This is a genomic window from Bacillus sp. UMB0728 (genome assembly GCF_002858875.1).
GTDB lineage: Bacteria > Bacillota > Bacilli > Bacillales > Cytobacillaceae > Bacillus_AB > Bacillus_AB infantis.
Genome location: NZ_PKLA01000003.1, coordinates 571473 through 802158, shown reverse-complemented (window position 1 = coordinate 802158; position 230686 = coordinate 571473). Strand labels below are relative to the sequence as shown.

Here is a 230686-nt window from a genome sequence, read left to right as displayed (position 1 = left end):
GCAAGAATAGAGTTTTTCAAGAGCATCGGCTTCATGCAGGAATGGGTGAAGCCTGGGAACGAAACGATTCCTGTTGTAGCCGATCTGCAGTGCGATTTCCTGAAGCAGGTATTTTTCGATGAAAGCCTCAGCATCCATGTAAAAGCAGAAAGCATTGGGCGGTCTTCAGCAGATCTTCATTATATGGCAAAACGGAAAGATGGAGCAGTCTGCTTTGCGGGCAGGGGGACAATCGTGCAAATTTCCAGGAAAACAGGAAAAGGCGTACCCTGGACCGAGGGAATGAGGAATCTTCTTACAGCCGGAAAAACCATCCACGCTTAAGCCGCAGGAGCAGTTCTTTCACACCTGCTCCTGCAGCTGCATATAATTGGGGGAGCAGGTGTATGGAGCATGAATCATAAATCATGTGGCTGTATGGCGCGGACCCCCAACTAAACCAGGCAATAGCCCTTTTAGAAAAAATAATCTCTCCTTCCAGTAAATGCAGTCACTCCGCCAGTACAGATTACATATGATATGGTGACTAAATATATACCCATCCCGCGGTTCATAGCTGGCGAAGGCAAGGAGGGTTACAATACTTGAAGGAGAACGAATATACTCACAAGCCGTTACTCACCAAACGTGAAAGAGAAGTATTCGAGCTATTAGTTCAAGACAAGACAACGAAAGAAATCGCTGGTGAACTATTTATTAGCGAAAAGACGGTTCGCAACCATATTTCAAATGCTATGCAAAAGCTTGGCGTTAAGGGGCGTTCTCAAGCCGTTGTAGAGCTCCTTCGAATGGGAGAGCTAGAACTTTGATTATGGCCGGCAATCTTGGATAAGGTTGCCGGTTATCATATTTTATAGGGCAGTTTTGCAGGGGAGAGCCTGCAGGCAGGACGTGCAGTCTGCAGAATTGACGCATTTTTTGCATTGCCTGGATTTCCATCTTGAAAATTGGATGAAAAAAGTAGACAATAAAGCAAAGAACTGCAATCTTTCCGCCTGCATAAAGACTGGAATTGCTTAAATGGGAGTTGTATGGGATGACGCATGGAAATAATAAAGACATAAAAGAAACGATTGATATTGTTGCAGATATTGAGAAAGACCTTCGCTACATATCCGGCATCATTAAGCAAAAAGGCCGGGAAATATTAAGCAATTATACAATTACGCCCCCACAGTTTGTTGCCCTGCAGTGGCTGCACGAGGAAGGGGACATGACAATCGGCGAGCTTTCTAATAAAATGTATTTAGCCTTCAGTACAACGACAGACCTTGTGGACAGAATGGAAAAAAACGAGCTCGTCCAGAGAGTGAAAGACCCGAATGACAGGCGGGTCGTCCGCATCCATCTGCTGCCGGAGGGAGAGCGGATCATCGAAGAGGTTATCGTGAAGAGGCAGATCTACTTGCGCGAGGTTCTCAAGAATTTCTCCAAGGATGAAGTAACCGTACTGAAGAACAACTTAACGCAATTACACCAAGATATGCGCGAAAAATGAGGCGGTATGTTTGAAGCAACCAATTGGGATCATTGATTCAGGGGTCGGCGGTTTGACAGTGGCAAAAGAAGTCATGAGGCAGCTGCCGAATGAGAATATCGTTTATTTGGGAGATACTGCCCGGTGCCCCTACGGGCCGAGGACGGCTGAAGAAGTAAGGCGGTTTACATGGCAGATGACTGAGTTTTTATTGACTCAGGATATCAAAATGCTTGTGATTGCCTGTAATACGGCAACTGCGGTCGTGCTTGAGGAAATACAGGAAAAGCTCCCCATTCCTGTCCTTGGGGTCATCTATCCCGGGGCAAGGGCGGCTTTAAAGGTATCCAAAAGCAATAAGATCGGAATCATCGGCACGATCGGCACGGTCAACAGCAAAGCCTATGAAAAGGCCCTTAAGCAAATCAACCGGAAGGTATGTGTGAAACCTTTGGCCTGCCCGAAATTTGTCCCTCTTGTGGAAAGCGGGGAATATGGGAGTGCTGTAGCCAAGAAAATTGTTGCTGAAACCTTGAAGCCTTTAAGGAACAAGGATCTTGATACACTGATCCTTGGGTGTACGCACTACCCGCTGCTTGAACCCTTGATTAAAAATATCATGGGGCCGGGTGTGAAAGTGATCAGCTCAGGTGAAGAGACCGCAAGGGAAGTCAGCACCATACTGGACTACCGGGGATTGCTCAATCAAAGTGCGGACGAGCCTGTCCATAAATATTTTGCGACAGGATCCATAAGCATTTTTACGAAGATTGCGGGCCAATGGCTGCAAAGGCCCATTGACCATATAGAAAAAATAAAGCTGGAAGCATAGCCTCCTTTTTGGGGGCTTTTGCTGTTCAATTTTTTAAAAAGTCAGGCTTTGTTATTGTACCTTGTTGATTTTGGGCTCATTTCAGAACAGCTGATATGAGCCCAAAATCAACAGCAATGTTTAACAATGCCAAAAGTTAATAGCAGAAATAAAGGCATAAGGCTTCCGAAAATGGTACAATTCTAGTATCTCTAAAAGAAAAAGGTGATGATATTGATAGAACAAGCGGAAAAGCTGCTCAAGCAATATTTCGGCTATTCCACCTTCCGTAATGGCCAAAAAGAAATCATTCAGAATGTCATGAATGGCCGCCATACTCTTGGCATCCTCCCGACAGGAGGAGGAAAATCCCTCTCATTTCAAATTCCCGCACTCGCGATGCCTGGCACCGCCATCGTCATTTCCCCGCTCATTTCTTTAATGAAGGACCAAGTAGACGCATTGCTTGCAGCAGGCGTGTCCGCCACTTTCATAAACAGCAGCCTCACTCAGCAGGAGCTGATGGAAAGGACCTCAGGGATCCGGAATGGAGAGTATAAGCTGGTTTATGCTGCGCCGGAGCGTTTTGATTCCACTGGTTTCATCCATCTGCTGAATTCCATCGATATTTCGATGATTGTATTCGATGAAGCACATTGTATCTCCCAATGGGGCCACGATTTCAGGCCGAGCTACCGCTCCATTATTCCTGCGCTCGGGCAGTTGAACGGCAGACCGATCCTTGTCGGGCTCACCGCAACTGCGACAGAGGATGTGGCCAATGATATCTGCGGGCTGCTGCAGATCAGGGACGAAGATATATTCATTACCGGGTTCGCGAGGGAAAACCTTGCTTTTAAAGTGGCCAAAGGCGTCAACAAGAGAGAATTCATTGCAAGTTATATCCGTAAGCATCAAGGACAGCAGGGTATTATTTACACCTCGAGCCGCAAGGAAACCGATCAGCTGCAGCAATTTTTGCAGGGGAAAAACATCCCGGCTTCACGCTACCATGCCGGCATGAATGAGGAAGACAGGAAAACAGCCCAGAATGATTTCGTCCATGACCAGACAGACATCATGGTGGCCACCAATGCGTTTGGCATGGGGATTGATAAATCAAATGTCCGTTTTGTTATCCATTACAGCCTGCCGAAGAATATTGAGGCCTATTATCAGGAAGCCGGCAGGGCCGGGCGTGACGGGGAGGAGAGTGAATGCATCCTTCTATTTGCCCAGCAGGATATCCAGCTGCAGAAGTTCCTGATCGAGGAAACCGGCCTTGACAGCCGGAACAGGGAGCTTGAATTCAGCAAGCTGAACCGGATGGTGAACTATTGCCATACAGAGCAATGCCTTCAATCCTACATCATTGAGTACTTCGACCATGGAAGCGATGAAAGCCGCTGCGGAAAATGCAGCAATTGCATGGATGACAGAGAGAAGATTGATATTACGCTTGAAGCACAGATGATCTTCTCATGTATAAAGCGCATGGGTGAGCGCTTTGGCGTGAGTCTGACAGCGCAGGTGCTGAAAGGTTCCAATAATAAAAGAATCCGTGATATGAAATTCAATGAGTTGTCTACCTATGGATTGATGCGAAATCGTGCAGAAAAAGAAATTGCTGCTGTTATTAACTATCTGCTTGCTGAAGGCTTCCTCAGCCTGACAGACGGGAAGTATCCGGTGATCATGCTGACATCAAGGGTCCAAGGGGTTCTTAAGGGACAGGAAACGATCATGATGCGCAAAACAAAGGCAATCGAACAGAAGCCCGAAGCTGAAGGGGATCATGACCTGTTTGAACGGCTGCGTGCATTGCGGAAGCAGGTGGCTGAACAGGGGAAAATCCCGCCATATGTTGTTTTCCCTGATAGCACATTGCGCGAAATGAGCAAGTATTACCCGGCTGATGGAGAGTCTATGCTGCAGATCAAAGGCGTCGGGCAGATGAAGTATGATAAATACGGCAGCATGTTCGCTGAGGAAATCAAATTATATATGCAGGAAAACAATATTGAACCGCCGTCTGCCCTCCCCCCGAAAGAGGAAAAACAGGCGGACAGGCTCAAGGTTGATGAGGAGCCAAGCTATATGGTTTCCTACAAGCACTATATGGAGGGGATGGGCATAAAAGAGATTGCCAAGCAGCGCGGCTTTTCTTTAGTGACCGTCCAGAACCATGTCCTCCGGGCAGTGACTGAAGGGAATCCTTTCAACTGGTCTGAGCTGTTTGATGAGGAAACAGAGCAGAAGATCATGTCGGCAGCCGTGGAAAGCGGAGATACAAAGCTTAAGCCCATTAAAGAGCTCCTCGGGGATGAAATCGACTATTTTACAATCAAAGCAGTACTGATTAAAAATGAAGCAGCCGTCACATCATGAATATGGTAAAACAAGCAGGCCTTTACAGGGTCTGCTTTTTTGGATTGGGCAGAAAGCGGCGCATGTGCATGGCGCTGGATTTGGAGTTCCTAGTCGCGTTCCTTAATAGAACAAGCGCCCTCCACATTTCGTTGTCCAGCTCCGGCTCCTAGGTGCTCGAGTCATAAGCCGCTCCAGGATTAAAGGCAAAGAACGCCTTTTATCCTGGAGCGGCTTATGCTGGGCCCGCAGGACGCGGGTCATGCAGGCGTTGCCACAGGACGTAGCGGTTTTAGCCCTGCGTTCCTCTAATCTGAACAGCCGCCTCCACATTTCAGTTTTGTCCAGTTCCGGGCGCTAGCCCCTCGAGTCATAAGCCACTTAGAAATTAAAGGCAAAGAACGCCTTTTATTCCTAAGTGGCTTATGCTTGTCGGGGCTAAGCAAGCGCCCTCCACATTTCAGCTGTCCTATTTTTTTTTCTCTCACGGGTCTATTTTTCCGGAAGGCTCGTATATATGTAGTACAAACTGTTCTGGGAGGGATTCAATATGTCTATAAATAAAAAGACAACAATGGTTTCAGCCGTACTGGCTTCTTCTGTGCTTTTATCCGGATGCGGGCTGTTCGGGATCGGGGAAAAAGAAAAGATCGATCCTCCGAAAGAGGTCAGCTATACAGAGGATGAAACAGCTGTTGAGGAAACATCTGTTGAGGAAACAGCTGAAACTGAGGCAGAGAAGTCAGGTGAAGAGGCAGAGGTGGAGGGGTCTGTCCAGACCGAATTATATCTGGTTGATAAAAATGGCTATGTAGTTCCGCAGACGCTAACTCTGCCGAAAACAGAGTCTGTTGCTACACAGGCGCTGGAATATCTCGTGCAGAACGGGCCAGTTACCGATATGCTGCCGAATGACTTCAGGGCCGTCCTTCCTGCAGATACGAAAATAAGCGTAAACGTGAAGGATAAGGTGGCTACCGTTGATTTCTCGAAAGAGTTCGGGGACTATCAGGCCGAGGATGAAGAAAAAATTCTTGAATCTATTACCTGGACCCTCACACAATTCGATTCGATCGAGAAAGTAAAGCTCCAGATGAATGGCCATGCTCTGACAGAAATGCCTGTAAACGGGACGCCGATCAGCGAAACCCTGTCCAGGTCAAAGGGCATCAATATGGACACGTCCGATGCAGTGGATATTTCTAATACAAAATCCCTGACGGTTTATTATCTGGGCGGTGAAGAAGGCGCCTACTATTATGTTCCTGTGACAAAGCGCATCAGCGCACAGGAAGACAATCAGGTTGAAGCGGTAGTGAAGGAGCTTGTCAAAGGCCCTAGCTTCACATCCAATTTGTTTACAGACTTTATGCCGGAGGTTGAGCTGCTCGGCGACCCTAAGATCGAAAACGGTCTGGCAACATTGGATTTCAATGAATCCGTTTATGGCAGCTTTGAAGAAAAAATCATTTCCCAGCACCTGCTTAATTCATTAGTACTGTCCCTGACTGAACAAAAGGGCATTGAAAGTGTAGCAGTCACTGTAAATGGAAAGGCAGAGCTGGTAGATGAAAATGGCGAAAAGCTGACAGAACCGGTTACACGGCCTGAAAATGTGAATACAGGTAGTTTTTAAAAAAACTTTTTTGATATACTATATAATGACAAGGATAGAGGTAGGCAATTATTTGCCGCCTCTTCTTTATTGGATTCCGGATACATGCCGGAACAGGTTCGAAGGAGGAATGAACATGCGGAAAGACGGGCGTGAACAGCTGCAGTTAAGACCGATACATATTGAAACGAATTATTTAATGCATCCTGAAGGTTCAGTGCTGATCAGTGTGGGCAATACAAAGGTGATTTGCACAGCGAGCATAGATGAGCGGGTGCCCCCATTTATGAGAGGGGAAGGAAAAGGGTGGATTACGGCTGAATACAGTATGCTGCCCCGGGCAACAGAGCAAAGAAATATCCGTGAAGCCGCAAAGGGGAAAATAACCGGGCGCACAATGGAAATACAGCGCTTGATCGGACGGGCATTAAGGGCAGTCGTGGACCTTGAGGCACTTGGTGAAAGAACAATCTGGCTGGATTGCGATGTTATCCAAGCCGATGGCGGGACAAGGACAGCTTCCATCACAGGCGCATTTGTCGCAATGGCAATTGCTGTCGAAAAGCTGTATAGCAATAAAAAATTGTCAAAATTCCCGATTACGCAATTTCTTGCAGCTACAAGTGTGGGAATCCTTGAAAACAAACAGGTAGTCCTTGACCTGAATTATGCTGAAGATTCCAAGGCGGAAGTCGACATGAATGTGGTCATGACAGGCAATGGCGAATTTGTGGAACTCCAGGGTACAGGAGAAGAAGCAACATTCTCAGCGAGCCAGCTGACGGAGCTGTTAAAAGCGGCGGAAGAAGGCGTAGGCAGGCTGTTTGATATTCAAAAGCAAGTGCTCGGCGAAAAAATCAGCTCACAGATCGCAAAGTAAATCCAGGGAGATGAAAACTGTGCAGGAAGTTATTATTGCAACGAAAAATGCAGGGAAAGCGAAAGAATTCAGCAGGATGTTCAAGCCGCTGGGCTATGAAGTGAAAACCCTTCTCGACTTTCCTGAATTTGAGGATATTGAAGAGACTGGAAGCACATTTGAGGAAAATGCAGTCCTAAAAGCAGAGGCTGTCTCTAAAGCTTTTGGAAAAATCGTCATTGCCGATGATTCCGGCCTTATGATCGATGCCCTTGAGGGCCGTCCAGGCATCTACTCCGCAAGGTATGCCGGCGAAGCGAAAAGTGATGAAGCAAATATGCAAAAGGTGCTCGCAGAGCTAGAAGGTGTGCCGGAAGAAAAAAGGACAGCCAGATTTTATTGTGCCTTGGCTGTTTCGGTGCCAGGCAAGGAAGCTTACACAGTCTCCGGAGCGTGTGAGGGCAGGATCCTGACTGATAAAAGGGGCAGCCATGGATTTGGGTATGATCCGATCTTCTTTGTGACTGAAAAAAATAAAAGCATGGCAGAACTCCCCCCTGAAGAGAAAAGCCAGATCAGCCACAGGGCCAAGGCCCTTGAAAAGCTGGAAAACAGTCTGGGAGCCCTTTTTAAAGGGGACGGTGCCAATGGCTAGAATATTGATTGTAAGTGACAGCCACGGGCTTGAGGAGGAGCTGGCGCAGCTCGCTGAGAGGCATGGGAAAGAAGCAGATTTCATGATCCACTGCGGGGATTCCGAGCTGCCTGCCGGACATCCTTCTATGTCGGGTTTTGCTGGAGTAAGGGGAAATTGCGATTATGATGATGCTTATCCTGACCAGCTTGTCAAAAACCTTGGAGGTTTGACGATTTTAGTTACCCATGGGCATCTCTACGGAGTGAAGAGCAGCCTTATGAAGCTGAAATATAAAGGCGAGGAGGAAGGAGCAGATATCATCTGCTTCGGACATTCGCACGAGCTTGGGGCAGAAATGATTGATGGCAGGATGTTTTTGAACCCGGGAAGCTTGAGGCTGCCGAGAGGGCGCTATGAGAGAACCTATCTTCTGCTGGAAACGGCAGAGAGGGAAATCCGTGTGGATATATATGACTTTGAAACCGGAAAGCTTGAAAAGCTGTCACAGACTTTTCAGATTCCGGAAAGGGCATGAATCCGTTTATTGCATGAGGGGGGAACCCCTCTTGCAATAAACAGATTTATATGGCCGGAAAAAAAGATGCCAGGTTTATTATATTTTTCCTGAGAAGTTGTTGACTTTCATTTATTTGTCTACTATAATAAAAAATGTCCTCGCGATAACTAATTTAAAAAATGTCCCAGTAGCTCAGCAGGATAGAGCAACGGCCTTCTAAGCCGTCGGTCGGGAGTTCGAATCTCTCCTGGGACGCCATTACTACATACACCTATATTACCGCTGTTTGATTTCTAATCAAATGGCGGTTTTTTTGTCGTTAAGGAATTAGAAATCCTTGATCCGAGTCCAGCCGCTGTGCCGGGGTTCTCGGGGGTTACAAGCCTCTTTCCTAAAAATAACTTCTTTTTTTTCAGTCATGCATCAATTAGACTTTTTACTATGCATGACTCACTACTTTTCATGCCAATTATGCATAGATAAAGCCTCTTACTATTCATGACTCACTCTTTTCATGCCGGTGATGTTTCGATGCCCCCAGGACGGGGCTTTTTTTGTGTTCAAGGCACTTACGCCTTTGTTCTTCCTCGAAAAATCTGTATCTTCTCCGATTAAGGTTACAGGGTTTATAAAAGTACTCAGTGCCGCAGCTGAATATTATACCCCCCGCCAAATGAAAGCGCTTCTTTGTATGTTAGTAAACCTGACATGATTAACTGGTTTCTTCTATATTATATGTTCATTGAAAATGCGCCATTAAATTCTATATGCTCCATCTTTATATTGAAAAAGCATTCTTAAGTATATCCCCAGTACGGATCTTTCGATGCTGATAAAAAAGAGCGGAGAATCATGCTCGAGGGATTGAAAAATAAAATAAAAAATTTCTTGGCTGAATAAATTCATATATACAAGCAATGTAAGCGCATTCAATAAATCAGATTAATCTAAATTATCAAATAATTCTTGAAAATGGTGTTGACTCCCAAAAAAAATGAGCGTAAGATAGTCCTCAAATAATAAAACAAACCGCTCCACACGGGAATTGGAAGTGTGGAACCCATATTTTTTTAACCTGTCATTTCAACCGTTTAAAGCGTGTATACATTAAATCGAAGAGGTGTTTTTCGTGTCTGAGCAATTGATATTTTTAAACGGGGAGTTTGTGACGAAAGAGAATGCAAAAATATCCGTTTATGACCATGGCTTCCTGTATGGCGATGGCATCTTTGAAGGGATCCGGGTATACAGCGGAAATATCTTCAGGATGAAAGAGCATATGGACCGGCTTTATCGTTCAGCCAAATCCATATTGCTGACAATGCCATATACGGAGGAAGAGCTGACAGATATCATTGTTGCCACTGTCGAAAAGAATTTGTATGAAGATGCCTACATCAGGGTCGTTGTTTCCAGGGGAGTAGGCGACCTTGGGCTGGACCCATACAATTGCAAAAAAGCAAATGTTGTCGTGATCGTCGAGCCGCTGAGCATCTTCCCGAAAGAATTGTATGAAACAGGGCTTGAGATAGTCACAGTAGCGACAAGAAGGAACAGACCTGATGTATTAAGCCCTAAAGTTAAATCATTGAATTATTTGAACAATGTGCTGGTAAGGATTGAGGCCCGCCTGGCAAATGTCAGTGAAGCGCTCATGCTGAATGATCAGGGCTATGTGGCGGAGGGTTCGGCTGACAATGTGTTCATCATTAAGGATAAATGCTTTTACACACCTCCAGGATACGTTGGGGCGCTTGAAGGGATCACCCGCAATGCGGTCATGGAAATTGCAAGGGAGCTTGGCTATGAAGTGAAGGAGGAGCCTTTCACAAGGCACGATGTTTATACGGCAGATGAAGTATTTCTTACAGGGACGGCAGCGGAAGTCATTGCAGTCGTAAAGGTGGACGGACGGACAATCGGTGAAGGCTATCCGGGGGCACATACAAAAGAGCTTCTGGTGAAATTTAGGGAAAGAGTAGTTTCGGAAGGTGTTAAAGTAGCATCGAAACATTTTGAACCCCATGTAAGCTGACAGCTAATCACTATATGTTAAAAGCGCGGATGAGGATAAGTAGTTTTGCGGATCAGGATTTACAGAGAGCCGGGCAGGCTGAGAGCCGGCATTCCTGCCGCATCATGAACTCCCCTCAGAGCGCCGGCCTGAAAGCTTGACGAGTAGGGCCGGCCGGGTGTGAGAGCACCCGTTATCAAAAAGGATGGCAGCTGCCGTCCATAAGTGCACGCAAATTGCGTGAATCAGGGTGGTACCGTGGAACAGGCTGACAAAGCCTTTTCATCCCTTCGTCTGCTGATGCAGGCGTTCTTGGGGATGGGAAGGCTTTTTATATTGTTTTTTTCTTGAATCAAAAGGAGGTTATTTCAAAATGCTGCAGGAAGCTGCCTTTGCAGAAAACAAGACTGGCTCGAAGCCGGCAACCGGTGCAGAACTGCTATTGCAGGCACTGGAGAAGGAACAGGTGGAAGTGATTTTTGGCTACCCGGGAGGAGCTGTTCTTCCGATTTATGACAAAATCTATGATTCTGGCATACTTCATGTGCTTCCCAGGCATGAACAGGGAGGCATCCATGCTGCGGAAGGATATGCGAGGATTTCCGGCAAGCCTGGAGTTGTCATCGCGACTTCAGGACCGGGGGCGACCAATATTGTAACAGGCCTTGCCGATGCCATGATGGATTCTTTGCCTCTTGTCGTCATTACCGGGCAGGTGGCAACAGGCGTCATCGGAACGGATGCCTTCCAGGAGGCTGACATCCTCGGGATTACCACCCCGATAACCAAGTATAACTATCAGGCAAGGAGCATAGCGGACATTCCGAGGATTGTGAAGGAGGCCTTTCATATTGCTTCTACAGGGAGGCCTGGTCCGGTATTGATTGATATTCCGAAGGATATTGCTGCAGGCGCAGAACAGCCCTCTGAGGAGACAGAGATCTTCCTCCCGGGCTACCAGCCGACTCTAAAGCCAAACTATCTTCAGATCCGCAAGCTGACAGAAGCTGTGAGCCGTGCGAAAAGGCCGGTCATCCTGGCAGGGGCGGGCGTCCTCCATGCAAAAGCTTCCGGATTGCTTAAGGAATATGCCGAACAGCAGCAGCTTCCGGTCGTGCATACCCTTCTCGGACTCGGGGGCTTTCCTGCAGACCACAGCCTGTTTGTCGGGATGGCCGGTATGCATGGATGCTATGCAGCCAATATGGCCTTACATGAATGCGATCTGCTCATCAATATAGGGGCGAGGTTTGATGACAGGCTCACCGGCAATCTTGCCTATTTTGCACCTAAGGCAGATGTGGCCCATGTTGATATCGACCCTGCAGAGATCGGCAAAAACGTCCCAACATTGATTCCGGTTGTGGCTGATGCGAAAGAGGCTTTGAATCAGCTTGTGAGCCAGAAGGGGAAGCCTCCTGAACATGGTGAATGGATGACAAAGCTTAGAAGCTGGAAGGAAGAATTTCCTTATCATTTTCACAAATCGGCTGACTTGAAGCCGCAGCGGGTCATGGAGCTCTTGTTTGAAAAGACGGGCGGAGATGCGATTGTCACAACAGATGTCGGACAGCATCAAATGTGGGCAGCCCAATATTACCGCTTTAAGAAAGCTGGTAGATGGGTCACTTCAGGAGGGCTCGGCACGATGGGATTCGGAATGCCAGCGGCCATCGGAGCACAGCTTGCTGCACCGGATTCCCTGGTCGTTTCAATTGTTGGCGATGGCGGCTTCCAGATGTCCGCGCAGGAGCTCGGCCTGATCCGTGAGCTAAATCTCCCGGTAAAAATAGCTATTTTCAATAACAGAGCGCTGGGGATGGTAAGGCAGTGGCAGGAAATCTTTTATGACTCACGCTTTTCGCACAGCAAAGCCCAGTATCAGCCTTCTTTTGTCAAGCTGGCGGAAGCCTATGATATTAAAGCTTATGAGATCCGAACTGAGGAAGAAGCTGTTAAGGCGCTGGATGAAGCACTCCAAAGCGATGAGCCGGTGTTATTCGATTTCAGGATAGCTCCTGATGAAAATGTATTCCCGATGATCGCCCCGGGCAAAGGGCACCATGAGATGGAAGGTGTAAAACCATGAAACGAATCATCTGTTTAACCGTGATGAACAGGCCGGGGGTCCTCAATAGAATCACCAACCTGTTCTCAAAGCGCAACTTCAATATTGAAAGCATCTCGGTCGGGCATTCTGAACAGGAGGGGATTTCCCGGATTACCTGCACGGTCCATGTGGACAATGAAGAGGCCGCAGAGCAGATTGCGAAACAGCTCAATAAACAGATTGATATCTTGAAAGTAAATGATATAAGCGGCCAGCAGATTGTCGCCAGGGAGCTTGCGCTCATAAAGGTGCTCTCGCTTCCGCAGACGAGGAGTGAGTTATACTCGCTGATTGAGCCTTTCCGGGCATCGGTGATAGATGTTGGCAAAGACAGCCTGGTCATCCAAATTACAGGCGAGTCGGAAAAAATAGAAGCCTTCATTGAGCTTGTAAAGCCGTATGGAATCAAGGAGATTGCCCGGACAGGGACAACAGCCTTTACAAGAGGAAGCCAGAGGAGCCAGGGGCAGCCGAAGAATTATTCAATCGTGTAAAAATAATTTAAATAAAAATATTCCAAAAACGAGAGGGAGAATAAATCATGGCGAAAATGTATTATAACGGAGACGCAAATCCGGCATATCTGAATGGAAAGAAAGTAGCGGTAATCGGCTATGGATCACAGGGTCATGCCCATGCACAGAACCTGAGGGACAGCGGTGCTGATGTAGTAATCGGCCTGAGGAAAGGAAATTCATGGGATAAAGCGTCAGAGGATGGGTTCCCGGTATTTTCTGTTGGAGAGTCTGTTGCTCAAAGCGATATTGTCATGATCCTCCTGCCGGATGAGCTTCAGCCTAAAGTCTATAAGGAAGAAATTGAGCCGAATCTGACAAATCAAGCCTTGCTTTTCGCGCATGGATTCAATATCCATTTCCATCAGATTGTGGCGCCAAAGACATGTGATGTCCTGCTTGTGGCTCCTAAGGGCCCTGGCCACCTGGTAAGAAGGACATATCAGGAAGGAGCAGGAGTGCCGGCATTATTTGCAGTCCATCAGGATGTAACGGGAGAAGCCCAGGAGCTTGCGCTCGCTTATGCCAGAGCGATTGGGGCACTGAGGGCAGGGGCGCTGGAAACCACTTTTAAGGAAGAAACAGAAACTGATTTATTCGGCGAACAGGCTGTATTGTGCGGAGGCCTGACATCTCTGGTGAAAGCAGGTTTTGAAACATTGACTGAGGCAGGCTATCAGCCTGAGCTGGCATACTTTGAGTGTCTCCACGAGCTGAAGCTGATTGTTGATCTGATGTATGAAGGCGGCCTTGAAGGCATGCGCTACAGCATTTCGGATACAGCGCAATGGGGTGATTTTGTCAGCGGGCCGAGAGTAGTCGATGAGAGAGTGAAGCAGGAGATGAAAGCTGTCCTGAAGGATATCCAGGAAGGCAAGTTCGCGAAAGGCTGGATCCTGGAAAACCAGGCAAACCGTCCGGTCTTCAACAGTATCCTTGCAAGGGAAAATGAGCATCCGATTGAACAGGTCGGCAGGGAGCTGAGAAAAATGATGCCATTTGTGAATAAAGAGAAAAAGAAAGAAGTGGCTGTCAGTGCGAACCATTAACATCTTTGACACGACTTTGCGTGACGGGGAACAGTCTGCGGGAGTCAACTTAAATCTATCTGAAAAGCTGGAAATTGCCAAACAGCTCGAAAGGCTTAATGTCGATATTATAGAAGCCGGGTTTCCGGCAGCTTCAAAAGGTGATTTTATTTCAGTCCGTGAAATCGCCACCCTCATCAGGAATTGCTCGGTTACAGGGCTTGCAAGATCAGTGATGTCAGATATTGATGCAGCCTGGGAAGCATTGAGAGAGGGGGAGGATCCGAGGCTTCACGTCTTCCTCGCAACCTCTCCCATCCACCGGCAGTATAAGTTGAAGCAGTCAAAGGAAGAAGTTATTGAGACGGCGGTTTCTGCTGTGAAATATGCAGCCGGGAAATTCCCGCTCATTCAATGGTCGGCAGAGGATGCCTGCCGGACGGAGCTGCCTTTTCTGGCCCGCATCGTTGAGGAGGTCATCCAGGCCGGGGCCCGTGTCATCAATATTCCGGATACGGTCGGATATATTTCGCCAGGTGAATATGGGAAAGTCTTTCAATATTTAAGAGAGAATGTTCCTTCCATTGATAAAGTCATATTATCCGCTCATTGCCATGATGATCTTGGCATGGCGATTGCCAACTCCCTTGCAGCCATCGAAAATGGGGCTGGACAAATTGAAGGGACGATCAACGGCATCGGGGAACGGGCCGGGAACGCTGCGCTGGAAGAGCTTGCCGTCGCTCTGCACATACGGCAGGACCATTATCAGGCAGGGACCCGCCTCAAGCTTGAGGAAATCAGCAGAACAAGCAGCCTGGTCAGCAAACTGACCGGTATGGCTGTACCGGCGAACAAGGCTATTGTCGGCAGAAATGCTTTTGCACATGAATCAGGCATCCACCAGGATGGCGTGCTGAAAGAGAAGACCACTTATGAGATTATTTCGCCTGAACTTGTCGGCTTCCACGCCAATTCCATGGTTCTCGGAAAGCATTCTGGCAGACATGCTTTTAAATCCCGCCTTGAAGAACTTGGGCTCGCTGTTCCGGAAGAGGAAATCAAGCCGCTGTTTGCTATTTTTAAAGACTTGGCAGACAGAAAGAAAGAGATGACAGATGATGACCTTGCCGCCATCGTACTGGAGGAAAGACTGTCAAAGGATCAGCAATTCTATGAACTGCTCCAGATCCAGGTCCAGTACGGGACCAATCAAGTGCCAACAGCGACAGTGACACTTTCAGGCAGGGAGAATGAAGTCGTCCAGGAGGCAGCAACCGGGGCGGGAAGCATTGAAGCCTTGTACAATACGCTGGAGAAATCAGTGAATGGTACGGTGAACCTCCTGGATTACCGGATCCAGTCGGTTGGGGCCGGAAGGGATGCCCTGGCGCAGGTGTTCGTCAAAATGAAATACAATGGCAGGGAAACGAGCGGGAGGGGGCTTGCGCAGGATGTACTTGAAGCATCCGCGAAAGCCTATCTGAACGCTGTTAACAGGGTCATCTACCTGGAGGAAAAGACGAAAGTGGCATTATAAAACTTGCAACGGAGGGATTAGGCATGAAGAAGCGGATCGCAGTGCTTCCGGGTGACGGCATCGGAAAAGAAGTGGCAGCAGGGGCAGTTGAAGTGCTGCAGGCTGCAGGAGAACGATTTGGGCATACATTTGAATTCAGCAATGGGAAAATTGGCGGAACAGCAATTGATTCCACCGGGGTGCCGCTGCCGGATGAAACAGTCGAACTCTGTAAAAGCAGTGATGCCATTTTGCTTGGAGCTGTTGGCGGCCCGCGCTGGGAGAAGCTCCATCCAAGCCTCCGGCCGGAACGCGGCCTCCTGAAAATCCGTAAAGATCTGAATCTATATGCAAACCTCCGGCCCACCAGCTATTTTGCGAGTGTGGCAGATTCCTCTCCTTTAAGGAAGGAAGTCATTGAAGGTACCGACTTTTTAATGGTAAGGGAGCTTACGGGCGGACTCTACTTCGGAAAGCCGAGCGAAAGGGCCGGGAATGGCAGTGAAGAAACTGCCGTGGACACTTTATTTTATAAAAAGGAAGAAGTGCAGAGGGTGGTTAGGCTGGCCTTTGAACTCGCCCGGGGAAGGAACGGAAAGGTAACGAGCGTGGATAAGGCGAATGTCCTTGAATCAAGCAGGATGTGGAGGGAAACGGCAGAGGAAATTGCAGCCCAATATCCCGATATACAGCTCGAGCATATGCTGGTCGATAATGCAGCCATGCAGATCATTAAAAATCCAAAACAGTTTGATGTGATTGTTACCGAGAATATGTTTGGAGATATTTTAAGTGATGAAGCTTCTGTTCTGACTGGATCGCTCGGCATGCTTCCATCTGCCAGCCTGTCAGAAGGCGGGCCATATCTTTATGAGCCGATCCACGGATCGGCCCCGGACATCGAAGGCAAAGGCATCGCCAACCCGGTTGGAATGATTCTTTCCGCGGCCATGATGCTCCGCCTCTCCTTCGGGATGGAAGAAGAAGCTGCTGCAATCGAGAAGGCAGTCAGTGATGTACTCGAATCAGGCATTCGCACAGCTGATCTGGCTTCAGGAGGGAAGGCAGCTTCTACCAAGGTGATGACCGAGGAAATTAAAGCTGCTCTGCTGGATAATGAAGCCATTCTGCAGATAATGGGGGCATATGCCTGACAGATTCAGGATATCACGGCTGGTTTTCCAGCCGTGTACTTATTTATAAAAGATTCCGGGAGAAGGACCCGGAAAAGATGGAGGGAGAAAAATAGATGGGCAAATCAATTGTAGAGAAAATTTGGGACCGGCATATCGTCCATACAGAAACAGACAAGCCTGATCTGCTTTATATCGATTTGCATTTAGTGCATGAAGTCACATCCCCTCAGGCATTTTCCGGCCTGCGGATGAAAAACAGGAAAGTCAGGCGCCCGGACAAAACCTTCGCTACTATGGATCATAATGTGCCGACAATCAACCGCGGCCAGATAGATGATCCAGTCGCCAAAAAACAGATGACCACCCTTGAAAAAAATTGTCGGGAATTTGGTGTGCCGCTTGCAGGAATGGACAGCCCGGATCAGGGCATTGTCCATGTCATCGGCCCTGAACTTGGCCTGACCCGCCCGGGGATGACCATTGTCTGCGGGGACAGCCATACTTCCACCCATGGTGCTTTTGGTTCGCTTGCTTTTGGCATCGGAACAAGTGAAGTGGAGCATGTCCTTGCAACCCAGACATTATGGCAGTCCAGGCCGAAAACACTGAAGCTTCAGATTGATGGCCGGCTTGAAAGCGGGGTTACAGCCAAGGATGTCATCCTGTATATCATCAGCAGGTTTGGCATCGGGTTCGGAACAGGACATGTCATTGAATACTGCGGAGAGGCTGTAAGGTCTATGTCCATGGAAGAGCGGATGACCATATGCAATATGTCGATAGAGGGAGGAGCAAGGGCTGGCCTGGTCAGTCCTGATGAGACCACCTTCTCTTATATAAAGGGGCGGAAATATGCACCGAAAGACAATGAATGGGATACTTCCCTTGCTCATTGGCAGGCCCTCGCATCGGATCCTGATGCGAATTATGATAAAGAAATCACGCTCGATGCCGGGGAGATCCCGCCGATGGTCAGCTGGGGGACCAATCCTTCCATGGCAGCGGGGGTTGATGAAAGGATACCTTCTGAGGCTGATTGCAAGACCGAAACAGAACGGACGTCACTTGAGCGGGCTCTTCGGTATATGGGTCTTTCTGAAGGGCAGGAGATCAGCGATATCAGCATTCAGCATGTGTTCATCGGATCGTGCACAAATTCGCGCATCGAGGACCTTAGGCAGGCTGCAGAGTTTGCGGCCGGCAAAAAAGTCCATCCGGGTGTCAGGGCCCTTGTAGTACCGGGATCACAGGCCGTGAAGGAGCAGGCGGAAAAGGAAGGGCTTCACCATATTTTTATTGAATCCGGCTTTGAATGGCGTGAATCAGGCTGCAGTATGTGCCTCAGCATGAATAATGATATCGTGCCTCCGGGCGAGCATTGCGCATCAACCTCAAACCGCAATTTCGAGGGGCGGCAGGGATCAGGTGCGAGGACCCATCTTGTCAGCCCGCTTATGGCAGCAGCTGCTGCTGTGAATGGAAAATTTGTTGATGTCCGGAAAACATTGATGGAAGAATCAATTACAGTGTAGGAGGAGATAGAATGGGCGGTTTCAAAAAGCTGTCAGGCAAAGCAGCTGCGCTGGACAGGGTTAATGTAGATACTGATCAGATCATACCGAAGCAATTTTTAAAAAGAATCGAGAAAACCGGATTTGGGAAATACCTATTCTATGACTGGCGCTATAAAGATGGACAGCTTGATCCTGCATTTGAATTGAATAAGCCTGAAAACAGCGGTGCGGAAATTCTGATTGCAAATGAAAACTTCGGCTGCGGCTCTTCAAGAGAACATGCCCCTTGGGCTCTGCAGGACTTCGGATTTAAAGCCGTAATTGCCCCTTCCTTCGCTGACATCTTCCATCAGAACTGCCTGAAAAATGGTCTGCTGCCCATCCGTCTGAGCCAGGGGGAGACAGAACAGCTCCTGCTGAAAGCAGCAGAAGCCGAGCTGATTTTGACAGTTGATCTTGAAACACAAACTGTCTATAGTGAGGATGGGTTCTCAGCAAGCTTTCCGATCCAGCCTTATTGGAAGACGATGCTTCTTAATGGGTGGGATGAAATTGAAATAACGCTTCAGCTTGAGAAGGAAATAGAGGCGTATGAAAAAACAAGCTAGATCCACTCTCATGTGGATCTTCTTTTTTTACTGCGGAAGTTAATCTATTCCCCCTTTCAAGGCTCTCTTCTTTGAATTTCTTTTTTCTTTCCATGCGTGCTATACTATCTTCAATATTAACAGGGAAGGCGGTTTTTTCATGACTAAGCGGAACCAGAACGACAGCAGCAATATCATCCCCTTTCCCGGTCTGGAAAAACGTTTGCTTGAGAAAGGGCTTGAGAGCCTCCAGGGAAAGAAGTTTTCAGATGCAATCCAGCTGTTTGAGGACGCCAAAGAGCTTGACCCGGAGAGCAGTGATATACATATAGGGCTTGTCCTGGCCTATTTTGAGGCCGGAGCGCTGAAAAAGGCCAAAAATCTAACCAAATCCATGCTTCAGGAGGGGATCGGAGATTATTTTGAAATCGTAGATCTTTATCTGATGATCATGGTCCAGCTCCATGAATATGGGGAAATAGCCGCCACTATCGAAGCCCTTCTCCAGGAAAGGGAGATCCCTAAGGATAAGCTGGAGCATTTCGCAAAAATGCTGCACTTCAGCAGGCGTATGGCGGAGGGAAGCCCTGATCCTGCTGCAGAAGAACAGCTCCGCGAAGAATACAGGGATAAGGAATTGAACCTCCTGTCCTATCAAGATCCCAAAGAGCAGGTCCTGCTGCTGGCAAAGCTTGCAAACATCAACATCAGGCCATATCTTGAAGAGCTGAAGTCTTACCTGATTTCAGAGGAAGGGCATCCTTTCCTGAAAACAATGATTATCAATATCCTGAAAGAGCAGGAATATGATAAGCCTGTGACTGTAAAAAAGCTCGGGATGAATGAAGAGTTCATCCCATCGGCACTTCATGACGTCCATGATCATAAGCAGCTGAGGGCAATTGAAGCAGCGGTTAAAGATAAACTTGAACACGAAGATCCGGTCCTGCTGGAAAATATCATCGCTTTGCTCCAGAGGCAGTTCTTCCTGTTGTACCCGTTCAAGCTGCAGCCTGATCAGCCTGACCTTTGGGCAGCTGCATATCATCTTGTCGGATGCTCATTTTACGGCATGGATGGAGATCCGGGGGATATGGCCGGCCAATATGGGGTGGTAGAAGATACTCTTGAGGCATCCAGGATTTTTATAGGGAAGATAGAAGAAATTTCTTATCCCAATATTTGAGTATCTCTGTTGAAACAAAGATAACGTATGTTATAATATAGTGGCTGTTATGTGTAAAAATAGTTATTTTACATATCAAAAAGATGAATATGCTATGATATTTAGGCAATATTCATACAAAGTCCGCAAAAATGGTAATGACAATAGATTGTTGGAGGGAATTATAGTATGTCTGCTAAGTTTGAAAAGCTAGAAGGGAACCAAGGGGTTCTCACAATTGAAGTAGATGCAGAGAAAGTCAAAGAAGGTCTGGACGCTGCATTCAAAAAAGTTGTTGCACAAGTAAACGTGCCAGGATTCCGTAAAGGGAAAATGCCGCGCGGGATGTTCGAAAAACGCTTTGGCGTTGAATCTCTATACCAGGACGCAATTGACTTCCTTCTTCCTGAAGCATATGCAAGTGCAATTGATGAGACAGGGATCGAGCCTGTTGACCGCCCTGAAATCGATGTAGAGCAAATTGAAAAAGGCAAGAGCCTTATTTTCAAGGCAACAGTTACAGTTAAGCCTGAAGTTAAGCTTGGCGAATACAAAGGCCTTGAAGTAGAAAAGCTTGAAACAGAAGTAACTGAAGAAGATGTAAACAATGAAATCACTTCCCTTCAGGAGCGCCAGGCTGAATTGGTCGTTAAAGAAGAAGGCAAAGCTGAAAACGGCGATACAGTTGTCATGGACTTCGAAGGTTTTGTTGACGGCGAAGCATTCGAAGGCGGAAAAGCTGAGAACTATTCACTAGAGCTTGGTTCTGGCCAGTTCATCCCTGGTTTCGAAGAACAGCTTGAAGGAACAGCTGCTGGCGAATCCAAGGATGTTGAAGTGACTTTCCCTGAGGAGTACCATGCTGCTGAGCTTGCCGGCAAGAAGGCAGTATTCAAGGTGACTGTTCACGAAATCAAAGGCAAAGAGCTTCCTGAGCTTGATGACGAGTTTGCAAAAGATGTTGACGAAGAGGTTGAAACTCTTGATGCCCTTAAGGAAAAAATCAGGACTCGCCTTGAAGAAAGCAAGAAGCAGGAATCTGAAAACAACCTTCGCGACACTGTAGTCGAAAAAGCTGCTGATAATGCTGAAATCGACCTGCCTGCAGTAATGATCGACAATGAAGTCGACAGAATGATGCAGGAATTCGAACAGCGCCTTCAAATGCAGGGTATGAACCTTGAGCTTTACTTCCAGTTCTCAGGCCAGGACGAAAGTGCCCTGCGCGAGCAGATGAAAGAAGAAGGCGAAAAGCGTGTACGCATCAACCTGACTCTTGAAGAGATCGCAAAAGCAGAGAACATTGAAGTAACAGACGAAGAGGTTACTGCCGAGCTTGATAAAATGGCTGAAATGTACAACATGACTGCCGATGCAATCAAGCAGGCGCTTGGAAGCCTCGACAGCGTGAAAGCAGACCTTAAAGTGAAAAAAGCTGTTGACTTCCTTATCGAAAACAGCAAAACTGCTTAATAGCCAAAAATAAATGTTTGTAATAGCAGCAATGGCTGCATAAACTTTTTTAATAAAACAAGGCGCGATTTGATCGTGCCTTGTTTTATACAATAAAAAGCAGCATATAGTATATTAAGGCTTAAAACGGACAGGAAAAATTCTATACATAACCGCCGTAATTAAATATCCCTTAATCGGGATTTAACTCTCTGTTTTATGGATAAGCTTATTGGGTACATAGTTTTAAATGCGGATCAGCAGACAGATCATGATAAAAATGAAACATACTTTTCTAAGAGTTATCATTTCCTGTCCAGTTGTTAAATGTGTTACAATGCAATACATAACTGTTAAAGTTTTCTCCTGTGTGAACTGTTCCCAACCAATCGATTGACAAATAGCAATCAAAAGGACATAAAGGCACAGGGGCTGTTTTGGGATTTTCCCAGCCGTTATTCCATAAGCTGAAAAAGCTGAATAGTAAAAATTGTTTGCAGTGATCCGCAAGCTTTATATAAGGCACAGAAGTAATTCAAGGGGTGAAGGCATTGTTTAAATTTAATGATGAAAAAGGGCAATTAAAGTGTTCCTTCTGTGGGAAAACACAGGATCAAGTACGTAAATTAGTTGCCGGACCAGGTGTATATATATGTGACGAATGCATCGAGCTCTGCACGGAAATCGTGGAAGAGGAGCTTGGCACAGAGGAAGAAGTGGAATTCAAGGATGTGCCAAAGCCAGCAGAAATCCGCGATATTCTTGACGAGTATGTAATCGGCCAGGAACAGGCAAAGAAATCTCTGTCAGTGGCTGTTTATAACCACTATAAGAGAATCAATTCAAACAGCAAGATCGATGATGTTGAGCTTTCAAAAAGTAATATCAGCATGATCGGGCCGACAGGAAGCGGTAAAACCCTCCTTGCCCAGACGCTTGCCCGTATTCTCAACGTTCCATTTGCAATTGCTGATGCTACATCACTTACGGAAGCTGGCTATGTTGGGGAAGATGTGGAAAATATTCTCCTGAAATTGATCCAGGCTGCAGACTATGATGTGGAAAAGGCAGAAAAAGGCATTATCTATATCGATGAAATCGATAAGGTGGCGCGTAAATCTGAGAACCCGTCCATAACAAGGGATGTATCAGGTGAGGGTGTGCAGCAGGCATTGCTTAAGATTTTGGAAGGAACTGTAGCAAGTGTTCCTCCACAGGGCGGAAGAAAGCATCCGCACCAGGAATTTATCCAAATTGATACAACTAATATCCTGTTCATCTGCGGGGGTGCGTTTGACGGCATCGAGCAGATCATTAAGCGCCGTCTTGGCCAGAAAGTGATCGGATTCGGTTCTGAACAGAAGCAGCAGGAGCTTGACCAGAAGGAATTGCTTTCAAAAGTTCTTCCTGAAGACCTGCTGAAATTCGGTCTGATCCCTGAATTCATCGGACGTCTTCCGGTCATTGCCAGCCTTACTCAGCTGGATGAGGAAGCTCTTATTGAAATTCTGACAAAGCCGAAAAATGCTCTTGTTAAGCAGTATCAGAAAATGCTTGAGCTTGATGATGTTGAGCTTGAATTCGAAGAAGGTGCCCTGCATGAGATTGCGAAGAAAGCAATCGAGCGAAAAACAGGCGCCCGCGGACTCCGTTCAATCATTGAAGGCATTATGCTGGATGTTATGTTCGATCTTCCGTCCCGTGATGATATTTCTAAATGCATCATCACAAAAGAGACAGTTACAGATAACAGCGTGCCAAAGCTTGTGCTGAATGATGGTACGGTTGTGGAAGAAGAGCGTAAAACTTCTGCATGATAACAGAATAAATAAAGCCAGGCCGGGGTTTTCTCTGCCTGGCTTTTTTGTATTCACTGCTGCACGTTAAGATTCTGTTCAAGTCTTTGCTCAGGAAGTTTTTTACAGTGTATTCTTGTTTATTCCAACCTGTACAAGGAGATACTACCAAGTATCAGCTTGAACAAAAGTGCAGGAGGGATACTATGAGTTGGACCGGGATAGCTTTATTCATCCAGCTGTTTTTCGGAATCATTATCGGGCTTTATTTCTGGAATCTGCTAAAGAGCCAGAGGACTCAAAAGGTGTCGATCGACCGGGAGTCAAAAAAAGAAATGGACCAGCTGAAAAAAATGCGTTCCATCAGGCTGACTGAACCGCTTTCCGAAAGAGTGCGTCCGGCAAGCTTCGAAGATATCGTCGGTCAGGCAGATGGAATTAAGTCATTAAAAGCGGCACTCTGCGGACCCAATCCTCAGCATGTCATCATCTATGGGCCGCCTGGAGTCGGTAAAACCGCTGCGGCAAGGCTGGTGCTGGAAGAAGCAAAGAAGCAGGACAAGTCTCCATTTCGGAAATCTTCTGTTTTCGTTGAGCTTGATGCGACAACAGCCCGCTTTGATGAAAGGGGGATAGCAGATCCGCTGATCGGTTCTGTCCATGATCCCATCTATCAAGGTGCAGGGGCTATGGGACAGGCAGGCATTCCGCAGCCAAAGCAGGGAGCAGTCACCAATGCGCATGGGGGAGTGCTGTTCATAGATGAAATTGGCGAATTGCATCCGATTCAAATGAATAAGCTGCTTAAAGTTTTAGAGGATCGCAAGGTCTTTTTGGAAAGTGCTTATTATAATGAAGAAAATACACAAATCCCTCAGCATATCCATGATATTTTTAAGAACGGGCTTCCTGCAGATTTCAGGCTTGTGGGAGCGACGACAAGGACTCCGAGTGAGATTCCGCCGGCAATCAGATCACGCTGCATGGAAGTATTTTTTAAAGAGCTCACAGAAGATGAAGTGGAAACGATCAGCAGCAAGGCGGCGGATAAGGTCAAAATGCCAATCAGCGGAAAAAGCTTAAAGACACTGGCCTCATACGCACGAAACGGTCGTGAAGCGGTAAATCTTGTGCAGATATCTGCAGGGGTTGCCATTACCGAGGATAGGGATTACATAAAGGATGAGGATATTGAATGGGTCATTAACTCAAGCCAGCTCTCTCCAAGGATGGAAAGAAAGATCAGTGAAGAATCGGCAGTCGGGCTTGTAAACGGACTTGCTGTATATGGGCCAAACACAGGTGCCCTGCTGGAAATAGAAGTGACGGTCATGCCTGCAAAGGAAAAAGGTTCTATCAATATCACCGGGATTGTTGAAGAGGAAAGCATCGGGGACCGCGGAAAATCAATACGCAGGAAAAGTATGGCAAAGGGTTCAATTGAAAATGTTTTGACCGTTTTAAAAACAATGGGAGTGCCTGCTGAAGATTATGATATCCATGTGAATTTCCCAGGCGGTGTGCCAATTGACGGTCCTTCTGCTGGGATTGCTATGGCTACCGGAATTTATTCGGCTATATATAAAAGGCCGGTGAACAGGGAAGTGGCCATGACAGGAGAAATCAGCATCCACGGCCATGTTAAGCCGATCGGCGGAGTGTATGCCAAAGTAAAGGCTGCCCAGAAAGCCGGCGCCAGGACTGTTATCATCCCTGAAGAAAATATGCAAAGCATTTTGAAAGAGATAGAGGGAATCGACATCATTCCTGTCAGCCACCTCAGCCAGGTGTTCACTGCAGCCCTGCTGAAGGACTATGCAAGAGACCAGTCCCTCACAGCGTCAATCGAGCTTTCTAAGAAAGAAAGTATCTAAAGGAGCTCCGGTTTGCAGCATATGCTTCAAACCGGAGTTTTATTTTATTCTGACAGGATAAAAGAGAAATAAGCTGTCTAACAGGAATTTATTCGTCATATAATCAATGAAGCAATAAAGCAATAAGATAAGGGGGGATGGGGCAAGCTCCCTACGCATCTCGATTGTCCAGCTGCAGCGGCTAGGGACTCGAGACATAAGTCAGCCTGGCTAAAAGGTTGAAGAGCAAACCTTTCATCCAGTCTGTCTTACGCTTGTCGTCCCTGGGCAAGCCGCTTCCGCATTTCGTGTTGTCCAGCTGCGGGCGCTAGCCCCTCGAGTCATAAGCCGATCAGGCCAGAAGGTTAAAGAACAACCTTCCGTCCTGCTCGTCTTATGCTTGTCGGCTCTGAACAAGCCGGCTCCGCATTTCATTTAATAGACACCCACAAATAAATAAGTTAGAATTGTACAAAGGCTTGACCTGTGATATGATGCGGGTTTGGAATGATTGTTTGGTTTCTCTTTCTCATTTTTTGCGGGCTTAGTGCAAAGAATAAGGATGAGGCAGATAATATATTTGATTTGCATTTGGAGGTGCAAACTATGGCGAATAAGAAAGACATCATCGTCCCCCTCCTGCCGCTTCGGGGCTTGCTCGTCTACCCTACAATGGTCCTGCATCTGGACGTTGGACGGGAAAGATCCGTGCAGGCGCTTGAAAAAGCAATGGTAGATGACCATCTTATTTTTTTGACGACTCAAAAGGATATTTCAATAGATGAGCCGGCGGAAGATGACTTATACAAAATGGGTACTCTTACCCGTGTAAAACAAATGCTGAAGCTTCCAAACGGCACAATCCGTGTGCTGGTGGAAGGATTGAAGAGGGCAGAAATTACCGAGCTCACCGATGAGGGAGATCATTATACAGTCAGTGTTGAGACTTATGATGACAGAGAAGACAAGGATGCCGAAGACCAGGCGCTGATGAGGACGATGCTTGAGTACTTTGAACAGTACATAAAAGTATCCAAGAAGATTTCTGCAGAAACCTATTCCTCAGTATCCGATATTGAGGAACCGGGGCGCATGGCAGATATCGTCGCTTCCCATCTGCCGCTGAAGCTGAAGGAAAAGCAGGATATTCTAGAAATGATCGATGTCAAAAAAAGGCTGAATCAGGTCATAGAGATTATCCACAATGAAAAAGAGGTCCTGAATCTTGAGAAGAAGATTGGGCAGCGCGTCAAAAAAAGCATGGAAAGAACGCAGAAGGAGTATTATCTCCGTGAGCAGATGAAGGCGATTCAGAAGGAATTGGGCGATAAGGAAGGCAAAACAGGCGAAATCGCCGAGCTCAATGATAGAATCGAACAATCCGGGATGCCTGATCATGTCAAGCTTGCTGCATTAAAAGAGCTTGATCGTTATGAAAAGGTGCCTTCCAGCTCTGCTGAAAGCGCGGTAATCCGCAACTATATCGACTGGCTTGTTTCTCTGCCATGGACTGAGGCAACTGTTGATGACCTGAACATTCATAATGCAGAGCGTATCCTGAATAGGGATCATTACGGCCTTGAAAAGGTCAAGGAGCGGGTGCTGGAATATTTGGCTGTGCAAAAGCTCACCAATTCGCTGAAAGGTCCCATCCTTTGCCTGGCCGGGCCTCCGGGAGTCGGTAAGACGAGCCTTGCCAAGTCTATTGCTGCGTCGCTGAACCGCAACTTTGTCCGCGTTTCCCTTGGAGGGGTGCGGGACGAATCTGAAATCCGCGGACATAGAAGGACCTATGTCGGCGCCATGCCGGGCCGGATTATCCAGGGCATGAAAAAGGCAGAGACCATCAATCCGGTGTTCCTGCTTGATGAAATTGATAAAATGTCCAATGATTTCAGGGGAGACCCTTCATCAGCCATGCTGGAAGTTCTGGATCCTGAGCAGAACCACAATTTCAGCGATCATTATATTGAAGAAACATATGACCTGTCGAAGGTTATGTTCATTGCAACAGCGAATAATCTGGCAACCATACCGGGCCCTCTCCGCGATCGGATGGAAATTATCACGATTGCGGGCTATACGGAGCTTGAAAATATTCATATAGCAAAGGACCATCTCCTGCCTAAGCAGATCAGCGAGCACGGGCTTTCTAAATCCCAGCTGCAGATCAGGGAGGACGGAATCCAGAAAATCGTCCGCTATTATACAAGAGAAGCAGGCGTCCGCGGGCTTGAGCGCCAGCTGGCTTCCATCTGCCGTAAGACTGCAAAGATTATTGTTTCAGGCGAGAAAAAGAAGGTCATCATTTCTGAAAAGAATATAGAAGACTTCCTTGGCAAGCCAAAGTTCAGATATGGCCAGGCAGAGGTCGAGGACCAGATCGGGGTTGCGACCGGCCTTGCTTATACAACAGTTGGCGGAGACACGCTGCAGATCGAAGTATCTTTATCTCCAGGCAAAGGCAAATTGGTCCTGACAGGCAAGCTTGGGGATGTCATGAAAGAATCTGCACAGACTGCATTCAGCTATGTCCGTTCAAAAGCGAAAGAGCTGGGCATCGAGGCAGATTTTTATGAAAAGTACGATATCCACATCCATGTGCCTGAAGGTGCCGTTCCAAAAGACGGCCCATCTGCAGGGATTACCATCACTACAGCCCTTGTTTCAGCGCTGTCGGGGAATCCGATACGCAAAGAAGTGGGGATGACAGGAGAAATAACGCTCCGCGGCCGGGTCTTGCCGATCGGCGGAGTGAAAGAAAAAACTTTAAGTGCCCATAGAGCGGGATTGACTAAAATTATCCTTCCTAAAGATAATGAAAAAGATATTGATGATATTCCAGAGAGTGTCCGCGACGAATTGGATTTTGTTCTCGTATCACATGTTGACGAAGTTCTCAAGCACGCCCTGAATGGAGTGCACAGCAATGAAAGTAAATAGTGCTGAAATCGTTATAAGTGCGGTCAAACCGGCACAATATCCTGAGGAGTCCCTGCCCGAGTTTGCCCTGGCAGGGAGATCCAATGTCGGCAAATCCTCATTTATTAACAAAATGCTTAACCGTAAGAACCTGGCGAGGACATCCTCGAAGCCAGGCAAAACCCAGACACTGAATTTCTATCTGATCAATGAAATGATGCATTTTGTCGATGTCCCGGGATATGGCTATGCCAAAGTTTCCAAAAAGGAGCGCGAAGCATGGGGTAGGATGATTGAAACCTATTTTACCTCCAGGGAGCAGCTGAAGGCAGCTGTCCTGATCGTCGACTTGCGCCATCCTCCTACCAAGGATGATATCATGATGTACGATTTCCTGAAGCACCATGGAATCCGATGCATCATCATAGCCACAAAGGCTGATAAAATTCCTAAAACAAAAAGGCAGAAGCATTTCAAAATCACGAAAGAGACTCTGGAGCTTGAACCTGGGGACGATATTGTTTTGTTCTCATCCGAGACCGGTGAAGGCAAGGATGAGGCCTGGGGGATTCTCAAGAAATATATGCAGAGCTAAAAAACGCCGATTTGGCGTTTTTTTTTTTGCAAAAACAGCTCTTTTGCTGCTGTATGGCGGCCGTTCGGGAGGAAATGGGAGAAGAGGGCAGTATATGCCCCCATTTAATAGCATTGTACAGCTGAGCCGCTGTCAGGCCAGTATGGGGGTTAATGACTGAAAATACAGCTAAATTTGAATTTTGTGGCAAAAGTAAGTGTAATGTTATGGTAATAAGGGTAATAAGCTTGAAATGAAATTCAGAAAACATTGAGGGGGAAAACAATTGAAAAAATGGATCATAGCTGTTGTAATTTTATGCTGTGCCGCTGTTCTCGGAGCATGCGGGAAAAAAGAGGCATCCTCCGGGGGGATGGAGCTTGCAGACGAAGGTAAGTTTACATATGCTGCTTCAGGTGAATTCAAGCCTTTCAGCGTGACAGAAGCGGATGGGACCATGACCGGCTTTGATATTGAAGTCGGAGAAGCAGTGGCCAAGGAGCTGGGCCTTGAACCGGTTCAGAAGAAATTTAAGTTTGGCGGAATTGTTGAAGGCGTCAAATCAGGGCGTTTTGATGCCGCGGTAGCGAGCCACACCATCAATGAAGACAGGCTGAAGGCAGTGAATTTTTCCATTCCTTATTATTATTCAGGACCGCAGATTTTTGTCCGTCCTGACAGTTCGGCGAAAAGCCTTGATGATCTGAAGGATCTGGAGATTGCTGTATCCAAAGGTTCAACCTATGCAGACTCTGCTGAAGAGGTGACAGACAACATCATTTTTTACGACAGTGATGTAACCGCCCTCGAAGCATTGAGCAGGGGGAAGCATGATGCCGTCATCACTGACTTCATCACAGGCAAAGAGGCTATCGGTTCCGGGATGGAAATCGAAGGCAAGGAGCTGCTTGGGCGCAGTGAACAGGCAATTGCCGTAGCGAAGGACAATGAAGAGCTGCTTGATCAAATCAATGAAGCGCTTGAAAAGCTTCATGAAGATGGAACTTTGACAGAAATCAGCAAGAAGTACATCGGTGAGGACATCACAAAAGACCCTGAAAAGGAATAAGGGGAAGAAGGCGAATGTACTGCAACTTGCATTCGCCTCTTTATGTACATAAAAGAAATGCTTCATATTACAATTAAAGAGAGGAAAAGCCTATGGAACTTGCAGGAAAGTTTATAGAAACATATCCCGTATTTTTACGGGGCATGCTTCTTACCTTTGAATTGACGATTGTTTCTGTTTTTATAGCCATCTTCATCGGGCTGTTTTTTGCCTTTTTAAAAATCTCGCGAATAAAAGTTCTTGAATGGATTGCAGATATATATATATTCCTTGTAAGGGGAACGCCTTTGGTTGTCCAGATATTTATCTTCTACTTTGGGCTGACATCTCTGAATATCTCGCAGTTTCTGGCCGTTGTCCTTGGGCTCGCCTTCCATAACGGCGCTTATATAGCGGAGATTTTCAGGGGCTCGATTCAGTCCATTGAAAAAGGGCAGATGGAAGCGGGCAGGTCGCTCGGCATGTCAGCCGGGCTTGCTATGAGGCGCATCATTCTTCCGCAGGCAGTTCGAAGGGCCCTGCCGCCTCTTGGCAATCAATTCATTATAGCGCTGAAGGATTCATCCCTTGCCTCATTCATTGGCATGTACGAGCTTTTCAATGTGGCGACCACATATGGATCAAATGAGTATGACTATATGAGCTATCTTTTAATCGTGGCAGTCTATTACCTCATACTGGTGCTCGTATTCTCATTCCTGGTCAGCATTATTGAAAAGCGGATGGCAATTAGTGATTAAAGAGGAGGCAATGGCAGATGAATGAAGCAGTGATGATAAAAGTGGAGAAGCTGAACAAGTCGTTTGGGGACCTTCATGTATTGAAGGATATAGATATGACAGTGAAAGAAAGCGATGTAGTCTGTTTGATCGGGGCAAGCGGGTCAGGAAAAAGCACGCTGCTGCGATGCCTCAACTTCCTTGAAATGAAGGACAGCGGAAACATTGTCATTGAAGGGGAGAAGGTTGAGAAAGAAACGCATGACCTGAACAGGATCCGGTCAAAAGTGGGGATGGTGTTTCAGCATTTCTACCTGTTCCCCCATCGGACTGTCCTTGAGAATGTAATGGAGGCCCCGGTGTATGTAAAAAAAGTGCCAAAGGAGCAGGCCAGGAAAGAGGCAAAAGAGCTCCTGAAAAAAGTGGGGTTATCAGATAAAGAGGACGTATATCCCGCCAAGCTGTCAGGGGGGCAGAAGCAAAGGGTGGCCATTGCAAGGGCATTGGCCATGAAGCCTGATATCATGCTGTTTGACGAACCGACCTCTGCGCTTGACCCCGAGCTGGTCGGTGAAGTGCTTGCCACCATGAAGGACCTTGCGAAGGAAGGGATGACCATGATTGTCGTGACCCATGAAATGGGCTTTGCGAGAGAAGTCGCCGATTTTGCGGTATATATGCATGAAGGAAGGATTGTCGAGGTAGGCCATCCGGAGCAGCTGTTTTTGAGCCCGAAGGAAGAGCGGACAAAAAGCTTCCTGGATTCTGTGCTGTAAGGCAGTGGAGATTTTTGAATAAAGGAAGATAAAACACCCGTCCGGGTGTTTTATCTTTGTGCAAGTGTGGAATGATAGGCAGTATAAGCCTACTTTTTCTTTGATAACAGCAGGTACAGGCCTACCAGCACAAGTGCAGCCGGCCAGAATCTTAAGATGGATGATAGGCCCGGCCCTAATGGTCCTAAAATGTTTTCTGCTTTGTCATTGAATAGAAGCAGGATGCTGATGGACAGGAAAAGCAGCCCCTGGACAAAGCCTGCCCCCGTCTTTTGGGCTCTGAGCAGGAACCCGAGGGCGATGATCAGGATGAAGGTGCCGATATGGTCAGGCCACACTTCGAGCCGGCTTACAATATGGAAGTGCAATCCAAACCCTGCCAGGATGACGCCGGGAAGGATCGCTTCATATTCTTTGGCTCCGTATCCCTGGAATAGAAAAGCAATACCGACGATCAATAATAGTGTCGGCCAGGAATAGAAATCCTGGAATAATTGTACGTTTGAGCGCTGCATCAGGAAATAGGCACCGAAGCCTATAAGGATGATTCCTGGGAAAATCCGCTGGTTTTTCATTTTTACACCACTTCCAGTAAGGTTCACTTGAATCCCGGCTTTATTTTTGGTACTGTACATAAGTAAGCCTTTTTGTCGATATATGTAATTTGGGCCAAGGCTTTCTGCTCCTGCAGGCTTCTTTTGAGCCATGCAGCAAGAGCACCTTTCAATCATTTATATTACCATATGAGTTCATTATCTGTTCACAATTTTACACGAAAAAAATGTTATAATTATAGTATTGAATTACGTACTTAGCTGGGGGTGCAAACACTTTATGCATATTATTGTAGCAGGTCTTAATTATAAAACTGCCCCTGTCGAAATCCGCGAGCGTTTGACATTCAATCCGGACTCTCTGGGGGATGCCATGACGGCATTGAACAGCAAAAAGAGCATCCTGGAAAATGTTATCCTCTCTACTTGCAACCGCACTGAAATTTACGCAGTGGTCGATCAGCTTCACACCGGCCGCTATTATATAAAAGAATTTTTGTCTGAGTGGTTTGATATGGCCCATGAAGAATTCTCTCCGTATCTGTTTGTTTACGAACAGGACGGTGCTGTAGAGCATCTGTTTAAAGTTGCCTGCGGTTTGGACTCCATGGTTCTTGGCGAAACACAGATTCTTGGACAAGTGCGTACTAGCTTCCTGGCTTCACAGGAAAAGCAGGCGACAGGCACTGTATTTAATCAGCTTTTCAAGCAGGCTGTCACATTGGCGAAGAAGGCCCATTCTGAAACTGAAATTGGCGCAAATGCGGTTTCGGTCAGTTATGCTGCCGTCGAGCTGGCTAAAAAGATATTCGGATCTCTTGACCGGAAGCATGTCCTTGTCCTTGGAGCAGGGAAAATGGGAGAGCTGGCCATTCAGAACCTGCATGCCAATGGGGCAAGCAAGGTGACTGTCATCAACCGCACATTTGAAAAGGCCCAGGATCTGGCGAGCCGCTTCCACGGTGAAGCCAAGACCCTCCAGGAGCTGCAGTGCGCTTTAATGGAAGCTGATATCCTGATCAGCTCTACAGGTGCAAAGGAATTCGTCATTACGAAAGAGATGATGGTCCATGTAGAGAAGATGCGCAAAGGCAAACCGCTCTTTATGGTGGATATTGCCGTGCCACGCGATCTTGATCCAAAGCTTTCTGAGCTGGACAGCGTATTCCTTTATGATATTGACGATCTGGAAGGCATTGTAGAAGCCAATCTCCAGGAACGCAAAAAAGCGGCAGCAGCTATCATAATGCTGATTGAAGGCGAGATTGTGGAATTCAAGCAGTGGCTCAACCTCCTTGGGGTTGTTCCGGTCATTTCCGCCCTGCGTGAGAAAGCTTTGGCCATCCAGTCCGAAACCATGAACAGCATTGAAAGAAAACTGCCTCATCTCAGTGAGCGCGACAAAAAAGTGCTGAACAAACACACGAAGAGCATCATCAACCAGATGCTGAAAGACCCAATCCTGCAGGCCAAGGAAATGGCTGCACAGGCTGATGCCGATAAAGCGCTGGATTTATTTGTGAAAATCTTCAATATAGAAGACCTTGTTGCAGAACATGATGATGAAGTGAAGGCAGCAGAACCAATGCGGGCAGCAGTGAAGCCGGCCGTGCCTTCTTTTCAGTCATAAGCGGGGTTCTGGGCAATGTTTGACATCTATATGACAAGGCTGCATGAGTTAACAGTCGTTCTGTATGCTTTATGCGTGCTTTTATACTTCATCGACTTTCTTCACAATAACCGGAAGGCCAACAGGGTTGCCTTCTGGTTACTTGCATTTGTGTGGATTCTGCAGACTGTTTTTCTGTTTTTGTACATGAAAAATACAGGGCGTTTTCCGGTGCTGACTATATTTGAAGGGCTATATTTTTATGCCTGGGTGCTTATCACTCTTTCGCTCGGAATCAACCGCCTTCTGAGAGTGGATTTTATCGTCTTTTTCACTAATGTGCTCGGCTTTGTCATCATGGCCATCCACACCTTTGCACCCGTTCAGTACGAATCTGAAGTCATGGCCCAGCAGCTCGTCTCGGAATTGCTCCTGATCCACATAACAGTCGCAATCCTTTCATATGGCGCCTTTTCACTGTCATTTGTCTTCTCTTTGCTGTATCTTATTCAGTATGACCTGCTAAAGAGGAAAAAATGGGGATCCAGGCTCCTGAGAATTGCAGATTTGTCAAAGCTTGAGCATATGTCGTATGTATTAAATGTAATCGGTGTACCGATGCTGATTATAAGCCTGATCCTCGGGACGCAATGGGCTTATATCAAGGTACCAGATATGCATTGGTATGATGCGAAAGTCATTGGCTCATTCATCGTGCTTGGCGTATACAGCGTATACCTGTATGTGAGGGTGGCAAGGGGCTTTTCAGGCAAATCGCTGGCCCTGTGGAATCTCGCATCCTTTTTAATTGTACTTATTAACTTTTTCCTGTTTGGAAGGCTTTCATCCTTCCACTTCTGGAGCTCATAATAATGATTTATATCAGGGGGCTTGGCAAAAGCCTTGCCCCCTATACATAGGAGGCTGTCATGAGAAAAATTATAGTCGGTTCTAGGCGCAGCAAGCTTGCATTAACACAGACCAACTGGGTGATGGACCAGTTGAAGAAGATAGACGATTCTTTCGAGTTTGAAGTGAAAGAAATCGTGACAAAAGGAGATCAGATCCTTGATGTGACCTTATCCAAGGTTGGCGGAAAAGGCTTATTTGTAAAAGAAATCGAGCAGGCTATGCTTGATGAAGAAATCGACATGGCAGTCCACAGCATGAAGGATATGCCCGCTGTCCTGCCGGAAGGCCTTGTGATAGGCTCTATTCCTGAAAGGGAGGATCACCGTGATGCATTGATTTCAAAAGGGCATCAGACACTGGATCAGCTTAAGCCGGGAGCGGTTGTCGGCACAAGCAGCCTGCGAAGAGGCGCACAGCTGCTTGCAAAGCGCCCGGATCTTGAAATCAAATGGATCAGGGGCAATATTGATACGAGGCTCGCAAAGCTTGAAACAGAGGAGTATGATGCCATCATTCTCGCTGCAGCCGGTCTGTCAAGAATGGGATGGACAACTGATACTGTTTCGGAATTCCTTGAGCCGGAAGTCTGCCTGCCGGCCGTTGGCCAGGGGGCATTGTCCATTGAGTGCCGCGAGAGCGATAAGGAGCTGCTTGAGCTGCTGAGTAAGTTCACTTGCGGGACAACAAACCAGACAGTCCGTGCCGAGCGTGCATTCCTTCATAAAATGGAGGGCGGATGCCAGGTTCCGATTGCAGGATATGCTGTGCTGAATGAGCAGGATGAAATTGAGCTTACAGGTCTTGTAGCTTCACCGGACGGAAAAACGATTTATAAAGAAAAAGTGACTGGAGCTGATCCTGTAGAAGTGGGCCTGAGAACTGCGGAAAAGCTGATTGAAAAAGGCGCCAAAAAGCTTATTGATGATGTAAAAAAGGAGCTTGACGGAGAATGACCGGGGAGAGCCTTCCCCTTGCAGGCAAAAAAGTGCTTGTACCCAGGGGGAAGGATCAGGCCGGACCTTTTTCTGAGCTGATCCGCAGCTATGGCGGCATACCAGTGGAAATACCGCTGCTTGCTTTCAGGCCGGCAGAGGTAACAGAAGAAATCCTTCATGCTGTCAGGGAGCTTCCTACATACGATTGGGTCATTTTTACCAGCAAAAATGCCCTTGAAACTTTTATATCCTTTGCCGGCAGAAATGCCGTTTTTCCCAAGATTGCGGCCATTGGCACAAAAACAGAGAGGGCCGCAGAGGAGTCAGGGCTTGCTGTCAGCTTTACTCCGGAGGAATTTGCTGCAGAAGGATTTATTGATGAGTTCCTTCCCTTTGTCGAAAAAGGCATGAAGGTGCTGATCCCCAAAGGGAATAAAGCAAGAAGCTATATTGCAGACGAGCTTAAAAGGGCAGGGGCAGAGCCGCAGGAAATCATTATATATGAAACCGGATTTCCTGAAGATAGCGGAGAAAAGCTCGCAGTCATGCTGAAAAATGGATCGTTGGATGTGCTGGCCTTCACCAGCCCGTCGACTGTAGAGCATTTTATGGAGATTGTCCGCAAGACGGGTGCTGAAGCAGCTATCAAAGGCTGCCTTGTGGCCTGCATCGGCCCTGTTACTCAGAAAAGAGCGGAAGAACTGGGGCTTGGTGTCCATGTGGTCCCTGCAGGATATACGATTGAAGATTTGGCAAAAAGCATAGCAGCTGAATTAAATCAGAGGAGGAAATGAAATGGATATGCAGTTCAAAAGATACCGCCGTTTACGGCAGACAGCCAGTATGAGAGCGCTTGTAAGGGAAAATCATCTTCGTATTGAAGACTTGATTTATCCGATATTCGCCGCAGAAGGAGAAAATATTAAAAGGGAAATCCCTTCTATGCCTGGCCAGTATAACCTTTCCCTTGACCGCATTGAGGAAGAAATGGAAGAGGTTGTATCATTAGGGATCAAATCAGTCCTCTTATTCGGAATTCCGCTCGAAAAAGACGAATGCGGCCAGCAGGCTTATCACGATCACGGTATTGTCCAGGAGGCAACGAGACTGATCAAGTCCAAATTTCCTGAGGTGGTCATCATCGCCGATACCTGCCTGTGCGAATATACAAGCCATGGGCATTGCGGGCTGATAGAGGATGGAAAAGTCCTGAACGACGCGTCCCTTGAGCTCCTTGTCCAGACTGCAGTCAGCCAGGCGAAAGCAGGCGCTGATATCATCGCCCCTTCCAATATGATGGATGGATTTGTTGCAGCCATCAGGGCCGGACTGGATGAGGCAGGCTTCCAGGATGTGCCGGTCATGTCTTACGCAGTCAAATATTCTTCAGCATTCTACGGCCCATTCCGTGATGCAGCCGGCAGCACGCCTCAATTTGGCGACCGGAAAGCTTATCAGATGGACCCTGCCAACCGCATGGAGGCACTCAGGGAAGCAGAAGCTGATCTTGCAGAAGGTGCAGACTTCCTGATTGTAAAGCCTGGAATGCCTTATCTGGATATTGTAAGAGACGTGAAAAATGCAGTGAACCTGCCAATGGTCATCTATAATGTGAGCGGCGAATATTCAATGGTGAAAGCGGCAGCGCAAAATGGCTGGATCGACGAGAAAAACATTGTAATGGAGATGCTGACCGGGATGAAGCGTGCCGGTTCAGATTTAATCATCACCTACCATGCCAAAGATGCTGCAAGATGGATTAAAGAACAGCAGTAATGCCAGTAAAGCCATCCTATTCTTGAATGATTAAAAAGAAGAAAAGAGGGAAAAGCATGCGTTCTTATACTAAATCGGCCGAAGCCTATAATGAAGCGAAATCGCTGATGCCAGGCGGCGTCAACAGCCCGGTCCGTGCCTTTAAATCGGTCAATATGGATCCTATCTTCATGGAGCGGGGAAAAGGCTCGAAGATCTATGATATTGACGGCAATGAATATATCGATTATGTGCTTTCCTGGGGGCCGTTAATCCTTGGGCACACGAATGACAGGGTAGTGGAAGGGATCAAGAAAATCGCGGAACTTGGCACAAGCTTCGGCGCTCCGACCATTGCCGAAAATGAGCTGGCCAAGCTTGTGATTGAGCGGGTGCCGTCCATCGAGATCGTCAGGATGGTTTCTTCAGGTACAGAGGCGACAATGAGCGCCCTGCGCCTTGCCCGCGGATATACAGGGCGCAACAAAATCCTTAAATTTGAAGGCTGTTACCATGGCCATGGCGATTCCCTCCTGATCAAAGCAGGCTCAGGTGTTGCCACACTCGGCCTTCCCGACAGCCCGGGGGTGCCTGAAGGCGTTGCGAAGAACACAATTACTGTGCCTTACAATGATATGGAAAGTGTAAAATATGCTTTTGAGCAATTCGGCGAAGATATTGCCGGGGTCATCGTAGAACCTGTTGCCGGCAATATGGGGGTTGTCCCTCCTCTTCCAGGATTCCTTGAAGCATTAAGGGACATAACGAGTGAATATGGGACGCTCCTGATTTTTGACGAAGTCATGACAGGCTTCCGTGTCGGCTATCATTGCGCTCAAGGCTATTACGGCGTTACCCCTGACATTACCTGCCTCGGCAAAGTAATCGGCGGCGGCCTGCCTGTAGGCGCCTATGGCGGCAAAGCGGAAATCATGGAGAGAATCGCCCCGAGCGGCCCGATCTATCAGGCAGGAACACTTTCAGGCAATCCGCTGGCCATGACTGCCGGATACGAAACGCTGAGCCAGCTCACTCCTGAATCGTACAAAGAATTCGAACGGAAGGCTGACAGGCTGGAAGAAGGCCTTTATGCAGCAGCGAAAAAGCATGATATCCCGCTGACGGTCAACCGTGCAGGTTCAATGATCGGTTTCTTCTTTACAAACGAAGAAGTCATCAATTATGAAAAAGCGAAAACCTCCAACCTGGACTATTTTGCTTCTTATTACCGTGAAATGGCGAATGAAGGAGTCTTCCTGCCTCCATCGCAATTCGAGGGATTATTTTTATCAACCGCCCATACGGATGAAGATATTGAAAAAACATTGAACGCAGCCGAGCTTGCATTTTCCAAGCTGAAAGGCTGATGGAAGCAGGCCGGTTAACTCCGGCCTGTTTTTGTGTGTGTCCTTATACACGAATCCCCCCTCATTGCCTCATTAATATTCACCCCCTACTCTCCTGCGCTCCATAACTTTTCACAATCTAATCATAATTACTATCAGCCGTTCATAGAGTGATAATGACATAGTGATTATACGTGAAAGAGCTGAAAGGAGGAGTCGCTTTGTCCCAGGAAGATCAATCATGCCTGCGCTTTTCTTTAGAAGAATCCGTCTGGTTCCAAAAAGGACAGGAAGTATCTGAGCTTGTTTCTATTTCGCTTGATCCGAATATAACCATCCAGGAACATGAACAATATGTATCGATTCAAGGATCGCTGAAGCTGGCCGGGGAGTACCGGAAAAATGAAGAAGGTGAACTGGAAGAATCTTTTGCCAGCCCGAAATTCATTCAATCCGTTGAAGAGAGGGAAGGGGGGATCTGTGAATTTTCTCACCATTTTCCTGTTGATATAACCATTCCGAATAATAGGATAGGAAGCGTCTATGATTTGGATGTCTATATTGATTCTTTTGACTATCAATTCCAGGAAAGAAGCTGCATGAGGCTGACAGCAGATCTGACCATCACCGGGCTCTACGGGGAACAGCAGCATCCTGCCGCGGAGTATGATGAGGAAGATGCAGCACAGGAACACGATGAAAGGCCGGAAGAAGAGGAAGCTGAGGCAGAAGCTCAGGTAGAGGAGCAGCAGCAGGATCATTTTGAGCCACTGCTTGCAGCAGAAGAGGAGACTGAAAAGGAGCTGGAGCCTTTATTCCGTTCGGCAGCGCCGGCAGAGTTAATAATAGAGAACAATGAAGAGGTGCAGCTCCCGGAATATGCCGGTTTCAAAGATTCTATTTATAAAGCCGGGGCAGGAGCGGAAGAGGAAGATGAAACAGAGAACGCAGAAGCTGCCGATCTGTTTGCCCCTTTTACTGCCGAAGCGAGAAAGCAGCCGGAGGAGGCTGAAAAAGAAGAAAAGCCGGCAGCGTTTTTTGACACCATCAAAGATCATGAGCTTCCGGTCCCGGAAGCAGCCTACCATGCTGAACCTGCAGAACAAGTGCCTGACCATAGCTTTGCAACGTTCAGGAGTGAAAAGGCAGCAGAAGATACTTATGCCGGTAACCAAAAGCCGGAAATGCAGCCGGCAGAAATATTGACCGGCTTCAAGGCCCAGCAGGAGGAAAGTGAATCTTCTTCTGACCAAGCTCCAAAAAAGAAGAAAGCAGCCAATAAGAAAAAAAGCAAGAGCTTGTCACTGGCTGAGTTTCTGGCCCGAAAGGAAGAAGAGCAGTCTGCCAGGATGAAAGTGTGCATCGTCCAGCATGGCGACACACTCGATATTATCGCAGAAAGATATGAGGTTCCTGTTCCGGCGCTGCTGAGAGTCAATCACCTGGAGCTGAACCAGGACGTTTATGAAGGCCAGGTGCTGTATGTCCCTGTGCATGCCTATCAGAAATAGCCTTCTGCAGGCAATAAGACATGTATGAAACAGGCTGGGCAGGTATGGAGGTACCTGTTCAACTGTTTCTTTTATTTCCGGAGGATCACTACGCCAATAAGAAAGTGGGATACGCGTATGGAAGGAAGCAACAGGTTAGCAGCGGTTTCCCCGATTTTAAAGCACTATGCCGTCCAGCCCCACTTTGTGGAAGACTACGGCAGGACCAGGAAGATCTATTCCGATAAAGGCGTTTTTGCACTGAAAAAGCTGAAAGCAAAGCATGGGACCGATTTTATCAGGCAGGTTCAGTCCCTTTATCAGAAGGGCTACAACCGGATAGTGCCGATCTATCCGGCTGCTGACGGCCGCTACGCTGTTTTTCATGAGAGTGAACTGTATTATTTAATGCCATGGCTCGCCAATGAAGAAAAAGAAAACCGTTTTGAACGCCATCAGCAGATGTTCCGGGAACTGGCACGGCTGCACACACTGTCATTGAAGGAAGTCAATGTCACCAGCGAGGAGCGGCAGGAGCATTATGAAAAGACCCTGCTCGCCTGGGAGAAGGAGACAGAATTCTGCGAGGGATTTATTGATGAATGTGAAAGAAAGCAGTATATGGCGCCATTCGAGCTCCTTTTCTGCCTGTATTACCATGATATTACCCAGGCGCTGAAATTTTCGAAAGGCAAGCTGAAGGATTGGCATGAAAAAACGAAGGATGATGAAAAAGCGCGGACTGTCATCATCCATGGAAAAGTTTCAACAGAGCATTTTCTGTATGATGAAAGAGGCTACGGATATTTCAGCAACTTTGAAAAATCGCGCCAGGCTTCCCCGCTCCACGATCTCCTGCCGTTTCTGTCGCGCTCTTTAAGAAGTTACCCGAAGCGGAGCGATGAATCGGTTGAGTGGCTGTATACCTACTTTAAATATATGCCGTTCAAGCAGGATGAAATGCTCTTGTTCCAGAGCTATCTTGCCCACCCGGGCCCTGTCCTGAGAGAGGCGGAAAACTACCATAAGAACCGCGGTTCTGCAGATGAAAGAAAGCTCGTCCAGCAGTTTCAGCGCCAATTCTGGCTTCTGAAGAATACAGAGTACATCGTCATGAGGATCGACGAAATCGAAAGGCAGAAGCAGCAGGCACAGGAAGCGGCAAAAGCCCAGGCCGAACAGGAAGGAGCCCCGGACAATTCGTCCTGAGGGCTCCTAAATGAATTCAAGATGGAGTGCCAGAGCCAGCAAGATAAAGACTGAAAGCAAAAGAACATCGAAGGTCGTAGGAATGAGAATGGTCCGTATTCCCTGAAAGACACAGAAGGGAATTATGAATTGGGCACAAACACTTCTAAAGGTCCTCAGCCATGGAGGCAGGGTATAAGGATTGAATTTCCTTTTCATCTGTTTTCCCCCTAATCTCTTTTACACCATTCTATGTCCCTTCCCCAGGTTAAGTGCCTATTTTTTAGAATCGTACGGGCAGATGTATGATTTTAAAAAATATTGCCGATACTTATTGACTATAAACCGCGAAATTCGGTACTATATCATATATAAATATCATTAGAAAAGCATTGACAGGGAAGAGTACAGTGCAAGCTGCCTAAAGAGAGGAAAACCCCAAGCTGAAAGGTTTTCCAGGCAGAATCATTGGAAGGTCGCCCTTGAGCTTCTTTCGCGAACAGAACGTGTTCACAGTAGCGAAAGACGGGAAAACCGTTATCAGATTAAGCGCCTGGCAGGATTGCATTACTTGCCCGGAAAAAAGGTGGTACCGCGAAATCAGCTCCATTCGTCCTTTTATTGACGGATGGAGTTTTTTATTTGTTCAGGTACCCACAACACTAACAGATACAAGGAAGGCAGGGAATACAATGGAGAATAATGAATTGGCGATGCCCACAAAGTATGATCCCCAGAATATTGAAAAGGGACGGTATGAATGGTGGATCGGTAACAAATTTTTTGAAGCGAAGGATGATCAAAGCAAAGAGCCTTATACGATCGTCATCCCGCCGCCGAACGTAACAGGAAGGCTTCACCTCGGCCATGCCTGGGATACCACGCTTCAGGATATCCTTACCCGCATGAAGAGGATGCAGGGCTATGATGTATTATGGCTTCCGGGCATGGACCATGCCGGCATCGCAACACAGGCGAAAGTCGAGCAGAAGCTGAAAAGCGAAGGAAAATCCCGCTACGATCTCGGCCGCGAAGCATTTGTCCAGGAAACATGGAAATGGAAAGAAGAATATGCAGACCATATCCGCCAGCAATGGTCTAAGCTCGGCCTGGGACTTGATTACAGCCGCGAGCGCTTCACAATGGATGAGGGGCTTTCCAAGGCGGTTAATAAAGTTTTTGTCTCTCTTTATAAAAAAGGCCTGATTTACCGCGGCGAATATATCATCAACTGGGATCCAGCCACAAAAACTGCGCTCTCAGATATCGAAGTAATTCACCAGGATGTCCAGGGCGCCTTTTATCATATGAACTACCCGCTTGCAGACGGTTCAGGATCCATTGAGGTCGCCACAACCCGTCCGGAGACCATGCTTGGCGATACAGCTGTAGCGGTTCACCCTGAAGACGAACGCTATCAGCATCTGATAGGGAAAAATGTTGTCCTCCCGATTACCGGCCGTGAAATCCCGATTGTTGCCGATGATTATGTGGATAAGGAATTCGGATCTGGTGCGGTTAAAATCACTCCTGCACATGACCCGAACGATTTTGAAATCGGGAACCGCCACGATCTTCCGCGCATCCTTGTCATGAACGAGGACGGAACCATGAATGAAAATGCCGGCAAATACAACGGCCTCGACCGCTTTGACTGCCGCAAGCAGATCGTGAAGGACCTGCAGGACAGCGGCGTACTTTTCAAAATTGAAGAGCATATGCATTCTGTCGGCCATTCTGAGCGGAGCGGAGCTGTGGTTGAGCCATATTTGTCCACACAATGGTTCGTCAAGATGCAGCCGCTGGCAGACGAAGCGGTAGCACTGCAGCAGAAAGAAGATAAAGTCAACTTCATCCCGGACCGCTTTGAAAACACATATCTCCGCTGGATGGAAAATATCCGCGACTGGTGCATCTCCAGGCAGCTCTGGTGGGGCCACCGCATCCCGGCCTGGTATCACAAGGAAACAGGCGAGGTGTATGTAGATTCCGAGCCTCCGGCTGATGCTGAGAATTGGACCCAGGATAATGATGTTCTTGATACCTGGTTCAGCTCCGCCCTATGGCCATTCTCTACAATGGGCTGGCCGGATGAAGAAAACCCTGATTTCAAGCGCTATTATCCGACAGCAAGCCTTGTAACAGGCTATGACATCATCTTCTTCTGGGTATCCAGAATGATTTTCCAAGGCCTTGAGTTTACAGGAGAGCGCCCATTCAAGGATGTACTCATCCACGGACTGGTAAGAGATGAGCAAGGCAGGAAAATGAGCAAATCACTCGGCAACGGAGTAGATCCTATGGATGTCATTGCCCAGTACGGTGCCGATTCACTCCGCTACTTCCTATCAACTGGAAGCTCGCCTGGACAGGATTTGCGCTTCAGCATGGAAAAGGTAGAAGCAACTTGGAATTTCGCCAATAAAATTTGGAATGCCTCCCGCTTCGCCCTTATGAATATGGCTGGCCTGAAATTTGAAGACATCGATTTAACAGGAGAAAAATCAGTAGCTGATAAATGGATCCTCACAAGGCTGAACGAAACGATTGAAACGGTAACAAGGCTTTCAGACCGCTATGAATTCGGTGAAGTCGGCCGTGTGCTTTATAACTTCATCTGGGACGATTTCTGCGACTGGTATATTGAAATGGCGAAGCTTCCGCTTTATGGGGAAGACGAAGCGGCAAAGAAAACGACCCGTTCGATTCTTGCATATGTACTGGATAATACCATGAGGCTTCTCCACCCGTTCATGCCTTTCATTACAGAAGAAATCTGGCAGAACCTTCCTCACAGCGGTGAATCAATCACGATCGCTGAGTGGCCGAAGGTGAAAGAAGAATACACTGATAAAAAGGCAGCAGGCGATATGAAGCTGCTTGTTGAAATCATCCGTTCTGTCCGGAACAGCCGTGCAGAAGTGAATACACCATTGAGCAAGAAGATCAAGATGATTCTGAAGCCGAATGATGACGATGTTCTTGCTACTCTCACAGCCAATAAAGCTTATATTGAGCGCTTCTGCAATCCGGAAGAGCTTGAGATCAGCCCTGCTGCCGCAACACCTGATAAGGCAATGACAGCAGTCGTTTCCGGAGCTGAGATCATCCTTCCGCTGGAGGGACTCATCAACATCGATGAAGAAATTGCCCGGTTGAAAAAAGAGTGGGATAAGCTGAACAAAGAGGTTGAGCGTGTACAGAAGAAGCTCTCCAATGAAGGCTTTGTTAAAAAAGCGCCTGAAAAGGTCATTGAAGAAGAACGCGCCAAAGAAAAGGACTATACTGAAAAGAGAGCGATTGTAGAAGCTCGCTTAAATGAACTAAAAGGGTAAACCACCCATAACGGAAAAGGCGGATCCAGGAAGGATTCGTCTTTCCGTATGGTTTCCTATGTATGGAGGCAGATACTTATGTTTCAAACGTACGAAGAAGCAATATCCTGGATCCACTCCCGCCTTCGCCTCGGAATCAAGCCAGGGCTAAAGCGGATGGAATGGATGATGGAAAAATTGGGCCATCCCGAGAGAAAGCTCAAGAGTGTACATATCGGAGGAACGAATGGGAAGGGATCAACGGTTGCCTATTTGCGTTCCATCCTTGTGAGTGCCGGATTCAAGACTGGTACCTTCACCTCTCCTTATTTTGAACAATTCAATGAAAGAATCAGCCTGAATGGCCAGCCTGTGAAGGATGAAGAAATCCTCAGGCTTGTTAATTATATTTACCCGCTCAGCGAGGAGCTGGAAAAGACGGAGCTTGGGGCACCGACTGAGTTTGAAGTTATTACTGCAATGGCCTTCCGATATTTTGCCGACGTAAATCCGGTTGATATCGCCCTGTTTGAAGTCGGCCTGGGAGGAAGGTTTGATTCGACCAATATCGTCCATCCGCTTCTGTCCATCATCACCAGCATCGGCCTTGACCACACAGCCATCCTTGGAGACACCTATGAACAGATAGCTTTTGAAAAAGCTGGAATCATCAAAAGCGGTGTCCCTGCCTTGACGGCTGTTTCACAAGAGGGAGCCCTTTCTGTTATTAAAAAAACAGCTAAAGAAAAGAACGCGAAGCTGTACCGGCTTGGCAGCGAAATCGGAATCAGTGATCATCAATCGTCTGACCATGGTGAAAGGTTTACCGTCAGCACGATTTTCCGGGAATATAAGAACCTTGAAATCAGCATGCTGGGATCTCATCAGACAAGGAATGCCGCGCTTGCAGCTGCGGCCGCAGGAATCCTGAACCAGTACTACTCCTTTATGATAGAAGAAAAAGATCTTAGGAAAGGTCTGTCCGAAGCCTATTGGCCAGGCAGGCTTGAACGCCTTTCTGACAATCCTGTCGTTCTCATGGACGGAGCCCATAATGAAGAAGGCATCATGGCTCTTGCAGATGAGCTGTGCAAAAGGTATGATGGCAAAAAAATAGCAGTTGTCTTCGCAGCATTGTCAGACAAGAAGCTGGACAAAATGATCAGAATCCTTGATGGAGCTGCCGATAGAATTACATTTACCCAATTTGATTTCCCCAGGGCGGCGGATGCTGAAATGCTTGCCGGCCTTAGTATATCCAGAAATAAAACGGCCTGTGCCAGCTGGGAAGAGGCCATCAGGACAGAATTGTCGAACCTGCAGTCTGCTGATGTTCTGGTGATTACAGGGTCGCTCTATTTCCTCTCTGCCGCAAAACCATTTCTGAATTCACTGATTGGAAAAAGGTGTTGATGCTTTGGCAGAGCAGCGCATTATTAGAGTGACAAATTTTTGGAAATTTGATACAATAATATTTATTTTGTGACTATTCTACTATATTGTAAATATTTGGGTATTTTGAGGCGGAAGGATGGGGATTATGGTTAAGCAGGGAGCGATAAAATACATATGGATCATCTGGGCGCTGACTGTGCCTGCCGGAGTCTGGCTAACCTATACCCTCTATCCTCCGCAGCCTGCAGCTTTGAACGTCGATGTCCTGGCATTTATGCTGCTTATGTTTTTTGTATCATCCATGCCGATCATCATCAATAACGTGCCCGTGTTTATGCTGCAGTGGGTGGCTTTTGCCGTTTTTTTGACTTTCGGCATCTTTATCGAAATGCTTCTTGTACAGGCTTCAGTCATCTTTCTCCTTCTGAAGCTCCGGCTTCCGAAAAGCCAGTCTTACAGGTTTCCGCTCAATTCATTTATGTTCTTTGTGGTTTCCTTCATAAGCGGGATTTTTTATTATTCCCTTGGCGGAAAGCAGGGAGCCGACCTGATGGAGCACGGCCCTTCCTTATGGCTGTCCATCCTGTATCCGATTGTCTATTATGTTGTGAATCAGCTTGTCCTTTCCCTGATCCTTTTTTTCCTGCATAAGCAGAAAACGAATTTTTTCGGGAAGGATTTTATATGGGAGTCGCTTACATCGATCATGACGCTGCCGGTCGGATTCATGCTCTATATCCTCTATCGTGAAGTGGGGCTATTATCCATCCTGTTTGTAGGCGTACCTTTTGCCAGCCTGTCTATTATCCTGGGACTCTATAATTCCAGCGAAAAGGTGAACGATTATCTGCACAAAGCAGCCGAAATCGGCCATCAGCTTGCTGAGCGCCTCAACAGGAATGAAGTGATGGAGCTTTTTATCGAAAAGCTGATCGGCATGCTGCCGGTAGACTATGCTTATATCCTTGATGTGGTCGATGAGTCTGAGCTCAAGCTTCTTTATCAGGTGGAGGATGGAGAGCGGACCACACCGTCAGCACTCCCGCTGCGCAGAAATGAGGGCATCAGCGGGCTTGTATGGGCTACAGGGAAAGCTGCCCTTTTCAGTACGAAAAAAGAATGGAAGACAGCAGCCAAAGGCTATATGCCGAAGGAGGTCGAAAGCGTCCTCTGCGTTCCCATCGCCCGCTCAAGCAAAGTTGTCGGTGTCCTCCTTCTCGCCTCCCGAAAGAAAAGGGCCTATGAAAAATATCAGCTGATGATTGTGGACATCCTTTGTTCCCACTTCGCAGTCGCCATTGAAAACGCAAGGAACTATGAAAGAACAAAGGAAAACAGCGAACGCTGTGCATTGACGAAGCTGTATAATTACCGCTATTTTGACGTGCTTCTTGGAGAAGAGTTCATAAGGATGGAATCTGGAAAACGGAGCGTCCTTTCGCTCATCATCCTGGATATCGATCACTTTAAAAGCGTAAACGATACTTTTGGGCACCAGAGCGGGAATGAGATCCTGATCGAACTGGCAGAAAGGCTATCCTTGCTCACAGAGCCATACGGAACTGTAGCGCGATATGGCGGAGAGGAGTTTGTTGTCCTGCTTCCTGACGCGGAAAAGCAGGAGGCTCTTGAGCTTGCCGAAGTCATCCGCCTTGCCATCGCCACCCAGCCTTTTACCATCACCCAGCATATGGACGGCGACGGCTCCAGGCTCTCAGTCAGCATCACTGCCTCTATTGGCGTCGCCTCTGCACCAGTGGATGCAGATGATCCGCTCGCCCTTATCCGCCATGCCGACCGCGCTTTGTATGTAGGCGCGAAAAGAGCAGGGAGGAATCGGGTGGCGGAGTATGTGAAATAGGAAAATCCCCTGTTGGGGATTTTTTTATTTTGTTGTTTTCTGGCAGTTCCTGTTATGAAGAATCAAACTGCAAAATATGATAAATTCCGCAAGATAAAGCTTTGGAATCTATAGGTAAATTGGTATAATAATAGTAAAAATGACACAGTTGACATCTGAGAGTTTTATATAGAGGAAAATGAGAAAGGGGGAACATGATGAGGAAGTATAGCAGAGCTATATCTGCCATCCTGATGCTGCAGCTGCTGATCCTTATGCTTTCCTATACAGGAAAGGATATATTGGCAGCAGAAGAAGCGGGGGTGGATTTTAGCGCAAAGGCATCGCAATCTGTCATCGTTAAACCGCAGAACAGCAATGCTGAGGGAAGCATCGACTTCCACCTGACGCCAAAAGGCAAAGCCACTAACGCAAACCGCGACCCGATTGATGTAGTGTTTGTGTTTGATAAATCCGGCTCGATGAATGACTCAGGCAGGAATCCGCAAAAGTTTCAGAGTGCCAAAGATGCCATGACGGCAGCTGTGAACTTTTTTAAGGAAAATGCAGGGCCAAATGACCGGTTTGGCTTTGTGCCGTTCGATGATGATGTTGAAACAGGGAAGGTTGTTAACTTTGCTCCAGAAAATAATATGGCCAGCCTCAACCTGATCAACTCCAATTCAAATAGCCTATCGGCACTTGGAGGAACAAACTATACGCAATCTCTGGACGCTGCTCTAGGCATGTTTGGTAATAGCACTAATAATAAATATGTATTGTTTATGACGGATGGTGAGCCGACGTTTTCAAAAGTCATTGAAAGAACTACCTATAATGAGAGAGCTTGCTTTATAGTTTGCTGGGATACAGGAAAAAAAATCACTGGGAATGTAGTAATGAATTATGAGGTTTATAATCAAGGGTTTTCTGTTTATCATAAGACTAACGGACACACATACAAACAGGATATTAATCTTGATGAAACAAAATCAGCTATAAAAAAGCACGGATTAAGCATGGCTCAAAAACTTGCCATGAAGGATATCAAACTTTTTTCAATCGGATTCGGCAGCAACACAGAACTTGATATGGGCTACTTGCGAGAATTGTCCTCTACTACCGGGGTAACTGCACGGCAGGCCACTCAGGAAAATATCTCATCTATTTTCCGTGATATATCTGCTGATATGGATACACCATCAATAAGCGGGGAGATAAAGGTAGATTTGAAGAAATACAGCAGTAAGGTAAGTTTGATTGAAGGCACCGGAGCAAGAATTGATGAAAACGGCTTCGCCAGCATCAAGTTCAATCTCCCTTATCCAATAAACCAGAATGCATCACAGCCTATAGATTTAAACCTTCCGCTAAGTTTTAAAGATCTGGGTATTTATACTTTTGATAATATCAGCATGGTTTATACAGATTTAAACGGGCGTAAAATAACAAAGCCTCACAGTCCGGTTACAATTGAGGTTAAAGAGGATGCGCCTCCTGGCTTCAGGGGCACAATGAATTTAAACGGAACCATCAACACTCCTGATAACCTTATTAAGATTAGCGGGTCAGCGGAACAAACGAATGAGTTTGAGGTGCAGTACACGATCAATCCGTTTGGCCTAGTGAATAATACGGTGAAGGGTTCTTTGACCGATCTGAAGATCGTTCAGCCGCTTCCTAAAGGTCTCTCACTGGTAAGTTCCCCTGGAGCGGAAAAATCGGAGGGTAAAGATGAAGTCATCTTAACGTTGGGCAAAACGATTAGCTACAGTAACGGACGCTTCAATCCGGAACAGGTGACAGCATCTTTCAAGGTGAAGGGTGAGTGGGCACTCAGCAATGTTAAAATGCCTGCTGCTAAATTATATTATAAGGACAGTCGTTTCGGAAAAGAGTACGAAACAACAATCGCGGCCTCCAGCCAGGTCATCAATATGAAAGTTAGGCTGAAGGACACGACAAAGCAGCAGGCATATGATGGTGATGCAGCAGGCATCATCAGTAAAATCGATCTTAGCGACAATGGGAAAAAGCTGGCGCAGACAGGGTTCCCAAATGATCAGGGGCTGCTTAATCAGCCGATCATGGATATGCGTTTTACTGATAACAATAAAGCAATTGAAGTCTTCTACAGTGATGGGAGCAAGGCTACAATTTATCTGGTCCTTGATTATGAAATGAAAGGTGCAGACACGGGTAAATTATATAACAGCAGCGAAAAGGCAAATGAACATGTCAATGTAAAACTGACAAAGCTGGTGGCAGGCCTAGGCGTTAAATATTATTACAAGGTCATAAACGAAAAAGGCTCAACTGAATGGAAGGAGTTCTCACCAGATGAAGATATTCTTCTGACTGAGCCTGGGGAAAACACCATAAAGATTAAAGCGATTGGTGGGTTCTCTGCTACTGATCAGCCAGTTACAAAATCACTTACAATTGAGAAAAGAATAGAATCAATCAGCGTTTCACCAGATCCAATTGAAGTGGAAATAGATAAAACAGCAGCATACAAAATAGAAATCCTGCCAGTGGATGCAACCAATAAGGATTTGGAGATTATCATAGCTGATACCGAAATTGCAAGCCTGGTTGGAGAAAATTCTGTATATGGACATAAAAAGGGTGAAACTGAACTAATTGTCAAAACGACTGATGGCTCAAAGCTTGAAAAAAGGGTCAAAATCATCGTTAAAGATCCATATATTGCCCTTCAAGAAATTAAGTTCAAAAAAGCAGTCTATAAGCTGGAAATCAATAAGAAAGTCAATATTGAATCACTATTGATATTCAATCCAGAGAAGGCTACAAAGAAGAAAATCACTGAGGTCTTCACGGCCGATGCGAAGAATGGCAGTGTTAGAGTTATACAGGATGGAGACGATTTCTATCTGGAAGCAGAAGGTATCGGCTATACGACCGTAACAGCTGTTGCCGAAGAACAACGGGATAAATCCAAGCCAAAAGCTTCGGCTTTATTTGAAGTAGTCAATCCGGATGGATCTGGAAATGACGGTACAGGCAGCGGAGGCAGATGGTAAATAATTTGATGAATTAAAAGAAAAGGTGCTGCAGCAAGTGCAGCACCTTTCTTTATTCTACCAGCAGTTCATCAGAGAAAATTTGCAGCTGTTCAGCGAGCGGCAATAATTCAATCCTTTTTAGAAGAACATCCTGGTCGTATTTTACAACAAATCTGGAGAACTTCCCTTCCTGTGTTAAGGTTGGCAGGTTATTTATGTTTGAGCCAACTTCTCCCCGTATGGCATTGATTGTCAAATTCTCCTTGGCAAAAATCCCGCCGTTTATATAAAACAGTGATCCTACTCCGTAAAGCACGGCATTCTCTTCGGTATAGAAAAACCCTTTAAGCGGCTTGATTTTTGAATCATTTTCTGGAAGATATGGTTTCTTATCTTCATCTGTTTCATCATAATTATTAAATTCATCGATTCTTGTAATCATTAAATCGTTTTTGGCCATCAAGATGATTTGCTGTTCCTCTCCATCTTTGGATAAACCTAATATATTGGCATTGGAAATGGACGCTTTGCCGCCTGCATAAACAACGGAATCAAATTTCACGGCGTCGTCCTCCTGGCCGGCATCAGAGTTTTCCCCTTTGACAGTGAACCCATTGGCAGCAATAATATTTTCACTGATTTCTATAGAAGTATTGGAAGGCTGGATGGTCAGGCTTTCACCTGTCAGTATATCGCCTTTTGCTTTTAATTTGGCGCCTTCATGAGACTCGGCCATTATCGAATCTGCAGATATAACTTGCTTCTCCAAATCAAGTTTCCCGTTTAAGTTTAAAATGTAGGTTTTACCTGTTACATATACATTTTCCATCAGCGTCAGATTTTGATAGCTGGTAAGGTACAGATCACCTTCTACAATCAATTTACCCCCGAATGTAATTGGATTCTGGGTGCTCATGACGACAAGATTTCCATAAATCTTAAAATCGTCAGAAATATAAAGTCCCTGTTCACTGCTGTCTATGATATAACTTCCTGCCGTAGGAGTTATATTTTCTCCAAGAGTTGATAAAGGGCTGCTTTGCCCTTCAATCACTTTTACAAAGCCATCCTCCGTAATTTCATAAGCCCTTACCGGCAAGGCGGAAATCTCGCTCCTGAGTTTTTCTTTAAAGCTGATTCCTTCATCAGCGACGGATGGACTGATTTCTGTATCCTTCAGCATGTCCCGCAGACTTTGCCTGAAGGTTTTATCGTAATCAATATTGAAAAACTGGCTGTCATGCTTTAATGGAGGGATGTCCCCTTTGTAGAAATTATCTTCATCTTTAACAATGTCGAGCAGATGGGATGAACTGCTGTACAAGTCCCCCATCAGGGAAGGCATTGGTGTTCCATGAGTTTTCTCTGTGCCCCCGTCAACTTCGTAGTGAGCGTCCTCGTCGATATACAGCCTATTCGCATAAGTATTACCAACGATGTTAGGGGAGCCATTTAAGAATAAGCCGGAGTCCTCTTCATCCGACTCTGAGCCGACCGCATACTTTAAAAAGCTTGGCAGCGGTGACAGAATGATCCGCTTTTTGATGGTACGGGAGATTTCGCCTTCTGTTTCCTGAGGGTTATTAGTCACTAAAACTAAATCAAGTACCCTGGTAAAATCAGCTTCTGTTTCAATTGCATAGTCCGCGTGATCGAAAGAGAGCTGTTTTCCGCAGGAAACGGCAGGATCGATCGGAACTTCTGAACCTTCGCTGATATCTATAATATTGAGACACTCAAGCTGAGCTGCGTTCTCAGCCCTGCTTTCTTCAAGCACATCTTCTAAGATACTGTGCAGCCGGGTATTATAGCCGCTTTCCACTTTCTTTTGGTCATAATTCATATAATCTTCCAAATCTAAAGCTGACAGAGAGTGGGAGAGATCAGCAGTCATATTCTCGAGCACCTTTATGCTGCTGTAAGTCAGGTCGATGTCCGATTCCCTCGTCTCTGTCCTTTTTGCACCTCCAATGGCAGAAGCAATGATGCTCAATCCCAGAATAGTAAAGATAAGGGAGATGAGCAGAACAGTAATTAAAGCATTTCCTTGTTCATTCTTCATCAGGCGGCCCTCCTGCAGAAAAACCAAATTTGCTGTGAAGGTCTAAAGCTTCTTCTAGCCGATGATTATCCAGGCTGTAGTCAAGGCTGATCATGCCTTTACCGCATGCAGCCTCAGCGGCCTTACTAGCACAGTTATAAACAAGCTTTGAGTCCTTAAAGTCAGATTCGACTTCAAGCGGTTTCCCATCGATTTCGAAAACCCGCACTGTTCCATCTTCTGTAGCCTTTTCTGTCAATTCAATTCTAACTGAGGTCTCAGAAGTATTCTTCTTATTGCGGTAAACGCCATAAAATGTTGCTTCACTGCTGTTATTTTCAACTTTATCTACTCCAGTGAACGTTGAATTGACCAGTTCGATACAATCATCTCCACAGCTTTTTACATAATCAAAGGGATAAGAGTAAAAAGCATTCATAATCATTGTGGAGGTGTAGTCTGCATCATCCCGCAGCTGCCCTTCTACCTGGATTTTGTTATAAAGCTTAATGCCCGAAGTAAAAACGCCGTAGATGACCGGCAATACGATAGCTGTAATCGCAAGAACTGCGAGCAGTTCATATAAGGTAAAACCCTTGTTATCGAAGATCTTCACTTTTTATGGCTCCTTCAATTTTTACTGGAGTTTCACTGCCTTCCCATTCTACAGTTGCTTTAAGCGGTATGGAGGAGGCGTCAATTTCCGGAACATGTCCCTCTGGCATCGCAATTGTAACCTCGTATTCTACATTATTGATTACTATAGGTGTGGAGGTGCAGCTTTGAACACCCTCAGCCTCAGCCGAATGAAGGCTGCTTCCATCCTTCCATGCCCCTCTGTAGCTCTCATCGCAGATTGTTATTTTCATTTCCTCAGCAGGGTCATCAGTGAATTTTTTCCTGATTTCTATAAAACTCTCATTTTCTATGTACATTAAAGCATTTCTCGCTACATTGATCCCTGCAGTTTTGTTTTGGCTGCCGCTGGTATAGCTGTATGCCTGTGTGAAAAATTTCATTGAGCCTAAAAGAATGATACTTAAGATTGTCAGGGAAAGGAGGACTTCAACAAGAGTTAGTCCTTTCGAACTACTTAGAATTTTTTTAAGTTTCATTAAGACCCTTCTTTCATTCTTTCTTCTTATATTATACAATATTTTATAGCTATATTTGTCTTAATAGGTCGAAAAAGACAAGTGAAATATATAAGGAGAATAAAAAGAGAAAAGATTTATAGGACTATATTACTTGCTGCTGGAAGGAGAAGTGTTTTTGAGCACATACATTTTTGCGTTGATTTCTCTATTGCTGCTCATCCCGATTGTTTATTTCTTGCCTCTGGGCATGACATTAAAAGGCAAAATGATCACTATTGCAGCTTCCCTGCTGTTTGCCTTAATGGGCGTTGCTGCACAAGCAAGCTTTCTTTGGTGGCAGATTATACTGCTTATGATTGCTTTAGTGCTTGCTGCTGCATATTTTATGGGAAGCAGGATGCCTAATGCCTTGTTTTCTGCGGATTCTGCTGCAGAAACAGCAGAAGATTCTTTTGCAGGCTTCAGTTATCCTCATGAAGAGTCAACTGCTTTGCCGTCTGAGCTTGATCTGGAAACATCTCCAGAAGAGGAAGCAGTCGTACAAGCTGCGCCAGAGTATCAAATTGAAACCGAACCGGTTATGGAAGAAGCGGGCGAAACGAATGAATCTGCAGATTTCAGCGTCGGATTGGAAGAAGAAGAGCTGGAAGATTTATTTTCAGGAAGAAACACTGAATCTGCTGAGGAATTAGTGGAACTTTCTGCATCAGCCGACATCAGCTCTGAAGAAGATAGAGAGTTAGCATTATTTGAATTAGACTTGCAGGATGATGAGGAAATAGAACCTCTTCTCGAGTTCAGCTTATCAGGGGCTGAAAATGAAGAAAGGAAAGAGACCAGGATAGGGGAATCTGATCTTCCTGTTCCGGAATATATGGCAGACTTAGAAAAGCTGATGCTTGAAGAGACGGATTTGCCAGGAGAAAATGACAGGGGAGAAATAAATGATATTCCATTTGTGCAGCAAGAAGAAACACCTGTTATAGAAGAATCTGTTATTCCGGTTGGCGCAGGAGATACTATTGAAGAGATTTATGAGATAAACAGACAAGCTGAGGCAGAATTACTTTTTGAGACAGAAGATTATTCCGATGAAATTGCCATTCAAAATGACGAAGACCTTCCCCAAGAAGATAACGGCCCTGCATTAACCGATATCGATAAACTGGACTCAGCCCTGGAAAACAGTGATTCTCCCTATGACAATTTTGAACCCGAGGAAATGAACAATAGAGACACAAATGAACAGGCAATGCTGCAGCATCAGCTTCTTCACAATCTGCTTGCCCAATTGCAAGCAGCCAAAAGAGTCCTTGGACAGAGTCAATATGAAGAGATGGTAAAGAGCTCTTTAAGCCCAAGCCTCCCGCTTTCTGATTATTATACATTTGCAAGTCTCCTTATAAAACACTATGCAGCCACAAAAGAGTATCAAAAGCTTCAGCTGCTGCTAGGTGATTTGGAAACCAAATATAACGATTTTCCTGTAATTTTACAAGAAATCCATTTTTTACAAGAAATATATTTGTCGAAATAGAGTGTTGCTTGAGGGAAAAAGTTGTAATATAACTGTTATGAATGTAACGAATTTAAAATATAGGTGTGGTGACATAAATTGAAGACGAGTTTACAAATTACGGGTCTCCCGATTATCAGTATTTCAGATGGACAGCAAGTAGGAAAAGTAAAATCTTTAGTAATTAATCCTGAAAAAGGCTCAATTGATTTCCTGACCATTGAGCATGAAGATTGGCAAGTGAGCGTCAAAGCCATTCCCTTTAAAAAGGTGGTCGGTATTGGTGAATATGCTGTAACGGTAGAAAGTGATAATGCTGTTATAGACCTGAATGAAATTCCGATTGCCAATCAGCTTGTAAACAAGAAAATCAGGATTACCAATACAAAGGTCATGACTCGAAAAGGGGAATTGATTGGCGAAATATCCGAATTTTATGTGGATGATGAGACAGGCAATATCCTTGGAATGGACATTAAAAGCGGCGGCAGCGAACAAATCCTGCGTTCTGATTTTGTATTAACATATGGCAAGGACATCGTTATTGTAAAAGAAGATGCTGCTGATGGCTTTTTAACTGATGCAGCCCTTCTTGATCCGAACCAGTCTGCGCATGAAAATAATAACGAGGCAGCCACTGAAGCTGGCAGCAGTGTCGAGAGCGATGAAGAAATCCAGCTTCTAAAGGAAAAGCAGGTTGAACTTCTTTCTGGCAAAGCTGTATTAAAAGATATATATGGTATGAATGGCGAAGTGATCATAAGCCAGGGAACGATCCTGACAAGGGAAATTATCAATAAGGCTCAAGAGGAAGGTCCCAATATAGTCGTTGAATTGTCCATGAATGTCGAAGCCTAATGCAAGGGGGGACATCTTGCTATGAAATCTCAACAAATAGTAAAGCTTTCAATTGTTCTGATTCTATGCACGGCTTATATTTTCTCGTTTTCTAAATTCGGTGCTATGGCATTCAATAATGCTGTGAATCCAAGTAAAACATTTGGTGAAAACACTATTATTGCCAATACAGATATATCAGGGCTTGACCAGTCTGGTGCACTTGAAAAGCTGGCTGGCACTACCGCCGATTGGAGCAGGGGCACGAAGCTGGTCCTAAAATACAAAGAGAAAGCGGCCACTCTGCCCTCAGATCTCTTTACTTTCGATTTGGAGCAATCGATCGGCTCAGCAGTATCAGGAGGAGAAAATCTTCTGATTGCCAATATCGAGGAAGCAGATATAAAGAATACTTTGGCTGGTATATCCCCGGATCTGGCATCTGAAAGCTTTGAGTTTTCCAGGTTCAAGTCAGACCTTTTATTGTACCCGTCAGCGCTTCAGTCTGGTGAGCATGCCATTAAACTTGAAAACTATCTCCCGCTTCAGGAAGATGCTGTAACACTGTCTGAGGTAGTATTAAAGGATGAACAAACAGCAAAGGATCTGGCTGACTGGGCCAAAAGATTCCCGAAGATAGAGATTCTTCCGCAATCAACCTTTTCCCTGCTGGAACTTTTGGAAGAAAACAATGTCACATACAATGAGCAATCTCTTGGAGCTGTAGCAAGCACTATTTACAAGGCTGTTATTCCGACCAATTTTACATTTGCAGAGCGCCATATCGGAAGAAACCTTCCGGGTTATGCAGAAGCCGGCTTTGAAGCTAAGGTAAGCAAAGATAAAAATATGGATCTGATCATAGCCAACCCTAATGATCAAAAATATACTCTTGAGTTTTCCTATCAAGACAGCCTTTTTTATACGGCGCTTAAAGGGCGGAGCCTTATCTATTCCTATAAAATTCAACTGAAGGATAAGGAAGCGTTTAAGCCCAAGACAGTCGTCCAATTTGATGCAAAGCTCAGGTTTGGTGAACAAAGGACAGCTGTTGAGGGGTTGGACGGGATGCTGATCAAGGTCTACCGGGATACAGTAGACCGCGATGGGAGCATCATTAAAACAGAAGCCATTTCAGAAGATTTTTATCCGCCGGTGCATACAGTCATTATTCATAGTTTGACAGTTAAGGAGTCTGCTAACTTGAATAATGGAGGCAGCGTACAGGAAAACAGCGGACAAACAGCAGGAAGTCTTCCCGAAGAGCAGAACGGCACAGCTGGAGATCCAGAAGATTCTTCGGAAAATGCCGAGTCCGGTGAAGAAAACTCCGGTTCTCAGAGCGGGGAAGAGCCCTCTGGCTCTCAAAGCGGTGAAGAGTCCAGCCAGTCTGGGCAAGAAAAAGAAGATGATGGCCTTTGGGGAAAGCCGAATGAAGCTGCCAAATAATATGAAGAAAAAGCAGGGATATCAATGAAACAGACAAGAAGGCGTTTAGGAGATTTGCTTGTTGATTCAGGTCTGATATCAGAAGAACAGCTGCAGCAAGCGCTGAAGGAAAAGCATAAAGATCAAAGGATCGGGGATGCCCTCCTGCAGCGGGGCTATATTACAGAACAGCAGCTGATAGAAGTGCTGGAATTCCAGCTGGGCATCCCGCATGTCAGCCTTTATCGCTATCCATTTGATGTGAAGCTTTTCAGTATGGTGCCAAAAGATCTTGCGAAGAGAAATCTGATCATCCCTTTAAAGAAAGAGGGAGAAAAGCTTTTTGTCGCCATGGCTGACCCAATGGATTTCTACACAATTGATGATCTGCGTCTGTCAACCGGATTTCATGTTGAGGCTGCCATTGCAACGAAGGATGATATCCTGCGTGCCATCAATAAGTACTATGACATGGACGAAGGATTTGAAGAACTGCTTGACGCTTCACCTGGCACAAAAGAACTTCAGGATGACAAGATTGCCGATGAGGATTCACCGATTGTCAGGCTCGTCAATCAAATCCTCGGGAACGCTGCCTCCATGAAAGCAAGTGATGTACATATTGACCCCCAGGAAACAAAGGTGGCAGTAAGATACAGAATCGATGGAGTGCTCCGGACAGAGAGGGTGCTGCCCAAGCATATGCAAAGTGTGCTGACAGCCAGGATTAAAATCATGGCCAACCTTGATATCACAGAGCACCGGGTGCCGCAGGATGGCAGAATTAAGATAAATCTTGATTTCCATCCGATTGACCTCCGTATATCAACTTTGCCGACCGTGTATGGCGAAAAAATTGTTATGCGTCTTCTTGATCTTGGCAGTTCATTGAATGACATGAATAAGCTTGGATTTAACAAGCTTAATTTGAACCGCTTCACTTCCATGATCAATAAGCCTACCGGTATCGTCCTTTTGACAGGCCCTACAGGATCAGGGAAATCATCCACGCTTTATGCAGCGCTTAACCAGCTGAACAGCGAAGAAGTCAATATCATCACGGTTGAAGATCCTGTTGAATACCAGCTCGAAGGCATCAATCAGATCCAGGTAAACTCCAATGTCGGAATGACATTTGCTAAAGGCTTGAGGGCCATCCTGAGACAGGATCCCAATATCATCATGGTTGGGGAAATCCGGGATAAGGAAACAGTAGAGGTTGCCATAAGAGCCTCTCTGACAGGACACCTTGTTCTCAGCACCCTGCATACGAATGATTCGCTTGGTTCAATAACAAGGCTTCTTGATATGGGAGTAGAGCCATTCCTGGTAGCATCCTCGCTCAGCGGAATTGTTGCTCAAAGACTTGTCCGCCGTGTCTGCCGGGATTGTGAAGAAATTCAGGCACCTACAAAAAGAGAGATTGAAATCTTTGCTCGGCGCGGCATGAAGGTAGAAACAATCAAGCGGGGCAGAGGCTGTTCTTCCTGCAATATGACAGGCTATAAAGGCAGGATTGCCATCCACGAGGTACTTGTAATTGATGATGAAATGCGCAGGGTCATCATGAATGGGGAATCCTTCTCAAGGCTCCGTGAGCTTGCTATAAAGAATAAGACTATATTTTTGATTGATGATGGCCTGCTGAAAGTAAAACAAGGCATTACGACGACAGAAGAAGTCCTTCGTGTTGCCATACCTGATTAGGAGCAATGATCATGACTGAAGCAATTGATATTCTTTTACGGGCGGGCTTTGAACTGAAAGCCTCCGATATCCATCTGACCGTTGGAGTGCCTCCCATATTCCGGATCAATGGCGAGCTGAAGCGATATGGCAAAGAAAATTTGCTCCCTGCACATACAGAGTCCATGGCCAAAGCCATCATCCCTGAAAATATGTGGGACCGCTTCAAGGAAAAAGGGGAACTCGATTTTTCCTATGGTGTTCAAGGGGTATCGCGTTTTCGTGTCAATGCCTATTATCAGCGTTCATGTATTGCATTGGCGGTCCGGGTTGTGCCGACAAGAGTCCCAACGATTGATGAGCTGGAGCTGCCTAACATTCTTAAGAAGATAGCAGGAAAACCACAGGGGCTGGTGCTGGTGACGGGCCCGACAGGAAGCGGAAAATCTACCACGCTGGCTTCTATCATTGATTATATGAATCAAAATATGAGGAAGCATGTTATTACGCTTGAAGATCCGATTGAGTACCTACATAAGCATGGCAATTGCATCATTGACCAGCGAGAAGTCGGGTTTGATACAAATAATTTTGCTAACGGCCTGCGGGCTGCCCTCAGGCAGGACCCTGACGTCATATTGGTCGGGGAGATGCGTGATCTTGAAACGATACAGACGGCGATAACCGCAGCAGAAACAGGACATCTCGTTTTCGGGACTCTTCATACATCTAGTGCACCTGCGACAATCAACCGGATTATCGACGTTTTCCCGCCATCCCAGCAGGCACAGATCAGGATTCAGCTTGCCTCTGTACTTGTTTCAATCGTATCACAGCGGCTCTTCCCTATCATTGACCGCAAAGGGCGCAAGGCCGCAACCGAAATCCTGGTCAATAATTCAGCAGTGGCCAATCTGATCCGCAATGAAAAAGTCCATCAGATCGCCAACATCATGCAAACTTCAAGGGCTCAGGGCATGCATACCCTTGATTCAAGCATCAATGAACTCGTGCAGTCAGGACAAGTATCCAAGAAGGCGGCCATGCCATACCTCCAGGAAAAGGTGAATTGATATGCCCCGGTATAAATACAGCGGCCGTGACCTAAAAGGGAAGAAGTCCGGAATCATAAGTGCAGCCTCGAAGCGGGAGGCTATGCTGCAGCTGAAGAAGGACAGCATCAGGGTTACTGAACTTAATGAGGTTGCAGAGACCCTGCTTACCAAAGAGCTGACAATCGGAAATCCAGTGAAGCTGCAGGATTTTGTGATTTATCTGCGGCAGTTTTCTACGCTGCTTCGGGCGGGGGTGACGGTGGTGGATGCTACGAGGATACTTGCCCAGCAAACAGAAAGTAAAGCATTAAGGAGAGCCCTCGAAACAGTAGAGCAAGATTTAAGGGAGGGTAACCCATTATCTGACGCGGCAGCCAAACATAAGAAAATCTTTACCAGCATGTTTGTGAATATGATAAAGGCAGGCGAAGCTGGAGGAAATATCGACGATACGCTTGAAAGGCTGGCTGTCCACTATGAAAAACAGCATTTTACGAAGCAAAAAATTGTTTCCGCCCTTGCCTACCCTGTTGCTGTAGGAATCATTGCAGTTGCGGTAGTCATTTTTCTACTAGTAAGTGTGGTTCCTACTTTTGTTGATATGTTTAAGGATTTCGGTGGAGAGCTTCCTGCCATCACACAGTTTGTTCTGGGTTCCAGCGAGTTTATGCAGTCATACTGGTGGATTGTTGTTTTATTCTTCATTGGTTTGTTTATTGGATTTGTAGCCATCAGAAATAATAAAAAATCGAAGTACTATCTGGACTATGCGTTTCTTAAGCTTCCTATCTTTGGGAAAATGCTGCAAAAAGCTGCATTGGCCAGGATGACAAGAACGTTAAGTTCGTTATTTGCCAGTTCTGTACCCATTCTCCAGGCCCTTGCCATAGTAGAGAATGTTGTGGAGAACGAGGTAGTCTCCAAGGTACTAAAAAAATCCAGGACTTCATTAGAGGAAGGGCGCTCTCTGACTGAGCCGATGCGGTTGCATTGGGTCTTTCCTCCCCTTGTCTCTCAAATGATTGCCATCGGGGAAGAAACTGGATCCCTGGATGAAATGCTGTCCAAAGTAGCCGATTTTTATGAACGGGAAGTAGAAAGCTCGACTGACAGGCTTAAATCATTGATAGAGCCCTTAATGATTGTATTCCTTGCCGGAATTGTAGGAACTATCGTTACATCAATAATGGTCCCGATGTTCCAAATATTCAATCATGTCGGCTAGTGCAATAAATTTACAAAAACCATTAAAATACGACTTCTGTTATTGTAATAATCTAGTATAATAGGATTAACCTACTAAAGTAATAGGCGAATACTCATAAGGAGATGGGAAAGAAGATGTTGAAAAAACTGGGTCAAAAATTAAAGAATGAAAAAGGTTTGACGCTGATTGAACTTTTGGCTGTTATTGTTATTTTGGGGATTATTGCGGCAATTGCCATTCCTAGCATTGGAAAGATTATTGAGAACTCAAAAATTAGTGCGGTTAAAGCTGATGCAATTCAAATTTTAAATGCAGCTAAAATTCGATATGCTGAAAGTAGTTCTGATAAGGAAATTACCCTGGAAGATTTGAATGGTTTCTTAGATGAAGTCCCTACCTTTGAGGCTGATACTAATGCTAAAGTAGAAGTTACTGATGACGGAGCATTTCTGTTTACCGGTTCTGGAACCAAATCCGGAATAACAGTGAATTTTAAAAGTGCTACTGTGCAAATGATTGACAACGCACCTAAAAGTGCTAGAGATATACCAGCTGGTGAGGAAGAAGATGAAGAGTAATGGTAAAGAAGTATAACCTATGGTAATAGTAGTATTCCTCTACGGCCTCCTCCTAGGCTCCTTCTACAACGTAGTAGGCCTGAGGATTCCGCTAAAGCAGTCAATAGTCAAGCCGCGGTCACATTGTCCATATTGCCAGCATACTTTAAGGCCCTATGAGTTGATTCCGGTAGTGTCCTATCTGCTGCAGGGAGGGAAATGCCGGCGCTGCAAAGCGCCGGTTTCATTTCTTTATCCTGCTGTTGAACTGGCGACCGGCCTGTTATTTGCCCTTGCCCCGATCCTGATGGGATGGACACTGGAGCTGATCATCGCTTGGACGCTGATTTCCCTGATGGTCATTGTGTTTGTATCAGATATTAAATATATGATTATTCCAGATAAAGTCCTGCTTGTGTTCGCAGTGATTTTTTTATTGGAGAGGATTTTCCTTCCTCTATCGCCATGGTGGGATTCACTGCTGGGTGTGGCAGCCGGCTTTTTCCTGCTTCTGTTCATTGCCGTTATCAGTAAAGGCGGTATGGGCGGGGGAGATATCAAGCTCTTTGCCGTGATTGGCCTTGCGCTCGGAACAAAGCTTGTCCTTTTGACTTTTTTCTTTGCAACCCTATTTGGAGCTGTTTTTGGCATTGTGGGGATGCTGATTGGCAAGGTGGAAAAAGGAAAGCCAATCCCTTTTGGTCCATACATAGCACTAGGAAGCCTTACTGCCTATTTTTTTGGCCAGCGTATTCTGGATTGGTATCTTTATACATTCATTTAAGGAGAAATTGATATGGCCCCTCTATTTTCATTCGGGAAAAATCGAATCATTAATATTATAATCAAGGATCATGTCATCCGGATGGCCGAACTGAAGAGCAGTAACGAGCCCGAGACTCTTCGCTGTGAAGAGCGTTTTTTGCCGAATGGAATTATTAGGGAAGGCAGGATCCAGGATTTCGAAACACTTTCCAGCATTCTTGAAGAATGCGTGGCCGACTGGAAGATCAAGAAAAGAAATATCTCCTTTTTAGTGCCTGACCCTTTTATTATCATCAGAAAACTGGATATTCCCGAAGATGTGACAAGTGATGAAATTAAAGGTTATCTATATATGGAGCTTGGGACAAGCATCCATCTTCCTTTTGAGGATCCAGTTTTTGATTTTGTTCCTTTACAGTCAGAAAAGGAAAAGAGGCAGATTTTGCTGTTTGCAGCTCCTGAAGAGGTCGTGAATGAGTATGTCTCCCTTTTTGAAGAAGCTGGTTTAAGGCCGTCTGCTGCGGATATCTCCTGTCTTGCCTTGTATCGCCTCTATTATGAGTACGACCTTCCGGCTCCTGATGAACATCTCATGATGGTGCAATTTGATGCACAGCAGGTGAATGTCAGTATTTTTGAAGGACATGAACCGGTTTTCATGCGCCATCTTATGATTGATGCAGATCATGATAAGTGGGAAGCAGAGCCGGGAAGCGGTTTGGTGTATAAAGGCGACAAAAGCGAGGTTCTTCTTCCGCTCGAGGATATCTATAAAGAATTGGAACGGGTCATGAATTTTTATAGATATTCCTTGAACCAGGGCAATAAACAAATCACTAAGATTTTAGCTGATGGCGATCACCCTTGGATGGAGGACATCCGCTCAATTCTTGCGGAAAGGTTTGACGCCCCTCTGGCAGTCCTGGGCGGGGAACAAAACACAGAACAGAGAATTAAGCCCCAATTTAATCTTAATGTTGGTTTGGGCTTGAAAGAGGTGTAGACATGCTTGTAGATATCAATCTTCTTCCCAAAAAAGAAAAAAGAAGCAAAGCAGCCTACATCTCTTTGGCAGCAGCAGGTTTGGCAGCTGTCATCTTGTCTGTGTCTCTTTATATTTATTTAGGCAGCCAAAAAGAGAAGATAGAACAGGTTGAAACTCAAATAGCCCAGACGAATGAAATTCTTGAAGCACAACGAGTGAAACTTGCTGATTATGAATCTTCCAATTCGGTTGGTGAACTTGAAAATGCCATTTCCTGGGCAAAAGAGCAGCCTTTCAGTGTGGTTTACATCTTGAATGAAGTGACCAAGCTGCTTCCGGAAAGAGGCTACATAACTGAGTTTGAAAAAGATGAAGAGAATAAAATCAAGCAAATAGTACAGTTTGACACTAAAAGTCAGGCTGCCTATTATTTGAATTCTTTGCTCTCTTTGGGATGGCTCGACGAGGCCGTTTTGACTGAGGCAAAAACTACAGATGTTCTGAAAGATGATGATGAAGAGACCTCTGCGGCTGAAGAAGAAATCCTGCCGCGTTATTTTGCAGCTTATGAATTGCAGATAAACTCCAGCTTGCTTAAGCAAGAAATTGAGGAGAAGGAAGCTGAAGGGGGGACTGCCCCTTGAACCTCCAATTATCCAAAAAACATCTGCTGATCATTTTTCTCTCCATCCTTATACTTGGCGGGGCAGTCGCTGGTGCCTATTATTTGCTCATACTGCCTGTCCATGAGCAGATAGACAGAAAGCAAACTGAATTGAAGCTGGCCAGCCAGGAATTGACCATTATAGAAAACAAACTGGCTGAAACCGGTGAAAAGACGATCCTCAGCACAATGGAGCTGCAGAAGCAGGTGCCTGTCAAACGGATGCTTGATCAGCTATTACTTGACCTTGAAAAAGCAGAAGTTATTTCTGATACAAATATCATAGAGTTAAAGCTGGACGGAACAGAAGATGATGAGGAAATAGATCTTGTTGCCGAAGCAGCAACAGAAGAGGGCGGGGCGGAACCGGAAAAATCACCAGCCGATGATCAGGAAGCCTCCGATGAAAGTACAAGTGAAGTCAATTCACCTGCAGAGGAGATCCTCCCCAATGGAATCCGAAAGATTTCCTTGACGCTGAGCGGCGAAGCAGCAACCTATTTTGAGATGGAAAAGTTCATCAAGAGCCTGGAATCGCTGAAGCGGATCGTTAAAGTGGAGGTCCTTAACTTCACCGGACTGCCAGAAATTTATTCGGTGGATCAGGATTCGGAGAATGTAGAATTTGAAGTCTCACTTGCAGCATATTATTATCCTAATCTGGAAGAACTCCAAAAAGAGCTGCCTCCTTTGGACGTTCCTGCTGTTTCTAATAAGCAGAACCCCTTGAGCGGTTTCTCCAGCCAGGAGGACGTCGAGATAGAAGAAGAAACTCAGCCTTAATCTATTCTATAGAAACGGGGTCTAGTATGATGAAGAGCTTTGCTAGACTGAATGACAAGGGATTAACTTTAATAGAACTGCTGGCTGTTCTCGTAATCCTGGGCATTATTGCCGCAATCGCCACTGCTTCCATACTGAGTCTGGTTCAGAATTCACGGGATAAAGCCTTTGTCGGCAATGCCTATGCGCTGAATGAAGCAGCGGGCTATTTTGTGAAGCGCGAAGTGACCAGTGGCAATACACTCGCTCAGCGGATCACTTTCAGTATGGTTTCAGAAGCCGGCTTTATGGAAGCTTTTAAGGATCCGTATACAGGCAACTATATTGAACCATCAGATGCCAGCTATGTAGAAATAGACGGGGAGCATATCAGGACGGTATGCCTGTACGGCGAGAACCGTAATCTTTGCTCTTACCAGGGGGCTTCAGGCAAACCGATCCCGGTGCGTGAGCTGTCAATAGATTTAATCGTAAAAGACAACTAAAAAATTTGACGAAAGCATCCTATAACAAGACGACAAAAGTCTTGTTATTTTTTTTTGCCCCTGTGTTAGGATGAAGGCAAATCCAGCAATCGACACGGGGAGGACAAGCTGTGGAAAACCAAGGGAACGGACGGACCATTACGATCAAGCTGAATGGCAAGGATCGGGAAGCCGTGTATATGAAAGACAAAACGGCTCAAAAGGAAAGAGATCCTGCAGAAGAAGTGCAGCACTTAGAGAATGTGGAAGAAGAGTCTGCAGAGGGGAACCTTCTATCAGCAAATGAGGAACTGGCTGAATTGGAGGCAGCTCCTGCCAGGGAAGCGGCAGATGATGAGTTTGACTGGATTCTCCCTGAAATCATGGAGGAGGATCCAGAACCGAAGGAATACAAGATTGCCGCAAAGACGGAAAAGGGAAGCGGGAAGAAAAGCAGTATATTCAGCTCACCGGGAAAGCCTTCCAATCAGAAAGCGCTGGTCCGTTCAGTGGTGATATCTGTATTCTTTGCTGTCCTGTTCGGGACAAGCCTTGGTTTTTTGATGCTGAAGATGGTGATACATGATGGAAGCGCTGAAGAGCCTGAAGGAGCTGCGCAGGCTACAGCAGGCACTGTCAGCAGCACCGATCAGGGAAGCTCAGCCGGAAATGGGACTTTGGCCCTTGAGCCCCTTACAGTTTTTGTTGTTCAGGGCGGTGTTTTTTCAACGAAGGATGCGGCTGAAAAGATCCAGAGCACGATTTATGAAAAAGGTGCTCCGGCACAGCTGATGGAGATGGAAGGAAAATCTTATCTGTTCCTTGGAGCAGCAGGGTCGCTGGAAGATGCGAAACAGCTTGGAACAGATTATAAGAGCAAGGGCATTGATACATTTGCCAAGGAATTGGCTGCCGGCGGAAAAACTGTGGAGAAGCTACAGGAGGAAGATGAAAAATTCCTGCAAGCGGCCCCGGGGATATATTCGGCAATGGCTGCAGGAATTGGGGCTGCTTCACCTGGAGCTGCGATTCCGGAAGAAGCATTAAAGCAGGCGGCCGATGTATCAGTACAGCTTGCAGGATTTGATGGAGCAAAGCTTTCTGCGGATCGTGTGGGGGTCATGCAGAAGGAACTCTCAGAAGCGGCAGAGCTAATTGCCAGCTATCAGAAAAACCCGGATGAAAAAGGCTATTACGCGATTCAGCAGCATCTGCTGTCATTCATTGCAGCGTACACTGCACTTTAATAAAAGGGTGAATATTTTCCAGGAAATATCGCACATTATAGGGGGCTGTCGGACTTCATTCGACAAGCTCCCATTTTTTTTGACAAAACTCTTTTAAAAATTGTTAGAACCTATAAATTTTGGTACGATTAGTTTGTATCTCCCAAAATGATACAAGTAAAGGATAGGGTGATTTTTTTGCAGAACCTCATATTAGCCTCTTCTTCTCCACGGCGAAAAGAACTTCTTGAAAATCTTCAGCTGAAATTTGAAGTCTCCAGCAGTGATGTGGACGAAACATTCGAACCGGGAATGCTTCCCGAAAATGTGGTCATGGAGCTTGCGGCCAGGAAAGCGGAGTCTGTCGCCCGGAAAAATCCAGCTGCGTTTGTCATTGGTTCGGACACGATTGTCTTTGCAGACGGTCTTATTCTAGGGAAGCCGGATGGGCGCGGCGATGCATACGATATGCTGACGCGTTTGTCCGGCAGAGTCCATTCGGTTTATACCGGAGTATCAATTATTACTCCGCAAAAAAGCAAGGTTGAATTTTACGAAAAAACGGATGTGGAATTTTGGGAGCTGACAGATGACGAAAAGTCGGCATATATCGAAAGCGGCGAGCCCTTCGACAAGGCCGGATCTTATGGAATCCAGGGTCTTGGTGCAACGCTTGTGAAGCGGATTGATGGTGATTATTTCGCAGTCGTCGGGCTTCCGCTTTCAAGAACAGCAAGAGAATTGAAAAAGGCGGGATTCACTCTGCCTTTTTAAATACTGTACGATCGTCTGCCTCCCTTTCCCGCCGGCAAGGGAGGAACCATATTGAAAACTGAATCATTGATGATACGTGATTTTCCGCAGGATGAGAGGCCGCGCGAACGCTTTATCCAGAATGGCCCGGAAAGCCTGTCCAATCATGAGCTTCTTGCTCTTATGCTCAGGACCGGGACTAAGGAGGAGTCTGTGCTCCAGCTGTCAAACAGGCTTCTTACCCATTTTGAAGGCCTCCGCCTCCTGAAGGATGCGACGCTTGATGAGATGACCAGCATCAAAGGGATCGGCATGGCCAAGGCCATTCAGGTACTGGCCGCGGTCGAGATAGGGAGGCGAATTTCCAGCCTTTCCTATGATGACCGCTTTGTGATCCGGTCACCTGAGGACGGCGCCAAATATGTCATGAATGACATGCGCTTCCTTTCGCAGGAGCATTTTGTCTGCCTTTACCTGAACACAAAGAATCAGGTGCTCCATAAGCAGACGATTTTCATCGGCAGCCTGAATGCTTCAATCGTTCACCCCAGGGAGGTTTTCAAGGAGGCCTTCAGGAGGTCGGCTGCGTCTATCATCTGCATCCATAACCATCCTTCTGGCGACCCTGCACCAAGCAGGGAAGATATCGAAGTCACGAAGAGGCTGGCGGAGTGCGGGAAAATCATCGGCATTGATGTGCTCGATCATTTGATCATCGGGGAAAACAAATATGTCAGCTTAAAGGAAAAAGGTTATTTATAACACTATGATTTTACCGATTGTTAGGATATAATATAATTTATGATTTTTTAGACTAGAATAAGTCTGCCAACTGCTAACCAGGCTGCTTTTTCAGCCTTCTTCGAATATAAAAATCACCTTAAAAAATTGCATTTCGTATCAGAAAGGGAGATACAGCTATGTTTGGAATCGGAACACGGGATCTTGGAATCGACTTGGGGACTGCCAATACACTCGTTTATGTAAAAGGAAAAGGAATCGCTGTAAGGGAGCCATCTGTGGTTGCCATGCAGACGGATACTAAAAGCATTGTCGCTGTCGGCAATGATGCGAAGAATATGATCGGCCGTACGCCGGGCAATGTAGTGGCGATGCGTCCTATGAAGGACGGCGTTATCGCTGATTATGAAACAACGGCTACCATGATGAAATATTATATCAGACAGGCTGTCAAGAAGGGCTTCTTTGCCGGTAAGCCGTATGTAATGGTATGTGTGCCTTCAGGCATCACCGCTGTAGAACAGCGTGCTGTCATTGATGCAACACGCCAGGCTGGTGCCCGCGATGCTTACCCGATTGAAGAGCCGTTTGCTGCTGCAATCGGTGCAAATCTTCCTGTTTGGGAGCCGACAGGCAGCATGGTTGTCGACATCGGCGGCGGGACGACTGAAGTTGCCATCATTTCACTTGGCGGCATTGTTACGAGCCAGTCAATCCGCATTGCGGGAGATGAAATGGATGATGCAATCATTAATTATATCCGCAAAACTTATAACCTAATGATCGGCGACCGGACAGCTGAAAGCATTAAAATGGAGATCGGCTCCGCCGGTGAGCCTGAAGGCATTGAAAATATGGAAATCCGCGGCCGCGACCTTTTGACAGGACTGCCAAAAACGATAGAAATTACAGCTGAGGAAATTGCCGCTGCCCTTCGTGATACTGTCTATAGCATTGTGGATGCCGTAAAGGTCACCCTGGAAAAAACGCCGCCTGAACTGGCTGCTGATATCATGGACCGGGGGATTGTGCTGACTGGCGGAGGAGCACTTCTCCGCAACTTGGACAAGGTGATTGCAGAGGAAACAAAAATGCCTGTCCTCATCGCTGAAAATCCGCTTGACTGTGTGGCAATCGGCACGGGGAAGGCACTTGACCATATTCACTTATTTAAAAACAAATCCAAAGATTCTTATTAATAACAAAAAGGGCGGCTCCGGGCATGAAGCAGTCATTCGCTTTTATCCTGGAGTCTCTTCTTTTTAAAGAAATAGAGGTGTGAACCATGCCACAGTTTTTCCTGAATAAACGCCTGATCATCCTGCTTGTCAGTATCATTATTCTGGTGGCATTAATCGGATTTTCCCTGAAAGAAAGGGAAAAGCTTTCATGGGCAGAGCAATTTGTGAAAGATACAGCGAGCTGGGCACAGACCATCGTTTCCCGGCCGGCAAGCTATGTTGCCGGATTCTTCGAAAATGTGAAAGACTTGCAGAATACATATGAAGAAAACAAGGAATTGAAGGGCCGGCTTGATCAGCTTGCCATGCTTGAGGCCGATGTCCAGCGCTTGAAGGATGAAAATGAAAAACTGCAGACGATACTCGATAAAAAAGGTGATTTAAGCAAATATAAGCCCATCCAGGCAACTGTGATTGCGAGGAATCCCGACCGCTGGGAAGAGACGCTGATCATCAATAAAGGCGAAAAAGATGGTCTGGAAAAAGATATGGCTGTTATAACAGCCGGCGGCTTGATCGGCAAAGTGAAAAATACGAGCCCTCTTTCCGCCAGCGTTCAGCTCCTCAGCAGCACCGATCCTGCCAACCGGATTTCGGCTGTTATCAATGAAAAGATCTATGGGACGATCGAAGGGTACGATACTAAAAAGAAACTTCTTTTGCTAAAACGGATTCCGTATGATGCCAAAGTAGAAAAAGGAGAGATTGTCTCTACCTCAGGACTTGGCGGTGTTTTTCCATCAGGATTGCCTGTAGGTGTAGTAGAAGAAGTTGTTCCTGATGAGTTCGGATTGAACCAGACTGCTTATGTAAAGCCTGGTGCGGATTTTTATGATATCGAGCATGTGATGGTTGCAAAGCTTTCCATGGAGAAGCCTGATTTGGATATATTGGAAGAAGAGGAGGAATAGAGAATGAAACGGTTTCTTCTTCCTCTTCTCGTTTTATTTTTTTTCGTTCTGGACAGCGTTTTTGTCCAGCTGCTGTCTGCAGAATTGTATAACAGCAAACGGATCATGGTCCCGCATTTCCTGGCGGTCATTATCATTTTCCTGACCATCTACGGCAGTAAAAAACATGGAATTATCTATGGACTGATTTTCGGCCTGCTGTTTGATATTGTGTATACAGATATCATCGGCATCTATTTATTCATGCTGCCGCTGCTGGCCTATATTGCGTCCAAAATCATCCGGATCCTGCATACCAATCTTGCAGTGGTCGCCCTTATCACTCTGTTTGAACTGGCGCTTCTGGAACTGGGTGTGTACGAGATGAATTTCCTGATTCACCGCACAAACATGGAGTTTTCAGTGTTCCTGCAGCAGCGGCTGCTGCCGACGCTTGTGCTGAATCTTGCTTTCATCGTTGTGGTATCCTTTCCTTTTAAGAAGTTTTTCGAAAAGTTCGCACGCGAGCTTGATGAATACGGCCAGTGATATTGAAAAAGCTTGAGGGCAGCCGATAAAAATATTGTGGCAGCATGTAAAACTGCACAGGCGAAAAAAGGATTTTGTGAGCTTATGTCGAATTGTATTATGTGGAGCCGCAGAAAAGGCATACATCTTTTGTATGGCGCATGGCTCAAATCTTCTTAAGGAGCAGCATGGCTGTTCCGGATGGGGATGTAAAGCCGGCCAGCCGGCTGAAATGACTTGGCACATGCCAGGTTTTTCTAATTGAGGTGAACATCTTGCAATGAAGAAAACTCAGAATGTGACAATAAAAGGGACAAAGGACGGCCTGACTCTTCATCTGGACGACTCCTGTTCCTATGAGGAACTGAAAAAGGAGCTTGATAGAAAGCTCTCCGAAAGCGCGAGAACCAATGTAGACCGTCCGCTTATGTCTGTAAGGGTGCAGGCAGGAAACCGCTATCTTACCGCTGATCAGGAGGAAGAGCTGAAGGATTTGATCAGGTCAAAGAAGAACTTTGTCGTTGATTCTGTCAGCTCAAATGTTCTGACTAAGGAAGAGGCGGACAGGGAAAAGAAAGAAAATGAGATTATGTCGGTGGCAAAAATCATCCGCTCAGGGCAGGTCCTTGAAGTTCCTGGCGACCTGCTCCTGATCGGGGATGTGAATCCCGGCGGCACTGTCATGGCGGGAGGAAGCATTTTCATCATGGGCAGCTTAAAGGGAATTGCCCATGCCGGCTGCTACGGAAACAAGCAGGCAGTCATAGCGGCAAGCATGATGAGGCCTTCCCAGCTAAGGATCAGCGACTGCATCAACCGGGCGCCTGATCACAGCAAGGACGAGGACATGAGGGAAATGGAATGTGCCTACATAGATGAAAATGAACAAATGATAGTTGATAGATTGCAGGTTTTAATGCATCTCAGACCAAACTTAACGAGATTGGAAGGGGGACACTAGTGTGGGAGAAGCTATTGTAATTACTTCAGGCAAAGGCGGTGTCGGCAAAACGACTACATCGGCCAACATCGGAACTGCTTTGGCTTTGCAGGGGAAGCGGGTCTGCCTTATCGATACAGATATCGGCCTGCGCAACCTGGACGTGGTGATGGGGCTTGAAAACCGCATCATCTATGATCTGGTGGATGTCATTGAAGGCCGCTGCAAGGTCCATCAGGCTCTTGTGAAGGACAAGCGCTTTGAAGATCTTCTTTATTTGCTTCCTGCTGCCCAGACAAGTGATAAAACCGCTGTAAATCCTGAACAGATGAAAAAGCTGGTAGAAGAGCTGAAGCAGGACTATGATTATATCATTATCGATTGTCCGGCAGGGATCGAACAAGGCTACAAGAATGCCGTTGCCGGAGCAGACAAGGCGATTGTCGTCACGACTCCCGAGGTTTCAGCCGTCCGTGATGCCGACAGGATCATCGGCCTGCTCGAAAAGGAAGAGAATGTCGAAGCGCCCAAACTTGTCATCAACAGGATCCGCAGCCATATGATGAAAAATGGCGATATGCTGGATGTCGATGAAATCACGGCCCATTTATCCATCGACCTGATCGGGATCGTGGCAGATGACGACGAAGTCATCAAAGCATCCAACCACGGCGAACCGATCGCACTCAACCCGAACAGCAAAGCATCCGTCGCCTACCGCAACATCGCCCGCCGCATCCTCGGCGAAGCCGTTCCGCTCCAGCAGCTCGAACAAGAAAACACAGGCATGTTCACCAAACTGAAAAGATTTTTTGGAGTAAAATAGGAGTATCAAAGTTATTAAGGGCTTTAAATTGAGAAATTCTATCTGCTTAGAGATCTTATGACCTAGCACTTTGGTGCCGTAAAAGTTTAAAAATCCTGTTGATTGGAGTGCAAGGCACGCAGACTCCTGCGGGAAATAGCGGCAGAGCTGAGACCCCACAGGAGCTCGCTCCGAGGAGGCTCAGCGCCGCCCCGCGGAAAGCGAAGTGCCTGGAACGCAAATCAACAGCCTCATACTTAAGCGCAACAAAAAATCTGTTTAATACGATTGGTCTTCAGTCAAAAAAGTCGGTAATCTCCGGCTTTTTTTGTTTGCTTTTTTTAACTGTTCCCAATCGTTGATATTCTCCCAATCTCTCCGCCTCTTTCTCCCCCAAAATGTCATACTCCCCCCAAACCCCTCATAGACTTGTACAAATCAGTTTAGGGACAGGTGGGGAGATCATGCGTTCAAGAGCAGATGAAATACGCAAAAGAATCGAAAAACGGAAAAAAGACCAGGAACGGATCAATAAACAGTTGCAGCACAGGCTTCCCTGGGCAGAAGAGGAGGAAAAGCACGGGTTTGGAAAGATGCCTTCCTATGAAGGCACCTCTCCAGAAGGTGAGCATCCCCTTTTTAAAAAAGAAGTATTCTTCTTTAAGCTGCTGGCCTCTGCATGCCTGGTGCTGGTCACAGCCATCCTTTTCAAAAATCCGTCAGCTGCCTTTGAGCCGGCCAAAAACTTTGTGGCCAAAACGATGGAGACTGACTTTCAGTTTGCCGCTGTGTCGGAATGGTATGAAGAGCAGTTCGGAGAGCCTTTGGCGCTGGTGCCTTTTACGGATTCAAAAAAGGAGAGGGACGAGTCAGCTCCCGCCCAGGAATATGCGCTCCCAGCCTCCGGCAAAATTCTTGAGGAGTTCGATGAGACAGGCCAGAGGGTGACGATTGAGGTCGCAATCGATGCAAATGTGGAATCAGTAGAAGAGGGGCTTGTTAAGTTTGCCAGCAATAAAGAAGGATTCGGGAAAACCGTCATTGTCCAGCATGCTGATAAAACTGAGACATGGTATGGAAATTTGAGCGAGATCAAGGTCAATCTTTATGATTATATCGGCAAAGGTGTCGCAGTGGGAACAGCAGCTGAAGTGCCGGAGAGCGGCAAAGGATCTTTTTATTTTGCGCTAAAGCAAGGCGATGATTTTATCGATCCGATCCAGGTGATGCAATTTGACTAAAATGCTCAGTCTATTCCGGTATATCCACATTCATCCCCTGCTGTGGGCTGTCATCGGGCTGGCAGTGGCAACGGCCCGTTTTCAGGAGGTGATGATGCTCCTCCTGATTGTCTTTGTGCACGAAATGGGTCATGCCTGGGCGGCAGCCCGCTTTTCATGGCGAATTAAAAGAATATCATTGCTTCCATTTGGCGGAGTAGCCGAAATGGATGAGCATGGAAACAGGCCGCTGAAGGAAGAAGCGGCCGTTATTTTGGCCGGGCCTCTCCAGCATGTCTGGCTGATTGCCCTTTCCTACATTCTTTATAGTATGTCAGTGCTGGACGGGGCACTGTTTGAGCTTTTTTTTCAATATAATATCATGATTCTGATTTTCAATCTTCTGCCTATCTGGCCGCTTGATGGGGGGAAGCTGCTGTTTTTATACCTGTCCCAAAAGAAGGCGTTCCCAGATGCCCACAAACAGGCCTTAAGGATTTCACTTGGGGCAGCCCTTATTTTTGCTGCGGTTATGCTGCTGGCAGCGCCCCTTAATCCGAATGTCTGGATTGTGCTCGGCTTCCTGCTTTTTTCCCTGCATTTTGAATGGAAGCAGCGGCGGTTTATTTTTATGAGATTCCTGCTTGAGCGGTATTATGGAAACCGGAATGAGTTCAAAGTACTGAAGCCATTGATCGTCAAAGAGGATGAGATGGTTGTCGAAGTGCTTGAGCGTTTCCAGCGCGGCACCAAGCATCCGATTATTGTGGAAAAGGATGGAAAGGAGCATGCAGCACTTGATGAGAATGAGCTTCTTCATGCCTATTTTTCCGAAAAGCTTACCACAGCACGAATGGCTGATTTGCTTTATGCCTATTAAAGCTTGATAATAATAGACAAAGATTTTTAGATATATCAAAGCGGGGAATAAAGTTGAAAAAATTAGTCATCAATTACGCAACAAGGGAAAAACGTTATGCAGTTCTGAATGAATCGGGCAAGCCGGAAAAGCTGATCATTGACCAGCCGAAAAATCTATCCGCAGTAGGCAGCATTTATCTCGGGACGGTCGCAAAGGTGCTGCCTGGGATGAATGCTGCTTTCGTTGAGATTGGGGAAGAAAAGAGCGGGTTTCTGCACCGCGACAGGCTCGCATCATATGTGCGTTCAGCCGAAGACAAAGAGAAGAAAGACAAAAAATCAATCTCCTCTTTTGTTCGTGAAGGTGAAAAACTGCTTGTACAGGTTGAAAAAGATGCGGCGGGCACGAAAGGTCCCCGGCTTACCAATGTCATTGAATTCCAGGGCGAAAAGCTGATTTATATGCCCTTTGGCCGGTATGTGGCCGTTTCAAGGAAAATAGAGGAAGACTCTGCAAGGGAAGAGCTGAGAACGCTCGGGATGAAACTGAAGGAAGAAGAAGAAGGGCTCATCTTCCGTACTTCTGCTGCAGGAGCATCTGAAGAAGACTTCCAAAAAGAACTGGAGGAGCTTCGTGCAGAACACCGTGAGCTTACTAAAAAGGCTGCTTCGGTAAAGAAGCCTGCAAAGCTTGCTGAAAAAGAAACCTTCCTGGAGGAAGCGGCAGCTGAGATGGCCAGCCTTGGAGCCGGCGAGGTGGTGGTTGACGACCTTGCTGTAAAGCAGAAACTGGAAAAAGCAGCGGCAGAGTCTGTAGTCCGTTACTACAATAATAAGGAAAGCATTTTCTCTGCCTATAATCTTGACCAGGAAATCGATAGGGCGCTAAAAAAAATCGTCTGGCTTGATAACGGCGCCTATCTTATCTTTGACGAAGCAGAGGCTCTGACTGTCATCGATGTGAATACAGGAAAATACTCCGGCCGGGAAAATCTGCGCGACACGGTTCTCAGGACTAATGAATGGGCGGCGGCAGAGGCTGCAAGGCAGATCAGGCTCAGGGACATCGGCGGCATGATTCTGATTGATTTCATTGATATGAAAGAGGAAAGAGACCGGCAGCATATTTCAAGGATGATGGAAAAAGAGCTCCGCAAAGATGAGCGGAGGACGAGGATCGTCGGGTTCACTCCGCTAGGCATATTGCAGATTACAAGGAAAAAGACGCGTGCTGCCCTTTCTGAATCGCTTACGGTCAAGTGTACTGCCTGTGAAGGGACTGGGCGGATGGTCAGTGCAGAGACAGCGGCCTTCCGGCTTGAGCGGGAAATTTGGGAAAAGCGGGGAAGCGATTATGAAGCCGCCCTCATCAGACTTTCGGCAGATGTTTTGGATGTTTTTTCGGGCGAGCAGGGCATTCACCGGAAAAGGCTGGAAGAAACATGCGGCCTCAGGCTCTTTTTTGCTGCAGAAGACTCCAGGATTCCTTTTTATGAAATCCGCCAGCTGGGAAGCCTGAAGGAAATTGAAGCAAAGCATAAAAAGCAATAAAGCTTCCTGATTTAAAACCGGGATAATGTATTGACACACTCTCTGAATATATGATAGTATTCTTATGTTATGTTTGTAGCGCACCAAGCTACAACCGCTCAGAGCAGGTATTCAAGTTTTTGCTTTTTGCAAAACGCCTGCAATTGGCGAGTCTTAGTCTATAAGGAGGTGCAGTTCATGTACGCTATTATCGAAACTGGTGGAAAGCAGATCAAAGTTGAAGAAGGCCAAGCTATCTTCATCGAAAAGCTGGACACTGTAGAAGGCGAAACAGTTACTTTTGACAAAGTTTTATTCGTAGGCGGCGACAATGTAAAGGTAGGAAGCCCTGTAGTTGAAGGCGCTACTGTAACGGCTAAAGTTGAAAAACAAGGCCGTGCAAAGAAGATCATTGTCTTCAAATACAAAGCGAAGAAAAACTATCGTAAAAAGCAAGGTCATCGTCAGCCGTTCACTAAAGTTGTAATCGAAAAGATCAACGCATAAGGTTTGGTTGTATGATCCATACGACGATTATTCGTACTGAAGCCGGCCGCGTCAGGTCTTTTTCATTGAGCGGGCATGCCCTTTTTGCCAACCATGGCAAAGATATCGTATGTGCAGGCGTTTCTGCAGTGTCCATCGGTGCCATCAACAGCATCATGGCGCTGACAGGAGTCGAGCCTGACATCGAACAGGGAGACAGCGGCTTTCTCCGATGCGACATTCCGCAGGATCTTCCTGAAGAGACGCAAGAGAAAGTCCAGCTTCTGCTGGAAGGCATGATTGTTTCATTGGAGACGATTGAGCGTGAGTATGGCAAGCACATAAAAATAACCTTCAAAAAATAGGAGGTGAAACAAATGCTAAGATTAGATCTTCAGTTTTTCGCTTCTAAAAAAGGAGTAGGTTCTACAAAGAACGGCCGTGACTCAATCTCTAAGCGCCTTGGCGCTAAACGTGCAGACGGTCAATTCGTATCCGGCGGTTCTATCCTTTACCGTCAGCGCGGTACAAAGATCTACCCTGGAGTGAACGTTGGACGCGGAGGCGACGATACTCTTTTCGCGAAAGTGGACGGAGTTGTCAAGTTCGAGCGTGTAGGCCGTGACCGCAAGCAAGTGAGCGTTTATCCAGCTGCTCAAGAAGCTTAAGCTTACCACAGAAAACTCTAACCGACAGGTTAGAGTTTTCTTTTTTCCTTTAGATGCGATTCCAGCGATAGGGCTGATGATCAAGCGTGGACCGCGGAAAGGGCATGGATCCCCCATCGGGCTGCCGTGGCTTTTCCGCGGTTCGCCGGCTTGTGCCCGGCTGCCTTGAATTCTTAATTTTAACAGGAAATTGCTTACTCCCATCTTCTTTTTTGATATACTATCAGCAGGCAATCTTATGACACTAATAATTGTGTAGGAGTGCATTTATGGAAAAAGATTGGAGCACAGTTGAGGTTTTGCGGCATGCACGCCATGACTGGATGAATAAAATACAATTAATTAAAGGAAATCTTTCCCTAAGCAAATATGACAGAGCCAAGGAAATCATCGATGAAATCGTTGTAGAAGCCCAGAATGAAGCAAAGCTTTCCAACTTGAATATTCCCCAATTTGCCTCCCTGCTGTTTACCTACAATTGGGAAAACCATTCGTTCCAGATTGAGTATGAGGTGCTGGATGATGTCAAGTGCAGAAAACTGGATGACCAGTTCCTGGAGAGCTGGACAAGGTCCTTTTTTGCAAGGCTGGACGATTCGGTCAAACCCTTTCATGATAACCATTTATCGGTATTGATAGAGCCTCAGGAGGATGGAATCCGTTTGTTTTTTGATTTTAGCGGAATAATAACAGAGAGAGAATCGATCAGATCTTATCTGGGAGAGCAGCACCAGGCCATCAGGATGAAGATGGAGGAGCTGTCTGAGCAGGAGCTGGCCCTGGAAGTGTTTATGCCATTCAGCAGGGGATTGGAGTAGCTGGGTGCGCCCGGAAGGGGATACGCTGAGCCTTGCTTAGGGCAAAGCAGATTTTTACTGCTGTAGCTTCGCATTTTTGTGTACATACAGCAGACAGGAGGAGTTTTTAATATGTTTGTCGATCAAACGAAGATATATGTGAAAGGCGGAGACGGAGGCAACGGGATGGTTGCTTTCCGCCGTGAAAAGTACGTGCCTAAGGGCGGCCCTGCAGGCGGGGACGGAGGCAAGGGTGCAGATGTTGTGTTTGAGGTGGAAGAAGGTCTGCGGACCCTGATGGATTTCCGATATAACCGCCATTTCAAAGCATCCCGCGGGGAACATGGAATGTCCAAAAATCAGCATGGCAGAAATTCAAAGGATATGATTATCAAGGTTCCGCCGGGAACGGTTGTGACCGATGCGGATACGAAAGAAGTTATAGCAGATCTGACTGAGCATGGGCAAAGGGCCATCATCGCAAAAGGCGGACGCGGAGGGCGGGGCAATACCAGATTCGCTACTCCTGCCAACCCTGCGCCGGAGCTGTCAGAGCATGGCGAGCCTGGCCAGGAGCGGGAAGTAGTCCTCGAACTGAAGCTTCTCGCTGATGTCGGGCTTGTCGGATTCCCAAGCGTCGGGAAATCTACCCTGCTTTCGGTTGTGTCTTCAGCAAGGCCAAAGATTGCCGAGTACCATTTTACAACAATCGCCCCGAATTTAGGGATGGTTGAAACAGAAGATGGAAGAAGCTTTGTAATGGCAGACCTGCCCGGGCTGATTGAAGGGGCGCACTCAGGCGTTGGACTGGGGCATCAGTTCCTCCGCCATATCGAAAGGACACGTGTCATTGTCCATGTTATTGATATGGCAGCAGTGGAAGGCCGGGATCCGTATGAGGATTACCTGACAATCAATAAAGAGCTGAAAGAGTACAATCTTCGCCTGACAGAGCGTCCGCAGATCATTGTAGCCAATAAAATGGACATGCCGGAAGCTGAAGAAAATCTGAAGGAATTCAAGAGCAGGCTGACTGATGATCACCCGATTTTCCCGATCTCCGCTTTTACAAGGCAGGGCCTCAGGGATCTGCTGTTTGCTGTTGCAGACAAGATCGAGGAAACGCCTGAATTCCCTCTCATGGAAGATGAAGAAGAGGATAATGGCATTAACCGGGTTGTCTATAAGCATGAAAAGCCTCAGACTGAGTTTGTAATCACAAGGGATCCGGACGGAAGCTTCGTCCTTTCCGGCGATGCTGTCATCAAAGTGTTCAAGATGACCGATTTTTCACGGGAAGAATCTGTCCGCCGTTTCGCGCGCCAGCTGAGGGGCATGGGCGTGGACGAGGCACTGAGGGAACGCGGAGCCAAGGATGGCGACACGATCAAGCTGCTTGAGTTTGAATTTGAATTTGTTGAATAGCATATAAAGCCGCTGCGCCGGAACCGTGATGGGCCGGCGCAGGCTTCATGGCTTTTTCAAGGAAAATTTTACATACATAGACACTGCTTTACGCGAAGGGGTGAAAGGAATGAGACAGGATAAGTCAGATAGGAAATTTTATTTGGTCCGTGAAGATGTCCTTCCGGAAGCCATGAAAAAAACGCTTGAAGCGAAGGAAATGATTGATAGAGGGAAAGCGGAATCGGTGTGGGACGCTGTCCAGAAGGTCGACTTGAGCAGAAGTGCCTTCTATAAGTACCGGGATACGGTCTTCCCTTTTCATACCGTGATCAAAGAGCGGCTTATCACCCTGTTTTTCCATTTGGAGGACAGGTCAGGAACATTATCTCAGCTGCTTGGGATTGTTGCATCCTCAGGCTGCAATGTTTTAACGATTCATCAGACCATCCCTCTGCAAAGCAGGGCGAATGTCACCATGTCTCTCAATACGAGCGGGATGGGAATTGAAATCGATGAGCTTTTGGCCAGGCTGAGAAAATTGGAATTTGTTGAAAAAGTAGAGGTGCTGGGATCAGGTGCATAGCCATATTCCCGGCGCCTTTTTTTAAAACCGGGCGGCATCCCCTGCAGGTTTGTAGAGTTTTATCCATTCCCATCTTGAAAACTAAGGACATACACAGTGTAAAGTGTTAAAGTATATAAAAAGGGACTGTGGATTTGTTTGGGAGGAGTATTGACTATGAAAGCAGGCTATCTTGGGCCAAAGGCTACATTCACTGACTTGGCAGTAAGGGCGATGTTTCCGGAGACGGAATCTATCCCTTACCGCACCATTCCAGGCTGCATGGACGCGGTCCTGAATGAAGAAATTGACTTTGCGGTTGTTCCGATTGAGAATGCGCTTGAAGGATCTGTCAATATTACGCTGGATTATTTGGTTCATGAAGTGGATTTGCCGATCTGCGGGGAGATAACGGCTCCAATCAGCCAGCATCTGATGGTGCATCCGGAGCATGCAGAAGAGTGGCAGGATACTGAAATCATTTACAGCCATTCACATGCAATCGCCCAATGCCATAAATTCCTGCACCAGGATTTGAGGGGCATCCCGTCAGAAAATATGACCTCGACGGCTGCTGCCGCTCAATTTGTGAAAGAGAATCCGGAAATGAAGGCAGCCGCCATTGCCAATGAACTCGCGGCAGAGGAATATGGATTGGTTATTGTAAAAAGGAATATTCATGATTTTCAATATAACCACACCCGCTTTGCTGTTATTTCGAAAAAGCCTGTCAAGCTTGATAGAACAAAGGCGCTGGGCTTTAAAACGACCGTTATGGCCACCTTGCCCTCAGACCGGGCAGGTGCGCTTCATCAGGTTTTATCTGCATTTGCCTGGAGAAAGCTGAATTTGACCAAGATTGAATCAAGGCCGATGAAAACGGGGCTTGGCAATTATTTTTTCATCATTGATATTGATATGGAAGCCGATGATATCCTGATACCGGGAGCGGTAGCAGAGCTGGAAGCGCTGGGATGCGGAGTGAAAATACTGGGAAGCTATCCGTATTACCAGATTGGCAGGAAAACGAGGGATAAGGCGTCCAATGCGCATTAATTACTAAAAGAAAGGCCGGGCTGCTGAAGCCCGGCCTTTTTGCGTATTAGGATGAACATCCGCTCTACGGAAGGTCAACGAGGAAAGCAGCTTCCGAAAGGGCCTGTTCTGCAGCATCCAGAATTGCCTCAGAAGGAGCAGTGATGGTATGGAGGTGAAAGCCTCCGGTAAGCTCTGAGAGGAAGGAAGCATTGGTTTTCCTGATTTTTTCCAAAAACTGTTTGACTTCCCGCCGGTTGGAAACCATGATGGATGCTGTGAGGTCCCCATACACAGGATGCTCAATCTTCACATCCTTAACAGTTGCCCCGTGGTCTACAAGCAGATTCAGCTCCTCTTCTGTCTTGTCTGGAGAGTGGGAGCAGGCGACCGTCCGTTCGAACAGCTGGGCGGGAGGAACCTGCTGAAGATAGAGGTATCCCTGGCTGGTGGCAATGATCGGCTCATTCTTTGCCTTAAGAAGCGTGATATCGCCGACGATGACCTGCCTGCTAACATTCGCTTTTCTGGCAAGCTCGCTCCCTGTGACTGGCTCCTGGCGGGATTTCAGGAGATCCAGCAGCATAGAGCGCCGTTCATCCCCCAGAACTTTTTTCTGTCCGTTCATACAAAACTCTCCTAACACCTTTTATAATGAACCATTTTAACACAGCATTTTCCTGAAAGCGATCATTCAGCGGCAGGCTTGTGCCGGCTGTAATCCCTGATGATGCCGGCAATTGTGCTGCCAAGTTCTCTGATTTCCTCAAAGGAAGAATCCCGCCCAAAGGAAATACGGATAAATTCCTTTGCTGCAGCATCTTCTATCCCCATCGCCTGCATGGTCTTGGAAGGATTCTGCATGCCTGTCTGGCAGGCGCTTCCTGTTGATATCGCAAATCCTCTCCGATTGCATTCAAGCATCACCCATTGTCCTTCAATCCCGCTGATCCCAAGCCCGACCGTAGAGGCAAGCTGCTCCCCGGAAAAGCCGGAACCATATACCGAAATAGGCAGGTCCGCCTCTTTCAGCACGCCAAGAAATTCTTTCCTCTGCCTGTAAGCAAGCGCCGAAAAGTCAGCCATGGTGCTGTATGCCTTGCCTGCGGCTTCTGTCATAGCCGCTATCCCTGGGACATTTACAGTGCCGGGCCTGAAACCATTCTCATGCGAACTGCCTGGATAATAAGGCTTCCAGGAAAGATCGGGTCTGATGTATACAGCTCCAGCCCCTTTCGGTCCGTAAAATTTGTGGGCAGAAATTGAAAGGCTGTCGACATGCCCAAGAATGCCGGCCAGCTCCATTTTTCCAAAAGAATGGACCATATCGCTGTGCAGCAGAATTCCATTATTCCGGCAAAGTGCGCTTATTTCTATCATTGGCTGGATGGTCCCGATCTCGGAATTGCTGTGCTGAATGACAGCCAGCACTGTATCTTCCCTTATAGCAGCTTCAAAGTCGGAAATTCTTATTCTTCCTTTTTCATCAAAAGGCAGGAGTGTTATATCACAGCCTTCTTCCTCAAGCCGCCTGAGTGTACTGTGGACAGAAGAATGCTCTGCCTTGCCTGCTATGATGTGCTTTCCTTTCTTTTCCGCAGCAGAAAGCAGTGCATGGATGGCAAGGAAATTTCCCTCGCTTCCCCCGCTTGTAAAAAAAATCCCTTCCTTCTCGGCACCGAGCATGAGGGACAGCTGGGAACGGCAGCTTTCGAGAAGGGAAGCTGCCCGGCTGCCGGTGTCATGCAGGCTGCCTGTATTGCCGAAATATTCCCCGGCCGCTTTTACATATACATTTGCCGCATCCTGATCTAATGGAGACGTCGCAGCATAATCAAAATATTTCATCGTAAATCAGCTTCCAATCTATGAATATTAAAAATCACTTGTCATAAGTTTAATTCTATGTAAATATAGGTGTCAAGACACCTGTAAAACAGGAGGAAGAAAATATGGCAAATCGCACCGATGTGATTATCATTGGAAGCGGTGTGGCGGCTTTGCAAATGGCAAAGGAGCTCAGCCGTGATATGAATGTGATTATTTTCACAAAATCTAAAGCGACAGATAGCAATTCTTATATGGCCCAGGGCGGCATAGCGGCAGCTCTTGGCAGCAAGGACAGCCCTTCTCTTCACTTAAAAGATACATTGGAAGCGGGCCGCTGGCATAATGACGAGGACGCAGCAAGGCGTATGACAGAAGCCGCCCCCGGATTGATCAATGAATTGCTTGCATCCGGCTGTTCATTCGACAGAAGTACAGCCGGCGAGCTTCTCCTGGGAATGGAAGGGGCACACCGGGAAAAAAGGATTGTCCATGGAGGCGGCGATGCAACAGGAAAAAAGCTGATAGGGTTTTTACTGGGACAAACAAATGAAAAAGCTTTGATCATTGAAGACTTTTTTGTCTATGATCTTCTGACAAATGATTCCGGCTGTTATGGGGTGAGGGGCATAGGGCAGGATGGGAAACAGGCTGAATTTTATGCAGATCACATTGTGCTGGCAACAGGGGGCTGCGGCCAGCTGTATAGTTATACCTCCAACGCCGCAACTGTCACGGGGGACGGAATCGCCTTGGCATACAGGGCTGGGGCAGAGGTTGCAGATATGGAGTTTATTCAATTTCATCCAACATTATTGTCAATCGGCGGAAAAGGCGCAGGCCTGATCTCTGAAGCTGTGAGGGGGGAAGGCGCAAGGCTTGTCACAGCTGATGGCCGCGCGATCATGGAGAACGTCCACCCTATGAAGGATCTGGCTCCGCGCCATATCGTGTCGCAAACCATTTTCGAGTATATAAATAGCGGAATTGACATTTTTCTTGATATTACCTCTATCGGGAATTTCGCTTCCCGGTTCCCGACAATAACGGAGATGTGCAGGCAAAACGGGATATCCCTTGAACGGGGGCTTTTGCCGGTCATTCCCGGCAGCCACTTCCTGATGGGCGGAATCAGGACCGATCTGGACGGCAGGACGTCAGTCAGCGGCCTTTATGCCATAGGAGAGGCTGCCTGTACAGGTGTCCATGGGGCGAACCGGCTGGCGAGCAATTCTTTGCTCGAAGGACTTTATTTTGGAAGGCAGCTTGCCCGGTATATCTTATCATGTCGGGTGCAGCCCAATGAGGCGGGATCCAGGAGCGTAGAGACAGACGATTCCCGCCCTTTGCCATACCTGCCCAATATCGGGGAAATAAAAGAGCGCATGATGATGAATGCCGGGATTGTCCGGACCGCCTCCGGCCTTCTTGCACAAAGGGAATGGCTGCAGAGATTTGGAGCGGAAAAGTGGGTCAGTGCTTCGCTTGAAGGGTATCGCCGGGAGGATATGAAGGTTATCTTCATGCTGATTGCCTCATGGCTCATCACAGAAGCGGCCTTAAAAAGGACCGAAAGCCGAGGAGGGCATTTCCGAAGCGACTTTCCATTTGAGGATGACCAGAAATGGCTGAGAGTACAAATAATCCAGCAGAAAGATCAAAAAGAAGAGGATGGGGAAAATGAACAGATTAAAGCTGCGGCTGCTACTTGAACAATTTTTTCTTGAAGACATCGGGGACCGGGACGTGAGCAGTGAATTAATATTTGGGGAAGAAGAGCAGGGGGAGATTGTGTTTTTGGCCAAGGAAGATGGCGTTTTCTGCGGAGCTGATATCCTTTTGACAGGCTTCCCTTTACTGGACAGCAGCATTGATATTGATTTAATCGCCAGGGACGGCGGGCAGATAAGAGCCGGCCAGACTCTTGCAAGGGTGAGAGGTCCGGTTCACAGCCTCCTGAAAGGGGAGCGTGTTATCCTGAATCTGCTGCAGCGGATGAGCGGGATTGCAACAAGGACAAATGAAGCCGTACAGTTAATGGCCGGAAGCCGCACGAGGATCACGGATACAAGAAAAACGACCCCGGGTTTGAGGATGCTGGAGAAATATGCAGTCCGTACAGGCGGAGGCTTTAACCACCGGTATGGATTGTATGATGCTGTCATGATCAAGGATAACCATATTTCCTTCGCAGGGAGTATTTCTAATGCTGTCGAAGCGGTGAGGTCGAGACTTGGCCACATGGTGAAAATAGAGGTTGAAACAGAAACGAAGGAACAGGTGCTTGAGGCGGTTAAAGTGAAGGCGGATGTCATCATGTTTGACAACCGGTCACCAAAAGAAATCCGGGAATGGCTGCCGCTCGTCCCGGAAGGAATCACAACAGAGGCATCAGGCGGGATTACGATGGAGACACTTGCCGCTTATGGGGAAACAGATGTTGATTATATCTCGCTCGGTTTTCTCACACATTCTGTCAAATCGCTGGATATCAGTGTGAAAGTCAAAATGCTTCAGGGGGTAAAAGGATGAATATTTTTGAGATAGCAGAGCAAGGGGCAAAGATGCTGCCGGAAAAATATAAAACAATGCCAGCAGAAGAGCTTGAGGAAAGGGTCCGGGCTGTAAAAAGCAGGCTTGGAAAGAAGCTCTTCATCCCCGGACATCATTATCAGAAAGATGAAGTCATCCAATTTGCCGATGCTACCGGAGATTCGCTGAAGCTTGCCCAGCTCTCTGCTGAGAATAAAGACGCAGAGCATATTGTCTTCTGCGGGGTCCATTTTATGGCTGAGACAGCGGATATCCTGACTACAGAAAATCAGAAGGTCTACCTGCCTGATATGAGGGCTGGCTGTTCCATGGCTGATATGGCCGATATCCGCCAGACTGAGAAAGCGTGGAGCCGGCTGTCTGCCATGTTCGGCGATACGATGCTGCCTCTGACTTATGTAAATTCAACAGCCGCGATCAAAGCATTTGTAGGTGCACATGGAGGGGCCACCGTTACCTCGTCGAATGCAGAAGAAATGGTGGGGTGGGCGTTTACACAAAAAGAAAGGCTGCTTTTTCTGCCAGATCAGCATCTTGGGAGGAATACAGCCTTCAATCTGGCTATCCCGCTTGACAGAATGGCCGTCTGGAATCCCATCTCTGAAATTCTTGAATACGAAGGCAATCTGGAGGAAGTAAAGGTTATCCTTTGGAAAGGTCACTGCTCTGTCCACGAAAACTTTACAGTGGCAAACATCGAGCAGGTCAGGGCAGACTTTCCTGGCATGAAAATTATCGTGCATCCTGAATGCCGGAGAGAGGTAGTCGAACGTTCTGACTTGGCCGGATCAACCAATTTCATCATCCAGGCAATCGAAAAATCAGCTCCGGGGACCCATTGGGCAATCGGGACTGAAATGAATCTTGTGAACAGGATCATTCAATCCCATCCGGACAAAAAGATCATCTCACTCAACCCGAATATGTGCCCCTGCCTGACCATGAACAGAATCGACCTTCCGCATTTGACCTGGTCGCTTGAGATGGCGGCGGAAGGAAATGCTGTGAACAGGATCACAGTTTCGGAGCCTGTTGCTTCCAATGCAAGGCTTGCCCTTGAAAGGATGCTTGCACGGTCCTGACAAATAAATATCGGAGGTTTTCAGCAGTCCCTCTTCTTCCTTGTTATATGGCAAGCCTGCCATTCATATCATTGAAGACGAAGGGACTGTTTTATTTAGTTTTTCAATTGATGCATGGCACCGCTGCAAGGCTTGAGGCGCAAAGTTTATCCGGAACCGCATAAGTTTTTTTGATAATGATTAGCAATTTGCCCATTCCGTCATACAATGTATGGACTTATGCATAGGAGGGATATCAGAGTGAAGATCCATATCGTACAGAAAGGGGATACTCTTTGGAAGATCGCCAAGAAGTACGGCGTGAACTTTGAAGAGCTGAAGAAGATGAATTCGCAGCTCAGCAACCCTGATATGATTATGCCCGGGATGAAGATAAAAGTTCCTACAGCAGGGGGAAGTATAAAGAAAGAAGCCCCGATGGGAATGTCTCCTGAAGCAAAAATCAATATGGGCGCGAAGAAGGAAATGCCAACAACAGAGCATCCTTTTGCAAAAGAAAAGCCAATGCAGGCTGTGGAAGCGCCGCAGCCAAAGAAAGAAGCACCAAAGCCGCAGGTGACGGCTCCAAAGATGGAACAGCAGAAAGCACCTTTTGTTCCAAAAATGCCGCAGCCGATCATTCCGGATATTGATATCAACAATTACTATATGATGAACATGCCTGCCCCTAAACCGCAGCCAAAACCGCAGCCAAAGCCAAAGGCCATGCCGAAACAGGAATACAAGCCGAAGCCTCTGGAAGAGCCGGCAGCCCAGATGCCGATCACCATGCCAAAGCAGCAGCCGCAGCTGCCGCCGAAGCCAATGAATATTCTTCCCGGCATTAAACCGGCTGGTGAAGAAAGCCCTGAGATGGAAAGTCCAGAAACAGCGCAGATGCCGCTGCAAGGAGGTTATAAACAGCCTATGTACCCTTATCAGCCAAACTATTATCAAGGATCTCCGGTGAACCCGGGGCATGGTTATCAGCAACCTGGCCATTATCCTCAGGTTCAGGGGGCTTCCATGCCATACCAGCAGCAGATGCCATACCAGCAGCAGATGCCATACGGCATGATGCCTGGAATGGAAGGTGCCGGCCAGATGCAGCACCATTATGAAGAATCTTCATCTTTTATGCCTATGGCAAACACGAATCCGATGTATGCCCAGCCTACAGGTGTAATGGGAATGTCAGATCAGCAGCAGCAGCTGCCATTATCTCCTATGTCCCAGCAGCAGCTTCCGCTTCAGCCGACGCAGACCATGCCTGCCATGCAGCAGCAATATCCATTTCCTCCATACCCAGCCTGCCTTCACCCGGTTTCACCAGTAATGCCTGGCCCTGGCTATGGTGCCTGTGAACCGGGTATGCCATACGGATATCCTCAGCAGCCTATGGTACAGGGAGCGATGGAGGGATATGAGTCTCCTTCTATGGCCCAGATGCCATTAATGCCTTCGCAAAGCCAAATGCCGCTCATGCCTTCCGAAGCCCAGATGCCGCTCATGCCTCAGCAGGGCGTCCAGGGAATGTCTGATGACTGCGGATGCGGCTCAGGCATGCCGCAGATGATGCCGGGCATGCACCATGGTATGCAGCCAGGAATGCACCATATGGGGATGGGCATGCCGCAAATGGGCTATGGAGCCCCGTACCAGCCTCAGTATGGACAGCAGATGGGCTTCGGCCAATCGCCATACATGGGCCAGCCGCAGGGATATGGCCCGATGGGCGGCCAGGCATTCGGAATGCCGCGCTTTGACGATGAAAGCTATGAATTTAATGGTTAAAAGCTGGGGAGACGATTCTTATTGCAATCGTCTCCTCTCCTATTTACGCCAAATCCTCCCTTTTCCCGTTAAAGAACTCTCACCGGTCAGAAACAATGTCATGCTGATTGATACCGGGCAGGACATGTATGTGGTGAAAGGGTATTCCTCTTATCAGCGCCTTAAAATTCAGGAGGCTTTCACCTCTTCCCTCAAAAAAGAAGGTTTTGATTCTGCCTGCAGCTTTGAAACAGTGTCATCCGTCCAGCCGCTTTATGATGGGATGTATTACTATGGAGTCATGAAATACATTGTCCCGGGTGACTCTTTTTCTTATCATGATGAAGCTGACCGCAGTGCCGGACTTGAACTGTTATGCCGGTACCACCAAACAGCTGCGAAGGTGGCCGGTCGCTATGATCGTGTCCTGCCGCGTTTCAGCCAGATTGAAAAATGGCGTGAAAGGGCAGCGCTGTTTCTGAACAATCAGCCAGTGGTTAAATTTTTCGTCCAGAAAGAAATGATTGAAGAGCTGATGGGCTGGGCGGATTGGTCCCTGAAAGGCATGGAGCGGGAAAAAGCATTTTTTGAAGCTGAAAATGAAACAGTCCTTCACGGTGATGTGGCCCACCATAATTTTCTTAGGGATGAAAACGGTAAAGTCCATTTGATCGACTTTGATTTAATCAGCATCGGAGCAGTATGCATGGACTATCTTCAATATGCCAACCGAATCCTGCCGTTTATTGGCTGGTCTGCCGAAGCGCTGAGAGAGTATGATGTTTTGTCTCCGTATCTCAGCAAAAAGGGGTTTATTTTTGCTCTGGCGTTTCCCTCCGACATTTTCCGGGAATGGAACAGATTAGTCAGAGAAAGGACATACAACGATCCTTATAAAACAAGGCAGCTGCTCGATATGACTGCAGGGCAGTTTACCGAAAGGAAGGCTTTCATCAAAGAGCTGATGGACCTTGCGAATGACCTGCCTGATTAGCTGGACAAAACTTTCAGGATGAAATCAAACCTTCGCCGGAAAGCTATTAATGAGCACAGCTCAAAATTGGCGAAGGGGGTCACCCGCTTGAACCAGAAATTTCTGGCAGTACCATTTGCAGCATTATTAAGCCTTGGCCTTGCAGGCTGCGCTATGGGAGGAAACGGCGGAGATACAGCTTCTGAATCGGGTCATCGCACAGAGTCGCTTGGGGCAGGCATGGACCGGGATAAGAATCCGTCCAGTCCGCTTGCAGCCTATGATAAGAATTTCTACCAGCATGATAATCGCTTCAGCCACAGTGATGCCAACTACCACGGGCATCTTGATGATAATACAAGGGAAGCAAAAAGATCCTATTATACGGCTTACGAAGGGCAGCTTGCGGAAAAGATAGGCGATGAAACAGCAGCCGTCAGCAATGTGGAAGACGTCCGTTCTGTCGTTTACGGAAGCGATGTCCTGATTGCAGTCGATCTGGCCGACTACAGCAGGGAAGAGGAGACAAAGCAGGACATACAGCAGGCTGTGTCCCCTTATCTGCGGGGCAGATCCTGTACAGTGGTGGCGGACGAAGGCACCTTCAGCCGCATCCGCAATATAGACAATGACCTGCGGGATGGCGGGCCAAGAGAGCAGATTGACCTGGACATCAAGGATATGTTCCATTCGCTCAGGCACAGGCTCAATGGCAATGGCCGCTGATTTTTGAAAAAGCAGAGCTGCGGCTTTGCTTTTTCTTTACATAAAAAAATAAAGGGAGGACAAGGAGTTGAAAAAAGAAAATAAACAGGAAAAAATTCTGGTCGTCATATTATTTACCGTCGCTTTCCTTTTAATGTTATCCATGCTGAGGAGGCTGTTTTTCTAAAATTGAAGCTCCTATTATCCCTAAAAAAAATTGGCATATTTAATGTGAAGCTGGAAACAATAAAAATAAAGTTTTGGAAACCAAACCAGGGGTGATCTGTTATGAGAACCAATCCAATCCGGCTGCTTGCCTCATTTCTCCTGATAGCTGTATGGTTTGCTGTAATTGCAGGTACAGAAACAGGAATCCTGGTGCGTGCATCTGAAAGCGGCCCGCTCGAGCTCTCAGTCATACTGGAGAGAGTGTATCTCGACGGGGAAATGAGCGAAGAAGAAATTCAGGAAACCGTGTGGTCCCTGGAGGATTTCTGGTCCAAGTATGACGAATGGCAGCTGGTTGAAATGGATGAAGGCCAAATGGTTTTCCGCCAGCAGGTGGACGACATTTCACCTTTATTAAAATCGAACGGGTATTTTGGATTGACGGATGAAGGCATTTTGACCATCTATAACGGCAGGCCGGACAAAAGCCGAATCATCCAGTCATTTTTTCAGATTGATATAGGGAAGCTTGAAAGCAAGAAAAGGGAACAGCTTGAAAAGGGCATCCCAATCATGACGAAGAACAGGTATGTGGAGGTGCTGGAGGCCTTCCAGTCTTATTCAAAAAGCGGAAGCGGCCAGTAGCATAAGCAGAGTGAAGATAGAAAAGCCCTGGTCCAATTGGCCAGGGCCGGCTTCATTACTTTTCATAGCCTGTTATTACATAATTTTCGTCTTGCATTTCCACTGTATAAGCTGCATTTTCGGCAGTTGTCACAGTGGCTTTGTCTGCATCGCCCTCAATCTTAACGTCTTCCTGTGTTGTATCAAGGAAAGAAGGATTGAAGAACGGCTCAGTATTGACTATCATCTTGCCATCTTCAGATTTCTGGTCTGTAGCATAGTGCGCATACATTTCTTTTGCCAGATCTTCACTGTAGTATTTTGAAAGGAATGCGGATGCAGAGCTTTCATCTGCAAAGCTTGAGTTGATGACGATCGTTTCTTCGTCAGCAGCGGTTTCTTTGTTGAATACTTCGTTTACCTTCAGCTCCGCAATGCGGACGCTATTATAGATCTTTGATTTAGCAGCATCATTCAGTTCAGCTGTCTTTTCTTCAGCAGCTTTTTCTTCTTTGCCCTCATCTTCATTTGAAGAGCAGCCTGCAACGGCAAATAATAGTGTGAAAATTGCTAAAAGAGATAATAGTTTCTTCAATTCGGTGACCCCCAGTCATTTTTTAAAACCTCTCCCATTATATAGAAATAACCCTGAAAATTGCAACTTTTTTCTTCGGCAAATCTTTGTAGTATGATAGAATGAGGTACAGAAAATTTGGGGAGCGAGACATTTGTTTGAATATATAAAAGGCACGGTCGAATTTATCGGCCCTGAATATATAGTGGTCGAAAATAATGGATTAGGCTATCAGATTAGCACACCCAACCCATTCAGCTATTCAAATAAGCAGGGAGGGGAAATCCAGATTTTCACCTATCATTATGTAAGGGAAGATATTTTCGCTTTATACGGCTTCCATTCCCGTGAGGAAAAAATGCTGTTTACAAAGCTGCTGAACGTTTCCGGCATCGGGCCAAAAGGAGCCCTTGCGATCCTTGCATCCGGAGAGCCGGCTCAGGTCGTCCAGGCGATTGAGGACGAAGATGAAGCGTTCCTGGTCAAATTCCCGGGAGTGGGCAAAAAAACGGCGCGCCAGATGATACTTGATTTGAAAGGCAAGCTTCAGGAGGCGATTCCGGACTTCTTTCCCAATCTGTTCAATCCTGATGCAGCCAGGCCTGCTGCTACAGGAAGCGCTGCTCTTCTTGAGGAGGCCATCCTGGCACTCAGGGCTCTTGGCTATTCGGAAAAAGAGGTCAAGCGCATCAAACCGGCATTGGAAAAAGAGAAGCTTACAACAGATGAATATATTAAAAAAGGCTTGCAGCTGCTGCTTAAGTAGGACGGAAGTCTCCTTTTGCAGCGCCCGGCAGCCAAGGGGTGAATACAGCTTATGGAAGATCGGATCATTTCAGGTGAAGCGGACCTTCAGGATGTCTCCTTTGAGCAGAGCTTGAGGCCGCAGACTCTGAGGCAATATATCGGACAGGATAAAGTGAAGGAAAACCTGGAGGTCTTCATCCAGGCTGCCCGGATCCGCGGAGAGACTTTGGACCATGTCCTGCTATACGGCCCCCCGGGTCTTGGAAAAACGACGCTGGCCAGCATCATAGCCAATGAGATGGGGGTTAATCTCAGGACAACCGCCGGTCCCGCCATTGAAAGGCCGGGGGACCTTGCTGCCATACTGACTGCGCTTGAGCCGGGTGATGTTCTTTTCATCGATGAAATCCACCGGCTGCCGCGTTCGATAGAAGAGGTGCTGTATCCGGCGATGGAGGATTTCTGCCTTGATATCGTCATCGGGAAAGGCCCGAGTGCGCGGTCTGTGAGGCTCGATCTCCCTCCATTCACTCTCGTGGGGGCAACGACAAGGGCGGGTTCAGTATCAGCACCGCTCAGAGACAGATTTGGTGTTCTCTGCCGCCTTGAGTATTATAATGAGAGTCAGCTCAAAAATATTGTTTCAAGGACGGCCGATGTCCTTGAAACAGGCATTGACGATCTGGCGGCTTCTGAAATTGCCAGGAGATCCCGGGGAACCCCGCGGATCGCCAACCGCCTCCTGAGGCGGGTAAGGGACTTTGCCCAGGTCAAGGGCGACGGCAGTATTGATGCAGCCCTTGCCCATGATTCTCTCGAACTTCTGCAGGTCGACCGTTTAGGGCTGGATCATATTGACCATAAATTATTAAGAGGAATTATAGAGAAATTCCGCGGCGGTCCTGTCGGGCTTGAGACGATAGCCGCTACAATCGGGGAAGAATCCCATACAATCGAAGATGTATATGAACCGTACCTGCTTCAGATCGGCTTTTTACAAAGGACCCCAAGGGGAAGGATTGTGACGCACCTTGTCTACCATCACCTTAACCTTGAGCTGCCAGAGGCTTGAAGCTGTTACTGGAAAAATAAAATTGAGTTAAAAAAACAGATAGGGTGAAACACCATGAAAGTAGAAATGTTTGATTTTCATTTGCCAGAGGAGCTGATTGCCCAGACTCCTCTAGAAGATAGAACGAGCAGCCGGCTGATGGTGCTCGACAAGGAAGATGGAGCATTGCAGCATGAAACATTTAAAAATCTGCCCGAATATTTGAATCCGGGCGACTGCCTTGTGCTCAATGATACAAGAGTTCTGCCTGCCAGGCTGTTCGGCGCCAAGGAAGGGACCGGCGCCAAAATTGAGGTTCTGCTGCTGAAACAGCAGGAAGGCGATGTATGGGAAACGCTCATTAAACCGGCAAAAAGAGTCAAGGAAGGAACAAGGATCGAATTCGGGGACGGCCTACTGTCAGCAGTCTGCACTGGTACAGAAGAGCAGGGCGGAAGGCTGCTGAAATTCAACTATGAAGGCATTTTTTATGAAGTGCTGGAACAGCTTGGAGAGATGCCCCTGCCGCCATATATCAAAGAGCAGCTTGATGACCGCGAACGGTACCAGACTGTGTATGCCAAAGAAAGGGGATCGGCTGCTGCCCCGACCGCCGGGCTTCATTTTACTGAAGAACTGCTGGATGAAATCAGGGAAAAGGGTGTGCATATCGCTTTTATTACCCTGCATGTAGGGCTTGGAACCTTTAGGCCAGTCAGTGTCGAGGATATCCATGAGCATAGTATGCATGCCGAGTACTATCAGGTCACGGAAGGAACTGCAAGGCTTTTGAATGAGGTCAGGGAAAATGGAGGCAGGATCATTACTGTCGGCACTACCTCAACACGTACACTTGAGACGATTGCAGACGCCAATGAAGGCAGGTTCGAGGCTGGAAGTGGATGGACAAGCATTTTCATCTACCCTGGCTATGAGTTCAAGGCAATTGACGGGATGATTACCAATTTCCATCTGCCTAAATCGACGCTGATCATGCTGATCAGTGCACTGGCAGGACGGGAAAATGTGCTTAACGCCTATAATGAAGCAGTGAAGGAAAGCTACCGCTTTTTCAGCTTTGGAGATGCCATGCTGATCATCTAGCATGGAAACGGAAGGAGAACGAATAACTTGACAGCAATACGGTATGAATTGATTAAAACATGCAAACAGACAGGGGCGCGGCTCGGCCGGGTTCACACCCCGCATGGTTCATTTGAAACGCCTGTCTTTATGCCAGTGGGAACACTGGCCACAGTTAAGACAATGTCGCCGGAGGAAGTGGCAGGCATGGGTGCCGGGATCATCCTCAGCAACACTTATCACCTTTGGCTTCGCCCGGGGCATGATATTATCAAGGAGGCAGGCGGCCTCCATAAATTCATGAATTGGAATGGCAGCATCCTTACAGACAGCGGGGGCTTCCAGGTATTCAGCCTCAGCCAATTCAGGAAGATTGAAGAAGAAGGAGTCCACTTCAGGAACCATCTGAACGGAGATAAGCTGTTCCTTTCACCGGAAAAAGCGATGGAAATCCAGAACGCACTTGGCTCTGACATTATGATGGCTTTTGATGAATGCCCTCCTTATCCGGCTACATATGAGTATATGAAGAAATCAGTTGAGCGGACATCGCGCTGGGCTGAGCGCTGCCTGAATGCCCATGAACGCCCGAATGACCAGGGCCTCTTTGGGATTGTCCAGGGCGGAGAATACGAAGAATTAAGGAAGCAGAGTGCCCGTGACCTTGTATCTCTGGACTTCCCGGGCTATGCAGTGGGCGGACTCTCTGTCGGCGAGCCGAAGGATGTCATGAACAGGGCGCTGGAATTCACGACGCCGCTTCTTCCTGCTGATAAGCCGCGCTATCTGATGGGGGTTGGATCTCCGGATTCCCTGATTGATGGCAGCATCAGGGGCATCGACATGTTCGACTGTGTCCTTCCGACTCGGATTGCCCGCAACGGAACACTGATGACCAGCAACGGGCGCCTTGTCGTTAAAAATGCCAAATTTGCCCGCGACTTTGGCCCGATTGATGAAAATTGCGACTGCTATACATGCCGTAATTACAGCAGAGCCTATATACGCCACCTGATTAAATCTGACGAAACATTCGGCATACGACTTACAACTTACCATAACCTTTATTTTCTGGTAAACTTAATGGAACAGGTTAGACAAGCAATCCGCGAAGATCGCCTGGGTGATTTTAGAGAAGAATTTTTCGAACGTTACGGTTTCAATAAACCGGATGCGAAAAATTTCTGATACACGAAAGGGGTGAAAAAAAGGAATGGATATTTTAGGTACATTAGGACCATTATTACTGATGTTCATCTTATTTTATTTCCTTCTTATCCGTCCGCAGCAAAAGCGCCAGAAATCTGTGCAGCAGATGCAGTCGGATCTGAAAAAGGGAGATAAAATTGTGACGATCGGCGGCCTCCATGGCATTGTCGATGCCATCGATGAAGATAAGATCGTCATCAAATGCGGTGACGGCAGCAGACTTACATATGATCGCGCAGCGATCAGGGAAGTGCGGGCAGCAGCCGAAACAACATTGGCAAAATCATAATAAAAAAAGAAGCAGACCTTGTTCTGCTTCTTTTTTTATGGCTTTAGAAAACCGTTGCGTTTCAGTTTAGGCATCTATGCTGCCCTTGACTTTGAAGACATGTTGACTCCCAGGATCCCGCCCATCATACAGACCAGCAGGAAACACGTATGATAAATGGTCTGCTCTGCGGAAAACAGGCTGTCATGCCCGAGATATTGGAACAGGAAAATGACCAGTGTATATATGGCGCCAGTCAGCCCCCCCAGCAGCCATCCTTTCTGCTTTCCTTTTCCCCCGGAAATGAAGCCGCCGGCAAACAGTGAAATGAAAGCCAGGATTTCAGCGGGAAGCTTTATGGATGACTCATCCATTGAAGTGAACTTCAAGAGCAGCGAGAACACCAGGCTGCTGGCAATCGCAATGATAAAGATGCTCCCTATCCCGTATAGCACCGCACTCCCCATATGTTTGGATTCTTCCATTGATTTCCTCTCCCTTCAAACGATAAATCCTAGTACAAGCATATTCGCAGCAGCTGCTTTTTAGAATTAAATATTTAGCATAATAGCGGGCTTTTTCCTCCTGAATGGAGGGGCTAAGCATCAGTGCCAAATGGAAAAAGCTTTCTTAATGACAGTCCTGGACGTGAAGCATACTAATGTTGGAATGTGATGAAAGAGGAGGAGGCAGTTTTGGCGGAATATATGATAATCATTGCGAGGACACTTTTTTTATATGGGGTCATCCTCCTGATCTTTCGGCTGATGGGCAAAAGGGAAATAGGCGAACTGAGCGTGCTGGATTTAGTGGTATATATCATGATTGCCGAAATGGCAGTGGTGGCGATTGAAAATCCTGACGGCAGCCTGGTGAAGAACATACTTCCGATGATGCTCCTCATGGTTATACAAATCGTTCTGGCCATCCTATCACTCAAAAGCAAAAAATTCAGGGATATCGTGGACGGCAAGCCCTCTATTATCATCAATCAGGGGAAAATCGATGAAAATACGATGAGGCAGCAGCGATATAATTTCGATGATCTTCTCACCCAGCTGCGGGACAAAGATATTAAAAATATAGCAGACGTCGAATTTGCGATCCTGGAGCCTTCAGGCAAGCTTTCTGTGTTTCAAAAGGACAATATGAAAGGCAGCGACATAGACCATCCTCTGATCATAGACGGAAACCTTCAGGAAGCCAATCTTGCTTCAGTCCATAAATCGCGCCAGTGGCTGGCAGAACAGCTGAAGAAAAAAGGCTATGATGAAATACAGCAGATATCTTTTTGCAGCTACTCTAACGGAAACCTTTATATTGATCCCATCGATGAAAAATAAGATGGTCAAAAAAATGGCGTTCAGGACGCCATTTTTATTTTTTTATTTGAAGGCTAGCCTTGAAAGAGGCTGGCCGATGACCGGGATCCGCCGCAGATCTTCTTTTGTAATCAGCCTGAAGATGAGCAGGAAAATCAGATACAGTATGCCCATGATCAGCGTGGATATCATAACCTTGAAGGCCAGAAGCATCTCCTCCGGCATCATGCTGAATGAAGCATGGCCACCCCAGCCAGCAAGGCCCATGACAGCAAAGGTTTTCACATAATCCATGATATAAAAAGTGAATGAAATGGTCTTCAGTACGGTTGCGAAATGAAGCAGTGTGACAAGAACAAAGCCGACCAGGATGCCGAGAGCCACCCCATTGATGCCGAATGCCGGCTGGCTGGCTAGGAGAAAAATGACGGCGATTTTTACGATTGACCCGATCAGGCTGTTGATCATGGCGGCCCTTGCGAGGTTGAGTGCCTGCAAGGTGGCTTGAAGCGGTCCCTGGTAATAGTAAAACAGAAAGAAAGGAGCCATCAGTTTGATGAACTGGTCTCCGCTTGAACTTCCATACATAACCTCCATCAAAGGGCTGGCAAGAACGTAGAGAAGCACGACTGCCATTCCCCCTGTAATAAAAGAGAACCGGAGTGCCTGCTGGAGCCTGTGTTCAATCAGCTTCATATCCTTTCTCGAGTTGGCCTCGCTGATTGCAGGCACAAGCGAGGTAGAAAGGGAGTGGGTGACGAAAGACGGCAGCAGCAGCAGCGGCATGGCAAAGCCTGTCAGAGCCCCGTATTGCTTTGTGGCGGCGATGGCGGCTACTCCCGCAAGCGCAAGACTGTGCGAGACAACAATAGGCTCAAAAAACCAGGCAATCGATCCGATCATCCTGCTGCCCGTAGTCGGCAGAGCAATCTTCATCAAATCGCTGAAGGTGCTTTTACCGGACTGGACATAGCCGAAGAAATTTTTTCTCAGCCTGAACCTTTTCTTCAGTTTGAAAGCTGCCACAAGATAAACCAGTGAAACCAGTTCCCCGATTACAGATGCAAACATTGCCGCTGCAGCGGCATACTCGATGCCATAAGGCAGGAAAGCCTTCGTCAGCAAGGCGATAAGCCCGATTCGCACGATCTGCTCAAGAACCTGTGAATATGCTGCGGGCTTCATCTGCTGCCTTCCCTGGAAATATCCCCTTATGACAGAAGAAACAGCTACAATCGGCACGATGGGGGCGATTGCCAGCAAGGGCAGATGTGTCCTTGGGTCAGTGAAAAGAGTTTCAGACAATATAGGAGCGAGCAGAAACAAGGCCGGCGTGAAAATGGCAGATAGAGAAATGGTCACAGCAAGAGATACAGCCAGTATTTTTTTGATTTTTGCCGTATCGCCCCTGGCTTCTGCCTCCGCTACATTTTTGGAGATGGCAACTGGCAGGCCAAGCTGTGTAATTGTAATGACGAGGATCAGAGTGGGAAATGCCATCATATATAAGCCGACACCCTCTTCACCGATGAAGCGGGCAATCACAATACGGTTTATGAATCCGAGAACCCTTGTCACCAGGCCGGCAGCCAGTAAAATAATCGTTCCTTTTAAAAACTTAGACATCCTGTTCCCTGCCTTCTCAAAATAGGTATAATCATATACAATTAACTATATGCCGCGATTAGGACAAAGCATGACAAGTTCTTGATTTTTCTATTTTTGATAGAACTGCGGGAGAGGAGCCCTAGTGATGAAAGGCCATGTATATGAAAAGTTTCGCCGGCAGGTTCAGCCTGCACTGCAAAGCAAGCTCGAGGAATTCCGGCTGCTGAATTATGGAGCTGTTGCAGAAGATGAGCTTTGGAGGTATCTGACTGAAAAAAAATGGCGGAAACCGCATGAAGATGCCAGACTATTCGAAATAGTGGGCGGTATCCTGGAAGTGAAAGCGGCTGACTATTTCAGCTATGCGACAGTCGAGGCATTTAAAGGAAAAGGCCTTGGCGAGCTGAGTGAGGAAGACAGAAGGAAGCTGCTTGAGTGAGGATAGGATTGTAAGCGGCTGTTGCGGTATGTACAATTCATTTTTTTAATGTAAGAGCCAGTTTATTATGAAGGGACAAATTGACAGCCATTCCATTCTATTTCATAATGGATATGTTGGTTTTTTCGGTCTATTTATAGAAAAAGACTGCCCGCAGTAAAGCGGAGCAGGCTTAAAGATTGCAAGCAGCACCCGGCGCTGCAGCATGCTCTGAAAGAGGGCATGCCTGCAGGGGCCGGAAGTTTAAGGGGGATATAACAGCACAATGGTAAAGCGCAGCAGGATTGTCGCCTTCTTCCTGATTGTCATTCTGATCGGCAGTCTGATGGGAGGCACAACCAAAAACATACTGAATAATATCAAGCTCGGCCTGGATCTGCAGGGCGGCTTTGAGGTACTTTACGATGTAAAGACCAAGGATGGAAAGAAAGCCACAAAAGAGGTGCTAAACAGCACAGCTGAGGCCCTCGACCGCCGGGTCAATGCCCTTGGTGTAAATGAGCCTATCATCCAGATTGAGGGCGACAACAGGGTCCGCGTCCAGCTGGCCGGTGTAAAAGACCAAAACCAGGCACGTGAGATGCTTTCCACAGAAGCCAATCTGTCATTCAGGGATGTCAATGACCGTGAAATGATGAATGGGTCTGACCTTGTAGAAGGCGGAGCTAAACAGACTTTCGATGAAAACGGCAAGCCAAGCGTTTCCTTGACGCTGAAGAGTGCCGAGAAGTTCAAGGAAGTCACACAGGAAATTGTCAATATGGGAGCGCCAAATAACCTGCTGGTCATCTGGCTCGACTATGAAGAAGGCGATTCTTTCAAAGAAGAGTCACAGAAAGAAGATCCAAAATACCTTTCTGCACCACAGGTCAGCCAGGTATTCAACCAGGATACAGTTTCAATCGTCGGAAATTTTTCTCTTGAAGAAGCAAAAACACTCTCTTCCCTGCTGAAGGCGGGGGCGCTTCCAGTTGAGCTGACGGAGGAATATTCCACCAGTGTCGGTGCCAAGTTCGGTGAAGATGCCATGCAGAAGACCATTACAGGCGGTATCATCGGCATTTTGGTCATCTTCCTGTTCATGATTGCGTTTTACCGATTCCCAGGTTTTATTGCAACTATAACATTGTCAATTTACATCTATCTGATTCTGCTTGTCTTTGATTGGATGAATGGTGTACTGACTCTCCCGGGAATTGCAGCACTGATTCTTGGGGTCGGAATGGCCGTTGATGCCAATATCATCACCTATGAGAGGATCAAGGAAGAGCTGAAGGTTGGTAAGTCAGTCAAGTCCGCCTTCCAGGCAGGAAACAAAAACTCCCTGTCCACAATCCTTGATGCCAACATCACAACCATTCTTGCCGCTGTCGTGCTTTTCCTCTATGGGACAAGCTCGGTTAAAGGATTTGCGACCATGCTCATCCTGAGCATTCTGGCCAGTTTCATCACGGCTGTCTATGGTTCACGTCTGCTGCTTGGCTTATGGGTAAACAGCAGGATCTTTACGAAAAAGCCTACTTGGTTTGGAGTCAAAAAGAGTGAAATCAAAGATATTGCTGAAAACTATGATACGCTTGACCTGCCTACAAAATATGACCGTTTCGATTTTGTAAAGCATCGCAGGAAGTTCTTTATTTTCTCGATTGCCATGGCTGTTGCCGGCATCATCGCCTTATCCGTATTCAGGCTTAATCTCGGCATCGATTTCGTAGCGGGTACGCGGGTTGAAATCACAGCGGGGCAATCAGTGAATAAGAGTGAAATTCAGGAAGAACTCAGTAAAGTCGGACTTGAAACAGATGATATCATCATTTCAGGAGATGACCAGAATATAGGCGTAGCGCGATTCACCGATCCGCTGGGCAAGGATAAGATTGCTGAGCTGAAGACTCATATGAATGATGTGTACGGCCAGGAGCCGAATGTCAGCACCGTCTCTCCTACCGTTGGTAAAGAGCTTGCGAAGAATGCTTTCAAAGCTCTGCTGATTGCGTCTGTCGGCATCATCATTTATGTAACAATCAGGTTTGAGATTTACATGGCGCTTGCAGCTGTCATAGCTCTGCTCCATGATGCATTCTTCATCATCGCCCTTTTCAGCATCATCCGCTTTGAAGTGGACATAACATTCATTGCGGCAATCCTGACAATTGTGGGTTACTCAATCAATGATACGATCGTAACGTTCGATAGAATGCGCGAAAACATGCAGAAGAAGAAGAGGCTTAAAACCTTCGATGATATCGCTGATGTTGTCAACCAGAGCTTAAGGCAAACACTCGGACGATCAGTTAGCACCGTCATTACGGTTGTCATCGCGGTTGTCGGTCTGCTCATCTTCGGCAGCGAATCGATCCGCAGCTTTTCATTCGCCCTGCTTATCGGCCTTGTAGCCGGAACATATTCCTCACTCTTCATTGCATCCCAGCTATGGCTGGTATGGAAAAATAAAGAGCTGAAGAAAAAAGGCGTAATCAAAACAGAAAAAGTAAAACGCAAAGCATCAGACGAGCCGCAGGTCTGATCCGCTTAAGAAAAAACACAGGAAAACCTTTCCTGTGTTTTTTCCTGTTTTATCCCTTTAGTGCTTTTTGATTGCCGATTTTCGGATACACTATAAGTATAAAAATGCGGGGAAGGAAGTTGAGACTTGGATACTAACAAAGATCGTTTTAAACAGGCTGAATTTGCGGCTATGATCGGGATTGTGGGAAATATTGTGCTGGCAATCCTCAAGTATGGAGTGGGGGTTTATGCCAACAGCCGTGCACTGATCGCGGATGCGGTCCATTCTGCTTCAGACATTGCGGGGTCATTTGCCGTTTATATTGGGCTCAGGGCTGCCAAGCAGCCGCCCGATGAAGACCATCCTTATGGACATGGAAAAGCTGAATCGATTGCAGCCATCATCGTTGCTGTCCTGCTGATGCTTGTGGGGTTTGAAATCGGCAAATCTTCCTTTGAGGCTTTTTTCCATCCAATCGAGCCGCCCAAGGCTATTGCTATTGCCGCGGTCCTTATTTCCATTGTTGTAAAAGAGGCAATGTTTCGTTATAAGTATAAATTGGGAAAAAAGCTTAATAGCGATGCATTAATCATCAATGCATATGAGCATCGTTCTGATGTTTATTCCTCCATTGCCGCCCTGGCGGGGATAGGGGCAGCTGTCATCGGGGGAAAAGCCGGGATCGGATGGCTGGAATACGGAGATCCTGTTGCAGGGCTGCTGGTCTCGCTGCTTGTCATAAAAATGGCATGGTCACTCGGCAAAGAATCGATTCATAATACTTTGGACCATGTGCTTCATGATGAGGATACGGAAGAGCTGCGGAAAGCAGTTCTGTCTGTTCCGGCAGTGAAAGAGATCAACCAGCTTCATGCAAGGGAGCATGGCCATTATGTCATCATAGATCTGAAGATTGCCGTAGACCCCCATATGACAGTCGAAGAGGGGCACCGGGTAGGAAAGGAAGTAAAAGAGAAGCTGATGCAGGAGAAAAATGTGCATAATGTCTTTGTGCATATCAACCCTTACAATCCTGGCAATCCAGATTAAAGATGGGAGAGATGTGGAGTGAAAGTTCAGTGGGCCTTGATATTCGGGATTCTATTTGCACTTATTGTCGCGGTATTTGCTGTTATTAATGTGGATCCTGTTACAGTCAACTATGTTTTTGGGGAAAGTGAATGGCCGCTTATACTGGTCATCCTCGGTTCAGTGCTGATGGGCGGCCTCATCGTCGGGCTAGTAGGTGTATTCAGGGTATTTGCCCTTCAGCGGAAGGTCAGATCCCTTGAGAAAGAGAACGCCGCTCTTAAGGCTGGCGCCGATAAGGGAAGCGCCGAAGCTGCAGCAGACAGTGACGAAGATTATTTAAAAAGGGATATTCATTAGAAGGAAGCAGCCTTGCTGCTTCCTTTATTTTCTGCTGATTGTACACCCCAGGAATTCATTGAATCCCGGTACGCCCTCTTGTATAATAGAAAAGCTGAGGGGTGAACGTATGTTAAAGTCAAAAACAAGATGGATTGTTCGTCAATCGGATAAAGATAAAGCTGACACACTGATCAGCGAATTGAAAATCAGTCCAATTGTGGCATCATTATTAGTGAATCGGGGGCTCGATACTCCTGAATCGGCACAGGATTTCCTGTACGGAAATAATGGGGAGTTCCACGACCCTTTTCTCCTGGCCGGGATGGATGCTGCAGTCTCACGAATAAATAAAGCGATAAACGAAAATGAACCGATTTTAATATATGGGGATTATGATGCAGACGGAGTCACAAGCACCTCTGTTATGATGATAACGCTCCGCAGCCTGGGTGCCAATGTAGATTTCTACATACCTAACCGGTTTACGGAGGGATACGGCCCGAATGAGGGAGCATTCAGGCATGCGGCCGAAATTGGCACCAAGCTGCTCATTACGGTGGATACCGGCATATCAGCAGTCCATGAGGCGTCAATTGCCAAAGAGCTGGGCATGGACCTTATCATTACGGACCACCATGAACCCGGTCCGGTTCTCCCGGAGGCCCTGGCTATCATCCATCCCAAGCTTGAGGGAAGCCTTTATCCTTTCCGTGAGCTTGCCGGAGTGGGCGTGGCCTTTAAGGTAGCTCACGCCCTATTGGGAAATATCCCCGAGGAGCTTCTGGAAATTGCTGCTATAGGAACCGTGGCCGACCTGGTATCTCTGAAGGGAGAGAACAGGCTCCTTGTCCAGAGAGGGATCAAGAAGCTGAAGGTGACTAAAAGGGCCGGCCTGCTCGCGCTGTTCAAGCTGGCAAATGTGGAGCAGGCTGCAGTAGATGAAGAAACCATAGGGTTCATGCTTGCTCCAAGGCTGAATGCTGCCGGCAGGCTGGACAGCGCAGATCCGGCCGTCCATCTGCTGCTGACAGATGACCGGGAAGAAGCAGCTATGATTGCTGAAGAAATTGACAGCATGAACAAAGAGAGGCAGTCCATTGTCAGCCAGATTGCCGAAGAGGCAATCAAAGAAGTCGAGGAAAAGTACCCGGCAGGGGAAAATGCTGTTCTCGTTATCGGGAAGGAAGGCTGGAATGCCGGTGTGATCGGCATTGTAGCGTCAAGGCTTGTCGATAAATTCTACAGGCCGGCCATCGTCCTCAGCTTTGATAAAGAAAAGGGGACGGCAAAAGGGTCTGCCAGAAGCATTGCCGGATTTGATTTGTATAAAAATCTGTCAGCCTGCAGGGACATCCTGCCCCATTTTGGTGGCCATCCGATGGCTGCTGGGATGACGCTTGGGCTTGGCGACGTGGGGGAGCTGCGGGAAAGGCTCAACGGCCTCGCGAAAGAGCAGCTCAGTGACGAGGATTTCATACCGGTCGCAAGCCTCGATGCCGAGGTAAGCCTTGAAGATGTCAGCCTGCCTGCGATAGAACAAATGCAGCTTCTTTCCCCCTTTGGAATGGACAATCCTAAACCGCGCGTCCTGATCAAGGATGCCCCCATTGCCAGCATGCGAAAGATAGGCTCCGGCCAGAATCATCTTAAAATGGCACTTGGCGAGGGTTCATCCGCATTGGACGGAATCGGATTCGGCCTTGGGGAGCTGTTCCATCATATCTCGGCAGATTCCCGGATATCCGTAATTGGTGAATTATCTATAAATGAATGGAATAATATAAGAAAACCGCAAATTTTTCTGCACGATTTATCTGTCGCCGAATGGCAGCTTTTTGATCTGAGAGGAATCAAGAGATTTGAACAGCTAAAGGAACTCCTTCCTGAATCAAGTACCAAGTGGATATGCTTTGACAGCCAAAGCCGGGAAAAGATTCCTTCATTGCCGGAAGATGCAACTTTCTTCATAAGCTCTGAAACGGAAGCGGAAGCTCTGGTGATTGAAGAAGAGCATATAGTTCTTGCAGATCTGCCTCCTTCAAAACAGATGCTGGAAAAGCTCCTTCAGGGCAAAGCCCCTGCCAGGATCTATGCCCACTTCTATAAGGAAGAAAGCGAGTATTTCAGCACGATCCCAAACAGGGACCATTTTAAGTGGTTTTATTCATTCCTGGCCAAAAGAGGCCAATTCGACATAAGAAAATTCGGGGACCAGCTTGCCAAGCATAAAGGATGGAGCAGGGAAACAATTGATTTTATGTCAAAGGTGTTTTTTGAGCTGGACTTTGCTAAAATGGAAAATGGGCTCTTGGCCCTTAATAAAGAGGCAAACAAGCGGGACCTGACAGAATCCCCGACATATCAAAGGAAGCATGCACAATACACCCTTGAAAACGATTTGCTGTATTCTTCATACCAGGAGCTGAAAAGCTGGTTCGATGCAGTCCTTCAAGGGGCGGTTCATACTGAGGAGGCAATGGAAGAATGGATTTGAAACAATATATAACAATAGTGGAAGACTGGCCGAAGCCCGGGATTAGATTCAAAGATATCACAACGCTTATGGATAATGGCGATGCTTATAAATATGCGACTGACCAGATCGTTGAATATGCGAAAGAAAAGCAAATTGACCTTGTAGTCGGGCCTGAAGCACGCGGCTTTATCATCGGCTGCCCTGTTGCTTATTCACTTGGCGTAGGCTTTGCACCTGTCAGGAAAGAAGGGAAGCTTCCGCGAGAGACGGTCAAAGTCAATTATGGCCTGGAATATGGAAAAGATGTACTGACGATCCATAAAGATGCCATCAAACCAGGACAGCGCGTCCTGATCACAGATGACCTGCTGGCAACAGGAGGCACTATTGACGCAACAATCAAGCTTGTCGAAGAGCTTGGAGGCGTTGTCGCCGGGATTGCTTTCCTGATCGAATTAACCTACCTTGACGGCCGTAGCAAGCTTGACGGATATGACATCCTTACATTAATGAACTACTGAGGCATAGTCTTTGAAAAAATTGTTTAAAAAAAGCGGGGCACTATCAACATAGTGCGCCGCTTTTCCTTTTCTGCAAAGTTTACAATAAAACATAAGAAGAATCCGGCAAAAAAAGAGCTTTTTCGACAAAAATCTTCAATTCCATATAAAAATAACTTCCAATCCCTTTACATCCACGGTTTTTTTTTCGATAATAGTAACAATCATTCTTTTTTCAGTTCTATCATTAATTGAATGGTTGTAAACGGAGATTTTAGGGAGAATCCGGGCAAGCTTGGATTCTTATTAAACTTTATATAGATAAAGGTGATTCTATGGCGAACGACCAGGTTTTGACCGCCGATCAAGTCATCGAGAGGACAAAAGAATATTTAAATGAGGAGCATGCCGGAGTCGTACGGAAGGCCTATGAATTTGCGAAACATGCCCATCGTGAACAATATAGGAAATCCGGGGAGCCATACATCATCCATCCAATCCAGGTGGCAGGGATCCTGGCCGATCTTGAAATGGATCCATCGACAGTTGCTGCAGGTTTTCTTCATGATGTTGTAGAGGATACGGAAGTCACATTGGCTGATATCTCAGAGGCATTCAATCCGGAAGTTGCGATGCTAGTCGATGGCGTGACAAAACTGGGGAAAATCAAATACAAATCACAGGAAGAGCAGCAGGCCGAAAACCATCGGAAAATGTTTGTTGCCATGGCCCAGGATATTAGGGTCATCCTGATTAAGCTTGCAGACAGGCTCCATAATATGAGGACGCTTAAGCATCTTCCTGCTGAAAAGCAGCGCAGGATATCGAATGAGACGCTTGAAATCTTTGCGCCGCTTGCCCACCGCCTAGGTATCTCGAAAATCAAGTGGGAGCTTGAGGATACGGCGCTCCGCTATCTCAATCCGCAGCAGTATTACCGGATTGTCAACTTGATGAAGAAAAAGCGTGCCGAGCGCGAGCTCTATCTGGAGGAAGTCATCGGCGAAATGAAAGGCAAGATGGATGAAGTGTCCATCAGAGCCGATCTTTCCGGCCGGCCGAAGCATATATACAGCATCTACAGGAAAATGGCGCTTCAGAATAAGCAGTTCAATGAAATCTATGATCTGCTTGCGGTCCGCATTGTGGTCAACAGCATTAAAGACTGCTATGCTGTCCTGGGCATCATCCATACATGCTGGAAGCCTATGCCCGGGCGGTTCAAGGATTATATCGCCATGCCGAAGGCGAATATGTACCAGTCTCTGCATACAACGGTCATCGGCCCAAAGGGCGACCCGCTTGAGGTGCAGATCCGCACAACCGAAATGCATCAAATCGCAGAGTTCGGGATTGCGGCCCACTGGGCATATAAAGAAGGCAAAACTGTCAATGAAGGCTCTTCTTTCGAAGAAAAGCTGACATGGTTCAGGGAAATCCTCGAGTTTCAGGATGATAGCGTGAATGCAGAAGAATTCATGGAATCGCTGAAAATTGACCTTTTTTCTGATATGGTGTTTGTATTTACGCCAAAGGGAGATGTCATCGAGCTGCCTTCAGGGTCTGTCCCGATTGATTTTGCCTATCGGATTCACTCCGAAATCGGCAATAAAACAATTGGTGCAAAGGTTAACGGAAAAATGGTCACTCTGGATTATAAATTGAAGACCGGTGATATCCTTGAGATTCTCACGTCCAAACATTCCTATGGGCCGAGCAAGGATTGGCTGAAGCTTGCCCAGACGACTCAGGCGAAAAATAAAATCCGCCAATTTTTCAAAAAGCAGCAGAAGGACGAAAACTTCGAAAAAGGCAAAGAGATGGTTGAAAAAGAAATCCGCAATATGGATTTTGACATCAAAGAAATCCTGACTGCCGAGAATGTCCGGAGAGTGTCTGAAAAATTCAATTTTGCCAGTGAAGAGGATATGTATGCCGCCGTCGGCTATAATGGCGTCACGGCTCTGCAGGTCGCAAACCGTCTGACCGAAAAATGGCGGAAAAAGCGTGATATGGAGCAGGTTACCGATATCTCCAATGCCGTTTCGGAATTGAAATCCTTCCCTTCTGTCAAGAAAAGGGAATCTGGCGTAAGGGTTTCAGGGATTGATAATCTCCTGATCCGACTTTCCCGCTGCTGCAATCCAGTGCCGGGAGATGAAATTGTCGGCTTTATCACTAAAGGCAGGGGGGTGTCTGTCCACCGTTCAGACTGTACCAATATTGATACTGCCGATGCCAAAGCAAGGCTCATCCCGGTTGAATGGGAAACAGGCCTCAATGATAAAAAAGAATATAATGTCGAGATTGAAATCAACGGCTATGACCGCCGCGGCCTTCTGAACGAAGTGCTGCAGGCCGTCAATGAAACCAAAACAAATATATCTGCAGTGTCTGGCAAATCGGACCGCAATAAAATGGCTACCATCAATATGTCGATCAGCATCACAAATGTAAGCCATCTGCAGAAAGTTGTGGACCGCATCAAGCAGATTCCTGACATCTATTCTGTCAGACGTATCATGAACTAAGGGGTATACAAAATGCGAGTAGTTGTTCAGCGAAGCAAAGAAGCGAGTGTGACTGTAGAAGGAAAGGCTGTAGGCAGCATTTCCCGCGGATTTGTTTTGCTAGTGGGCGTCACCCATGAGGATGGGGTGAAAGATGCTGAATATCTGGCTGATAAAATTGCCAATCTCCGCGTATTTGAAGATGAAGAGGGCAAGATGAACAGATCTTTGCTGGATGTTGGGGGAGAAATTCTTTCTGTGTCCCAGTTCACTCTATACGGCGACTGCCGTAAAGGAAGAAGGCCAAACTTCATGGAAGCGGCCAGGCCTGACCATGCCCTTCAAATCTATGAGGCGTTCAATGGGCTTCTCCGGGAAAAGGGCATTAAAACAGAAACAGGGCAGTTTGGCAGCATGATGGACGTCAGCCTGGTGAATGACGGACCGGTCACACTGATAATAGAAAGCAAATGACAGTCTGAGAAGGCTGTTTTTTTTTTTGAAAAAATAGAGAGACCTTCAATTTGAAGGATCTCTCTATCGCATTAATATCTTTTAAAATACCGGGCAAGGCCCTGATAAATGCCGGCTGCAGCTGCCTCCTGATACTGAGGGGAGGTAACGAGCATTTCTTCTGCCGGGTTGCTCAGATAGCCTAATTCAAGGAGAATGGCATTTTTATTATTTTCTCTGATGACAAAATAATCGCCGGCCCGCACACCGCGGTCCTTCAGCTTCGTCTGGGCGGCCAGGGAGCTGTGGACGCTCTCGGCGAGAGGCTTTTGGAATCCATGATAATAGTAAACCGTCATGCCGCGGACACTTTTGTCATTTATGCTGTCATAATGCAGGCTGATGAAAGCATCGGCATTATGGTATGATGCGGAGCCGACCCTCGAGCTGAGCGGGATATAGGTGTCAGTGGATCTTGTTAAGATTACATTGGCGCCCGCAGCTTTCAGCTTGCTGTACAGAAGCTGGGCTGTTTGAATGGTAACAGTTTTCTCCTGGGTTCCCCGCGCTCCGGTTGTGCCATTGTCGCGGCCGCCGTGGCCGGGATCAAGGACGATGGTTTTCCCCTGCAGGTGAAGCTCTGCGCCCGGCTTTTCGATCTGGGGCGAGCTTCCGCTCAAGGAAACGATCCATCCGGCTACATAGCCTGCCTTCCCGTCCAAGCTGATTTTGTACCAGTCTTTCTCACGGCCCAGCACCTCGAACGATTCCCCTGAGTTGGCCAATTGCAGCACAGAGCTTCCTGTGCTGGCATCTTTCCTGATATTTGTTCCGTTATGTAGTATGGTGATGGTGCTGCCTTTTGCCGGTTTGCTGCCGTTTGCAGGGGAAACCTCTGACTTATCGAGATACCATGCTGCTATCCAGCCATATGAACCGGGCTTGTACTCAATTTTTGCCCAATTGTTCTTTTCTTCAATAATTGAATAGGTTTCGCCTTTTGAAACCGATCCGAGAACTTTCCCATTCAAGGAGCTTGTATCCCTGAGATTTAAGGTCTGGGCAGTAACTGTTCCCGTCAGTCTTCCTGATGGCTTCGCGCTGCTGCCGGCACTTGGGTTCTGGCTTAAGCTTTTGGAAGAAGAAATGAACTCGCTGCTCACCCATGCATGATTGCCGCGGAAGATAATTTCTGTCCAGCTCCCGTTATCGGATACAATGCTGACCCTGTCACCGCTTTGAAGCTTCCCGAGGACCGTGCCCTGTGTTCCGGGAGCGCTCCTGACGTTCAATGAATCACCTGTGACTGTTCCTTCAGCAGCCGAAGCTGCTTCGGCTTTGCTGCTTCCCTCTGTGATAAAATCTGCGGAGACCCAGCCATTTCCGAATGAGCCGGTAATCCTGACCCAATTTCCCTCTTTTTCAATAATGCCGGCCTTTTGCCCTTTATTCAGGACAGCTATGACCGAGGCATCTGTACCGGGATTTGACCTGACCCGCAATCCATCAGCTGTGACAGTCCCGCCTGAAGATACAGAGGCGGATTCTTTCTTTCCAGCTTCCTTCACTGCCAGCCAGCCCGCAACCCATCCTGTCGATCCGCCGCCAAGGTTGAGCTGCAGCCAGTCCCCGCTTTCCTTCAGGATCGGATACCGGTCCCCTTTGGCTGCCTGTTTGACAATCGAATAGCTGAGCCCCGGGCCGCCGCGGATATTCACTCCGCTGTCTGCGATCAGTGCTGTTCCGCCGGATGCGGCAGTGCTTTCGGATGGCCTCCATACTCCCCCTGCTAAAAGGATGAAGCATAGAAATAGTAATATGTTGCTGCTTTTTAACAAAAAGTCCCCTCCTTTTGCAAAATCATGGAGTGTATAAATATAAGTTCTATTTTAGAACATAAAACCCCTGCTGTTAATATCGGAATTTTGCTGTCCAATTTTAGCCATTAGCTGAAAAGGCAATTTAATTGGCTGCCAAGGGAATGTTTAAGAGGCTTTCAAGACATACTGAAAGAATAAAAAACTTTTCGGGTAGGGTGGTCTGATGAGATTTGGAGAAAAGGGCATGCATGCCCATGAGAACGGAAATCAGCTGTTTGGAGTGGACTTCCACGATTTCATCCAGAAGGAGCAGGGTTCCGGCATGTACGAACTTGCTTCGGAATTCGGCCTCAGCATCGGGGATGTCAGGAAGCTGAAGAGGAAGCTTGAGCGTTCCTAGAGAGGTGCAGCCGCACAGGGGAAAGAGCCTTCCGGAAATACTGTCACCGTCTCTTTTACCCCTTGACAATGGCTGAAATGGTCTTTATGATTAGATAAATAAAATCACTATTCATATTGAACACTGATGATGGAGAACAGTAGTTGAGAAATGTGTGAAAAGAGAGGAAATGCCCTGGGCTGAAAGCATTTCTGCATGGCAGCTTGATGAATGAACACTCCGTAGGATTCTCCCTGAAAAAGCGGACCGTTTTAGTAGGGGCTGAACGTTGACAGGCGTTAACTGTAAAAGTGGAAGTGCATGATGGTTATGCCTTCAATTAGGGTGGCACCACGGGATCTAACTCCCGTCCCTTGTATGGGAATACAAGGGACGGGAGTTTTTTGCATTTAAAAAGCGCAGCATGTCCCCGGTGTGCCCTGTTAGTATACATAGGAATGCTAGGAGGAAACAGGAAATGGCAATGAATATACCGAGGGGTACCCAGGATATCCTTCCTGGAGAATCGGAAAAGTGGCAGTATATTGAAGGAAAAGCGAGAGAGCTGTGCAGCAGGTTTCAGTACCAGGAAATCCGGACGCCAATTTTCGAGCATACCGAACTCTTCCTGAGAGGGGTCGGAGATACAACGGACATCGTCCAAAAAGAAATGTATACCTTCGAGGACCGCGGCGGGCGCAGCCTGACACTGAGGCCTGAAGGCACTGCACCGACTGTACGGTCATTTGTCGAAAATAAGATGCATGGCAATGCCAATCAGCCTGTAAAGCTTTATTACACAGGCCCGATGTTCCGTTATGAACGCCCTCAGGCAGGCCGCTTCAGGCAATTTGTACAATTCGGGGTAGAGGCGCTGGGGAGCTCGGATCCAGCCATTGACGCAGAAGTGATTGCCCTGGCTATGAGCATCTACAAAGAACTGGGACTGAAGAAGCTCAAGCTGGTCATCAACAGCCTGGGCGATAAAGAAAGCAGGAACAGCCACCGCGAGGCGCTGATTGCCCATTTCAAGCCGAGGATCGGAGAGTTCTGTTCTGACTGTCAAAACAGGCTGGAAAAAAATCCGATGAGGATTCTGGACTGCAAAAAGGACAGAGAGCACGAATTGATGCAGACTGCCCCTTCCATTCTCGATTTTCTCAATGAAGATTCAAAGAAGTACTTTGAGAAAGTGCAGCAGTACCTGGCGGATGTATCCATCGACTTTACGGTCGATCCAAATCTCGTGCGCGGCCTGGATTATTATAACCATACTGCCTTCGAAATTATGAGTGATGCTGAAGGCTTCGGAGCGATCACGACTCTTTGCGGCGGAGGGCGCTATAATGGCCTGACTGAGGAAATCGGCGGACCGGAAGCACCGGGCATCGGCTTTGCATTCAGCATTGAACGCTTTCTGTCAGCTTTGGAGGCAGAAGGTATCAAGCTTCCTGTTAATGAAGGAATTGACTGCTATCTCGTGGCTCTTGGGGAAGAGGCGAAGGATTATTCTGTCGGCCTCCTGCATAAGCTGCGCATGGCAGGTATTTCCGCAGAAAGAGATTATCTGGACAGAAAGATCAAAACACAATTCAAGGCAGCTGACCGCATGAACGCAAAATATGTAGCCGTCCTTGGGGAAGATGAATTGAAAGCAGGCAAGATCAATGTGAAGTCCATGGAAACCGGTGATCAGACCGAAGTCAGCCTGGATTCATTCATAGACCAATTAAAAGAGCTTATAGGGGGTTAATGTATGTTTGGGAGAACATATTTCTGCGGAGAAGTAACAGAAAAAAGCATAGGTGAAAAAGTTACACTCAAAGGCTGGGTTCAGAAACGCCGTGATTTGGGCGGATTGATTTTCATTGATTTAAGGGACCGCACGGGACTGGTACAGGTAGTGTTCAATCCTGAAACTTCCCCTGAGGCTCTCGCTGCAGCTGAAAAAATCAGGAATGAATATGTACTGAGTGTGGAAGGAAAGATTGTTGCAAGGGAACCTGGCACAATTAACGAAAACCTGCCTACAGGCAAGATTGAAGTCAGTGCAGAAGCAGTAACAATCATCAATGAAGCGAAGACACCGCCGTTCGTGATCGCTGACCAGACAGATGTATCGGAAGATGTGCGACTGAAATACCGCTATCTTGACTTCAGGCGCCCCGTTATGTTCGAAACCTTCAAGATGCGCCACCAGGTGACAAAGTCAATCCGGGATTACCTGGACAGCGAGGGCTTCCTTGATATTGAAACGCCTATCCTGACGAAGAGTACACCTGAAGGAGCCCGCGATTATCTCGTTCCAAGCAGGGTCCATCCTGGCGAGTTTTATGCTTTGCCGCAGTCTCCTCAAATCTTTAAGCAGCTTTTAATGGTGGGCGGAATTGAAAGATACTATCAGATTGCCCGCTGTTTCCGTGATGAGGATCTCCGTGCAGACCGACAGCCGGAATTCACGCAAATCGATATTGAAACAAGCTTTATGAGCCAGGAAGACATCATTTCTATGACAGAGCAGATGATGACGAAGGTGATGAAAGAGGTTAAGGGCATTGATATCACACTGCCCATCCAGCGCATGACCTATCAGGAAGCGATGGACCGCTACGGCTCTGATAAGCCGGACACCCGTTTTGCAATGGAGCTGGTCAACCTCTCTGAAACACTGAGCAATTCAGGCTTCAAAGTATTTGCAGGTGCGATTTCTTCCGGCGGGGAAGTCAAAGCAATCAATGTGAAAGACGCTGCCTCCAAATACAGCCGCAAGGACATTGATGCGCTGACAGAATTTGCTTCAAGATATGGTGCTAAGGGTCTGGCTTGGCTGAAAGCAGAAGAAGAAGGCTTAAAAGGGCCGATTGCAAAATTTGTTGCAGAGGAAGAGCAGGCAGCTATTAAAGAACTGCTGGGAGTCGAGACAGGAGACCTGCTCCTATTTGTGGCCGATAAGAAAAGCGTCGTCGCTGACGCACTTGGGGCCCTGCGCCTGAAGCTTGGCAAAGAGCTTGGACTTATCGACCAGTCCCTCTTCAATTTCCTTTGGGTGACAGAATGGCCGCTGCTTGAATTTGATGAAGAAGAAGGCCGCTACTATGCTGCCCACCATCCATTTACAATGCCAAACCGCGAAGACCTGGAATACCTTGATACTGATCCTTCAAAGGTAAAGGCCCAGGCTTATGACCTTGTGCTGAATGGATATGAGCTCGGCGGAGGCTCACTGCGTATCTTTGAACGCGAGATCCAGGAAAAAATGTTCTCTGTTCTTGGCTTCAGCAAGGAGGAGGCAAGGGAGCAATTCGGATTCCTGCTCGAAGCGTTTGAATACGGTACTCCTCCGCACGGCGGCATTGCGCTTGGCCTTGACCGCCTTGTGATGCTGCTGGCCGGAAGCTCGAACCTGAGGGATACGATCGCTTTCCCGAAAACGGCAAGTGCAAGCTGTCTCCTGACCAATGCACCCGGCGAAGTAAGCGAGGCACAGCTGAACGACCTTCACCTGCAGCTTAACCTGAAAAAAAGTGAGTAATTACCTATCCCTTATTCCTTGATACTGGCAGGCGGGATATGATACTATACTATCAATAACAGAAGAGTCCTAATGTGTTCGTTGTTTCACCTGACATTTTGACCTAACATTATTCCTTCGGGAGCCCGGATTTCCTTGCGGCGTAAACGCCTCTGGCTAGGGGACTTACACAAGCGGGAATAGGGCACCCACCTGCTGAGTGCGGGTTCAAAACGAAGGCATCCAAGGCGACGGCACAATTGGGACTCTTCTTACATACGAATGCTAAACCATGCTTACAGGCGTGGTTTTTTTATTGTTCACTGCCCTTAATTCCCATAGAAATACTTGTTTTTATAATGAAGTATGATATATTCATTATCGGGTAATAGATACATAAGAGATAAAGGGGCCGTATGAGCGAAAATGCCCCTGATACAGGCATATTTATTCAAAAAATGAAAATGGAGTTGAGATATATGCTGCACCAATTTTCACGAAACGAACTTGCGATTGGCCAGGAAGGCCTTGAAACAATGAAAAACAGTACAGTGGCAGTCCTTGGAATTGGAGGAGTGGGCTCATTTGCTGCAGAAGCATTGGCGCGTTCAGGAGTCGGGAAGCTCATTTTAATTGATAAGGATGATGTTGATATTACCAATGTCAACCGCCAGATCATTGCTTTGGTTTCGACTGTCGGGAAACCGAAGGCAGATTTAATGAAGGAACGCATCAAGGACATCAATCCTGACTGTGAAGTGATCGCTTTAAAAATGTTTTATACAGAAGAAACTTATGAGGAGATTTTTGCTTACGGGCTGGATTATGTAGTAGATGCCAGTGATACGATTTCTTATAAAATTCACCTGATCAAGGAGTGCCTGAAGAGGGACATCCCGATGATTTCGAGCATGGGCGCAGCCAATAAAATGGATCCAACCAGGTTCCAGATTGCTGATATTTTTAAGACGCATACCGATCCGATTGCCAAGGTGATCCGCACCCGTCTGCGCAAAGAAGGAATCCGCAAGGGGATTCCGGTTGTGTTTTCAGATGAAAGCCCGATTGTGATCCGTGAGGAGGTAAGGAAGGAAGTAGGCAAGGACGATGCCAAAATCCGCAAAGCGAAAATGCCTCCTTCTTCGAACGCATTTGTTCCTTCTGTAGCCGGACTGGTCATGGCAAGCTATGTGGTGAGGGATCTGCTGAAGGATATTAAGATTGTTAGGGTTAATGATAAATAAGGAAGCCTTGTTGAAGAGCACTGCAGTTACTGTGGTGCTCTTTTATATGTGTTCAAGACGAAATTTTCCACTTGGAAGGGGGCTGTTGATTTGCGTTCCAGGCACTTCGCTTTACGCGGGGCGGCGCTGAGCCTCCTCGTCGTCCCTCCTGCGGGGTCTCAGCTCTGCCGCTGCAATCCCGCAGGAGTCTACGTGCCTTCCACTCCAATCAACAGGGTTCATAACTTTGTTCGGGAGTGCTAGGATTTACTATTAAATTTATTAAGTCCTCATTACAAGGCATTATCTCTGTATTTGTTCCTTTGGTTGGAGATCTTAACACTTATATACCCTTCGGAAATTAAATTTGATTGCATTGGGATCAATTTTCCTTTTTAGAGGGGGGCTGTTGATTTGCGTTCCAGGCATTTCGCTTTCCGCGGGGCGGAGTTGAGCCTCCTCGGAGCAAGCTCCTGCGGGGTCTCAACTCTTCCGCTATTTCCCGCAGGAGTCTTCGTGCCTTGCACTCCAATCAACAGGGTTTGATAACTTTATTCGGTAATGAAAAGATCTGCAATCTATTCCAATTGGTTACAATAAATTAGACAATATTTTAATGAACCACTTTAACCCCAATTCCAGCTTCCTCGGCCATGATCCCCGCTTCTTTCAGTATCCCGAACATTTCCTCATATTTCTGAAGGTATTCCTGAAGTTTTGAATGTTTGTCTTCTAATTCCTTTTCCAGGAGCTTGTTTCTTTCTGCGAGTTTGGCCGACTCCTCCTGCAGTGCTTTTTGTTCATTTACGAGCGGAATTAAGGACTGCAGCTTTTGAAGGAATGCTAATCCATTGCTGAGGTCCAGGATATCTCCAGGAGCAGGATCTTCACAATCATCCTGCTTCACAGAAGGAGCGTCCTGATATTTCAGCAGACTGTTATACCTTGCCCTGCAGGCAGTAGCCGTTCTTGCAAGCTTTTGGGCGGCATCTTCATAGCAGGCCTGTTTCGTACGTCCCTGGTTTGTTCCTTCTTCGATTGCTTCCATGAGGAGCCGGTCCTCTTCGGCAGTCCATTTTTTATTTTTGGCTGTCATGCTCCGCCCTCCTTTTCCTTTATTTCTTATCGTCACCTGCACAAATGATCTTATTCAACAAAAGGGGCTGTCCCTGTGTGTGGACAGCCCCTTTGTAAGTTGAGATTCTTCATCTGCTTTTGTTAAGTTTTTCATATATAGCGGCGAGGGCCTGTTCGAATTTACCGGTTGTTTTAGGCTCATAATAGATTTTGTTCTTTATTTTATCAGGCAGGTACTGCTGCTTCACCCAGCCTCCGGGAAAATCATGGGGATATTTATAATCAATCCCTCTGCCAAGCTCCTTGGCGCCTTTGTAATGGGCGTCCTTCAGGTGCTGGGGCACTTCGCCGCTTTTGCCGGCCCGGATATCGGCGATTGCTGCATCAAGGGCAGAATAAGCTGAGTTTGATTTGGGAGATAAGCATAATTCAATCACTGCATTTGCCAGCGGGATGCGCGCCTCCGGAAACCCGATTCTTTCAGCGGTTTCAATGGCTGCGAGGGTGCGGGCACCAGCCTGCGGGCTTGCAAGCCCGATATCTTCGTAAGCAATGACAAGCAGTCTCCTGCTGATGCTCACAAGATCTCCGGCTTCTATCAGTCTTCCCAGATAATGAAGGGCGGCGTTTACATCGCTGCCGCGGATGCTTTTCTGGAATCCAGACAGCACATCATAGTGGGCATCACCGTCCTTATCATGGACAAAGCTTTTTCGCTGCAGGCATTCTTCGGCAGTACCGAGAGAAATGCTGATCACTCCATTTTCATCTTTTTCTGTTGAGAGGACTGCCAGCTCAAGGGCATTAAGGGAGCTGCGCACATCCCCGTTGGAGGAAGAAGCCAAATGGGACAGTGCATCCTCATCTATTTCAACTTTTTCATTCCCAAAGCCGTTTTCTTTGTCCTGCAGGGCTCTGAGCAGGCTTTTCTTTATATCCTCTTCAGAAAGCGGCTTAAGCTCAAAGATTTGGCAGCGGCTCCGTATTGCGGGATTGATTGCATGGTAGGGATTGCTTGTTGTGGCGCCGATCAGCACGATCATCCCATTCTCCAGGTAAGGAAGGAGAAAATCCTGCTTGGCCTTATCCAGGCGGTGAACCTCATCAAGGAGGAGTATGACTTTTCCGGACATCTTGGCTTCAGCAGCCACAACTTCCATATCCTTCTTATTATTTGTAACAGCATTCAATGTCCGGAAGGCAAATTGTGTGCTGCCGGCAATGGCGCTGGCTATCGAAGTCTTTCCGATCCCCGGCGGCCCGTAAAGGATCATGGAAGAAAGCTGCCTTGCCTTCACCATTCTGTATATGATTTTCCCTTCGCCGACCAGATGTTCCTGGCCGATGATATCTTCAATTGATTTAGGCCTCATGCGGAAGGCAAGCGGCTTGGTATTCATTATGCATCTCTCCAGCCAATGTAGTTGATAGCGGATGAGCGGTTTCCCGATCCGATTCTTATCATTAGTGTACCGCAAATGGGTTTCTAAAGGAAAAAGGAAGGCTCCTGCCGGCAGCAGAAGGGCGGGCGCCTTCTGCATAAAGACACGAAAATATGCTATAATGTCAAAAGTCTATATAATTACTAAGCATTTTGGTAAAATTTAATATAAAAGCCATTCTGGCACAGGGAGCAGAAGAAACCAATGATAAGAAAAAGAAAAGGGCAGACAGGGCCCCGTTTTGCAGTGTTTTTTTCAGGCCTTCTCATTATGGCCCTTGGCATCGTGCTCCTTATAAAGGCCGAGCTTGGGGCAACACCCTGGGATGTCCTCCATGTCGGCCTTTTTTATCAGGCAGGCCTGACGATCGGAAGCTGGTCAATCATTGTAGGGCTCGTCATTCTGACGGCCGCTGCCTTGCTTTCAGGGGAGATCCCCCAAGTCGGGGCATTTCTGAATATGCTTTTAATCGGAGTGTTCATTGATTTTTACATGATGCTGCCTTTCATGCAGACTCCAGGCAGTCTGGGTGGAAAAATAATTATGCTTGTCGCTGGCATCATTATTAATGCTTATGGAATGGGGCTTTATATCTCCGCCCAATTCGGGGCAGGGCCCCGTGACAGTTTGATGATTGCCCTGGCAGCCAAGACTGGCCGGAAAATCCGCGATGTCCGCGGTGCTATGGAGCTGCTGGTCCTGGCTGCAGGCTGGCTGCTAGGCGGACCGATTTTCTGGGCGACAATTCTTTATACGCTTGTCATCGGGCCGCTGGTGGGGCTTGCCCTGCCGCAATGCCAGACATTGACAGATAAATGGCTTGAAAAGCTGCGCAGCAAAAAGGGAGGCATAAGTGCTCCTTCATTAAAAGAACAAGATCGAGGTGCAAGTTCATGAAGATTTCCACTAAAGGCCGCTATGGCTTGACTATTATGATTGAATTGGCTAAAAAACATGGAGAAGGGCCGATCTCCTTGAAATCTATCGCCCAGACAAATGATCTTTCCGAGCACTATCTCGAGCAGCTGATTGCTCCGCTCCGCAACGCCGGACTTGTCAGAAGCATTCGCGGTGCCTATGGCGGATATGTGCTTGGCCATGAGCCTGCCGATATCACTTCAGGCGATATCATCAGGGTGCTTGAAGGGCCGATCAGCCCTGTCGAAGGCATTGAAGACGAAGAGCCTGCGAAAAGAGAGCTTTGGATGAGGATCAGGGATGCTGTCAAGGAAGTGCTGGACAGCACGACGCTGGAGGATCTGGCAAACCATACAGACAGCGGCGAATCTGATGCTTATATGTTTTATATTTAGTCCCGGCACCGGCTTTTTGCGAGCGGGCTGGATTTTAAAAAACACACAGCTGGGCATAGCTGTATAAAAGGAATTCAATTAGAAGGTGAATGGATTGGATAGAATTTATATTGATCATGCTGCAACCTCTCCCATGCATCCGCGCGTCATTGAGCGGATGCTTGAAGTAATGCAGTCAGATTTCGGGAACCCGTCGAGTATCCACTTTTATGGAAGAAGTGCACGGAATATTGTCGATGAAGCAAGGGAATCCCTTGCCAGGAGCATCGGTGCGCATGCAACTGATATCATCTTTACGAGCGGGGGCACAGAGGCTGATAACCTGGCGATCCTTGGAACTGCTGCAGGCCGCCCGGACGGAGGGCATATCATAACAACTGAGATTGAACACCATGCGGTTCTCCATACCTGCAGGCAGCTTGAACAGCAGGGCTTTGAAGTCACTTTTCTCCCTGTAGATGAAACCGGGATTATAAAAGTGGAAGATGTCCGGAAAGCGCTGAGGGATGACACGATTCTCGTGACAATCATGTACGGCAATAACGAGGTCGGGACCATCCAGCCGATCAGGGAAATTGGTGCACTCCTGAAGGATCATCCTGCCTATTTCCATACTGATGCTGTCCAAGCATACGGGCTGGAAAAACTGGATGTGAATGAACTGAATGTGGATTTCCTTTCAGTATCGGCCCACAAAATCAATGGGCCAAAAGGGATCGGCTTCCTGTATAAAAACAAGGCTGCAAAGCTGTTTTCCCCGAGGATGTATGGCGGGGAACAGGAAAGGAAGCGCCGTGCAGGCACGGAAAATGTTGCTTCTATAGCCGGTTTTCAGGTAGCTGTCAGCATTGCCTCCGAAAACAGGGAGGAAAGCGTCCGGAAATACCGTGAATTCAAGCGGGTCTTCATGTCAAAGCTTGAGGAAGCCGGTGTGGAATTCTGCCCGAACGGATTACTTGATAACACGCTCCCCCATGTTTTAAACTTAAGCTTTCCCGGAACTAACGTCGAAAGCATGCTCGTCAATCTCGATCTGGCAGGGATTGCCGCATCAAGCGGCTCTGCCTGCACAGCAGGATCGATCGATCCGTCGCATGTCCTAGTCGCCATGTTTGGAAAGAATTCCGGACGGCTGGCCAATTCGATCCGCTTCAGCTTCGGATTTACAAATTCCGTGGAGCAGATTGCAAAAGCCGGGGAAGAAACGGCAAAAATCATCCAGAGGCTTAGGAAATAAGCTCTCTGTCATATTGGCAGCAGCCAAAGGGGAGAAGGAAACATTTCTGCCCTTTACGATAAAAGCCGAAACACAAGAGAGGTGAGGAAGATGGCAAAATCCCCTAAAGATACCCGGGTGGTCGTCGGAATGTCAGGAGGTGTCGATTCATCTGTGGCCGCACTGCTTCTTAAAGAGCAGGGCTATGATGTTATCGGCATTTTTATGAAAAACTGGGACGATACAGACGAGAACGGCGTCTGTACCGCAACAGAAGACTATGAAGATGTCATCAGGGTCTGCAACCAGATTGGCATCCCTTATTATGCTGTTAATTTTGAAAAACAGTATTGGGATAAAGTATTTACGTATTTTCTTGATGAATATAAAGCAGGCCGCACGCCAAATCCTGATGTGATGTGCAATAAGGAAATTAAATTCAAAGCGTTTCTTGAGCACGCGATGAGCCTTGGCGCAGATTACCTCGCGACAGGGCATTATGCGAGAGTGGAGCATGGGGAAAATGGCGTGAAGATGCTGCGCGGACTTGATGAAAATAAAGACCAGACTTACTTCTTGAACCAGCTCACTGAAGAGCAGCTTTCCAAGGTCATGTTCCCGATCGGCAGCATAGAGAAATCCGAGGTAAGGGAAATTGCCAAGAAGGCCGGTCTTGCCACAGCTGCGAAAAAGGACAGTACAGGAATCTGCTTTATTGGCGAACGCAATTTCAAAGAGTTCCTTGGCAACTATCTGCCTGCACAGCCCGGCAGCATGGAAACAATGGAAGGCGAAACGGTAGGGAGACATGACGGCTTGATGTACTATACAATCGGCCAGCGCCATGGACTTGGCATCGGCGGTGCAGGCGATCCCTGGTTTGTCATCGGGAAGGACCTGAAGCGCAATGTTTTATACGTTGGCCAGGGCTTCGACAATGAAAAGCTCTTTTCAGATTCCATCATTGCTGACAAGGTCAGCTGGGTTTCAAAAGCGCCAGGCGAAACTTTCGAGTGCACAGCAAAATTCAGATACCGCCAGCCGGATAATTCAGTAACAGTCACACTGCTTGAGAATGGACAGGCAAAGGTAACCTTCCATTCGCCTATCAGAGCTGTTACACCTGGCCAGGCTGTCGTGTTTTATGATGGCGAAGTCTGCCTTGGAGGCGGAACAATCGACCGCGTATTCAACAATGAACAAATGCTGACATATGTCGGCTGAGCAATGCCCCGGTCCAGCAGGAATCGGGGCTTTTTTCTGGAATGAAGTATCGGCTTACGCCAAGCAGAAATCGGCCGCGTCTTTATGATATAATTTCTGCAGACGCCCTTATGGTGCAATATTGCTTTTTAAGGAAACAGGGTGGGACGCATCTGCGCGTGCTTCCTTGCATTACATAGATGGAGAGTGGTTTATATGGATAAAAACCAGCATGGAATTGAGCTTATGAGAGAAGGGAAATGGGAGGAAGCTGCCAAGGTCTTCATGGAGGCCATCAGTGAAAATGGCACTGACCCTGTTTCATATATAAATCTGGGCAATGTTCTTGCCGCGGCTGGGGAAAACGAACAAGCCCTTAAATTTTATCAAAAGGCCATTGAAATTGATGAAAATGCCGCTGCTGCCTATTACAGTGCAGGCAATCTTTATTTCGAAGCAGACCAGCTGGATTTGGCCAAAAATATGTTTGAACAGGCAATGAGAAAGGGGCTCGAATCAGCCGATAATTATTTCATGCTCGGACTCACACTGATGCAGCTGGATCAGGCCAGGCTGGCTCTGCCTTACCTGCAGCGAAGCACTGAACTGAATGGGGAGGATGCTGAAGCCCATTTCCAGTACGGACTCTGCCTTGCCCAGCAGGAATTGATTGACGAAGCAATCGTCCAGTTCAGCCGCTGTGTGGAAATTGACCCTGATCATGCCGATGGCTACTACAATCTTGGTGTAGCATATGGATTCAAGGAAGAAGCTGAAAAGGCGCTTGCAATGTTCGATAAAGCACTGGAAATCCAGCCGGATCACATGCTTGCTGGATATGGCAAGAAATTGATTGAAAAAAGCTGACAAACCGAAAAAATCAGCCTGCTTTTAGGAAGGGGGAATAATGATGGAGAAGCAGGATTCTCTGGATCTTTTTGCCGAACAGGGCAAATTCATCAAAGGGAAGCATCTTGTGACTATTTTTCATAATGAATCAAATCTATATACAGTGCTCCGGATCCGGGTGGAAGAGACGAATCATGAATATGACGACAAGGAAGCTGTCATCACAGGCTATTTCCCGAAGGTGCATGACCATGAATCGTATATTTTCTATGGGGAATTCAAGGAGCACCCGAAATTCGGCCTTCAATTCCTGGCGAATCATTTCCGAAAGGATATCCCCCAGACCAAGCAGGGCGTAGTAGGCTATCTTTCCGGCGAGCTTTTTAAAGGCATCGGGAAAAAGACGGCAGAATCTATCGTAGATAAACTTGGGGAGAATGCGATTTCCAGAATCCTCAACCAGCCCTCCCTCCTGGACGAGATCCCGAAACTTCCTTCTGAAAAAGCAAAGCTCCTTTACGACACACTTATGGAGCATCAGGGTCTGGAACAGGCAATGATTGCACTGAATCAGTATGGCTTCGGCCCCCAGCTGAGCATAAAGATTTATCAGATGTACAAGGATGAGACGGTCCAGCTTCTGCAGACCAATCCATATAAGCTGGTTGAGGATATTGAAGGCATCGGCTTCGGCAGGGCGGATGAGCTTGGCTACCAGCTTGGCATTTCAGGAAGCCATCCTGACCGCATCAAGGCGGCATGCCTGTATATCCTGGAAACAGAAAGCATGCAGAACGGAAATGTTTATGTGCATGCCCGCACCCTCCTGGAAAAAGCCAGGTCGCTTCTTGAAGAAAATAAAAGAGATCAGATAGAATACAGCTCCATCTCCCAGGAAGTTATCAAGCTCGAAGAAGAAGGCAAGATCATGGCAGAAGATAAGCAGATTTATCTGCCCTCACTTTATTTTGCTGAAAAGGGGCTTGTAACGAGCATCAAGCAGCTGCTGCAGCAGACCGAGTATGATGAACAATTCCCTGAGTCGGAGTTCCTGCTTGCCCTTGGCAGCCTTGAGGAAAGGATAGGTGTGCAGTACGCCCCTTCGCAAAAAGAAGCAATCCAGACCGCTCTGATGAGTCCCATGCTTATCCTGACGGGGGGACCGGGAACGGGAAAGACAACAGTCATCAAAGGCATAGTCGAACTGTACGCTGAGCTGCATGGCTGCTCACTGGAACCGAAGGATTATAAAAAGGAAGAGCCTTTCCCGTTCCTCCTGGCCGCCCCGACAGGAAGGGCCGCCAAGCGGATGTCCGAATCGACCGGCCTTCCTGCTGTAACGATCCACAGGCTGCTCGGCTGGAATGGAACGGAAGGCTTTGACCACCATGAAGACAATCCGCTGGAAGGGAAAATCCTGATAGTCGATGAAACCTCCATGGTAGACATCTGGCTGGCGAACAAGCTGTTCAAGGCTTTGCCGGAAAACATCCAGGTCATCCTGGTAGGAGATGAAGACCAGCTGCCTTCAGTCGGACCCGGCCAGGTGCTGAAGGATCTCCTTCTTTCAGAAAAAGTGCCCACTGTCAGGCTGACAGATATTTACCGGCAGGCAGAAGGCTCATCCATCATTGAGCTGGCGCACGAAATCAAAAAAGGCGGTCTTCCTGATGATATCGCGGTCCAGCAGGCCGACAGATCATTCCTTAAGTGCAGCCCTGCCCAGATTGCCGATGTGGTTGAAAAGGTAGTCCTGAATGCCAGGAAAAAAGGCTACAGGTCCAGGGATATTCAGGTTCTCGCTCCCATGTACAGGGGGCCGGCAGGAATTGATAATCTGAATAAGATCCTTCAGGAAATTTTAAACCCCAATCCTGATGGCACCAGGAAGGAGCTATCTTTCGGTGATGTGAAATACAGGGTGGGAGATAAGGTCCTTCAGCTGGTCAACCAGCCGGAAAATAACGTATTTAACGGCGATATGGGCGAAATTGTATCTGTCTTCTATGCAAAGGAAAATACCGAAAAGCAGGATATGATCGTTGTTTCTTTTGATGGTAACGAAGCAACCTATACAAGGCAGGACCTCAGCCAGATTACGCTTGCCTACTGCTGCTCTGTCCATAAATCACAGGGAAGCGAGTTTCCGATTGTCATTATGCCGATCGTCCGGAGCTATTACCGCATGCTCAGAAGGAACCTGATTTATACAGCCATTACGAGAAGCAGACAGTTTCTCATCCTTTGCGGTGAAGAATCAGCGCTGAGATCCGGGGTGCAGAGGGCGGAAGAGCAGGCAAGGCTGACTTCCCTGACAAAACGGCTTCAGGATGCACTTGGGGAAGCTCCAGAGCAGACAGGCCAGGAAGAAGCAGGCGAAGAAGCCGAAGAGGTTCCATACGAAGTAAAGCTCATGAATGCAGATCCCATGATAGGCATGGGATCCATCACCCCTTATGACTTTTTGGAAGAGAAAGCATAATCCGGCAGATTCCTGAACAGACTGAAGAATATCACTATTTCAGTTATAGAGGTGCTGGCAAATGAGAAAATGGAATCAGGAAAGCGCTCCGAACAATAATCTCCCCGCAGCAGAAATTAAATCATCAGAGCTGATCGGAAACGGAGAAGAACTCCAATTTTCTGAAGAGCTTTCAGATGGCGGAGAAAGAAATGAAATTATTGAAAGAGCTGAAAAAGAATGAGAATGAACCTGTCCGGCGCAGTCGCCTGGCAGGTTTTTTCTGTTAAAGATTTTACAATTTGAAAGACTTGTGGAAAATTTCCAACTCTTGATCCACGTCCAGCAGCTGCGCCGAGGTCACAAGGCAAACCTCCCAAAAAGGCAAAGAACGCCTTTCCGGGAGGTTTGCCTTGAGGCCCCCAGGAAGCTGGTCATGCAGACGTTGCCACAGGACGTGGCGTTCTTAGTCTGCGTTCCTTAAGGTGATCAAGGCGCTTACGCTTTTGTTCCTGTTAGTTAAGGTAAATTTTTTGCCTCATAATTCAAGGGCGGGGGGCAGACAATAATAATGTTCGGGAAGGTGGGACGATCTTTGCGGACTTTTTCCTTGCTGAAAGGGATGCCTGTCTTTGACATGGAGAACGGGACTTCAGTCGGTGAAGTGCATGATATATGCATTTCAGAGGAAGGAAGCATCACCGGTCTTCTCCTCCGCAAAGGCGCATTTCTGAAAAAAAAATTTCTGATTCCCTTTGCATCCATTGCAAGCTTTGGCAGCGGCGGAGTGATGATTAAAACAGCTTCCGGGCTTTCTCCGGTAAAACGTCTTTCCGGCTATACCTTTGAAAATCAGCATCGGATCTGCGGTAAGATGCTGATTTCCCGTGAGGGGGAGCAGCTCGGCCTTCTGGAGGATGTATATTTTCTGGAAGAATTGGGCACGATTGTAGGGTATGAGTTATCAGATGGCTTCTTTTCGGATATAACCGAAGGAAAAAAGGTAGTCAATTCAGATGAACCGCCTGCATTTGGAAAGGATGCCATCATTGTTAACGCTAAGAATTAGCCGTTTGCTCTTTCTGAACAGGCTGGCTTGCCAAACAATGCGAGGTGTCCACCATATGTTAAAATGCCCTAACTGCCAAAGCAAAGATATTGGAAAAATCGGGATAAACCAATATTATTGCTGGAGCTGCTTCATTGAGCTGTCCTTGTCAAAAGGAGTCATCAGCACCCATCAGGTAGAGGAAGACGGGACCCTGAGCTCCCTGGATGACCTGTTTGATGAAGATGACCGCCGCTATATACTATGAATAGAAGAGGTGACAGCATGAACAGACTAATGACAACAGCTCTTCTCATCGGCGCCGGCATGGCAGCCCAAAATTATATTCAAAAAAATGACATCATGTCTTCAAGGCAGATGAAGAAACTTCAAAACAGGATTGTTCGTTCATTTTCATGATTCTATCCCCCATTCCGGGGGATTTTTGCATATTTTAAGCTTCCTGCTTCACACTACAAATGAGGTGGGAAAAATGGATATCCGGTTGAAATGGTTTTACAGGCTTGGTTTCCTTCTGCTGCTTTTCATTGTCTTATTTACATTTTTAAAGCTTCAGCCGTTGTGGCTCCCGGTCATCAGGACGCTTTTTATTATTATCTTTCCATTTGCAGCTGCAGCGTTTATTACATATCTTCTTCATCCGGTAGTTGAGCGTCTCCATGAAGCAGGCCTCCATCGCGGCCTGGCGGTCATCATCATCTATACCCTTTTCTTTGGGGGAGCAGGCTATGCGCTTTACAAGGGGCTTCCGGCCATTATAGTCCAGATCAGGGACCTGGCTGAGCACGCTCCGCAGCTGGCCGACCAGTACCGGGAGTGGCTTCTTCTTCTCCAGTCGAAGACGTCCCAATGGCCTGAGCCTGTCCAGCTCAGGATCGATGAAGGAATCCAGTCGCTAGAAGCCTCTCTTGACAGGCTTCTCTCAAGGGCGATGGCATTTGCAGGGGCTATTCTGAACTTTGCTTTGATTCTGATCATTATTCCGTTTATATCCTTTTATATGCTGAAGGACTTCCTGCTGATGAAAAAAGCAGTCTGGTATCTCACGCCAAAAAAATGGAGGGAAAGCGGAAGCCTGTTCCTTCGGGATGCTGATAAATCATTGGGAAGCTATATACGGGGGCAGCTGCTTGTATGTGCAGTCATCGGTGCGTTGAGTTCCCTGTTCTTCTGGATTGCTGGCATAAAGTATCCGCTTCTTTTAGGGGCAATCATCGGGGCAACGAATGTTATACCTTATTTTGGCCCGATCATCGGGGCGGTGCCGGCTGTACTGATTGCTTCTACCATGTCAGTGAAAATGATCATTTTTGCGGCAGTCATCGTCATGGTTCTTCAATTCCTGGAAGGAAACATCCTGTCTCCGCTGATTGTAGGCAAGAGCCTGCATATGCATCCGCTCCTTATTATGTTTTCCCTGCTGGCAGGCGGGGAAATCGCCGGTGTTGCCGGCCTTATATTGGCAGTTCCAGTGCTGGCCGTCCTTAAAGTAGGCGCCATCCATGCGAGAAGGCACTTTCCAGCAAAACCGGCAGCCGAATAGCGGATGTCAGGAGTAAAAATGAAACCGCCTGAAAAGAACAGATTGACAAATCAATTTTCATATCAGTATAATGCGACTATACGATAATTGAAGATAAGAACAACATGAAGAAGGATCGAGTATGTTATAGACCATCCTGGCATCTCTTTTATAAGTGGTGCACCAGAGAGGAATTCCGCGGCTGAAAGGATTCCGGATGAAGAATAACAGAACGCTAATCCTGAGTGCAGCTAATCCCTGCCGTTCTCCGCGTTAAGGAGCTTGAGAGACGAAAGTTTACTTTCGTAATCAGGGTGGTACCGCGAGCAAGCTCTCGTCCCTGTCCAGGGATGAGGGCTTTTTGTGTTGTTTTTAAAGAATTCTTCGCTGCCCTGCACTTGAAGCAATGGCGGCAAAATAAGATCAGGAGGAAATTCTAATGAGAAATCTTACAGGTTCAGAAATACGCCGACTGTTTTTAGAATTTTTCAAGGAAAAAGGCCATTCTGTAGAACCGAGTGCGCCACTTGTGCCCCACGATGATCCTTCATTGCTATGGATCAACAGCGGTGTGGCAACATTGAAGAAGTATTTTGATGGCAGGGTGATACCGGAAAACCCAAGGATTACCAACGCCCAAAAATCAATCCGCACAAATGATATCGAGAATGTCGGCAAAACGGCGCGCCACCACACTTTCTTTGAAATGCTGGGGAACTTCTCGATCGGCGACTATTTTAAGGAAGAAGCAATCGACTGGGCATGGGAGTTTCTGACGGATGAGCGCTGGATTGGATTTGACAAAGAAAAGCTGTCAGTCACCATCCACCCGGAAGATGAAGAAGCCTTCAGCATCTGGACGAATAAAATCGGAGTGCCTGAAGAAAGGATTATCCGCCTTGAGGGCAACTTCTGGGATATCGGGGAAGGCCCGAGCGGACCGAACACCGAGATTTTCTATGACAGGGGACCAGAGTATGGGGATGACCAAAATGATCCTGAGCTTTATCCAGGCGGCGAAAATGAGCGTTACCTCGAGGTTTGGAACCTGGTATTCTCCGAGTTCAACCATAACCCGGATGGCACTTATACACCGCTCCCAAAGAAGAACATTGATACAGGCATGGGTCTTGAACGCATGGCATCTGTTGTCCAGAACGTGGCAACAAACTTTGATACAGACCTGTTCATGCCGATCATCCATGCAGTGGAGAAGATTTCAGGAAGCAAATATGGGGAAAGCAATGAACAGGACACAGCGTTCAAGGTTATAGCTGACCATATAAGGACAGTTGCATTCGCAATCGGGGACGGTGCCCTTCCTTCCAATGAAGGCAGAGGGTATGTACTGCGCAGACTCCTTCGCAGGGCAGTCCGCTATGCAAAGCAGATCAATATTAACCGCCCATTCATGTTTGAGCTGGTAGATGTTGTCGGGGAAATCATGGCAGATTTCTACCCGCAGGTAACGGAAAAGGCCGAATTCATCAAAAAGGTCATCAAGAATGAAGAGGAGCGTTTCCACGAGACTTTGAATGACGGCCTTTCCATCCTTTCATCTGTCATTAAGAAGGAAAAAGAAAAGGGCAGCAATATTATTCCGGGCTCGGACGTATTCCGCCTGTATGACACTTACGGTTTCCCTGTTGAATTGACAGAGGAATATGCCGAAGAAGAAGGCATGAAGATCGACCAGGACGGCTTTGAAGCTGAAATGGAAGGCCAGCGTGAACGCGCGCGTACAGCACGCCAGGACGTCGGCTCTATGAAGGTCCAGGAAGGTGTGCTTGGCGACATCAAGACTGAAAGCCGGTTCGTCGGCTATGAGGGACTTGAAGCGAAATCTGACGTCGCTGTCATCATCAAGGACGGGCAAGTGGCCGAAGCAGCCGGGGCAGGCGAAGAAGTGCAGCTGATTCTTGACCAGACTCCATTCTATGCAGAAAGCGGCGGGCAGATTGCCGATAAAGGCGTTCTTGAGGGCGAAGGGGTTAAGGTCATCATTAAAGATGTCCAAAAAGCGCCGAACGGCCAGAACCTGCATAGTGCAGTAGTGGAAAGCGGCATTCTGGAAACCGAAGCCGGCGTCACGGCGAAAGTCGATCCGGATTCCCGGAACAAAGTGATTAAGAACCATACAGCTACCCATCTATTGCACCAGGCTCTCAAGGATGTGCTTGGCACGCATGTAAACCAGGCAGGCTCACTTGTTGGTCCGGACCGCCTTCGCTTTGACTTCTCCCATTTCGGGCAAGTGAAGGAAGATGAACTGGAAAAAATCGAAGAAATCGTCAATGAAAAGATCTGGAGCAGCCTGAATGTCGTCATAGAAAACAAAGGAATCGATGAAGCGAAGGCAATGGGGGCAATGGCATTATTCGGAGAGAAATACGGAGATGTTGTCAGAGTGGTCCAAGTGGGCGATTACAGCCTTGAGCTCTGCGGCGGTTGCCATGTCCGCAATACGTCGGCCATTGGTTTGTTCAAGATTATCTCTGAAAGCGGAATAGGCGCAGGAACAAGAAGGATTGAAGCAGCGACTGGCGAAGCAGCTTACAAGCTTCTTAAGGAACAGGTCAATATCCTGACCGAAGCCGCAGCTTCACTGAAGTCGAGCCCGCGGGATGTGGCTTCCAGGGTGGATGCACTTCTCGGCGAAATGAGGCAGCTTCAGCGCGAAAATGAATCCCTTTCAGCCAAATTGGGCAATATTGAAGCTGGAAGCCTTGTTTCAAAAGCCAAGGAAGAGAATGGGATCACTTATCTGGCTGCAAAGGTTCAGGCAGCAGATATGAACAACCTCCGCAATATGGCGGATGATCTGAAGCAGAAGCTCGGTTCGGCAGTTGTCGTGCTTGGCAGTGTGAATGAAGGGAAAGTGAATCTCATCGCAGCTGTGACAAAGGACTATATCGAAAAAGGCTATCATGCCGGAAAAGTCATCAAAGAGGTGGCAGCACGCTGCGGCGGAGGAGGCGGCGGCCGTCCGGATATGGCACAGGCAGGCGGAAAAGATCCTGAAAAACTGGAAAGTGCGCTTCAATTTGTGGAAGAATGGGTAAAATCCGTTTGATATCGTTTGAAAGTAGTGTAGAATGTAGGTAACTATTAACATTTGCTGTGCGGGGCCGAAAAGCCGGTACAAGCTTCATGAACTGTGCCGGTTCCGGCCGCAATGCAGAAAAGCGAGGTGTAATGTGATGAGCTCATTTGATAAGACAATGAGATTCAATTTTCCTGAGGAGCCATTTGAACATGATGTAAATGATGTTCTTCTGCAAGTCTATGAAGCACTTCAAGAAAAAGGGTACAACCCCATTAACCAGATTGTCGGGTACCTTCTTTCAGGAGATCCTGCATACATCCCGCGCCATAAAGATGCACGAAATATCATCCGGAAACTTGAACGGGACGAGATAATTGAAGAATTGGTCAAATCGTATTTAAAGCAGCAGCGAGAGGGATAGACTATTATGAGAAGCATGGGGCTGGATGTGGGTTCCAAGACTGTAGGCGTAGCGCTGAGCGATGAGCTTGGCTGGACTGCGCAGGGATTGGAGACCATCCGCATTAATGAAGAAGAAAAAGAGTTTGGTTTTGATCAATTAGGTAAAATAATTAAAGAGTACGATGTCAGCACCATTGTGGTAGGCCTCCCTAAGAACATGAACGGGACGATTGGTCCCCGGGGAGAAGCAAGCCAGTTTTTTGCCGGCGAGCTAGAAAGGCTCTTCGGGCTTCCTGTCGTCCTTTGGGATGAACGCCTGACTACAATGGCAGCAGAACGCGTTTTGCTTGAAGCTGATGTAAGCAGGAAAAAAAGGAAAAAAGTAATCGATAAAATGGCTGCCAGCATGATCCTTCAAGGATATCTGGACAGCCGGAAATGATGAGGTGGCATAATGGAACACGGAGAAAAGAACATTACAATCGTAGATGAAGACGGCAACGAACAATTATGTGAGGTGCTCTTCACATTCGACTCTGAGGAATTTGGCAAGTCTTACGTATTATACTATCCTGTAGGAGCAGATGAAGATGATCAGGATGACATCGAGATCCATGCTTCTGCATATGTGCCTGGGGAAAGTGAAGAAGGCGACCTGCTGCCGGTTGAAACAGATGAAGAGTGGGATATGATTGAGGAAATGCTCAATACCTTCCTTGATGAAGAAGAAGGCGAAGAATAAGAGCTGAACCGGTCCTTTAGAGGGACCGGTTTTTCTTTTCTGTTCTAATTTAATCACTGTCTAGCAGCTGGGCCTGCCCCCTCGAGGTCACAAGACAATCCTCCCAAAAAGAACGCCTTTCCGGGGGGGGGTTGTCTTAAGGCCCCCGGGGATGGGTGTCATGCAGGCGTTGCCACAGGACGTGGCGTTATTAGGCTGGGTTCCTTAAGGGTGAGCAAGGCGCTTACGCTTTTCTCAAGGAAAAGAGTGGAAAATTTTTGGTTTTTCGCTAAATTTCGCACGCTGATTTTGAAAGTATAGTATAATAATGCGAGATTATATAAAGGAACAGGCCAAACAGCCTTAGAATCCTGTACACTGAGGGGGATTAGATGTCTGCTGAAGAAAAGAATTCTAAAAAAGACCTGATTCGGCAAAAGATGCTGGAGCGTCAGAGTGAGGCAAAGGTAGTCCGCAAGATTGTGCTGATCATTGCGGCAGTCCTTGTGCTTACAGTCGGCCTGGTTGCCGGAGGAGGCTACTTTTACATAAAGTCGGCTCTTGAGCCAACTGATCCGGGCAATAAGAAGAAAATTCCCGTTGAAGTGCCGATCGGGTCTTCCGTTGGCGAGATCTCACGCCTGCTGGAGGATAAAGGGCTCATCAAGGATGCCCGCGTCTTCAAGTATTATGTTAAGCTTAAAAACGAATCCGGATTCATGGCAGGGGATTATCCTCTGAATCCGTCAATGACGATCCCTGAAATTATTGAAAGCTTGAAGACTGGAAAGGTCGTGCAGGAAGCCGTGTTTAAGCTGGCTATTCCTGAAGGCAATCAGCTTGACCAGATATCCGGTATTATTGCCGATAAAACCGGGCAGAAGCAAGAGGATGTTTTTGCCAAGCTTAATGATAAGGAATTCATCAGCACATTGATGGAACAATATCCAGAGGTGCTGACAGAAGAAATACTGAATGAAAATATCAAATATCCGCTGGAAGGATATCTCTTCCCTGCAACATACCCATTTTATAAAGAAGATCCAACTATGGAAGAGATTGTGAAAGTTATGCTCGATAAGACACGAGAGGTGCTTGCAGAGTACAGCCCTCAGGCAGAAGAGCAGAATATGACTCCGCACCAGCTTTTGACCATGGCTTCCCTCATCGAGGAAGAGGCTACCCAGCAGGTGGACCGGAATAAAATTGCCAGCGTATTCTACAACAGGATTGAAACGGGCATGCCGCTTCAGACTGACCCGACAGTCCTTTATGCAAAGGGAGAACACAAGTCGAGAGTCCTTTATAAGGACCTTGAAGTGGACTCACCGTACAATACGTACAAAAACACGGGATTGACCCCTGGTCCGATCGCCAACGCAGGCACCATGTCAATTGAAGCGGCCCTTAACCCGGAGGACACGGATTTCCTGTACTTCCTTGCCACCCCGGAGGGAGAAGTCCTATTCTCCAACACACTTGATGAGCATAATGAGAAGAAAGCAGAACACATAACAAATAATTAGAAATGACTCAGGGCTCCCGGCACGTGCTGCAATTGCTTCAGAAGCGTTTCGGGAGGCCAGAAAAAGGGAATGCGGAAACACTCGCATTCCCTTTTTGTTTATGGTAAAATAGTTCAAGTGTTTTATACAGACTGTTTAATTGGCGGATTCTTTCTGCCCGGCACGCTGCAGCGGAACTGCCGGCAGATGCCTATATAGCGATTATTATCTTTCTGCACAGTAAGCCTGTGCATCCTTCATACGCATGTGTGATAGCGTGAACCACAGACAAGCATGGATTGGCTTCACTTAAGCCCTTTTCTGTACGGCCTTCCTTAAGGCTTTGCGAAACATCCGCTCTGTTGTGCGCTATTTTTTCATGCCTGAAACGGAGGGCTGCAGGCGGTAAAAGGATGGAGGGGAAGACTGCTTGCTGACAGATAAAGTACATGGATATATAGAGGGACTGATTCCTGAACGGCCGGGACTTTTCCTTGAGATGGAGGAGTATGCAAAAGATAATGGTGTACCCATCATGGAGCTGCCGGGGATAGAAGCGCTTCTCCAGCTGCTCAGGATTCAAAAGCCGAAGCAAATACTTGAAGTTGGTGCAGCAATAGGATACTCTGCTCTCCGGATGTCGTTCGCGATCCCTGATGCACATATTGTGACAATTGAAAGGGATGAAGAGCGGATTGAATCGGCCCGCGGATATATCAGGGCTGCAGACCGGGAAGACCAGATCACCCTGCTTGAGGGTGACGCCCTTGAGCTCGAGGGAGAAACATTAAAATATGGTCCTTACGATGCGGTATTCATCGATGCGGCAAAAGGCCAGTATAAAAAATTCTTTGAGATCTATGCGCGTCAGCTATCAGATGGCGGCTTGATCATAACGGACAATGTCCTGTTTAAAGGGCTAGTCTGTGAAAGTGAGATCGAGAATAAGCGCATTCGCAGTCTTGTGAAGAAAATCAGCGAGTTCAACGCATGGCTGATGAACCATCCGGATTATGATACTGTCATTCTTCCGGTCGGCGACGGCGTTGCAATCAGTAAAAAGAGGTGACCACAATGAAAAAACCTGAATTGCTTGTTACTCCAACAGGTACAGAAGATATCATCCCGCTTGCGGAAGCTGGGGCAGACGCTTTTGTAGTTGGCGAGCAGAGATACGGCCTGAGGCTGGCCGGCGAATTCAGCAGGGAACAAGTAGCAGAAGCAATCACATTGGCCCATTCAAAAGGCAAAAAAGTGTATGTGGCTATGAACGCCATTTTCCATAATGAAACAGTGGACGAGCTTGGCGATTATATCCGTTTTGTGCAGGAATCAGGGGCAGACGCGGTTATTTTCGGCGATCCGGCTGTATTGATGGCAGCACGTGAGGCAGCACCTGACATGAAGCTGCACTGGAATACAGAAACAACAGCCACAAACTGGTATACATGCAACTACTGGGGAAGAAAAGGTGCCAAGCGCTCTGTGCTTGCCCGTGAAATCAATATGGATTCGATTATTGAAATCAAGGAAAACGCAGAAGTTGAAATCGAGGTCCAGGTTCACGGCATGACTGCCATGTTCCAATCTAAGCGCTCCCTTCTCGGGAACTATTATGAATACCAGGGAAAAGCGATGAAGGTCGAAAACCGGGCGAAAGAGCAGAATATGTTCCTTCATGATAAAGAACGGGAGAATAAATATCCGATTTTTGAAGACGCAAACGGGACCCATATCATGAGCCCTAATGATATCTGCATTATTGATGAGCTCCAGGAAATGGTCGAGGCCGGTGTGGATTCATTCAAGATTGACGGTATCTTAAAATCTGCAGATTATATCCTGGAAACCACAAAGCTCTACCGCAAAGCAATCGATTTGTGCACAGAAAGTCCTGAAGAATACGAAGAAGTGAAAGATGATCTGCTGAACGCGGCGGAAGAAATCCAGCCTGACAGCAGGCCGCTGGATACAGGCTTCTTCTTTAAAGAAACCGTATATTAATTCAAAACTATTAAGCCTATTTTGACTTATAATCAGGAGGTTTTATCGTGAACGCAATTAAAGATAATATCTCGCAAATAGTGGACGGCAAAAGGGTAATCGTCAAAAAGCCTGAGCTTCTTGCTCCGGCCGGAAACCTGGAAAAGCTGAAAATTGCCGTCCACTATGGCGCAGATGCCGTTTTCATCGGCGGCCAGGAGTATGGGCTCCGGTCAAATGCCGGCAATTTTACATTTGAGGAAATGAAGGAAGGCGTAGAGTTCGCAAAGAGCTATGGTGCAAAAATTTACGTGACGACCAATATCTTTGCCCATAACGAAAATATTGACGGGCTTGAGGACTATCTTCTCGGCCTCAAGGAAGCGGGAGTGGCTGGAATTATCGTAGCTGATCCCCTTATCATTGAAACCTGCCGCAGGGTTGCCCCTGAAATCGAGGTTCACCTGAGCACCCAGCAGTCACTTTCAAATTGGAAGGCCGTTCAGTTCTGGAAGGAAGAAGGGCTTGAGCGGGTTGTGCTTGCAAGGGAAACTAGTGCCGAAGAAATCCGTGAAATGAAGGAAAAAGTGGATATTGAAATTGAAACATTCATCCATGGCGCAATGTGCATCGCCTATTCAGGCCGCTGTACGCTGAGCAACCACATGACAGCAAGGGACTCCAACCGTGGAGGCTGCTGCCAGTCATGCCGCTGGGATTATGATTTGTACAAGCTGGAAGGCTCTGAGGAAGTGCCGTTATTCCAGGAACAGGATGCACCTTTTGCCATGAGCCCTAAGGATCTGAAGCTGATAGAATCGATACCGCGCATGATTGAATTGGGCATCGACAGCCTCAAGATTGAAGGCCGCATGAAGTCGATCCATTATGTGGCTACAGTTGTCAGTGTTTATCGCAAGGTCATTGATGCTTATTGTGCGGATCCCGATAATTTTGTGATCAGGCAGGAATGGCTGGAGGAATTGGACAAGTGTGCGAACAGGGAAACGGCGCCTGCCTTCTTTGAAGGGGTTCCAGGGTATAAAGAGCAGATGTTTGGAAATCATAGCAAAAAGACGACCAATGATTTTGCCGGCCTGGTCCTTGGATATGATGAAGAAACGCAAATCGTCACACTTCAGCAGCGCAATAAATTTGCACCGGGGCAGGAAGTGGAATTTTTCGGCCCGGAAATCGAGAACTTTACACAGGTGGTCGATAAAATCTGGGATGAAAAAGGCAACGAACTGGATGCTGCCCGCCACCCGCTGCAAATCGTCCAGTTTAAACTGGACAAGCCGGTATACCCTAACAACATGATGCGGAAGGAGTTTTAACATAATGAATCGCAAACCTGTTGTTATTGGTGTTGCCGGCGGATCCGGCTCTGGAAAGACAAGTGTCACAAAAGCGATTTATGAAAGCTTTAAGGGTCATTCGATCTTAATGCTTGAGCAGGATTATTATTATAAAGATCAGACCCATCTTCCATTTGAAGAAAGGCTGAAAACAAATTATGATCATCCGCTTGCATTTGATAACGACCTTCTGATTGAGCATATCGAAAAGCTGCAGAGCTATGAACCCATTGAGAAGCCTGTCTATGATTATGCCATGCATACAAGGTCCACTGACGTCATCCATGTGGAGCCAAAGGATGTCATCATCCTAGAAGGCATACTTGTACTGGAGGATGAAAGGCTCCGCAGCCTTATGGATATGAAGCTTTTTGTGGATACCGATGCAGATTTGCGCATCATCAGGCGCCTTTTCAGGGATATTAAGGAACGGGGCAGATCGATGGATTCAGTCATTGAGCAATATGTCAATGTTGTACGCCCGATGCACAACCAATTCATCGAGCCGACGAAGAGATACGCAGATATCATCATCCCGGAGGGCGGCCATAACCACGTGGCCATTGACCTGATGGTAACAAAAATTCATACAATTCTTGAACAAAAGTCATTTTTATGAAACAATAGCATAGAAAAAATGTTAAGATAAGTCTAATGAACAGAAAGCATGCGCGCCCTTTGTCAAAAGGACGCGCTCCTGTGCATTTGCGAATAAAGCAGATGCTTACATACTTACCAATGCACAATCTAAATGGGGGTTGTGATTCTAGAAGGAGTGAAGGATATTGGCTACAGAAAAAGTATTCCCAATGACACAGGCTGGAAAAGAAAAGCTTGAGCAGGAACTGGAGCATTTAAAAACAGTAAAGCGTAAAGATGTTGTAGAGCGTATCAAAATCGCCCGCAGCTTCGGCGATCTTTCCGAGAACTCTGAATATGATTCAGCGAAAGAAGAGCAGGCATTTGTAGAAGGGCGCATCACTACCCTTGAAAATATGATCCGCAATGCAAAGATCATCGAAGAGGATGAGGCAAGCGGCGATACAGTGACACTAGGACGCTCTGTTACATTTGTTGAACTTCCGGATGGAGAAGAAGAATCTTACACAATCGTCGGAAGTGCAGAGGCAGATCCGTTTGAAGGAAAGATTTCCAATGATTCTCCAATCGCAAAAAGCCTGATGGGCAAAAGGGTCGGGGATGAAGTGACAGTTCAGACACCGGGCGGGGATATGAGCGTCCGCATTACAAGCATTAAATAAGGAACCAGTCTTTTTCATAAATATGGTTTGAAATGGGCACACCTCGTCAACACTTTTGACGAGGTGTTTTTTATGTGGAAAAAAAGGGCCATCATTGTCATAAGTATATTCATGCTGGGGATTGTTCTGCTGATCGGGCGGCTCATCCAGATCCAGCTTGTTTCAGCAGAACACTTTTCTGCTCATAATATCAATCTTCTGGATGCCAGCGTCAGGCAGCGTTCCCAGGAGATGGTGATCGACAGCGGGAGAGGCTCTTTCCTGGACAGGAATGGCGAGCCCCTGACCCATCAGGAAATACCTGTACTGGTTTTATTTCCATTTTTGAAAAATATGGATTGGGATTCGCAAAAGGTCGCCTCCATCACAGGCATATCGGAAACTGCCCTTTTATATAGCATCAAAGGAGCAAAAGAGCCGTTTGCCTATGGCAAGCCGAAGCCTATTGAATTGACCGATGTACAAGCTGAACAAATCAATTCACTTAAGATACCTGGTGTATTTGCTGTTGAAAAAAAATACAGCCTAGCCAATAATCTGGCAGAACAGCTGATTGGCATCACCGGACAGAATAAAGAAGCGGTGCAAAAGCGCTATCCCGGCAAAAACCTTCCTGAAGATACCGTGATCGGCGTTTCCGGTCTTGAAGAAAGCTTTGATGAGTTTCTGATGCCCGATGGCGAATCCAAACTTGTCTACCATGTGGATGCGGCAGGAGGCCCGCTGTTTGGGATAAACGTCAAATATGTCGAGCCTGCAAATCCTTTTTATCCTGTCAACATCAAAACCACTCTGGATGCGGCCCTTCAGGAGGAAGCAGAACGGCTGGCAGATGTGCATGGAATCCAGAATGGGGGGATGGTTTTGTTGGATATAGAGAATAATACCGTCCTTGCCATGGTGTCCAGGCCGCAGATCAATAAAACGGCCCCTTATAAAGACGGGGGCCTGGTGAATGCAATGATCAAACAGCAGATTATCGGATCCGTTTTTAAAACGGTGGTGGCAGCTGCAGCCATTGATTATAACCTGGACAGCCCGGAAAGGCAGTTTGACTGCAGCCGGAAAATCAATGGCCAGCCGGACACGGTTTACCAGCATGGAATGCTAAATTTTACAGACAGCTTTGCCAGGAGCTGCAATAATACATTTGCAACCATTGCCAAGGAACTGAAAGAGATAGATCCTGCCATACTGGAGGACTATGCCGGAAAGCTGTCTCTTACAGGAAAGTCAGGCTGGGAAGGGGATATCTATCACTTCACTGATTTCCATCAGCTCGCGCGGGAGGATGAAGGCCGGGTATTTTACTCAGAGGATGCCAAGAAGGACAGCAATTTTGTCGCCCTGACCGGCATCGGACAGCATGAAGTGAGGGCCACTCCGCTTGGGGTGGCGAATATGATGGCCACCATTGCCAAGGGCGGAAAAAAAGAAAGCATCCGTGTTGCCTCTGAAATTGAATATAAAAATGAAACCTCGCTGCTGAAATTTCCGTCCAAAGATTTAGGGGGCGGCAAAATATCCCCTTATACGGCTATGAAACTGCAGAAGCTTTTGAGAGAAGTTGTTGTCAATGAAGAAGGAACCGGAAGATGGTTCAAAGAGCTTCCATATTCAGTGGCCGGCAAATCAGGAACTGCGGAGACAGGACAGTTCGATGATGGAGAGCAGCTGCATAATAAATGGTTTGCGGGATACTTCCCTTACGAAAAACCCAAATACGCCCTTGTCGCAGTCAATCTAGGAGTCAAAGAGAACGAAGGGGGAGTCAATCCGCTTTTTGCGGATATGGTTAAAGCTGTCCATGGGTTTGATGAAGAAATGGAATAGAAGAAGCCCGCAGCCGGCAAGTTTTTCTAACATCAAATTCCTTCATGTTTTGCCGGCACTCATGGTAGAATGTTGACAACCATATATATGGGGAGGAGAAAAACACGTGAATGGCAATTTCGAAGAATCAAACGGGTCATCCCGCTCAGGGAAAAGGGCTAAAAGAAGAAAAACCAATATTATTCTAAATACGCTGATCGGGGTTGTGCTCTTATTGATCATTATTGTATCTGCCGCGATATTCCTGGGCGGCAATGATGATGAAGCAGCCGAGCAGGCACCGGCGTCTGAAAAAGCCGATCCAGAAAATAATGATAAGGATAATGATAATAATACATCTGATGAAACAGCAGGCCAGGAAGAAGAAGCAGACCAGGCTGAGGATACCGCCCAGGATGGCGGAGATGCTGAAAATGCAGATGAGGATAATGGAGAAGAAGCGGAAGAAGACCAGGATATTGAGGGAGATGCAGAGGTCACCGACGGCGGCAGTGCTCCTGATGTCGAAAAGACCATTGTTAATCCTTCATGGCAGCCGGTCGGCACTTCCCAGACAGGCGAGCACACAGCCGTCTATGAAGGCGTGGACTGGAATGAGATGGTCCAGGCCATCACCTATGCCACTGGAATACCTGAGAGCAATATGACCATCTGGTTCTTAGGGAATAACGGCCCCAATCAATCGGTCGGTACCGTCTCCACCAAAGACCAGCAGGAAAAATACCGTGTCTATATTGAATGGGTGGACGGACAAGGATGGAAGCCTGTTAAAATGGAAGAGCTGAACAGCATCCAATAAAGTAAGGCTCTTTTCTTAAACTTTGTTGTTTTCCATTAATGCTTACCATGAAATATCATGATAAGAAAAGAGCTGCTCTCTTTACAAAGAGAAAGTCTTTTTCCGAAAGCAGCAATCTAACGAAAAAAGCCTAAAGGAAAAACCGGCCCGCCGGGTGATCTGTATAAACAGATTGCCGGGGGGCCGGTTTTTATTTATGTTTAGATTTAAAGAGAACGACGGCAGAAAAGTAAGTCCTTCCGTTCTCATCCACATGCATTTGATGGGAGACATGGTGGACAGTCAGCAGGATCGCTTTGTTTACTTCAATCTGATCGTTTATTTTCTTCTCCAGGTCCTTTAATTTCTCCGCCTCAAAAAATTCAACCTTATCTTCAATCATATCAAATTGAAAGTTCATGAGAATCTTCCCTTCTTGCTTTGTCACCCTTATTTTACAGGAAGTTCCGCAGATTTTGTACAGGCCTGCCCAGATTTGGGAAAGGATTGTGCAGAAAGTTCCTGGATGATTTCTGTTGAATAAAAAAATAGTCTGTGATAAATTGAGAACAAGTCACTTTTTAATTCATAGTATACTTATAGGATTTATGAGTATACAAAAACAGGAGTGAAAAAAATGGGGAAAGAATTTATTGAGCTGTTTGAGCAATGGGCGGATTCATACGATGACAGTGTGACCGGACATGATCTTGAATATAAAGAGGTTTTCAGAAATTATGAAGGGATCCTGGATGCAGTAGCCGGCCGCGCATCGGGTCATGTACTGGAGTTCGGCCCGGGGACTGGCAACCTGACGGCAAAGCTCCTGGAAAAAGGGCTCCGGGTAACTGGTGCTGAGCCTTCTCCTGCCATGAGGAAGATTGCGAGGGAAAAGCTTGGGGGGCAGGCGTCTATCGTAGAGGGAGATTTTCTATCCTATCCTGATAAGGATCCGGTCAATACGATTGTGTCTACTTATGCTTTCCACCATTTGACCGATGCAGAAAAGAACGAAGCGGTTGCATCATATAGCCACCTGCTTGCGATAGGTGGTAAAATAGTTTTTGCGGATACAATGTATGAGTCTGAAGAAGCCTATAAGAAAGCGATATCAGATGCAGAAGACCAAGGCTTCCACAATCTTGCAGAGGATCTGCAGCGTGAATATTACACAACCATCCCGGTCCTTAGAGGGATATTGGAACAGAATGGTTTTAAGGCAAGTTTTTCCCGCTGCAATGACTTTGTCTGGCTGATGGAAGGTGAAAAAATTTAAGAAAGAGGTTCTATCATGAAAATAGCAATCATTGGAGCAATGGAAGAAGAAGTGACTCTATTAAGGGAAAATATTTCAGAGGCAGCAGCAGAAACGATTGCCGGCTGTGAATTCACTTCAGGAAAAATGGATGGAGCCGAGGTTATCCTCCTTCGCTCCGGGATCGGCAAAGTAAATGCGGCAATGTCCAGTGCCATTCTTCTCGAACGCTTCAAGCCCGACTATATTATCAATACAGGATCAGCCGGGGGCTTCAATCCTGAGCTTAATGTCGGAGATGTGGTCATTTCCACGGAAGTCCGCCACCATGATGTCGATGTTACGGCGTTCGGCTACGAATACGGACAGGTGCCCCAGCTGCCTGCAGCATTCGAGGCAGATCAGGATCTTATCAGGATTGCCGAGGACTGTGCCAGGGAAATCAGCGATATACAAACTGTAAGGGGCCTGATTGCAACTGGCGATTCCTTCATGAGTGATCATGAGCGTGTCGAGGCAATAAGGACAAAATTTACGGATCTGCAGGCTGTAGAAATGGAGGCAGCAGCAATCGCACAGGTTTCATACCAATTTGGAACTCCATTTGTGGTCATCCGGTCTTTATCAGATATAGCGGGGAAAGAATCTGATGTTTCATTCGATCAGTTCCTGGAGAAAGCGGCCCTGCATTCAGCAAATCTCGTTATGAAAATCGTTTCTTCGCTTAAAGAGAAAGCATAAGGAAGGCGAAAAAAGGGAGAGAGCCTCTTTGAAAGTTTTTAAAAGTGTCCATGAGCTTATTGGAAATACACCGATCATAGAGCTTCAGCATTTCGAAGTGCCTGAAGGAGTCAGGCTGTTTGCCAAGCTGGAGTTCATGAATCCCGGAGGCAGTGTGAAGGACCGTCTCGGGATGGAGCTTCTGAATGAAGCGTTTGAAAGCGGCAAGCTGAAAAAAGGCGGTACGGTAGTTGAGCCTACAGCAGGAAATACCGGGATTGGCCTTGCTCTGGCAGCCCTGAATAAAGGCATTAGCGTGAAAGTAATCGTACCTGAGAAATTCAGCCTGGAAAAGCAGGACTTGATGCGGGCTTTGGGAGCGGAGGTTATCAATACTCCGACTGAGCTTGGAATGAAAGGCGCAATCGCAAAGGCTGATGAACTATTGAAGGAAATTCCGGGCTCCTACTGTCCAAGGCAGTTCGGCAATCCGGCCAACCCTGAAACCTACTATAAGACGCTTGGCCCCGAAATTTGGGAGCAGATGGCCGGAAACGTTGATGTGTTTGTGGCAGGAGCAGGCACTGGCGGAACTTTCATGGGAACGGCAAGATACTTAAGGGAACAAAATCCTGATATCAAAACCGTCATTGTGGAGCCCGAGGGATCTATTTTGAATGGCGGAGAATCAGGGCCGCATAAAACGGAGGGCATCGGCATGGAATTTTTGCCGGATTATATGGATGAAGCCTATTTCAGCAGCATCCATACTGTCCTTGATGCAGATGCGTTCAGGCTTGTGAAGGAGGCTGCAGAAAAAGAAGGTCTCCTGGTCGGGAGCTCTTCAGGCGCCGCCCTCCATGCAGCGCTGGCTGAAGCGAAGGAAGCAGCACCGGGGACGAATATCATCATGATATTCCCTGACAGCAGTGAACGCTATTTGAGCAAGAAGATTTACGAAGGAGGCATTTAATATGAAAAGAAAAACAAAACTCATACACGGCGGGATTGCAGGAGACCCGCATACTGGGGCCGTCAATATCCCAATATATCAGGTAAGCACATATAAGCAGGAAGGTGTCGGGGGACATAAGGGCTTTGAATATTCCAGGACAGGAAACCCGACAAGGCATGCGCTTGAAGAGCTGATCAAGGACCTTGAAGGAGGCGCGGCAGGATTTGCCTTCGGTTCCGGCATGGCAGCCATTACAGCCGTTATGATGCTGTTCGACAGCGGTGACCATGTCATCATGACAGATGACGTATACGGAGGCACCTACCGCGTTATGTCCAAAGTACTTAACCGTTTTGGGATAGAGTCATCATTTGTAGATACAAGCAATCTTGACAACATTGAAGCTGAAATTAAGCCCAATACAAAGGCTGTCTATCTTGAGACGCCGACAAACCCTCTTCTTAAAATCACAGACATTGAAGGGGCTGCAGCAGCTGCAAAGAAGCATGGCCTGCTGACTATCGTCGATAATACATTCTCAACTCCATACTGGCAGACACCGATCAGTCTTGGGGCGGATATTGTCCTTCACAGCGCCACCAAATATATCGGAGGCCACAGTGACGTAGTAGCCGGCCTCGTAGTCGTGAACAGCAGCAAGCTGGCAGAGGATCTTCATTTTGTCCAGAACTCCACAGGTGGGGTGCTTGGCCCGCAGGACAGCTGGCTGCTGATGCGCGGAATCAAGACGCTTGGGGTGCGCATGGAAGAAACAGAAGAAAACACAAAAGCAATTGTTGAATTCCTGCAGAACCACCCCTCTGTAAGCAAGGTTTACTATCCTGGCATTGAATCGCATCCAAACCATGAAGTGGCCAAAAAACAGGCACAGGGCTTTGGCGGAATGGTCTCATTTGATGTCGGCAGCGAAGAGAATGCCGACAGGCTCCTCAGCAAGGTAAAGTACTTCACCCTGGCAGAGAGCCTTGGAGCAGTTGAAAGCCTCATCTCAGTGCCGGCCAGGATGACGCATGCATCCATCCCACCGGAGCGCCGTGCTGAACTCGGCATAACAGACGGGCTTGTACGTATTTCTGTCGGACTTGAAGATAGTGAAGACCTGATTGAAGACTTGAAAAACGCACTGGAAAAGTAAAACAGCGGAGAGCCTGAATAGGGCTCTCCTTTTTATTAGACAGTAATTTAACAGATATTTACATCGAATAGCTGCCATAATTATGTTATGGTAGATGCATAGCTTAGAAAAGTAGGTGAACGCATTGAAGACGCATGCAAAACAGCTTTATCAGAAAATGGTAGATTATAAGAGGTTTGCAATTGCTTTACTGGCAGTCGGCGCGTTTTTCTATTTGGGTGTGATCATTCCGCAGGAAGCGAAGGAAGCTTTCAGCCTTAATATCATGGCTGCTGCTTCAATGGTGTTTCTGCTTGGTTCTATATATTTCTTCTCAGTTTCCAGAAAGCTGCGGAGCAAGCTCAGCGAGATGGATGAAGGCGAAGAATTTCTGATGAAAAAATAAAGATTTATAGATAGCAGGGTTCGGGGTGATATACTCCGAGCCCTTTTACTTTTTATAAAGCTTATCCTGATACTTCCCAATGCTATTCTCCTTGCTTTTTTACAGCTGCCTGATAAGAAAAAAATAAAAATTAAAAAAAAGGCAGATTTTAGGTTTACAAAAGGATTAAAAGTGGATATACTTACCAATGTAAGCGAATATTTCTGGAAAAAGGAGGCTGAACGAAATGATCAATGTAATTGTAATGAAGTCAAAAACAACTAAATTTAACACGTATTCAGCCTTAAAGGAATGGAACGCTTAATTTCAATGCATAGCATAAATTAGCATATCCGTGCCGCAGGGTGAATCGTGCCCTGCGGCTTTTTATGTCTATTTGAAGGCCGCAGGGGATAATCCTCTGCGGCCTTTTTGCGTGCCCGCAGGATATGACAAGGGAGGTGAGACATTATGACACTTAATATTCTATTTTTATCCATTACGATCAGAAAGCGAACGATGACTGCGGAAGAAATTATGATGCAGGAGCAAGCCAAAAAGATCCATGACCAAAACAAAGATCGCCAATATTCAATCTACCGTCCATTTTAATCTTTAATGAAAAAATACTTCGCGAAAGGTGGAATTTTAGATGATTTATTTAATGCAGGGCCGTCAAGCAATCTTTTGGGTGGAGAAGGACTCCACCTAACTGTTCGGTTGGGAGGAATGAATGATGCTATTGAACGTATTGCTGCTGACATTGCATTTTCGGAAAAAGGCCGCTAAAAAACAAGGTTAACAAAACTTTCACAACAAGGGCGCTGTCATGATGCTTCCCTATGGTAAATTCAAGTCAGGAAATAACAAACCAAGGGAGTGCTGACCATGTTCATGATTGTAATGGGATTGGTAGTCTGCTGTGCAGCCGGCCTGATCATCTCAGCCGAGGTAGGGGCGGAGTGACTGAAAAGAAGCACAAGCGGGACTGGGGGGATACCCAGGGACCTGCTTGTGCTTTTTTTGAGCAGCGAATTGGGAATTGTGAGCCGGGATCACAATTTTGCTTTATTCCGGAAATAGCGGTTCCAGCGGAGTGAGGTAGGACCACTATTCTGCCTTAATTCGGAAATACTGGTTCCAGCGGAGTGAGGTAGGACCACTATTCTGCTTTAATTCGGAGATAGTGGTTCCAGCGGAGTGAGGTAGGACCACTATTCTGCTTCATCCGGGAAAAATCCCCGCTTAAGCTTATTTCTCTCTCTCCGGACGCTTCCACAGATAAAACGTCAAGCCGGCAGTCGCTGCCAGCAGGAAGAGCCCCCTTGCCGAAATCCCTTCAAAGATAAACTCCGCTGCGGTTGATAATAAGACTATAATAAGAACCAATAAAATGATTAATTTTTGCGGTGACATAACTTAACCTCTTTCATATCATGTCCTTATATTTTATAGAGAATAAGCTGTTTTGTCTAATGCTGTACAGCTGGCCGGGCAGCACTGCCCGGCATGATTGTTTGGAAAAATATATGTGGGACAGACAAAACATGGCTTGCGCTTTCATAGGAATTAGTTATAGGCAATAGTCCTAGAAAGCGGGGGTGCATTTATGTCAGGAATTGCAACAGCACTTGGCTATTTGGTAAAGGAGATTGTTTTCCTTGTCTCTTATGTAAAAAACAATGCTTTTCCCCAGCCGCTCTCAGCTGCCGACGAGAGGAAGTATCTGCGGCTCATGGCGGAAGGCGATGCCCATGCACGCAATATGCTGATTGAACATAATCTGCGGCTTGTGGCGCATATTGTGAAAAAATTTGAAAACACGGGAGAGGATTCAGAAGATCTCATTTCTATAGGCACCATCGGTCTGATCAAGGCGATCGAAAGCTATTCGGAAGGGAAAGGCACAAAGCTTGCAACCTATGCCGCACGCTGTATCGAAAATGAAATCCTCATGCATCTCAGGGCCCTTAAGAAAACAAAGAAGGATGTTTCTCTCCATGATCCGATCGGCCAGGATAAAGAAGGAAATGAAATCTCCCTGATTGATGTGCTGAAGTCTGAGTCGGAGGATGTTATTAACACGATTCAGCTGAATATGGAACTGGAGAAGGTTAAGGAGTATATTGATGTGCTGGATGACCGGGAGAAAGAAGTCATCATCGGCAGATTCGGGCTTGATTTAAAGAAAGAAAAGACCCAGAGGGAAATTGCCAAGGAGCTCGGGATATCGAGGAGCTATGTATCCAGGATTGAGAAGCGGGCGCTCATGAAAATGTTCCACGAATTTTACCGGGCAGAAAAAGAGAAAAGAAAAAGCGGGGATAAATAATCCCTGCTTAACAGGAAGGGCACTGGAGATAGTGCTCTTCTTTATTTAATTCTTCCGTTCTTCAGCAGCTGGTTCCAATGTGCTCCGGAATCAGCAGATTCGTATATATCATATAAATAGGTGGAAAACGAGATGGTGCCGGCTTTCTTATAATTGGCAGCAATATAAGTAATCGGGTTGTCATAACTCAGAAAAGGGATATCAAGCCCCTCAGTTTCCAAACTGGCAAGGTCAAGGCTTTTTAAAAGGATTTTTTCATTTTCTACTGAAGAATAGATCAGACGGTCCTCCGTAAATGCCAGTGCAGTTGTCATGACAGGATCTGAGACTCTTTGGACCGTCTTTCCGAAATCATTGGACAGGAAGATCCCTGAGCGGGTAGACATGGCCATCATGCCTTCCTTTGAAGGGTGGACAGCTATCATTCCTAGAGTATCAGACTCCATTCCTTCCAATTCCACCGGCTCCCAGTTCTCTCCTTTATCAGTGGAACGGAAAACACCGGCACCAAGCTCTGATTCAGGCTCCTGGCTTATGATATACAGGGTCTCTCCGCTGAAGCCTGCGGCCACGAAGTAAAACTGGTCTTTGCCGTAAAACTTGATTTGTGACAGGGTAGCTCCTTTATCATCGCTCTTGATAATGCCGAGCGGGCTTCTTAGTCCAGCTCCTTCTGCAGGCTTTCCGCTTGAGATAAATCCGTTTTCGACTGCCTGGAAGCCCGTATACATATGCTTGTTTTTATTTTGCTCAAACCATTGTCCGTCTTTATAGAACTTCAGGCCATCTTCTTCTGCTGTATAAAGCGCGTCATCATTACCAGGATAGCCAAGGCCATAAATATTGCTGATTTGCTGTTTTTCTGCCTTTTTAATGTCATAAGCTTCCTCTGTCACTTCCTGCTCCTTCTCCTGGCTGCTGTTTTGCTCCTCTTTTTCAGGGGTGCATCCAGTCAGCATGATGAGAATGGTGAAGGAAAACAGGAGAATTAATGCTATTCTCAGCTTCATTGTATCCACTCCAGCTATGTATAGTCAGCGCACAGGCTTCCCAATAAGCCTGTGCGCTGACAATATTATATCAGAAAAGACATAAAAGAGCCTAAAGATGCCATATGCTTGTCCATTTGAAAATCTGTACTTCTATAGGAAGGAGAAACTTTATGAGTGCCCCGTGCTTTTTTGCCGATCTGAGATGGTGATTTTTATTTTTCCGCATCCTCCGCAAAGAGAGCAGGTTTTCTTGAACAGCCTGCAAGCTGAAGACCGGCCTGTTCCTTTGCATCTCCGGCAGATGGAAATGATCTTCATGGAATACCCCCCGTTCCAGTGAGCTATAATGCAGGGTATTCACCCGGCCATGAATTGCTACAAATTTGTGCTCTTTTTAGCGGAAACCGGCATGTTTGCCCAAACAGGGGCATTTGTACAGCATAAAATACATCAGAAAGTCTGAATATTTTCATCTGGAAGCTTAGTCTGAAGGGAGGTAAGGGAGCAGTGTATTATCCATATCCGTACTATCCGCCGCCTCCGCCAGTGCCTTATTACAGGGCAGGTGGCGCATGGTATGCGCTGATTGTCGTACTCCTGATCCTGCTGATCGTGTTCGGGGGATGGACCTATTATGGCAACTGCTAGCAGCGATGGGGAAGGTGGACCGGCCTTCCCTTATAATCATGCATATTGATAGAAATTTCGGAAAAATAAACCTATAATAGACTAGAATACATAAGGGGGGACTTGCAATGGCAACAGCTTTATATTCAGAAGTTTGGGATTTGGATGTTTTTTTCGAAGGGGGAAGCTCCTCCGGGGATTTTGCCGTACATATAGATCAGACAAAACAGCTGATCGATGAATTTATCGCATTGACAGAAGGCTGGCAGCCATCATCGGCAGAGCAGGATCAGCAGACGCTGCTGAATCTGATCGGGAAATTTGAAAGCACCACCAAGAAACTGCGCCAGGCAGGAGCCTTTGTAAGCTGCCTTGAAGCACAGAATATGGCTGACAGCAAAGCCAATGAGCTCCGTGCTGCAGTCACAGTACTAAGTGCAGGATTTCAGAATGCGCTGACTGATTTTGACGAGAAGCTGGCCGGTTTTTCTGACGAGGACTGGAAGCAGCTCCTGCAGGCGGATGGATTGTCAGAGCTCGAGTTCGTCCTGACAGAGCGCCGGGAAAGGGCAGCCGAAAAGCTGTCCAAGCAGGAGGAATCCCTCATCAATGCACTCGGTATCGACGGGTATCACAGCTGGGGGCAGATGTATGATGTAATCGTCGGAAAAATCAGGATTCCTTTCAGTGATAAAGGGCAGGAACAGCTTTTGTCTGTCGGCCAGGCAGCCAATAAATTTTCAAGCCCGGAAAGAAGTGTCCGGAAGAATGTATTTAAAGAATGGGAAAATGCCTGGGACAAAGAACAGGATTATCTGGCAAAGACACTAAATCATCTTGCCGGCTTCAGGCTGAATGTTTACAAAATGCGCGGCTGGGACGATGTTCTGAAAGAGCCGCTTGAAATCAACAGGATGAAAAAAGAAACACTGGATGCAATGTGGGGAGTTATCTCCAAAAACAAACAGCCGCTGGTAAAATTCCTGAACCGTAAGGCAAGCCTGCTTGGGCTTGAAAAACTCAGCTGGTATGATCTTGATGCTCCGCTTGGTTCTACAGAGACTAAGGTGCCTTATCAGGAGGGAGCGGAATTCATTCTGGATCATTTCTCTAAATTTGGCGGGGAAATGACCTCATTCTCAAAAATGGCATTCGAAAATAAGTGGATCGAGGCTGAGGACCGTCCCGGCAAGCGTCCAGGAGGTTTCCATACTTACTTCCCTGAAAGCAGCCAGTCCAGAATTTTCATGACCTATTCCGGGACTCCTTCAAACGTGTCCACGCTTGCGCATGAACTGGGCCACGGCTTCCATACTTATGCCATGAAAGATCTGCATCCGCTTAACAGGAATTACAGCATGAATGTCGCGGAGACGGCTTCTACCTTTGCTGAAATGATCGTGGCTGACGCAGCGGTTAAAAATGCGGCAACAGAAGAGGAAAAGCTGGCCCTGCTGGAGGACAAAATTCAGCGTTCTGTGGCACTCCTGATGAATATCCATGCCCGTTTCCTTTTCGAAACAAGCTTTTACAATGAGCGCAAAAATGGCATGGTAAGCGGCAGGCGCCTTAATGAACTGATGCTCAATGCCCAAAAAGAAGCCTACGCCAATGCTCTGGATGAGTATCATCCGTCATTCTGGTCATCTAAGCTTCACTTCTATATTACCGGGGTTCCGTTTTATAATTTCCCTTATACATTCGGATATCTTTTCTCCCTTGGCATTTATGCTAATGCACTGGAAGAAGGCAAAGGGTATGAAGAAAAATATATCAGCCTGCTTAAAGATACAGCTTCCATGACAGTCGAGGATCTGGCGATGAAGCATTTGAATGCAGATTTGACTAAGCCTGATTTCTGGGAAAAAGCTGTAAAGCTGTGTATGGACGATGTAGAAGAATTCCTGAATCTGACTGAAAAGTGATAACAAAGAAAACCGCACATATTCTGTGCGGTTTTTTAAATACAATTTAGCTTTTACATTTTCTTCAGCCTGAATGGGCTGATCATCAGAAGGGAAAGGAGCATCATGAGGTATAAATAAAAATGCTGAGGAAAGTATGGGACAGCAAGAAAACTGAGTGTGGCCAGGCAGCCTGCCGCGGTAATTGGCAGCCCGGTAAAATAGCCGGTATTCTCTGAAATATTGAAGCGGGCCAGCCTGAAAGCACCGCATGCTATATAAAAGACGGTGAAAAAGGAGCCGGGAGCCCCGAAATCAAACAGAACAGATTGATAAATGAGTAACGCCGGTGCCACGCCAAATGATATAATATCACTCATGGAATCCAGCTGTTTGCCAAGCTCTGATTCAATATTCAGCTTTCTGGCCACCATGCCGTCAAAGCGGTCGGCAAGCGCAGCGATAAAAATGAGCAAAAGGCTGAGATTCAGGCTGCCCTTAAGGCTGTAAATGATGGCAAAACCGCCGAGCGAAAGATTTAGAAGTGTTAAAGCATTCGCTGTCTGGGTCTTTAATTTTTTGACCGTGCTGTCAAAAACCTCCAATAAGAACAATCTCTTCACTCCTTATAAGCCGGAAAGGATACAACTTATTTTCGATTTGTTATATAATAATATTTTATTTTAAGTCTTTTATGCATGTACGTAAAGAGCATTCTCAAACACTGGAGGCTGAAACCTTGATTCGTCCAATATATCGAATGTTCATTGAACTTACTAACGGCAAAGGAACCTCTGCACTTCTGCGCAGGTTTGCACGCTCGAAAAAGAGCCGCATCATGATTCGGCCATTTTCAAATGCCTATAATATTAATATGGAAGAAATGGACAGGTCCATCGACGAATATCCTACACTTCACGACTTCTTCATCCGGCAGCTGAAGGGAGGGCTGCGCCCGGCGGACGCAAGTCCGGCTGCTGCAAGCAGCCCGGTTGATGCAGTGATCGAAGATATTGGGATCATTCAGGATGACCACATGATCACCGTAAAAGGAAAGGTCTATTCCATTGAAGAAATGCTTGGCAATCAGGATGCCCTGGGGAAATACAGGAATGGTCATTATATGATTTTTTACTTAAGCCCGAGCCATTATCACCGCATTCACAGCCCGGTGACAGGGACTGTAGAAGGGCAATGGACCCTGGGCGGCAAATCCTATCCAGTCAATAAGCATGGACTGAAATATGGTAAAGCTCCCCTATCCAAAAATTATCGTACTGTTACCGAGGTAGCACACGCTTTTGGCCATCTGGCCATTGTTAAGGTTGGCGCGATGTTTGTCAATACTATTGAAGCGACACATAGAGGAGAACAGCTTGAAAAAGGAAAAGAAATGGCTTATTTCTCCTTTGGGTCGACCGTGGTCCTTCTATTTGAAGCAGGCACCTTCAAGCCTGCGGACAATCTTCAGCTTCCAGCGCATATCAAGGTCGGGGAAGCAATAGGGGAATTTGTGCAGCAGTGATTCCTGATATATAGAGCAAAGCAAAAGGGTGAGCCCTGGGCTCACCCTCTGTTCTTTCATGCTGTCTGGAATGTGTATGTATCATTGTTGTTTAAGAGGAAACCCTTATCTTATGTGTCAATGAACGCCTGTGGATTTCTGTTTCAATCAGGCGGATGAAGTCCGGGCTGAGGTTCAGCTCCCTGGCTTTAAAATAAGATTCAATCAGCAGTTCGTCCGACAGCTTGCGCATTTAAATCCGTACCTCCTGTCCGGTAAAATAACGGTTCTAAAAAGCATATTTATATACATATAATGTAAGATGTTTTGTTGTACCCTTACTCTATCAGAAATAAACGGCAGGAACAACCGTTCTGATTATCCACATAGACCGGTGGATAACCTGTGATTATTTTGTTTATAAAGGGGAAAATATTATATAAAACATAGTGGGTTTTGTGAATAAAGTTATCCACATGCTGGAAGCGCTTTGAATTTTGTCGAAAAATATTTAGTTGTTTTTTGGAATGGCCTTGTCATTGCTTCATGCTGATTTTGGCCTCATTCCTGTGAAACTCTGTTTCACACGCATTTCAGCACAGCTGAATATCCGGCTCAAATGAGCCCAAAATCAACAACAATGTTTAAGATAACCTTTGGAATAAAGACGAGCATCTATTTGCAGCCTGTTAGGCATCTTTTTAGAAATGGATCACTCTTTGCAAGATTTATTTTGAACTGGCGGTTAAAATTGGGTATGATGGATACATTGCAAAAATGGATGAAAATAATGAGGTGTTTTCAATGTTAAAGCATTTTTTGCCTGATCAGCATGTTAAGAATATATTTGAAATAACACCCGAAAGCCTTAAGGCAAAGGGAGTAAAGGGGATCATCACTGACCTGGACAATACGCTTGTTGAGTGGGACAGGCCTCTTGCTACCCCGAAGCTTATCAAATGGTTTGAGGAAATGAAGCATCAGAATATTAAGGTGACAATTGTTTCGAATAATAAAGAAAACCGTGTAAAGGCCTTTTCTGAGCCCCTGGGCATTCCGTTCATCTTCCAGGCGCGCAAGCCGATGACAAGGGCATTTAACAGGGCCTTGGGTGAAATGGGCCTGAAAAAAGAAGAAACTGTTGTCATAGGTGACCAGCTGCTGACTGATGTTCTAGGCGGCAACAGGAGCGGGTTCCATACGATCCTTGTCGTCCCGGTTGCCCAGACGGACGGATTTGTAACAAGATTTAACCGCAAAGTCGAAAGGCGGATTCTAAATTGGTTCAGAAAAAAAGGCAAGATTCAATGGGAGGATTAATGCGTGAGTGAACAATATGTATGTATAGGCTGCGGAGTGAAGGTCCAGACAGAAAATCCCGAGGAGCTCGGCTACGCGCCAAAATCAGCTTTAGAGAAAGAGGCGATTGTCTGCCAGCGCTGTTTCCGCCTCAAGCATTATAATGAGGTCCAGGATGTCAGCTTAACTGATGATGATTTTCTTAAAATACTGAATGAAATCGGAAGAAGCGATGCTCTGATCGTCAAGATTGTCGATATCTTTGATTTCAATGGAAGCTGGCTTCCGGGGCTGCATCGTTTTACAGGGAACAACAAGGTTCTTTTGGTCGGCAATAAAGCAGATCTGCTTCCAAAATCAGTGAAGCGGAATAAACTGATCAACTGGATGAAGCAGGAGTCGAAAAATCTGGGGCTCCGGCCGGAAGATGTGTTCCTTGTCAGTGCTGCGAAAGGGCAGTCGATCCAGGAGGTGGCTTCTGCGATAGATGAGTACAGGGAAGGCAAGGACGTGTATGTAGTCGGCTGTACAAATGTCGGCAAATCAACCTTCATCAACCGGATCCTTAAGGAGGTAACAGGAGAAGGGGATATCATCACCACTTCTCATTTTCCAGGGACAACTTTGGATATTATCGAGATACCTTTAGAGGACGGCAAAGCTCTTGTTGATACACCGGGCATCATCAACCATCATCAGATGGCCCACTTTGTCGATAAGCGTGACTTTAAGGTGATTATGCCTAAGAAGGAAATCAAGCCAAAGGTATATCAGCTTAATGAAGGGCAGACCTTATTTTTTGGCGGCCTGGCGCGCTTTGATTTTATCAGCGGAAGCAGACAGGCATTCATTTGCCACGTATCCAACGAAATCAATATCCATCGCACAAAGCTTGAGAATGCAGATGAACTGTATGAGAAGCACGCAGGGGAAATGCTGACGCCGCCCCGCCCTGAACAGATGGATGAATTTCCTGAGCTTGTCAGGCATGAATTCACTGTCAAGGAAGGGAAAACCGATATTGTGATTTCTGGTTTGGGCTGGGTTACAGTGAGTGAGCCGGGAACGAAGGTTGCCGCTTATGTACCAAAAGGAGTGCAGGCGATGGTAAGGAAATCCCTGATTTAACAGAAAGGGGAGAGGGACTTGAAAAAGCTCTTTGCTGTAATCGGCGATCCGATTGGCCACTCAATGTCGCCGGCGATGCATAATGATCTGTTTGGTATATATGGACTGGATGCCTGCTATGTTCCGCTAAAAGTCAGACGGGAAGATTTAGGGGACGCAGTGAAGGGGCTCCGGGCAATCGGGGTTGCAGGGTTTAATGTCACTGTACCCCATAAAACAGAAATCATGCCATTCCTGGATGAAATCGATCAGCTGGCAGAGGCAATCGGGGCGGTGAATACTGTCCTTAATAAAGATGGGAAATTGATTGGGTACAACACGGATGGGGAGGGCTATGTAAGAGGCCTCGCTTCTGAGGTGCCTGATTTCAGCCGGAAAAAAATCCTGATTGCCGGAGCAGGCGGAGCGGCAAAGGCAATCTATTATACGCTCGCACAAAAAGGCGTTCAGGCAATAGATATCTGCAATCGGACAGCGGCAAAGGCGGAGGCTCTTGCGGATAAATGCCCCTTTCCTGTCAGAACGGATGCTTTAGGCTTTCAGCAGGCAGAAGAAAAACTGGCTGAGTATGATATCATCATCCAGACAACACCGATCGGCATGCTGCCCGACGTAAATGCATTGCCCTTTGGACTATATAATCTGAAGGCCGGTGCTTTTGTCAGCGATATAATATATAACCCGCTTGAAACCAAATTTTTGCGGGAAGCTAAAAACAAAGGTGCATCCATCCAGAATGGCCTGAAAATGTTTGTCTGTCAGGGGGCATTGGCCTTTGAAAGGTGGACTGGAACCTTTCCGGATACAGACAGGATGGAAGCAGGCGTTATTACACAACTGGGAGGACAAACATGTTAACAGGAAAACAAAAAAGATTATTGCGCTCAAAAGCACATCACTTGAACCCGATTTTTCAGGTTGGAAAAGGCGGGGTGAACGAAAATATGATATCACAGATCGGGGAAGCGCTCGAGGCAAGGGAATTGCTGAAGGTAAGCATCCTGCAGAACTGTGATGAAGATAGAGACGAAGTGGCTGAGAAGCTCGTTAAAGGGACTAAAGCAGAGCTGGTGCAGATCATCGGCAATATGATCGTCATTTATAAAGAATCAAAAGAAAACAAACAAATCCAGCTGCCATAATGAAGGCATGTTTGCAGCCAAGAGGCGGCATAAGGAGGACTGCAGGTGAAGAGGATCGGCATTCTTGGAGGTACATTCAATCCTCCCCATCATGGCCATCTGCTGATTGCAAATGAGGTGCTCCATTCCCTTTCATTGGACAAGGTCTGGTTTATGCCAAACCAGGATCCCCCGCATAAAAAGAAGTCTTCAGCTGCATCTGATCAAGCAAGGGTAGAAATGCTGGAGCTTGCAATTGAGGGGCACCCGCGCTTTGAAATCCAGACGATTGAAATGGAACGCGGGGGGCCATCCTACACTTATGATACAATGAAGCTGCTTAAAGAGCAGAATAAGGATACCGAATTCTATTTTATCATCGGGGCTGATATGATTGAGTATCTGCCGAAGTGGTATAAAATAAATGACCTCCTTGAGCTTGCCGTCTTTGCCGGCGTCGGCAGGCCTTCCTATAGCAGCCGTACTGACTATCCGGTTGTCCCGGTTGATGTGCCGCAGATGGATGTTTCATCGAGCATGATCAGGGAAAGGCTCAGCCAGGGAGATACCGTGCGCTATCTAATTCCGGAAAGCGTCAGGAAGTATATTGAGGAGAATCGTTTGTATGGATCGTGAATTTTATCTAAAAATAGTAAAGAAACAGTTAACAGAACACCGCTACCAGCATACAATCGGTGTGATGGAAACAGCAATCGGCCTTGCCCGCACCTTTGGGGCTGATATCAAGAAGGCTGAAACGGCAGCTATTCTCCATGATTATGCCAAGTTCCGCCCGAAGGATGAAATGAAGAGGATTATCATAGTGCAAAAAATGCCTGAGGAGCTCCTTATGTACAACAGCGAGCTTTGGCATGCCCCTGCTGGTGCCTACCTTGCTGAAACAGAGGCAGGGGTGACCGATCCTGAAATCCTGGATGCAATCCGGTATCATACGTCAGGAAGGCCGCAAATGCCCTTACTTGATAAAATCATTTATCTCGCCGACTATATTGAACCCGGCCGGCATTTTCCGGGTGTGGATGAAGTCCGGAAACTGGCTGAAACAGATCTTGATTCAGCCTTAATAAAAGCAATGCAGAATACAATCACGTTTTTAATGAAGAAGAATCAGCCGGTGTTTCCGCTGACTTTTCTGTCGTATAATGATCTTGTAATGAAAAAGGAGACTGATTAAATGAGTGAACGCGCCTTATTAGATATGGCTGTAAAAGCAGCCGATGATAAACGAGCAGAAGATATTGTGGTATTGAATATGAAAGGGATTTCCCTCATCTCAGATTATTTTCTGATTTGCCACGGTAATTCTGATAAGCAAGTCCAGGCAATCGCCCGTGAAATGAAAGAAAAGAGCGAAGAGCTTGGCTATACAGTCAACCGGATGGAAGGATTTGACGAGGCGAGATGGATACTCGTTGACCTCGGGGATGTTGTAGCCCATGTTTTCCATAAGGATGAGAGAAGCTATTATAACTTAGAACGCCTGTGGGGCGATGCACCTTCAGTGGATGTCCAGAGCGTGCTTGGACAATGACCTATGGGAAGTTCGCCTACCTTTATGATGCACTGATGAAGGATGTGCCTTATGAAGGCTGGGTGGAAACAGTAAAAAGCAGTACGGAGAAGTACAGGATTGAAGGGAAGCGCCTTCTTGATCTTGCCTGCGGCACCGGGGAGCTTTCTGTCCGTCTCGCACAAGCCGGATACGATGTAACCGGAGTTGATTTATCGGAGGATATGCTCGCTGTCGCCCAGGCAAAAGCGATGGAGCAGGGGGCAGATATCTCTTTCTATCAGCAGGACATGTCAGAACTCGAGGGGCTTGGCGAGTATGATATTGCAGGGATCTTCTGTGACTCCCTGAACTATCTTCAGAGCGAAAAAGAGGTTGAGCAGACATTCGAAAGTGTGGGAAGGCACCTGAAGGAAGGCGGTTTGTTCATCTTTGATGTGCATTCAGTCTATAAGATGGAGCATATCTTCAGGGATCAGACCTTTGCCTTGAATGAAGATGAAATCTCTTATATATGGGAATGCTTCCCTGGGGAGCATCCTTTCAGTGTTGAACATGAATTGACTTTCTTTCAGCTGGACCCTTCGCTCATGAAATATGACAGATATGATGAGCTCCATCTGCAGCGCACTTATCCTATAGATATCTATAAAGACTGGCTTTTAAAAGCAGGGTTTACCCTGCTGGAAATAACAGCGGATTTTGAGACCGAGCTCCCGGCGCAAGAGTCGGAAAGGATCTTTTTCATTTGCCGCAAAAACTAGCAAAAGCCGCTCCCATGGGGGGCGGCTTTTGCTTTTTTTCGTATTCCTGTAAGGCTGTTCAAAAAAAGTCAGCGGCAGCAGAAGGAATTTTGAAAGGAAGCAGAGAATGTTAATGGACAGTGAACTGTTTTTTGACCTGTGTAAGATCTTCCTCGAATTTAGAATGTGTTGCCTGGAACACATGCCGAAAAACATCACCTAATTCCTTCTCCAGCACCTTTATTCCTTCACCGGTTATTCCTCCTTTAACACAGACCTTCCGCTGAAGGGCAGGAAGGGTATAATGCCCCTTTTTCAGCAGCTCTCCCATCCCGATCAGCATTTCGCTGGCAAGAACAGTGGCAGTCTCCCGATTTATTTTTGTTTCCGCAACGGCCGCATTAATGAATTGCTGTGTCAGATAACTGAAAAATGCAGGTCCGCAGCTTACGATGTCAGATGATACCCTTGTTATTTCTTCTTCTATTTCCACAGGCTTGGCAATGGCCTCGATAAGCGGCATGAGTTTCTGCTTCCATTCATCCCTGAAATGCTCCCCGTAAGTAACAAGAGCCACACCTGCGTGTGCCCTGTTGGTGATGCTTGGAATCACCCGTGCTGCTGAACAGGGGACAAAAGATTCGAGCTGTTCGGCGCTGATAGGGCTTGTTATTGAAATCACGCAATCCGCATCACTTAAATATGGCCGGATTTCCTGGATCACATCCGCAAAATCATGAGGCTTCACACAAATGAAAATCAAATCCGAATTGGCAGCCGTTTCGGCTGCTCCCTCCGCAAGTTTCAGGCCGCTGTACTCTTTCTGTATCTCTGCCGCTTTCTCCAAAGTTCTGTTTGTAATCGTCACAGAGGAGGGAGGAACGGCTTTGGCATCAAGCAAGGCCTGGATAAGAATTTTCCCCATATTCCCTGTACCGATAAATCCGACATTCATAAATAACCCTCCTTTGACAGCAAGATATCTCATATAACGATATGAAATTGAAAACTCAAATATACCTTGAAAGGGGATGCGATCATGCTGGATTGGATCAAGCGCCGCCCGCTGGCTGGGATTGGTGCGGCTTTCTTATTAATTTTGCTGTTTTATTTTTTTCTTCAGGGAAACAAAGGGGATGGTGACCCGCTTGAAAGTCTGCAGATGGAGGAGGAGCTGGAGTCATTGCCTGGCCTGGGGGAGGAAGAGGAAAAAGAAAAAGAAAAAGAAAAAGAAGCTGCTCCGCCTGTCATTAAGGTTGATGTGAAGGGGAGTGTGAGGAACCCGGGTTTATATGAAGCAGCTGACGGAGAGCGTGTGGCTGATCTTATTCAGAAGGCAGGGGGGCTGACAGAAAACGCAGATGAGGCCCGGATAAACTTTGCCCAGAGAGTGGGCGATGAAATGGTTATTTACGTACCGGAGGAGGGGGAGGAATTGTCAGGTGGAACTGAACCAGCACAGGCTATCAGTGCAGCCTCGGGAGAAGATGGAATGGTAAATATCAACAGTGCGGGGAGTGAGGAGCTTCAGGATATTCCGGGGATTGGCCCATCAAAAGCAGCTGCCATCATTGAGTACAGGGAAACGGAAGGTCCGTTCCAGTCGCTTGAGGACTTGATGCAGATTAGCGGGATAGGTGAAAAAACCTTTGAAAAGCTTAAATCTTATATAAAATTGAAATGAGCCTCATTGACGTGCTTTTGAAAAAGAGATTAAACTTGTACCAGGAGATTATTCTATAACAAAGAGATTTTAGGAGGAGAAAAATGGAACAGCGTTTATCATGGGACCAATATTTTATGGCTCAAAGCCATTTGCTGGCTTTAAGGAGCACATGTACAAGGCTGGCAGTCGGGGCTACAATTGTCCGCGACAAACGCATCATTGCAGGCGGATACAACGGTTCGATAGCAGGAGGAGACCATTGCATCGACCACGGCTGCTATGTCATCGATAATCATTGCGTCAGGACTATACATGCTGAGATGAACAGCATCCTGCAATGTGCCAAATTCGGTGTGCCCACTGCAGGAGCGGATATTTATGTCACGCATTTCCCATGCCTTCAATGCTGCAAGGCTATCATACAGGCTGGCATTGCAACAGTGTATTACGCTGAAGCCTACAAAAACCATCCGTATGCAATTGAGCTGTTTGAACAGGCAGGCGTCAGGGTGGAGCAGGTAATGCACAAAGAAATTTCTCTCGAATTTAACCGTGCGGAAAAGGCTGAATATATTAAAAACCTGTTGGAAGAGATGAAGCAAAACGGGACAGACCATGAGCGGATTGATAAACTTCAGGCAGAAGCCGGGGAGCTTTTTGGAACCGGGGCTGGCATTACAGCTAAGTAACTGGACTGGAGGTATCAGTGAAGGGGAATTCTTTTTATTTTGCTGCTGCTGCCCTGGCTGGACTGGTGATCGTGCTGGAAGGGAACATAGCATTATCGCTATTTGCCGTATTCCTTATGTGCCTATTTGCACTAATAAAACGATTCTCAAAAATGTTGATTCTTCTTTTATTTATTACGCTGCTGATATTTGCCTGCAGAGGTTATTTTGCAGAAAAGGGAAATCACAGTGTATTAAGCGGAGCCGAGAAAACGTTTCAGCTGGAGCTGTCAGAAATGAAGATTGATGGAAACAGCCTTTCTGTAAACTCACGCGACAGAAAGACAGGGGAAAAACTGCTTCTTGCCTATAAGCTGGATTCACAGAAAGAAAAGCAGCTGCTGCGGAACAATCTGGTTCCAGGGCTGGTATGCCGCGTGGATGGCATTCTCGAAAAGCCCATGCAGGCAGCTAATCCGAATGGATTTGACTACAGGCTTTATCTGGAAAGAAAGCAGACGTTCTGGATTCTTGAAGCTGATTCGCTGATGCTCAGCCGGTGTTCCGGCACGGCAAGCCATCCTGTTGCAAAAATAAAGAGGCTGAGGCAGTCAGGGATCGCTTATATTGAAACGGAATTCCCCGGGAGCCTTGCACCGCTGGCAGCCGCCCTTGTTTTTGGAGAAAGGGGCCTGATGGACACCAGTCTGCTGAAGGACTATCAGAAGCTCGGCATTGTGCATCTTCTGGCGATATCCGGCCTTCATGTCGGCCTCCTGGCAGCCATGATCCTTTATATAGGGAAAAGAGCAGGCGTCCCCAGTAAAAGGATGAAATTCCTGCTGCTGCTGTTCTTGCCGGTTTACGCCGTCCTGACCGGCGGGGCTCCTTCTGTCACCAGGGCTGTACTGATGTTGATGTGTATGCTGATCTATTCGCTGGCTGCAAGAGGAAAGAAGAAGCTTCAGCCGATTGATGCCGTAAGCTCTGTTTTTGCCGTTTGCCTTTTCTTCTCCCCTCATATAGTCTACGAACCCGGATTTCAGCTGTCTTTTTGTGTCAGCTTTGTCCTTATTATCTCAGCTCCCTCAATCTTTAAAAATCTGAACCACTGGATATCCCAAAGCGTGGCTGTTTCATTGGCTGCCCAGCTTGCATCCGCCCCGATCATTCTCTTCTTCTTTTATGAGATATCGCTTTTCGCTCTCTTCGCAAATCTTCTTTACATCCCCTTTTTTTCATTTATCCTCTTGCCTGGCATCCTGCTGGGATTCCTTTTGCATTTACTTTCAGGTGGGAATGCCGGCATGATCCTGCAGGTGCTTGAGTGGAGCGCAGGTATGGCCAATTTGGCCGCCGGAAAGCTCGGATCATTGCCTGGTGCTGTGTTGGTGCTGGGGAAGCCATCCGGGCCTGCTTTGGCCATGTATATAACAGGAGTACCAGCATTATTGATCATATGGGAAAGGAAGAAAGAGCACTTTACCCTTAAAATGGCCGCAGGCATGCTGTTGCTTTTCTCCTTTCAGCCATTGGAACAAAAATTCTCTCCAAAAGGGGAAATCACCTTTCTGGATGTAGGGCAGGGTGACAGCATTTTGGTTTCCCTGCCCTATGGCAAGGGAGATTATTTAATCGATACAGGCGGCAGGCTTCAGTTTGAAACCGATGAATGGGAAAAAAGAAAAGATATATTTGATCCAGGGAAGGATATTGTGGTGCCATTTTTGAAGAGCAGAGGAATTTCCCGGCTGGACAGACTGATCCTGACCCATGGGGATGCTGATCATATAGGGGGAGCAGCTGGTGTGCTGGATGAGATTAAAATCAATGAAATCGTCTTCCCTAGAGGAGGTGAGGGCGGGGAGCTTGAAAATTTGCTGATCCAGCGGGCGGATGAACTGTCCATACCAGTGGTCTATGCTGAATCAGGGAGCGGATGGCAGGCTGGCAGCAGCAGCTTCCAAATCATCTCCCCCATCCAGGGCAGAGAATATGGAAGTAAAAACGATGGTTCTCTTGTCATCCTGGCGAAAGCCGGAGGGTTGCGCTGGCTTTTTACAGGCGACCTTGAGGAGGAAGGAGAAGGCAGGATCATCCAAAAATATCCTCATTTAAAGGCAGATATACTCAAAGCGGGGCACCATGGAAGCAATTCCTCCAGTTCGAGCCAGTTTCTGCGGCAAATTGAGCCTAAAGCGGCCGTCATCTCTGCCGGGAGGAACAATCGGTATGGGCATCCTCACCAAGAAGTACTTTCAAGATTGAGTTCAGAGAAAATAAAAATCTTGAGAACTGATATTCATGGGGCAATTACCTACACATTTACCGAAAAGGCAGGAACGTTTTCCTTCAAGCTCCCATAATATAAGATTAAGAAAGCCCTTCCCATTCACCGCAGGCTTCATAAGCAGAAATGAAAAGAGACTGCATGTGTATGCAGTCTCCATAAATTTACGCTATGTAGCTGTTTTTACGCTCCAATGAATTTAATGACTGTTGCAATAACAAACAATAATGCGAAAAAGCCGAAAGATACGGCAAACCCTACGCCGGAATCAACAGCATCGTTGCGTTTGCTTTGGACGTTCTTTTCAAATTCGTTCACAGTCTACCCCTCCTATATCATTTTTAGTATAAGCGATATATAAAAAAAAATCCACAATTCCTGTGTGCGTTTTCCTGGACTAGAAGGAGTTGTCACAAATAGTTTGATTTCGCGCAGCAGAAAATAACATCACAATGTTTTCGCACCGCCGCCAATCAAGTATCCTAGGCCTTGGCTGGCGACGTTCAATATAGATGGGAACTGGGCATCGGCGAGCCCGGTTCCTTTGAATGCTTGTCAAATCGTCCGGTCTTCTTTAGGATAGGAGTAGGAAAAAAAGTATTGAACGGAGCGAGACAATTGGTTTTAGATGTGTGGAAGCAAATAAATAACAAACAATTTACCCCGATATATTTATTATACGGAACAGAAGGCTTTTTGATTAATGAAACAAAACAGCTGCTTATCAACAATGTGCTGGCTGAAGACGAGAGCGATTTTAATCTGTCTACATATGATTTGGAGGAAACACCAATAGAAGCGGCACTTGAGGATGCAGAGACCTTCCCTTTCATGGGGGATAAGAGGCTCATCTTTCTTCACAACCCCTCTTTTCTGACTTCCGAAAAGACAAAGGGGAAGACTGAGCATAATCTGGCCAAGCTGGAATCCTATTTAAAAGAGCCGTCGCCATATTCAATTATTGTGTTTGCGGCACCCTATGAAAAGCTGGATGATAGAAAAAAGATTACGAAGGAACTGAAGAAAAAAGCAAGTGTCCTTGAGGCCAAAAAACTGGGGGAGCAGGAGCTGAAAGTCTGGATCAGGGAAAGGGCTGCCCAGAACGGCGTCCAGATTGAGGAGGATGCCGTGCAGCTTATGCTGACTCTGGCAGGTACCAACCTCTTTATGCTGACAGGTGAAATTGATAAATTGGCCTTATATGCCGACGAGGAAAAGCTGATTGATGCCGAGGCAGTTGACAAGCTGGTTGCCAGGTCGCTTGAGCAGAATATTTTCACCCTTGTCGACAAGGTGGTCCACAGAAAAATAGATGAGGCACTGCGGATTTATTATGATCTTTTAAAGCAAAATGAAGAGCCGATTAAAATTCTTTCCATTCTGACCGGCCAATTCAGGCTGATCTACCAGGTGAAGGAGCTGTCGAGAAGGGGATACGGCCAGCAGCAGACGGCCGGATACTTAAAGGTCCATCCCTTCAGGGTCAAGCTTGCAGCCGGACAGGCCCAGCTTTTCGGAGATGAAGAACTGTCCCGCATCATGAAGCTTCTGGCAGAAGCAGATTATGAGATGAAAACAGGGGGGATGAACAAGGAAATGCTTATTGAGATGTTTTTGTTCAGGCTCCACGACCATGCCCTCCACAAACAGACAAAATAAAAAAATGGCCCAAAAGGCCATTTTTTTCATTTTTACGGCATAAGAAAAGGCTATCTGTGAAGATAGCCGGGAATCTTTAAACGATTACGCGTTCAAAGAGTTTAGTTTTTTAGCAAGACGAGATTGCTTGCGTGCAGCAGCGTTTTTGTGGATAAGGCCTTTTGCAGCAGCTTTGTCAAGCTGGCTGACTGCGTTCGCATATGCAGTCTTAGCAGCAGCTGTATCTTCGTTCACGATTGCAGCTTCAGCTTTCTTGACAGCAGTACGCATTGAAGACTTAACAGTCACGTTTTGAGCATTGCGGGCTTCGCTTGTTTTTACGCGTTTAATAGCAGATTTAATGTTTGGCATTCCATTCACCTCCTAGAAAAAAGCAATCGAGATTATATTAACTCGACTTTCATATCATTCATTAACAATAATTAAGAACAAGTGCTATTTTATCAAAGGCATGCTAATAATGCAATACTGTAGTTTAAAATCAATTCTTTTTGCCGGGAAGGACCCAAAAGCAGTTTGATCATTTTAGGGAAGCAAATGAACATAGGCTCCAGGCGGGACAGCTTCTGAATGAATTGGCGCGGTTCAGGCAAAGCTAGGAAAAAGCACCGGCCCAGGCCGGATTGAAGAAAAGAGGGCAGCAATGTGAAAGAACCATTAGATCTTAGCAGCTATTCAATAAGAACCGACCTTGCCATTGAAGCCAGGGAGATAGTAATGGATGAACGCTCAAAAAACCTTGGGAAAGAAGAGAATCTCTCTCAGCTTGAAGGGGTCATAATTAAAGAAAAAGAAGAAGATGATCTCAAGATATCTTATGTTGAGGTGACATCAGAAGGCGCCAAATCCCTCGGGAAGAAAGAAGGCAAGTATCTAACCATTGAGGTCCAGGGTATCAGGCAGCAGGACACAGAGCTTCAGCAGAAGGTCGAAAATGTGTTTTCAAGTGAATTGGCCCGTTTCATTGAGGGGATGGGGATCAAGAAAGATGCAAGCTGCCTTGTCGTTGGTCTCGGAAACTGGAATGTCACGCCCGATGCACTGGGACCCCAGGTTTGTGAAAATATTTTGGTCACACGCCACCTTTATCAGCTTCAGCCGGAAAATGTTGAAGAGGGCTACAGGCCAGTAAGTGCCCTTGCCCCTGGCGTTATGGGGCTGACCGGGATCGAGACAAGCGATATCATCTTTGGGGTAGTGGAGAAGACGAAGCCGGATTTTGTGCTTGCAGTTGACGCCCTGGCCGCCCGCTCAATTGAAAGGGTGAACTCTACCATCCAAATTTCTGATACAGGCATCCATCCGGGTTCAGGAGTAGGCAACAAGCGGAAGGAGCTCAGCAGGGAAACTCTCGGGATTCCAGTGATTGCAATTGGGGTGCCGACCGTCGTGGATGCAGTCAGCATCACAAGCGATACAATTGATTTCATTCTTAAGCATTTCGGCAGGGAGCTTAAGGAAGGTGACAGGCCATCCCGGGCGCTGGCCCCTGCAGGCATGAATTTCGGGAAAAGGAAGAAGCTCACAGAGGAAGACCTGCCAGAAGAACAGCAGCGGCAGACTTTCCTTGGCATTGTCGGCACACTTCCAGATGAAGAAAAGAGAAAGCTGATTTATGAGGTGCTTTCTCCTATCGGCCATAATCTGATGGTAACACCGAAAGAGGTGGATGTGTTTATGGAGGATATGTCCAATCTGGTAGCCAATGGGCTGAATGCTGCCCTCCATAGCAGGATCAACCAGGAAAATTCCGGTTTTTATACTAGGTAGCCTTCTTGAGGTTCTATCTACTCTAGCACAGTCATAAGATTTACTAGACTTAAGCTGAAGAGGTGGACCTATGAAAACAGCGAAACCAACTGATAACCGCCCGGGGATGATTGGGTCTGGATTTCTGAAGGCAAGCACAGCCTGTCTGCTGTTTTCCGGCCTGGTATTTGCAGTCAGCGGGGCTGTTGCTTTTCCGGGCAATGAATATAGGGCTGTCCCTGAATCTATCAGGGCTGCGCTGTCCAATATGAAAGCAGAGGGGCTGTACCAGCTGATTGGTTTGGAGAATCACCATTTCCATGCAGCGCTGCCGGATAGACCGGTGCCCCCTCCCCTTTCAGGCCTATTATTCGAACTGTCCACGAATGTACGCCTGAATGACCCGGGCAGTCTGCTTGGAAGAGAACTGCCTGCCTTTCGAGGTTATGAAGGCGCACTCCTCACAGCGGGTGAAGAAACGAATAATCCCAATATGCCAATTGAATCCCCGCCTCCGATTGAATCGCTGCGGGCTGAACAGGAAGCTTCCCTGATGAACGGCGGAAAAATGGCGGGTATCGATGAAGAAACAAGGATGACGACCGGAGGCAAAAAGATCGTTTATATTTATTTTTCGCATAATCGTGAATCTTTCCTTCCTTACTTGGATGGAGTGAAGGATATTGATCAGGCATTTCATCCTGAACAGAATATCACCAAAGTGGGAGAACGCCTGAAATCAGCCCTGGAGGCAAAGGGCATTGGCGCAGCGGTGGACAAGACTGACATCCAGGCTGACTTAAGCAGAAAAGGCTGGAGCTATTCACAGTCATATGACCAGTCAAGGGAAGCCGTCGAAACTGCACTCGCAGCTGATCAACATCTGTCTTATTTAATTGATATCCATCGGGATGCCAAAAGGAAAAGTGATACCACGACGGAAATAGATGATGTCGATTTTGCTAAAGTCGCTTTTATCATTGGTGCAGAGCATAAAGGTTATGAGCAGAATCTTTCATTTGCCAATGAACTTCATAATCTTTTGGAAAAAAAATATAAAGGCTTAAGCAGGGGGGCATTCACAAAGGAAGGAAGCCTGACGAACGGTAAATTCAATCAGGATTTATCCGAGCATGCGATTCTGGTTGAAATCGGAGGGGTGGACAATACCTTCGAGGAGCTGTACAGATCAGCTGAAGCTCTGGCAGAAGTTTTCAGTGAATATTACTGGCAGGCAGAGAAAGTAGATTCTTCCGGAAATATCCCTGCCGGCAAAGAATGAAAAAGGTGATTATGATGAAAATGTTTATGGTAAAAGCTTTCCTTGCTGCAGCATTGATGTTCATTTCCGTCCTTTTTGGCATGCAGCATGCCAATGAGGGGACGAGGGCTATGAGAGGCTATGATGAAAAAGGGCTGAATCCTGCTTTCTCCATTAATGAAAGCAGTACAGGGGAGCTGGAGGCCTCCATACTCGGCCAGGACGTATCTTCGCATGACCTGGAAAAGAAAAGAGAAAAGCTGGAAGAGATGAAGGCATATAATTTCTTTTCCTCTGCCGGCAGGGATCTTGCCGAAGGGCTATCAAAGGCCGCAGACACCGCCATACAGAAAGTGGCGGATCTGATAAAATAATAGAGAACAATCGGCCATCCGGGAGATGGCTGTTTTATTTTAGTGGCCTTCTCAGTGCTTCCGCTTTTCCTTGAATGTTCCAACCCCTGCTGATATAATCAAAAATAGTGTATATGCGCGAGTATAGTAGGAGTGAACGCTATGAATAGAGAAGACAGACTGGAAAGACAATCGAAAACCCGGAATTTTTCAATAATTGCCCATATTGACCATGGGAAATCAACGCTGGCTGACAGAATCCTGGAAAGAACAAATGCCTTGACGGCGCGGGAAATGAAGGACCAGCTGCTCGATTCCATGGACCTGGAAAGAGAACGCGGGATTACAATCAAATTGAATTCTGTGCAATTAAAATATAAAGCAAAAGATGGAGAAATTTACACTTTTCATCTGATTGATACCCCAGGGCACGTAGACTTTACTTATGAAGTGTCCCGAAGCCTTGCAGCATGTGAAGGCGCAGTGCTTGTTGTGGATGCTGCACAAGGCATTGAAGCCCAAACTCTGGCAAATGTGTACCTTGCCATTGATAATGACCTTGAAATTGTACCGGTCATCAACAAAATCGACCTTCCAAGTGCAGATCCTGAACGGGTGCGCGGTGAAATCGAGGACGTCATCGGGCTTGATGCCAGTGAGGCTGTATTGGCATCTGCAAAAGCAGGGATCGGAATTGAGGAGATTCTGGAACAGGTCGTTGAAAAGGTTCCAGCTCCACAGGGAGATCCAGATGCCCCGCTGAAGGCGCTGATCTTTGACAGCCTTTATGATGCATACAGAGGCGTTGTTGCCTATATCCGTGTTGTTGAAGGAACAGTGAAGGTCGGTGATAAAGTCAAGATGATGGCGACCGGCAAAGAGTTCGAAGTCACGGAGGTAGGCGTTTTCACACCGAAATCAACTCCGCTGCCTGAGCTTTCTGTAGGTGATGTAGGCTTCCTGACAGCAGCAATTAAGAATGTCGGCGATACACGTGTCGGCGATACGATCACAAGCGCGAAAAATGGAGCTACAGAACCCCTGCCAGGCTACCGGAAGCTGAATCCAATGGTATACTGCGGCCTGTACCCGATTGACAGCGCCAGATTCAATGATTTGCGCGAAGCGCTTGAAAAGCTTGAGCTCAACGATTCTGCGCTTCAGTTTGAGCCGGAGACTTCCCAGGCATTGGGCTTCGGTTTCCGCTGCGGATTCCTTGGACTGCTTCATATGGAAATCATCCAGGAACGCATTGAGCGGGAATTCAAGATAGACCTGATCACAACTGCACCAAGCGTTATCTACGATGTTGTCATGACTGACGGCACTTTGCTGAAAGTGGACAATCCGTCAGATATGCCTGACGCACAGAAAATTGACCGTGTAGAGGAGCCTTATGTAAAGGCGACGATGATGGCGCCAAATGATTATGTCGGTGCAATCATGGAGCTCTGCCAGGAAAAACGCGGTATTTTCATTGATATGCAGTATATGGATGAGACCAGGGTCAGCATTGTGTACGAAATTCCGCTTTCGGAAATTGTGTATGACTTCTTCGATCAGCTTAAATCCAGCACAAAAGGCTATGCCTCATTCGATTATGAGCTGATTGGCTATAAAGAATCCAAGCTTGTCAAAATGGACATTCTGCTTAACGCTGAAAAAGTCGATGCGCTCAGCTTTATCGTCCATAGAGATTTCGCATATGAACGTGGAAAAGTGATTGTAGAGAAACTGAAGGACCTGATTCCCCGCCAGCAGTTTGAGGTGCCGATCCAGGCTGCAATCGGGCAAAAAATCGTTGCGCGTTCAACGATTAAAGCGATGAGGAAGAACGTATTGGCGAAATGTTACGGCGGAGATATTTCCCGGAAAAGAAAGCTGCTTGAAAAGCAGAAGGAAGGGAAAAAGCGCATGAAGCAGGTCGGCTCTGTCGAAGTTCCGCAGGAAGCATTCATGGCAGTCCTGAAAATGGACGATACGACTCCCAAAAAGTAACAGGCTCCAGGTTTGATTTGTTGCCGGAGGTTAGATATGCTTGCATACAAGCAGCTCTAACCTCTTTTTTATTGAAAAAAAGATCTGCCGATGAGCAAATTATTAAAGGTTGTGACGACACGTATGATAAATGCGGCTTATATCCATATACCGTTTTGTGAACATATATGCCATTATTGTGATTTTAATAAAGTGTTTCTTAAAGGCCAGCCGGTCGATGAATATCTGCAGGCCCTTGAAAAAGAAATGGAATTGACCCTTCAGGATCGTCCCTCAAGCCCTTTCCGTTCAATTTTTGTTGGCGGAGGCACCCCGACTGCCTTGGATGCACGCCAGCTCGAGATGCTGTGCGCATCAATCAGAAAGCATATGCCTCTTGAAGAAGGGGCAGAATTCACCTTCGAAGCAAACCCGGGCGATCTTTCTGAAGATAAGCTGAAGGCGCTTTATGATGCCGGGGTAAACAGGCTGAGCTTTGGAGTCCAGACCTTCAATGAAGAATTGCTGAAGAGGATCGGCAGAACACACAGGGCCAAGGATGTATTTGCATCAATTGAACTTGCGAAAAAAACAGGGTTCAGCAGCATCAGTGTAGACCTTATTTACAGCTTGCCGGGCCAGACCATCGCTGACTTCAAGGAAACGCTGGATACTGCCTTTACACTGGATATCCAGCACTATTCCGGATACTCACTGATCATTGAACCGAAGACGGTTTTTTATAATCTTATGCGAAAAGGGAAGCTTCCTTCCCCTGGTGAAGATGCAGAAGCAGCGATGTATGAGCTTCTTATGGAAAGAATGGATCTTGAAGGATTTAAGCAATATGAAATCAGCAATTTTGCGCTTCCCGGTTTTGAAAGCAGGCATAACCTGACATACTGGAATAATGAAGAGTATTATGGATTTGGAGCCGGGGCCCATGGCTATGCAGGCGGGAGCCGGAATGCCAATTACGGGCCGCTGAAGAAATATATGGAGCCCTTGTCGGAAAACAAACTTCCTGTCATGGAATCGCATATTGTGACAAAAGCTGAAAGGATGGAAGAGGAAATGTTCCTGGGGCTTAGAAAGACGGAAGGTGTAGAAGTTTCCCGCTTTATGGAGAAATTTGAAGAAGATCCCCTTCAGCTGTTCAGGAGCGAGCTGGAAAGGCTTCAGACATTAGAACTGATCGAAGCTGGCGGGAAGTCGATCCGGCTGACGCGAAAAGGGCGCCTTCTTGGGAACGAAGTATTTCAATCCTTCATCGGTGTAATCTAATGATTGACATCGCGCCTATAAATTTGATAATTTATTATTAGATTTAGCACTCACTATTGAAGAGTGCTAACAGAGGTGATAAACGTGTTAACAGATCGTCAATTATTGATTTTCCAGGTGATTGTTGATGATTTCATTCGGTCTGCCCAGCCAGTCGGTTCAAGGAGCCTGTCGAAAAAAGAAGAAATTTCTTTCAGTTCGGCCACTATACGAAACGAAATGGCTGATTTAGAAGAATTGGGGTTTATCGAGAAAACACACACCTCATCCGGAAGGGTTCCTTCTGAAAAAGGCTATCGCTATTATGTTGACCATCTTTTGTCACCCCAGAAGCTGAACCAGCAGGATATATTCACCATTAAGTCCCTCTTTGCAGAGCGGATTTATGAGCTCGAAAAGATTGTGCAGAAATCTGCCAGAATCATGTCAGAACTGACGAGCTATACGTCAATTGTCCTTGGTCCAGCCGTTAAAGAAAACAAGCTGAGAAAAATTCAGATTGTCCCTCTGAACAAGGATACGGCCATAGCCATCATTGTGACTGATACAGGGCATGTGGAAAACAAAATGTTCAGCATACCTGAGAATATCCACCCTGGGGAAATAGAAAAACTGGTCAATATCCTGAATGAGCGGCTAGCCGGTGTGCCTATAGATAATCTCAACGATAAAATCTATAAAGAAGTGGCTGTACTGCTCAGGCAGCATGTCAATCACTATGATCTCCTGCTCTATTCTTTTGCTGACATATTAAAGCTGTCAGCCAATGAAAAACTCTTTTTCGGCGGCAAGACGAACATGCTCAGCCAGCCGGAATTCCATGATATCAATAAAATCAGGAATCTGATGAATATGATTGAGCAGGAAGAAAGCATCTATGATTTAATACGCAAAGATAAATCAGGAATCAATATTAAAATCGGCAGAGAGAATGAGAACTCGGCCATGGAAAACTGCAGCCTCATTACTGCCACCTATTCAATGGGGGCAGAGCAGCTGGGGACCATCGCGGTCCTTGGGCCGACGAGGATGGAGTATTCCAGGGTGATCAGCCTGCTGCAGATTATCAGCGCAGACCTCACTGACGTCCTGACGAAGCTGTATCAAAAGAGCTGACGCGGGTAATATTGATGATGGGTGGAAGCTGTCTTCCATCCCTTTCATTGCGTGTAAATATTTATATCCAATCAGCGTCCTATGGCATGCAAGTCACGCCAGGCATGCTTAACCTTTAAGGGAGGTGAACTAGTTGGCAGACAATAAGGACTTTTTAAAGGAAGAAGAACAAGAAGCAGCCGCTGCACAAGGCAGCAATGAGCCAATCGAAGCAGTTTTCGGAGAATCAGCTGCACCATCTGAAACTGGTGAAAATGGTGAAGAGCCATCTATGGGCCAGGAAGACTCAGCAGAGCTGAAGGCTGCACACGAAAAAATTGCAGAGCTTGAGGCGAAATTGGGGGAAGCAGAAAACCGCTATCTCCGTCTTCAGGCAGACTTTGATAATTCCAGGCGCCGGGCAAAGCTTGACCAGGAGGCGGCTGAAAAATATAGAGCACAAAAACTGATCACTGAACTGCTTCCAGCCCTTGACAATTTCGAAAGAGCGCTGAAAATGGAAACTGACAATGAGCAGGCCAAAACGCTCCAGCAGGGAATGGAAATGGTTTACCGCAGTCTTGCGGAGGCGATCAAGAAAGAAGGCGCCGAAGCAATCGAGGCTGTCGGAAAAGAGTTTGATCCGCATCTGCACCAGGCTGTCATGCAGGTTGAAGACGAAAACTTTGCATCCAACACAGTTGTGGAAGAATTCCAAAAAGGCTACATGCTAAAGGACAGGGTCATCCGTCCGGCAATGGTAAAAGTAAACCAATAATAAAACTACATATATCGGGAGGTAAGGAACATGAGCAAAATCATTGGCATTGACTTGGGTACTACAAACTCATGTGTATCCGTTCTAGAAGGCGGAGAGCCTAAAGTAATTCCGAATCCGGAAGGAAACCGTACAACTCCATCAGTTGTCGCATTCAAAAACGGCGAACGCCAGGTTGGCGAGGTAGCTAAGCGCCAATCCATTACAAATCCAAACACGATCATTTCTGTTAAACGCCATATGGGTACAGACCATAAAGTGGAAGCAGAAGGCAAGGAATATACGCCGCAGGAAATGTCTGCTATCATCCTTCAGTATCTTAAAGGCTATGCAGAAGATTATCTTGGTGAAAAGGTTGAGAAAGCTGTTATCACAGTTCCAGCATATTTCAATGATGCTGAACGCCAGGCGACAAAAGATGCAGGCAGGATTGCCGGCCTGGAAGTAGAGCGCATCATCAACGAGCCTACAGCAGCGGCTCTTGCATACGGTCTTGACAAAATGGACGAAGACCAGACAATCCTTGTTTATGACCTTGGCGGCGGTACATTTGATGTATCCATCCTCGAGCTTGGCGACGGAGTTTTTGAAGTTAAATCAACTGCCGGCGACAACCGTCTCGGAGGGGATGACTTCGACCAGGTAGTCATTGATTATCTAGTAGAACAGTTCAAAAAAGAAAACGGCATCGACCTTTCAAAAGACAAAATGGCGCTTCAGCGCTTGAAAGATGCAGCTGAAAAAGCAAAGAAAGATTTGTCCGGCGTCACTTCTACACAAATCTCCCTTCCGTTCATCACTGCAGGGGATGCAGGTCCTCTTCACCTGGAGGTTACACTGTCCAGAGCGAAGTTTGATGAACTGTCAGCGGGCCTTGTAGAACGTACAATGGGACCTACGCGCCAGGCGCTCAAAGATGCCGGGCTTTCTCCATCAGAAATTGATAAGGTCATCCTTGTCGGCGGTTCAACCCGTATTCCTGCAGTTCAGGAAGCAATCAAGAAGGAAGTTGGAAAAGACCCTCATAGAGGCGTAAATCCTGATGAAGTTGTTGCTATGGGCGCAGCGATCCAGGGCGGAGTCATTTCCGGAGATGTTAAAGATGTAGTCCTATTGGATGTAACGCCATTATCACTTGGAATCGAAACAATGGGCGGAGTGTTCACAAAGCTAATCGAACGCAACACAACAATCCCGACTTCCAAGTCCCAGGTATTTTCTACAGCGGCTGACAGCCAGACTGCTGTTGACATTCATGTGCTTCAGGGTGAACGCCCAATGGCAGCTGACAATAAAACTCTTGGCCGCTTCCAATTGACTGATATCCCGCCGGCACCGCGCGGCATACCTCAAATCGAAGTATCCTTCGATATTGACAAAAACGGCATCGTCAATGTACGCGCCAAAGATCTTGGAACAAACAAAGAGCAGACAATTACAATTAAATCTTCCACAGGCCTTTCTGACGATGAAATCCAGCAAATGGTCAGGGCAGCAGAAGAAAATGCAGAAGCAGATAAAAAGCGCAAAGAAGAAGTGGAGCTTCGCAATGAGGCAGACCAGCTAGTCTTCACAACTGAAAAAACTTTAAAGGATCTTGAAGGCAAGGTGGATGAAGCGGAAGTTGCGAAAGCGAACGAAGCTAAGGATGCACTGAAGGCGGCAATCGAAAAGAACGAGCTGGAAGAGATCCGCACTGCAAAGGATGCCCTTCAGGAAATCGTGCAAAATCTTTCTATGAAGCTCTACGAAGAAGCAGCGAAGCAGGCTCAGGCAGCTCAGGGTGCTGAAGGCCAAGGCGGAGATGACAATGTCGTGGACGCAGAATTCGAAGAAGTAAACGACGACGACAAAAAATAATAGCAGGCAGCAGGATATAAAAGTCAAAGTCAGGTTCCACTTGACTTTGGCTTTTTTTCTTAATCTGGAGCAGTGATTAGGCCAGGTGATTAGCCTGCGTTCCTTATTAGGGCAAGCGCCCTCCGCTTTTAGTTTATCCAGCTCCGGCGGCTAGGCCCTCGAAGTCTTAAGCCAAGCAGATCAGAAGGTTAAAGAACAACCTTCCGCTCTTCCTTGTCTTAAGCTTGTCGGGCCTGAACAAGCCGCCTCCGCTTTTAGTTTAACTATTGCACTTTTTCTTTATAGAGTGATACAATAATCTTTATGTGAAATGACCGGGGAGTGTGAAATTCATGAGCAAACGGGATTATTATGAGGTCCTGGGGGTCAGCAAAAGTGCCAGCAAGGATGAAATAAAGAAATCCTACCGCAAGCTTTCAAAAAAGTATCATCCTGATATTAATAAAGAAGCGGACGCAGATGAGAAATTCAAGGAAGTAAAAGAAGCATACGAAGTTTTGAGTGATGATCAGAAACGCGCCCACTATGACCAGTTTGGCCATACAGATCCCAACCAGGGCTTTGGAGGAGGAGATTTCGGAGGCGGATTCGGCGGATTCGAAGATATCTTCAGTACTTTCTTCGGAGGCGGTGGAAGGAGAAGGGATCCGAATGCACCAAGGCAGGGGGCCGATCTTCAATATACAATGTCCCTTTCTTTTGAAGAAGCGGTATTCGGAAAAGAAACTGATATTGAAATACCGAGGGAAGAAACATGCGAGACTTGCGACGGTTCAGGGGCCAAGCCTGGCACTAAGCCTGAAACTTGCCGGCATTGCCATGGCTCCGGCCAGCTGAATGTTGAGCAGAATACGCCGTTCGGCAAGATTGTCAACAGAAGGGTCTGCCAGTACTGCAGCGGCACAGGCAAAGAAATCAAAGAAAAATGCCAAACTTGCGGCGGCACAGGCAAAGTGACCAAGCGGAAGAAGATCCATGTAAAAATTCCGGCCGGCATTGATGACGGACAGCAGCTGCGCGTGACCGGACAAGGGGAACCAGGAATTAACGGCGGTCCTCCAGGAGATCTATATGTAGTATTCCATGTCAGGGGCCATGAATTCTTTGAACGCGAAGCTGACGATATTTACTGTGAAATGCCAATCACTTTTGTCCAGGCAGCACTTGGTGATGAGATCGAGGTGCCGACCCTTCACGGAAAAGTGAAACTGAAGGTTCCTGCCGGGACTCAGACAGGCACCCGCTTCCGCCTGAAAGGAAAAGGCGTGCCGAATGTGAGGGGCTATGGAAATGGCGACCAGCACATACTTGTGCGGATTGTCACGCCGACAAAACTGACAGAAAAACAGAAACAGCTTCTGCAGGAGTTTGGCGAAGTGAGCGGCCAAGTGCCGCAGGGTGAACAGGAAGAAAGCTTTTTCGCAAAGGTAAAAAGAGCCTTTAAGGGTGAATAAAGGAATGGGAGTTGGTAGAGAATGAAATGGTCAGAAATCAGCATTCATACAACAAATGAGGCGATTGAACCGATTTCAAACATTTTGCATGAAGCCGGAGCAAGCGGAGTAGTCATTGAGGATCCGTTTGATTTGATTAAAGACAGAGAAGATCAATTCGGTGAAATCTACCAGCTCAATCCGCAAGATTACCCAGAGGAAGGCGTTATTGTGAAAGCCTATCTTCCGGTCAACAGCTTCCTGGGCGAGACGGTGGATGAAATTAAGGAAGCCATCAATGGCCTTATCCTTTACAATATTGATATCGGGCTTAATAAAGTGACGATCAGTGAAGTGAACGAAGAGGAATGGGCCACTGCCTGGAAAAAATATTATAATCCTGTTAAAATATCTGAACGGTTCACCATTGTGCCGACCTGGGAGGATTATACGCCTGTAAGCAGCGATGAATTGATTATCGAGCTTGATCCGGGCATGGCTTTTGGCACCGGGACACATCCGACGACAGTCATGTGCATCCAGGCGCTGGAGCGTACGGTGGCACAAGGGGACAGAGTCGTTGACGTCGGAACCGGTTCAGGTGTGCTCAGCATTGCTGCTGCCATGCTCGGGGCGGAAAAAGTGGAAGCACTTGATCTTGACGAAGTGGCTGTTAAGTCTGCAAGGCTTAACATTAAGCTGAATAAGGTGCATGAGATTGTAAGTGTTTCGCAGAACAACCTGTTAAACGGAGTGCAGGAAGGGGCCGATGTCGTAGTTGCCAATATTCTTGCCGAGGTCATCCTGCGCTTTACAGATGAAGTGGCCAAAACGGTGAAAAAAGGCGGACGCTTCATTGCATCTGGCATCATTCAGCAGAAAAAGCAGCAGGTCAAAGAGGCAATCATCCAGGCCGGGTTCGAAATTGAAGAAATCCTGCAGATGGAAGACTGGGTCGCCATCATTGCCAAAAATAAATAAGACAAATATTTGACTGGACGGGAAAAACGGGAGTACTTGAAGCTGGGATACACCCCATGTCCTTCAAAATCCCTTTTTTCCGTTTGGCGGATTTGCAGCAGCCATACGGCATTTGCAATAAGGAAAGGTAGGCAGGTGCAGCCATGCAGCGATATTTTACAAATCGGGATAAGGATGGCAGATTCATCATAGCAGGCGACGATTTCCACCATATTACAAGGGTCATGCGCATGAAGGAAGGGGACAGCATTATTTGTGCCGTCCGCGGCGGCAGGAGTGCGGTATGCCGGATTGAAGAAATTACCGATGAACAAGTGATTGCGGAAGTAGTACAATGGAAGGAAGCGAGCTCAGAGCTTCCAATCAAAGCTGCAATAGCGAGCGGATTGCCTAAAGGGGATAAGCTTGAGCTGATCATCCAAAAGGGGACAGAGCTTGGAGCTTCAGTGTTTATCCCTTTTACTGCAGCCCGTTCGATTGTAAAATGGGATGAGAAGAAAGCGGGAAAGAAAACAGAACGCTGGCAGAAAATCGCCAAAGAAGCGGCTGAGCAGTCTCATAGAGATTTGCAGCCTGATGTGCTCCAGCCTGTGAGCATGAAAGAGCTGATAGACCTGGGCAAGGGCTATGACCGTAAAGTGATTGCCTATGAAGAAGATGCCAAAGACGGGGAAAGCTCTGCTTTTGCATCTCTTTTGTCGGGCATGGAAAAGGGGCAGTCCCTTCTCATGGTGTTTGGCCCGGAAGGCGGCCTCTCGGAAAAGGAAGTTGCACTCTTAAAGGACAATGGATTTTTGTCATGCGGACTTGGCCCGAGGATATTGCGTACTGAAACAGCGCCGCTATATGCGCTTGCGGCTGTTTCTTATCATTTTGAACTAATGAGGTGAATACAATGGCAACAGTTGCTTTTCATACACTTGGCTGTAAGGTGAATCATTATGAAACAGAAGCAATCTGGCAATTGTTTAAGCAAGAAGGCTACGAACGGACAGATTTTGAATCTGCATCCGATGTATATATAATCAATACCTGTACAGTAACAAACACAGGTGATAAAAAAAGCCGCCAGGTCATCAGAAGGGCGATCAGGAAGAATCCTGATGCTGTAATCTGTGTAACAGGCTGCTACGCCCAGACCTCGCCTGCAGAAATAATGGCCATACCTGGTGTGGATATCGTCGTGGGTACACAGGACAGGGTCAAGATGCTGGAGTATATCGAACAGTATAAACAAGAACGCCAGCCGATCAATGCTGTCGGAAATATTATGAAAAACCGTGTGTACGAAGAACTGGATGTTCCTGCCTTCACGGACAGGACACGCGCTTCCCTGAAAATTCAGGAAGGCTGCAATAACTTCTGTACATTCTGCATCATCCCGTGGGCACGGGGCTTGATGAGATCCCGCGATCCGCAGGAAGTCATCCGCCAGGCGCAGCAGCTTGTCGATGCAGGCTATAAGGAAATTGTCCTGACCGGCATCCACACAGGCGGCTATGGAGAAGACATGAAGGATTACAATCTTGCCATGCTGCTAAGGGATCTCGAGGCACAGGTAAAAGGCCTGAAGCGTCTTCGCATTTCCTCTATCGAAGCAAGCCAGATCACTGATGAAGTGATTGAGGTGATGGACAAGTCTGAAGTGGTCGTAAGGCACCTGCATATTCCTCTGCAGTCAGGCTCTAATACTGTACTTAAGAGAATGAGAAGAAAGTACACAATGGAATTCTTTGCAGAGCGCCTTGACCGCCTAAAAGAGGCGCTTCCCGGCCTTGCCGTCACATCTGACGTTATTGTCGGCTTCCCTGGTGAAACTGAAGAAGAGTTTATGGAAACCTACAATTTTATCAAAGAGCATAAATTCTCGGAGCTGCATGTGTTCCCTTATTCAAAAAGGACCGGTACACCTGCAGCCCGGATGGAAGACCAGATTGATGAGGAAATTAAGAATGAGCGGGTGCACCGCCTTATTTCCCTTTCCGATCAGCTGGCAAAGGAATATGCATCACAGTTTGAAAATGAGGTGCTTGAAGTCATTCCTGAGGAAATTTACAAGGAAGATCCTGAGAGCGGGCTTTATGTCGGGTATACTGACAACTACCTGAAAGTCGTATTCCCAGCATCAGAAGAGATGGTAGGGAAAATCGTGAAAGTCAAGATATCCAAGGCAGGCTATCCTTTTAATGAAGGACAGTTTGTCCGGGTCGTTGACGAGGATGCTGTATACGAAGAAGCGGCTGTCTAAGTATGTGATAAAAAAGAATGGGGAGTATTCCCCATTCTTTTTTTTGTCAAAAATCGGCCGGAGGACTCTTCGGTCTACATATTTCCCTTTTAATATAGAAAAAATAGACGGGATGAAGAAAACGATTGCAAAAAACGATTAAAACCCATAATTTCAGCTACTTTTTTCGATAAGACAATGGTATGATGTAGAGGTACGGACAACTTGTTTGTTGAAAGGAGAACCATTGATATGGCAACTAATGTAGCAAAAATGATCGATCATACATTATTGAAAGCAGATGCGACAAAAGAACAGATTGAGGTACTTTGTTCAGAAGCTAAAGAATACAGTTTCGCGTCTGTCTGTGTTAACCCTGCGTGGGTCAGCTACGCGAGTGAACTGCTGGAGGGTTCAGGCGTAGATGTCTGCACTGTCATCGGCTTTCCGCTGGGGGCGTCAACACCTGAGGTAAAAGCATTTGAAACTAAAAATGCCATTGAGAACGGCGCAACTGAAGTAGATATGGTTATTAATATCGGTGCATTAAAGAGCGGCAGCAGTGATCTTGTAGAAGCAGATATCCGTGCAGTCGTTGAGGCGGCAAAAGGGAAGGCACTTACAAAGGTCATTATTGAAACATCCCTCCTTACAGAGGATGAGAAGGTCCTGGCATGTGAGCTGGCTGTAAAAGCAGGCACAGATTTTGTTAAAACTTCTACAGGTTTTTCTACCGGGGGCGCAACCGTTGAAGATATCAGGCTGATGAGAAAAACAGTCGGTCCTGAAATCGGTGTTAAAGCATCAGGCGGTGTCCGCAGCACCGAAGATGCTCAGCAGATGATTGAAGCAGGAGCTACAAGAATCGGTGCAAGCTCCGGAGTGGCGATCGTTAATGGATTAACGAGCGATTCAGATTACTGATTACTAAATGGAAAAGACAGGCCAGCATCAATTGCTGGCCTGTCTTTTTTTATTTGTCATGGATCTTCATAATTAACCTTCCAAAATGTTCAGCAAACGGCAGTACCATTAAAGAAGTGAGCACATTGAATAATACACTCACATGTGCCAGCTGGACATCCGGTTCGGCCGCTGCCCATTCGCCGAATGAGGAAAGGGAGGCTATGAAAGGGAGGAAAAGGGCTGCTCCCGCTATATTCAGCCAGATATGTGCAAAGGCAGTGAGGCGCGCCTCCTTCCCTGCGCCAATGGATGCAAGATAGGCAGTGAGGCAGGTCCCGATATTGGCTCCGAGCATAAAGGCTATGCCTGTATCCAATTCTATGATCCCGCCGTTCAGAAACCCCATGATGATCCCCACAGCCGCAGTGCTGGATTGGATGATCGCTGTCAGCACCATGCCAACTGCCGCACCGGTCAGATGGCTGTTCTCCATAAGCCCGAGAATATCGGTCAGAAAAGGGACACCCTGCAGCGGGGAAGCTAGAAATTCAAAGCCCTTCATCGAGGAAAGTACAATGGAGATGCCAAGGATTCCCATGCCAATATGCTTCAGTGCCTTTCTGCCAAATAAGATAAGGCACGACCCGGCTGCTGCCAGGGGGATGATGAGAGACTCGATATTGAAGGTGATGAATTCTGTTGTAAACGTCGTTCCAATATTTGTTCCCAAGATGATGCCGATCGATTGGGGGAAGGTCAGGATCCGGGCGGAAATAAGGCCGATAGTCAACACCATAACAGCAGAGCTGCTTTGCAGGACAGCAGTAATCAGCATTCCTGCCAGCATCCCCTGCCAGGGGAAATGGGTGTAAGCGGCGATCTTCCGCTTGAATGAATCACCGGAAAGTCCGTATAACCCTGATCTTAACAGTGCCATTCCGTATATGAAAAAAATAATCAAGAATAAAAACAGGATAATCAGCAGCATGCGTTCTCACTCCTTCATTTAAACTCTATGAAGGAACGGGACTGGACATGCCTTGCGAAAAGGGTTTAATTTTACCGCTTCTATGGTAAATTAAATGAAAGGACAGAGCCTGCAAAAAAAAACTGCACCTGCCCGTGATGAATTACAGTTGACCTTGTATCACTGTTATATTATAATTGCAAGGTACATGGAAATCTATGTTTCTGATGTAAGTGTGTTGTGCTCGGAGGGAGGGAAAGAGAATGTCTAAAACAGTCGTTAAAAAGAACGAATCGCTTGAAGATGCTCTTCGTCGCTTCAAACGTTCTGTATCTAAAACAGGTACTTTACAAGAGGCGAGAAAGCGCGAATTCTACGAAAAACCTAGTGTAAAGCGCAAGAAGAAGTCCGAAGCTGCTAGAAAACGTAAGTTCTAAGAGAGGGTGTATCAACTATGAGTCTTCTCGAGCGTTTAAATGATGATATGAAACAAGCGATGAAAAACAAAGAAAAAGATAAACTCACTGTCATTCGGATGATTAAAGCATCTCTGCAGAATGAAGCCATCAAGCTTGGCGGAGAGCTTAACGAAGAGCAGGAGTTAACTGTCCTTTCTCGCGAAGTGAAACAACGCAAGGACTCCCTCCATGAATTTGAAAAAGCAGGTCGTGAAGACCTTGTTGAAAAATTGCGGAACGAATTGATATTCGTCGAGCTATATATGCCCAAGCAGCTGTCTGAGGATGAAGTATCAAAGATTGTCCAGGAGACAATCGAAGAAACTGGAGCATCAGGAAAAGCCGATATGGGAAAAGTGATGTCTGCCATTATGCCTAAAGTAAAAGGCAAAGCGGACGGCTCACTTGTAAATAAACTTGTACAACAACACCTTTCATGAAAAAGTATGCCAAAAGACCGCAAGCAATCTGCCTGCGGTCTTTTTATTGCTTGTGAGCGGCATACTGCAATAAATTCAGGGTACGTATGGAAGGTGTGCCGCTGTTAAAAACTATTACATAGGAAAAAATAATGCCGAAAAGAGAAAATGTGCTAAAAATGAATCTTTTTTCTTTTTAAAACGTAAGTAAAAGAAGATTAACTTTTGTTTGGGAAAGGAGGAGAAAATGGTGGCTCTCAGAAGGGCAGTCACTCTGCTGGCGTTTTTGGGCATCCTGCTGATTATGCTGATTCCCGAAAAAGGGAATGCTGATAATGAAGTGGTATACGTTGTTCCCATTGAAGAAACAGTGGAAAAAGGCCTTTATGCATTTTTGAACAGGGCTGTCAGCACCGCTGAAGAGAATGGGGCTTCTGCCATTATTTTTGAAATGGATACACCTGGGGGCGCAGTGGATGCTGCCGGGAAAATAGGCAAGCTGCTTGCGGAAACAGAATTGAAGACGGTGTCCTTTGTCAATAATCAGGCCCTGTCGGCCGGTGCCTATATCTCTTTGAATATGGATGAAATATACATGGTGCCTGGTGCTGTCATGGGATCTGCTGCCATTATCGATCAATCAGGGAACACCGCAGGAAAGAAAGCGGAATCCTATTGGCTGAGTGCAATGAAGAGTGCTGCTAACCAGTCTGGCAGGGATCCGGAGATAGCACTGGCCATGGCGGATGAGTCGGTTGATTTGCCGGAATATGGCGCCCCAAAAGGGAAGCTTCTCACTTTGACATCAGAGCAGGCAGAGCAGGCAGGGTATTCTGAAGGCACTGTTTCATCTCTTGATGAACTGCTGGACACTCTTGGCTACTCAGGGGCAGAGATCAGGAGCCTGGATGAAAGCTTTGCAGAGAAAATAGCCCGTTTTATCACCCACCCGGTTGTTGTGCCGATTCTCTTGTCTGTCGGCAGCCTGGGACTTGTGCTTGAGCTTTACTCGCCGGGATTCGGCATCCCGGGATCGATGGGACTTGCTGCCCTCCTGCTGTTTTTTTACGGCCATATGGTTGCAGGCCTGGCAGGATATGAGTCCATCGTTTTGTTTTTGGTCGGCCTGGGGCTGATCATACTGGAGTTTTTCCTTCCAGGAGGGATTGCCGGGGCAATAGGCCTTGTTTCGGTTGTAGGAAGCTTGTTTCTTGCAACTGACAACGTTGTCCATACGGCCGTATCCATTTTGATTGCCATTGGCATTTCTATTTTGGTATCCATCTTAATGATAAAGGTGTTTGGTAAAAAAATGAAATTCTTCAGGAAAATTATATTGAGCGATTCGACAAGCACTGAGAAAGGGTATATCTCAAACAAGACGCGTGCAGAGCTTATTGGTCTTGAAGGCTATGCTCTGACTGCATTAAGGCCGGCCGGGACGGCTGTGCTCGAGGATGAAAGAATCGATGTTGTCAGCGAAGGCGGTTTTATCCAGAAAGGGGCAAGGTTAAGGGTCGTAAAAGCAGAAGGCTCCCGGATTGTTGTGAGAGAAATGCTTGATATGGAAAAAAAAGCCGATCAATGAATGGACTCCCCTGGAAACAGGGATGACAAATAGATTTTAAGGAGGAACATAATGTTAGGAGAAGGAACTGTATTTATTTTAGTAGCCGTGGTTTTGGCCGTTATTCTGCTGGCGGTGCTGTTTACTTTCGTACCAGTGGCACTCTGGATTTCCGCCCTGGCGGCAGGCGTCAGGGTCAGCATCTTCACGTTGATTGGAATGAGGCTCCGCCGGGTCATCCCGAATAGGGTCATCAATCCTTTGATTAAAGCCCATAAAGCGGGTCTGGATGTTACAACAAATCAGCTTGAGAGCCATTATTTGGCCGGAGGTAATGTGGATAGGGTTGTAAACGCACTGATAGCCGCACACAGGGCCAATATTGAATTGAGCTTTGAGAGAACCGCCGCTATCGACCTTGCTGGACGTGACGTTCTGGAAGCTGTACAAATGAGCGTCAATCCTAAGGTGATTGAAACACCGTTCATTGCCGGTGTGGCAATGGATGGGATAGAAGTCAAAGCTAAAGCGCGGATCACGGTCCGGGCAAATATTGAGCGGCTTGTAGGGGGAGCCGGGGAAGAAACAATCGTAGCCCGTGTAGGTGAAGGGATTGTTTCGACTATCGGTTCTTCGGATAATCATAAGAAAGTACTTGAAAATCCTGACATGATCTCTCAGACAGTTCTGTCCAAGGGCCTTGATGCAGGCACGGCATTTGAAATTCTGTCCATTGATATCGCGGATGTGGACATCGGCAAGAATATCGGTGCTGAGCTTCAGACTGAGCAGGCGGAAGCAGATAAGAAGATCGCCCAGGCTAAGGCTGAGGAAAGGCGTGCAATGGCCGTTGCCCAGGAGCAGGAAATGAAAGCAAAAGTAGAAGAAATGAGAGCAAAGGTTGTCGAAGCAGAAGCCAAAGTCCCTCTTGCGATGTCAGAAGCTCTCCGGTCAGGTAATCTCGGGGTGATGGATTACATGAACATCCAGAATATATCTGCTGATACGGATATGAGGGGTTCAATTGGAAGAACAACAGATCCAGGCATGGATGGGAAAAATAATGACTAACTAGCCGGGAATATGCTGGGAAAGGAGGATTCTCCTTGGAATTCTTATTGGAAAATCCATTTATTCTAGTTGTGCTGATCGGCATCATCTCCTCACTTTTCAGCAAGGCAAAACGCGGCGGCACTACGGGACCGGCACAGCAGCAGGGGAATGCGGAGCCTGAACCGGGACCGTATGCCGATGCCGGGTATGAGCCGGAGGAAAAACCGGCTGTACCGGTTAAGGAAGCAGGACGGCAAACGCTCGAAAGCATGGAGTCTTATTATCAGGAAAGAAAAGTGCAGGCAGAAGAACGCGCAAGGAGGCTTTCTGAAAGGCAGGATCTGCTGGAAAGAAGGGTTCAGAATGCACGCAATGCTGCTGGAAAACCTGAGAAGAGCACTAAAGCTGAACCTGCCGGACGGGCTGCAGTAAGCCGGGAAAAGCTTGCGGACGCAATAGTCTGGTCAGAAATCCTCGGGCCCCCCCGGTCAAAGAACCCGCGCAGGCTGCACAGACGCTGAACGGGCGGCATTAACGAATAAAAAGAGTGCTAGAACCTTCTTCCATCTCATACATATGAGATGAAAGGGGGTTCTTTTTTTTATGGCTAAAAAGTGGGGACAATACATTCGCAGCTGGATGACCAACCAAATGGAGCTTCCTCAAGATGTCATGATGGATTTACCCCGGATAACAATGATTGGGCAAATTCATATATATATTGAGAACCACCGCGGACTGATTGCTTTTAGTGATAAAGAGCTCAGGCTTCTGCTCAAGCAAGGGCAGCTGCTCATCAAAGGAAGCACCTTTGTCATTAAGACCATACTCCCTGAAGAGATACTGCTGGAAGGCAAAATCGACCAGGTGCAGTATATAGACGAATAATGGCCAGTGCCATGCGGTGATTCTTTTGAACCGCAGGGCTGGCTGAAAAAGAGATCCGGAGGGAAGGAAAATGAAGAATCAATGGATTGCTTTTTATTCTGGAATAATCACTGTAAAGGCTGCGGGCTCCGGCATTGAACGGCTGATCAACTCACTGACCAGGAACGGCATCATGGTCTGGCAGGTAAAAAGGCATGGAGAGCAAGCGGTTACCTTTAAAATAAAGCTGACTGACGTAAAGCGGCTCCGTGCGTCAGTAAGGAAGAGCGGATGCAGGATTGAATTCCTTCATCGAGCCGGCCTGCCCTTTCTGCTGAAAAGAAGTCTCAAAAACAGCGGTTTTCTTTTTGGTGCCGCCTCTTTCCTTGTTATCCTGATCCTTTTGTCCAATATGGTATGGGGAATTGAAATCAAAGGGGCAGATCCTGCTACTGAATATAAAATCCGCAGGCAGCTTGACGAAATGGGCATCCGCAAAGGTAAACTTCAGTTTTTTGTCAAAAATGTAGAAGGAATCCAGCGTGAGCTTTCCAACGAAGTGGATGAGATCACCTGGGTAGGTGTGGAGCTCAAGGGGACAACCTACCACTTCCAGGTGGTGGAGAAAAACGAGCCGGATAAGCCGGAGCTTTTGAGCCCAAGACACCTGGTTGCCAAAAAGAAGGCTGTGATTTTGGACATGTTCGTGGAAGAAGGCAAGCCTGTTGTCAGCGTAAATGACCATGTCATCCCAGGCCAGCTTCTGGTTTCAGGCATCATCGGCCAGGACGGCCAAACACAGACGGTACCGGCAAAAGGGGAAATCTGGGGGGAGACCTGGTATAAATCCGAGGTGAAACTTCCGCTTAAGAGCACCCTCCAGGTGTTCGGCGGAGGAGAAAAAAGGAAATATTATTTTGACATAGGAAATTTTTCAATTCCTGTCTGGGGGTTTGGCAAACCGGAATTCAGTGAATATGAGATAGAAGAGAACAGAAAGGACATTAAATTCCTGAAATGGACCCTCCCTCTCGGCTTTACAAGCAGGACCATGCGGGAAAGTGAAACCGTTACAAGGATTTACTCCAATGAGGAAGCCTTTGAAGTGGCAAAAGATTTGGCCAGAAAAGATATAAAAAACAGCTTGAGTGAGGATGCTAAGATCAAGGGAGAAAAAATTTTGCACCAATCCGTAGAGAATGGTAAAGTATTTATAGCAATACATTTCCAAATTATTGAGAATATTGCAGAAGGACAATCCATTATCCAAGGAGACACAGAATGACAGAAGACTTAAAAACCATGAATGTTCATCTGGAAGATCCTAATGAAGCAATAGCACTGATCGGGAATTCGGATGCCAACCTGAAAATAATCGAACAGGAACTGAATGTGTCTGTCGTCACACGGGGAGAAACGATTTTCGTGTCCGGCGAGGCAGATGCTGTCGAGCTTGCCGGCCAAATCCTGGACAAACTCATTTATGTGATCCGCAAAGGAATCAATATCAGCGGCAGGGATGTTATGTACAGTATCCAGATGGCCAAAAAAGGCACACTTGAATATTTCAGCGACCTGTATGAAGAGGAAATAACGAAGAATGCAAAAGGCAAGTCCATTAGGGTAAAAACGCTTGGGCAGCGCCAATATATAAATGCGATTAAAACAAATGATCTGGTATTTGGAATTGGCCCTGCAGGTACAGGCAAGACCTATCTGGCTGTTGTGATGGCAGTCAATGCATTGAAAAATGGGAATGTAAAGAGAATAATCCTGACCAGGCCGGCTGTTGAAGCAGGCGAAAGCCTTGGCTTCCTTCCTGGGGATCTGAAAGAAAAGGTCGATCCTTACCTGCGGCCGCTTTACGATGCCCTGCATGACATCCTTGGCGCCGAACATACTCAAAGGCTGATCGAGAGGGGTACCATTGAAATAGCCCCCCTTGCCTATATGAGGGGCCGTACGCTTGATGATGCATTTGTCATTCTTGACGAAGCACAGAATACAACACAGGCTCAGATGAAAATGTTCCTGACCAGGCTGGGCTTCGGCTCCAAGATGGTCATCACCGGTGACCGTACACAGGTCGACCTTCCGAAGGGAGTCCGTTCCGGGCTGATTGCTTCAGAAGATATCCTGTCTGCTGTAAAAGGAATTTCCTTCTCTTACCTGGAGCAAAGCGATGTCGTCCGCCATCCGCTTGTAGCCCGGATTATTTCAGCTTACGAAAAAACAGACCAATAATAAAAACCGTCCTGGTGGGCGGTTTTTATTCTTTCTGAAAAGGACCTGCCGGCAGGCAAACCCTCTGTTTCGCCAAGTTGATGTGAATAGAGGGTGAAACTTGACGGAAAAACTGTTATCATTTTACATAATCATAGTTCAAATTAAATGTGAGCTTATCCGGCCCTGCTTATGCCTGGATAGGAGGGGGAAGCATGGAAAAATTACAGCGCCAGTTGGCAAAGGTCAGAAACCTGTTGGATATGACATTCTTTAGAGTCGTCTTATTTCTTCTGCTCGGCATCGTACTATATGCCGCCATGTTCAGCAATGTAAAGCCCGAAAAGCTCGACATAAGCCTATTTTCTGTGGCTGAACAGACAATCCGCTCACCGATTACAATAGAAGACAAGGCGAACACCGAGAAGGAAAAGAAGGCGGCCGCCGACCAGGTGACCGATGTATACATAGTCAAAAAGGAAATCAATCAGAACCGTGTCGATCTGGTCACTTCCATATTTGATTCCGCAGCGGAAGTTAACGAAGAGATAAGCGAGGAAGCGGCACAAAGCGGTAATGAACAGGGTGATGGAGAACAGGAAACTGCATATGTTCCGCCTTCTTCTTCGGAAAAACTGAAAATGCTCAAGGAAAAGCTGACAGATAATGTGACGAAGGAAGTCTCTGATGCGGTCCTGTCACCGCTTCTGCAGGCGTCCAAGGACGAGCTTACGATTGCAAGGGACCTTACTGTAACGGCGATTAACAATGTGATGGGCAGCAAAATCCCTGCTGATGAAGTTGAAAACAGCAAAAAGAGGGTGGAGGAAGAGCTGAAATATACCAGTCTGAGCACGAATTTGAGAAGCTCGGCTATTGAGCTTGGCAGATATGCTGTCATCCAGAACGAATTTTATGACCCGGCTGCGACTGAAGAACTCAGGCAGCAGGCAGTAGAGAATGTAGAACCGGTCAAAATCCTCCAAGGCCAGATCATCGCGGAAGAGCGCCAGCTGATCAACAGGGAAATCTACAGGCAGCTGGAGCTTACAGGGCTTCTGGACAACCAGAAAAGCATACAGCCGTTTCTGGGGCTGGGCCTGATTGTAGCCATCATTCTGGCTGCACTCTATTATTACTTTTATGAGCTGAATGTTCAAAAGGAGCTGAAACAGAATTACCTCCTGCTGTTCAGCCTGATTTTCATCCTTTCGCTTTTGCTGATGAAATGCGTAAGCCTCCTGCAGCTGCTCCAGTATCCGGAAATTGGCTTTATATTTCCGGCTGCAATGGCAGCCATGCTGATCAGAATCCTGATCAATGAAAGGCTTGCCATTCTGATTACGATAGTCCTTGCCATCTGCGGAAGCGTCATGTTCAATGAAGGCACTGCCGGAACATTGAATATAAATATGGGCATCTATATCATTTGCTCAGGCTTTGCGGGTATATTATTCTTAAACAAGCAAAACAACAGGTCCAAGATTCTTCAGGCAGGACTGTTTGCAGCAGGGGTGAACCTTGTTGTGATCATCGCCCTCATGCTGCTTAGAAATACTCATTTCGAGGCGGTTGAATACAGCTTCCACTTAGTGACAGCATTGATCTCCGGTGTGGCTTCATCTGTGCTGGCCATCGGCCTGCTTCCGTTCTTTGAGGGGAGCTTTGGCATCCTTTCCGCCATGCGGCTGATTGAGCTGTCAAACCCGAACCATCCGCTGCTCCGCAAAATCCTGACTGAGGCGCCGGGGACCTACCATCATAGTGTAATGGTGGCAAATCTGGCTGAGTCAGCATGTGAAGCAATCGGGGCAAATGGCCTCCTTGCCAGGGTAGGCTGCTATTATCATGATATCGGGAAGACAAAGAGACCGCATTTTTTTATTGAGAATCAAATGAATATCGAAAACCCGCATGACAGGCTGCCGCCGCAGACAAGCAAAAATATCATTATTGCCCATGCGGTCGACGGAGCTGAAATGCTGAGAAAGCACAAAATGCCGAAGGAAATCGTCGATATTGCCGAACAGCACCATGGCACCTCTTTGCTCAAATATTTCTACCATAAGGCCAAACAAAACGGTATGGATATCAATGAAGAGGACTATCGTTATCCGGGGCCAAAAGCACAGTCAAAGGAAATCGCCGTCATCGGCATTGCCGACAGTGTCGAGGCAGCGGTCAGGTCCATGTCCAATCCGACACCTGAACAAATTGAAGGGCTTGTCAGGAATATCATCTCAGACAGGCTTCAGGATGAACAGCTGAACGAATGTGACTTAACACTGAAGGAATTGGAAATTGTTGCACACACTTTTTGTGAAACTCTAAAGGGGATCTTCCATTCCAGAATTGAATATCCAGAATCCACGAAACAGAAGGTGAAGCAAGCATGAGCTTAAATATTGATTTTTTGGATGAAACAAATGAAGTAAAAAGCAGCCATATTGAACAGGTTGAAAAGCTGCTGGATTTTGCAGCAGAAAAGGAAAATGTTGAAGCTGGTTCGGAATTGTCCGTAACCTTTGTAACGAATGACCGTATCCAGGAAATAAACAGGGAGTACCGCGATAAAGACAAACCTACTGATGTTATTTCCTTTGCCATGGAAGAGCTTGGGGAAGGAGAAACAGAAATTGCCGGGGAAGGTATTCCAAGGGTGCTCGGCGATATCATCATATCAATTCAGAGGACAGAAGAACAGGCCGGTGAATATGGACACTCTTTTGAACGCGAGCTGGGTTTCCTTGCTGTTCACGGATTCCTCCATCTTCTTGGATATGACCATGAAACAGATGAGGAAGAAAGAGAAATGTTCGGCAGACAGAAGGACATCCTTGATGAGTACGGGCTCACGCGATAAGAAGCCGGGTGCCGGGAAAGGCTTGTGGCCTGTTTTTGCTGCAGCTTTTGCCGGTATCGGCAATTCACTGAAGCAGGAAAGGAATATGAGGATTCATGCCCTTTCATCAGCTGTGGTCATTGCAGCAGGCGCCGGCTTTTCCTTAAGCCGGATCGAGTGGATGTTCATCATATTGGCCATTGCCGGGATGTTTGCGCTGGAACTGATCAACACAAGCATTGAAAGAGCTGTGGATCTGTCAACAGAAGAATGGCACCCGCTGGCAAAGCAGGCCAAGGATGCTGCAGCAGGGGCTGTGCTGGTGTTTGCTTTTGCGTCGGCAGCACTCGGTGCAATCATATTCCTCCCGAAGATATGGTCACTTTTTCAGTAGGAGCGGCTCCAGTATGCCGTTCTTTTTTAAATTAGGGAAAATAATGAAATGAAACCGTATGTACAATCAAATACTGATATTTACAAACTTGCCTGTAATTTTATAAAAGAAAAGCGGGAATGGATTTTGGGCTTTCTTGAAAACGCTGTCTGATTTGGTTAAAATGACAGAGCATGTAATGAGATAGTGTGTCCGTTTTTGGAAAATTCAAATTTTTTATTACGATTTTGCTACAATCAATGAAAATCTTGCAAAAATAAGGTAAAATATAAGAAGGAGAATACTCCCCTCCTTCGAAAGGAAGAATGACTGATGAAGACGGAAGTGTTGATTGAAGAAGCAAAAAAAGCAAGGGACAAAGCATATGTGCCATACTCCAATTTCCCGGTGGGAGCAGCCCTTCTGACTGAAGACGGTAAAGTATACCATGGCTGCAATATTGAGAACGCGGCATACAGCATGTGCAATTGTGCTGAGCGCACTGCACTTTTCAAAGCATATTCCGAAGGAGACAAAAAATATACAGCAATGGCAGTTGTAGCTGATACAGAGCGTCCGGTTCCTCCATGCGGAGCCTGCCGCCAGGTTATTTCAGAATTATGCCCAAATACGATGAAAGTGGTTTTGGCGAATTTAAAAGGGGATATAAATGAATTAACAGTAGAAGAGCTGCTGCCTGGAGCTTTTTCACCGGAGGACCTTAATGAATAAAGAATGGAATAGCAATCGCGAACAAACTCATAAATCTGGATTTATATCTATTATCGGACGGCCTAATGTTGGTAAATCAACATTCTTGAACAGAGTCATTGGCCAGAAAATCGCCATCATGAGCGATAAGCCCCAAACCACAAGGAATAAGGTACAGGGTGTGCTTACAACCAATGATGCTCAGTTTATATTCATTGATACACCAGGGATCCACAAGCCAAAGCATAAGCTGGGCGACTTTATGATGAAGATAGCGCAGAATACGCTGAAAGAAGTGGACCTTATCCTGTTTATGGTGAATGCCGAAGAAGGCTTCGGCCGCGGCGAGGAGTTCATCATCGAGAAATTTCAGAACGTGAAGACTCCCATCTTCCTTGTCATAAATAAAATTGATCAGATTCACCCTGATAAGCTTTTTTCCATCATTGAATCCTATAAAGAGAAATACGGCTTTAAGGAAATCATCCCGATATCAGCGCTGGAAGGGAACAATGTGGATACGCTGCTGGAGCAGATCAAGCAGTATATACCGGAAGGGCCGCAATTCTATCCGGCTGACCAGGTGACAGACCATCCTGAAAGGTTCATTGTATCCGAGCTGATCAGGGAAAAGGCTTTGCACTTGACCAGGGAGGAGATTCCGCATTCCCTTGCTGTAGTGATTGACAAGATGGAGAGGCGCGAAGACAAGGACGTCATAAATGTGATGGCTACTGTCATTGTAGAACGCGATTCCCAAAAAGGGATTGTCATTGGGAAGCAGGGCGCTATGCTCAAGGAAATCGGCAAGCGGGCCAGGACAGATATTGAAAATCTGCTGGGCTCGAAGGTCTATCTGGAACTATGGGTAAAGGTGCAGAAGGATTGGCGCAACAAAATGAGCCAGCTGCGTGATTTCGGATTCAGAGATGATGAATATTAAAGGGCGATTCAGCCATAACTAACCTATTTCACCTCAACTGGAATTATGCAGACTTTTTATTAACAATTATTACGTCTTATGATTTTCTAATGACAGGCTATGATAAAGGTATGGAATTAATAATTGCTAGTTAAAAATCGAAAGGTGGGGTTTCCAATGTTGGATTTTACCTGGAAGGTCTTCAAGCAGACAGGTAATATTGACACATATCTTCTTTTTAAGGAGCTTGAAAAAGAAACTCAGGATTTGCCCGGAAGCAGTGAACATGAACTAGCAGAAGTTGATTTTCCCATCTCATAGGTTTGTCTCTTGCAGGGATGGTGGCATAAGTGTTTGAAAAATGCGAAGGAATCGTATTGAGAACAGTCAATTATGGTGAATCCAATAAAATAGTTACTCTTTATACCCGGGAATGGGGTAAGGTTGGCGTGATGGCCAGAGGTGCAAAAAAGCCTAACAGCAGGCTTTCGGCTGTCACCCAGCCTTTTACTTATGGCTACTTCCTCGTTCAGAGAAGCAGCGGGCTGGGGCTTATGCAGCAGGGGGAAATGGTCTCCTCCATGCGCTCGATCAGGGAGGATATCTTCCTGACGGCATATGCCAGCTATATTGTGGATCTGACTGATAAAACAGTCGAAGAGAAGAAGCCGAATCCGTTCCATTTCGAACTGCTTCATCAGACTTTGAATTATATGAACGAAGGCTATGATCCTGAAATCATGGTGAATATTTACGAAATGAAAATGCTCAATTCCCTTGGACTTTATCCGGTCCTGGATAAATGCTCTGTCTGCGGAAGCACTGATGGGCATTTTTCTTTTTCCATCAGGGAGGGCGGTCTCATTTGCCACCGCTGTCTGGAGAAAGACCCGTACCACTATAAGATTTCGCCGGCAGCTTTAAAACTCCTGCGCCTTTTTTATTATTTTGATTTGTCGAGGCTTGGGAATATATCAGTAAAGCCGGAAACCAAAGCGGAACTGAAAAAAATTATCTCAGCCTACTATAATGAATACTCCGGCCTCAGTCTGAAAACCAGAAAGTTCCTGGACCAGATGGATAAGTTGGGCGGTTTCTTTGAAAAAGGATAATGCCTGAGGGGAGCTCACAGTCATTCTCCGATACAGGCCCCCTCCGCATTTCGATTGTCAGCTGGAAAGCTTAGGCCCTCGAGGCTTTTCCGCATTTCGATTGTCCAGCTGCAGGGGCCATCGGCTCGAGTCATAAGCCAATCCGGCCAGGAGGTTAAAGAACAACCTCCCGTCCGGCTCGTCTTATGCTTGAGGCCCGCAGGACGCGGGTCATGCAGACGATGCCACAGGACGTGGCGTTTTTAGTCTGCGTTCCTTGACAGCAAACGCCTTCCGCTTTTCGATATTGTCCAGCTGCAGGCGTTAGCCCCTCGAGTCTTAAGCCAATCAGATCAGAAGGTTAAAGAACAACCTTCCGCTCTGCTCGTCTTAAGCTTGTCGGGGCTGAGCAAACGCCTTCCGCTTTTCTGTATTGACTTTTATTTTGTTTTGTTTTATGATTCTCAATAATTAATAGTTCTGCTATGAAGGAAAGAAGTAGTCCGAATGATCTGTAGAAGCGAGTCCGGGATGGTGTGAGCCGGATTATGGGTGTTGGATGAAGGGCGTTCCTGAGCGGATTGCGTGCTTTGGGCACATAAGGTGGCTGCATTGAATGGCAGCAAATAGGGTGGAACCGCGGGTAACTCTCGTCCCTATGCTTTTTGGAGCATAGGGATGGGAGTTTTTTTGTGCTTTTTCCCAATGCTCTGATTACACAAATACCTATTGGAGGTGCCAGGATGAATATTCAAAATATGATTCTGACTTTGCAAAAGCACTGGTCAGAGCAGGGCTGCATCCTTATGCAGGCTTATGATGTCGAGAAAGGTGCAGGAACGATGAGCCCGTACACGTTTTTGCGTGCAATTGGGCCTGAGCCATGGAATGTGGCCTATGTAGAGCCTTCACGCCGCCCGGCGGATGGAAGATATGGCGAAAATCCAAACCGCCTTTATCAGCACCATCAATTCCAGGTGATCATGAAGCCGTCTCCTGACAATATCCAGGAACTGTATCTGGATTCTCTTCGCGCCCTTGGAATTAATCCTTTGGAGCATGATATCCGGTTTGTAGAGGATAACTGGGAGAATCCTTCCCTGGGATGTGCCGGATTAGGCTGGGAAGTGTGGCTTGATGGAATGGAAATTACGCAATTCACCTATTTCCAGCAGGTTGGCGGCATTGAATGTAATCCTGTTTCTGTGGAAATCACATACGGAATCGAGCGTCTTGCTTCGTATATCCAGGATAAAGAGAATGTCTTTGATCTTGAGTGGACTGAAGGATTTACTGTAAGGGACATCTTCCTGCAGCCTGAATATGAGCATTCCAAGTACACATTTGAAACCTCTGATCCGGATATGCTTTTTAACTTGTTTAATATTTATGAAAAAGAAGCCCACAGGCAGATGGAAGAAGGTCTGGTTCATCCGGCATATGATTATGTGCTGAAATGCTCCCATGTTTTCAACCTGCTTGATGCGAGGGGAGCCATTTCTGTAACAGAAAGGACCGGTTACATTGGACGCTGCCGGAACCTGGCGCGGAAGGTCGCAAAAACATTCTATGAAGAACGGGAAAAATTAGGCTTCCCGATTTTACAGCGGAAGGGAGAGATTGAAAATGGCGAAGCGTGATTTATTGCTTGAAATCGGCCTTGAGGAAATGCCGGCAAGATTTGTAACAGATTCCATTAACCAGCTTGCTTCCAAAGTGGAAAAGTGGCTGGAGGAAAAGAAGGTGCCGCACGGAGGCATCAGCGCCTTTTCAACTCCCCGCCGTCTTGCTGTTCTTGTAAAGGATGTTAGTGAAACACAGGAGGATATCCATGAAGAGGCGAAAGGTCCGGCCAGAAAAATCGCCCAGAATGAGGCTGGAGAGTGGTCAAAGGCTGCGATCGGCTTTTCCCGGGGCCAGGGCATGGACGTGGATGATATTTATTTTAAAGAAATAAATGGCATTGAATATGCACATGTAAATAAGTTCATTAAAGGAGCCGAGACTGCTTCTATCCTGCCGGAGCTGAAGGATATCGCGGAAAGCCTTACTTTCCCTAAAAATATGCGCTGGGCAGACAGGGATATGAGGTATGTAAGGCCGATTAAATGGATTATGGCTCTTTTCGGCCAAGATGTAATCCCGTTTGAAATAGCCGGGGTGCCTGCATCCAACTGGACTCTCGGTCATCGTTTTCTTGGGGAAAAGGTGGAGCTCACTGAGCCTGCAGAATACGAAAAAAGCCTGCTTGGCCAGTTTGTCCTTGTCAATGCAGAAGAAAGAAAAAGTGGGATCCGCAGCCAGATTGAACGCTTGGCAGAGGAAAATAACTGGGTGATTACAGTGGATGAGGATCTGCTGGAGGAAGTAACAAACCTTGTCGAGTATCCAACGGCGCTCTTCGGAAAATTTGAGGAGGAGTTTCTTGAAATTCCTGAGGAAGTGCTGATCACTAGCATGAAAGAGCACCAGCGCTATTTCCCTGTCAAGTCTGCAGAAGGAAAGCTGCTGCCTTACTTTGTCACTGTGCGCAATGGTGACCATAACCACCTTGAACAAGTGGCAAAGGGGAACGAGAAAGTGCTTCGCGCCAGACTCGCTGATGCAGCTTTCTTTTACCAGGAAGACCAGAAGATGGATATTGAGTCAGCGCTTCAGAAGCTCGGCAGCATCGTCTACCATGAGGAGATCGGTACCCTTGCTGAGAAAGTTGAACGAGTTAGAAAGCTTGCCAATGAGCTGGCAGAATCGCTTTCCCTCAATCCTGAAGAAAAGAAAACGGTTGACCGTGCCGCAGAAATCAGCAAGTTTGATCTGGTATCACAGATGGTATATGAGTTCCCTGAATTGCAGGGCTTCATGGGTGAAAAATATGCTGCCCAAAAAGGTGAGGATGCCGCTGTTGCTAAAGCCATCAATGAGCATTATATGCCGCGGAATGCAGAGGATTCTGCACCTGAAAGCAATGAAGGTGCAGTCCTTGCAGTTGCAGAGAAATTGGATACGATTTCTTCCTTCTTTGCAATTGGCATGATTCCAAGCGGCTCGCAGGATCCATACGCTTTAAGAAGGCAGGCAGCAGGCATCGTCCAGATCCTCGCTGTTAAGGGATGGAAGCTTGAGCTTGATGAAGTGATCAAGAAGTCGCTTGCACTTGTCAAAGAGTCAGGCGTCGGAAAGAAAGAGGAAGAGCAGGTATATGATGAACTGCTGTCCTTCTTTAAACTCCGCATCAAGCATACTCTGCAGGAGCGCAGCATCCGCTACGATATTATTGATGCCGTTTTATCAGGAAAGATCGGTTCAATGGCTTCTTTAATTAAGAGAGCGGAAGTATTGAATGCCCACAAAGGAGAAGACGGTTTTAAAGAGAGCATGGAGGCTTTGAGCCGTGTGCTGAATATTGCTTCCAAAGCAGAACACCCTGCAGCAGTTGATCAGGGGCTTTTTGAAAATAAGGAAGAAACGGAGCTGTACAGCCGTTTACTTGAAGTTTCCGCAAAGATCGGCAATGGTGTTGAAGAGGAAGAATACTATATGCTGCTCGTATCTATGAGACCTGAGATCGGTGCCTATTTCGAAAATACAATGGTCATGGCCGATAACACTGCTTTGAAGGAAAACCGTTTAAGCATGATGGCCGAAATCGCATCACTGATCCAGGCATTTGCCAAGGTAAACGAAATAGTAGTCAAGTAAGAAGTAATTTTTGCTTTTTAGCTTGCTAAAAGATATGATTATGCAGAGAGCCTGTCAAAAATTCCGACAGGCTCTTTGAAATTTTTTCCTATATGCCAGGTTAAAAATGTTAAAACATTCTTTTCATTTATAGCAAATAGTATATAATATTTTTATAAAAGTATAACATTATTAGCTGGCAAGCAAGGTGGTGAGGACAATAGAGCTTAATAAAAGACAAGAATTAATATTGGATATCGTGAAAGAAAATGGACCAATCACAGGTGAACATATTGCAGAGAGGCTGAACCTGACAAGGGCAACCTTAAGGCCTGATCTGGCCATATTAACTATGGCGGGCTATCTGGATGCAAGGCCGAGGGTCGGCTATTTTTATACTGGCAAGACAGGTGCCCAGCTTCTGACTGAAAGCCTGCAGAAGCTGCTGGTGAAGGATTATCAGTCCATCCCGGTGGTCGTGAATGAAAATGTATCGGTCTATGATGCGATAGTTACGATGTTCCTGGAAGATGTCGGTACATTATTCGTTGTCGATCAATCTTCTCTGCTGGTCGGCGTCTTGTCCAGGAAGGACCTGCTGAGGGCAAGCATCGGAAATCAGGAGCTTACAGCCCTTCCGGTAAATATCATCATGACGAGGATGCCTAATATTACAACCTGCAAAAAAGACGATCTGCTGATTGAAATAGCCAATCTGCTGATCGAAAAACAGATAGACGCTTTGCCGGTCGTGAAAGAAACCGATAAGGGCTTTGAAGTAACAGGCAGGATCACAAAGACCAATTTGACAAGGGCGTTCCTTGCTCTTGCAGAACAAAGGTGATTTAGAAGAGAGGATGGATGAGCAATGGGTACAGTGCCGATCATCTATGTTGTTTCCGATTCAGTGGGGGAAACAGCAGAATTAGTGACGAAAGCGGCCATCAGCCAGTTCAATGGCAGCGATCTGACAATAAAAAGATTTCCTTATGTTGAAGATAAATTTAATATCGATGAGGTATTATCGCTCGCGAAAATGGACCAGGGAATGATTGCTTTTACATTGGTAAAGCCTGAAATCCGCAGTTATATGGCAGAAGCAGCAGCCAGGGAAAATATTTATGCGATCGACATCATCGGGCCATTGATGGACAGGATCCAGTCGATCTGCGGGGAAACCCCCTTGTATGAGCCGGGCCTTGTCAGGAAGCTGGATGATGACTATTTTAAAAAGGTGGAAGCAATCGAGTTTGCTGTGCAGTATGATGACGGCCGCGATCCACGGGGAATCCTTAAGGCTGATATTGTTCTTGTCGGCGTTTCAAGGACCTCGAAGACGCCTTTATCCCAATATCTCGCACACAAGCGGCTTAAAGTCGCGAATGTCCCGCTCGTTCCGGAAGTTGATCCGCCTGAGGAGCTGTTCCAGGTATCGCCTTCCAAGTGCTTTGGCTTAAAAATAAGTCCTGAAAAGCTGAATAATATCAGGAGGGAAAGGCTCATTTCACTCGGTTTGAGCGATAATGCCAGCTATGCCAATCTTGAACGGATCAAAAGCGAGATCAGCTATTTTGACCAGATTGTAACCAGGATCGGATGTCCTGTGGTCGATGTTACAAATAAGGCAGTGGAAGAAACGGCAAACGTCATTTTTGACCTTTACCGGAGAAATATTTCTGCAAAGTAGCACATACTCTTGTGAATATGTGCTTTTTCTAATTTTAGGCAGTACATTCCGGTTAATGAGAAAATTAGGGCTGTACAGTAAAAAATAATGGCAAAACTGACTTTTATGCACTATAATAAAAAATTGTGATAAAAATATTCATCATTAGGTTTAGACTTACCACATAACGAATAAACTATTTATTGTGAGAAGTCAAGGCAGGCATCTAAAAAAAATTCGACATGAATCTCTTATGAAAAGTTGCTCTATTAAAGAAGGAATATGCGGAGTGATGTAGAATTACTAGTACATTAGGGAAAAGAAGCATCCTGGTTGACGCTGATTCTTGTCCTGTTAAGATGGAAATTGTCGAAATTGCCAAAGGCTTTGAAATCGAACCGGTTTTCGTCGCTTCCTACGCACATATGGTAAATGACTTTGGCGGGGCTGTCTGGAAGTTTGTTGATTCAAGCAAAGAAGCAGCAGATCTGTTCATCATGAATCATGTGAAAAAGGGGGACGTTGCAGTCACACAGGATATCGGCCTAGCCTCAACGCTGCTGCCTAAAGGGGTTTATGTTCTTTCTCCCAGGGGAACCTTATACGAAGAAGAGCATATCCATACAGCTCTGGATATGAGGTATCTCAGTGCCAAAGCAAGGCGCCGGGGGCAATATGGAAAAGGCCCTAAGCCTTTCACCCAGGAAGACCGGAGCAGGTTTGTGAAGCAATTGACAAAGATTTTGTCGAATCTTGCAGGAAAATAGCTTTTTTATCACGAATACCTCATAAGTAAAATTGGAGTTGTTCTCATGGCAGAGCGAATTTCCGAAGCGAAACTGGATGAAATCCGGCAGGCTACAGACATTGCCGATGTAATCGGTGATCATGTTCAGCTCAAGAAACAGGGGCGGAACTATTTTGGCTTATGTCCATTCCATGGAGAAAACTCGCCATCTTTTTCTGTTTCCCCGGAAAAGCAGATTTACCATTGCTTTGGTTGCGGAGCCGGAGGGAATGTGTTTTCGTTCCTGATGGAGCATGAAGGCTATTCTTTTCAGGAAGCTGCTGTCAAACTTGCAGAAAGAGCGGGGATTCAGCTTGATATTGAAGCCGCATCCGCAAAGCAGAGCTCGCTGCCCGAAAATCTCCAGCAGATGATAGAGGCGCATGAGCTTCTCCGGAAATTTTACCATCATTTGTTAATGAACACAAAGGATGGCCAGCACGCACTGGAGTATTTGCTTGACAGAGGCTTTACCAAAGAGTCGATTGAGAAGTTCCAGATCGGTTATTCCCTGGATTCATGGGATTTTGTTTGCAAGTTCCTTGTAAAAAGGAAATTCAATCCTGAATTCATGGAAAGAGCTGGGCTTATCATCAAAAGGGACAGAGATGGCAGTTATTTTGACCGCTTCCGCGATCGGATCATGTTTCCGATCTTTGACCGCAAAGGAAACACGATTGCTTTTTCCGGAAGATCGCTCGGGGCCGGAAATGAGCCCAAATATCTGAACAGTCCGGAGACAGCAATCTTTAATAAAAGTAAAATCTTGTATAATTTCCACCTGGCAAGACCGGCAATCCGCAAGACACACCAGGCGGTCCTTTTTGAAGGGTTCGCGGATGTTATTGCTGCAAACCGTTCTTCTGTTGAGAACGGGGTTGCCACAATGGGGACTGCATTGACGCCTGAACATGTTGCAATGCTCAGGAGAAATACTGAGTCTGTCACCATTTGCTATGATTCGGATAATGCCGGAATAGAGGCGGCCTTTAAAGCCGCTAAAATGCTGTCTGAGGCTGGCTGCGGCATCAAGGTTGCCATGCTGCCAGATGGCATGGACCCGGATGACTACATCAAACAGCACGGAGCTGAAAAGTTTCGCAATGATGTAATCGAGTCCAGCATTACCCACATGGCGTTCAAGTTTCTTTATTATAGAAGGGGCAAAAAGCTCCAGGATGAAGGAGATCGGCTTCTATATATAGAAGAAGTACTTAAGGAAATCAGCCTTCTTGATAAGGCTGTTGAAAGAGATCATTACATGCGCCAGCTGGCTAATGAATTTTCTCTGTCACTGGAAGCGCTGAAGCAGGAGCAAAAGCAGATATACTTTGCCGAGAAACGAAAAAACCAGGGCAGTTCTGCCCCAGCACAAAAGAAGCATATGATCGTTTCACGGCGCCAGGATTCGCTCAAGCCTGCTTTTCATACAGCTGAAAGAAGATTGATTGCCCATATGCTGAGAAACAGCGATACTGCTTATAAAGTCCAGGAGCTTCTCGGAGGCAGCACCTTTAACATTGATGATCATCAGGCTATCATTACTTATTTATTTGCTTTTTACGAAAAGGGGAATAGCCCCGATCCAAGTGCCTTCTTAAATTTCGTTGAAGATGCAAAGCTTAAGCGGATCATTGCGGATATCGAGATGATGTCGGTTAATGATGAGCTGACTGAGCAGGAGCTCAATGACTATATTAAGCAGGTGTTGAATTATCAAAAGATGTTAATGATAAAGGAAAAGCAGGCTGAAGGGAAGGAAGCCGAACGGCAGAATGACTTTGCAAGGGCTGCATCGATTGCAATGGAAATTATTCAACTGCGTAAATTGCTATAGATAAGCTTTTATACGACTGGTTTGTGATTTTTGGAAGGAGGGGGACTTATGGCTGAAAAGTCAGCCCGTTCAAAAGAGGTTGATTCAGAGTTGACCATGGAGCAAGTGAAGGAACAGTTAACGGAAGTAGGAAAGAAAACCGGGGTGCTCGCATATGACGATATCGCGGAAAGGCTTTCCAACTTTGAATTGGATTCCGATCAGATGGATGAGTTTTATGAGTTTCTTGGAGATCAGGGGGTAGAGCTTGTCGGCGACAACGATGATGCGGACCCTAATGTCCAGGAGCTTGCCAAGGGTGAAGAGGAATTTGATTTAAACGATTTAAGCGTTCCTCCAGGAGTTAAAATTAATGATCCCGTCCGCATGTACCTGAAAGAAATCGGGCGTGTGGATCTTCTTTCTGCACAGGAGGAAATTTCCCTGGCCAAGCGGATCGAGGAAGGCGACGAAGAGGCAAAGAGAAGGCTGGCGGAAGCCAACCTGAGGCTCGTAGTCAGCATTGCCAAAAGGTATGTCGGAAGGGGCATGCTGTTCCTTGACCTGATCCAGGAAGGGAATATGGGCCTGATCAAGGCAGTTGAGAAATTCGATTACCGTAAAGGCTACAAATTCAGTACGTATGCAACATGGTGGATCCGCCAGGCCATTACAAGGGCGATTGCCGACCAGGCAAGGACGATCAGGATCCCTGTCCATATGGTGGAAACAATCAATAAGCTTATCAGGGTGCAGCGTCAGCTTCTCCAGGATCTCGGCCGCGAACCGACTCCGGAAGAAATTGCGGAAGACATGGATCTGACACCGGATAAGGTCAGGGAGATTCTGAAGATTGCCCAGGAGCCTGTTTCACTTGAAACACCGATTGGGGAAGAAGATGACTCTCACCTCGGCGACTTCATTGAAGACCAGGATGCGACTTCGCCATCTGAGCATGCTGCATATGAGCTCCTGAAAGAACAGCTTGAAGACGTCCTTGATACGCTTACAGACCGTGAGGAAAATGTCCTGAGGCTGCGTTTCGGGCTTGATGACGGGCGTACGCGCACTCTGGAAGAGGTCGGAAAGGTCTTCGGCGTAACCAGGGAGCGTATCCGCCAAATCGAGGCGAAAGCACTTCGCAAACTGAGGCATCCAAGCCGAAGCAAGCGGCTTAAAGACTTCCTCGAATAAAAAAACATTGTCAGAAAATAGTTTACTTCTTAAAATAGAGGTAAACTATTTTTTTTGAAAAAAATGCCTTTGGATTTCCGGACGGGATGGGTGGATATGGATAGAGCGAGAAAAGACATGATTGTAAAAGAAATTTTATACTGGAAGGATAATCGCATGCTTCCTGAGCATTATTGTGATTATCTGCTTGCTTTGTATACAGAAGGGAATCGGCCGAAGGATAAAGCTCGAAAGGCAAAAGGGTTTTATTTTCTCAATATCATTCTCTTGCTGCTGATTCCTCTGTCGCTGTTATTCATTTATTTTACTGAATTATCTTTCATTTTGCAAATGGGCCTTCTGATTTTTTTTACAATTACTGGAGTTTCTCTTGCTATTTATTTTACTAATAAAGGAATTGCGCCGCAACTGCCTCTCGCTGTTTCGGCTTTAATATTGCTCTTGATATCGGTTGAAATGGCATCTCATTTTTTCCCGCATCATAATACAGCCTTGTATGGAGCTTTAATGCTTAATTGTCTGCTTTGGATTGCGGCTGCCTGGAAATTCCGTCAGCACTATTTTGGAATATCCGGCCTGGTAGGACTCATCATCATTGTTATTTCTATTTTCATATAATAAATTAAATTTTAAAGTTTTTAAATGTTGAGAAAATTAATTCCTTCCTCGTATAATGGTAATGAAAGCGTATACAAAACTTCGAGGGGGATTTGCATGAATTTTGAATTGACTGCCGAACAAAATATGATTCTGAAAATGATCAGGGAGTTTGCTGATGAAGAAGTTGCTCCCGGTGCACTGGAAAGGGACAGGACGAAAGAATTCCCTAAAGAAATATTTAACAAATTATCTAATATGGGTGTGATGGGGCTGCCGTTCCCTGAAGAATACGGCGGCGGAGGGGCTGATACAGTCAGTTTTGCCATTGTGACTGAAGAGCTCAGCAGGGCATGCGGTTCGACGGGAATCACTTATTCAGCCCATATTTCCCTTGGCGGGGCCCCCCTTTATCTTTTTGGGACTGAAGAGCAAAAGCAACAGTATCTGGTTCCGATCTGCACTGGAGAATCATTCGGGGCTTTCGGGCTTACAGAGCCTAACGCGGGATCAGATGCAGGCGGTACAAGGACGAGCGCGGCAGAAAAAGATGGGGAGTTCATCATAAATGGCAGCAAATGTTATATTACAAATGCGAGCTATGCAAAGCATCTGGCCATTACAGCGGTCACGGGGGGAAGCGGGGCGGATAAAGAAATCAGCGCCATCATTGTGCCGACAGATGCAGAAGGGTTCAAGGTAATCGATAATTACGAAAAAATGGGGCTTAATGCTTCTAATACCACAGAGCTTGTGATGGAAGATGTGCGTGTGCCGACTGAGCACTTGCTCGGCAAAAAAGGCGAAGGTTTCAAGCAATTCCTGATTACATTGGATGGAGGCCGGATAGGGATAGGCGCCATGGCTGTCGGAATCGCCCAGGCTGCTTATGAAAAAGCATTGCAGTATGCAAAAGAGAGGACTCAGTTTGGCCGCTCGCTGTCCCAGTTCCAGGCTATCCAGTTCAAGCTCGCTGATATGGCGATGAAAATCGAGCTTGCCCGGAATATGGTCTATAAAGCAGCATGGCTCAAGGACCAGGGAAAGCCATTTACGAAAGAAGCGTCCATGTGCAAGCTGTATGCATCGGAAATCTGCATGGAAGTGGCTGACCAGGCAGTCCAGATCCATGGGGGCTATGGCTATATGAAGGACTATCATGTAGAACGCTATATGAGAGATGGAAAGCTGACGGAAATCGGAGAGGGGACGTCAGAGATACAGCGTATGGTGATTGCGCGGCAGATCGGCTGTTAAGGAAACTGGCTCCATTTATATGGAGCTTTTTAATTTAGCTGGCAAAACAGAGGCGGAATCTTCCAATTTCGAACATACTGTGACAAAGTTCAGTTTAGGGCTTTTCCTTCCAGGGGTTTTCAAGTAAAATAGAGATTGTTTGTATTATATAATATACTTGACTGAGATGTTCTTACATAAGGGAGGTTAAAACATGAACCGAAATCCATTAATTCCGTTTCTTTTGATTGCTGTGCTAGGCATTGGAGCTATGTTCCTCGTTTCCTTCAAAGGGCTGGGCGATGCTAAGGACCTTGCGGCTGAGCAGGAAGGCGGCGGAGAAGAACAGACTGAAGAGGTTGCAGCCAACCCGGAAGACATTTATAAACAAACCTGTATCGGCTGCCACGGCGACCAGTATCAGGGTGGGGTAGGTCCTGCTTTGACAGGTGTTGGCGACCGCTATTCACAGGATGAAATCGCTGACATCGTTGTTAACGGTAAAGGATCCATGCCGCCAGGGCTTGTTCCGCAGGAAAAAGCAGGCGAAATGGCTGAATGGCTGGCAGGCCTGAAATAATGTGACAGTTAAAGAAAAGCCTTTCTTTTGAAAGGCTTTTCTTTATTTTGGAGCTCCGATCAGACTCCTGGAGATAAGTCCTGCCGGGCTGCTGGACATTGCTTTCCGGCTTTTTTATACTAAGAGAATAATTATGTACCTGAATCTATGTAAAGTGGTGTGATGTAAGAGATGAATACAGAACAATTATCACAGCGGCTGGCACGTGTCGCTGAATATATTCCGGATGGTGCAGCCTTCGCTGATATAGGCTCAGATCATGCCTATCTTCCATGCCATGTTGTCTCTAAGGGCAAAGTGCCCTTCGCAGTCGCAGGCGAAGTGGCAGAGGGTCCCTTTCAGTCTGCAAGGAATCAAGTCAACCAGGAAGGGCTGGGCGATAAGATAGCTGTCAGGAAAGGGAATGGCCTGGAAGTGATTGAAGGCGGAGAAGTCGATTGTGTAGCCATTGCGGGTATGGGAGGCGCCTTGATTGCCAGTATCCTTGAAGAGGGAAAAGAAAAGCTGTCTTCAGTGAAAAGGCTTGTCCTTCAGCCTAATATAAGCGCCATTTCAATCCGTAAATGGCTTATTGAAAACGGCTGGGAGCTTATAGAAGAGGATATCCTTGAAGAGGATGGAAAGATATACGAAATCCTGGTTGCAGAGCATGGAGAGCCGCTCCGTCCCTACAAGGGGAAGGATGAGAATAGCGCCTTTCTTTTTGGCCCCTTCCTTACAGCGCAAAAAACGGATACCTTCCAGAAAAAATGGCAGCATGAAATGAAAAATTGGCAAAGGATTCTGCAGGAACTGGATAAAGCTGCAGACTCGGAAGAAACACGGACAAGGAGGCTGGAGCTCGGCCAAAAAATCTCTATGGCAGAGGAGGCAGTAAAGAGTGAAAAAAGTTAACGGCCATCAAATCATCTCTTTGTTTGAGGAGTTCTCTCCAAAGAACCTGGCAATGGAAGGCGATAAAATCGGACTGCAGATTGGCGGACTGAATAATAAGGTGCAAAATGTCATGATTGCTCTTGACGTGCTGGAGGAGGTCGTTGATGAAGCCATCGAAAAGAATGTGCAGCTCATCATCGCCCATCACCCCCCGATCTTCAGGCCATTGCAGAAAATCAATACGGATACAGCAGCCGGAAGGATTATCGAGAAGCTCATAAAGCATGATATAAGCGTATATGCGGCTCATACGAATCTTGATGTGGCTGAGGGCGGCGTGAATGACCTCCTGGCGGAAGCTCTTGGTTTAGAGAACACAGAAGTGCTTGTGCCCACACATGAAACCAGCCTGAAGAAACTGGCTGTTTTCGTACCGCTTGAAGCAGCTGAGGCTCTGAGAGAGGCGCTGGGCAGGGCAGGTGCCGGGGCAATTGGAGATTACAGCTTCTGTGCCTTCTCTTCGGAAGGAACCGGACAGTTTATGCCCGGGGACTCAGCCAACCCTTACATCGGGACCAGAGGCCGCTTGGAAAAGGTAAAGGAAGTCAAGGTGGAAACAATTTTTCCGGATCATCTGGAAAAGAAAGTGATTTCTGCAATGATTAAAGCCCATCCATATGAAGAGCCTGCCTATGATATTTATCACCTTGATAATAAAGGCCAATCACTTGGGCTTGGACGGGTCGGAACAGTTCCTGAAACAACGCTTGAAGAATTTGCTGGAAAAATTAAAGAGGCATTCGGGCTTGACAGGGTCCGGGTAGTCGGAGATCTGAACTCTCCTGTCAGGAAAGTGGCTGTCCTGGGCGGGGATGGAAATAAATATTTTACCCAGGCCAAGTTCAAAGGCGCGGATGTGTATGTAACAGGGGATATGTATTATCATACTGCGCATGATGCAATGATGATGGGCCTGAACATTATTGATCCAGGCCATAATATAGAAAAGGTCATGAAGAAGGGTGTGGCTCATATCCTTGAAAAAATGGCCAGGGAAAAGGGATATGATGTGAATTTTATTTCCTCAGAAGTGCATACAGATCCTTTCAAATTTATATAAAGAAAAGAGCTGCAGCGATTGCTGCAGCTCTTTTCTTTAAGCTCTCTTGATTTTTGGAAGCACTTTGCTGAGAGGCACTTTCTTCTCGGTTTTCCACGTTTCCGGATCATTAGGATCGAACTGCTGAAGGAAAGTGATGACTTCTTTTGTTATTGGTGTAGGAGTAGAAGCTCCTGCTGTGACAGCCGCCTTTTTGGCATCTTTCAGCCATTCGATCTTCAGTTCAGAAAGATCGGCAATCCGGTATGCGGTGGTGCCTGCAATTTCCTCGGACACCTGGGCAAGGCGATTGGAGTTGTTGCTCTTTGGGTCACCGACTACAATCAGTACATCGGCTTCTCCTGCCTGTTCAGCGACCGCTTCCTGCCTCACCTGGGTAGCCATGCATATTTCTTTATGGAACTCTGCATGAGGGTATTTCTCTTTTATCTTATCCATGACAGTGACGACATCCCATTGGCTCATAGTCGTCTGATTGGTAACAATGATTTTGCTGCTGTCCAGGGTGAGCTTTCCGACATCTTCTGCAGTTTGTACAAGAGATACTGCATGCGGAGCAACTCCAAGGGCGCCTTCAGGCTCAGGATGGCCTTTTTTGCCGATGTAAATGATCTGATAGCCTTCAGCGTCTTTTTCCCTGATCAGATCATGGGTCCTTGTCACATCCGGACAGGTGGCGTCAATCGTTACGAGCCCCTTTGATTTAGCAATTTCGCGAATTTCAGGGGAGACGCCGTGCGCCGTGAAAATGACAGTGCCTTTGTCGACTTTTTCAATGATATCTTTACGGTTTTCTCCATCCAGCGTTATAATGCCTTCTTCTTCAAATGCATCGGTGACATGTTTGTTATGGACAATCATGCCCAGTATATAAATCGGCCGCGGCAGGTTTTTATCCAAAGCGGCATTCCTTGCTATGACCATTGCATCGACAACCCCATAGCAATAGCCCCGCGGCGAAATTTTTAAAACATCCATTCTCCAATCCTCCCATTGCAGTGGAACTGAAACTTATTTTTAAGAGAATCAACTGCCCCTACATTATATAAGACTTGTAGAGATATTACAAAAGGGGGCATTCAATTGGCAGTAAAAATCATTGCATTTTTCAAAAGCTGGATGAATGAGGCCAAAACAAAAAGAATGCGCAAAAAGCTGCATTCTTCACGGATTCTAAATATACAGCTTGGGTGAGGAACTGCCCTTTCCAGGAGCTTTGGCACGTTTGGGAGCTTCTGAAGGCTGGTGGGACCCGGCTGTTTCAGTTTTTCTTTTCTCAGGCGGGGAGGGGGCTTTTTTTGTTTCAGAAGCTGCCTCCTTTTCACTTTCTTCATTTCCGGAGCTCTTCAATCCTCTGTACAGTTTCCACATGGCCGGAAGATTTTTGACCATTGGGCCATACTGCTGTACCATCGGTCCGAACTGCTGAGCTGTATTGAGCATTTTCTGTGTATTGGACAAGAATCCCGAAATGCTGGACGGGTTGGCAATCGACTTCAGGAATCCGCCTGAACCGGCTGCATTGGCAGCGCCCGGAGCTGCGGCGCGCATGCTATTCAAACCACCGGCTGCAGATGCTGGATTCCCGCCTTTGCCCAGAAGCTTGGCCAGCAGTCCTCCGCCTCCCTGGCGCGTCTGCTGCATAGGTCCCATCATGGGGCCGAAATTGGGCCTGGCCTGCATCGGGCCTCTAAATTGCGGCGGCATTCCTCCGCCCTGCATCGGAAAACGGGGTCTAGGCTGCATAATTTGCCTCCTTTACTTAAAAGTTTCTCCTTATGTAAGCTATGCACCTGTCATGAAATTGGTTTAGGTTTCTGCGGATGTTTCCCTATTTTCATGTTTGCCGGGCATTTAGTAAGTGCCTGTTGAGGAACATTTCTGCTGATTCCGTGCTTATTTTTGTGATCCAGATTTCACATGGCATGCACAATATCGGGCTGGATGAGTCCCAAATAAAGTTGGAACAATGCCAAAGCCTATTAAAAACTCCCTGAATGGCTAAAATAATTATATCAGCGGTATTGGTGGTCTTTTGCATGAAACTTTATTATAATAATATGATGGACAAAGACTGGTGAGGCAAGTTGTCCACTCAGGCTGCGGCCACTAACTATAAGGAGTTAATTATGACGGAAACGAAATTCGAACGCTACGAACTTAAGCCATTTATTATAGAAGCTGTCAAAAAGCTCGGGTTTTATGAGCCCACAGAAATACAGGAACGCCTGATCCCGATTATCCTTAAAGGGGATAGTGCGATTGGACAGTCCCAGACAGGCACCGGGAAGACTCATTCCTATATTTTGCCGATCCTTCAGAAAATTGATCCTTCGAGGCAGGGGGTACAAGCTGTCATAACTGCTCCGACAAGGGAGCTGGCCACCCAGATCCATAAGGAAGTACTTAAAGTAACAGAGCAGGCTGATGGCGATGAGGAAATCAGCTCCAAACTGTTTATAGGGGGAACAGATAAACAGAGGACAATTGAGAAGCTGAAAGTGCAGCCCCAGGTAGTAGTAGGGACACCGGGCCGGATCAACGACCTGGTCAAGGAAAATGCACTTCTCGTCCATACCGCTTCAATGCTGGTCGTGGATGAAGCTGATCTGATGCTGGATATGGGCTTCCTTGAAGATGTAGACCAGGTTGCAGGCAAGATGCCTGAAAAGCTTCAAATGCTTGTATTCTCGGCAACAATCCCGGAAAAGCTGAAGCCATTTCTGAAAAAGTATCTGGAAAATCCAAAATTCGTCCAAATAGAGCCCAAGCAGATTGCAGCTGCAAAAATTGAGCATTATCTGCTCCCTTCAAAGCACAAAAATAAGACGGAAATTGTCTTTCGTGCATTGGAGGCATTTAATCCATATTTGGCGATCGTCTTTACAAATACTAAGAAAAAGGCTGATGAAGTCGCAGATGCCCTTATGCAAAAAGGCTTAAAAGTAGGCCGCATTCACGGAGATCTCAGCCCTCGTGAGCGCAAGAAGATGATGAAGCAGATTATGGATCTGGAATTCCAGTATATTGTTGCGACCGATCTTGCTGCCAGAGGCATCGATATCCAGGGAATCAGCCATGTGATCAATTATGAGCTGCCGACCGATCTGGACTTTTACATCCACCGTGTAGGCCGCACGGCAAGAGCAGGATCTTCCGGCATCGCTCTCACGATTTATGATACGTCAGATGAAGATGCGCTGAACAGGCTGGAAAAGCTGGGGATCGAGTTCAAGCATGTTGATCTTCAAAAGGGTGAATGGATTGATTTGGGCGACCGCAATAGACGGAAAAAGCGGCAAAGGCAGACGGATGAGATTGATGCCCATGCTCAATCCCGTGTGAAAAAACCGAAAAATGTAAAGCCAGGCTATAAAAAGAAAATACAAAGAGAAGTAGAGAGCATCAAGAAACGCCAAAGAAGGCTTAAAAAGAAATAAAGGCAGGCTGCCGGAGGGAGAGAATGAAATGCTTAAAATTGGTTCGCATGTGTCGATGAGCGGGAAAAAAATGCTCCTTGCCGCAAGTGAGGAAGCTGTATCTTACGGCTCCAGCACTTTCATGATTTACACAGGAGCCCCTCAAAATACACGCCGGAAAAAGATTGAGGATTTGAATATTGAGGAAGGCAGGCGCCATATGGAGGCCAATGGAATTGACAATATCATTGTCCATGCCCCATATATCATCAATATAGGAAATACCACAAATCCTTCGACCTTTGAGCTGGGAGTCAACTTTCTGCGTTCGGAAATAGACCGGACTGAAGCAATCGGCGCCCGACAGATCGTCCTTCATCCCGGTGCGCATGTTGGTGCAGGAACAGAAGAGGGCATCAAAAAAATCATTGAAGGGCTGAATGAAGTCCTGAATGGCGAGGAAAATGTCCAGATTGCTCTGGAGACAATGGCAGGCAAAGGCTCTGAATGCGGGAGAAACTTCGAAGAGCTGGCCATGATCATCGATGGGGTCAAGTATAATGATCATCTATCCGTCTGCTTTGATACATGCCATACGCATGATGCCGGCTATAATATCGTAGAAGACTTTGATGGCGTCTTGAATGAGTTCGACAAAATTGTCGGGCTCGACCGCCTGAAGGTGCTTCATATCAATGACAGCAAAAATGAGCGGGGAATGAAAAAGGACCGCCATGAAAACATCGGGTACGGACATATCGGCTTTGACGCTTTAAGTTATATCGTCCATCATCCGCAGCTTTCAGAAGTCCCGAAAATCCTTGAGACGCCATTTGTCGGGGAAGATAAGAACAGCAAAATGCCTCCATACAAATACGAAATTGAGATGCTCAGGAATAAGGAATTCAATGAAAACCTTCTTTCGGACATCATGGAAGGCAAATAAATGAAATACAGCTGCAGGGTGCTGCAGCTGTATTTTTTATGAGAGAGGCTTCAGGCTAAAGAGGTAATCATTCCCTGCCGATTAGGTGTTAAGCAGAAAAGAATTACATTAACCCTGTTGATTGCAGTGGAAGGCACGTAGACTCCAGCGGGATTGCAGCGAAAAAGTTGAGACCCCGCAGCGCGGAGCGTGAGGAGGCTCAACTTCGCCCCGCGGAAAGCGAAGTGCCTGCAACGGAAATCAACAGCCCATACTAACATCTATGGTTCTTTATATTGGGTATAGGCTGCAGACTAAACTGAAGTTTTGAGTATACGTTCCTCTGATGAGCAAAGCTTTTCCGCATTTCTATTTGTCCAGCAAGGTAAAGAACACCTTCTATTCCTAAGCGCCTTATGCTTGTCGGGGCTGAACAAGGCTTTTCCGCATTTCAATTTGTCCAGCTCCAGCGGCTAGAGACTCGAGTCATAAGCCACCAGAGAATTAAAGGCAAAGAACGCCTTTAATTCTCTGGCGTCTTATGCTTGTCGTCTCTGGGCAAGCCGCCTCCGCATTTTAATTTGTCCAGCTCCAAAGCCTAGCCCCTCGAGTCATAAGCCACTTGGGAATTGAAGGCAAAGAACGCCTTCTATTCCCAAGCGTCTTATGCTTGTTGGGGCTGAGCAAGGCTTTTCCGCATTTCTATTTCGTAAATTGCATAAACAGCTTGTTTACTTCCCTTGCTGTGTCGGATCCGGCAATTTTGGCAATTTCCTTAATGATTTTGGAGCGTTCTGAATCCTGGAAGATGTTTACCTGTTTACCTCTTAAGTAATTGGCAATCTGCTTTGCCTGTGTCTGATTTATGGATATTTGGAATTGCTTAGCGTATTTTAAAAGCTCTTCAGTCGTTATCGTGCTGACTTTATGATTGATGATGTTTTCGAATATTTTCATTTTCTCCCACCTCCTCTGTACCATATGTACAATAGCCCGGAAATGTTACTGAAAATTGCCTCCAGAATAAAATTAAACCATTCAGCCCGGTTCTCTTTACTTTAGGGAAAAGTTCCGTTATACTACTTAAGTTAAATCGGAATCATTCTTATATTAAAAAGGTGATAAAAATGAAAGACCAAACTCCCATAATTGAGATATCAAATCTCACTTATAGATATGAAAAAGAAAATGTGCTGGAAAATATAAATTTAACTGTACCTGAAGGGGCATTCCTTGGGATAGTAGGACCGAATGGTTCAGGAAAATCCACTCTCCTAAAAATGGTCCTGGGGCTTCTTAAACCGCAGAAAGGTGAGATTTTTCTGTTTGGACAGCCAATCGGAAAATTCAGGGACCAATCAAAAATCGGCTTTGTTTCCCAAAAGGCGAACTCCTTCAATACCGGATTTCCTGCGACTGTTTTTGAGGTGGTTTCAAGCGGCCTTACGAAAAAGCTTGGCCTGTTCCGTTTTGCCGGCAGGCAGGAGCGGGAAAAAGTTGCGGAAGCGATCGAATCAGTCGGCTTAACTGCTTTTTCCGGACGCAATATAGGGGAGCTATCCGGAGGGCAGCAGCAGCGGGTCTTCATTGCGAGAGCGCTTGTCAGCAGCCCAAAACTGATGATCCTTGATGAACCGACTGTCGGGGTTGATGCACAGAATGTACAGTCATTTTATCAGATGCTTGAGGATTTAAATAAAAAACTGGGCATTACGCTTGTTCTTGTCACGCATGACATTGGTACGATAACCGATAAGGTTTCGCATGTAGCCTGCCTGAATAAGCATCTTCATTTTCATGGAAGGACAGAAGAATTTGAAGAATTCGATCGGAATGAGGTTTCTGAGTTTTACGGTCACGGGCTTCACGTCCTTCATCATGACGATCACCATCACCATCATCACCATGAAGGAGGGACATTATGATCTCCGCAATCCTTCAATATGAATTTTTGCAGAACGCTTTTTTGACCGGCATTATTATCGGCATCATTGCCCCGATTCTGGGTGTATTCATTGTTGTCCGCAGGCTGTCGCTGATAGCCGATGCCCTGAGCCATGTTACACTTGCAGGGATTGCTGCCAGCCTCCTCCTGGAAAAGAAACTTATGCTATCCGGCGGCCTGAACCCGATGTATATGGGAATGGCATTTTCAGTTGCAGGCTCACTTTTTATTGAAAAGCTGAGAGCTGTTTATAAGCATTATCAGGAGCTTGCGATACCGATCATTCTTTCAGGAGGCATCGGGATCGGGGTGATCTTCATTTCTCTGGCGGATGGCTTCAATACAGATCTGTTCAGCTACCTGTTTGGAAGTGTAAGTGCGGTCAGCAGGACAGACCTGTGGTTAATTTTAATCATTAGCGCCGTTGTGGCAATTCTTATAGTATTATTATATAAAGAGCTATTTTTGCTTTCCTTTGATGAAGAGCATGCAAAGGCATCCGGGATTGCCGCAAAAAGTGTCCATTTCATTTTTATCGTAATGGTTGCCCTGGTCATTGCGGCCTCCATGAGAATTGTCGGGATTTTGCTTGTTTCGTCCCTGATGACACTCCCGGTAGCTGCCAGCATCCGCATTGCGAAAGGATTTAAGCAAACCATTCTTTTCTCGGTGATTTTTGGTGAAATCTCTGTCCTTGGGGGACTGTCGGTTTCATATTACCTGGATCTTGCTCCAGGAGGGACGATTGTAATGATTGCCGTCCTAATTCTTGTGTTGACCATTTTAATAAAATCCCTGCTCCTGAAACTTGCAGCCGGTTCTGAAAAAGCCGGGGCATAGGAAGGGCCAAGAACAGCTGCCGGGAGAAGGCAGCGCGATTTAAAGAGGTGATTGCAATGAATGTGGAAGAAGCCTTGATTCTTTTAAAAGAAAAAGGATATAAACATACAGGGAAGCGTGAGGAAATGCTGCAGTTCTTTTCTGACAGCAATAAATACCTGACTGCCAAAGATGTACTTGATAAATTGAAGGACGATTATCCCGGGTTAAGCTTTGACACTATATACCGGAACCTTTCTTTGTTTGTGGATTTGGGGATTTTTGAAATGACCGAGCTGTCCGGAGAGAAACATTTCCGTTTTACATGCTCGCACCATCACCATCACCATCACTTTATCTGCCTTGATTGCGGCAAAACAAAGGAGATTGATACTTGCCCAATGAATGGGCTTCAGGAGAACCTGAAGGGATACGATGTTTCCGGCCATAAATTCGAGATTTATGGCCGCTGCCCGGATTGTGTTCATTAATAAATGAAAAACCGGCCTGGGGGCCGGTTTTTTCGTTTTTTATTTTTCAGCTTTCAGCCACTTTTCAACTGCTGCCTTCGCCTCAAACCAGCCTTTCACCCTTATAACCCCTTCAGGGATCGGGTCGCGATTATAAGGTGTATCAAAAAGGATGACGGGTATGCCGCATTCTTCATGGATCGCAACTGCATTATCATGCTTGTCTTCAAAGAATATATCCACTTTGTGCTTTTTTGCAGTACTGATTTTATCATGAGAGCCGATCAATTCTACATGATGGAAATGAAGCTCGTTTTCAAGAAACCATTCTTCGGTCAATTTCTGAAGGGTAGAGCCGCGTGCACTGATAAAGTACAGCTCATGCTTTGATTCCCATTCTTTCAGGACCTGTTTTGCTCCTGAAGCCAGCGGGGAGTTGGCATAAATCTTTGGTTCATTATCAAGGAACCATTTTGCAAATTCTTCTTCGCTTATGTCAACCAGGGGATTTAAGTCATACTCTTTTACATCCTCCAGGGTCAGGTTTAATTGAAACGCTTCATTCAAATAGGGGATGATCGAGGAAGGGCAGGTCACTGTCCCATCGATATCAATGCCAAATCTTTTCATATGTTTTTTCTCCTTATATGGATGTCTCATACCATCTTAACAGAACTAGTGCCCGCCAAAAAGGATTGCAGGAGAAATGCCTGTTTTTTTATCCATACATTAGCATCGTAAAACAGGGGGAAAGAGCAGATAATAAATAATGCCCCTATAGAAGGGGGCAGCTAATTTGCCATTACTAACAAATCAGGCTTCTGAAAGCGGAGGGATTATATTGGCAGATCAAGAACGCTCACAGCAAGAACAAGACCTTCGTCACAGCGAAGAGCTTGGCGAAAATAATGAATATGGATCAAGGAATTATACAGAAGAAACAGCCGCCGAAATCGCAGCACCTGTTTCGCTGGGAAGAAACAGCAGCGGGGAGGACTACCGCGGGGAAGAAAATGCCGGGATGGACCTTTCTGGCGGTATGATGGGGTATGGAGCTTTAGCGCTTTCGATTCTTTCACTGTTTGTCCTGCCAATTCTATTTGGCGCTGCCGGCATCATTCTCGGCTTCATAGCGCGCAGAAGAGGGGCGCGCACAACCGGGGCCTGGGCAATCGGCATCGGTGCCGTCTCCATTATCATCGGAATCTTTATCCTTCCGTTCTTTTAGGCGGAAAAGGGAAAAAAGACCGGCTCACAATTGAGCCGGTCTTTTATTTGCTTCAGCTGAAGGGGCGGCAAGCCGCTTAATCATTCATTTGAAGCTGCTTTTCAGCTTCTTGTTTAGCATAGTATTCTTCAGCGATTTTATCGATCTCGATTTTTAATTCTTCGACCATTGTATCTTCAGGGACTTTGCGGACTATTTTCCCTTTACGGAACAATAGGCCTTCCCCGCGGGCGCCGGCGATGCCGATATCTGCTTCACGGGCTTCTCCAGGGCCGTTTACAGCACAGCCTAGCACAGCTACTTTTATAGGTGCTTTGATCTTCTGGATATATTCTTCCACTTCATTGGCAATGCTGATCAAATCGATCTCGATCCGGCCGCAGGTCGGGCAGGAAATGAGTGTAGCAGCATTGGATGAAAGTCCGAATGACTTCAAAAGTTCCCTGGCGACTTTTACTTCCTCGACAGGGTCGGCACTCAAGGAAATCCTTAAAGTATTTCCGATGCCTTTGCTTAATATGGCACCAAGGCCCGCGGCGCTTTTCACTGTGCCGGCAAACAAGGTCCCTGATTCTGTAATTCCAAGGTGAAGCGGGTAATCAAACGCCATGGCTGCTTTTTCATAAGCCTCGATGGCCAGGTTGACGTCAGAAGCCTTCATGGAAACAATGATGTCATGGAAATCAAGGTCTTCAAGGATTTTAATATGATGCAGGGCGCTTTCCACCATACCGTCGGCGGTCGGATAGCCGTATTTCTCGATGATCCGCTTTTCCAGTGAACCGGCATTTACACCGATCCGGATCGGGATCCCTTTTTCCTTTGCAGCTTTAACAACTGCTTCCACTTTTTCACGGCGGCCGATATTACCAGGATTAATCCTGATTTTGTCAGCTCCGCCCTCGATAGCCTTAAGAGCCAGTTTATAATCAAAATGGATATCCACTACAAGAGGGATATTGATCCTTTTCTTTATTTCAGCGATCGCATTTGCCGCTCTTTCGTCAGGGCACGCCACCCGGACCACTTGGCATCCTGCTTCTTCAAGCCGTTTAATTTCAGCAACAGTAGCTTCCACATCATGCGTCTTAGTGGTCGTCATGCTTTGGATTACAAGTTCATTATTGCCGCCGATGGTCAGGTTGCCTACTTTGACCGGGCGGGTTTTGGTACGATGTATAATTTCACTCAATGGTGATTCGCTCCTTTAAATATGGAATTGGAACAATATAAAATGAATTTTCAGCAGCGCATTGCAAAGTCCTGCCGCTGTCAAACTATATCCTATTGTATCAATGAACCTGCTGAATTGACAAGAATGATGGTTCTGGCATTTATCTTTTCAATTGCTAGTTTTTGCGTAATCCGGAAATTTATAAATTTTGCCTGCCTGAATCTTCCCGGCCTTCACTCCGCTGTTAAGCTTTTCAAAATCTGCTGCTACCCGGGAGATGGAAACGGGAACTGAGCTGTCCAGATGCCTCTCGACGATTGTCAGGACAGTCTCCCCGGGAACTGCTTTTTGTTCAAAATAGGCCAAAGCATCCTCATCCGGCTCCACAATGGAAGAAGCTTCAAGGGCTGGGGCCTGGTCAGGGGCAGGAAGGGTCCCGCGGCCCAGATCATAAAATATAATATATATGGCAAGAACAGCAATCAGCAGCGCAGCAATCCGTTTCATTGGGCACAGCCTCCGATCCGCAGTATTTTTATACTGAATGTATGCCTGTACATTCAAGGATAGAACAAGCTATGCACACGAAAAATGATTTAGGAAAATATTACTGCTTTTTTACAAAAGCTTAACAATCCCTCTCTATAATTGAAGGTATTAGAGGGGGAGAGAGTATTTTGGCAAAAACAACACAGTATTTCATCAAACTTAAAAAGGCTGGCAAACGTTTTGCCAGGCCATTGCAGAGTATGAAGTTAAGAATAACCGGGAAAAATCTCATGGCAAGGATGCCGCTGCAATTCAGGCTTCTGTTCCTGACTTTGGGGCTGCTTGTTGCGGCCATTTCAGCAGTTGCCTATATCTCATATGAAAAGTCAAAAGATACAGCGGTAGAGCTTATGGAGCAAAGGCTGGAAAGAGAAACAAAAACCTTTTACCAGCTTGCACAGAACTTGATGTTCATTTACGTGGGAAAAGAAGATGAGTTCAGCAAAAAGGTAAACCAGGTGCTAAAGGGACAGGAAGCGGAGCTGGCAAAAGATGGGCTGCACGGTGAATATTTTCTTATTTCGGGAGGAAAGGCGGAAGCTTTTGATGTCAGTAAAAAATCTTCATTGAAGTTTCCGGAGAAGCTTTTGGCCGGCATCCAGGAAACAAAAACCGGGATTGCCCATGAAAATTTGAATGGAAAGGAATATACCCTTTCCTATCACAATGTCCAGGAGCTTAATGGGGTATTTTTAATAGCCATCCCGCAAGAGCAATACCTGCACAATGTTTATGACATGGCTACATACATACTTATTGCAGCGATTGCCAGTATAGCGGCTGCTGCCCTCCTCATCTTGCTGCTGGTCCGAAGCATTACAGGCCCGCTTAATACGTTAAGAGATATTATGAAGCAGGCCAGGAAGGGTAACCTTGACTTAAAAGCAGAATCACGAACCACAATCCCGGAGATTACATCTCTGATAAAAAGTTTTCATAGCATGATGAGCCAGATGAGGGAGCTGATCATCCGCATTTCGGATACATCCAGGGATTTGACATGGACAGGCGCTGATCTGCAGGAAATTTCCGGCCTGGTTCTGGAAGAGCAGGAACACCTTAATGAAGCCATCCGCATGGTAAGGGCCGGGGCAGAAGAAACCGCAGGAAGTTCAGAGAAAAGCATTCAGCTTTTTCAGGAAATGAAAAATTCAATCGAAAGCATCTCTCAGATGATGGGAAGTATGACTGCCAGCGCAAGCTCAATGAATACATCCGCATCAGAAGGTGAAGAAAGCATCAAGGATCTTGTTCATACCGTGAGAAACTATGAGAAGGAGTTTAAAGCAGTTTCTGCCTCTGTACAGGAGGTAAGGGATTATTCAGATAAGATCGCACAGGTGGTCACGCTGATTCAGGATATTGCCGGGCAGACAAAGCTTCTTGCCCTGAATGCGGCCATAGAGGCAGCAAGGGCAGGGGAATCAGGAAAAGGCTTCGCGGTTGTGGCTGATGAAGTAAGGAAGCTGGCAGAGCAGTCTTCAAAAGCTGCTGAAAATATAACAGGAACTATAGCAGAGATGGAGAGTATTTCTGCTAAAGCTTCAGATGGCTTCCAGGAGATGCAGGAAAACTTTGAGATTCATCTGGAGGCAGCGGAGAAAAGCAGGAACACATTTGATGTACTCATGCGGGAAATTTCATCAGTTAGCATGATGATTAAAGAGTCCGAGAAGGGACTGGCCGTCCTGAATGGGATATTGCCTGAAGCCGAGGCTGCAGCAGAAGGATTTGCCTCCGTAAGCCAGGAAACACTTGCAAGTGCAGAACAAATGATTTCAGCTTCCAATGAGCAGGCAGCCAAGACTAAAAGAAGCCATGATGCGGGTGAGAGCCTTATCTCCCTTTCCGGGTCGCTTGCGGAAACCATATCATTGTTTAAATATTAATGAATGAAAAAAGGCGGCCCGAATGGTCCGCCTTTTTCATATGCAAATTGGAAGGGTAATCCGGCTGAGAATACAGCTTGATTACTGACGCTTATTGCTTGCTTTTTGGCATAGGCACTTCCTTTATTGCCAGCATCAGGATGATGATGGACACAAACCAGTTGATCATGAAGCCGCTTGGCACATTTGTCTGCAAAGCGCCCATGACCGCAAAGAAGACAGTCGGCAGCGTGACGCTGTATGCGGCCATCCGCCATAAGTGCCTGTATTGCAGGCGGCGGCCGGCAATGCTGCGGAGAAGGAGGCCGATCAGCGCCAGTACGGAAACCTCAATGAATTTAACCGCGGTGCTGAACAGGTAAATGACTAAAGCCATAATAATGATGAAAATGACCAGGACTGAATCAATGGAATCCAGGAAGGATACTGCGTCTTCCTTCGTCAAAGTCAGATCGCCTGCCATTGAATAAGAATACGTTTGCACCTGCCCGCCTGCAACAAACATAAATTCATCTTTTAGCATAGCGAGGGCCATATTGGAATCGGCCAGCTCTTCTTTATTGGCGGTGCCTGTTGAGTCAAATACAATGGTAAAGCTGTTTTTATTGATGATGATCGGAGCTTTTTGATCGGAATTCAGTTCCCCGTTCTCAATCGTAAAGTCAGGGATATCCTCTGCCAGGCTCTCACGGGCAGCATCTGCTCCTGACATGATGGCCGTGCTGAAATAATAAATGGTTGGCAGGACAGACAGTAGGGTAAGGAGGAAAACATAGAGAATTGTCTTCCCGATTCCCTGAAAACGGAAGGCTGCTATATCCCTTGGGGAATAAAGACTTTTAAAAAACTGTTTAAATACATTCATTTTGACACACCCTTAAAAAGATTCACCATTTATTTTAGCCGCAGAGCCCTATATGTACAAGTATGATCCATAAACAGATTTGTAACACAACTGTAACATTAGGCTTAAATGTTAAGGTATTGTAAATTTGGCTGAAGGAATCTTTACTTTTTATTTACCCATCATACATAATGATGTGGGGTTTGTAGATTAATGTCGAATCTAAAAAGTTATAGGGGTTGAAAAATGGTGGAACTAAACATCCAGCAAATGCTTTTTGAATTTTTGGGCGGCCTTGGTATTTTCTTATACGGTATTAAATTCATGGGCGACGGCCTTCAAAAGTCGGCCGGTGATAAACTTAGGGATATATTGGACAAGTTTACTACCAATCCGGTCATGGGTGTTCTCGCGGGGATCATTGTCACGATCCTTATCCAGAGCAGCTCTGCTACAACAGTCATCACCGTCGGTCTTGTCAGTGCCGGCTTCATGACCCTGCGCCAGGCAATTGGCGTCATCATGGGTGCAAATATCGGAACGACGGTAACGGCGTTCATCATTGGTATTGATGTTGGGGAATATGCACTTCCAATCATAGCATTGGGATCGATCATGCTATTCTTCTTTAAAAATAAAAAAGTACATAATGCCGGGCAGATCGTTTTTGGATTCGGGGCATTATTTTATGGACTTGAACTGATGAGCGGGGGAATGAAGCCGCTCAGGGGGCTTGAGGCATTCCACGATCTAACAGTCAATATGAGCTCCAACCCGATCCTTGGTGTAGTGGTCGGTACATTGTTCACGGTCATCGTCCAAAGCTCGAGTGCGACAATCGGGATTCTGCAGGGCTTATTCTCTGAGAATCTGATCAATCTTGATGCAGCTTTGCCAGTCCTCTTCGGGGATAATATCGGTACAACCATTACTGCCGTGCTGGCAGCCATTGGGGCCTCTGTCGCAGCGAGGAGAGCGGCAGCTGTACACGTCCTTTTCAATCTGATCGGGACAACCATATTCCTGATACTGCTTCATCCGTTCAATCTGCTGATTTCAGCTTTACAGGATAAGCTTAGTCTCAATCCGGAAATGACAATTGCGTTTGCACACGGGATCTTCAATGCGTCCAACACATTGATTCAGCTTCCATTTGTAGCGGCGCTTGCCTTCATAGTCACAAAGCTGATTCCGGGCGAAGATTCAGTTGTTGACTATAAAGCGAAGCATCTTGATCCGGTGTTTATAGAACAGTCTCCTTCAATTGCCCTTGGCCAGGCGAAGGAAGAAGTGCTCAGGATGGGATCGTTTGCGGTTAAAGGCCTTGAAGAAACAAACCTGTTCTTAAAGACAAAGCTGAAAAAGCATTCAGACAGTACCTATCAGCTTGAAGAAGCTATCAATAATCTTGACCGCAAGATTACAGATTATCTGATTAATCTATCAACAAGCTCACTTTCTGAAAATGAGTCTGAAGAACATACAGTGCTAATGGATACAGTAAGGGACATCGAGCGGATCGGCGACCACTTTGAAAACATCATTGAACTGATTGAATATCAGCAGGCCAATAAAGTGAAAATCACTGAATCGGCGATGAATGACCTTGAAGATATGTTCGCTTTGACGATTTCAACGGTAAAGGAATCCCTCGAATCGCTTGACCATAATGATAAGGAAGCTGCAAGGCATGTTGTCAAAAAAGAAGAGGAAATTGACAAGATGGAAAGAAAGCTGAGGAAGCAGCATATCATCAGGATGAATGAAGGGACATGCACCGGACAGGCGGGAATTGTTTATGTGGACATTATCAGCAATCTGGAGCGTATCGGTGATCATGCTGTGAACATTGCAGAGGCTGTTTTAGGAGAAGACAATTAGTGTATAGTAAGCAAGAGGGAAACCTCTTGCTTTTTCCTTTTTCAGAGTGGATAGAAAAATAAAAAGTCGAAGGTGCTGGTCTAATGGAATATGTATACTGGACGATTATCATTATTTTATTTGCGATTGCTTTTATTGGCCTCTTTCTGCCCATCATCCCAAGCGTCCTTTTCATCATCGGAGGATTTGTTGTTTATGGGCTGTCCTATTCTTTTGAGCCCTTCGGGTGGCTGTTCTGGCTCGTCCAGGGGATGTTCGTCCTTCTTCTGTTCGGAGCCGATTATGCGGCCAATATGATTGGCATCAAGAAATACGGAGGTTCAAAGGCGGGAATCTGGGGAAGCACGATCGGCATCCTGGCCGGCCCTTTTGTCATCCCGGTTTTAGGGATACTGATCGGCCCCTTCATCGGCGCCATCGCCGCTGAAATGATTGTCCATAGGAAGGGCATCAGGGAAGCTGCAAAAATCGGGATGGGATCGGTTGTCGGCTTTGTCAGCAGCATTGCGGCAAAGGGTTTCATTCAGACAGTCATGATTGTGTACTTCCTGTTTCTCGTTTTATGACCGCTACATGCATAAAAGGGAGAAGAGAGGGTATTGTATATCTGTCAGGCAAAGCATTTTGTTTGAAAGGATTACCCAAGTTTGGTAATCTAACATTAAAGACTTTTAGAACGATTCTATTTTCTGAAAAATGGAATAGATGCCGTTCGGAAGCTAAATAATGATACATAGGGAGGAATTTATTATGGCATTTGAATTACCGCAATTACCTTATGCTTACGATGCGCTGGAGCCAAACATTGACAAAGAAACAATGAACATCCACCACACGAAGCACCATAACACATATGTAACAAACCTTAACAATGCATTGGAAGGCAATGAAGAGCTTCTTTCAAAAACAGTTGAGGAAGTCGTTTCGAATCTTGATGCTGTTCCTGAATCAGTCCGCACAGCAGTAAGAAACAATGGCGGAGGGCATGCCAACCACTCTTTATTCTGGCAGATCCTTTCTCCAAATGGCGGCGGCGAGCCGACTGGCGAGCTTCAAGACGCCATCAGCAGCAAATTCGGCAACTTCGAAAGCTTCAAAGAAGAGTTCGCAAAAGCTGCAACTACACGCTTTGGTTCTGGCTGGGCTTGGCTCGTAGTCAACAACGGCGAGCTTGAAGTAACTAGCACTCCAAACCAGGACTCTCCATTGATGGAAGGCAAAACGCCTATCCTTGGCCTTGATGTTTGGGAGCATGCATACTACCTCAAGTATCAAAACCGCCGTCCGGAATATATCAATAACTTCTTTAATGCAGTTAACTGGGAAGAAGTGTCCAAGCGCTACAGCTCAGCAAAATAATCTTTCCATCCAGGATAGGCAGCAGATTCGTCTGCTGCCTTTTTGCATGCAATCAAAGCGTTCAGGGATGAATAAGCAAGTCCCCATTGTAGAAGACTACCCTTAGAAACAAAGGGGAGTTTTTATAAAATGAGCAAATTGAATAAGCTGATCGGAAATATTGAGCTGAATAAAGACCTGACCCTGCTGCTATTAATCGGGGGGCTTTATTCTTTGAGTGTTGCTCTTTCAAACACTTTTGTAAATATTTATTTATGGAAGCAATCAGGGGAATTCAAGGATCTGGGATTGTATAATTTATCGATTGTCGTCATTCAGCCGCTTACCTTTATACTTGCAGGAAGATGGGCAAAGAAGATTGACAGGGTCATTGTCCTGAGGATCGGCGTCATATGCCTGGCTCTGTTTTATTTGACTGTCCTGATCATCGGCACAAAGGCATCCCAATTCCTGCTGCTCCTTGGAGCGCTGCTTGGAATGGGATATGGTTTCTATTGGCTGGCGTTTAATGTGCTTACCTTTGAAATTACTGAGCCGGATACGCGGGATTTTTTCAACGGATTTCTTGGGATCCTTTCTTCAGTCGGAGGGATGATTGGACCCATTTCAGCAGGCTTCATCATTTCCAGGCTGGAAAAATTCACAGGCTATTCGATTGTTTTTGGACTTTCTCTAGTCCTGTTCTCACTTGCTGTCTTTTTAAGCTTTTTTCTGAAGCGCCGTCCTGCAGAAGGGGGCTATTGGTTTGTCCGCATCTTTAAAGAAAGAAATAATAACCCCAACTGGAAGCTTGTCACCAATGCACATTTTTTTCAGGGGCTTCGTGAGGGGACCTTCGTGTTTGTCATCTCTGTCTTCGTTTTTATATCGACAGGCAGTGAAATGGCTCTTGGGACATTCGGGCTGATCAATTCGGGCATTGCCTTTGTAGCGTATTATCTTGCATCAAGGCTCATAAAAAAGAAATACCGCAAAAAATCGATCCTGGCTGGCGGACTGATTCTATATGCCAGCATCTTTTTTATCATCATTGATGTTACGTACGCAAGGCTGCTCATGTATGCGGCTTCGATTGCCATTGCTTATCCCCTGCTGCTTGTTCCCTATGTTTCCATGACCTATGATGTTATCGGAACAGGCTGGCGAGCAGCTGAGATGAGGATTGAGTATATTGTCGTCAGGGAAGTATTTCTGAATATGGGCAGGGTTGTATCCATTCTCTGCTTCCTCGGTGCAGTAACTTTTTTCAGCGAGGAAAAGAGTATTCCCATTCTGTTGCTGTTCGTGGGGGCAGGCCATTCAGTGATTTACTTCTTCTATCGTAAAATTCAAATCAAGCCTGCATAGGAGGGGGAGGGAGCCTGCCCTCCTCTTTTTGTGTGCCGAAAGCTAATTATTTCCTGTTAAAACCAGCAGGCTGTTTATAGAAATATTTTCTACTTTCTTTTACAATATAAGAAGACAATTCATGAGGAAAGAAGTGTGCTGCTGTTTTGAATAAAAAGAGAAAAAAGAAGAACCATGTGCCTATGAGGCTGAACATGCTGTTCTTTGCTGTATTTTTGCTGTTTTCCATGCTGATCCTTCGCCTTGGCGTTGTTCAGATTGTGTATGGGGATGACTACAAAAGGGAAATTGAGAGGACGGAGGACGTGACTGTCAATAACCCTGTTCCGCGGGGCAAGATGTTTGACAGCACTGGCAAGGTAATTGTGGACAATACGCCGCAGAATGCCATCACTTACACAAATAAAGGCGCAAGCCAGGAGGAAATGCTTAAGGTAGCGGAAAATCTGGCCAGCCTGATTCAGAAGGATACAGAAAAAGTCCAGGAGAGGGATAAGAAAGATTACTGGATCATAAAGAACCAGGAAAAGGCAGATGCAAAAGTAACACAAAAAGAGCTTGATGCCTTAAAGGAAAAATATGAAGATGATAAAGAGTTCAATAAAAAAGTATATGATTTGAAACTGGATCGCATCACAGAGGAAGAGCTGAGTTCCCTCACAGATAAAGATTTAGAAATTCTGGCGATCTACAGGGATTTCACAAGCGGATATGCATTGACTCCGCAAATCGTGAAAAATAAAGATGTCACCAATGAAGAATTTGCAGTTGTCAGTGAAAATCTTCAATTCCTTCCAGGCGTGGACACGACAACTGACTGGGAAAGATATTATGCTTTTGGCAGCACGCTGCAATCGGTGCTGGGAAGGATCTCAAAATCAGATGAAGGCCTGCCTGCGGAAAAGGTGGATTATTACCTGGCACGAGATTACAGCCGCAATGACAGGGTCGGGAAAAGCTATATCGAATTGCAATATGAGGATGTCCTTCATGGCCAGAAAGCAAAGGTTAAAAATATAACCGATAAAGGCGGAAGCCTTCTGAAGACTGAGACGATCAGCGAAGGGCAAAGGGGCAAGGACCTGGTCCTGAGCATCGATATGGAACTTCAGAAGGAAGTGGAAAAGATCCTTGAGGAAGAGCTCAGGGCCGCCAAGCGTTCCCCTGGAACCGCACTTCTAGACAGGGCATATACCGTCCTGATGGATCCGATGACCGGGGAAATCCTGACGATGGCCGGCAAGAAAATCGTTGACGGCGAGATGCAGGATGATGCCCTGGGAAATATTACGACGACCTATAATGTCGGATCAGCTGTAAAGGGTGCCACCATCCTTACGGGCTATAAAGAAGGGGTCATCCAGCCGGGGTCAGTCATCTTCGACGGGCCTCTGCGAATCAAAGGCACTCCAATAAAAAAATCATGGAAGAACTTTGGGCCGCTAGATGATATCAATGCGCTGAAATATTCCTCCAACGTCTATATGTTCCAGACAGCCATAAGGATCGGGGACGGTGTCTATAAGCCGGACAGGCCGCTCCCGCTCAATGAGGAAGGGTTTGATACAATCCGGGATTCCTTCGCGCAATTTGGCCTTGGGGTCAGGACAGGAATCGACCTGCCGAATGAGCAGACCGGATTCAAGGGGATGAGCGACAAGCCCGGTTTTATGCTTGACCTTGCAATCGGGCAGTATGACACCTATTCCAATATGCAGCTTGCCCAATATGTTTCCACTATCGCCAACGGCGGCAACCGGATGGAGCCCCATATTGTCAAAGAAATCCGTGAGCCTCTGATGGACAACAGTGAACTCGGGCCGATTCTTGAGGAAATCAAGCCGAAGGTCTTGAACAGGCTTGATGTAGAAGAAAACTGGATTGAACGCGTCCAGGAAGGCTTCAGGAGGGTTATGCAGGAGCCGGGCGGCACAGCTTACGGAAGCTTTGGCGGAAAAGGGAAAACTTATAAGCCGGCAGGGAAAACGGGGACTGCGGAGGCCTTCTACGATGGACCAAGAAGAGAGGATTTCGGCAAGGAGCCGCCTGAAACCATGAACCTGAGCCTTGTAAGCTATGCACCTTCAGATAATCCTGAGGTAGCCATGGCTGTTCTAGTCCCATGGGCCTACCAGGGAAGCGTGGATCATGGAGCCAACAAAAAAATCGGCGAGCGTGTGCTGGATGCCTATTTCGATCTGAAGAAGAAGCGTGCCGAAGAAAATAAAGATAAAGAAGAAGCAGTCCAAAAAGTGGAGAATATTGAAGATGTAAAAGAAGGCCAGGAAGCTGAACGTGAGGAAGCTGGACTGTAATAAGCAAGGCACGCAGACTCATCATAAAATGCATGCGCATTTTTCTCCTGCGCGGGCAGTTTGAAGAAGCAGATTCAACGTCCTGCAGGAGGCAGCAGAGTTTTTGAGACCCCGCGGAAAGCGAAGTGCCTGGAACATAAATCAGCAGCTATATAAATCTTTCATTATAAGTATAAGCCTGTCTCCTCCGGGGACAGGCTTTTCTATGTTCAAATTTATCTTCATTCCCTCAAATCCGACATTTTAATACAAAAGGAGACCTCATTTACAAAAGCTTTACATTTAGTTAAAACCAGATTAATAGAAAAGCCTTATTCTAATACTCGTAGGACAAAACAACCAAATCTCTTAGGGGGAATAAAGAAATGAAAAGCTTTAAGTACTTGGCACTATCAGCAATGATCGGGGCAGTGCTAGCATTCACAGCAGCTTGCGGCAACTCTGAAGAAGGAACAACAAATGGTTCCCAAACAGACGGAGGCAACAGCACAGAGCAAGCAAGTGATGAAGATAAGCAGCTTCAAGGCGAAATTAATATCGATGGTTCTTCTACTGTATATCCAATCATGGAAGCTGTCGTTGAAGAGTTCGGAATGGAACAGCCTGGAGTAAAAGTTTCTGTTGCATCATCAGGTACTGGCGGAGGCTTTAAGGCATTCATCGCCGGTGACACAGATTTGAGCAACGCATCCCGTCCGATTAAAGAAGAAGAAGCAGCAGAGCTTGAAAGCAAAGGAATTGAATACACAGAATTCAAACTTGCCAATGACGGCCTCTCTGTTGTAGTAAGCAAAGACAATGACTGGGTTGATCACCTGACTGTTGAAGAACTGAAGAAAATGTGGATTGAAGATGGATCAGTGAAAAAATGGTCCGATATCCGTGAAGGCTGGCCTGAAGAGGAAATTAAATTCTATTCACCAGGTACAGATTCCGGCACATATGACTATTTTGATGAAGTAATCCTTGAAGAAGCGCCTATCGTTGAAAAAGCCACACTTTCTGAGGATGACAACGTACTGGTACAAGGTGTAACAGGCGACAAAAACGCTATTGGCTACTTCGGCTATGCTTATTATGCTGAAAACAAAGACAGCCTGAAGGTTGTTCCGATTGACGGCGGAAACGGCCCTGTTGAACCGAACAATGAAACAGTAGAAAGCGGAGAATATGCACCATTGTCAAGGCCGCTCTTCACTTATGTGAAAAACGAATCGCTTAAAAATGAAGAAGTTTATGAGTTTGTCAAATATACGATCGAGAATGCCGGCGTCCTTTCAGAAGATGTAGGCTATGTAAAGCTGAAGGATGAAGAGTATGATGAGGCAATGAAGACATTAGAAGGCCTTAAATAATATTTAACAATTTTATGATGGGAAGCGCGTCACCTGTGCTTCTCATCTTGCTATGCGGATGAAAGGGGTTTTCATTTTGGCACTATTAAAGTCATCGGACACATTTTCCGTCCAGGAAATGATTCAGGAAAAAAAGCAAAAGAAAAATGCAGGAAATATAATTGAAAAGCTCGTACCTTGGCTTCTGCTGCTGACAGCTGCAGTTTCAGTGCTGACGACGATCGGCATTGTCATGACTCTTATTGTAGAAACATTCATCTTTTTTGACAAGGTGAGCATAGGTGAGTTCCTGACCGCCCAGAAATGGTATCCTTTCTCTGAATCACAGGGTTCATATGGGATTCTGCCGCTTGTTTCAGGAACATTGAAAGTAACAGCCATTGCTGTTATAGTTGCGGTGCCAATCGGCCTCGCATCGGCCATCTTTTTGAGTGAGTATGCATCTGACAGGACAAGAAGGATCATTAAGCCGGTCCTTGAGGTTCTGGCCGGCATACCGACGATTGTTTACGGTTTTTTTGCACTGACATTTGTAACGCCAATCCTTCGGGATATTATTCCTTCTCTTGAAATCTTTAATGCCCTGAGCCCGGGAATTGTGATCGGCATCATGATTACGCCGATGATAGCTTCCCTTTCGGAGGACGCTATGTCTTCGGTTCCGCGTGCGATGCGGGAAGGGGCTCTTGCGATGGGATCGACTAAGCTGGAGGTGGCCTTTAAGGTAGTCCTGCCGGCAGCATTATCAGGCATTATTGCTTCCGTTGTTCTTGCAGTATCAAGGGCAATCGGAGAAACAATGATTGTAGCAGTGGCAGGCGGATCGACTCCGAACCTTTCGTGGGACGTGACAAACAGCATCCAAACCATGACAGCCTATATTGTCCAGGTCAGCCAGGGTGATGCCGGCTACGGGACAACGATCTATTACAGCATATACGCGGTTGGATTTACACTCTTCCTGTTCACTTTAGTAATGAATCTGTTCGCCCAGTTCATTTCCCGCCGCTTTAGGGAGGAATACTGATGAAGCTGATTGACCATACATCTGTCATTAACAAAATGAAACCAAGGCTGTATAAGAATGTACTGTTTAAATTGATATTCCTGGCAGCTACCATGTTTGGATTATTGATTTTAGGAATCTTATTGTATCGGATACTCACTCAAGGAGCCGGCTACCTTGATATGCAGTTCCTTCAAAGCCTGCCATCCCGAAAGCCTGAACTGGCAGGGGTTAAAACAGCTTTGATCGGAACCATTTGGCTCATGGGCGTCGTTGCCCCGGTATCACTTCTGCTTGGAGTGGGAACGGCGATCTACCTGGAAGAATACGCGAAGAAAAATAAGTTTACTGA

At 46.6% G+C, this 230686-nt stretch carries 221 protein-coding genes, 1 tRNA gene, 1 other RNA gene, 1 pseudogene and 4 other annotated features (1 of these 228 running past the window's edge); of the genes and pseudogenes, 195 read left to right on the top strand and 29 right to left on the bottom strand.

Annotated elements, in window-relative coordinates:
• The 27 genes from CYJ37_RS15065 to CYJ37_RS14935 all read left to right on the top strand — a co-directional run.
• A protein-coding gene (locus CYJ37_RS15065; RefSeq protein ID WP_022544252.1) for an acyl-CoA thioesterase crosses the window boundary here: on the top strand, positions 1-324 show its 3' portion. The gene continues 141 nt to the left of window position 1, outside the view; 324 of the gene's 465 nt are visible here — the last part of the coding sequence; its start codon lies beyond the left edge, outside the window; the stop codon is at positions 322-324.
• Positions 325-584: 260 nt separating this feature from the next.
• Entirely contained in the window at positions 585-809 is a 225-nt protein-coding gene (gene gerE / locus CYJ37_RS15060) for a spore germination transcription factor GerE (protein ID WP_009796032.1), read from the top strand.
• Positions 810-1036: 227 nt separating this feature from the next.
• Entirely contained in the window at positions 1037-1498 is a 462-nt protein-coding gene (locus CYJ37_RS15055) for a MarR family winged helix-turn-helix transcriptional regulator (RefSeq protein ID WP_022544251.1), read from the top strand.
• Between the two features lie 10 nt (positions 1499-1508).
• Positions 1509-2309: a glutamate racemase gene (racE, locus tag CYJ37_RS15050; RefSeq protein ID WP_101550482.1), complete on the top strand. Its 801-nt coding sequence runs from the start codon at positions 1509-1511 to the stop codon at positions 2307-2309.
• A gap of 207 nt (positions 2310-2516) precedes the next feature.
• On the top strand, positions 2517-4676 hold the full coding sequence (recQ, locus tag CYJ37_RS15045; RefSeq protein ID WP_180827361.1) for a DNA helicase RecQ: 2160 nt from the start codon (positions 2517-2519) through the stop codon (positions 4674-4676).
• Positions 4677-5205: 529 nt separating this feature from the next.
• Positions 5206-6291, top strand: a complete 1086-nt coding sequence (locus CYJ37_RS15040; protein ID WP_101550478.1) for a GerMN domain-containing protein — start codon at positions 5206-5208, stop codon at positions 6289-6291.
• 115 nt (positions 6292-6406) lie between these two features.
• Positions 6407-7150 (top strand): ribonuclease PH, encoded by a 744-nt coding sequence (gene rph / locus CYJ37_RS15035; protein ID WP_101550476.1) that lies wholly within the window; start codon positions 6407-6409, stop codon positions 7148-7150.
• Between the two features lie 19 nt (positions 7151-7169).
• Positions 7170-7784 carry an XTP/dITP diphosphatase gene (locus CYJ37_RS15030; protein ID WP_101550474.1) on the top strand — a complete coding sequence of 205 codons (615 nt, stop codon included), beginning with the start codon at positions 7170-7172 and terminating at the stop codon, positions 7782-7784.
• The gene (locus tag CYJ37_RS15025; protein WP_101550472.1) at positions 7777-8301 is read left to right on the top strand and encodes a metallophosphoesterase; all 525 of its coding nucleotides are present in this window, start codon (positions 7777-7779) and stop codon (positions 8299-8301) included. The genes CYJ37_RS15030 and CYJ37_RS15025 overlap by 8 nt, the downstream gene beginning before the upstream one ends.
• 163 nt (positions 8302-8464) lie before the next feature.
• Positions 8465-8541, top strand: a tRNA-Arg gene (locus CYJ37_RS15020).
• 871 nt (positions 8542-9412) lie between these two features.
• The gene (ilvE, locus tag CYJ37_RS15015) at positions 9413-10318 is read left to right on the top strand and encodes a branched-chain-amino-acid transaminase (RefSeq protein ID WP_022544247.1); all 906 of its coding nucleotides are present in this window, start codon (positions 9413-9415) and stop codon (positions 10316-10318) included.
• 17 nt (positions 10319-10335) lie between these two features.
• Positions 10336-10590: a binding site (T-box leader), on the top strand.
• An 80-nt stretch (positions 10591-10670) separates the two neighbouring features.
• A complete protein-coding gene (gene ilvB, locus CYJ37_RS15010; protein ID WP_094766937.1) occupies positions 10671-12386 on the top strand; it encodes an acetolactate synthase large subunit in 1716 nt (571 codons plus the stop codon).
• Positions 12383-12901, top strand: a complete 519-nt coding sequence (ilvN, locus tag CYJ37_RS15005; RefSeq protein WP_101550470.1) for an acetolactate synthase small subunit — start codon at positions 12383-12385, stop codon at positions 12899-12901. Before ilvB ends, ilvN begins: the two co-directional genes overlap by 4 nt.
• Before the next feature lie 47 nt (positions 12902-12948).
• Entirely contained in the window at positions 12949-13971 is a 1023-nt protein-coding gene (ilvC, locus tag CYJ37_RS15000; RefSeq protein WP_009796044.1) for a ketol-acid reductoisomerase, read from the top strand.
• A complete protein-coding gene (locus CYJ37_RS14995; RefSeq protein WP_101550468.1) occupies positions 13958-15490 on the top strand; it encodes a 2-isopropylmalate synthase in 1533 nt (510 codons plus the stop codon). Before ilvC ends, CYJ37_RS14995 begins: the two co-directional genes overlap by 14 nt.
• 23 nt (positions 15491-15513) lie before the next feature.
• Positions 15514-16623, top strand: coding sequence for a 3-isopropylmalate dehydrogenase (leuB, locus tag CYJ37_RS14990; protein ID WP_101550466.1), 1110 nt, complete (start codon positions 15514-15516; stop codon positions 16621-16623).
• Positions 16624-16718: 95 nt separating this feature from the next.
• Positions 16719-18137, top strand: a complete 1419-nt coding sequence (leuC, locus tag CYJ37_RS14985; protein ID WP_009796047.1) for a 3-isopropylmalate dehydratase large subunit — start codon at positions 16719-16721, stop codon at positions 18135-18137.
• Between the two features lie 11 nt (positions 18138-18148).
• On the top strand, positions 18149-18727 hold the full coding sequence (gene leuD, locus CYJ37_RS14980; RefSeq protein WP_009796048.1) for a 3-isopropylmalate dehydratase small subunit: 579 nt from the start codon (positions 18149-18151) through the stop codon (positions 18725-18727).
• A 139-nt stretch (positions 18728-18866) separates the two neighbouring features.
• Positions 18867-19892, top strand: a complete 1026-nt coding sequence (locus tag CYJ37_RS14975; RefSeq protein ID WP_101550464.1) for a tetratricopeptide repeat protein — start codon at positions 18867-18869, stop codon at positions 19890-19892.
• Positions 19893-20060: 168 nt separating this feature from the next.
• Positions 20061-21344 (top strand): trigger factor, encoded by a 1284-nt coding sequence (gene tig / locus CYJ37_RS14970; RefSeq protein WP_009796050.1) that lies wholly within the window; start codon positions 20061-20063, stop codon positions 21342-21344.
• A 530-nt stretch (positions 21345-21874) separates the two neighbouring features.
• Positions 21875-23140: an ATP-dependent protease ATP-binding subunit ClpX gene (clpX, locus tag CYJ37_RS14965; protein ID WP_022544244.1), complete on the top strand. Its 1266-nt coding sequence runs from the start codon at positions 21875-21877 to the stop codon at positions 23138-23140.
• Between the two features lie 185 nt (positions 23141-23325).
• The gene (lonB, locus tag CYJ37_RS14960) at positions 23326-24993 is read left to right on the top strand and encodes an ATP-dependent protease LonB (RefSeq protein ID WP_009796052.1); all 1668 of its coding nucleotides are present in this window, start codon (positions 23326-23328) and stop codon (positions 24991-24993) included.
• A 585-nt stretch (positions 24994-25578) separates the two neighbouring features.
• Positions 25579-27915 carry an endopeptidase La gene (gene lon, locus CYJ37_RS14955; protein ID WP_101550462.1) on the top strand — a complete coding sequence of 779 codons (2337 nt, stop codon included), beginning with the start codon at positions 25579-25581 and terminating at the stop codon, positions 27913-27915.
• Positions 27902-28489 (top strand): ribosome biogenesis GTP-binding protein YihA/YsxC, encoded by a 588-nt coding sequence (gene yihA, locus CYJ37_RS14950; protein WP_009796054.1) that lies wholly within the window; start codon positions 27902-27904, stop codon positions 28487-28489. Before lon ends, yihA begins: the two co-directional genes overlap by 14 nt.
• A gap of 265 nt (positions 28490-28754) precedes the next feature.
• Positions 28755-29537: a transporter substrate-binding domain-containing protein gene (locus tag CYJ37_RS14945; RefSeq protein WP_009796056.1), complete on the top strand. Its 783-nt coding sequence runs from the start codon at positions 28755-28757 to the stop codon at positions 29535-29537.
• A gap of 92 nt (positions 29538-29629) precedes the next feature.
• Positions 29630-30277 (top strand): amino acid ABC transporter permease, encoded by a 648-nt coding sequence (locus CYJ37_RS14940; RefSeq protein WP_009796057.1) that lies wholly within the window; start codon positions 29630-29632, stop codon positions 30275-30277.
• A gap of 17 nt (positions 30278-30294) precedes the next feature.
• Positions 30295-31032: an amino acid ABC transporter ATP-binding protein gene (locus CYJ37_RS14935; RefSeq protein ID WP_101550460.1), complete on the top strand. Its 738-nt coding sequence runs from the start codon at positions 30295-30297 to the stop codon at positions 31030-31032.
• A gap of 89 nt (positions 31033-31121) precedes the next feature.
• Here CYJ37_RS14935 and CYJ37_RS14930 read toward each other — a convergent pair whose 3' ends face one another.
• The gene (locus tag CYJ37_RS14930; RefSeq protein ID WP_101550605.1) at positions 31122-31607 is read right to left on the bottom strand and encodes a LiaI-LiaF-like domain-containing protein; all 486 of its coding nucleotides are present in this window, start codon (positions 31605-31607) and stop codon (positions 31122-31124) included.
• Positions 31608-31866: 259 nt separating this feature from the next.
• Here CYJ37_RS14930 and hemA point away from each other — a divergent pair, with 259 nt between their 5' ends.
• The 8 genes from hemA (at position 31867) to ysxE (ending at position 40842) form a co-directional block, all read left to right on the top strand.
• Positions 31867-33216: a glutamyl-tRNA reductase gene (gene hemA / locus CYJ37_RS14925; RefSeq protein ID WP_101550458.1), complete on the top strand. Its 1350-nt coding sequence runs from the start codon at positions 31867-31869 to the stop codon at positions 33214-33216.
• A 15-nt stretch (positions 33217-33231) separates the two neighbouring features.
• Entirely contained in the window at positions 33232-34065 is an 834-nt protein-coding gene (locus CYJ37_RS14920) for a cytochrome c biogenesis protein (protein WP_009796061.1), read from the top strand.
• Positions 34066-34124: 59 nt separating this feature from the next.
• Complete coding sequence (gene hemC / locus CYJ37_RS14915) at positions 34125-35060, top strand: hydroxymethylbilane synthase (protein ID WP_101550456.1); 936 nt, start codon at positions 34125-34127, stop codon at positions 35058-35060.
• Positions 35057-35836 carry a uroporphyrinogen-III synthase gene (locus CYJ37_RS14910; protein WP_009796063.1) on the top strand — a complete coding sequence of 260 codons (780 nt, stop codon included), beginning with the start codon at positions 35057-35059 and terminating at the stop codon, positions 35834-35836. Before hemC ends, CYJ37_RS14910 begins: the two co-directional genes overlap by 4 nt.
• Position 35837: 1 nt before the next feature.
• The gene (gene hemB / locus CYJ37_RS14905; RefSeq protein ID WP_009796064.1) at positions 35838-36818 is read left to right on the top strand and encodes a porphobilinogen synthase; all 981 of its coding nucleotides are present in this window, start codon (positions 35838-35840) and stop codon (positions 36816-36818) included.
• 56 nt (positions 36819-36874) lie between these two features.
• Positions 36875-38164, top strand: a complete 1290-nt coding sequence (hemL, locus tag CYJ37_RS14900; protein ID WP_009796065.1) for a glutamate-1-semialdehyde 2,1-aminomutase — start codon at positions 36875-36877, stop codon at positions 38162-38164.
• A 200-nt stretch (positions 38165-38364) separates the two neighbouring features.
• Positions 38365-39654: a stage VI sporulation protein D gene (gene spoVID, locus CYJ37_RS14895; protein WP_022544241.1), complete on the top strand. Its 1290-nt coding sequence runs from the start codon at positions 38365-38367 to the stop codon at positions 39652-39654.
• A 117-nt stretch (positions 39655-39771) separates the two neighbouring features.
• Positions 39772-40842, top strand: coding sequence for a spore coat protein YsxE (gene ysxE, locus CYJ37_RS14890; protein ID WP_009796067.1), 1071 nt, complete (start codon positions 39772-39774; stop codon positions 40840-40842).
• Between the two features lie 6 nt (positions 40843-40848).
• Here ysxE and CYJ37_RS14885 read toward each other — a convergent pair whose 3' ends face one another.
• Positions 40849-41040, bottom strand: a complete 192-nt coding sequence (locus CYJ37_RS14885; protein WP_009796068.1) for a hypothetical protein — start codon at positions 41038-41040, stop codon at positions 40849-40851.
• A gap of 164 nt (positions 41041-41204) precedes the next feature.
• Positions 41205-41442, top strand: a binding site (T-box leader).
• 71 nt (positions 41443-41513) lie between these two features.
• Between CYJ37_RS14885 and CYJ37_RS14880 the strand changes: the two genes are divergently transcribed.
• From CYJ37_RS14880 to CYJ37_RS14865, 4 genes are all read left to right on the top strand, one after another.
• Complete coding sequence (locus CYJ37_RS14880; RefSeq protein WP_009796069.1) at positions 41514-44156, top strand: valine--tRNA ligase; 2643 nt, start codon at positions 41514-41516, stop codon at positions 44154-44156.
• A gap of 78 nt (positions 44157-44234) precedes the next feature.
• Positions 44235-45548, top strand: coding sequence for a bifunctional folylpolyglutamate synthase/dihydrofolate synthase (locus CYJ37_RS14875; RefSeq protein ID WP_101550454.1), 1314 nt, complete (start codon positions 44235-44237; stop codon positions 45546-45548).
• 118 nt (positions 45549-45666) lie between these two features.
• Positions 45667-47391, top strand: coding sequence for a sensor domain-containing diguanylate cyclase (locus CYJ37_RS14870; RefSeq protein ID WP_009796071.1), 1725 nt, complete (start codon positions 45667-45669; stop codon positions 47389-47391).
• A 194-nt stretch (positions 47392-47585) separates the two neighbouring features.
• Positions 47586-50414: a vWA domain-containing protein gene (locus CYJ37_RS14865; RefSeq protein WP_101550452.1), complete on the top strand. Its 2829-nt coding sequence runs from the start codon at positions 47586-47588 to the stop codon at positions 50412-50414.
• Positions 50415-50466: 52 nt separating this feature from the next.
• Here the strand turns inward: CYJ37_RS14865 and CYJ37_RS14860 are convergent, their stop codons facing one another.
• From CYJ37_RS14860 to CYJ37_RS14850, 3 genes are read right to left on the bottom strand one after another with little or no spacing between them, the layout of a single operon-like run.
• Complete coding sequence (locus CYJ37_RS14860; RefSeq protein ID WP_101550450.1) at positions 50467-52458, bottom strand: hypothetical protein; 1992 nt, start codon at positions 52456-52458, stop codon at positions 50467-50469.
• The gene (locus CYJ37_RS14855) at positions 52448-53053 is read right to left on the bottom strand and encodes a PilW family protein (protein ID WP_101550448.1); all 606 of its coding nucleotides are present in this window, start codon (positions 53051-53053) and stop codon (positions 52448-52450) included. The genes CYJ37_RS14860 and CYJ37_RS14855 overlap by 11 nt, the downstream gene beginning before the upstream one ends.
• Positions 53037-53552, bottom strand: a complete 516-nt coding sequence (locus CYJ37_RS14850) for a type IV pilus modification PilV family protein (RefSeq protein WP_101550446.1) — start codon at positions 53550-53552, stop codon at positions 53037-53039. Before CYJ37_RS14850 ends, CYJ37_RS14855 begins: the two co-directional genes overlap by 17 nt.
• Positions 53553-53709: 157 nt before the next feature.
• Here CYJ37_RS14850 and CYJ37_RS14845 point away from each other — a divergent pair, with 157 nt between their 5' ends.
• From CYJ37_RS14845 to pheA, 30 genes are all read left to right on the top strand, one after another.
• Positions 53710-55071 carry a hypothetical protein gene (locus tag CYJ37_RS14845; protein WP_142385273.1) on the top strand — a complete coding sequence of 454 codons (1362 nt, stop codon included), beginning with the start codon at positions 53710-53712 and terminating at the stop codon, positions 55069-55071.
• Between the two features lie 78 nt (positions 55072-55149).
• Positions 55150-55908, top strand: coding sequence for a PRC-barrel domain-containing protein (locus tag CYJ37_RS14840; protein ID WP_101550442.1), 759 nt, complete (start codon positions 55150-55152; stop codon positions 55906-55908).
• 21 nt (positions 55909-55929) lie between these two features.
• Positions 55930-57336 (top strand): G5 domain-containing protein, encoded by a 1407-nt coding sequence (locus CYJ37_RS14835; RefSeq protein WP_101550440.1) that lies wholly within the window; start codon positions 55930-55932, stop codon positions 57334-57336.
• A 24-nt stretch (positions 57337-57360) separates the two neighbouring features.
• A complete protein-coding gene (locus tag CYJ37_RS14830) occupies positions 57361-59022 on the top strand; it encodes a GspE/PulE family protein (RefSeq protein WP_101550437.1) in 1662 nt (553 codons plus the stop codon).
• Between the two features lie 11 nt (positions 59023-59033).
• Entirely contained in the window at positions 59034-60074 is a 1041-nt protein-coding gene (locus CYJ37_RS14825; protein ID WP_101550435.1) for a type IV pilus twitching motility protein PilT, read from the top strand.
• A 1-nt stretch (position 60075) separates the two neighbouring features.
• The gene (locus CYJ37_RS14820) at positions 60076-61281 is read left to right on the top strand and encodes a type II secretion system F family protein (RefSeq protein WP_101550433.1); all 1206 of its coding nucleotides are present in this window, start codon (positions 60076-60078) and stop codon (positions 61279-61281) included.
• A gap of 116 nt (positions 61282-61397) precedes the next feature.
• Complete coding sequence (locus CYJ37_RS14815; RefSeq protein ID WP_101550432.1) at positions 61398-61841, top strand: prepilin-type N-terminal cleavage/methylation domain-containing protein; 444 nt, start codon at positions 61398-61400, stop codon at positions 61839-61841.
• Between the two features lie 19 nt (positions 61842-61860).
• Positions 61861-62604: a prepilin peptidase gene (locus CYJ37_RS14810; protein WP_101550429.1), complete on the top strand. Its 744-nt coding sequence runs from the start codon at positions 61861-61863 to the stop codon at positions 62602-62604.
• A 12-nt stretch (positions 62605-62616) separates the two neighbouring features.
• Positions 62617-63588 carry a type IV pilus biogenesis protein PilM gene (gene pilM, locus CYJ37_RS14805; RefSeq protein ID WP_101550427.1) on the top strand — a complete coding sequence of 324 codons (972 nt, stop codon included), beginning with the start codon at positions 62617-62619 and terminating at the stop codon, positions 63586-63588.
• Positions 63589-63590: 2 nt separating this feature from the next.
• The gene (locus CYJ37_RS14800) at positions 63591-64214 is read left to right on the top strand and encodes a PilN domain-containing protein (protein WP_101550425.1); all 624 of its coding nucleotides are present in this window, start codon (positions 63591-63593) and stop codon (positions 64212-64214) included.
• Positions 64211-65017 carry a pilus assembly protein PilO gene (locus CYJ37_RS14795; RefSeq protein WP_224951592.1) on the top strand — a complete coding sequence of 269 codons (807 nt, stop codon included), beginning with the start codon at positions 64211-64213 and terminating at the stop codon, positions 65015-65017. Before CYJ37_RS14800 ends, CYJ37_RS14795 begins: the two co-directional genes overlap by 4 nt.
• 26 nt (positions 65018-65043) lie before the next feature.
• On the top strand, positions 65044-65502 hold the full coding sequence (locus tag CYJ37_RS14790) for a type II secretion system protein (protein ID WP_101550423.1): 459 nt from the start codon (positions 65044-65046) through the stop codon (positions 65500-65502).
• A gap of 110 nt (positions 65503-65612) precedes the next feature.
• Complete coding sequence (locus CYJ37_RS14785) at positions 65613-66728, top strand: hypothetical protein (RefSeq protein WP_101550421.1); 1116 nt, start codon at positions 65613-65615, stop codon at positions 66726-66728.
• Between the two features lie 177 nt (positions 66729-66905).
• Positions 66906-67481, top strand: coding sequence for a Maf family protein (locus CYJ37_RS14780; RefSeq protein ID WP_094766966.1), 576 nt, complete (start codon positions 66906-66908; stop codon positions 67479-67481).
• 69 nt (positions 67482-67550) lie between these two features.
• Positions 67551-68222, top strand: a complete 672-nt coding sequence (radC, locus tag CYJ37_RS14775) for a RadC family protein (RefSeq protein WP_009796091.1) — start codon at positions 67551-67553, stop codon at positions 68220-68222.
• Positions 68223-68380: 158 nt separating this feature from the next.
• Positions 68381-69400, top strand: coding sequence for a rod shape-determining protein (locus tag CYJ37_RS14770; protein ID WP_009796092.1), 1020 nt, complete (start codon positions 68381-68383; stop codon positions 69398-69400).
• Positions 69401-69486: 86 nt separating this feature from the next.
• A complete protein-coding gene (gene mreC / locus CYJ37_RS14765) occupies positions 69487-70353 on the top strand; it encodes a rod shape-determining protein MreC (RefSeq protein WP_101550419.1) in 867 nt (288 codons plus the stop codon).
• A gap of 3 nt (positions 70354-70356) precedes the next feature.
• The gene (gene mreD / locus CYJ37_RS14760; RefSeq protein WP_009796094.1) at positions 70357-70881 is read left to right on the top strand and encodes a rod shape-determining protein MreD; all 525 of its coding nucleotides are present in this window, start codon (positions 70357-70359) and stop codon (positions 70879-70881) included.
• Between the two features lie 259 nt (positions 70882-71140).
• Positions 71141-71821: a septum site-determining protein MinC gene (minC, locus tag CYJ37_RS14755; protein WP_094766969.1), complete on the top strand. Its 681-nt coding sequence runs from the start codon at positions 71141-71143 to the stop codon at positions 71819-71821.
• 1 nt (position 71822) lies between these two features.
• Entirely contained in the window at positions 71823-72626 is an 804-nt protein-coding gene (gene minD / locus CYJ37_RS14750; protein ID WP_094766970.1) for a septum site-determining protein MinD, read from the top strand.
• A 443-nt stretch (positions 72627-73069) separates the two neighbouring features.
• The gene (locus CYJ37_RS14740) at positions 73070-73846 is read left to right on the top strand and encodes a M23 family metallopeptidase (protein WP_101550415.1); all 777 of its coding nucleotides are present in this window, start codon (positions 73070-73072) and stop codon (positions 73844-73846) included.
• Entirely contained in the window at positions 73839-74705 is an 867-nt protein-coding gene (locus tag CYJ37_RS14735) for a M50 family metallopeptidase (protein WP_101550413.1), read from the top strand. Before CYJ37_RS14740 ends, CYJ37_RS14735 begins: the two co-directional genes overlap by 8 nt.
• A 53-nt stretch (positions 74706-74758) precedes the next feature.
• Complete coding sequence (locus tag CYJ37_RS14730; protein ID WP_101550411.1) at positions 74759-76237, top strand: Rne/Rng family ribonuclease; 1479 nt, start codon at positions 74759-74761, stop codon at positions 76235-76237.
• Positions 76238-76319: 82 nt separating this feature from the next.
• Positions 76320-76401 (top strand) — a sequence feature (ribosomal protein L21 leader region).
• A 13-nt stretch (positions 76402-76414) separates the two neighbouring features.
• Complete coding sequence (rplU, locus tag CYJ37_RS14725; protein ID WP_009796103.1) at positions 76415-76723, top strand: 50S ribosomal protein L21; 309 nt, start codon at positions 76415-76417, stop codon at positions 76721-76723.
• A gap of 11 nt (positions 76724-76734) precedes the next feature.
• Positions 76735-77067, top strand: coding sequence for a ribosomal-processing cysteine protease Prp (locus tag CYJ37_RS14720; protein WP_009796104.1), 333 nt, complete (start codon positions 76735-76737; stop codon positions 77065-77067).
• A gap of 12 nt (positions 77068-77079) precedes the next feature.
• Positions 77080-77370, top strand: a complete 291-nt coding sequence (gene rpmA / locus CYJ37_RS14715) for a 50S ribosomal protein L27 (protein ID WP_009796105.1) — start codon at positions 77080-77082, stop codon at positions 77368-77370.
• Between the two features lie 269 nt (positions 77371-77639).
• The gene (locus CYJ37_RS14710) at positions 77640-78188 is read left to right on the top strand and encodes a sporulation initiation phosphotransferase B (protein ID WP_009796106.1); all 549 of its coding nucleotides are present in this window, start codon (positions 77640-77642) and stop codon (positions 78186-78188) included.
• Between the two features lie 111 nt (positions 78189-78299).
• The gene (gene obgE, locus CYJ37_RS14705) at positions 78300-79592 is read left to right on the top strand and encodes a GTPase ObgE (protein ID WP_094766974.1); all 1293 of its coding nucleotides are present in this window, start codon (positions 78300-78302) and stop codon (positions 79590-79592) included.
• Between the two features lie 109 nt (positions 79593-79701).
• The gene (locus tag CYJ37_RS14700; protein ID WP_035403585.1) at positions 79702-80157 is read left to right on the top strand and encodes an ACT domain-containing protein; all 456 of its coding nucleotides are present in this window, start codon (positions 79702-79704) and stop codon (positions 80155-80157) included.
• A 156-nt stretch (positions 80158-80313) separates the two neighbouring features.
• A complete protein-coding gene (gene pheA / locus CYJ37_RS14695; protein WP_009796109.1) occupies positions 80314-81192 on the top strand; it encodes a prephenate dehydratase in 879 nt (292 codons plus the stop codon).
• Between the two features lie 64 nt (positions 81193-81256).
• Here pheA and CYJ37_RS14690 read toward each other — a convergent pair whose 3' ends face one another.
• Positions 81257-81799: a transcription repressor NadR gene (locus tag CYJ37_RS14690; protein WP_009796110.1), complete on the bottom strand. Its 543-nt coding sequence runs from the start codon at positions 81797-81799 to the stop codon at positions 81257-81259.
• A 62-nt stretch (positions 81800-81861) separates the two neighbouring features.
• Positions 81862-83019 (bottom strand): IscS subfamily cysteine desulfurase, encoded by a 1158-nt coding sequence (locus CYJ37_RS14685; protein WP_009796111.1) that lies wholly within the window; start codon positions 83017-83019, stop codon positions 81862-81864.
• Between the two features lie 104 nt (positions 83020-83123).
• Between CYJ37_RS14685 and nadB the strand changes: the two genes are divergently transcribed.
• The 7 genes from nadB to CYJ37_RS14650 all read left to right on the top strand — a co-directional run bounded on the left by nadB (position 83124) and on the right by CYJ37_RS14650 (position 90876).
• Complete coding sequence (gene nadB / locus CYJ37_RS14680; RefSeq protein ID WP_022544231.1) at positions 83124-84710, top strand: L-aspartate oxidase; 1587 nt, start codon at positions 83124-83126, stop codon at positions 84708-84710.
• Positions 84679-85530, top strand: coding sequence for a carboxylating nicotinate-nucleotide diphosphorylase (gene nadC, locus CYJ37_RS14675; RefSeq protein ID WP_101550409.1), 852 nt, complete (start codon positions 84679-84681; stop codon positions 85528-85530). The genes nadB and nadC overlap by 32 nt, the downstream gene beginning before the upstream one ends.
• Positions 85527-86633, top strand: a complete 1107-nt coding sequence (gene nadA / locus CYJ37_RS14670) for a quinolinate synthase NadA (RefSeq protein WP_101550408.1) — start codon at positions 85527-85529, stop codon at positions 86631-86633. Before nadC ends, nadA begins: the two co-directional genes overlap by 4 nt.
• A gap of 240 nt (positions 86634-86873) precedes the next feature.
• Positions 86874-88406, top strand: coding sequence for a SafA/ExsA family spore coat assembly protein (gene safA / locus CYJ37_RS28095; protein WP_142385272.1), 1533 nt, complete (start codon positions 86874-86876; stop codon positions 88404-88406).
• Complete coding sequence (locus CYJ37_RS14660) at positions 88390-89379, top strand: phosphotransferase (RefSeq protein WP_069358531.1); 990 nt, start codon at positions 88390-88392, stop codon at positions 89377-89379. Before safA ends, CYJ37_RS14660 begins: the two co-directional genes overlap by 17 nt.
• A gap of 87 nt (positions 89380-89466) precedes the next feature.
• Positions 89467-90084: a YhcN/YlaJ family sporulation lipoprotein gene (locus CYJ37_RS14655; RefSeq protein WP_022544228.1), complete on the top strand. Its 618-nt coding sequence runs from the start codon at positions 89467-89469 to the stop codon at positions 90082-90084.
• A 267-nt stretch (positions 90085-90351) separates the two neighbouring features.
• Positions 90352-90876, top strand: a complete 525-nt coding sequence (locus tag CYJ37_RS14650) for an intercompartmental signaling factor BofC (RefSeq protein WP_009796121.1) — start codon at positions 90352-90354, stop codon at positions 90874-90876.
• A 55-nt stretch (positions 90877-90931) separates the two neighbouring features.
• On the opposite strand, the gene CYJ37_RS14645 is transcribed toward CYJ37_RS14650, so the two are convergent.
• Positions 90932-91450: a hypothetical protein gene (locus CYJ37_RS14645; protein ID WP_009796122.1), complete on the bottom strand. Its 519-nt coding sequence runs from the start codon at positions 91448-91450 to the stop codon at positions 90932-90934.
• A gap of 133 nt (positions 91451-91583) precedes the next feature.
• On the opposite strand from CYJ37_RS14645, the gene ruvA reads away from it, so the two are divergent.
• From ruvA to yajC, 5 genes are read left to right on the top strand one after another with little or no spacing between them, the layout of a single operon-like run.
• Complete coding sequence (gene ruvA, locus CYJ37_RS14640) at positions 91584-92195, top strand: Holliday junction branch migration protein RuvA (RefSeq protein ID WP_009796123.1); 612 nt, start codon at positions 91584-91586, stop codon at positions 92193-92195.
• A 51-nt stretch (positions 92196-92246) separates the two neighbouring features.
• The gene (gene ruvB, locus CYJ37_RS14635) at positions 92247-93248 is read left to right on the top strand and encodes a Holliday junction branch migration DNA helicase RuvB (protein ID WP_009796124.1); all 1002 of its coding nucleotides are present in this window, start codon (positions 92247-92249) and stop codon (positions 93246-93248) included.
• A 54-nt stretch (positions 93249-93302) separates the two neighbouring features.
• Positions 93303-94331 (top strand): tRNA preQ1(34) S-adenosylmethionine ribosyltransferase-isomerase QueA, encoded by a 1029-nt coding sequence (queA, locus tag CYJ37_RS14630; protein WP_094766983.1) that lies wholly within the window; start codon positions 93303-93305, stop codon positions 94329-94331.
• A 27-nt stretch (positions 94332-94358) separates the two neighbouring features.
• Entirely contained in the window at positions 94359-95498 is a 1140-nt protein-coding gene (tgt, locus tag CYJ37_RS14625; RefSeq protein WP_009796190.1) for a tRNA guanosine(34) transglycosylase Tgt, read from the top strand.
• A gap of 25 nt (positions 95499-95523) precedes the next feature.
• Positions 95524-95808, top strand: a complete 285-nt coding sequence (yajC, locus tag CYJ37_RS14620; RefSeq protein WP_022544225.1) for a preprotein translocase subunit YajC — start codon at positions 95524-95526, stop codon at positions 95806-95808.
• 74 nt (positions 95809-95882) lie between these two features.
• Here the strand turns inward: yajC and CYJ37_RS14615 are convergent, their stop codons facing one another.
• A complete protein-coding gene (locus CYJ37_RS14615; RefSeq protein ID WP_009796192.1) occupies positions 95883-96272 on the bottom strand; it encodes a TIGR04086 family membrane protein in 390 nt (129 codons plus the stop codon).
• A 210-nt stretch (positions 96273-96482) separates the two neighbouring features.
• On the opposite strand from CYJ37_RS14615, the gene CYJ37_RS14610 reads away from it, so the two are divergent.
• Positions 96483-97130 carry a DUF421 domain-containing protein gene (locus CYJ37_RS14610; RefSeq protein ID WP_022544224.1) on the top strand — a complete coding sequence of 216 codons (648 nt, stop codon included), beginning with the start codon at positions 96483-96485 and terminating at the stop codon, positions 97128-97130.
• A 42-nt stretch (positions 97131-97172) separates the two neighbouring features.
• On the opposite strand, the gene spoVB is transcribed toward CYJ37_RS14610, so the two are convergent.
• Positions 97173-98735: a stage V sporulation protein B gene (gene spoVB / locus CYJ37_RS14605; protein ID WP_009796194.1), complete on the bottom strand. Its 1563-nt coding sequence runs from the start codon at positions 98733-98735 to the stop codon at positions 97173-97175.
• Positions 98736-98862: 127 nt separating this feature from the next.
• On the opposite strand from spoVB, the gene CYJ37_RS14600 reads away from it, so the two are divergent.
• The 8 genes from CYJ37_RS14600 (at position 98863) to dtd (ending at position 108996) form a co-directional block, all read left to right on the top strand.
• Positions 98863-99156: a post-transcriptional regulator gene (locus tag CYJ37_RS14600; RefSeq protein WP_009796195.1), complete on the top strand. Its 294-nt coding sequence runs from the start codon at positions 98863-98865 to the stop codon at positions 99154-99156.
• A 265-nt stretch (positions 99157-99421) separates the two neighbouring features.
• Positions 99422-101683, top strand: a complete 2262-nt coding sequence (gene secDF, locus CYJ37_RS14595) for a protein translocase subunit SecDF (RefSeq protein WP_009796196.1) — start codon at positions 99422-99424, stop codon at positions 101681-101683.
• A gap of 171 nt (positions 101684-101854) precedes the next feature.
• Positions 101855-102715: a cation diffusion facilitator family transporter gene (locus CYJ37_RS14590; RefSeq protein ID WP_050767321.1), complete on the top strand. Its 861-nt coding sequence runs from the start codon at positions 101855-101857 to the stop codon at positions 102713-102715.
• Positions 102716-102733: 18 nt separating this feature from the next.
• Positions 102734-103054, top strand: coding sequence for a LapA family protein (locus tag CYJ37_RS14585; RefSeq protein WP_101550406.1), 321 nt, complete (start codon positions 102734-102736; stop codon positions 103052-103054).
• 109 nt (positions 103055-103163) lie between these two features.
• On the top strand, positions 103164-105530 hold the full coding sequence (gene recJ / locus CYJ37_RS14580; RefSeq protein WP_101550404.1) for a single-stranded-DNA-specific exonuclease RecJ: 2367 nt from the start codon (positions 103164-103166) through the stop codon (positions 105528-105530).
• Positions 105521-106033 carry an adenine phosphoribosyltransferase gene (locus tag CYJ37_RS14575; RefSeq protein WP_022544223.1) on the top strand — a complete coding sequence of 171 codons (513 nt, stop codon included), beginning with the start codon at positions 105521-105523 and terminating at the stop codon, positions 106031-106033. The genes recJ and CYJ37_RS14575 overlap by 10 nt, the downstream gene beginning before the upstream one ends.
• Before the next feature lie 314 nt (positions 106034-106347).
• A complete protein-coding gene (locus CYJ37_RS14570) occupies positions 106348-108543 on the top strand; it encodes a RelA/SpoT family protein (protein ID WP_009796202.1) in 2196 nt (731 codons plus the stop codon).
• Positions 108544-108555: 12 nt separating this feature from the next.
• A complete protein-coding gene (gene dtd, locus CYJ37_RS14565; protein WP_009796203.1) occupies positions 108556-108996 on the top strand; it encodes a D-aminoacyl-tRNA deacylase in 441 nt (146 codons plus the stop codon).
• A 71-nt stretch (positions 108997-109067) separates the two neighbouring features.
• On the opposite strand, the gene CYJ37_RS14560 is transcribed toward dtd, so the two are convergent.
• Entirely contained in the window at positions 109068-110813 is a 1746-nt protein-coding gene (locus tag CYJ37_RS14560) for an SH3 domain-containing protein (RefSeq protein WP_009796204.1), read from the bottom strand.
• Between the two features lie 205 nt (positions 110814-111018).
• Here CYJ37_RS14560 and CYJ37_RS27320 point away from each other — a divergent pair, with 205 nt between their 5' ends.
• The 5 genes from CYJ37_RS27320 (at position 111019) to CYJ37_RS14540 (ending at position 115929) form a co-directional block, all read left to right on the top strand.
• Positions 111019-111195 carry a hypothetical protein gene (locus CYJ37_RS27320; RefSeq protein ID WP_165352527.1) on the top strand — a complete coding sequence of 59 codons (177 nt, stop codon included), beginning with the start codon at positions 111019-111021 and terminating at the stop codon, positions 111193-111195.
• A gap of 117 nt (positions 111196-111312) precedes the next feature.
• Positions 111313-111552 (top strand) — a binding site (T-box leader).
• 100 nt (positions 111553-111652) lie between these two features.
• Complete coding sequence (hisS, locus tag CYJ37_RS14555) at positions 111653-112927, top strand: histidine--tRNA ligase (protein WP_101550402.1); 1275 nt, start codon at positions 111653-111655, stop codon at positions 112925-112927.
• A gap of 3 nt (positions 112928-112930) precedes the next feature.
• Entirely contained in the window at positions 112931-114706 is a 1776-nt protein-coding gene (aspS, locus tag CYJ37_RS14550; RefSeq protein ID WP_094766988.1) for an aspartate--tRNA ligase, read from the top strand.
• Positions 114707-114769: 63 nt separating this feature from the next.
• Positions 114770-114956: non-coding RNA, 6S RNA (gene ssrS / locus CYJ37_RS14545), on the top strand.
• 208 nt (positions 114957-115164) lie between these two features.
• On the top strand, positions 115165-115929 hold the full coding sequence (locus tag CYJ37_RS14540; RefSeq protein WP_009796209.1) for a tRNA threonylcarbamoyladenosine dehydratase: 765 nt from the start codon (positions 115165-115167) through the stop codon (positions 115927-115929).
• A 592-nt stretch (positions 115930-116521) separates the two neighbouring features.
• Here the strand turns inward: CYJ37_RS14540 and CYJ37_RS14530 are convergent.
• Both CYJ37_RS14530 and CYJ37_RS14525 read right to left on the bottom strand, forming a co-directional pair.
• The gene (locus CYJ37_RS14530) at positions 116522-117004 is read right to left on the bottom strand and encodes a Myb-like DNA-binding domain-containing protein (protein ID WP_101550400.1); all 483 of its coding nucleotides are present in this window, start codon (positions 117002-117004) and stop codon (positions 116522-116524) included.
• Between the two features lie 109 nt (positions 117005-117113).
• The gene (locus CYJ37_RS14525) at positions 117114-118385 is read right to left on the bottom strand and encodes a replication-associated recombination protein A (protein ID WP_009796211.1); all 1272 of its coding nucleotides are present in this window, start codon (positions 118383-118385) and stop codon (positions 117114-117116) included.
• Positions 118386-118631: 246 nt separating this feature from the next.
• Here CYJ37_RS14525 and CYJ37_RS14520 point away from each other — a divergent pair, with 246 nt between their 5' ends.
• The 23 genes from CYJ37_RS14520 (at position 118632) to CYJ37_RS14415 (ending at position 140969) form a co-directional block, all read left to right on the top strand.
• Complete coding sequence (locus tag CYJ37_RS14520) at positions 118632-119324, top strand: YczE/YyaS/YitT family protein (RefSeq protein WP_009796212.1); 693 nt, start codon at positions 118632-118634, stop codon at positions 119322-119324.
• The gene (gene cymR, locus CYJ37_RS14515; protein WP_009796213.1) at positions 119321-119740 is read left to right on the top strand and encodes a cysteine metabolism transcriptional regulator CymR; all 420 of its coding nucleotides are present in this window, start codon (positions 119321-119323) and stop codon (positions 119738-119740) included. The genes CYJ37_RS14520 and cymR overlap by 4 nt, the downstream gene beginning before the upstream one ends.
• Positions 119741-119834: 94 nt before the next feature.
• Complete coding sequence (locus CYJ37_RS14510; RefSeq protein WP_101550398.1) at positions 119835-120977, top strand: cysteine desulfurase family protein; 1143 nt, start codon at positions 119835-119837, stop codon at positions 120975-120977.
• A 90-nt stretch (positions 120978-121067) separates the two neighbouring features.
• Positions 121068-122180, top strand: coding sequence for a tRNA 2-thiouridine(34) synthase MnmA (gene mnmA / locus CYJ37_RS14505; RefSeq protein ID WP_101550396.1), 1113 nt, complete (start codon positions 121068-121070; stop codon positions 122178-122180).
• A 195-nt stretch (positions 122181-122375) separates the two neighbouring features.
• Positions 122376-123026, top strand: a complete 651-nt coding sequence (locus tag CYJ37_RS14500) for a tetratricopeptide repeat protein (protein ID WP_094766993.1) — start codon at positions 122376-122378, stop codon at positions 123024-123026.
• Positions 123027-123069: 43 nt separating this feature from the next.
• Positions 123070-125490 carry an SF1B family DNA helicase RecD2 gene (recD2, locus tag CYJ37_RS14495; RefSeq protein WP_101550394.1) on the top strand — a complete coding sequence of 807 codons (2421 nt, stop codon included), beginning with the start codon at positions 123070-123072 and terminating at the stop codon, positions 125488-125490.
• A gap of 61 nt (positions 125491-125551) precedes the next feature.
• Complete coding sequence (locus CYJ37_RS27315) at positions 125552-125713, top strand: hypothetical protein (protein ID WP_009796218.1); 162 nt, start codon at positions 125552-125554, stop codon at positions 125711-125713.
• Between the two features lie 351 nt (positions 125714-126064).
• On the top strand, positions 126065-126538 hold the full coding sequence (locus CYJ37_RS14490) for a PRC-barrel domain-containing protein (protein WP_101550392.1): 474 nt from the start codon (positions 126065-126067) through the stop codon (positions 126536-126538).
• Positions 126539-126593: 55 nt separating this feature from the next.
• Positions 126594-126785, top strand: coding sequence for a hypothetical protein (locus tag CYJ37_RS14485; protein ID WP_009796221.1), 192 nt, complete (start codon positions 126594-126596; stop codon positions 126783-126785).
• A gap of 17 nt (positions 126786-126802) precedes the next feature.
• The gene (locus CYJ37_RS14480) at positions 126803-126937 is read left to right on the top strand and encodes a YrzQ family protein (RefSeq protein ID WP_022544219.1); all 135 of its coding nucleotides are present in this window, start codon (positions 126803-126805) and stop codon (positions 126935-126937) included.
• Positions 126938-127010: 73 nt separating this feature from the next.
• Positions 127011-128081: an AI-2E family transporter gene (locus tag CYJ37_RS14475; RefSeq protein WP_101550390.1), complete on the top strand. Its 1071-nt coding sequence runs from the start codon at positions 127011-127013 to the stop codon at positions 128079-128081.
• Positions 128082-128499: 418 nt separating this feature from the next.
• Entirely contained in the window at positions 128500-131133 is a 2634-nt protein-coding gene (gene alaS, locus CYJ37_RS14470; RefSeq protein WP_101550388.1) for an alanine--tRNA ligase, read from the top strand.
• A gap of 127 nt (positions 131134-131260) precedes the next feature.
• Complete coding sequence (locus CYJ37_RS14465) at positions 131261-131527, top strand: IreB family regulatory phosphoprotein (protein WP_009796225.1); 267 nt, start codon at positions 131261-131263, stop codon at positions 131525-131527.
• A gap of 6 nt (positions 131528-131533) precedes the next feature.
• Entirely contained in the window at positions 131534-131950 is a 417-nt protein-coding gene (gene ruvX / locus CYJ37_RS14460; RefSeq protein WP_094766997.1) for a Holliday junction resolvase RuvX, read from the top strand.
• Between the two features lie 12 nt (positions 131951-131962).
• Entirely contained in the window at positions 131963-132250 is a 288-nt protein-coding gene (locus CYJ37_RS14455) for a DUF1292 domain-containing protein (protein ID WP_009791701.1), read from the top strand.
• 371 nt (positions 132251-132621) lie between these two features.
• Positions 132622-133755 carry an endolytic transglycosylase MltG gene (mltG, locus tag CYJ37_RS14450; protein WP_101550386.1) on the top strand — a complete coding sequence of 378 codons (1134 nt, stop codon included), beginning with the start codon at positions 132622-132624 and terminating at the stop codon, positions 133753-133755.
• Between the two features lie 409 nt (positions 133756-134164).
• Complete coding sequence (locus CYJ37_RS14445) at positions 134165-134803, top strand: O-methyltransferase (RefSeq protein WP_009791703.1); 639 nt, start codon at positions 134165-134167, stop codon at positions 134801-134803.
• Between the two features lie 5 nt (positions 134804-134808).
• Complete coding sequence (locus CYJ37_RS14440; protein WP_101550384.1) at positions 134809-135738, top strand: peptidase U32 family protein; 930 nt, start codon at positions 134809-134811, stop codon at positions 135736-135738.
• Positions 135739-135785: 47 nt separating this feature from the next.
• Positions 135786-137054 carry a peptidase U32 family protein gene (locus tag CYJ37_RS14435; RefSeq protein ID WP_101550382.1) on the top strand — a complete coding sequence of 423 codons (1269 nt, stop codon included), beginning with the start codon at positions 135786-135788 and terminating at the stop codon, positions 137052-137054.
• 4 nt (positions 137055-137058) lie between these two features.
• Positions 137059-137694 (top strand): uridine kinase, encoded by a 636-nt coding sequence (gene udk / locus CYJ37_RS14430; protein ID WP_009791706.1) that lies wholly within the window; start codon positions 137059-137061, stop codon positions 137692-137694.
• 166 nt (positions 137695-137860) lie between these two features.
• Positions 137861-138337 (top strand): transcription elongation factor GreA, encoded by a 477-nt coding sequence (gene greA / locus CYJ37_RS14425; RefSeq protein WP_009791707.1) that lies wholly within the window; start codon positions 137861-137863, stop codon positions 138335-138337.
• Between the two features lie 72 nt (positions 138338-138409).
• Positions 138410-140170, top strand: a complete 1761-nt coding sequence (locus CYJ37_RS14420) for a peptidoglycan D,D-transpeptidase FtsI family protein (protein ID WP_101550380.1) — start codon at positions 138410-138412, stop codon at positions 140168-140170.
• A gap of 106 nt (positions 140171-140276) precedes the next feature.
• A complete protein-coding gene (locus CYJ37_RS14415; protein WP_101550379.1) occupies positions 140277-140969 on the top strand; it encodes a DUF1510 family protein in 693 nt (230 codons plus the stop codon).
• 190 nt (positions 140970-141159) lie between these two features.
• Here CYJ37_RS14415 and CYJ37_RS14410 read toward each other — a convergent pair whose 3' ends face one another.
• A complete protein-coding gene (locus CYJ37_RS14410) occupies positions 141160-141369 on the bottom strand; it encodes a YrzA family protein (protein WP_009796258.1) in 210 nt (69 codons plus the stop codon).
• 216 nt (positions 141370-141585) lie between these two features.
• Between CYJ37_RS14410 and CYJ37_RS14405 the strand changes: the two genes are divergently transcribed.
• The 6 genes from CYJ37_RS14405 (at position 141586) to CYJ37_RS14380 (ending at position 146010) form a co-directional block, all read left to right on the top strand.
• The gene (locus tag CYJ37_RS14405; RefSeq protein ID WP_101550377.1) at positions 141586-142224 is read left to right on the top strand and encodes a class I SAM-dependent methyltransferase; all 639 of its coding nucleotides are present in this window, start codon (positions 141586-141588) and stop codon (positions 142222-142224) included.
• A 15-nt stretch (positions 142225-142239) separates the two neighbouring features.
• The gene (gene mtnN / locus CYJ37_RS14400; RefSeq protein WP_009796256.1) at positions 142240-142944 is read left to right on the top strand and encodes a 5'-methylthioadenosine/S-adenosylhomocysteine nucleosidase; all 705 of its coding nucleotides are present in this window, start codon (positions 142240-142242) and stop codon (positions 142942-142944) included.
• A gap of 28 nt (positions 142945-142972) precedes the next feature.
• Positions 142973-143896, top strand: a complete 924-nt coding sequence (locus CYJ37_RS14395; protein WP_101550375.1) for a PLP-dependent cysteine synthase family protein — start codon at positions 142973-142975, stop codon at positions 143894-143896.
• Position 143897: 1 nt separating this feature from the next.
• Positions 143898-145034: a bifunctional cystathionine gamma-lyase/homocysteine desulfhydrase gene (locus tag CYJ37_RS14390; protein WP_101550373.1), complete on the top strand. Its 1137-nt coding sequence runs from the start codon at positions 143898-143900 to the stop codon at positions 145032-145034.
• A gap of 124 nt (positions 145035-145158) precedes the next feature.
• Entirely contained in the window at positions 145159-145419 is a 261-nt protein-coding gene (locus CYJ37_RS14385) for a YrhC family protein (RefSeq protein ID WP_009796253.1), read from the top strand.
• Between the two features lie 450 nt (positions 145420-145869).
• Positions 145870-146010, top strand: coding sequence for a YrzI family small protein (locus CYJ37_RS14380; protein ID WP_101550371.1), 141 nt, complete (start codon positions 145870-145872; stop codon positions 146008-146010).
• A 639-nt stretch (positions 146011-146649) separates the two neighbouring features.
• On the opposite strand, the gene CYJ37_RS27310 is transcribed toward CYJ37_RS14380, so the two are convergent.
• The gene (locus CYJ37_RS27310; RefSeq protein ID WP_009796249.1) at positions 146650-146814 is read right to left on the bottom strand and encodes a hypothetical protein; all 165 of its coding nucleotides are present in this window, start codon (positions 146812-146814) and stop codon (positions 146650-146652) included.
• Positions 146815-147007: 193 nt separating this feature from the next.
• On the opposite strand from CYJ37_RS27310, the gene sigK reads away from it, so the two are divergent.
• Positions 147008-147730 carry an RNA polymerase sporulation sigma factor SigK gene (gene sigK / locus CYJ37_RS14375; RefSeq protein ID WP_009796248.1) on the top strand — a complete coding sequence of 241 codons (723 nt, stop codon included), beginning with the start codon at positions 147008-147010 and terminating at the stop codon, positions 147728-147730.
• Between the two features lie 41 nt (positions 147731-147771).
• Here the strand turns inward: sigK and CYJ37_RS14370 are convergent, their stop codons facing one another.
• Positions 147772-148740 (bottom strand): F510_1955 family glycosylhydrolase, encoded by a 969-nt coding sequence (locus tag CYJ37_RS14370; RefSeq protein ID WP_101550369.1) that lies wholly within the window; start codon positions 148738-148740, stop codon positions 147772-147774.
• Between the two features lie 489 nt (positions 148741-149229).
• On the opposite strand from CYJ37_RS14370, the gene CYJ37_RS27305 reads away from it, so the two are divergent.
• Both CYJ37_RS27305 and CYJ37_RS14360 read left to right on the top strand, forming a co-directional pair.
• A complete protein-coding gene (locus CYJ37_RS27305) occupies positions 149230-149370 on the top strand; it encodes a hypothetical protein (protein WP_009796244.1) in 141 nt (46 codons plus the stop codon).
• Between the two features lie 107 nt (positions 149371-149477).
• Positions 149478-151274 carry a M3 family oligoendopeptidase gene (locus CYJ37_RS14360; protein WP_101550366.1) on the top strand — a complete coding sequence of 599 codons (1797 nt, stop codon included), beginning with the start codon at positions 149478-149480 and terminating at the stop codon, positions 151272-151274.
• Positions 151275-151327: 53 nt separating this feature from the next.
• Here CYJ37_RS14360 and pssA read toward each other — a convergent pair whose 3' ends face one another.
• Positions 151328-151867 carry a CDP-diacylglycerol--serine O-phosphatidyltransferase gene (gene pssA / locus CYJ37_RS14355; RefSeq protein ID WP_101550364.1) on the bottom strand — a complete coding sequence of 180 codons (540 nt, stop codon included), beginning with the start codon at positions 151865-151867 and terminating at the stop codon, positions 151328-151330.
• A 125-nt stretch (positions 151868-151992) separates the two neighbouring features.
• Between pssA and CYJ37_RS14350 the strand changes: the two genes are divergently transcribed.
• Entirely contained in the window at positions 151993-152778 is a 786-nt protein-coding gene (locus CYJ37_RS14350; RefSeq protein WP_035403641.1) for a phosphatidylserine decarboxylase, read from the top strand.
• 91 nt (positions 152779-152869) lie between these two features.
• Here the strand turns inward: CYJ37_RS14350 and CYJ37_RS14345 are convergent, their stop codons facing one another.
• Positions 152870-153010 carry a sporulation histidine kinase inhibitor Sda gene (locus tag CYJ37_RS14345; RefSeq protein ID WP_009796240.1) on the bottom strand — a complete coding sequence of 47 codons (141 nt, stop codon included), beginning with the start codon at positions 153008-153010 and terminating at the stop codon, positions 152870-152872.
• A 551-nt stretch (positions 153011-153561) separates the two neighbouring features.
• Between CYJ37_RS14345 and CYJ37_RS14340 the strand changes: the two genes are divergently transcribed.
• The 8 genes from CYJ37_RS14340 to CYJ37_RS14305 are packed head-to-tail and all read left to right on the top strand — an operon-like array spanning position 153562 to position 158600.
• Positions 153562-154077, top strand: coding sequence for a YqeG family HAD IIIA-type phosphatase (locus CYJ37_RS14340; RefSeq protein ID WP_101550594.1), 516 nt, complete (start codon positions 153562-153564; stop codon positions 154075-154077).
• Between the two features lie 3 nt (positions 154078-154080).
• The gene (gene yqeH, locus CYJ37_RS14335; RefSeq protein ID WP_009796237.1) at positions 154081-155184 is read left to right on the top strand and encodes a ribosome biogenesis GTPase YqeH; all 1104 of its coding nucleotides are present in this window, start codon (positions 154081-154083) and stop codon (positions 155182-155184) included.
• An 18-nt stretch (positions 155185-155202) separates the two neighbouring features.
• Positions 155203-156042, top strand: a complete 840-nt coding sequence (gene aroE, locus CYJ37_RS14330; RefSeq protein ID WP_009796236.1) for a shikimate dehydrogenase — start codon at positions 155203-155205, stop codon at positions 156040-156042.
• Positions 156036-156326, top strand: coding sequence for a ribosome assembly RNA-binding protein YhbY (yhbY, locus tag CYJ37_RS14325; RefSeq protein WP_101550362.1), 291 nt, complete (start codon positions 156036-156038; stop codon positions 156324-156326). The genes aroE and yhbY overlap by 7 nt, the downstream gene beginning before the upstream one ends.
• 45 nt (positions 156327-156371) lie before the next feature.
• Positions 156372-156941 (top strand): nicotinate-nucleotide adenylyltransferase, encoded by a 570-nt coding sequence (locus CYJ37_RS14320; RefSeq protein WP_101550360.1) that lies wholly within the window; start codon positions 156372-156374, stop codon positions 156939-156941.
• Positions 156931-157500, top strand: a complete 570-nt coding sequence (yqeK, locus tag CYJ37_RS14315; protein WP_101550358.1) for a bis(5'-nucleosyl)-tetraphosphatase (symmetrical) YqeK — start codon at positions 156931-156933, stop codon at positions 157498-157500. Before CYJ37_RS14320 ends, yqeK begins: the two co-directional genes overlap by 11 nt.
• A complete protein-coding gene (gene rsfS / locus CYJ37_RS14310; RefSeq protein ID WP_009796232.1) occupies positions 157501-157857 on the top strand; it encodes a ribosome silencing factor in 357 nt (118 codons plus the stop codon).
• Entirely contained in the window at positions 157854-158600 is a 747-nt protein-coding gene (locus CYJ37_RS14305) for a class I SAM-dependent DNA methyltransferase (protein WP_101550356.1), read from the top strand. Before rsfS ends, CYJ37_RS14305 begins: the two co-directional genes overlap by 4 nt.
• 109 nt (positions 158601-158709) lie before the next feature.
• On the opposite strand, the gene comER is transcribed toward CYJ37_RS14305, so the two are convergent.
• Positions 158710-159534 carry a late competence protein ComER gene (comER, locus tag CYJ37_RS14300; protein ID WP_101550354.1) on the bottom strand — a complete coding sequence of 275 codons (825 nt, stop codon included), beginning with the start codon at positions 159532-159534 and terminating at the stop codon, positions 158710-158712.
• Positions 159535-159618: 84 nt separating this feature from the next.
• Here comER and CYJ37_RS14295 point away from each other — a divergent pair, with 84 nt between their 5' ends.
• The 3 genes from CYJ37_RS14295 (at position 159619) to CYJ37_RS14285 (ending at position 163279) form a co-directional block, all read left to right on the top strand.
• The gene (locus tag CYJ37_RS14295) at positions 159619-160263 is read left to right on the top strand and encodes a helix-hairpin-helix domain-containing protein (RefSeq protein WP_101550352.1); all 645 of its coding nucleotides are present in this window, start codon (positions 159619-159621) and stop codon (positions 160261-160263) included.
• Positions 160264-160346: 83 nt separating this feature from the next.
• Positions 160347-160934: a ComE operon protein 2 gene (locus CYJ37_RS14290; protein WP_009796227.1), complete on the top strand. Its 588-nt coding sequence runs from the start codon at positions 160347-160349 to the stop codon at positions 160932-160934.
• 17 nt (positions 160935-160951) lie between these two features.
• Positions 160952-163279: a DNA internalization-related competence protein ComEC/Rec2 gene (locus CYJ37_RS14285; RefSeq protein ID WP_101550350.1), complete on the top strand. Its 2328-nt coding sequence runs from the start codon at positions 160952-160954 to the stop codon at positions 163277-163279.
• A gap of 107 nt (positions 163280-163386) precedes the next feature.
• Here CYJ37_RS14285 and CYJ37_RS14280 read toward each other — a convergent pair whose 3' ends face one another.
• Positions 163387-163521, bottom strand: coding sequence for a YqzM family protein (locus CYJ37_RS14280; RefSeq protein ID WP_009796271.1), 135 nt, complete (start codon positions 163519-163521; stop codon positions 163387-163389).
• A gap of 300 nt (positions 163522-163821) precedes the next feature.
• Between CYJ37_RS14280 and holA the strand changes: the two genes are divergently transcribed.
• Positions 163822-164862, top strand: coding sequence for a DNA polymerase III subunit delta (gene holA / locus CYJ37_RS14275; RefSeq protein WP_009796270.1), 1041 nt, complete (start codon positions 163822-163824; stop codon positions 164860-164862).
• A gap of 84 nt (positions 164863-164946) precedes the next feature.
• Here the strand turns inward: holA and rpsT are convergent, their stop codons facing one another.
• Positions 164947-165213, bottom strand: a complete 267-nt coding sequence (gene rpsT, locus CYJ37_RS14270; RefSeq protein WP_009796269.1) for a 30S ribosomal protein S20 — start codon at positions 165211-165213, stop codon at positions 164947-164949.
• 294 nt (positions 165214-165507) lie between these two features.
• Between rpsT and gpr the strand changes: the two genes are divergently transcribed.
• From gpr to deoC, 13 genes are all read left to right on the top strand, one after another.
• Entirely contained in the window at positions 165508-166632 is a 1125-nt protein-coding gene (gene gpr / locus CYJ37_RS14265; protein WP_009796267.1) for a GPR endopeptidase, read from the top strand.
• Positions 166633-166702: 70 nt separating this feature from the next.
• Complete coding sequence (spoIIP, locus tag CYJ37_RS14260; protein WP_101550348.1) at positions 166703-167893, top strand: stage II sporulation protein P; 1191 nt, start codon at positions 166703-166705, stop codon at positions 167891-167893.
• 11 nt (positions 167894-167904) lie between these two features.
• On the top strand, positions 167905-168246 hold the full coding sequence (locus tag CYJ37_RS14255) for a YqxA family protein (protein WP_224951539.1): 342 nt from the start codon (positions 167905-167907) through the stop codon (positions 168244-168246).
• Between the two features lie 141 nt (positions 168247-168387).
• Positions 168388-170223 (top strand): translation elongation factor 4, encoded by a 1836-nt coding sequence (gene lepA, locus CYJ37_RS14250; protein ID WP_094767029.1) that lies wholly within the window; start codon positions 168388-168390, stop codon positions 170221-170223.
• Positions 170224-170346: 123 nt separating this feature from the next.
• Positions 170347-171486: a radical SAM family heme chaperone HemW gene (gene hemW, locus CYJ37_RS14245; protein ID WP_022544210.1), complete on the top strand. Its 1140-nt coding sequence runs from the start codon at positions 170347-170349 to the stop codon at positions 171484-171486.
• Between the two features lie 84 nt (positions 171487-171570).
• Positions 171571-172602: a heat-inducible transcriptional repressor HrcA gene (gene hrcA, locus CYJ37_RS14240; protein ID WP_009796262.1), complete on the top strand. Its 1032-nt coding sequence runs from the start codon at positions 171571-171573 to the stop codon at positions 172600-172602.
• Positions 172603-172735: 133 nt separating this feature from the next.
• Positions 172736-173359 (top strand): nucleotide exchange factor GrpE, encoded by a 624-nt coding sequence (gene grpE / locus CYJ37_RS14235; protein WP_101550346.1) that lies wholly within the window; start codon positions 172736-172738, stop codon positions 173357-173359.
• A 30-nt stretch (positions 173360-173389) separates the two neighbouring features.
• Complete coding sequence (gene dnaK / locus CYJ37_RS14230; protein WP_009796260.1) at positions 173390-175219, top strand: molecular chaperone DnaK; 1830 nt, start codon at positions 173390-173392, stop codon at positions 175217-175219.
• A gap of 332 nt (positions 175220-175551) precedes the next feature.
• Positions 175552-176673, top strand: coding sequence for a molecular chaperone DnaJ (gene dnaJ / locus CYJ37_RS14225; RefSeq protein ID WP_094767031.1), 1122 nt, complete (start codon positions 175552-175554; stop codon positions 176671-176673).
• A 21-nt stretch (positions 176674-176694) separates the two neighbouring features.
• The gene (gene prmA, locus CYJ37_RS14220) at positions 176695-177633 is read left to right on the top strand and encodes a 50S ribosomal protein L11 methyltransferase (protein ID WP_101550344.1); all 939 of its coding nucleotides are present in this window, start codon (positions 176695-176697) and stop codon (positions 177631-177633) included.
• 143 nt (positions 177634-177776) lie between these two features.
• Positions 177777-178523 carry a 16S rRNA (uracil(1498)-N(3))-methyltransferase gene (locus tag CYJ37_RS14215; protein WP_009791385.1) on the top strand — a complete coding sequence of 249 codons (747 nt, stop codon included), beginning with the start codon at positions 177777-177779 and terminating at the stop codon, positions 178521-178523.
• 5 nt (positions 178524-178528) lie between these two features.
• Positions 178529-179881, top strand: coding sequence for a tRNA (N(6)-L-threonylcarbamoyladenosine(37)-C(2))-methylthiotransferase MtaB (mtaB, locus tag CYJ37_RS14210; protein ID WP_009791386.1), 1353 nt, complete (start codon positions 178529-178531; stop codon positions 179879-179881).
• 231 nt (positions 179882-180112) lie between these two features.
• Positions 180113-180784 (top strand): deoxyribose-phosphate aldolase, encoded by a 672-nt coding sequence (gene deoC / locus CYJ37_RS14205; RefSeq protein ID WP_022544208.1) that lies wholly within the window; start codon positions 180113-180115, stop codon positions 180782-180784.
• 49 nt (positions 180785-180833) lie between these two features.
• Here the strand turns inward: deoC and CYJ37_RS14200 are convergent, their stop codons facing one another.
• Entirely contained in the window at positions 180834-181754 is a 921-nt protein-coding gene (locus CYJ37_RS14200) for a Na/Pi symporter (RefSeq protein ID WP_101550341.1), read from the bottom strand.
• A gap of 242 nt (positions 181755-181996) precedes the next feature.
• Here CYJ37_RS14200 and rpsU point away from each other — a divergent pair, with 242 nt between their 5' ends.
• The 27 genes from rpsU to CYJ37_RS14065 all read left to right on the top strand — a co-directional run bounded on the left by rpsU (position 181997) and on the right by CYJ37_RS14065 (position 207809).
• Positions 181997-182170, top strand: coding sequence for a 30S ribosomal protein S21 (rpsU, locus tag CYJ37_RS14195; protein ID WP_009791389.1), 174 nt, complete (start codon positions 181997-181999; stop codon positions 182168-182170).
• Between the two features lie 17 nt (positions 182171-182187).
• Entirely contained in the window at positions 182188-182631 is a 444-nt protein-coding gene (locus CYJ37_RS14190) for a GatB/YqeY domain-containing protein (protein ID WP_009791390.1), read from the top strand.
• A 226-nt stretch (positions 182632-182857) separates the two neighbouring features.
• On the top strand, positions 182858-184198 hold the full coding sequence (locus CYJ37_RS14185) for an NfeD family protein (RefSeq protein ID WP_094767035.1): 1341 nt from the start codon (positions 182858-182860) through the stop codon (positions 184196-184198).
• Positions 184199-184249: 51 nt separating this feature from the next.
• Positions 184250-185248, top strand: coding sequence for a flotillin-like protein FloA (gene floA, locus CYJ37_RS14180; protein ID WP_009791392.1), 999 nt, complete (start codon positions 184250-184252; stop codon positions 185246-185248).
• A gap of 35 nt (positions 185249-185283) precedes the next feature.
• Entirely contained in the window at positions 185284-185751 is a 468-nt protein-coding gene (locus CYJ37_RS14175) for a hypothetical protein (RefSeq protein ID WP_009791393.1), read from the top strand.
• A gap of 82 nt (positions 185752-185833) precedes the next feature.
• Positions 185834-186118: a sporulation protein YqfC gene (yqfC, locus tag CYJ37_RS14170; protein WP_022544206.1), complete on the top strand. Its 285-nt coding sequence runs from the start codon at positions 185834-185836 to the stop codon at positions 186116-186118.
• A gap of 70 nt (positions 186119-186188) precedes the next feature.
• A complete protein-coding gene (yqfD, locus tag CYJ37_RS14165) occupies positions 186189-187382 on the top strand; it encodes a sporulation protein YqfD (protein WP_101550339.1) in 1194 nt (397 codons plus the stop codon).
• Positions 187379-188341 (top strand): PhoH family protein, encoded by a 963-nt coding sequence (locus tag CYJ37_RS14160; RefSeq protein WP_009791396.1) that lies wholly within the window; start codon positions 187379-187381, stop codon positions 188339-188341. The genes yqfD and CYJ37_RS14160 overlap by 4 nt, the downstream gene beginning before the upstream one ends.
• A gap of 194 nt (positions 188342-188535) precedes the next feature.
• A complete protein-coding gene (locus tag CYJ37_RS14155; RefSeq protein ID WP_101550337.1) occupies positions 188536-190716 on the top strand; it encodes an HD family phosphohydrolase in 2181 nt (726 codons plus the stop codon).
• Positions 190713-191183 (top strand): rRNA maturation RNase YbeY, encoded by a 471-nt coding sequence (gene ybeY, locus CYJ37_RS14150; protein ID WP_101550336.1) that lies wholly within the window; start codon positions 190713-190715, stop codon positions 191181-191183. Before CYJ37_RS14155 ends, ybeY begins: the two co-directional genes overlap by 4 nt.
• Entirely contained in the window at positions 191161-191556 is a 396-nt protein-coding gene (locus tag CYJ37_RS14145) for a diacylglycerol kinase family protein (protein ID WP_094767038.1), read from the top strand. The genes ybeY and CYJ37_RS14145 overlap by 23 nt, the downstream gene beginning before the upstream one ends.
• 312 nt (positions 191557-191868) lie before the next feature.
• A complete protein-coding gene (locus CYJ37_RS14140; protein ID WP_101550334.1) occupies positions 191869-192267 on the top strand; it encodes a cytidine deaminase in 399 nt (132 codons plus the stop codon).
• The gene (gene era / locus CYJ37_RS14135) at positions 192260-193189 is read left to right on the top strand and encodes a GTPase Era (RefSeq protein WP_009791401.1); all 930 of its coding nucleotides are present in this window, start codon (positions 192260-192262) and stop codon (positions 193187-193189) included. Before CYJ37_RS14140 ends, era begins: the two co-directional genes overlap by 8 nt.
• Positions 193190-193345: 156 nt before the next feature.
• A complete protein-coding gene (locus tag CYJ37_RS14130; RefSeq protein WP_009791402.1) occupies positions 193346-193489 on the top strand; it encodes a YqzL family protein in 144 nt (47 codons plus the stop codon).
• A 29-nt stretch (positions 193490-193518) separates the two neighbouring features.
• Entirely contained in the window at positions 193519-194280 is a 762-nt protein-coding gene (gene recO / locus CYJ37_RS14125; protein WP_101550332.1) for a DNA repair protein RecO, read from the top strand.
• 722 nt (positions 194281-195002) lie between these two features.
• A complete protein-coding gene (glyQ, locus tag CYJ37_RS14120) occupies positions 195003-195899 on the top strand; it encodes a glycine--tRNA ligase subunit alpha (protein ID WP_101550330.1) in 897 nt (298 codons plus the stop codon).
• Entirely contained in the window at positions 195886-197958 is a 2073-nt protein-coding gene (gene glyS, locus CYJ37_RS14115; RefSeq protein ID WP_101550328.1) for a glycine--tRNA ligase subunit beta, read from the top strand. The genes glyQ and glyS overlap by 14 nt, the downstream gene beginning before the upstream one ends.
• Positions 197959-198148: 190 nt before the next feature.
• Positions 198149-198781 carry a helix-turn-helix transcriptional regulator gene (locus tag CYJ37_RS14110; RefSeq protein WP_009791406.1) on the top strand — a complete coding sequence of 211 codons (633 nt, stop codon included), beginning with the start codon at positions 198149-198151 and terminating at the stop codon, positions 198779-198781.
• Between the two features lie 24 nt (positions 198782-198805).
• Positions 198806-199624 carry a pyruvate, water dikinase regulatory protein gene (locus tag CYJ37_RS14105; protein ID WP_009791407.1) on the top strand — a complete coding sequence of 273 codons (819 nt, stop codon included), beginning with the start codon at positions 198806-198808 and terminating at the stop codon, positions 199622-199624.
• Positions 199625-199902: 278 nt separating this feature from the next.
• Positions 199903-200370 carry a YaiI/YqxD family protein gene (locus tag CYJ37_RS14100; RefSeq protein WP_224951682.1) on the top strand — a complete coding sequence of 156 codons (468 nt, stop codon included), beginning with the start codon at positions 199903-199905 and terminating at the stop codon, positions 200368-200370.
• Between the two features lie 45 nt (positions 200371-200415).
• Positions 200416-202227 (top strand): DNA primase, encoded by a 1812-nt coding sequence (dnaG, locus tag CYJ37_RS14095; protein ID WP_101550326.1) that lies wholly within the window; start codon positions 200416-200418, stop codon positions 202225-202227.
• A 48-nt stretch (positions 202228-202275) separates the two neighbouring features.
• Complete coding sequence (gene rpoD / locus CYJ37_RS14090; RefSeq protein WP_009791410.1) at positions 202276-203400, top strand: RNA polymerase sigma factor RpoD; 1125 nt, start codon at positions 202276-202278, stop codon at positions 203398-203400.
• 96 nt (positions 203401-203496) lie between these two features.
• The gene (locus tag CYJ37_RS14085; protein WP_035401200.1) at positions 203497-204018 is read left to right on the top strand and encodes a hypothetical protein; all 522 of its coding nucleotides are present in this window, start codon (positions 203497-203499) and stop codon (positions 204016-204018) included.
• Positions 204019-204114: 96 nt separating this feature from the next.
• Positions 204115-205254: an acyl-CoA dehydrogenase family protein gene (locus CYJ37_RS14080; RefSeq protein WP_009791412.1), complete on the top strand. Its 1140-nt coding sequence runs from the start codon at positions 204115-204117 to the stop codon at positions 205252-205254.
• Between the two features lie 193 nt (positions 205255-205447).
• Positions 205448-205813 carry a cytochrome c550 gene (cccA, locus tag CYJ37_RS14075; protein WP_009791414.1) on the top strand — a complete coding sequence of 122 codons (366 nt, stop codon included), beginning with the start codon at positions 205448-205450 and terminating at the stop codon, positions 205811-205813.
• Positions 205814-205984: 171 nt separating this feature from the next.
• On the top strand, positions 205985-206707 hold the full coding sequence (locus CYJ37_RS14070) for a tRNA (adenine(22)-N(1))-methyltransferase (protein WP_009791415.1): 723 nt from the start codon (positions 205985-205987) through the stop codon (positions 206705-206707).
• A complete protein-coding gene (locus tag CYJ37_RS14065) occupies positions 206694-207809 on the top strand; it encodes a Nif3-like dinuclear metal center hexameric protein (protein WP_101550324.1) in 1116 nt (371 codons plus the stop codon). Before CYJ37_RS14070 ends, CYJ37_RS14065 begins: the two co-directional genes overlap by 14 nt.
• Positions 207810-207845: 36 nt before the next feature.
• Here CYJ37_RS14065 and CYJ37_RS14060 read toward each other — a convergent pair whose 3' ends face one another.
• Together CYJ37_RS14060 and CYJ37_RS14055 are read right to left on the bottom strand one after the other, a co-directional pair.
• Positions 207846-208787: a 4-hydroxy-3-methylbut-2-enyl diphosphate reductase gene (locus tag CYJ37_RS14060; protein WP_009791417.1), complete on the bottom strand. Its 942-nt coding sequence runs from the start codon at positions 208785-208787 to the stop codon at positions 207846-207848.
• Between the two features lie 195 nt (positions 208788-208982).
• Positions 208983-209555: a YqfQ family protein gene (locus tag CYJ37_RS14055; protein ID WP_022544201.1), complete on the bottom strand. Its 573-nt coding sequence runs from the start codon at positions 209553-209555 to the stop codon at positions 208983-208985.
• 383 nt (positions 209556-209938) lie between these two features.
• On the opposite strand from CYJ37_RS14055, the gene CYJ37_RS14050 reads away from it, so the two are divergent.
• Positions 209939-211249: a DEAD/DEAH box helicase gene (locus CYJ37_RS14050; protein WP_009791420.1), complete on the top strand. Its 1311-nt coding sequence runs from the start codon at positions 209939-209941 to the stop codon at positions 211247-211249.
• Between the two features lie 28 nt (positions 211250-211277).
• Positions 211278-212174 carry a deoxyribonuclease IV gene (locus CYJ37_RS14045; RefSeq protein WP_009791421.1) on the top strand — a complete coding sequence of 299 codons (897 nt, stop codon included), beginning with the start codon at positions 211278-211280 and terminating at the stop codon, positions 212172-212174.
• 681 nt (positions 212175-212855) lie between these two features.
• On the opposite strand, the gene CYJ37_RS14040 is transcribed toward CYJ37_RS14045, so the two are convergent.
• Positions 212856-213110, bottom strand: a complete 255-nt coding sequence (locus tag CYJ37_RS14040; protein WP_180827359.1) for a DUF2624 domain-containing protein — start codon at positions 213108-213110, stop codon at positions 212856-212858.
• 170 nt (positions 213111-213280) lie between these two features.
• Between CYJ37_RS14040 and CYJ37_RS14035 the strand changes: the two genes are divergently transcribed.
• From CYJ37_RS14035 to CYJ37_RS14025, 3 genes are read left to right on the top strand one after another with little or no spacing between them, the layout of a single operon-like run.
• Positions 213281-214078 (top strand): metal ABC transporter ATP-binding protein, encoded by a 798-nt coding sequence (locus CYJ37_RS14035; RefSeq protein ID WP_101550320.1) that lies wholly within the window; start codon positions 213281-213283, stop codon positions 214076-214078.
• The gene (locus CYJ37_RS14030; RefSeq protein WP_101550318.1) at positions 214075-214938 is read left to right on the top strand and encodes a metal ABC transporter permease; all 864 of its coding nucleotides are present in this window, start codon (positions 214075-214077) and stop codon (positions 214936-214938) included. The genes CYJ37_RS14035 and CYJ37_RS14030 overlap by 4 nt, the downstream gene beginning before the upstream one ends.
• A gap of 56 nt (positions 214939-214994) precedes the next feature.
• Positions 214995-215408, top strand: a complete 414-nt coding sequence (locus CYJ37_RS14025) for a Fur family transcriptional regulator (RefSeq protein ID WP_022544199.1) — start codon at positions 214995-214997, stop codon at positions 215406-215408.
• Positions 215409-215447: 39 nt separating this feature from the next.
• Here CYJ37_RS14025 and CYJ37_RS14020 read toward each other — a convergent pair whose 3' ends face one another.
• Positions 215448-216017 carry a hypothetical protein gene (locus CYJ37_RS14020; protein ID WP_224951521.1) on the bottom strand — a complete coding sequence of 190 codons (570 nt, stop codon included), beginning with the start codon at positions 216015-216017 and terminating at the stop codon, positions 215448-215450.
• Positions 216018-216183: 166 nt separating this feature from the next.
• On the opposite strand from CYJ37_RS14020, the gene CYJ37_RS14015 reads away from it, so the two are divergent.
• Complete coding sequence (locus CYJ37_RS14015; protein WP_009794864.1) at positions 216184-216615, top strand: DUF308 domain-containing protein; 432 nt, start codon at positions 216184-216186, stop codon at positions 216613-216615.
• Between the two features lie 76 nt (positions 216616-216691).
• On the opposite strand, the gene ispG is transcribed toward CYJ37_RS14015, so the two are convergent.
• Both ispG and CYJ37_RS14005 read right to left on the bottom strand, forming a co-directional pair.
• The gene (gene ispG, locus CYJ37_RS14010) at positions 216692-217807 is read right to left on the bottom strand and encodes a flavodoxin-dependent (E)-4-hydroxy-3-methylbut-2-enyl-diphosphate synthase (RefSeq protein WP_022544197.1); all 1116 of its coding nucleotides are present in this window, start codon (positions 217805-217807) and stop codon (positions 216692-216694) included.
• Between the two features lie 150 nt (positions 217808-217957).
• Complete coding sequence (locus CYJ37_RS14005) at positions 217958-218296, bottom strand: hypothetical protein (RefSeq protein WP_101550316.1); 339 nt, start codon at positions 218294-218296, stop codon at positions 217958-217960.
• A 170-nt stretch (positions 218297-218466) separates the two neighbouring features.
• Between CYJ37_RS14005 and CYJ37_RS14000 the strand changes: the two genes are divergently transcribed.
• A complete protein-coding gene (locus CYJ37_RS14000; RefSeq protein ID WP_101550314.1) occupies positions 218467-220227 on the top strand; it encodes a methyl-accepting chemotaxis protein in 1761 nt (586 codons plus the stop codon).
• A gap of 91 nt (positions 220228-220318) precedes the next feature.
• Here CYJ37_RS14000 and CYJ37_RS13995 read toward each other — a convergent pair whose 3' ends face one another.
• Entirely contained in the window at positions 220319-221092 is a 774-nt protein-coding gene (locus CYJ37_RS13995) for a DUF1189 domain-containing protein (protein WP_101550312.1), read from the bottom strand.
• Positions 221093-221317: 225 nt separating this feature from the next.
• On the opposite strand from CYJ37_RS13995, the gene CYJ37_RS13990 reads away from it, so the two are divergent.
• From CYJ37_RS13990 to CYJ37_RS13955, 8 genes and pseudogenes are all read left to right on the top strand, one after another.
• Positions 221318-222952 (top strand): Na/Pi cotransporter family protein, encoded by a 1635-nt coding sequence (locus CYJ37_RS13990; RefSeq protein WP_009794871.1) that lies wholly within the window; start codon positions 221318-221320, stop codon positions 222950-222952.
• A gap of 83 nt (positions 222953-223035) precedes the next feature.
• Positions 223036-223518 carry a DUF456 domain-containing protein gene (locus tag CYJ37_RS13985; protein WP_009794872.1) on the top strand — a complete coding sequence of 161 codons (483 nt, stop codon included), beginning with the start codon at positions 223036-223038 and terminating at the stop codon, positions 223516-223518.
• Between the two features lie 184 nt (positions 223519-223702).
• On the top strand, positions 223703-224311 hold the full coding sequence (locus CYJ37_RS13980; RefSeq protein WP_009794873.1) for a superoxide dismutase: 609 nt from the start codon (positions 223703-223705) through the stop codon (positions 224309-224311).
• Positions 224312-224440: 129 nt separating this feature from the next.
• Positions 224441-225658, top strand: coding sequence for an MFS transporter (locus CYJ37_RS13975; RefSeq protein WP_101550310.1), 1218 nt, complete (start codon positions 224441-224443; stop codon positions 225656-225658).
• A 146-nt stretch (positions 225659-225804) separates the two neighbouring features.
• The gene (locus CYJ37_RS13970; RefSeq protein WP_035403010.1) at positions 225805-227973 is read left to right on the top strand and encodes a peptidoglycan D,D-transpeptidase FtsI family protein; all 2169 of its coding nucleotides are present in this window, start codon (positions 225805-225807) and stop codon (positions 227971-227973) included.
• Between the two features lie 365 nt (positions 227974-228338).
• Positions 228339-229328 (top strand): PstS family phosphate ABC transporter substrate-binding protein, encoded by a 990-nt coding sequence (locus CYJ37_RS13965; RefSeq protein WP_009794878.1) that lies wholly within the window; start codon positions 228339-228341, stop codon positions 229326-229328.
• A 52-nt stretch (positions 229329-229380) separates the two neighbouring features.
• Complete coding sequence (gene pstC, locus CYJ37_RS13960) at positions 229381-230355, top strand: phosphate ABC transporter permease subunit PstC (RefSeq protein WP_009794879.1); 975 nt, start codon at positions 229381-229383, stop codon at positions 230353-230355.
• Positions 230355-230686: pseudogene (locus CYJ37_RS13955) on the top strand (phosphate ABC transporter permease PstA); the annotation flags it as partial. The gene pstC and the pseudogene CYJ37_RS13955, both read left to right, overlap by 1 nt.

What these genes read in the sequence shown, in the direction of transcription:
- spoIIP (WP_101550348.1), top strand. Translation starts at nt 166,703, where the DNA reads ATGAAAACAGCGAAACCAACTGATAACCGCCCGGGGATGATTGGGTCT.
- cccA (WP_009791414.1), top strand. Translation starts at nt 205,448, where the DNA reads ATGAACCGAAATCCATTAATTCCGTTTCTTTTGATTGCTGTGCTAGGC.
- CYJ37_RS14410 (WP_009796258.1), bottom strand. Translation starts at nt 141,369, where the DNA reads ATGAACTTTCAATTTGATATGATTGAAGATAAGGTTGAATTTTTTGAG.
- CYJ37_RS14530 (WP_101550400.1), bottom strand. Translation starts at nt 117,004, where the DNA reads ATGACAGCCAAAAATAAAAAATGGACTGCCGAAGAGGACCGGCTCCTC.
- CYJ37_RS14500 (WP_094766993.1), top strand. Translation starts at nt 122,376, where the DNA reads ATGGATAAAAACCAGCATGGAATTGAGCTTATGAGAGAAGGGAAATGG.
- obgE (WP_094766974.1), top strand. Translation starts at nt 78,300, where the DNA reads ATGTTTGTCGATCAAACGAAGATATATGTGAAAGGCGGAGACGGAGGC.
- CYJ37_RS15040 (WP_101550478.1), top strand. Translation starts at nt 5,206, where the DNA reads ATGTCTATAAATAAAAAGACAACAATGGTTTCAGCCGTACTGGCTTCT.
- hisS (WP_101550402.1), top strand. Translation starts at nt 111,653, where the DNA reads ATGGCAATGAATATACCGAGGGGTACCCAGGATATCCTTCCTGGAGAA.
- recQ (WP_180827361.1), top strand. Translation starts at nt 2,517, where the DNA reads ATGATATTGATAGAACAAGCGGAAAAGCTGCTCAAGCAATATTTCGGC.
- sigK (WP_009796248.1), top strand. Translation starts at nt 147,008, where the DNA reads ATGTCAGGAATTGCAACAGCACTTGGCTATTTGGTAAAGGAGATTGTT.
- CYJ37_RS14870 (WP_009796071.1), top strand. Translation starts at nt 45,667, where the DNA reads ATGGGGATTATGGTTAAGCAGGGAGCGATAAAATACATATGGATCATC.
- CYJ37_RS14255 (WP_224951539.1), top strand. Translation starts at nt 167,905, where the DNA reads ATGATGAAAATGTTTATGGTAAAAGCTTTCCTTGCTGCAGCATTGATG.
- CYJ37_RS14575 (WP_022544223.1), top strand. Translation starts at nt 105,521, where the DNA reads ATGGATTTGAAACAATATATAACAATAGTGGAAGACTGGCCGAAGCCC.
- rsfS (WP_009796232.1), top strand. Translation starts at nt 157,501, where the DNA reads ATGAGTGAACGCGCCTTATTAGATATGGCTGTAAAAGCAGCCGATGAT.
- CYJ37_RS14880 (WP_009796069.1), top strand. Translation starts at nt 41,514, where the DNA reads ATGGAGAATAATGAATTGGCGATGCCCACAAAGTATGATCCCCAGAAT.
- ilvB (WP_094766937.1), top strand. Translation starts at nt 10,671, where the DNA reads ATGCTGCAGGAAGCTGCCTTTGCAGAAAACAAGACTGGCTCGAAGCCG.
- udk (WP_009791706.1), top strand. Translation starts at nt 137,059, where the DNA reads ATGAATCGCAAACCTGTTGTTATTGGTGTTGCCGGCGGATCCGGCTCT.
- CYJ37_RS14930 (WP_101550605.1), bottom strand. Translation starts at nt 31,607, where the DNA reads ATGAAAAACCAGCGGATTTTCCCAGGAATCATCCTTATAGGCTTCGGT.
- yajC (WP_022544225.1), top strand. Translation starts at nt 95,524, where the DNA reads ATGGATATTTTAGGTACATTAGGACCATTATTACTGATGTTCATCTTA.
- CYJ37_RS14865 (WP_101550452.1), top strand. Translation starts at nt 47,586, where the DNA reads ATGATGAGGAAGTATAGCAGAGCTATATCTGCCATCCTGATGCTGCAG.
- CYJ37_RS14420 (WP_101550380.1), top strand. Translation starts at nt 138,410, where the DNA reads ATGTGGAAAAAAAGGGCCATCATTGTCATAAGTATATTCATGCTGGGG.
- glyS (WP_101550328.1), top strand. Translation starts at nt 195,886, where the DNA reads ATGGCGAAGCGTGATTTATTGCTTGAAATCGGCCTTGAGGAAATGCCG.
- nadC (WP_101550409.1), top strand. Translation starts at nt 84,679, where the DNA reads ATGAACAGATTAAAGCTGCGGCTGCTACTTGAACAATTTTTTCTTGAA.
- prmA (WP_101550344.1), top strand. Translation starts at nt 176,695, where the DNA reads ATGAAATGGTCAGAAATCAGCATTCATACAACAAATGAGGCGATTGAA.
- CYJ37_RS14650 (WP_009796121.1), top strand. Translation starts at nt 90,352, where the DNA reads ATGAGAACCAATCCAATCCGGCTGCTTGCCTCATTTCTCCTGATAGCT.
- CYJ37_RS14830 (WP_101550437.1), top strand. Translation starts at nt 57,361, where the DNA reads ATGAAACAGACAAGAAGGCGTTTAGGAGATTTGCTTGTTGATTCAGGT.
- CYJ37_RS14790 (WP_101550423.1), top strand. Translation starts at nt 65,044, where the DNA reads ATGATGAAGAGCTTTGCTAGACTGAATGACAAGGGATTAACTTTAATA.
- CYJ37_RS14720 (WP_009796104.1), top strand. Translation starts at nt 76,735, where the DNA reads ATGATCCATACGACGATTATTCGTACTGAAGCCGGCCGCGTCAGGTCT.
- rpsU (WP_009791389.1), top strand. Translation starts at nt 181,997, where the DNA reads ATGTCTAAAACAGTCGTTAAAAAGAACGAATCGCTTGAAGATGCTCTT.
- radC (WP_009796091.1), top strand. Translation starts at nt 67,551, where the DNA reads ATGATACGTGATTTTCCGCAGGATGAGAGGCCGCGCGAACGCTTTATC.
- CYJ37_RS14290 (WP_009796227.1), top strand. Translation starts at nt 160,347, where the DNA reads ATGGAACAGCGTTTATCATGGGACCAATATTTTATGGCTCAAAGCCAT.
- CYJ37_RS14105 (WP_009791407.1), top strand. Translation starts at nt 198,806, where the DNA reads ATGGGTACAGTGCCGATCATCTATGTTGTTTCCGATTCAGTGGGGGAA.
- CYJ37_RS14940 (WP_009796057.1), top strand. Translation starts at nt 29,630, where the DNA reads ATGGAACTTGCAGGAAAGTTTATAGAAACATATCCCGTATTTTTACGG.
- CYJ37_RS14615 (WP_009796192.1), bottom strand. Translation starts at nt 96,272, where the DNA reads ATGGAAGAATCCAAACATATGGGGAGTGCGGTGCTATACGGGATAGGG.
- CYJ37_RS14340 (WP_101550594.1), top strand. Translation starts at nt 153,562, where the DNA reads ATGTTAAAGCATTTTTTGCCTGATCAGCATGTTAAGAATATATTTGAA.
- mtaB (WP_009791386.1), top strand. Translation starts at nt 178,529, where the DNA reads ATGGCAACAGTTGCTTTTCATACACTTGGCTGTAAGGTGAATCATTAT.
- CYJ37_RS14810 (WP_101550429.1), top strand. Translation starts at nt 61,861, where the DNA reads ATGGTAATAGTAGTATTCCTCTACGGCCTCCTCCTAGGCTCCTTCTAC.
- lonB (WP_009796052.1), top strand. Translation starts at nt 23,326, where the DNA reads ATGAGTTGGACCGGGATAGCTTTATTCATCCAGCTGTTTTTCGGAATC.
- recD2 (WP_101550394.1), top strand. Translation starts at nt 123,070, where the DNA reads ATGGAGAAGCAGGATTCTCTGGATCTTTTTGCCGAACAGGGCAAATTC.
- CYJ37_RS14305 (WP_101550356.1), top strand. Translation starts at nt 157,854, where the DNA reads ATGACCTATGGGAAGTTCGCCTACCTTTATGATGCACTGATGAAGGAT.
- CYJ37_RS14835 (WP_101550440.1), top strand. Translation starts at nt 55,930, where the DNA reads ATGAAATCTCAACAAATAGTAAAGCTTTCAATTGTTCTGATTCTATGC.
- secDF (WP_009796196.1), top strand. Translation starts at nt 99,422, where the DNA reads ATGGTAAAGCGCAGCAGGATTGTCGCCTTCTTCCTGATTGTCATTCTG.
- CYJ37_RS14770 (WP_009796092.1), top strand. Translation starts at nt 68,381, where the DNA reads ATGTTTGGAATCGGAACACGGGATCTTGGAATCGACTTGGGGACTGCC.
- mreC (WP_101550419.1), top strand. Translation starts at nt 69,487, where the DNA reads ATGCCACAGTTTTTCCTGAATAAACGCCTGATCATCCTGCTTGTCAGT.
- yqfD (WP_101550339.1), top strand. Translation starts at nt 186,189, where the DNA reads ATGAAGAATCAATGGATTGCTTTTTATTCTGGAATAATCACTGTAAAG.
- nadB (WP_022544231.1), top strand. Translation starts at nt 83,124, where the DNA reads ATGGCAAATCGCACCGATGTGATTATCATTGGAAGCGGTGTGGCGGCT.
- CYJ37_RS14540 (WP_009796209.1), top strand. Translation starts at nt 115,165, where the DNA reads ATGCTGCACCAATTTTCACGAAACGAACTTGCGATTGGCCAGGAAGGC.
- CYJ37_RS14130 (WP_009791402.1), top strand. Translation starts at nt 193,346, where the DNA reads ATGTTGGATTTTACCTGGAAGGTCTTCAAGCAGACAGGTAATATTGAC.
- CYJ37_RS14405 (WP_101550377.1), top strand. Translation starts at nt 141,586, where the DNA reads ATGGGGAAAGAATTTATTGAGCTGTTTGAGCAATGGGCGGATTCATAC.
- aspS (WP_094766988.1), top strand. Translation starts at nt 112,931, where the DNA reads ATGTTTGGGAGAACATATTTCTGCGGAGAAGTAACAGAAAAAAGCATA.
- CYJ37_RS14040 (WP_180827359.1), bottom strand. Translation starts at nt 213,110, where the DNA reads ATGAAAATATTCGAAAACATCATCAATCATAAAGTCAGCACGATAACG.
- CYJ37_RS14055 (WP_022544201.1), bottom strand. Translation starts at nt 209,555, where the DNA reads ATGCAGCCTAGACCCCGTTTTCCGATGCAGGGCGGAGGAATGCCGCCG.
- deoC (WP_022544208.1), top strand. Translation starts at nt 180,113, where the DNA reads ATGGCAACTAATGTAGCAAAAATGATCGATCATACATTATTGAAAGCA.
- nadA (WP_101550408.1), top strand. Translation starts at nt 85,527, where the DNA reads ATGAATATTTTTGAGATAGCAGAGCAAGGGGCAAAGATGCTGCCGGAA.
- leuD (WP_009796048.1), top strand. Translation starts at nt 18,149, where the DNA reads ATGGGCGGTTTCAAAAAGCTGTCAGGCAAAGCAGCTGCGCTGGACAGG.
- CYJ37_RS14570 (WP_009796202.1), top strand. Translation starts at nt 106,348, where the DNA reads ATGGCGAACGACCAGGTTTTGACCGCCGATCAAGTCATCGAGAGGACA.
- ruvX (WP_094766997.1), top strand. Translation starts at nt 131,534, where the DNA reads ATGAGAAGCATGGGGCTGGATGTGGGTTCCAAGACTGTAGGCGTAGCG.
- CYJ37_RS14215 (WP_009791385.1), top strand. Translation starts at nt 177,777, where the DNA reads ATGCAGCGATATTTTACAAATCGGGATAAGGATGGCAGATTCATCATA.
- hemC (WP_101550456.1), top strand. Translation starts at nt 34,125, where the DNA reads ATGAGAAAAATTATAGTCGGTTCTAGGCGCAGCAAGCTTGCATTAACA.
- cymR (WP_009796213.1), top strand. Translation starts at nt 119,321, where the DNA reads ATGAAGATTTCCACTAAAGGCCGCTATGGCTTGACTATTATGATTGAA.
- CYJ37_RS13990 (WP_009794871.1), top strand. Translation starts at nt 221,318, where the DNA reads ATGGTGGAACTAAACATCCAGCAAATGCTTTTTGAATTTTTGGGCGGC.
- CYJ37_RS13965 (WP_009794878.1), top strand. Translation starts at nt 228,339, where the DNA reads ATGAAAAGCTTTAAGTACTTGGCACTATCAGCAATGATCGGGGCAGTG.
- CYJ37_RS14070 (WP_009791415.1), top strand. Translation starts at nt 205,985, where the DNA reads ATGAATACAGAACAATTATCACAGCGGCTGGCACGTGTCGCTGAATAT.
- dtd (WP_009796203.1), top strand. Translation starts at nt 108,556, where the DNA reads ATGCGAGTAGTTGTTCAGCGAAGCAAAGAAGCGAGTGTGACTGTAGAA.
- yqfC (WP_022544206.1), top strand. Translation starts at nt 185,834, where the DNA reads ATGGCTAAAAAGTGGGGACAATACATTCGCAGCTGGATGACCAACCAA.
- CYJ37_RS13980 (WP_009794873.1), top strand. Translation starts at nt 223,703, where the DNA reads ATGGCATTTGAATTACCGCAATTACCTTATGCTTACGATGCGCTGGAG.
- rpsT (WP_009796269.1), bottom strand. Translation starts at nt 165,213, where the DNA reads ATGCCAAACATTAAATCTGCTATTAAACGCGTAAAAACAAGCGAAGCC.
- CYJ37_RS14020 (WP_224951521.1), bottom strand. Translation starts at nt 216,017, where the DNA reads ATGAAAAGATTTGGCATTGATATCGATGGGACAGTGACCTGCCCTTCC.
- CYJ37_RS14380 (WP_101550371.1), top strand. Translation starts at nt 145,870, where the DNA reads ATGACACTTAATATTCTATTTTTATCCATTACGATCAGAAAGCGAACG.
- CYJ37_RS14370 (WP_101550369.1), bottom strand. Translation starts at nt 148,740, where the DNA reads ATGAAGCTGAGAATAGCATTAATTCTCCTGTTTTCCTTCACCATTCTC.
- pstC (WP_009794879.1), top strand. Translation starts at nt 229,381, where the DNA reads ATGCGGATGAAAGGGGTTTTCATTTTGGCACTATTAAAGTCATCGGAC.
- CYJ37_RS14525 (WP_009796211.1), bottom strand. Translation starts at nt 118,385, where the DNA reads ATGAATACCAAGCCGCTTGCCTTCCGCATGAGGCCTAAATCAATTGAA.
- rplU (WP_009796103.1), top strand. Translation starts at nt 76,415, where the DNA reads ATGTACGCTATTATCGAAACTGGTGGAAAGCAGATCAAAGTTGAAGAA.
- CYJ37_RS14740 (WP_101550415.1), top strand. Translation starts at nt 73,070, where the DNA reads ATGCGTTCAAGAGCAGATGAAATACGCAAAAGAATCGAAAAACGGAAA.
- CYJ37_RS14190 (WP_009791390.1), top strand. Translation starts at nt 182,188, where the DNA reads ATGAGTCTTCTCGAGCGTTTAAATGATGATATGAAACAAGCGATGAAA.
- CYJ37_RS14455 (WP_009791701.1), top strand. Translation starts at nt 131,963, where the DNA reads ATGGAACACGGAGAAAAGAACATTACAATCGTAGATGAAGACGGCAAC.
- CYJ37_RS14475 (WP_101550390.1), top strand. Translation starts at nt 127,011, where the DNA reads ATGGATATCCGGTTGAAATGGTTTTACAGGCTTGGTTTCCTTCTGCTG.
- pilM (WP_101550427.1), top strand. Translation starts at nt 62,617, where the DNA reads ATGGCCCCTCTATTTTCATTCGGGAAAAATCGAATCATTAATATTATA.
- CYJ37_RS14885 (WP_009796068.1), bottom strand. Translation starts at nt 41,040, where the DNA reads ATGAAAAGGAAATTCAATCCTTATACCCTGCCTCCATGGCTGAGGACC.
- CYJ37_RS14145 (WP_094767038.1), top strand. Translation starts at nt 191,161, where the DNA reads ATGAGTACGGGCTCACGCGATAAGAAGCCGGGTGCCGGGAAAGGCTTG.
- comER (WP_101550354.1), bottom strand. Translation starts at nt 159,534, where the DNA reads ATGAATGTCGGATTTATCGGTACAGGGAATATGGGGAAAATTCTTATC.
- mnmA (WP_101550396.1), top strand. Translation starts at nt 121,068, where the DNA reads ATGGCAAAATCCCCTAAAGATACCCGGGTGGTCGTCGGAATGTCAGGA.
- CYJ37_RS14030 (WP_101550318.1), top strand. Translation starts at nt 214,075, where the DNA reads ATGATCTCCGCAATCCTTCAATATGAATTTTTGCAGAACGCTTTTTTG.
- CYJ37_RS14060 (WP_009791417.1), bottom strand. Translation starts at nt 208,787, where the DNA reads ATGGATGTTTTAAAAATTTCGCCGCGGGGCTATTGCTATGGGGTTGTC.
- CYJ37_RS14685 (WP_009796111.1), bottom strand. Translation starts at nt 83,019, where the DNA reads ATGAAATATTTTGATTATGCTGCGACGTCTCCATTAGATCAGGATGCG.
- lepA (WP_094767029.1), top strand. Translation starts at nt 168,388, where the DNA reads ATGAATAGAGAAGACAGACTGGAAAGACAATCGAAAACCCGGAATTTT.
- CYJ37_RS14080 (WP_009791412.1), top strand. Translation starts at nt 204,115, where the DNA reads ATGAATTTTGAATTGACTGCCGAACAAAATATGATTCTGAAAATGATC.
- CYJ37_RS14800 (WP_101550425.1), top strand. Translation starts at nt 63,591, where the DNA reads ATGCTTGTAGATATCAATCTTCTTCCCAAAAAAGAAAAAAGAAGCAAA.
- yhbY (WP_101550362.1), top strand. Translation starts at nt 156,036, where the DNA reads ATGTTAACAGGAAAACAAAAAAGATTATTGCGCTCAAAAGCACATCAC.
- CYJ37_RS14920 (WP_009796061.1), top strand. Translation starts at nt 33,232, where the DNA reads ATGTTTGACATCTATATGACAAGGCTGCATGAGTTAACAGTCGTTCTG.
- CYJ37_RS14690 (WP_009796110.1), bottom strand. Translation starts at nt 81,799, where the DNA reads ATGAACGGACAGAAAAAAGTTCTGGGGGATGAACGGCGCTCTATGCTG.
- CYJ37_RS14360 (WP_101550366.1), top strand. Translation starts at nt 149,478, where the DNA reads ATGGCAACAGCTTTATATTCAGAAGTTTGGGATTTGGATGTTTTTTTC.
- CYJ37_RS14710 (WP_009796106.1), top strand. Translation starts at nt 77,640, where the DNA reads ATGGAAAAAGATTGGAGCACAGTTGAGGTTTTGCGGCATGCACGCCAT.
- lon (WP_101550462.1), top strand. Translation starts at nt 25,579, where the DNA reads ATGGCGAATAAGAAAGACATCATCGTCCCCCTCCTGCCGCTTCGGGGC.
- rpmA (WP_009796105.1), top strand. Translation starts at nt 77,080, where the DNA reads ATGCTAAGATTAGATCTTCAGTTTTTCGCTTCTAAAAAAGGAGTAGGT.
- CYJ37_RS14975 (WP_101550464.1), top strand. Translation starts at nt 18,867, where the DNA reads ATGACTAAGCGGAACCAGAACGACAGCAGCAATATCATCCCCTTTCCC.
- leuC (WP_009796047.1), top strand. Translation starts at nt 16,719, where the DNA reads ATGGGCAAATCAATTGTAGAGAAAATTTGGGACCGGCATATCGTCCAT.
- dnaK (WP_009796260.1), top strand. Translation starts at nt 173,390, where the DNA reads ATGAGCAAAATCATTGGCATTGACTTGGGTACTACAAACTCATGTGTA.
- CYJ37_RS14005 (WP_101550316.1), bottom strand. Translation starts at nt 218,296, where the DNA reads ATGAAACGGATTGCTGCGCTGCTGATTGCTGTTCTTGCCATATATATT.
- mtnN (WP_009796256.1), top strand. Translation starts at nt 142,240, where the DNA reads ATGAAAATAGCAATCATTGGAGCAATGGAAGAAGAAGTGACTCTATTA.
- queA (WP_094766983.1), top strand. Translation starts at nt 93,303, where the DNA reads ATGAAAGTAGAAATGTTTGATTTTCATTTGCCAGAGGAGCTGATTGCC.
- glyQ (WP_101550330.1), top strand. Translation starts at nt 195,003, where the DNA reads ATGAATATTCAAAATATGATTCTGACTTTGCAAAAGCACTGGTCAGAG.
- CYJ37_RS13995 (WP_101550312.1), bottom strand. Translation starts at nt 221,092, where the DNA reads ATGAATGTATTTAAACAGTTTTTTAAAAGTCTTTATTCCCCAAGGGAT.
- yqeK (WP_101550358.1), top strand. Translation starts at nt 156,931, where the DNA reads ATGGATCGTGAATTTTATCTAAAAATAGTAAAGAAACAGTTAACAGAA.
- minC (WP_094766969.1), top strand. Translation starts at nt 71,141, where the DNA reads ATGAAGAAAACTCAGAATGTGACAATAAAAGGGACAAAGGACGGCCTG.
- rph (WP_101550476.1), top strand. Translation starts at nt 6,407, where the DNA reads ATGCGGAAAGACGGGCGTGAACAGCTGCAGTTAAGACCGATACATATT.
- CYJ37_RS14600 (WP_009796195.1), top strand. Translation starts at nt 98,863, where the DNA reads ATGAAAGGCCATGTATATGAAAAGTTTCGCCGGCAGGTTCAGCCTGCA.
- CYJ37_RS14590 (WP_050767321.1), top strand. Translation starts at nt 101,855, where the DNA reads ATGATCGGGATTGTGGGAAATATTGTGCTGGCAATCCTCAAGTATGGA.
- CYJ37_RS14660 (WP_069358531.1), top strand. Translation starts at nt 88,390, where the DNA reads ATGAATTTAATGGTTAAAAGCTGGGGAGACGATTCTTATTGCAATCGT.
- CYJ37_RS15055 (WP_022544251.1), top strand. Translation starts at nt 1,037, where the DNA reads ATGACGCATGGAAATAATAAAGACATAAAAGAAACGATTGATATTGTT.
- alaS (WP_101550388.1), top strand. Translation starts at nt 128,500, where the DNA reads ATGAGAAATCTTACAGGTTCAGAAATACGCCGACTGTTTTTAGAATTT.
- CYJ37_RS14045 (WP_009791421.1), top strand. Translation starts at nt 211,278, where the DNA reads ATGCTTAAAATTGGTTCGCATGTGTCGATGAGCGGGAAAAAAATGCTC.
- ysxE (WP_009796067.1), top strand. Translation starts at nt 39,772, where the DNA reads ATGGAAGGAAGCAACAGGTTAGCAGCGGTTTCCCCGATTTTAAAGCAC.
- spoVB (WP_009796194.1), bottom strand. Translation starts at nt 98,735, where the DNA reads ATGTCTAAGTTTTTAAAAGGAACGATTATTTTACTGGCTGCCGGCCTG.
- CYJ37_RS14520 (WP_009796212.1), top strand. Translation starts at nt 118,632, where the DNA reads ATGATAAGAAAAAGAAAAGGGCAGACAGGGCCCCGTTTTGCAGTGTTT.
- floA (WP_009791392.1), top strand. Translation starts at nt 184,250, where the DNA reads ATGTTAGGAGAAGGAACTGTATTTATTTTAGTAGCCGTGGTTTTGGCC.
- hemA (WP_101550458.1), top strand. Translation starts at nt 31,867, where the DNA reads ATGCATATTATTGTAGCAGGTCTTAATTATAAAACTGCCCCTGTCGAA.
- CYJ37_RS14025 (WP_022544199.1), top strand. Translation starts at nt 214,995, where the DNA reads ATGAATGTGGAAGAAGCCTTGATTCTTTTAAAAGAAAAAGGATATAAA.
- ybeY (WP_101550336.1), top strand. Translation starts at nt 190,713, where the DNA reads ATGAGCTTAAATATTGATTTTTTGGATGAAACAAATGAAGTAAAAAGC.
- yihA (WP_009796054.1), top strand. Translation starts at nt 27,902, where the DNA reads ATGAAAGTAAATAGTGCTGAAATCGTTATAAGTGCGGTCAAACCGGCA.
- CYJ37_RS13975 (WP_101550310.1), top strand. Translation starts at nt 224,441, where the DNA reads ATGAGCAAATTGAATAAGCTGATCGGAAATATTGAGCTGAATAAAGAC.
- CYJ37_RS14345 (WP_009796240.1), bottom strand. Translation starts at nt 153,010, where the DNA reads ATGCGCAAGCTGTCGGACGAACTGCTGATTGAATCTTATTTTAAAGCC.
- CYJ37_RS15025 (WP_101550472.1), top strand. Translation starts at nt 7,777, where the DNA reads ATGGCTAGAATATTGATTGTAAGTGACAGCCACGGGCTTGAGGAGGAG.
- CYJ37_RS14440 (WP_101550384.1), top strand. Translation starts at nt 134,809, where the DNA reads ATGAAAAAACCTGAATTGCTTGTTACTCCAACAGGTACAGAAGATATC.
- CYJ37_RS14035 (WP_101550320.1), top strand. Translation starts at nt 213,281, where the DNA reads ATGAAAGACCAAACTCCCATAATTGAGATATCAAATCTCACTTATAGA.
- ilvC (WP_009796044.1), top strand. Translation starts at nt 12,949, where the DNA reads ATGGCGAAAATGTATTATAACGGAGACGCAAATCCGGCATATCTGAAT.
- CYJ37_RS14910 (WP_009796063.1), top strand. Translation starts at nt 35,057, where the DNA reads ATGACCGGGGAGAGCCTTCCCCTTGCAGGCAAAAAAGTGCTTGTACCC.
- CYJ37_RS27310 (WP_009796249.1), bottom strand. Translation starts at nt 146,814, where the DNA reads ATGTCACCGCAAAAATTAATCATTTTATTGGTTCTTATTATAGTCTTA.
- rpoD (WP_009791410.1), top strand. Translation starts at nt 202,276, where the DNA reads ATGGCTGAAAAGTCAGCCCGTTCAAAAGAGGTTGATTCAGAGTTGACC.
- CYJ37_RS14850 (WP_101550446.1), bottom strand. Translation starts at nt 53,552, where the DNA reads ATGAAACTTAAAAAAATTCTAAGTAGTTCGAAAGGACTAACTCTTGTT.
- era (WP_009791401.1), top strand. Translation starts at nt 192,260, where the DNA reads ATGAATAAAGAATGGAATAGCAATCGCGAACAAACTCATAAATCTGGA.
- CYJ37_RS14050 (WP_009791420.1), top strand. Translation starts at nt 209,939, where the DNA reads ATGACGGAAACGAAATTCGAACGCTACGAACTTAAGCCATTTATTATA.
- pheA (WP_009796109.1), top strand. Translation starts at nt 80,314, where the DNA reads ATGAAAGCAGGCTATCTTGGGCCAAAGGCTACATTCACTGACTTGGCA.
- CYJ37_RS27315 (WP_009796218.1), top strand. Translation starts at nt 125,552, where the DNA reads ATGAGAAAATGGAATCAGGAAAGCGCTCCGAACAATAATCTCCCCGCA.
- CYJ37_RS14485 (WP_009796221.1), top strand. Translation starts at nt 126,594, where the DNA reads ATGTTAAAATGCCCTAACTGCCAAAGCAAAGATATTGGAAAAATCGGG.
- dnaG (WP_101550326.1), top strand. Translation starts at nt 200,416, where the DNA reads ATGGCAGAGCGAATTTCCGAAGCGAAACTGGATGAAATCCGGCAGGCT.
- mreD (WP_009796094.1), top strand. Translation starts at nt 70,357, where the DNA reads ATGAAACGGTTTCTTCTTCCTCTTCTCGTTTTATTTTTTTTCGTTCTG.
- CYJ37_RS14935 (WP_101550460.1), top strand. Translation starts at nt 30,295, where the DNA reads ATGAATGAAGCAGTGATGATAAAAGTGGAGAAGCTGAACAAGTCGTTT.
- CYJ37_RS27320 (WP_165352527.1), top strand. Translation starts at nt 111,019, where the DNA reads ATGAGATTTGGAGAAAAGGGCATGCATGCCCATGAGAACGGAAATCAG.
- dnaJ (WP_094767031.1), top strand. Translation starts at nt 175,552, where the DNA reads ATGAGCAAACGGGATTATTATGAGGTCCTGGGGGTCAGCAAAAGTGCC.
- CYJ37_RS14140 (WP_101550334.1), top strand. Translation starts at nt 191,869, where the DNA reads ATGAAGACGGAAGTGTTGATTGAAGAAGCAAAAAAAGCAAGGGACAAA.
- CYJ37_RS14860 (WP_101550450.1), bottom strand. Translation starts at nt 52,458, where the DNA reads ATGAAGAATGAACAAGGAAATGCTTTAATTACTGTTCTGCTCATCTCC.
- ruvB (WP_009796124.1), top strand. Translation starts at nt 92,247, where the DNA reads ATGGAAGATCGGATCATTTCAGGTGAAGCGGACCTTCAGGATGTCTCC.
- CYJ37_RS14820 (WP_101550433.1), top strand. Translation starts at nt 60,076, where the DNA reads ATGCCCCGGTATAAATACAGCGGCCGTGACCTAAAAGGGAAGAAGTCC.
- CYJ37_RS14185 (WP_094767035.1), top strand. Translation starts at nt 182,858, where the DNA reads ATGGTGGCTCTCAGAAGGGCAGTCACTCTGCTGGCGTTTTTGGGCATC.
- CYJ37_RS14295 (WP_101550352.1), top strand. Translation starts at nt 159,619, where the DNA reads ATGCTGGATTGGATCAAGCGCCGCCCGCTGGCTGGGATTGGTGCGGCT.
- hemW (WP_022544210.1), top strand. Translation starts at nt 170,347, where the DNA reads ATGATAAATGCGGCTTATATCCATATACCGTTTTGTGAACATATATGC.
- CYJ37_RS14815 (WP_101550432.1), top strand. Translation starts at nt 61,398, where the DNA reads ATGTTGAAAAAACTGGGTCAAAAATTAAAGAATGAAAAAGGTTTGACG.
- CYJ37_RS14390 (WP_101550373.1), top strand. Translation starts at nt 143,898, where the DNA reads ATGAAAAGAAAAACAAAACTCATACACGGCGGGATTGCAGGAGACCCG.
- mltG (WP_101550386.1), top strand. Translation starts at nt 132,622, where the DNA reads ATGTCTGCTGAAGAAAAGAATTCTAAAAAAGACCTGATTCGGCAAAAG.
- CYJ37_RS14085 (WP_035401200.1), top strand. Translation starts at nt 203,497, where the DNA reads ATGGATAGAGCGAGAAAAGACATGATTGTAAAAGAAATTTTATACTGG.
- CYJ37_RS14700 (WP_035403585.1), top strand. Translation starts at nt 79,702, where the DNA reads ATGAGACAGGATAAGTCAGATAGGAAATTTTATTTGGTCCGTGAAGAT.
- recJ (WP_101550404.1), top strand. Translation starts at nt 103,164, where the DNA reads ATGTTAAAGTCAAAAACAAGATGGATTGTTCGTCAATCGGATAAAGAT.
- hemL (WP_009796065.1), top strand. Translation starts at nt 36,875, where the DNA reads ATGCGTTCTTATACTAAATCGGCCGAAGCCTATAATGAAGCGAAATCG.
- CYJ37_RS13985 (WP_009794872.1), top strand. Translation starts at nt 223,036, where the DNA reads ATGGAATATGTATACTGGACGATTATCATTATTTTATTTGCGATTGCT.
- CYJ37_RS14200 (WP_101550341.1), bottom strand. Translation starts at nt 181,754, where the DNA reads ATGCTGCTGATTATCCTGTTTTTATTCTTGATTATTTTTTTCATATAC.
- hemB (WP_009796064.1), top strand. Translation starts at nt 35,838, where the DNA reads ATGGATATGCAGTTCAAAAGATACCGCCGTTTACGGCAGACAGCCAGT.
- tig (WP_009796050.1), top strand. Translation starts at nt 20,061, where the DNA reads ATGTCTGCTAAGTTTGAAAAGCTAGAAGGGAACCAAGGGGTTCTCACA.
- CYJ37_RS14160 (WP_009791396.1), top strand. Translation starts at nt 187,379, where the DNA reads ATGACAGAAGACTTAAAAACCATGAATGTTCATCTGGAAGATCCTAAT.
- CYJ37_RS14875 (WP_101550454.1), top strand. Translation starts at nt 44,235, where the DNA reads ATGTTTCAAACGTACGAAGAAGCAATATCCTGGATCCACTCCCGCCTT.
- CYJ37_RS14825 (WP_101550435.1), top strand. Translation starts at nt 59,034, where the DNA reads ATGACTGAAGCAATTGATATTCTTTTACGGGCGGGCTTTGAACTGAAA.
- leuB (WP_101550466.1), top strand. Translation starts at nt 15,514, where the DNA reads ATGAAGAAGCGGATCGCAGTGCTTCCGGGTGACGGCATCGGAAAAGAA.
- ilvN (WP_101550470.1), top strand. Translation starts at nt 12,383, where the DNA reads ATGAAACGAATCATCTGTTTAACCGTGATGAACAGGCCGGGGGTCCTC.
- CYJ37_RS14480 (WP_022544219.1), top strand. Translation starts at nt 126,803, where the DNA reads ATGAACAGACTAATGACAACAGCTCTTCTCATCGGCGCCGGCATGGCA.
- CYJ37_RS14155 (WP_101550337.1), top strand. Translation starts at nt 188,536, where the DNA reads ATGGAAAAATTACAGCGCCAGTTGGCAAAGGTCAGAAACCTGTTGGAT.
- CYJ37_RS14465 (WP_009796225.1), top strand. Translation starts at nt 131,261, where the DNA reads ATGAGCTCATTTGATAAGACAATGAGATTCAATTTTCCTGAGGAGCCA.